This is a genomic window from Emticicia sp. 21SJ11W-3, assembly GCF_024138715.1.
In the GTDB taxonomy this organism is placed as follows: Bacteria; Bacteroidota; Bacteroidia; order Cytophagales; family Spirosomataceae; genus Emticicia; species Emticicia fluvialis.
In genome coordinates, this window is record NZ_CP092074.1 from 2652105 (window position 1) to 2882790 (window position 230686).

At 42.7% G+C, this 230686-nt stretch carries 180 protein-coding genes, 4 tRNA genes, 1 other RNA gene and 1 pseudogene (2 of these 186 only partly in view); 80 read left to right on the forward strand and 106 right to left on the reverse strand.

Going from position 1 to position 230686, the window contains the following annotated elements; genetic code table 11:
• Positions 1-702 carry the 3' portion of a replicative DNA helicase gene (gene dnaB / locus MB380_RS11230; RefSeq protein WP_253522318.1) on the forward strand. 906 nt of this gene lie to the left of the window's left edge, so only the last 702 of its 1608 coding nucleotides appear in the window; its start codon lies beyond the left edge, outside the window; the stop codon is at positions 700-702.
• Positions 703-774: 72 nt separating this feature from the next.
• Here the strand turns inward: dnaB and rlmD are convergent, their stop codons facing one another.
• Together rlmD and MB380_RS11240 are read right to left on the reverse strand one after the other, a co-directional pair.
• Positions 775-2184, reverse strand: coding sequence for a 23S rRNA (uracil(1939)-C(5))-methyltransferase RlmD (rlmD, locus tag MB380_RS11235; protein WP_253522320.1), 1410 nt, complete (start codon positions 2182-2184; stop codon positions 775-777).
• A gap of 179 nt (positions 2185-2363) precedes the next feature.
• Positions 2364-2990 (reverse strand): SH3 domain-containing protein, encoded by a 627-nt coding sequence (locus MB380_RS11240; protein WP_253522322.1) that lies wholly within the window; start codon positions 2988-2990, stop codon positions 2364-2366.
• A 249-nt stretch (positions 2991-3239) separates the two neighbouring features.
• On the opposite strand from MB380_RS11240, the gene MB380_RS11245 reads away from it, so the two are divergent.
• The 3 genes from MB380_RS11245 (at position 3240) to MB380_RS11255 (ending at position 3677) form a co-directional block, all read left to right on the forward strand.
• Positions 3240-3312 (forward strand) — tRNA-Lys (locus tag MB380_RS11245).
• A 41-nt stretch (positions 3313-3353) separates the two neighbouring features.
• A tRNA-Lys gene (locus tag MB380_RS11250) sits at positions 3354-3426 on the forward strand.
• Between the two features lie 68 nt (positions 3427-3494).
• Positions 3495-3677: a hypothetical protein gene (locus MB380_RS11255; RefSeq protein WP_253522324.1), complete on the forward strand. Its 183-nt coding sequence runs from the start codon at positions 3495-3497 to the stop codon at positions 3675-3677.
• Positions 3678-3751: 74 nt separating this feature from the next.
• On the opposite strand, the gene MB380_RS11260 is transcribed toward MB380_RS11255, so the two are convergent.
• The gene (locus MB380_RS11260; RefSeq protein ID WP_253522327.1) at positions 3752-4726 is read right to left on the reverse strand and encodes a hypothetical protein; all 975 of its coding nucleotides are present in this window, start codon (positions 4724-4726) and stop codon (positions 3752-3754) included.
• 281 nt (positions 4727-5007) lie between these two features.
• Between MB380_RS11260 and MB380_RS11265 the strand changes: the two genes are divergently transcribed.
• The gene (locus tag MB380_RS11265) at positions 5008-5334 is read left to right on the forward strand and encodes a helix-turn-helix transcriptional regulator (RefSeq protein WP_253522329.1); all 327 of its coding nucleotides are present in this window, start codon (positions 5008-5010) and stop codon (positions 5332-5334) included.
• A 44-nt stretch (positions 5335-5378) separates the two neighbouring features.
• Here the strand turns inward: MB380_RS11265 and MB380_RS11270 are convergent, their stop codons facing one another.
• The 3 genes from MB380_RS11270 to MB380_RS11280 form a co-directional block, all read right to left on the reverse strand.
• Positions 5379-6317 carry a hypothetical protein gene (locus MB380_RS11270; protein WP_253522331.1) on the reverse strand — a complete coding sequence of 313 codons (939 nt, stop codon included), beginning with the start codon at positions 6315-6317 and terminating at the stop codon, positions 5379-5381.
• 88 nt (positions 6318-6405) lie between these two features.
• On the reverse strand, positions 6406-6945 hold the full coding sequence (locus tag MB380_RS11275) for a helix-turn-helix transcriptional regulator (protein WP_253522333.1): 540 nt from the start codon (positions 6943-6945) through the stop codon (positions 6406-6408).
• Between the two features lie 55 nt (positions 6946-7000).
• Positions 7001-7372 carry a helix-turn-helix domain-containing protein gene (locus tag MB380_RS11280; RefSeq protein ID WP_253522335.1) on the reverse strand — a complete coding sequence of 124 codons (372 nt, stop codon included), beginning with the start codon at positions 7370-7372 and terminating at the stop codon, positions 7001-7003.
• Positions 7373-7515: 143 nt separating this feature from the next.
• On the opposite strand from MB380_RS11280, the gene MB380_RS11285 reads away from it, so the two are divergent.
• On the forward strand, positions 7516-8082 hold the full coding sequence (locus MB380_RS11285) for a thioredoxin family protein (RefSeq protein ID WP_253522336.1): 567 nt from the start codon (positions 7516-7518) through the stop codon (positions 8080-8082).
• A gap of 172 nt (positions 8083-8254) precedes the next feature.
• On the opposite strand, the gene MB380_RS11290 is transcribed toward MB380_RS11285, so the two are convergent.
• From MB380_RS11290 to MB380_RS11325, 8 genes are all read right to left on the reverse strand, one after another.
• Positions 8255-9553 (reverse strand): phosphatidylserine decarboxylase, encoded by a 1299-nt coding sequence (locus tag MB380_RS11290; protein ID WP_253522338.1) that lies wholly within the window; start codon positions 9551-9553, stop codon positions 8255-8257.
• 79 nt (positions 9554-9632) lie between these two features.
• Entirely contained in the window at positions 9633-10688 is a 1056-nt protein-coding gene (locus MB380_RS11295) for a hypothetical protein (protein ID WP_253522340.1), read from the reverse strand.
• A gap of 174 nt (positions 10689-10862) precedes the next feature.
• Positions 10863-11921, reverse strand: coding sequence for a hypothetical protein (locus tag MB380_RS11300; RefSeq protein ID WP_253522344.1), 1059 nt, complete (start codon positions 11919-11921; stop codon positions 10863-10865).
• A 34-nt stretch (positions 11922-11955) separates the two neighbouring features.
• Positions 11956-15429: a YncE family protein gene (locus MB380_RS11305; protein WP_253522347.1), complete on the reverse strand. Its 3474-nt coding sequence runs from the start codon at positions 15427-15429 to the stop codon at positions 11956-11958.
• Positions 15430-15494: 65 nt separating this feature from the next.
• The gene (locus MB380_RS11310; protein ID WP_253522350.1) at positions 15495-19544 is read right to left on the reverse strand and encodes a hypothetical protein; all 4050 of its coding nucleotides are present in this window, start codon (positions 19542-19544) and stop codon (positions 15495-15497) included.
• 10 nt (positions 19545-19554) lie between these two features.
• Positions 19555-21780, reverse strand: a complete 2226-nt coding sequence (locus MB380_RS11315; protein WP_253522353.1) for a hypothetical protein — start codon at positions 21778-21780, stop codon at positions 19555-19557.
• Positions 21781-21782: 2 nt separating this feature from the next.
• Positions 21783-26186: a DUF6603 domain-containing protein gene (locus tag MB380_RS11320; protein ID WP_253522356.1), complete on the reverse strand. Its 4404-nt coding sequence runs from the start codon at positions 26184-26186 to the stop codon at positions 21783-21785.
• Positions 26187-26201: 15 nt separating this feature from the next.
• Positions 26202-27776: a hypothetical protein gene (locus tag MB380_RS11325; RefSeq protein WP_253522358.1), complete on the reverse strand. Its 1575-nt coding sequence runs from the start codon at positions 27774-27776 to the stop codon at positions 26202-26204.
• 568 nt (positions 27777-28344) lie between these two features.
• Here MB380_RS11325 and MB380_RS11330 point away from each other — a divergent pair.
• The 5 genes from MB380_RS11330 to menD all read left to right on the forward strand — a co-directional run bounded on the left by MB380_RS11330 (position 28345) and on the right by menD (position 34059).
• Positions 28345-28428, forward strand: a tRNA-Leu gene (locus MB380_RS11330).
• A gap of 172 nt (positions 28429-28600) precedes the next feature.
• Entirely contained in the window at positions 28601-28876 is a 276-nt protein-coding gene (rpsO, locus tag MB380_RS11335) for a 30S ribosomal protein S15 (protein ID WP_101725970.1), read from the forward strand.
• Positions 28877-29061: 185 nt separating this feature from the next.
• Entirely contained in the window at positions 29062-31194 is a 2133-nt protein-coding gene (pnp, locus tag MB380_RS11340; protein ID WP_253522361.1) for a polyribonucleotide nucleotidyltransferase, read from the forward strand.
• Between the two features lie 214 nt (positions 31195-31408).
• Positions 31409-32272 carry an RNA polymerase sigma factor RpoD/SigA gene (locus tag MB380_RS11345; protein WP_101725972.1) on the forward strand — a complete coding sequence of 288 codons (864 nt, stop codon included), beginning with the start codon at positions 31409-31411 and terminating at the stop codon, positions 32270-32272.
• A gap of 59 nt (positions 32273-32331) precedes the next feature.
• Complete coding sequence (menD, locus tag MB380_RS11350) at positions 32332-34059, forward strand: 2-succinyl-5-enolpyruvyl-6-hydroxy-3-cyclohexene-1-carboxylic-acid synthase (RefSeq protein ID WP_253522364.1); 1728 nt, start codon at positions 32332-32334, stop codon at positions 34057-34059.
• On the opposite strand, the gene MB380_RS11355 is transcribed toward menD, so the two are convergent.
• Positions 34039-35067 carry a tetratricopeptide repeat protein gene (locus MB380_RS11355; RefSeq protein ID WP_253522366.1) on the reverse strand — a complete coding sequence of 343 codons (1029 nt, stop codon included), beginning with the start codon at positions 35065-35067 and terminating at the stop codon, positions 34039-34041. The two genes, menD and MB380_RS11355, sit on opposite strands and share 21 nt — an antisense overlap.
• A 102-nt stretch (positions 35068-35169) precedes the next feature.
• Here MB380_RS11355 and MB380_RS11360 point away from each other — a divergent pair, with 102 nt between their 5' ends.
• On the forward strand, positions 35170-35412 hold the full coding sequence (locus MB380_RS11360; protein WP_101725974.1) for a hypothetical protein: 243 nt from the start codon (positions 35170-35172) through the stop codon (positions 35410-35412).
• A 55-nt stretch (positions 35413-35467) separates the two neighbouring features.
• Here MB380_RS11360 and MB380_RS11365 read toward each other — a convergent pair whose 3' ends face one another.
• Entirely contained in the window at positions 35468-37276 is a 1809-nt protein-coding gene (locus tag MB380_RS11365; RefSeq protein ID WP_253522368.1) for a M61 family metallopeptidase, read from the reverse strand.
• Between the two features lie 269 nt (positions 37277-37545).
• Between MB380_RS11365 and MB380_RS11370 the strand changes: the two genes are divergently transcribed.
• From MB380_RS11370 to trmB, 6 genes are all read left to right on the forward strand, one after another.
• Positions 37546-40557: a tetratricopeptide repeat protein gene (locus MB380_RS11370; protein ID WP_253522370.1), complete on the forward strand. Its 3012-nt coding sequence runs from the start codon at positions 37546-37548 to the stop codon at positions 40555-40557.
• 50 nt (positions 40558-40607) lie between these two features.
• Entirely contained in the window at positions 40608-42299 is a 1692-nt protein-coding gene (locus tag MB380_RS11375; protein ID WP_253522372.1) for a TonB-dependent receptor, read from the forward strand.
• A 40-nt stretch (positions 42300-42339) separates the two neighbouring features.
• On the forward strand, positions 42340-43422 hold the full coding sequence (locus MB380_RS11380) for an SPOR domain-containing protein (RefSeq protein ID WP_253522374.1): 1083 nt from the start codon (positions 42340-42342) through the stop codon (positions 43420-43422).
• A gap of 83 nt (positions 43423-43505) precedes the next feature.
• On the forward strand, positions 43506-44504 hold the full coding sequence (locus tag MB380_RS11385) for a hypothetical protein (RefSeq protein ID WP_253522376.1): 999 nt from the start codon (positions 43506-43508) through the stop codon (positions 44502-44504).
• 80 nt (positions 44505-44584) lie between these two features.
• The gene (locus MB380_RS11390; protein WP_253522378.1) at positions 44585-45901 is read left to right on the forward strand and encodes a folylpolyglutamate synthase/dihydrofolate synthase family protein; all 1317 of its coding nucleotides are present in this window, start codon (positions 44585-44587) and stop codon (positions 45899-45901) included.
• 193 nt (positions 45902-46094) lie between these two features.
• Entirely contained in the window at positions 46095-46748 is a 654-nt protein-coding gene (gene trmB / locus MB380_RS11395; protein WP_253522380.1) for a tRNA (guanosine(46)-N7)-methyltransferase TrmB, read from the forward strand.
• 62 nt (positions 46749-46810) lie between these two features.
• Here trmB and gap read toward each other — a convergent pair whose 3' ends face one another.
• The gene (gap, locus tag MB380_RS11400; protein ID WP_253522381.1) at positions 46811-47818 is read right to left on the reverse strand and encodes a type I glyceraldehyde-3-phosphate dehydrogenase; all 1008 of its coding nucleotides are present in this window, start codon (positions 47816-47818) and stop codon (positions 46811-46813) included.
• Between the two features lie 442 nt (positions 47819-48260).
• On the opposite strand from gap, the gene MB380_RS11405 reads away from it, so the two are divergent.
• From MB380_RS11405 to MB380_RS11425, 5 genes are all read left to right on the forward strand, one after another.
• Positions 48261-48803 carry a metallophosphoesterase family protein gene (locus MB380_RS11405; RefSeq protein WP_253522384.1) on the forward strand — a complete coding sequence of 181 codons (543 nt, stop codon included), beginning with the start codon at positions 48261-48263 and terminating at the stop codon, positions 48801-48803.
• 548 nt (positions 48804-49351) lie between these two features.
• A complete protein-coding gene (locus MB380_RS11410) occupies positions 49352-50161 on the forward strand; it encodes a 2,3,4,5-tetrahydropyridine-2,6-dicarboxylate N-succinyltransferase (RefSeq protein WP_101725984.1) in 810 nt (269 codons plus the stop codon).
• Between the two features lie 882 nt (positions 50162-51043).
• Positions 51044-51475, forward strand: coding sequence for a helix-turn-helix transcriptional regulator (locus MB380_RS11415; RefSeq protein ID WP_101725985.1), 432 nt, complete (start codon positions 51044-51046; stop codon positions 51473-51475).
• A gap of 2086 nt (positions 51476-53561) precedes the next feature.
• The gene (locus MB380_RS11420) at positions 53562-54332 is read left to right on the forward strand and encodes a ParA family protein (RefSeq protein ID WP_253522386.1); all 771 of its coding nucleotides are present in this window, start codon (positions 53562-53564) and stop codon (positions 54330-54332) included.
• A gap of 42 nt (positions 54333-54374) precedes the next feature.
• Positions 54375-54716 carry a hypothetical protein gene (locus MB380_RS11425; RefSeq protein WP_253522388.1) on the forward strand — a complete coding sequence of 114 codons (342 nt, stop codon included), beginning with the start codon at positions 54375-54377 and terminating at the stop codon, positions 54714-54716.
• Positions 54717-55130: 414 nt separating this feature from the next.
• Here MB380_RS11425 and MB380_RS11430 read toward each other — a convergent pair whose 3' ends face one another.
• The 15 genes from MB380_RS11430 to rsmI form a co-directional block, all read right to left on the reverse strand.
• A complete protein-coding gene (locus MB380_RS11430) occupies positions 55131-56240 on the reverse strand; it encodes a lipopolysaccharide assembly protein LapB (protein WP_253522390.1) in 1110 nt (369 codons plus the stop codon).
• 134 nt (positions 56241-56374) lie between these two features.
• Complete coding sequence (gene gyrA / locus MB380_RS11435; RefSeq protein ID WP_253522392.1) at positions 56375-58996, reverse strand: DNA gyrase subunit A; 2622 nt, start codon at positions 58994-58996, stop codon at positions 56375-56377.
• A gap of 300 nt (positions 58997-59296) precedes the next feature.
• Entirely contained in the window at positions 59297-59629 is a 333-nt protein-coding gene (locus MB380_RS11440) for a YXWGXW repeat-containing protein (RefSeq protein ID WP_253522393.1), read from the reverse strand.
• Positions 59622-59972 carry a hypothetical protein gene (locus tag MB380_RS11445; protein ID WP_253522395.1) on the reverse strand — a complete coding sequence of 117 codons (351 nt, stop codon included), beginning with the start codon at positions 59970-59972 and terminating at the stop codon, positions 59622-59624. Before MB380_RS11445 ends, MB380_RS11440 begins: the two co-directional genes overlap by 8 nt.
• Positions 59973-59997: 25 nt before the next feature.
• A complete protein-coding gene (locus tag MB380_RS11450) occupies positions 59998-60333 on the reverse strand; it encodes a hypothetical protein (protein ID WP_253522398.1) in 336 nt (111 codons plus the stop codon).
• Between the two features lie 172 nt (positions 60334-60505).
• Positions 60506-61180: a tRNA (guanosine(37)-N1)-methyltransferase TrmD gene (trmD, locus tag MB380_RS11455; RefSeq protein WP_253535563.1), complete on the reverse strand. Its 675-nt coding sequence runs from the start codon at positions 61178-61180 to the stop codon at positions 60506-60508.
• Between the two features lie 56 nt (positions 61181-61236).
• The gene (gene rimM, locus MB380_RS11460) at positions 61237-61815 is read right to left on the reverse strand and encodes a ribosome maturation factor RimM (RefSeq protein WP_253522401.1); all 579 of its coding nucleotides are present in this window, start codon (positions 61813-61815) and stop codon (positions 61237-61239) included.
• Between the two features lie 77 nt (positions 61816-61892).
• Positions 61893-62438: a 30S ribosomal protein S16 gene (locus MB380_RS11465; RefSeq protein ID WP_253522403.1), complete on the reverse strand. Its 546-nt coding sequence runs from the start codon at positions 62436-62438 to the stop codon at positions 61893-61895.
• A gap of 141 nt (positions 62439-62579) precedes the next feature.
• Positions 62580-62973: RNase P RNA component class A (rnpB, locus tag MB380_RS11470), an RNA gene on the reverse strand.
• Positions 62974-63120: 147 nt separating this feature from the next.
• Positions 63121-64530 (reverse strand): DUF4403 family protein, encoded by a 1410-nt coding sequence (locus tag MB380_RS11475; RefSeq protein ID WP_253522405.1) that lies wholly within the window; start codon positions 64528-64530, stop codon positions 63121-63123.
• A gap of 68 nt (positions 64531-64598) precedes the next feature.
• The gene (locus MB380_RS11480) at positions 64599-65597 is read right to left on the reverse strand and encodes a Smr/MutS family protein (RefSeq protein WP_253522407.1); all 999 of its coding nucleotides are present in this window, start codon (positions 65595-65597) and stop codon (positions 64599-64601) included.
• 614 nt (positions 65598-66211) lie between these two features.
• Entirely contained in the window at positions 66212-68299 is a 2088-nt protein-coding gene (locus MB380_RS11485) for a vWA domain-containing protein (RefSeq protein WP_253522409.1), read from the reverse strand.
• 163 nt (positions 68300-68462) lie between these two features.
• A complete protein-coding gene (fabG, locus tag MB380_RS11490; protein ID WP_101725998.1) occupies positions 68463-69209 on the reverse strand; it encodes a 3-oxoacyl-[acyl-carrier-protein] reductase in 747 nt (248 codons plus the stop codon).
• Positions 69210-69231: 22 nt separating this feature from the next.
• Complete coding sequence (locus MB380_RS11495) at positions 69232-70158, reverse strand: sterol desaturase family protein (RefSeq protein WP_253522411.1); 927 nt, start codon at positions 70156-70158, stop codon at positions 69232-69234.
• Positions 70159-70212: 54 nt separating this feature from the next.
• Complete coding sequence (gene rsmI, locus MB380_RS11500) at positions 70213-70881, reverse strand: 16S rRNA (cytidine(1402)-2'-O)-methyltransferase (protein ID WP_253535565.1); 669 nt, start codon at positions 70879-70881, stop codon at positions 70213-70215.
• Positions 70882-71094: 213 nt separating this feature from the next.
• Between rsmI and MB380_RS21830 the strand changes: the two genes are divergently transcribed.
• Positions 71095-71229 carry a hypothetical protein gene (locus tag MB380_RS21830; protein WP_256503987.1) on the forward strand — a complete coding sequence of 45 codons (135 nt, stop codon included), beginning with the start codon at positions 71095-71097 and terminating at the stop codon, positions 71227-71229.
• A 1108-nt stretch (positions 71230-72337) separates the two neighbouring features.
• Here the strand turns inward: MB380_RS21830 and MB380_RS11505 are convergent.
• Positions 72338-72574 (reverse strand): 4a-hydroxytetrahydrobiopterin dehydratase, encoded by a 237-nt coding sequence (locus MB380_RS11505; RefSeq protein WP_253522412.1) that lies wholly within the window; start codon positions 72572-72574, stop codon positions 72338-72340.
• Positions 72575-72638: 64 nt separating this feature from the next.
• Positions 72639-72723, reverse strand: a tRNA-Ser gene (locus MB380_RS11510).
• A gap of 139 nt (positions 72724-72862) precedes the next feature.
• On the opposite strand from MB380_RS11510, the gene purL reads away from it, so the two are divergent.
• A complete protein-coding gene (gene purL, locus MB380_RS11515; RefSeq protein WP_253522414.1) occupies positions 72863-75109 on the forward strand; it encodes a phosphoribosylformylglycinamidine synthase subunit PurL in 2247 nt (748 codons plus the stop codon).
• Between the two features lie 43 nt (positions 75110-75152).
• Here the strand turns inward: purL and MB380_RS11520 are convergent, their stop codons facing one another.
• The 5 genes from MB380_RS11520 to MB380_RS11540 all read right to left on the reverse strand — a co-directional run bounded on the left by MB380_RS11520 (position 75153) and on the right by MB380_RS11540 (position 82347).
• Positions 75153-75917 (reverse strand): bifunctional 2-polyprenyl-6-hydroxyphenol methylase/3-demethylubiquinol 3-O-methyltransferase UbiG, encoded by a 765-nt coding sequence (locus MB380_RS11520; protein ID WP_253522417.1) that lies wholly within the window; start codon positions 75915-75917, stop codon positions 75153-75155.
• Positions 75904-76806: a glycosyltransferase family 2 protein gene (locus tag MB380_RS11525; protein WP_253522419.1), complete on the reverse strand. Its 903-nt coding sequence runs from the start codon at positions 76804-76806 to the stop codon at positions 75904-75906. Before MB380_RS11525 ends, MB380_RS11520 begins: the two co-directional genes overlap by 14 nt.
• A gap of 6 nt (positions 76807-76812) precedes the next feature.
• Positions 76813-77916, reverse strand: a complete 1104-nt coding sequence (locus MB380_RS11530) for a DegT/DnrJ/EryC1/StrS aminotransferase family protein (RefSeq protein ID WP_253522421.1) — start codon at positions 77914-77916, stop codon at positions 76813-76815.
• A 21-nt stretch (positions 77917-77937) separates the two neighbouring features.
• On the reverse strand, positions 77938-80856 hold the full coding sequence (locus MB380_RS11535) for a PD-(D/E)XK nuclease family protein (protein ID WP_253522424.1): 2919 nt from the start codon (positions 80854-80856) through the stop codon (positions 77938-77940).
• A 162-nt stretch (positions 80857-81018) separates the two neighbouring features.
• Positions 81019-82347, reverse strand: a complete 1329-nt coding sequence (locus MB380_RS11540; protein WP_253522426.1) for a deoxyribodipyrimidine photo-lyase — start codon at positions 82345-82347, stop codon at positions 81019-81021.
• Positions 82348-82465: 118 nt separating this feature from the next.
• On the opposite strand from MB380_RS11540, the gene MB380_RS11545 reads away from it, so the two are divergent.
• From MB380_RS11545 to MB380_RS11570, 6 genes are all read left to right on the forward strand, one after another.
• Positions 82466-83254, forward strand: coding sequence for a hypothetical protein (locus tag MB380_RS11545; RefSeq protein WP_253522428.1), 789 nt, complete (start codon positions 82466-82468; stop codon positions 83252-83254).
• A 169-nt stretch (positions 83255-83423) separates the two neighbouring features.
• Complete coding sequence (locus MB380_RS11550) at positions 83424-84662, forward strand: exo-beta-N-acetylmuramidase NamZ domain-containing protein (RefSeq protein ID WP_253522430.1); 1239 nt, start codon at positions 83424-83426, stop codon at positions 84660-84662.
• A gap of 109 nt (positions 84663-84771) precedes the next feature.
• Positions 84772-85233 carry an META domain-containing protein gene (locus MB380_RS11555; RefSeq protein ID WP_253522432.1) on the forward strand — a complete coding sequence of 154 codons (462 nt, stop codon included), beginning with the start codon at positions 84772-84774 and terminating at the stop codon, positions 85231-85233.
• 217 nt (positions 85234-85450) lie between these two features.
• On the forward strand, positions 85451-86536 hold the full coding sequence (locus MB380_RS11560; protein ID WP_409014711.1) for a 5-(carboxyamino)imidazole ribonucleotide synthase: 1086 nt from the start codon (positions 85451-85453) through the stop codon (positions 86534-86536).
• Between the two features lie 37 nt (positions 86537-86573).
• Complete coding sequence (purE, locus tag MB380_RS11565) at positions 86574-87059, forward strand: 5-(carboxyamino)imidazole ribonucleotide mutase (protein WP_101726012.1); 486 nt, start codon at positions 86574-86576, stop codon at positions 87057-87059.
• Positions 87060-87179: 120 nt separating this feature from the next.
• Complete coding sequence (locus MB380_RS11570; RefSeq protein ID WP_253522434.1) at positions 87180-87875, forward strand: LysM peptidoglycan-binding domain-containing protein; 696 nt, start codon at positions 87180-87182, stop codon at positions 87873-87875.
• Positions 87876-87936: 61 nt separating this feature from the next.
• Here MB380_RS11570 and MB380_RS11575 read toward each other — a convergent pair whose 3' ends face one another.
• The 3 genes from MB380_RS11575 to MB380_RS11585 all read right to left on the reverse strand — a co-directional run bounded on the left by MB380_RS11575 (position 87937) and on the right by MB380_RS11585 (position 90348).
• On the reverse strand, positions 87937-88200 hold the full coding sequence (locus MB380_RS11575; protein WP_253522435.1) for a hypothetical protein: 264 nt from the start codon (positions 88198-88200) through the stop codon (positions 87937-87939).
• Between the two features lie 19 nt (positions 88201-88219).
• Positions 88220-89035 carry a lipoprotein signal peptidase gene (locus MB380_RS11580; RefSeq protein WP_253522437.1) on the reverse strand — a complete coding sequence of 272 codons (816 nt, stop codon included), beginning with the start codon at positions 89033-89035 and terminating at the stop codon, positions 88220-88222.
• 113 nt (positions 89036-89148) lie between these two features.
• Positions 89149-90348: a proline dehydrogenase family protein gene (locus MB380_RS11585; RefSeq protein WP_253522440.1), complete on the reverse strand. Its 1200-nt coding sequence runs from the start codon at positions 90346-90348 to the stop codon at positions 89149-89151.
• A gap of 261 nt (positions 90349-90609) precedes the next feature.
• Between MB380_RS11585 and MB380_RS11590 the strand changes: the two genes are divergently transcribed.
• A complete protein-coding gene (locus MB380_RS11590) occupies positions 90610-91704 on the forward strand; it encodes a chorismate mutase (RefSeq protein WP_101726017.1) in 1095 nt (364 codons plus the stop codon).
• A 73-nt stretch (positions 91705-91777) separates the two neighbouring features.
• Here the strand turns inward: MB380_RS11590 and MB380_RS11595 are convergent, their stop codons facing one another.
• Positions 91778-92128, reverse strand: a complete 351-nt coding sequence (locus MB380_RS11595; RefSeq protein WP_253522442.1) for a hypothetical protein — start codon at positions 92126-92128, stop codon at positions 91778-91780.
• A gap of 193 nt (positions 92129-92321) precedes the next feature.
• Here MB380_RS11595 and MB380_RS11600 point away from each other — a divergent pair, with 193 nt between their 5' ends.
• From MB380_RS11600 to MB380_RS11625, 6 genes are all read left to right on the forward strand, one after another.
• Positions 92322-93098 (forward strand): bifunctional 2-polyprenyl-6-hydroxyphenol methylase/3-demethylubiquinol 3-O-methyltransferase UbiG, encoded by a 777-nt coding sequence (locus tag MB380_RS11600; protein ID WP_253522445.1) that lies wholly within the window; start codon positions 92322-92324, stop codon positions 93096-93098.
• A gap of 43 nt (positions 93099-93141) precedes the next feature.
• On the forward strand, positions 93142-94266 hold the full coding sequence (hemW, locus tag MB380_RS11605) for a radical SAM family heme chaperone HemW (RefSeq protein ID WP_253522447.1): 1125 nt from the start codon (positions 93142-93144) through the stop codon (positions 94264-94266).
• Positions 94267-94419: 153 nt separating this feature from the next.
• On the forward strand, positions 94420-96030 hold the full coding sequence (locus MB380_RS11610; protein WP_253522449.1) for a Na+/H+ antiporter: 1611 nt from the start codon (positions 94420-94422) through the stop codon (positions 96028-96030).
• A gap of 20 nt (positions 96031-96050) precedes the next feature.
• Positions 96051-97271: an SGNH/GDSL hydrolase family protein gene (locus MB380_RS11615; RefSeq protein WP_253522451.1), complete on the forward strand. Its 1221-nt coding sequence runs from the start codon at positions 96051-96053 to the stop codon at positions 97269-97271.
• A 61-nt stretch (positions 97272-97332) separates the two neighbouring features.
• On the forward strand, positions 97333-97551 hold the full coding sequence (locus tag MB380_RS11620; protein WP_101726022.1) for a hypothetical protein: 219 nt from the start codon (positions 97333-97335) through the stop codon (positions 97549-97551).
• A 36-nt stretch (positions 97552-97587) separates the two neighbouring features.
• Positions 97588-98370 carry a hypothetical protein gene (locus tag MB380_RS11625; protein ID WP_253522452.1) on the forward strand — a complete coding sequence of 261 codons (783 nt, stop codon included), beginning with the start codon at positions 97588-97590 and terminating at the stop codon, positions 98368-98370.
• Between the two features lie 68 nt (positions 98371-98438).
• On the opposite strand, the gene MB380_RS11630 is transcribed toward MB380_RS11625, so the two are convergent.
• From MB380_RS11630 to MB380_RS11640, 3 genes are all read right to left on the reverse strand, one after another.
• Positions 98439-100367, reverse strand: a complete 1929-nt coding sequence (locus tag MB380_RS11630; protein ID WP_253522454.1) for an STN and carboxypeptidase regulatory-like domain-containing protein — start codon at positions 100365-100367, stop codon at positions 98439-98441.
• Positions 100368-100454: 87 nt separating this feature from the next.
• On the reverse strand, positions 100455-101459 hold the full coding sequence (locus tag MB380_RS11635; RefSeq protein WP_253522457.1) for a FecR family protein: 1005 nt from the start codon (positions 101457-101459) through the stop codon (positions 100455-100457).
• A gap of 16 nt (positions 101460-101475) precedes the next feature.
• Positions 101476-102078, reverse strand: a complete 603-nt coding sequence (locus MB380_RS11640) for an RNA polymerase sigma-70 factor (RefSeq protein WP_253522460.1) — start codon at positions 102076-102078, stop codon at positions 101476-101478.
• Positions 102079-102310: 232 nt separating this feature from the next.
• Between MB380_RS11640 and MB380_RS11645 the strand changes: the two genes are divergently transcribed.
• From MB380_RS11645 to MB380_RS11670, 6 genes are all read left to right on the forward strand, one after another.
• Complete coding sequence (locus tag MB380_RS11645; protein WP_253522463.1) at positions 102311-103027, forward strand: head GIN domain-containing protein; 717 nt, start codon at positions 102311-102313, stop codon at positions 103025-103027.
• Between the two features lie 189 nt (positions 103028-103216).
• Positions 103217-104266, forward strand: a complete 1050-nt coding sequence (locus MB380_RS11650; RefSeq protein ID WP_253522466.1) for a VOC family protein — start codon at positions 103217-103219, stop codon at positions 104264-104266.
• Positions 104267-104510: 244 nt separating this feature from the next.
• Positions 104511-104864, forward strand: a complete 354-nt coding sequence (gene rplS / locus MB380_RS11655; RefSeq protein WP_101726030.1) for a 50S ribosomal protein L19 — start codon at positions 104511-104513, stop codon at positions 104862-104864.
• A 304-nt stretch (positions 104865-105168) separates the two neighbouring features.
• Positions 105169-105954 (forward strand): diaminopimelate epimerase, encoded by a 786-nt coding sequence (gene dapF, locus MB380_RS11660; RefSeq protein WP_253522468.1) that lies wholly within the window; start codon positions 105169-105171, stop codon positions 105952-105954.
• A gap of 209 nt (positions 105955-106163) precedes the next feature.
• On the forward strand, positions 106164-106604 hold the full coding sequence (locus tag MB380_RS11665; protein WP_253522469.1) for a DinB family protein: 441 nt from the start codon (positions 106164-106166) through the stop codon (positions 106602-106604).
• Positions 106605-106619: 15 nt separating this feature from the next.
• Positions 106620-107567, forward strand: coding sequence for a threonine/serine dehydratase (locus MB380_RS11670; protein ID WP_253522471.1), 948 nt, complete (start codon positions 106620-106622; stop codon positions 107565-107567).
• 175 nt (positions 107568-107742) lie between these two features.
• Here the strand turns inward: MB380_RS11670 and ade are convergent, their stop codons facing one another.
• Complete coding sequence (gene ade / locus MB380_RS11675; RefSeq protein WP_253522473.1) at positions 107743-109386, reverse strand: adenine deaminase; 1644 nt, start codon at positions 109384-109386, stop codon at positions 107743-107745.
• Between the two features lie 172 nt (positions 109387-109558).
• Between ade and MB380_RS11680 the strand changes: the two genes are divergently transcribed.
• From MB380_RS11680 to MB380_RS11695, 4 genes are all read left to right on the forward strand, one after another.
• Entirely contained in the window at positions 109559-109915 is a 357-nt protein-coding gene (locus MB380_RS11680; protein WP_253522475.1) for a hypothetical protein, read from the forward strand.
• 335 nt (positions 109916-110250) lie between these two features.
• Complete coding sequence (locus MB380_RS11685; protein WP_253522477.1) at positions 110251-110604, forward strand: PadR family transcriptional regulator; 354 nt, start codon at positions 110251-110253, stop codon at positions 110602-110604.
• 8 nt (positions 110605-110612) lie between these two features.
• Complete coding sequence (locus MB380_RS11690) at positions 110613-113294, forward strand: permease prefix domain 2-containing transporter (RefSeq protein ID WP_253522478.1); 2682 nt, start codon at positions 110613-110615, stop codon at positions 113292-113294.
• 241 nt (positions 113295-113535) lie between these two features.
• Entirely contained in the window at positions 113536-115161 is a 1626-nt protein-coding gene (locus tag MB380_RS11695) for an IS1182 family transposase (RefSeq protein ID WP_409014567.1), read from the forward strand.
• 147 nt (positions 115162-115308) lie between these two features.
• On the opposite strand, the pseudogene MB380_RS11700 reads toward MB380_RS11695, so the two are convergent.
• The 23 genes and pseudogenes from MB380_RS11700 to MB380_RS11810 form a co-directional block, all read right to left on the reverse strand.
• Positions 115309-115395, reverse strand: a pseudogene (locus tag MB380_RS11700) (NADH-quinone oxidoreductase subunit J); the annotation flags it as partial.
• Positions 115396-115715: 320 nt separating this feature from the next.
• Entirely contained in the window at positions 115716-116261 is a 546-nt protein-coding gene (locus MB380_RS11705) for an NADH-quinone oxidoreductase subunit J (RefSeq protein WP_253522480.1), read from the reverse strand.
• 21 nt (positions 116262-116282) lie between these two features.
• Entirely contained in the window at positions 116283-116834 is a 552-nt protein-coding gene (locus MB380_RS11710) for a 4Fe-4S binding protein (RefSeq protein ID WP_253522483.1), read from the reverse strand.
• A gap of 44 nt (positions 116835-116878) precedes the next feature.
• Positions 116879-118054, reverse strand: coding sequence for an NADH-quinone oxidoreductase subunit NuoH (gene nuoH / locus MB380_RS11715; RefSeq protein ID WP_253522486.1), 1176 nt, complete (start codon positions 118052-118054; stop codon positions 116879-116881).
• 10 nt (positions 118055-118064) lie between these two features.
• The gene (locus tag MB380_RS11720) at positions 118065-119159 is read right to left on the reverse strand and encodes a 2Fe-2S iron-sulfur cluster-binding protein (RefSeq protein WP_253522489.1); all 1095 of its coding nucleotides are present in this window, start codon (positions 119157-119159) and stop codon (positions 118065-118067) included.
• 33 nt (positions 119160-119192) lie between these two features.
• A complete protein-coding gene (nuoF, locus tag MB380_RS11725) occupies positions 119193-120527 on the reverse strand; it encodes an NADH-quinone oxidoreductase subunit NuoF (RefSeq protein ID WP_253522492.1) in 1335 nt (444 codons plus the stop codon).
• Between the two features lie 60 nt (positions 120528-120587).
• A complete protein-coding gene (gene nuoE / locus MB380_RS11730; RefSeq protein ID WP_253522495.1) occupies positions 120588-121085 on the reverse strand; it encodes an NADH-quinone oxidoreductase subunit NuoE in 498 nt (165 codons plus the stop codon).
• 16 nt (positions 121086-121101) lie between these two features.
• A complete protein-coding gene (gene nuoD / locus MB380_RS11735; protein ID WP_101726043.1) occupies positions 121102-122340 on the reverse strand; it encodes an NADH dehydrogenase (quinone) subunit D in 1239 nt (412 codons plus the stop codon).
• Positions 122341-122403: 63 nt separating this feature from the next.
• Positions 122404-122904, reverse strand: coding sequence for an NADH-quinone oxidoreductase subunit C (locus tag MB380_RS11740; RefSeq protein WP_253522497.1), 501 nt, complete (start codon positions 122902-122904; stop codon positions 122404-122406).
• Between the two features lie 107 nt (positions 122905-123011).
• Positions 123012-123554 (reverse strand): NADH-quinone oxidoreductase subunit B, encoded by a 543-nt coding sequence (locus MB380_RS11745; protein WP_101726045.1) that lies wholly within the window; start codon positions 123552-123554, stop codon positions 123012-123014.
• Positions 123555-123750: 196 nt separating this feature from the next.
• Positions 123751-124128, reverse strand: coding sequence for an NADH-quinone oxidoreductase subunit A (locus tag MB380_RS11750; protein WP_253535567.1), 378 nt, complete (start codon positions 124126-124128; stop codon positions 123751-123753).
• A gap of 266 nt (positions 124129-124394) precedes the next feature.
• Positions 124395-126677 carry a sialate O-acetylesterase gene (locus MB380_RS11755; RefSeq protein WP_253522500.1) on the reverse strand — a complete coding sequence of 761 codons (2283 nt, stop codon included), beginning with the start codon at positions 126675-126677 and terminating at the stop codon, positions 124395-124397.
• Between the two features lie 121 nt (positions 126678-126798).
• A complete protein-coding gene (locus tag MB380_RS11760) occupies positions 126799-129516 on the reverse strand; it encodes a sialate O-acetylesterase (RefSeq protein ID WP_253522502.1) in 2718 nt (905 codons plus the stop codon).
• A gap of 128 nt (positions 129517-129644) precedes the next feature.
• Complete coding sequence (gene obgE / locus MB380_RS11765; RefSeq protein ID WP_253535568.1) at positions 129645-130640, reverse strand: GTPase ObgE; 996 nt, start codon at positions 130638-130640, stop codon at positions 129645-129647.
• Positions 130641-130758: 118 nt separating this feature from the next.
• Entirely contained in the window at positions 130759-131337 is a 579-nt protein-coding gene (locus MB380_RS11770; RefSeq protein ID WP_253522505.1) for an adenylate kinase, read from the reverse strand.
• Between the two features lie 177 nt (positions 131338-131514).
• On the reverse strand, positions 131515-133230 hold the full coding sequence (locus MB380_RS11775; protein ID WP_253522507.1) for a tetratricopeptide repeat protein: 1716 nt from the start codon (positions 133228-133230) through the stop codon (positions 131515-131517).
• Between the two features lie 227 nt (positions 133231-133457).
• Positions 133458-134357: a PstS family phosphate ABC transporter substrate-binding protein gene (locus MB380_RS11780; RefSeq protein WP_253522509.1), complete on the reverse strand. Its 900-nt coding sequence runs from the start codon at positions 134355-134357 to the stop codon at positions 133458-133460.
• A gap of 149 nt (positions 134358-134506) precedes the next feature.
• Positions 134507-134749 carry a hypothetical protein gene (locus MB380_RS11785; RefSeq protein WP_216824423.1) on the reverse strand — a complete coding sequence of 81 codons (243 nt, stop codon included), beginning with the start codon at positions 134747-134749 and terminating at the stop codon, positions 134507-134509.
• A 2-nt stretch (positions 134750-134751) separates the two neighbouring features.
• Complete coding sequence (locus MB380_RS11790; protein WP_253522511.1) at positions 134752-135579, reverse strand: energy transducer TonB; 828 nt, start codon at positions 135577-135579, stop codon at positions 134752-134754.
• Between the two features lie 28 nt (positions 135580-135607).
• On the reverse strand, positions 135608-136156 hold the full coding sequence (locus MB380_RS11795; protein ID WP_253522513.1) for a biopolymer transporter ExbD: 549 nt from the start codon (positions 136154-136156) through the stop codon (positions 135608-135610).
• A gap of 34 nt (positions 136157-136190) precedes the next feature.
• Complete coding sequence (locus tag MB380_RS11800) at positions 136191-136790, reverse strand: biopolymer transporter ExbD (RefSeq protein WP_253522515.1); 600 nt, start codon at positions 136788-136790, stop codon at positions 136191-136193.
• A gap of 54 nt (positions 136791-136844) precedes the next feature.
• The gene (locus tag MB380_RS11805; protein WP_101726057.1) at positions 136845-137672 is read right to left on the reverse strand and encodes a MotA/TolQ/ExbB proton channel family protein; all 828 of its coding nucleotides are present in this window, start codon (positions 137670-137672) and stop codon (positions 136845-136847) included.
• A gap of 372 nt (positions 137673-138044) precedes the next feature.
• Positions 138045-139661 (reverse strand): M28 family peptidase, encoded by a 1617-nt coding sequence (locus MB380_RS11810; protein WP_253522517.1) that lies wholly within the window; start codon positions 139659-139661, stop codon positions 138045-138047.
• Positions 139662-139954: 293 nt separating this feature from the next.
• Between MB380_RS11810 and recQ the strand changes: the two genes are divergently transcribed.
• On the forward strand, positions 139955-142099 hold the full coding sequence (recQ, locus tag MB380_RS11815) for a DNA helicase RecQ (protein WP_253522519.1): 2145 nt from the start codon (positions 139955-139957) through the stop codon (positions 142097-142099).
• A 21-nt stretch (positions 142100-142120) separates the two neighbouring features.
• Here recQ and MB380_RS11820 read toward each other — a convergent pair whose 3' ends face one another.
• From MB380_RS11820 to MB380_RS11830, 3 genes are all read right to left on the reverse strand, one after another.
• Positions 142121-142777 (reverse strand): DUF4276 family protein, encoded by a 657-nt coding sequence (locus MB380_RS11820; protein WP_253522521.1) that lies wholly within the window; start codon positions 142775-142777, stop codon positions 142121-142123.
• Between the two features lie 5 nt (positions 142778-142782).
• Positions 142783-143865, reverse strand: coding sequence for an AAA family ATPase (locus MB380_RS11825; protein WP_253522524.1), 1083 nt, complete (start codon positions 143863-143865; stop codon positions 142783-142785).
• A gap of 119 nt (positions 143866-143984) precedes the next feature.
• Complete coding sequence (locus MB380_RS11830; protein WP_253522527.1) at positions 143985-145811, reverse strand: ABC transporter ATP-binding protein; 1827 nt, start codon at positions 145809-145811, stop codon at positions 143985-143987.
• Positions 145812-146064: 253 nt separating this feature from the next.
• Here MB380_RS11830 and MB380_RS11835 point away from each other — a divergent pair, with 253 nt between their 5' ends.
• The 3 genes from MB380_RS11835 to MB380_RS11845 all read left to right on the forward strand — a co-directional run bounded on the left by MB380_RS11835 (position 146065) and on the right by MB380_RS11845 (position 150273).
• Entirely contained in the window at positions 146065-146556 is a 492-nt protein-coding gene (locus MB380_RS11835) for a DUF4440 domain-containing protein (protein WP_253522530.1), read from the forward strand.
• Positions 146556-147869, forward strand: coding sequence for a cation:dicarboxylate symporter family transporter (locus MB380_RS11840; RefSeq protein ID WP_253522532.1), 1314 nt, complete (start codon positions 146556-146558; stop codon positions 147867-147869). Before MB380_RS11835 ends, MB380_RS11840 begins: the two co-directional genes overlap by 1 nt.
• A 130-nt stretch (positions 147870-147999) precedes the next feature.
• Positions 148000-150273, forward strand: coding sequence for an NADP-dependent malic enzyme (locus MB380_RS11845; RefSeq protein ID WP_253522534.1), 2274 nt, complete (start codon positions 148000-148002; stop codon positions 150271-150273).
• 350 nt (positions 150274-150623) lie between these two features.
• Here MB380_RS11845 and MB380_RS11850 read toward each other — a convergent pair whose 3' ends face one another.
• From MB380_RS11850 to MB380_RS11885, 8 genes are all read right to left on the reverse strand, one after another.
• A complete protein-coding gene (locus MB380_RS11850) occupies positions 150624-151019 on the reverse strand; it encodes a DUF2752 domain-containing protein (RefSeq protein ID WP_253522536.1) in 396 nt (131 codons plus the stop codon).
• Between the two features lie 4 nt (positions 151020-151023).
• Entirely contained in the window at positions 151024-151506 is a 483-nt protein-coding gene (locus MB380_RS11855; RefSeq protein WP_253522538.1) for an RDD family protein, read from the reverse strand.
• Positions 151507-151680: 174 nt separating this feature from the next.
• Positions 151681-152157, reverse strand: a complete 477-nt coding sequence (locus MB380_RS11860; protein ID WP_253522540.1) for an RDD family protein — start codon at positions 152155-152157, stop codon at positions 151681-151683.
• A gap of 152 nt (positions 152158-152309) precedes the next feature.
• Positions 152310-153164 (reverse strand): hypothetical protein, encoded by an 855-nt coding sequence (locus tag MB380_RS11865; RefSeq protein ID WP_253522541.1) that lies wholly within the window; start codon positions 153162-153164, stop codon positions 152310-152312.
• A 33-nt stretch (positions 153165-153197) separates the two neighbouring features.
• On the reverse strand, positions 153198-153917 hold the full coding sequence (bshB1, locus tag MB380_RS11870; RefSeq protein ID WP_253522543.1) for a bacillithiol biosynthesis deacetylase BshB1: 720 nt from the start codon (positions 153915-153917) through the stop codon (positions 153198-153200).
• 252 nt (positions 153918-154169) lie between these two features.
• Positions 154170-155288, reverse strand: coding sequence for a M23 family metallopeptidase (locus tag MB380_RS11875; RefSeq protein WP_253522546.1), 1119 nt, complete (start codon positions 155286-155288; stop codon positions 154170-154172).
• A gap of 89 nt (positions 155289-155377) precedes the next feature.
• Entirely contained in the window at positions 155378-156319 is a 942-nt protein-coding gene (gene trxB / locus MB380_RS11880; RefSeq protein ID WP_253522549.1) for a thioredoxin-disulfide reductase, read from the reverse strand.
• 118 nt (positions 156320-156437) lie between these two features.
• Complete coding sequence (locus tag MB380_RS11885; RefSeq protein ID WP_253522552.1) at positions 156438-158312, reverse strand: OmpA family protein; 1875 nt, start codon at positions 158310-158312, stop codon at positions 156438-156440.
• A 91-nt stretch (positions 158313-158403) separates the two neighbouring features.
• On the opposite strand from MB380_RS11885, the gene hemJ reads away from it, so the two are divergent.
• The gene (gene hemJ, locus MB380_RS11890) at positions 158404-158949 is read left to right on the forward strand and encodes a protoporphyrinogen oxidase HemJ (protein WP_253522555.1); all 546 of its coding nucleotides are present in this window, start codon (positions 158404-158406) and stop codon (positions 158947-158949) included.
• 82 nt (positions 158950-159031) lie between these two features.
• Here the strand turns inward: hemJ and MB380_RS11895 are convergent, their stop codons facing one another.
• Positions 159032-159628, reverse strand: a complete 597-nt coding sequence (locus MB380_RS11895; protein WP_253522558.1) for a porin family protein — start codon at positions 159626-159628, stop codon at positions 159032-159034.
• A 161-nt stretch (positions 159629-159789) separates the two neighbouring features.
• The gene (locus MB380_RS11900; RefSeq protein WP_253522561.1) at positions 159790-161727 is read right to left on the reverse strand and encodes an LTA synthase family protein; all 1938 of its coding nucleotides are present in this window, start codon (positions 161725-161727) and stop codon (positions 159790-159792) included.
• Between the two features lie 83 nt (positions 161728-161810).
• On the opposite strand from MB380_RS11900, the gene MB380_RS11905 reads away from it, so the two are divergent.
• The 4 genes from MB380_RS11905 to MB380_RS11920 are packed head-to-tail and all read left to right on the forward strand — an operon-like array spanning position 161811 to position 165190.
• A complete protein-coding gene (locus MB380_RS11905; protein WP_253522564.1) occupies positions 161811-162104 on the forward strand; it encodes a hypothetical protein in 294 nt (97 codons plus the stop codon).
• A gap of 46 nt (positions 162105-162150) precedes the next feature.
• Entirely contained in the window at positions 162151-164019 is a 1869-nt protein-coding gene (locus tag MB380_RS11910) for an ABC-F family ATP-binding cassette domain-containing protein (protein ID WP_253522567.1), read from the forward strand.
• 36 nt (positions 164020-164055) lie between these two features.
• Positions 164056-164508, forward strand: a complete 453-nt coding sequence (locus MB380_RS11915) for a VOC family protein (RefSeq protein WP_253522570.1) — start codon at positions 164056-164058, stop codon at positions 164506-164508.
• A 40-nt stretch (positions 164509-164548) separates the two neighbouring features.
• Complete coding sequence (locus MB380_RS11920; protein ID WP_253522572.1) at positions 164549-165190, forward strand: DedA family protein; 642 nt, start codon at positions 164549-164551, stop codon at positions 165188-165190.
• A 157-nt stretch (positions 165191-165347) separates the two neighbouring features.
• Here the strand turns inward: MB380_RS11920 and MB380_RS11925 are convergent, their stop codons facing one another.
• The 9 genes from MB380_RS11925 to MB380_RS11965 form a co-directional block, all read right to left on the reverse strand.
• Positions 165348-165674 (reverse strand): LytTR family DNA-binding domain-containing protein, encoded by a 327-nt coding sequence (locus MB380_RS11925; RefSeq protein WP_253522575.1) that lies wholly within the window; start codon positions 165672-165674, stop codon positions 165348-165350.
• A 597-nt stretch (positions 165675-166271) separates the two neighbouring features.
• Complete coding sequence (locus MB380_RS11930) at positions 166272-167339, reverse strand: glycoside hydrolase family 2 TIM barrel-domain containing protein (protein WP_253522578.1); 1068 nt, start codon at positions 167337-167339, stop codon at positions 166272-166274.
• A gap of 38 nt (positions 167340-167377) precedes the next feature.
• On the reverse strand, positions 167378-169090 hold the full coding sequence (locus tag MB380_RS11935) for a GMC oxidoreductase (RefSeq protein ID WP_253522581.1): 1713 nt from the start codon (positions 169088-169090) through the stop codon (positions 167378-167380).
• A gap of 111 nt (positions 169091-169201) precedes the next feature.
• Positions 169202-170509 (reverse strand): vanadium-dependent haloperoxidase, encoded by a 1308-nt coding sequence (locus MB380_RS11940; RefSeq protein ID WP_253522584.1) that lies wholly within the window; start codon positions 170507-170509, stop codon positions 169202-169204.
• Between the two features lie 227 nt (positions 170510-170736).
• Entirely contained in the window at positions 170737-174129 is a 3393-nt protein-coding gene (locus MB380_RS11945) for a VCBS repeat-containing protein (RefSeq protein ID WP_253522587.1), read from the reverse strand.
• Positions 174130-174217: 88 nt separating this feature from the next.
• Positions 174218-176101: a RagB/SusD family nutrient uptake outer membrane protein gene (locus MB380_RS11950; RefSeq protein WP_253522590.1), complete on the reverse strand. Its 1884-nt coding sequence runs from the start codon at positions 176099-176101 to the stop codon at positions 174218-174220.
• Between the two features lie 19 nt (positions 176102-176120).
• Positions 176121-179228 (reverse strand): TonB-dependent receptor, encoded by a 3108-nt coding sequence (locus tag MB380_RS11955; protein ID WP_253535570.1) that lies wholly within the window; start codon positions 179226-179228, stop codon positions 176121-176123.
• Positions 179229-179822: 594 nt separating this feature from the next.
• Positions 179823-180845 carry a FecR family protein gene (locus MB380_RS11960; protein WP_253522593.1) on the reverse strand — a complete coding sequence of 341 codons (1023 nt, stop codon included), beginning with the start codon at positions 180843-180845 and terminating at the stop codon, positions 179823-179825.
• A 39-nt stretch (positions 180846-180884) separates the two neighbouring features.
• Positions 180885-181442 (reverse strand): RNA polymerase sigma factor, encoded by a 558-nt coding sequence (locus MB380_RS11965; protein ID WP_253522596.1) that lies wholly within the window; start codon positions 181440-181442, stop codon positions 180885-180887.
• Between the two features lie 550 nt (positions 181443-181992).
• Between MB380_RS11965 and MB380_RS11970 the strand changes: the two genes are divergently transcribed.
• A complete protein-coding gene (locus MB380_RS11970; protein ID WP_253522599.1) occupies positions 181993-183147 on the forward strand; it encodes an MFS transporter in 1155 nt (384 codons plus the stop codon).
• 158 nt (positions 183148-183305) lie between these two features.
• Here MB380_RS11970 and MB380_RS11975 read toward each other — a convergent pair whose 3' ends face one another.
• The 8 genes from MB380_RS11975 to MB380_RS12010 form a co-directional block, all read right to left on the reverse strand.
• The gene (locus MB380_RS11975; RefSeq protein WP_253522602.1) at positions 183306-185237 is read right to left on the reverse strand and encodes a heparinase II/III family protein; all 1932 of its coding nucleotides are present in this window, start codon (positions 185235-185237) and stop codon (positions 183306-183308) included.
• A gap of 19 nt (positions 185238-185256) precedes the next feature.
• Positions 185257-187131 (reverse strand): heparinase II/III family protein, encoded by a 1875-nt coding sequence (locus tag MB380_RS11980; RefSeq protein ID WP_253522605.1) that lies wholly within the window; start codon positions 187129-187131, stop codon positions 185257-185259.
• Between the two features lie 367 nt (positions 187132-187498).
• Positions 187499-189115, reverse strand: coding sequence for a RagB/SusD family nutrient uptake outer membrane protein (locus tag MB380_RS11985; protein WP_253522608.1), 1617 nt, complete (start codon positions 189113-189115; stop codon positions 187499-187501).
• 141 nt (positions 189116-189256) lie between these two features.
• Positions 189257-192721, reverse strand: coding sequence for a SusC/RagA family TonB-linked outer membrane protein (locus MB380_RS11990; RefSeq protein ID WP_253522610.1), 3465 nt, complete (start codon positions 192719-192721; stop codon positions 189257-189259).
• Between the two features lie 324 nt (positions 192722-193045).
• Positions 193046-194065 carry a FecR family protein gene (locus tag MB380_RS11995; protein WP_253522612.1) on the reverse strand — a complete coding sequence of 340 codons (1020 nt, stop codon included), beginning with the start codon at positions 194063-194065 and terminating at the stop codon, positions 193046-193048.
• Between the two features lie 210 nt (positions 194066-194275).
• A complete protein-coding gene (locus tag MB380_RS12000) occupies positions 194276-194851 on the reverse strand; it encodes an RNA polymerase sigma-70 factor (RefSeq protein WP_253522614.1) in 576 nt (191 codons plus the stop codon).
• Between the two features lie 121 nt (positions 194852-194972).
• A complete protein-coding gene (locus MB380_RS12005) occupies positions 194973-195497 on the reverse strand; it encodes a gamma carbonic anhydrase family protein (RefSeq protein WP_253522616.1) in 525 nt (174 codons plus the stop codon).
• Between the two features lie 75 nt (positions 195498-195572).
• Positions 195573-196574 carry a YitT family protein gene (locus MB380_RS12010; protein WP_101726095.1) on the reverse strand — a complete coding sequence of 334 codons (1002 nt, stop codon included), beginning with the start codon at positions 196572-196574 and terminating at the stop codon, positions 195573-195575.
• 224 nt (positions 196575-196798) lie between these two features.
• Here MB380_RS12010 and MB380_RS12015 point away from each other — a divergent pair, with 224 nt between their 5' ends.
• The 12 genes from MB380_RS12015 to MB380_RS12070 all read left to right on the forward strand — a co-directional run bounded on the left by MB380_RS12015 (position 196799) and on the right by MB380_RS12070 (position 212139).
• Complete coding sequence (locus MB380_RS12015) at positions 196799-197578, forward strand: ThuA domain-containing protein (protein WP_253522618.1); 780 nt, start codon at positions 196799-196801, stop codon at positions 197576-197578.
• 150 nt (positions 197579-197728) lie between these two features.
• Positions 197729-197935: a hypothetical protein gene (locus MB380_RS12020; RefSeq protein WP_253522620.1), complete on the forward strand. Its 207-nt coding sequence runs from the start codon at positions 197729-197731 to the stop codon at positions 197933-197935.
• Positions 197928-198347 carry a putative toxin-antitoxin system toxin component, PIN family gene (locus tag MB380_RS12025; protein ID WP_253522623.1) on the forward strand — a complete coding sequence of 140 codons (420 nt, stop codon included), beginning with the start codon at positions 197928-197930 and terminating at the stop codon, positions 198345-198347. Before MB380_RS12020 ends, MB380_RS12025 begins: the two co-directional genes overlap by 8 nt.
• Positions 198348-198379: 32 nt before the next feature.
• Positions 198380-199717 carry a sigma-54 dependent transcriptional regulator gene (locus tag MB380_RS12030; RefSeq protein ID WP_253522626.1) on the forward strand — a complete coding sequence of 446 codons (1338 nt, stop codon included), beginning with the start codon at positions 198380-198382 and terminating at the stop codon, positions 199715-199717.
• 823 nt (positions 199718-200540) lie between these two features.
• A complete protein-coding gene (gene kdpF / locus MB380_RS12035; RefSeq protein WP_253535572.1) occupies positions 200541-200594 on the forward strand; it encodes a K(+)-transporting ATPase subunit F in 54 nt (17 codons plus the stop codon).
• A gap of 5 nt (positions 200595-200599) precedes the next feature.
• Positions 200600-202327, forward strand: coding sequence for a potassium-transporting ATPase subunit KdpA (kdpA, locus tag MB380_RS12040; protein ID WP_253522629.1), 1728 nt, complete (start codon positions 200600-200602; stop codon positions 202325-202327).
• Between the two features lie 8 nt (positions 202328-202335).
• Positions 202336-204378, forward strand: a complete 2043-nt coding sequence (gene kdpB, locus MB380_RS12045) for a potassium-transporting ATPase subunit KdpB (protein WP_253522632.1) — start codon at positions 202336-202338, stop codon at positions 204376-204378.
• A 7-nt stretch (positions 204379-204385) separates the two neighbouring features.
• Positions 204386-204946, forward strand: a complete 561-nt coding sequence (locus MB380_RS12050; protein WP_253522635.1) for a K(+)-transporting ATPase subunit C — start codon at positions 204386-204388, stop codon at positions 204944-204946.
• A 150-nt stretch (positions 204947-205096) separates the two neighbouring features.
• On the forward strand, positions 205097-206152 hold the full coding sequence (locus MB380_RS12055) for a porin (RefSeq protein WP_253522638.1): 1056 nt from the start codon (positions 205097-205099) through the stop codon (positions 206150-206152).
• Between the two features lie 113 nt (positions 206153-206265).
• The gene (locus MB380_RS12060; protein WP_253522641.1) at positions 206266-207390 is read left to right on the forward strand and encodes a sensor protein KdpD; all 1125 of its coding nucleotides are present in this window, start codon (positions 206266-206268) and stop codon (positions 207388-207390) included.
• A gap of 195 nt (positions 207391-207585) precedes the next feature.
• The gene (locus MB380_RS12065; RefSeq protein ID WP_253522643.1) at positions 207586-209325 is read left to right on the forward strand and encodes an ATP-binding protein; all 1740 of its coding nucleotides are present in this window, start codon (positions 207586-207588) and stop codon (positions 209323-209325) included.
• A 120-nt stretch (positions 209326-209445) separates the two neighbouring features.
• The gene (locus MB380_RS12070; protein WP_253522646.1) at positions 209446-212139 is read left to right on the forward strand and encodes an alpha-L-rhamnosidase; all 2694 of its coding nucleotides are present in this window, start codon (positions 209446-209448) and stop codon (positions 212137-212139) included.
• Positions 212140-212503: 364 nt separating this feature from the next.
• Here the strand turns inward: MB380_RS12070 and MB380_RS12075 are convergent, their stop codons facing one another.
• Positions 212504-213226 (reverse strand): hypothetical protein, encoded by a 723-nt coding sequence (locus MB380_RS12075; protein WP_253522649.1) that lies wholly within the window; start codon positions 213224-213226, stop codon positions 212504-212506.
• A 379-nt stretch (positions 213227-213605) separates the two neighbouring features.
• On the opposite strand from MB380_RS12075, the gene MB380_RS12080 reads away from it, so the two are divergent.
• Positions 213606-216194, forward strand: a complete 2589-nt coding sequence (locus MB380_RS12080; protein ID WP_253522652.1) for a cation-translocating P-type ATPase — start codon at positions 213606-213608, stop codon at positions 216192-216194.
• 191 nt (positions 216195-216385) lie between these two features.
• Here the strand turns inward: MB380_RS12080 and MB380_RS12085 are convergent, their stop codons facing one another.
• The 4 genes from MB380_RS12085 to MB380_RS12100 all read right to left on the reverse strand — a co-directional run bounded on the left by MB380_RS12085 (position 216386) and on the right by MB380_RS12100 (position 221354).
• Positions 216386-217927 carry a M20/M25/M40 family metallo-hydrolase gene (locus MB380_RS12085; protein ID WP_253522655.1) on the reverse strand — a complete coding sequence of 514 codons (1542 nt, stop codon included), beginning with the start codon at positions 217925-217927 and terminating at the stop codon, positions 216386-216388.
• Between the two features lie 205 nt (positions 217928-218132).
• Positions 218133-218678, reverse strand: a complete 546-nt coding sequence (locus MB380_RS12090) for a transposase (RefSeq protein ID WP_253522658.1) — start codon at positions 218676-218678, stop codon at positions 218133-218135.
• A 191-nt stretch (positions 218679-218869) separates the two neighbouring features.
• Positions 218870-219709 carry a maleylpyruvate isomerase N-terminal domain-containing protein gene (locus MB380_RS12095; RefSeq protein ID WP_253522661.1) on the reverse strand — a complete coding sequence of 280 codons (840 nt, stop codon included), beginning with the start codon at positions 219707-219709 and terminating at the stop codon, positions 218870-218872.
• A gap of 91 nt (positions 219710-219800) precedes the next feature.
• Positions 219801-221354 (reverse strand): serine hydrolase, encoded by a 1554-nt coding sequence (locus MB380_RS12100; protein WP_253522664.1) that lies wholly within the window; start codon positions 221352-221354, stop codon positions 219801-219803.
• A gap of 484 nt (positions 221355-221838) precedes the next feature.
• Here MB380_RS12100 and MB380_RS12105 point away from each other — a divergent pair, with 484 nt between their 5' ends.
• The 9 genes from MB380_RS12105 (at position 221839) to MB380_RS12145 (ending at position 230014) form a co-directional block, all read left to right on the forward strand.
• Positions 221839-222216 carry a hypothetical protein gene (locus MB380_RS12105; RefSeq protein WP_253522667.1) on the forward strand — a complete coding sequence of 126 codons (378 nt, stop codon included), beginning with the start codon at positions 221839-221841 and terminating at the stop codon, positions 222214-222216.
• Between the two features lie 194 nt (positions 222217-222410).
• The gene (locus tag MB380_RS12110; protein WP_253522669.1) at positions 222411-222803 is read left to right on the forward strand and encodes a hypothetical protein; all 393 of its coding nucleotides are present in this window, start codon (positions 222411-222413) and stop codon (positions 222801-222803) included.
• A 185-nt stretch (positions 222804-222988) separates the two neighbouring features.
• Complete coding sequence (locus tag MB380_RS12115) at positions 222989-225355, forward strand: TonB-dependent receptor (RefSeq protein WP_253522672.1); 2367 nt, start codon at positions 222989-222991, stop codon at positions 225353-225355.
• Positions 225356-225451: 96 nt separating this feature from the next.
• A complete protein-coding gene (locus tag MB380_RS12120) occupies positions 225452-226618 on the forward strand; it encodes an exo-alpha-sialidase (RefSeq protein ID WP_253522673.1) in 1167 nt (388 codons plus the stop codon).
• A gap of 11 nt (positions 226619-226629) precedes the next feature.
• Positions 226630-227442, forward strand: a complete 813-nt coding sequence (locus MB380_RS12125) for an MbnP family protein (RefSeq protein WP_253522676.1) — start codon at positions 226630-226632, stop codon at positions 227440-227442.
• A gap of 3 nt (positions 227443-227445) precedes the next feature.
• Positions 227446-228951 (forward strand): cytochrome c peroxidase, encoded by a 1506-nt coding sequence (locus MB380_RS12130; protein WP_253522679.1) that lies wholly within the window; start codon positions 227446-227448, stop codon positions 228949-228951.
• Positions 228948-229184 carry a YHS domain-containing protein gene (locus tag MB380_RS12135; protein ID WP_253522682.1) on the forward strand — a complete coding sequence of 79 codons (237 nt, stop codon included), beginning with the start codon at positions 228948-228950 and terminating at the stop codon, positions 229182-229184. Before MB380_RS12130 ends, MB380_RS12135 begins: the two co-directional genes overlap by 4 nt.
• Positions 229181-229522, forward strand: coding sequence for a heavy-metal-associated domain-containing protein (locus MB380_RS12140; RefSeq protein WP_253522685.1), 342 nt, complete (start codon positions 229181-229183; stop codon positions 229520-229522). The genes MB380_RS12135 and MB380_RS12140 overlap by 4 nt, the downstream gene beginning before the upstream one ends.
• Before the next feature lie 144 nt (positions 229523-229666).
• Positions 229667-230014 (forward strand): hypothetical protein, encoded by a 348-nt coding sequence (locus tag MB380_RS12145; protein ID WP_253522688.1) that lies wholly within the window; start codon positions 229667-229669, stop codon positions 230012-230014.
• Positions 230015-230103: 89 nt separating this feature from the next.
• Here the strand turns inward: MB380_RS12145 and MB380_RS12150 are convergent, their stop codons facing one another.
• Positions 230104-230686, reverse strand: partial view of a glutaminase family protein gene (locus MB380_RS12150; protein ID WP_253522691.1) — the 3' portion only. Its footprint extends 1871 nt past the window's final position; the window shows 583 of its 2454 coding nt (coding positions 1872-2454); its start codon lies beyond the right edge, outside the window; it ends in the stop codon at positions 230104-230106.

Sequence of the window (230686 nt, forward strand, 5' to 3'; positions counted from 1 at the left end):
CACCACAGGATTGACCGGTTGTCTAAAGCGCCTATTTATATTGACGATACCCCGGCCTTGTCGGTGCTTGAATTAAGGGCCAAATGCCGCCGCTTGAAAGCCCAGTTCAACATCGGGATGATTATTATTGATTATCTGCAGTTGATGACCGGAGATACCGGAGGGCAGAAAAGCGGTAACCGTGAGCAGGAGATTGCAACAATATCACGCTCGTTGAAAAACCTAGCCAAAGAAATTGATGTGCCTGTAATTGCGCTTTCGCAGTTGAGCCGTGCCGTGGAGACCAGAGGTGGAGACAAACGCCCGCAGTTGTCTGACTTGCGGGAGTCGGGGTCTATTGAACAGGATGCCGATATGGTTATGTTTTTGTACAGACCGGAATACTATAAAATAACTCAGGATGAAAACGGGAACCCCACAGCCGGTGTGGGTGAAGTAATCATAGCCAAAAACCGTAGTGGTACCGTTGATACCGTAAGGCTGAGGTTTATTGGTAAATATACCAAATTTGCCGATTTGGACGGTTTCTATACACCTATGCACGACAGCTTTACTGATTTTAACGGCCCGAAATCGTTCCCGACTACTAATGCACTGGATAGCTTTGAACAAGGAGGCGGAAACGCAGGCGGGGCGCCTGTTACGTTTGGAAGCAAAGCAAATAAACCGCGTAACCCTGACGAGGAAGAATTTCCGTTCTGATAAATAAAACCCGGAGCCTGAATGATATTATGGCAGATAAGGATTAACCTCTCTATCTGCCATTTTTTGTTTTTACTGCTTTAGTTCAAGCAAAGCTATGTTTTCAACATGGTGTGTATGCGGAAACATATCAACCGGTTGAACCTTTAGAATACGATATTTTTCGCTCAAAATAGCCAAATCACGGGCTTGTGTGGCGGGGTTGCAACTTACATAAACTATTCTTTGCGGGGCTACATCCAGAATTGTACGGGTAACCGGCTCGTCCATTCCGGCGCGTGGCGGGTCAGTAATAATTACATCCGGTTTTCCCTTTAGTTCAATAAATTCACGGGTCAGAAATTTGCGCATATCACCGGCAAAAAACTCGGTATTATGTATGTTATTTACCTCAGAATTGATTTTTGCATCTTCAACTGCGGCTTCTACGTATTCAATACCTATTACCCTGCGGGCTTGTTTAGCTACAAAATTGGCAATGGTGCCGGTACCGGTATAAAGGTCATATACCAGTTCGTTGCCTGTCAGGCCTGCGTATTCGCGGGTAAGTTTGTAAAGCTCATACGCTTGCTCAGAGTTGGTCTGATAGAAAGATTTGGCACCGATTCTGAAAATCAGATCCTCCATTTTTTCTTCTATATATGGCTTGCCTGCAAAAGTATGCACTTCAAGGTCATGGAAGGTATCGTTTCGCTTTTGATTCAAAACGTAATTCAAAGACGTGATTTCAGGAAACTTTTCTTTGAGGTGACCCAGTACCAGCTCAATATCAGATTCATTGTTTTGTGCAAATTGAATCATCACCATCAGGTGGCCGATAGAGGTGGTTCTAATCATGATATTACGTAAGAAACCCTGGTGCGCAATGTGGTCATAATAGGTATATCCCTGCTCATTGGCCATGTCGCGCAGGGCTAGTCTTATCTGATTAGAAGGGTCTTTTTGCAGATAGCATTTTTCAATGGGTAATACTTTTTCGAAACGCTTGGGCACATGAAAACCCAGTGCGTTTTTGTCGGTATCTTCTCCAAGGCTGGCTTCTTCTCTGGTAAACCAACGGCTGTTAGAGAAGGTAAACTCCAGCTTATTTCTGTAAAAAGTAGTATTGGCCGAACCAAGAATATCGTTTATAACGGGGAGCTCAAGCCTACCAATGCGGCTCAGTTGGTCGTGCACCTGCTGGCTTTTTAGTTCTAATTGTTTTTCATAAGGCACGTGTTGCCATTTACAACCACCACAAACCCCGAAATGCTGGCAGAAAGGAGCAATGCGCAGCGGAGAAGCCTCCAGTATTTCTAAAACGTTGGCCTCAGCATAGTTTTTTTTGCGGTTATTAACCCAAAGTTTCACTTTATCGCCCGGCGATACGTTACTGCCTTCAATAAAAATTACTTGTCCGTTGTGCCTTGCAAAACATTTACCCTCTGCTGCAAAATTTTCAACCTCTATACTGTCAATTACGAATGTTTTGTTTCTGGCCATTGCTTGGGTCAATTCTGTTTATAATTGCGCAAAATTACCGAACTTAGAATTAACATCAAAATTGAAGCTGAAGAGAGGTATAAACCTAATGCAACAGATTGATGCCCGAGGCACAGGTTAAACGATAAAGGTATGCAAAAGCTTTATAAAAGGCTTTGACCAGCCGACGGACTTAAGAATTAATGAATCAGGAGAATATCGCTTTGTTTGATGTAGCAAAACTTGCCGTCCCATAGAACCTGATACCAGATGTCTTCAGAATTGATTACATTAAGCCTGTGGCCTTCGCTGATGCTGCCAACGATATGCGAGGCCGCCGAGGGGTAGTCGCGCAGGTACACCTGCTCGTTTTTTATAATGGCGGTGCGGTAATTATTAGGAAGATTGATAAGCACCGACAAAAAGATCAGATATACCAGAAATAGTATTTTGTGCGGGATAGGACTATATTGATTATTGAGCCTTTTGATTAGAAAAACTGCAAATACATAGATGCCAATAATTAAAAATCCCGCCCATACGTACATGGAATATTGCCTGAAATAATACAGAAAATAATTGAGGTCGTTTTTTTCATACCCCTTGTAACCGTTTTCGGTGGCGATGGTATAAATTTTCTCAAATACGCGCTCATCGGCATACCTGAAAGAGTACAAATTAAGGTAGTAAAGCTCCATGACGAAGTCGCCACGGTTTTCATAAATATTTGCCAGCTTCAGATAAACCTTCGGATTAAAGTTGGGGGTTTCGGTAATTATTTTTTCATAAAGAGAGGCCGCTTCGTCAAATTTTTTCTGTTTAAACAAAGAATCTGCAGTTGTGTATAACTTTTTTTGAGCTTGACTATCAACGAATTGTAAAGAAAATATGAATATTATAAAAAGTTTTTTCAGAAATTTCAAAAAGTATGTTTGCATCATAATATCAAAAAATGTAATTTTGCACCGCGATTCAGGAAAAGGGGTAACACCTGAAATGAATTAAGAAAGCAAAAGTAATGAATTTTAGTTCTTCTTTCAATTTCTTCTTTTCAGATTTCTGAATAACCAAAATAAGATTCCGTAGCTCAGCTGGTAGAGCAATACACTTTTAATGTATGGGTCCTGGGTTCGAGTCCCAGCGGGATCACAAACGTTACAACCTTTTTTCGAGTAGATAAACCAGTTTAAGATTCCGTAGCTCAGCTGGTAGAGCAATACACTTTTAATGTATGGGTCCTGGGTTCGAGTCCCAGCGGGATCACAGAAAAAGCCTCTCTTTTCAACCAGAGAGGCTTTTTGATTTTTATAATTTTCCTAAAATCTATTACTATGGAAAAACGAAAAGCACCGATTTTTACTTTAAGCATTGTGGCCATTATAGTAGGGGTAGCCTTGTATAAACAGTTCGACTTTAAAACTCTTCAATTTCAGAAACCGGCCTTATCTATGGTTTATGCGATTACCTTTTTGTTTGCCGTTTATGTGTTGATACGAAATTGGGGGAAGAAGTAAAGATTTTTTTATTGGACAGAAAAAATGCTTTGCAAATTTCTTCACAAAGCAATTAAAGTGGCATTATTTGAATACTATAAAATCCTGAATGAGGAAGCAATTTTTTCAAACTTTTCTAAATTGGCATCTAAATTTCTGATTTGTGCATGCATTTCAAAAATTCTGTCATTAACCCAGAAATACTGATAAATTTGATAGGCCTTACTGGTATCAGAATTTATTTCTATGATTGTACGGTACGCCTTTCCTTGGGTGAACTTCATTTCATCAGATTTTATTTGTTTATACTTCCAATCGGCATTTTTTTCTTTCTTTTCAAACATTTGGTCAGCAAAGGTTTTTTTGCTTTCCAGTTGGGATAAGCTATCCATTTCAGATTCCATATCAATAAGAATCAATTCTTCAATGCTAATTTCTATTTCCGGCCAACTTAAATCAACTTCTCCCGATTTTAAACCAGATTTATTCTTATATGAAATGCTAAGTGAAGCAGCTTTTTCATAAGGATGAGACGGATAACCAACGTATAAAGGAACAAAGCCTTGTTTTTTCCAATCAACAAAATACTCAAGGTTTTCTGTGATATCAACTTCTATTTTTTCATCAATCTCGATACTTGACAACGCCTTTATTATTGTTGTGGAAAACTCCTTATCACTTTCTTTTGGGTATTTACAAGTGAATGAATATGCCATATTTGGAAATTCAGCATACATTTCAATAATAATCATCCCACTGTTTTTCATTAAACCTTTAAATAAATAGCCTTTACCACCACCCGTAAGTGAGACCTGTTGTGAACTAATATGCCCGAAAAGATCAGAGTAATCCTTTTTAAATTTTTGGAGTGAGGTATAAGATCCCTTTTCTGCATTAGAAACATTTATTGTAGCCCCATCGTCTGTCAATAGACCAACAAATGGTCCTTGTGACCAAGAATCATCAAGGTAAGAAATAGAGATATTTGTACATTTAATTTTTTGCTTTTGAGAGTAGCTTAAAAATGTGGTAGATAAAAGTAGCAGTGTAAAAAGTGTTCTTAAATTCATTATGATAATTTTAATGGTTGCTTTGTTAGTCAGAGGTTTACTTATCAAAAATTAAAAAAACTATTTAGCCGAATATCATTAGTGTGTTTTCTAAAGTTATCCGGCTAAAATTTTCGTACAAATAAAATATTAATTTCAAAAATAATCAACAACCTATTCACACCAACAGTCTCACCAAGGTCATAATTTAAACTTTCAAAAATTTAATCAAAAAACCATTGCAAACCACAAACGCTGCACTTAAATTCGCAACCAATTAGTTTCTTAAACAATAAGTAATTATGAGGCGAGATGTTTTTCAGGCCATTGCAGACCCCACCAGAAGGGCCATTATTGCTCTGATAGCCTTGCAAGCCATGACACCCAATGCCATTGCTGAAAACTTTAATACTACACGGCAGGCGGTGTCTAAGCATTTGCGGATACTGACAGAATGCGAGCTTGTAAAACAGGAGTTTCAGGGCAGGGAGATTTTCTATTCACTTGAAATTGAAAAAATGAAAGAAATAGATAAATGGCTGGAGCAATACCGTAAGATATGGGAGAACAGATTCAACCAATTAGATGATGTGCTGGCCACATTAAAAAAACAGAGAAATGAAGCCTAGCTTGTTTCTCTGTTTGTTAATAGATAAAAATGCTTAAGCTGGCATTATTCAATTCTGAATTTCTCTTTCTTACAATCCAGAATCAATTTGTGGTTCAGCAATAGTTTATTACCTATCATGCCTTCCATGCCTGAGCTTCTCATTAAAAAGTTTTGCATGGCAGATGTACCTTCAACATAAGTTACCTCTGACAAAGCCATATCGGTTTGCCCTATTTGTATGGTTTGGCTGGCTGGGGCAGTAATAACCTTCAGGGGGTTTCCCCATGAATTTCCTTTCTCGGTTTTAATTCTGCCACCTTTAGTACGGTAGTTTTCCCAATCTTCCTGGCTGGTTATTAGTTCATAATTGCTGCTGCCTGAATCATAAAGTAATTGAAGGTTTTTGTTTTGCAACCTGGCAGGCAAAATAATGCGGCGTTTTTTGAATTCAAAATCTACAAATCCGGTGGTTGGCAGGTTTTCTGTAAAAGAACAGCTATTGTGCTTAAAATCGAGGGTGGTAATTTTTTTTTCCAGCAAGTCGGTACCAATAGTGCCAATAATATTAATTGCATCGGGCTTAGAGAAATCCAGTTTTTCTCCGTAATTGATTAATTGAAATATACCGGAGGAGACCTCCATTTTGCCGATGCTGAATTGAAGCGCAACCTGATTTTGCTTTATATCTGGCATAACCAGCTTTGGATACATTTTCTGAACCGAAGCCAGCGATTTGGCATAAAACAAGGTAACGGGCGACCCAAAATCTATCTGCATAAAAAATGGCCGGTCTATGCCTTTTAAATGCACCTGCAAAAACATGGCCGAATAGGGGTTTTTATCAGTTACATTCCATTGAATGGGTACATTTTCTGCATCATGATAAACAGAAAGATAGTTGTCTGGCGGGGTGAATTTTCTATCAAAGTAAAAGTGGCCACCAATTAATGTTAAGGCAACAATTGTTACTAAAATAAGGGTAATCTTCTTAAATGTCTTCATTTGTGTTTTTTTGTCGCAATTTTTCGGTTTTGAATCAATTTCCGACAAAAAATGCTACGACACTTTTACGACATTTTAGCGAAAAGCCCTATAAGAAGCTGGCTTTGAGCTTGATTTGTAATTCGTTCCGTTGGTTCAGGCTCATTCCGTTTCTGATAATGACAATTAGCTTGATGGATATTATACCAATAAGAGGAATCAAAAAAAGCGGAAACCTGATGGCCAGCCATTTTTGGATAAATGGGCTGAGTATCATCATGATTGAGAGAATAACCGATAGCACAATCTGAAGGCTTACAATGTGTTCCCCCAGCTCTTTATTATATAAATCTTTGGTTTTGTGGGTTAAAATTAAAGGGAATATAATATTGCCATAAGGTATAATGAGTCCCAATAAGGCCGACCGGTTGATTAATTTTGCACGGCTTATGTCTGTAGCGGCCTTATGAGGCGCTAAATTGTCTGGCGTTGTATCCAGTACTTTTGCCAGGGTTTTCAGGGTAAAACCTTTCAAGACACTACCAGCCTCAATTCTCTGAATGGTCCGTAAAGAAAGGCCAGATTTTTCAGCCAGCTCGGTTTGTGTCAAATTTTTAGCCTCCCTCAGCATTTTAAGCCTGTTTTCCATGGGGCAGGTACGTATGTTTAGATTTTTGAAACTGTATAAAAACGCTGTATTTCAGCTATACCTCTTTTTCTTTGCCCACTATAGAGCTGCGATACTCGTTTCCCCATCTGATAATTTCATCTATAATAGGGTTTAAGGTCTTGCCAAACTCGGTAAGTGAATATTGAACTGTAACAGGCCGGGTATCGAGTATTGTTCTTGAAACCAGTTGGTTCATTTCCATATCCTGCAATTCTTTGGCAAGCATTTTGGTACCAATTCCATCTACCTCGCGCAGTAAATCCATAAACCGCAGGTGGTCTCTTTCCATTAAGGTACCCAGTATATGAAACTTCCACTTGCCAGATAATATTTCCATGGTGTCTTTAATGGTAGAAATTCTTTTTCTGCAAAGTTGAGAGGTATTTACTGTTGCTCTTTTTTTCATTTTTGTTAACACTAAAATATATTATTAAATATGCAAAACTAATCACTTTCCTAAAGGAAACTAGTTCCCTGGGTGGAAATGATAGTCGTCAACACTTGAATTAAGCTTAATTTTGCCTTGATAACAGAATTTAAATTATAAACATGGATTTCAAAGCATATAGTTCTTATTTTGAGAGTATCGTAAATAAAGAGGAACAAGACCAGGCAGCGCCTTACAACAAACCAGATTATTACGAATATACCAAATTGAATTGGGCGCGGATGTCGAGATGGTTTAAAACCCAGACTTTGTCGCCCCAATTTTTAGAAACCATTAAAAAAATTGATAATCCACAGCAATGGCTTTTGATTACTGAGCCCTGGTGTGGCGATGCAGCCCATAATGTACCGTTTATAATAATGGCTGCCCAAGCCAACCCATTGATATCAGTTAGCGTTGAATTGCGGGATTCTGCTCCGCATAGTATAGATAATTATTTAACCAATGGTACGAAATCAATTCCGAAGCTGGTAATAAGAGACCAAAACGGTAATGACCTGGCAACCTGGGGGCCCCGCCCAAAAGAATGTCAGGTAATTTACTCAAAGGCATTAGAAGAAAAATTACCTTTTCAGGAGCTAACAGTCAGGATTCATACCTGGTATAATGCCAATAAGGGAGTTGATGTACAGGAAGAATTGAGCGAAGTTATTTTGCAAACTATTTAGTGGATAACCGGTATGTTATAAAAGGATCTACTTTAAAGACTTATGATAATGGTACAAAACAAAGAATCCCTAATAACAATAGACAAGGTTTATAGGCAGTTTCAATAATACTCTAGTGCAAAAAAAAATGGCAGACAGGATTTATACCCGTCTGCCATTTTTTTTATCTGATTCAAGATTGAATAATCACTGACGGCTCACCGTACTTGAAGTGGAAACCTGCAGGATTGGTGTAACTGTCTGGTACCTGTGCATTGGCAACAGTTTCAACAAATTTCAGCTGATCTACCGGCTTCTCGAAAAGCATGATAATATCAGACCCGCCAAAGGCAAAATACCCGAATTCTGTTCCTTTGTTTACGGTTTGTCCTGCCAGATTACTGTACATGTGCACTGAAGAAACCTGAGCCATACCTACAGGAATAGTGGCTACGGAGCCGATGCTGGCATCGCCGGTATCAATAATCACAACGCCACGGGCCTGTGTAAATTCATAACCGTCTGTTGAACTATCAGGTGCATCAAATTGGTCGCCGGTAATCTGAACATCAAGAAATACACTTCCTGATAATGCTTCAATATATTTTACTTTACCACTTACAGGGGTATGGAAACGGTGGTAGTCAAAGGGGCTCAGGAAGTAATGTACAAATGTGCCATTGTAAAACTGGCTGGCATATTGTTCACCATCTGGCCCTAGCAGGTCGTTTACATTGCCTATAGTATGGGTTTGTTTCAATCTGAAAGTCGTAAGGTTACCATTAGTATCCAGCACATTACCGTTTGCATCAATCTGATAGATTGCCTTGAAGGTACAATCAGCTGGTGATGTAACAATGGTATTGTCATTCGGATTGGCAATCGGCCTCATTGGTGAACCGTTCAGGGTATTGATGTTTAGCTGCCGATAGAAAAACGTGTTGAAAGATACCCAGTTAGGTTTGTCATTAATGTAGTCTTGTGCATTGTACATAGGGTCTGCCAAGAACGTAGCCAGCGTAGCATTAGTTAAGGATGCAGAAGTGTTGAGGAAACTACCCCATTCATTGGCATATTTGTCTAGCCAGTCTGCAAAAGAAAAACTGTCATTGGTGTAACTCTGCAATGTCTTCTTGTTATAATCCGGAAGCGGTTGGTCAATTAGCCAGTAAAACTGACAAAGTCTGTCGAAAATCTGCTGACTATAACCTAAAGGATTTGACCAGGGGCCGTGTAGTTCAATTGATTCGCTTGGAAGCACCTGTTCAAAGTAAGTTAGGTAAGACAGATAATCATCAGAATTGGTTGGCCAGCCATTATTTTTGTATAATGTGTTTAAGGCATTAAATAAAGACGCATTTAAGCTAGCCTGTGCTGATTGCTTTGCCAAATTGAGCGATTTATTCAGCAATTTTTCAAGTTCGGTGTCGTCACTGAGTTGCTTTTGAAGTAGAGTAACAACAGGAGAGTAGTTTTGTGTTGTAATTGCCATTGTAGTCAACAGTTTTAGTTAATGTTAATTGTATTAAAAATTCTTACGGTTAAGATTTCTCTTAAGCGCTTTGATTGTGTCAGCGAGTAAATCTGAATGGAATGGAGCCTACAATCATCATCTTTTTGATTGGTATTTGGAGCTGACCTTTATTTCTTGCGAATTCTACCGGTGTGCCATAATGATGTACATCTGCCAGAAACTGCGGCGCTGTTTTTCTGACGATGTCAATAAAATCTGAGGTTAGGCCCCATGTACCGGCAAAAGGAATAATATTGGCTCCATCCTGCGCCGGGGTAGTTCCTTCATAGTAGTTCCAGGTCAATTGCGTTTTAAAGCCACCAGATTCTGCCGGATATTCCACCTGAACAGTGGGTGCATAATTGTTAACCTCAATTTTAGTTTTCGGAAAAATGATGGTATTGTCCTCGTTAGGCCCTGGAACAAAAAACTCAATATATCCACCTTTGGGAATTTTATCGCACTGAAGGCCAATGTTTAAAATACCACCTTCAGGTGGGCCATCAATTGGTGCAGTGCCTGTAAGAGTGGGTTTGGTTGCATCTACGGCAATGGTGTTTTTCCAACCGATATTAGGGTTTGAAATTATAAATTTACCCAAATCAGATACCTTTCCTATGCTTTGCAAATCGGGTGGTATGTTTTGTTGCGGGCCATTTTTTGCCCAGGCAACCAGACAATAATGGTATTTTGTTGGGGGTGTCCAGCCAAAGGGAGGAATTGTACCCTGTAAGCCCAGATTATCCGTGCTTGGCGGAGCCACAAAAGATGCCCAGTTCTGGTATTCTCCGGCATACATAAACTCCCGGTATTTCCAGTTCTGAGGCCACAGCATAACAGAACTATCTGCATAATACATATAGATAGTTGTTTTCTGCGGTACTGTCTGGGGATTGACACCACGTACATACACCCAATTGTTCATCTCAGGTGACTGTTTATAGCCAATGGGGAGTCCTTTGTTGTAATTATCTGCATTTAAGATAGTTTTGGGGTCTGCCAATGGAGTAGGACCTGAACAAATAATATCAGGCGAATTGGTCCAACTGGTGCCTTTAGAGCCGTCAATGGTTTCGCCTACATAATCTCTGATAAAAAATCCGTCGTAACTCATAATAAAATTGTTTTATGTAGTATCAGTTAATAAATAAATTCACGGCAAAAGAGTAAATCACATCAAAAGAGATGGAATAAAATTTGAAACTACTGTTTACTCTTTCAATCTTTAAAAACCGGTCTCTTTCATTCTGAAAATCAAAAATCCTGAGACCGATTTATTTTTGTTTTCCTACCTTGTCAATTTGAAAGGCACTGAGCCAATTACCATGATCGTTCTTATTTTTGTCTCTGAATTGCGACCATTGGCTTGAAATTCTACTGGTGAGCCATAATGATGAACATCTATCAGGTGCTGGGGAGCAATTTGGCGTACCTCATCTATAAAACTGGATGTTAAACCCCAGGTGGCCACAAAAGGTATAACGTTAGACCCTGCCGGGGCAGGCGTTGCACCCTGGTAATATTTCCAGTTCATTTGTGTTACAAAACCACCTGGCATAGACGGATAGGTAACCTGAAATGTGGGTGCGTAGTTTGGAGAGACAATCTGTGTTTTTGGAAGAATAATTGTATTGTCAGCATCCGGGCCAGGTACCGAGAACTCAATGTAGCCATCTTTGGGCAGTTTATCGCATTGTAAACCAATACTTAATAGCCCACCTGAAGAAGGCCCGATGATAGAAGCCACTCCCTGTATAGTAGGTACGGTTGCATCTACTTCTGTAGTATTTTTCCAACCTACATTCGGGTGTGTCAGTATAAAATTAGCCATATCTGGCACACTGCCAATACTGCCCAGGTCTGGGGGTGTAAGTTGGTCATCACCATTATTAGCCCATGCAACCAGACAATAATGCGTGTTATTGCGCGGGGGTGTCCAGCCAAAGGGAGAAATTGTTCCTTGTATTCCCTGATTATCGGTGGAAGCAGGCGCATTGAGTGTTACCCAGTTTTGCTGTTTGCCTCCGTATATGATACCCGTTGACATCCAGTTCTGGGGCCAAAGGACGATGGTTGTATCTACATAATACAAAAATACTGTTGAGGTTTGCGGAACTGATTTCGGGTTAACACCCCTTACATACACCCAATTGTTGGTTAAAGGTGTCTGATTGTTAAGCTGTGGCAGCCCTTTGTTATAATTATCTGCATTGGTAATAACGTTGGGGTCTGCCAGAGGCGTGGTACCCGGGCAAATAATATCGGGCGAGTTTGTCCAGCTTGTGCCTTTAGGGCCATCTATTGTTTCGCCAACATAGTCTCTGATAAAAAATCCGTCGTAGCTCATGTTTATGTAATTTTAAGGTGATTGATTAACTTTTTTAGCTAATTTGATTTATTACTGCCAGGTTATTGCTATTGAATCCTGTCAGGTAAATAGATGACCCATTTGGAAGAATGGCTATTCCGGTAGGATACTGTAGATTTTGCTGCCAGGTAAGTGTCTGGATAATACGTAAAGTGGTAGTACTGATAATTCGAACACCTGCCGTATTAGCATCTGTAACAAACAACCGGGTACTATCAGGAGAAACTACCGCCTGCTGAAAATTGGTTAGTATTGCATAAGAAGATGGCATTTGGGTTTCTATTGACGTAAGGTCGCTAATATTTACACTTGCAATAGAGGTTTTCATGTTCTGCTGCATAACCACGTATAGCTTACTGTTATCTGGCGACACAGCCATTGTCTTTGTAAGAATAGATAGGCTTATCTGGGTAGTTGATAATTGATAAACATGGTTTGAATCTTGAATCAATGTCCAGATTTTCTTGTCTAAAGAACTGAGAACAAAAGCGTGTGTGCCATCAGGTGTGTTCTGCAATAGAACACTATTTGATGTTGAAGCATTTTTAAATACAAATACATCTGTATTTACATTGTACGTCGCATTTTTTTCGTTGCAGGTAAAAGCAATAAAACTGTAATTGCCAGCTGAATCTTTAACAACTGTATAAAGATTTTTACCATCGGCAGACATACTCAACTCAACGGGATATCTGCTTACATCACCTTCTCCGGCAGGAATAGATATCGAACCTGTTACATTGAAGGTTCCGGTTTCCATGATTTTTATTTCGGTACTTGACTTCTCTATTACATACATCAGGCCAACTGAAGCAACCGGAGAAACCACACAATCAACGATTGAGTCGTCTTCAAGGCGTGTAGATATTGCGCCTGAGGCGGTTTCATAAATATACAGGCCCTTTGTAAAATCAGGTTTGTTGCTAATAAAAAGCACATTATGCCATGCTACCAGTTTTTTGCCATCGGCGGTGGCTATTACATTGGTTGGTTGTTTACCTATATCTACCGGAGTGCTACGTAATTGATAATTTATCAGATTAAATGTAGTAACACTTTTATCAGAGTTGGCAATGTAGGCCGCTGTGTTGTCATAAGCCATTGAAATAGCAAGCGGATTAGGACCTGTCTTGATAGACGCATCAATTACGCTGCAACTTCCGGTTCCTTTGCTGCAACTGATAAGCGAGGCATTGCCAGATGAATAATTTATAACAAAGGCATAGGCTCTGTCTGTTGTAGTTACAATCCGTATTGGAGAGTTGTTTACAGATAGAGACTGTCTGGGCGAGGTGCCGTCGTCATCATAATCAACAACCATTACCTGATTGGTAGCATAGCAGGCAACAAGCAGAGTTTTGCCGTTTTCGTCGGCCACTGCCACATCAACCGGGTTCTGCGGCAGGTTGCTAATGCTCCGGCTATACATAAATGCATCATTTACCGAGCTATAAGCCATTACACAAATACTGTTGTCGCCTTTAATAGCCACATACACGTTTGTGCCTGAAGGGTCTACTGCAATACCCATCGGTGACTGATAAGTTTGAATGGTCTGTTTTATTGAGAACTGGTCGGCGCCTTTGTTTTCAATCACTATAAAATTGCCTTTACCTTCAAGATCTGTTGTTACAAAGATGTATTTGTCGTCGCCAGATATGGCAATGCGTGCCGGGGTTCCGGCTATTTTGATAGATGACAACTTTGAAAACGAGTAATTTCCGGTTGATGGGTCTCTCAATATTTTAATAATGTTTACAGCACCAGCCTTGTTATTCAATACAAAGAGATAAGAACCACTGTGAGCGAAAACCTGATCAATGGGGGTTCCATCAGTGCTTAATGCGATTGCATTCTCAGTATAATCGAGAGAATTAAGAAAATGAACTTTTTTATTGTCAATGTCTAATGCAGCAAGAAACTCAGCAGAAGGTGAAGCGACCACAGAGCTGGATTTGAATGACAGCGAATCAGACTGCGGGTTTACTTTGAATGACTGAATAAGCACATTTCTTAACAAAGTATAGGGGTTTTCTTCATTCTGAGGAATCAACGACCACATACCAGGTGTGGTTATACTTTTGATTTGCGTACTGGTTTTAGGCACACTCTCTTTGCTGCCAGTTACGTCATTTACCAGCAGTACCGAATCATTGGTATCTACGTCCCAAAAAAACTTGGCGTCATGGGGGTAATTGTTGTAATAGATATTTTTGGGAGTAACTTTAAACGAGTTAATGACAGGCAGCACATCGGCAGTGGTGGTTTTTGTTGCCTGATTGGCCGTAGTGGCCGCACCATTAGCTACCAAGGTAATGACGGTAGACTTTTTGAGGGTTGCCTTAAAACTGTTTTTATTGGTTACATCCTGATAAAACGGCATCAGCATTAAAGACTGGTAATCTTTTGCATTCCACGAAATAGTAACACTGGCTTCTCCGTTTTTGATAACTGACGGATTGGGTGTTATTGTCAGATTATTAATGACCACATGAGGTATTTTGGTGAGTGTCATGTAGTAAGAGCCATCGTTAAAACCAGGTACATTCTGATATTGTACATACATGAGCGTTGAACCCGGTTGAAAACTGGTCATAATTTCAGTTATATAAAAAGAAACTATGGCTCCGGCTCCTGTACCTACAATTTCAGCGTTTACTGGTGGCTGCAAAATCCAGCATGGGTTCTGGGCATCCGTATTGGGTGTTACGCTCCAGCCTGAGGCATTTTCTCCCTGGGCAACTACAATGTTATCGCGCGCCGATTGGGGCGTTGTCAGGGCGCCATAGCCTGGTGCCGATGGTGCATATACGAAACTAACCGTAAAAGTAGTTTTTGGCCCTGCTTTAACCACTACCGGATTAGACCCCGGCTTAAAGGCAAATGTAATGCTGTTATCTACCTGCGGATAATCCCGAACTGTATTGACTATTATGGGAGGGGTAGTGAGTATGCAATCAATGGCATTGTGCAAGTCTTTTTTGTCTTCAGGGGCGGCCTGCAAAAGCACTTTAAAGAAAGAAAGCTGCGCCAAATTGCCAATCGTAATAGGGCTGACCCTGTAATATGAAACAGATAAGTTAACGTTGGGCGATGAGGGCGGTGTTGGCAAAACCAGATTTTCGATTTTGATTTCTACCGTATCTGAACCCTGATTCAGGGTAATATCTTTGGTTGGTACCAGACCAATAATGCTGTTCGGATAAAGGGCGTAGTCCCAATCGGTAGAAGAACAAACAATTTTGCTAAAATCGGCCTCAGGAATCTGCAAAGTGCTTAGGTCCAGATACAATATAGAACCTGTGGCCGTTGGAGCGTCTGTAGGCGGTACTAACTGACCCGAACTGAAAACGGTGTTATCTTTATTGGTTTTAACTCTGAAAACCAACTTGTTTACTGTGGGGTCTGTAGTTACATAAATGGTGTTATCCTGCCCCGGATTACTTAGGGAGAAAGACAACTGCGGAAATGTCTGAGTGTCTTGCATAGTTGTTTTGTTTTAAATTGTTAATTGAAAGAATAGTGATAAATAATAGATTTCTTTTGCTAAGCTCAGCTAAGTGTAATTAGCACTGCATCCAGGCCATCGTTTACACCGGTAACGTTCAGGTACTCAAAGTACATTTGTACCTGACCTGTCTGATTGGTGGTTTTAACATTGCTGAGTGTTATTTTAAATGCTTCTTTAGGGTTTAAAACCAGCTCTACTGTTGGGTTGGCCACCCAGAAATTTCCGTAACGTGTGTCGTTCAGAAGCCGGAATGACCAGCCCTCAGCTGAAAACTGTATATCCGGAACATCTTTCTGGCTAACGAGCTGGCCCAAATGTATGTAAATGGCAGATGCTACATTTTTTGGTAAAGACGCAGGTTTAAAAATAATTTCGAGGGGTTTCCGGTTACTGACAGCCATGTAAAACGTATTAACGGCATTGGCAATGCCCAAAGGCTGGCCATTGTCATTCAGTAATTCAAAGTGCAGCAACTCCGGCGTAAGTTTCAGCCATCCTTCTCTAATGGTCTGCGGGGTATACGCTGCAATGGCCTCACCGCCTACATAACTAATTTCGGGTGTTACTTCCCACACAGGTTTTTCTTCAAATACGGCTTCTTCCACCCACGACCACTGGTAACTTTCCTCTTCAGGTACCGGCATATTGAAACCTGTAACGCCCTTAAGAACCGGAGTTGTTAAAAAGGTCATTTCCAGAACATTGAGGGTATCTGAATACAGGTTTGATGGTATATCTATTACCTTCGTTGGTAAAATACCCATAGTTGCATGTACCACTGCGCGGGGGTCAAACAGCATGAGCACGTAACGGGCATCGGCAGATACATCATACGGTACGGGGGAGTCTGGCCCTGGTGATGCCTTTAGCGTAATAGTATCTTCAACCGGCTTTATAACACCGCTGGTTCCGGTAGATGCTGCGCCTTCCGTATAAAAAGTTGAAAAGTTAAAAGAGTCTGCCGTATCAAGAAAATATCCAATCAATCCGTCATTTAACTGGTTCAGGTCGCCTAGAATGACAGGAAACCTGACATCCGTAAACTGGTTATCGGTACGGTACTCACCACTGGTAAGAGTGGCCCAGCTTTGATTCAGAACCGGGCTGCTGTTTAGTTCCAGGCGGAGCATGGCTTCACCAAGTGCAATGGGTCTGCCAATCAGTACGGCCAGGTCAGCACTTTGTGCATAATTGCTGGGGTCTATAAAATTATGCATGTTATCAACGGCCTTCCAGAAATTTGAGAAAAACTCCGGCCCGTTGTTATATAGCGCCACCGCGAAATCGCGAAGATTAGGATTCTGCAAGGCAAAAACCTGCTCAATTGACTGGTTAATGGTGGCATTATTACCGGGAGCCGACTGCCAGACCATGGCCGTCTGGTTTCCGTTCATACCGAGTGTACCCATTGAACGGCCCTGCTGGTCATAAATAAACAAGCTGCCATTGAGATGGTTGGGGAGTATCCAACCGCAAATAGGAGTAGTGGCCGGATGCGCATTCATTTCCTGAATCTGATTTCCGATAGCCGACATCCACCTGAAAAGCAATCTGGACGGTTGCGCCAGAGCCGGTGGCATATACACTACATTGGGCACTACCTGTGTCTTATAAATAGTTGTGAGCTGCTCTGATGTAATACTTCTGGTAATGTTTACTGGTCTTTTCTGCCCGAAAACATCTACCAGGCTGAGGCTGAATTCAAAGAAACCAGCCCTGACAGGATTATAACTGCCATTAGGCACAGGCGATACAGCATTGGCTTTGCCTGCTATTTGTGCAACGGCCTGCGTAATAGAGTAATATGGGTTTTGAGGCGTTACATTAATATTGAGCTGCATACTTTGCTGCATCATGCCCAGCAGGCTATTAAAACCACTGAAAGCATTAGAGGCATAGATGCCTGTTTGCAAGGCATCGGCAATTTGCTGCAAGGTCTGGTTAGGGTAAACTTCCAGATATTGTTCAAGCTGTTCATAAAAAGTCTCTGCGGCGCTGGTACTTATAATGGCCGAGCTACGGTATTGCTGAGCAGTAGAAAAATCAATAGTTGCAGGGTTTACAGCACCTTTATACACCACACTGCCGCCATTGTTTTGCGCAATGGTATAATTGACAGTAAAAAGGTCGGTTGTGTAATTGTAGAGCTGCCCGTTGCGTTCGGTAACTTCTAAAGGGGCAAACTTGACACTCCATTCAGTAAAAACAGGAAACCACGGGTTGCTATGCCACCAGTACACTTCAAGGGCAGAAGGTACAACCCCGCTAAACGTGTAAACCTGCTGAGGCTGCCCATTTAAAGCCATATTGAGTGCTGCCTCCAGATTACTTGCCGGAACACCCGTAATACCCGAAACCAGATTGGTATTCAACAAAAGCGATTCGAGCAATAAACTATTGGTGGCAGCAGGATACGGCAGGTTGTTAGGCGAGGGCAAACCTGCACTGAAGAACTGGCCGGCTGTAACTGTAATGTTGTTTACCACAATGGCACTTATGATTTGCGCAACTGTGCGGCATTTCAGATAACCAGAATCGTCATAATTAGCTACAATTGATTTAGCCCGCACGGCGTTTGTCATATTGGTAGGAATAACAAGCATAACGGGTTCATTAGGCTGCCAGTAGCGTGCAGGCGAGGTTTCCTTCAGCTGCAAGGTGTTATCAATGGTAGATATTAACTGATTAACATAGGCCGTTTGCTTGTTTAATTGAGTAGCCAGCTGATTACTGGTTGCCTGTATAGACGGCCAGGTATTGCCTATGCTGTTATAAATGAGCTGAAAAAGGGTATTTTGCAGGTTGGCATCTTTGGTGTTAACCATACGGTACCAGTCAGCAAATAACTGCCATTGAAAACCCAGCGTGTAACGCTCATAGAAATCAACCTGCTGCTGATAAACATTCAGGGTATCTAATGCCTCGGCCAATGGCAAAGGAAATGCTACATCAGGCTCATCGGGTGAATCTTTGGCCGGGCGCGTTATCTGATAAACGGTGCCTGTGCTGATACTGGCAAATGTTTTCTGGTGTAGCACTTCGTTCAGCTGGGCAAGCTGGTCGGTCTTTAATTGCATAAATTCGCTCAGCAAGCCATTCTGGAAAGCATTCAGCAGGGTTTCAAAAAATGGTGTATCGGGGTGCAGCAGGTCTTTGAAATAAGCAGCAAAACACTCAGGCGGCGTATTTCCGATTGTTAAAACCGCATCGACAGGCTTCTGATTGGGCTGGTCTACAACGTACTTCTGATATGGTGTATATGATATACTCTGGATGATGCCACTATATAACGAGTAAGTGGAAGTTTCATCAGGGCCATCGTACGTCCAGTTATAATCATTATTTATTTGTTCACGGGTTTTACCGTCACGCAGCGGGTCGTTGATAGTGTTGCTAAACCAGCCGGTTACTTCATACATGAGGTCAACGGGTGGGTCATTAGGGCCTATTTTTAAATCAGACAGGGTGTCCTGGAAACCAAACAAGCTACGGCTGTTGGGATAAAAAGCTGCAAATGAGGAGTCGCCGCTTGAAACGGCCGACAAATCCTGCCCGGTGAGTTCTCTGAAATAACTATTATTGACGGGGTCTGCCCACTGGCTGTCAAAAACTTTATACATCCCTACATATTTATAGTCCTGGTCGGTAGGGTTGATTTTTTTTACTGGCAGGGTTACTGCCAACTGCCCGGTAGGAAGTGTATTGCTCAGGGAGTCGCTCTGAATTATCCATGAGCTGCGAACGGGCCCGTTTTTGGTAATAAGTAAACGGCTGATAAGCCATCTGTTTGGCACCGCTCCGAACAAAAGGCTGCCCGATTGACTGTTGCCTCCCTGAGTAAGCGCTTCGGGCAGGTTCCAGTGCAGGTGTATACCAGTTGTTAACTGCTGCCACGGAGCAGCAGACAGCGCTCTTACCACATTGGTGCCAACATAGGCGTTATTATTGCCCGACTGGTTGGTAAAAACTGTGGTTGCGCCTGCAAATGTGCTGGTACCTGATTTATCGTTCTGGTCAATTATACCCACACAAAGCGCGGCTATATCTACCGGAACAACCAATCCTGAATCAATTGTATCTTTTGTTTGCATTTCCGCGTCATTATTTTTTGAGAAATTCAACTTTCACTACACCTTTTATCAGTTCAAGTGCATACTCGGCCGATGTAAAATTCTTTATATTCTGGCTGTAAGGCGGGCTGTTAAGCATTTGCTGAATTGCATCTGCGGCCTTTTTTACCTGGAGGGTCTGGTTGTCAGACCGAAGCGTTACCGGGCAATAAGCGCCTGGTATCTGGCTGCCGGGGTCTGTTCCGTTTACAACCCTCAAGGTAGTAGCCCATGTGCCGTCATGTCTCACCAGGCCTTCATGGAGGGCTTCAGGTGGTTCATGAATGGCAACCATCTGTACAACGCCATCAAAAATGCAGATGAGTGTATCTGAAGATAGGGCCTCCATTCTGAGTTTCTGAACCTCACTGGTGCCTTCTGTGTCGCTGTAACCGTTTATTTCCAGTCCCGGCCAGCCACCCACCACCGCTGACCGCAGCAGGAAACCCGTAATTATACCACTTGCGTTACGGTACGACAATAGTTTTTGTTTACGGGGTCTGGCCATACTGGCTCTGTGTTTTACAGGCCCCATTAACTTTTTCAACCTGGCTACATCGTTTTTATGGTCGGCGGTTGCCGATCTACCAATGCTAAATGCTCCATCCAGCAGGCAGTCAATCCAGTTGTTATCCATATAAAAAAACCGCATCGACTCAGGAGGCAACATCCGTTCATCAGGAACGAGATAATTAAATGGCACGCCTTTAAGCAAAGCCAGCTGGCTAAGCCATATTACCACGTTTTCGGGCAGGGGAGCTGCATTGGCCTTTAAAAGGCTTGTATTTCTTGCGGCCATTATACCATCAAAAGCAGTAATGGTATTGTATTTTTCCTGAATAATGCGTTGCTCTTCTATAATTGCCTGTTGAGCTGTCTCGCTTTTTTTCCAGTTATAAAGCGATGTTGAAAAAGCCTTGTTCTGCAATGCCATTAGTTGGCCAATCTGCCAGGCACCACCATAAGACATATCAAACATACCCGTCTCCGGATTATATCTGTTAATGGCGTCAGAGGTGGTAAAAGGCAATTGAATGGTTTCTGGTATATAGTAAGGTACAAGCGGGCATCTGTACCATGAAACCGTGTTGCCGGGGTGCCGGAGTACCTGTGTCATGGCGGTGTAACCCATATTAAAGGCATTATGCACCAGTATCTGGGCATCATTGGTAGTCATGTTTCCATTCGCCTGGTGATTCAGTGCGCTTTGCACTTCGGTATCTGAGGGTACGGGCCCGTCAAATGGATATTGCAAGGTGGTAAGCCCAATTTCTCCGGCTGGGTTTTTATTCAGGTTTTCAAGCAGCTGTTCAAAATTTTCGTCGTTATTATTGGCTGTAAAATGCCACGAACTATAAGTAAGAAGCCTTATGAATTTGTTTCCGGCAGGAATATGCCCATTCCCGTTTTCATCAGGCAAAAAACTGCCCATGTTCTCAAGCGAAACCAGAAAAACGTAACTTGTGAGCCCATCAACCGGAATCCGGTTACCTACAACTATGGCATAAAGCGCCTCATCCAACAATTTGTTATCCGTTTTATCAATGGTTTCGGTATCACGGATATGCGCCAGATAGGGGAGGTCGGCCGCAGATGGTGCTACAGCATTAAAAGTATCAGCGGGTATATCAATATAATTAATCTGGTCTTCGGGGGTTTCGCCGTAGTCTAAGGTACTCATACCCGGGTATGACAATATTCCCGCAGGCATAGCGCCTGTGCCGGTAATGCCCGGCGACCCTTCAACGGTTATGGTTGTGCCCAGCGGCACCAGGTCTTTTGCCGTACCTTTTTTTATTTCCGGCACCTGGTCGCGGTTAAAAAGCAATAAAGCAAGCCAGGGTGCGCTTTGTTCGGTTATTACAGAGGTTCGCTCCCAGGGTAAAGTACGCCTGTTAAAAATTATCAGCGGAAACACACCTGAAAATTCACCGTTAGCCAGATTAGGCGGAAAAACCGAGTTAATATCGTTAGGGTTAAGGGTAAATCGTTCGCCGGTAACAGCAAATTTTCTGGAAGTGCGGTACGGAGCGCCAGTATTGAGATTCACGGCCTGCTCAAGCTCAATGGTGTACTCACCCGATTTGAGTGGCGGAATATCATACTGTATAAAGATTACCTTTTTATCGACGTCGCCGGTATCAGACCCCAGCACAGCCGGTGCCTTATTTGCCTCAACTACAGGGGTTGTTTCTCTGTGTTTATTTGCTTTTGCCATGTCTAAAGTTGTTTTTCTTCTCCAAGTAAGCGCATTTCGGGTTCAGCCAGCAGATAATTGGTAGCAGGGTCAGCCAGTTCTTTTACATTTATGTTGGCATCTACCGTTAGCCCGTTATTTATAATAGCCTGTACCAGCAGCGTTCGGTTATTAATGGCCCGTGGTGTCATTATGGTGTTCTCTACGGTGTCTCCTTCAAATTCATCATTTGTAGGCACATAAGGGGCTGCCCACGAAAAATACTGAAACTCAGGTGCAAGCGTGTATTGCAAATTAGCGAGTTCAATAGGCAGGGTATGGTCTGGCGGTTTAATGTAAGGGGCAATTACGAAACCCGTCAGCACGTCGTCAAGGGTAGTATCTTGCACGGGGTTACCCAGAATAGGGTTGCCTTGCGAGTCAAATGCTACTGGTTGCCACAATGACTTGGCCACCTTGCCCAGTGTTCTGGTTGCTTTAAAGGTGCTGTCTTCTGCGCTGGTTATGGTTATTTTATGGGTTGAGCTCAGGTTAGCCTGCGCTGTGCCGGTAGGCCTGATACCAAAATTGGTGTTCTGTACCACACTGGCATTTGGCGCATCTGTATCTAATGTAATATTTGAACTGAGCGACCAGTCTTTTGACGGAATAACCGCCTGAGTGCTGAGTTCAAAATTTTCTGCATTCACAATCCAGTTCAGTTCTCCCTCTTTATCACTTAACTGAGAAATGAGGCCGTTGCTGATTACAATTTTGCATACATCAGGGTCTGGCGGCGTATCTGCATTGGAAGCAGCAAGGGCTTTGGGGGTATCGCTATTTTTTTGCGGAAGCATATCTTTAGCGAAAGAGTCCCACGAAATGGTTTTTTGTTTGACCTGATTTTTAGCGCCAAAAGAGATAGTGAACGATATAATGGCCACTTTGACTTTTGCAACACCCGAAAACTCCGGCCCCCAGATATGCAGGCTGGCACCTACATGAATGGTTATGCTCAGGGTTGTAAACCAGAGGTCAATTTTAAAACTGGCACCAATACTCACAGCAGCGCTGATGTCATAATAGAAAGGCTTCCACATAATCAGGAAGTCGGCCTGTACACTAAACCAGGCTTTTATGCCGCCACTCTGCCACACGGCCTCCATATAGCCACCGGCCATAGCAGCGTTCGAAGTTAGTGCAAAGTACTCGCCGCCTTTGATACTCAATTCGTTGGTTACTTTCCAGTTCATGCCCAAACGGGGCACAACCGGATAATAATCCGGAACCACATAGTTTGGGTTATAGCCCCCAAGTGTTACCACAAATTCGCCAAAATGCGGGCCGCTTGTCCAGAGGTAAAAAGCAAATCCACCGGTTAAATGGCAGTCTTTAGACAAAACATACGAGTTGTTGGTCAATTGCCCCTGTACGGCTATCAGGCCGGTTTCAGTTGAAAACGATGCCGCCAAAGCCAGTTCTGCATAAACAATGATAGGTAGCTTTGAGTCTTTAATGCCTGCGCCGGGAGGCAGAATCAGCTTTGACAAGCCCAGTAGCGAAATCTCGAATTTTGTTCCGAATGCGATGCTGAGCATCGCATAAGAATCAAGAATTTCGAAACTTGTAAACCTTACCCCGGCAGTTAGCCAGTTATTACCTGCCAGCGGCGCCACTATTCCATCGGTAATCAGAGTCTGCATTACATCATTTACCTGCTTGGCAATATTGCCGTTGGGGTTGGCGGATGGTGGGTTGTTCATACCCATTGCCCATTGTACAAACGGGAAAGTAGCTACCCCGTTGATACCCGGCAACACAAGGCTTCGGTTGAAACCAAAACCGGCTGATAAACCAGTAACAAACAAATATGGTGGCCCGCCAATGGGGTAATTAAGCACCGCATAAACAAATAATGACGGATGATTGTCAACCTCGGTATAACCGCCAATGGCGCCAATGGTAAGTGTTTTTGTTTTTATAAATAGCTGGCCAACCAGATCAACAGGCTCAAAGCTACCCATAAGGCCACCGCTGATTAATAAAGGGCCGCTCTGGAATGTTACGCTTATGCCACTGATGGTGAAAGAAACATTAAAATTGCTGATGGGCAGGCTTACACCAAAGCCATCAAGGGCTATTGTCAGGCCCCCGGCTGTAGCCGCACAGTTAACCAGCACATAAATATCAGGTTCTTTGTAGGCCAGACCGATTTTCTCAAAGTACAGCGGGCCAAAATTCTTTTGCAGGTTAAACCAGAACGTTTTAGAGCCGCCGTTGTCTGAACTAACAGTTTGCATAACAGAATAACGCCCTTTGGCATCAAGCTCTGTAAGTGTATCATGATACACCGCCAGTTGCTCAATGGTCGATACCTCTTCGCTGTTGTCGGCTCCTAGTGAGATTGGTATTTTGGTTCCTCCTATGTTAATTTCCATAGAAAACGCTACCAGGTTGATCATTCCTTTCTCTGGCACGTTCGGAAACTTGAGGTCTCCCGGAGCATATTTATTAATTATTTTGTTGATTAAAGCAGCATTTTCTTTGCTGATAGGGTTAGAGGCAATATCGACATGAATGGCCTCAACGGCTAAAATACCTTCGCTTATAAACGTGATTTTATCTATAATAGGCAGGTTTGATAGATCAATAACCGAATCGGTGGCCATGCCGTAATAGAAAATCCACTTTTTGGTGGTTTTGTCTTTTATGGCTGCAAATGCCGAGTTACCATACACGGCCGAGGCAGCTTCAAGCACAAATAAAGGCTGGCTCTGTGCGCTGTCATAAACAAAGGCAGCCGCTTTAAGAGAAATATCCAGCTCAGGCGGAATAGGTGGCACGAGGCTTCCAAGGCCTAGCATATCTGCAATAGAATTAATACCCAACGGTGTGCCTTTGTTGAGCCATTGAGCGGCAAAAGCAGTATCAGCAGCCGTTTTTGAGAATATCAGCGTGTAAACCTGTTCTTTGTAAGTTACAACGCCCTTTGCCTCCACATCTGTATTGTAAGCATTTGCGGTAGCAGATTTAATGGCCGACAGGCTTACTTCAATATCAACACCCGGATTATCAGCCATTGGGATATGCCCGATACAATCAAAGGTAAAGTTTCCAGAGCTGGTGTTGTATGTTACTTTTAACTTCTTAAGTGTGATTTCAGATATAAACTTAGGATACCAGGTTATACCGAAGGTATCAAGTAATTCGGCTATCAGTTCTCCAATTGGCAGGTTATCCACTTCGCCTGTCATGTCTACGCCTTCACCTTCTTTATACACGGCTGATAGTAAAACTGTGGCTGAACCAACCGTAAAATGAGCGTAAAGACTCCCGAAACCCGTCATTTTCTTCTTTAGCGGGTCATAATTGGCGCCCATTTCAAAAGAAGCATTATCCAGACTGACTTTTCCGGCAATGGGTAAAGGCTTTGTAATAGCGAGCTTGAAATTATATCCTCCTTCTTCCGTATAATACACCAGTGAAAGCGTACTGATTTCAACATCCGGGAAATTCTGCGGCAGCGGTATTTTCAGAAAGTTGAAAACCTTTGTCAGCTCTGCAGGTCTGTCAGGCTGTAGCTGGGCAAAAACAACTTTGTCGGGGAACTGGCCGCCCACCTGAAAGGGGAATCCTTCAAAAAGCGTCATATTAGCCAGTAAAGTGGCCTGAAAATAGTTTTCTGACGTAAGCGGATGAAAGACCTCATATTCGAAAACAATGTTTTCAACCACAAACAAATCGCCAAAGAATGACCAGTTAGCTGCATACTGGAGTTCTATTCTGATAAACGCCACCGTTTGTTTGGATGGGTTGAAGCTCAGCTGAAAATCTTTCAGAGAAAAATTATTGAGCTGGGCTGCCACTTCTGCCGGCAGAATGGTAGTAATGGCATTGTTGCCGCCTATGGCATACAGGAAATCATGCGTAAGGTCTCCTAACTGTTCGAAGCTGCCCGAAAGCGTCCAGTCTCCGTCAAAAGTAGGAATGGTCATAGACACCGGGAAATACAATGGTTTAGGCGACCCAGCCACAATATCACAGGCAAAAACCAACGTAATTACGCTGAGTTCTTCATCCGGGCTCAGGGTACCTTTCAAATGCGTAAAACCGAATGAAAGGCCTGAAACAAGTTGCCAGGTTACACTTTCCGGCAGATTCAGATTAAGTGTGAGCAGCAGATTATCGCCCGGCTCGGTAAAAGTAAACACAAGGTCGGTATCAGGCTGCCCCAACAGTAGAGCCCGTCCGCTTAGCGAGGGGCTATCGCCGTTGGCCACTACTGCAGTTACCTTTACATCTATTGTACTTGTACCCGGTAACATACTGAAAAGCTTGTTAACCAGGGTAGCATCAAACATACTGGAAGAAACGGGCGCTTTATCTTCGGGCTGTATTGGCTGCAGCCATAGCTTTACATCGTTGAGGTTCTTGATGGTATCTGCCATAACCTTGAGTATAAATTAGTTGACCTGATTCGGAAAATTATAAAATGCCGAGTTGTTGTAAGCCACCGGCAAAGGTGTCTGGTCGCCAACCCGCACATTTCCCCGGTTGGCAAGTGTTGCAGGCAAAGCTCTGATATGTGTACCTTCAGCGGTTGAAATTTCTATTCCACCTGTACCAACATTTCCCCATCCTGCATTCTGATAATTTGTAACAGCAGCCGGCACCGGGAATCCATATACGTAAGCCAGGCCACCCGCCGTAGGGCGCATACCATAGGAATAAAACACCCTGCCTGCTCCGGCATAAGCGCCTATCTGGGCTGGAAGATTGGCCGATGCCCCATGTGCATTTGAGCCATGATGGGCTGCCTCAATGCCACTAAGATTAAGAAAAGGTCCTCCGTCAACATTATCAAAATTGGCATCGCCAGTCATTAAAACCTGGGTTGGTACGGCAGCTGTAGTTGGTAGTTGCATAGTTACCAGCATAGCAATACCTGTATTATTTAACAATGCAGCCGGAGCGGTACCCGGCGCTGGCGTGCATCTGCAAATGGCATAGCCAGGTAAATTAATGAATGGTGCCCCGGGGTACAGAATCAAATAGGGGAGAGTGTTAGCAAAATTGAGTGTTGAACCTCCGATTGGCTGATTAGGGGCAATCCAAACCAGCCCCTGCATATTGGCTACGCGCCCAAGCCGCCAGTGGTCCCAATCCCAATGAGATATAACAACATACAGGTCATTTGCCGTATTCTGTACAATAGGTCCCTGATAAGCAGGTGTACCAAAACGCATATTGGCCGGCAGGCTACCCAGATAAAACCAGAGTGGATAGCCGAGGTCGAAATATACATAAGGTTCTACGGCACTATCAAAAAGCAGGTTACAATTGCCCTGGCCGATATCCATAGCTCCGATACTTGTAACCGGAGCCGTATAGGCAAGTATTTTTGAATCAGATTCGGTTCTGGGTCTTTTAATTCCTTGTTTCTTTTTGTAGACATAGTACCTTTCACAAAGTGCTTTTTGTATTTTTTTAGAAGCCTTGACTTTAGGGACTGCTTTTAATTTGAGTTGAACATCCGGAATGTAATCAATGGGTGGCTCAGGCACTACCAGTAGATCGGCAGAAATCAGTTCATAATTTCCATACGACATATTCGGATTATCGGGATTTACATCTATATCCGGATTATACAACAAGCCATTAATTGCTCCGCTATCCTTTTTTTCCAGTTTTATCAGATACCACGATGCTTCAGCAACATTGTCGGCATCTTTTACACCTAAAACCGTAAATAACGGTTCTGAATATACGAATGTTGGATTAAATATGCTGGCTGGCACGGGCGGGGCGCTGTATTTAATTACATCGCTACCATTCTTAAACACATTGTAGGTGTATTTTTCTGGTTGAACCTCAAACATGATTGACCAGGTACCCGTGCTTTCATCGAAATCAGCTTTTGATAAAAAAGCATAATACATTCCGCTGTCTGAAAGCGGTTGGTTGAAAGATTCGCCCTGATTGCCGATGTTGCCAAAGAGCGCGCTGTATAAATCGTTTGGTTCATTAATATCTGCCATAGTATTAAACAGTTTGATAGACCCTGATTATGTTATATCAGGGTAATTATTATACCAGATGCACAGGTTTTCACCATAGCAACTTAAGGCATGTACTTAACAAAGTATTAAGGCTAAAACACCCTGATATTACAGGCGCTTTCTCTTAAATCTGTTCTTAATATAATTTGTGGTTTTTTGGGAGCTTTTAATGCACGGGCTTGATTGCCAGGCTACTATATATAGCATACCTGCAATACCTATAGTTAGAAAGTTTTCTGTTTTCATGGTATGTCCTGAGCAAAAGTTATAAAATCGGCTTTGATTTCTTAACAAAGTGAATTAATTTACATGAAAAATACAAGACACATTTATTTAACGGTTTTGTTTTATTTTTAAATGGTAGCAGTTTTTTCAGAAAACTGATTCAGTAAAACAAATTTATTTGTGTATAATTAATTGAAAACGGCCGAATAAGTCTCTCTAAGAGGCAAAAGACCAACTATGAGGCCAAATGTGTGATATGCTGAAAAAACAGCTTATAATTTTGGATTAATCTGCTGCCTTGTTTAGCTTTGCAGACCCAAGAGGCGATGTGGTGGAATTGGTAGACACGCTACTTTGAGGGGGTAGTGGGCGTTAGCCTGTGCGAGTTCGAATCTCGCCATCGTCACAATCAAGATTTAAGTTTAAGTTGAACATTTGTTATTTGAAAAGCCTTTCCGGATTGAGAAGGGCTTTTTTACTTTATGCTTAGCTTATTTTTTGGCATTTTCACTTTTTTTTGAAAATAAATTATTATCTTTGCACTTTATTCATTTTATTAAAATCTAAGTTAACATCTGATGTATTTAACTACGGAGAAAAAGGAAGAAATCTTCTCAGCGAAGGGCTTCCAGAAAAAAGCAACTGACACCGGTTCGGCCGAGTCTCAGATTGCATTATTTACTTATCGTATCGCTCATCTTACAGAACACCTTAAATCACACAAACATGACTACTCTACCAGAGCCGGTTTGTTGAAATTGGTTGGTAAACGTCGTCGTTTGCTTGATTATTTGTATAAGAAAGATATCGCCCGTTACAGAGCAATTATTGCTGAACTAGGCATCCGTAAGTAATTTTTTCAATCAGAGAATGATACGTCATTCTCTGATTGTCTTTTTAGATAGTAACTTCAATTACATACATATCTATTCAGGGCTTTGCCGTAAGGTGGCAGGGTCGTTGAAATATCCCCGCGGAATTCGGATAGAAAATTGCCACGTCGAAAGCGGAAACGTGGTTTAATACCATCAAAAAGATAATGTTTAACATTCACTCAAAGACCATCGAAATGCCTGATGGCAAAGTGATTAGCCTTGAAACAGGAAAACTAGCAAGACAAGCAGACGGTTCAGTTGTAGTAAGATCAGGCAACGCCATGTTGCTGGCCACAGTAGTAGGTGCCAAAGAACACAAAGAAGGTACCGATTTCTTACCGCTGTCTGTTGACTATCAGGAGAAATTCGGTTCAGCCGGTAAAATACCCGGAAGTTTCCAACGCCGCGAAGGTCGTTTATCTGATAACGAAATTCTTATCAGCCGTTTAATTGACCGCGCTTTGCGCCCTATCTTCCCTGAAGACTACCACGCCGAAGTGCAGGTAAATGTAATCCTGATATCTGCCGACCCTCAGGTACAACCAGATGCGCTGGCAGCCCTGGCAGCCGCAGCAGCCATTGCCGTATCTGACTTACCGTTTAACGGCCCCATCTCTGAAGTACGCGTAGCCAAAGTAGACGGCCAGTACGTAATCAACCCTACATCTAACGAAATTGCAAAAGCTTCTGTTGATTTAATAGTAGCCGGTACACATGACAACATCATTATGGTGGAAGGCGAAGCCGATCAGTGTACCGAAGAAGAAATGATTGAAGCCATTCGTGAAGCGCACGCTGCCATTAAAGTGCAGGTAACAGCCTTGAAAGAGTTTGAAGCAGAAGTAGGCAAAACAGTAAAAAGAGAATATAATCATGAAGTACATGATACCGAGTTGAAAGACCGCATGTACAAAGAATTATATGATAAAGTATATGCCGTGTGCCAATTGGGCAGCAACCAGAAAGACGTAAGAAAAGAGAAGTTCGGAGCCATTCTGGATGAGTTTCTGGCTACGTTAACTGAAGAAGAACTGGCAGAAAAGAAATCACTCGCCAAGACCTATTACGGCGATATTCAATATTATGCCTCACGGAATCTGGTATTAGACGAACGCAAAAGGCTGGATGGCCGTCAGCTTGACGAAATCCGCCCGATATTGTGTGAAGTAGACTACCTGCCATCGGCGCATGGTGCAGCCTTGTTTACACGTGGCGAAACCCAATCTTTAACTACCGCTACACTTGGTACCAAACTGGATGAAATGATTGTAGACCAGGTTATGACCTCCGGCTACAGCAAATTCTTCCTGCACTACAACTTCCCGGGTTTCTCAACCGGAGAGGTAAAACCTAACAGAGGACCCGGACGCCGCGAAATCGGTCACGGAAATCTGGCCATGCGTTCGTTAAAGAAAATCCTTCCTCCTGAATCAGAAAACCCATATACCATTCGTGTAGTATCAGATATCCTTGAATCAAACGGTTCGTCGTCAATGGCTACTGTTTGTGCGGGCTGTCTGGCTCTGATGGATGCCGGTGTGCCCATCAAAGCGCCTATCTCTGGTATTGCCATGGGTTTAATTACCAATAACGAAACCGGAAAATGGGCTGTATTGTCTGACATTCTGGGTGACGAAGATCACCTGGGCGATATGGACTTTAAAGTTACCGGTACTGAAGATGGTATCACTGCCTGCCAGATGGATATCAAAATCGGTGGTTTGTCTTTTGAAGTGCTGGAACAGGCATTGATGCAAGCCAAACAAGGCCGTATTCATATTCTTGGTAAAATGAAAGAAGCCATTGAAGCGCCAAGACCAGACCTGAAACCTCATGCACCACGTGCCTTCACCATCGTTATCGACAAAGAATTTATCGGTGCGGTTATCGGGCCAGGTGGTAAAATTGTGCAGGAGATACAGAGAGAATCGGGTGCAACTATCACCATAGAAGAAAAAGACGGAAAAGGTTATGTTTCTATTTTCTCTTCGAACGGCGAAAGCATGGAAAAAGCCAAAAGACGTGTAAACGGTATTGTGGCTCAACCGGAAGTAGGAGCAGTATATGACGCCAAAGTGAAGTCGATTCAGCCATTTGGTGCATTTGTTGAGTTCTTACCAGGTAAAGAAGGCTTATTGCACATTTCGGAGATATCGTGGGAGCGCCTGCCAAGCATGGACGGCGTTTTAGAAATAGGAGAGGAATTGCAGGTAAAATTACTTGAAGTTGACCCTAAAACGGGTAAATTCAGACTTTCAAGAAAAGTGCTTCTTCCGAAACCGGCACCTAAACAATAATCAGCCGATTATTACTTAAATAATGAACAATTGATGGCGTTCAGGCGGCTTTAAATAAAGCGAACTGATACTACAAATTAATTGTTCATTATTATAAGCATACGATTAAAAATTAACGTTAATAAAGAAATTAGTTTTGGGAGACCCATTGATTATTATCTGTTAGTATTCAGTACTCTTAAAAACACTTCATAAAACTGTTCACTGACTTAATATGCGCCAGCTAAAAATTAGTAAGCAAATTACCAATCGTGAGAGCCAATCTCTCGATAAATATCTACAAGAAATTGGTAAGGTAGATTTGCTGACTCCTGATGAGGAAGTAATACTTGCTCAAAAAATCCGTGACGGAGACCAACTTTCACTGGAGCGCTTAACTAAAGCTAACCTTCGTTTCGTGGTTTCTGTTGCCAAGCAATATCAGAATCAGGGGCTTTCGTTGGGTGACTTAATCAATGAGGGTAACCTTGGGCTTATAAAAGCTGCACAAAGATTTGACGAAACCCGTGGTTTCAAGTTCATTTCTTATGCAGTATGGTGGATTCGTCAGTCTATCCTGCAGGCATTGGCCGAGCAATCGCGTATTGTTCGTTTGCCGCTCAACCGTGTGGGTTCATTGAATAAAATCTCTAAAACTTTCTCAGATCTTGAGCAAAAGTTTGAAAGAGAGCCTTCTCCGGAAGAATTGGCCGAGGTACTTGAAATTACAGCTGCCGAGGTTATTGATACACTTAAAATTTCAGGTCGCCACGTATCGGTAGATGCACCGTTTGTTCAGGGTGAAGAAAACAGCCTGTTAGACGTATTGGAAAACGACAGCGAAGAAAAACCAGACCAGGGTCTGATTAACGACTCGCTGCGCCGCGAGGTAATGAGAGCGCTTTCTACCCTTACACAACGTGAAGCCGAGGTAATAACCTATTATTTTGGTTTAAACGGTGAGCAGGCCATGACGTTGGAAGAGATTGGCGAGAAATTTAACCTGACACGCGAACGCGTACGTCAGATTAAAGAAAAAGCTATCCGTCGTTTACGTCAAACCTCAAGAAGCAAAGCCCTTAAGGCTTACTTAGGCTAAAAATTACCTATTTTTTGAATATCAGAAAGGTACGATTCTCGTGCCTTTTTTTGTATAAAATGATGGCTATTCTGCAACCAATCCATAATATTGCCGAAATCTGTGCAAGAAAAAACGTAAAAACAGCTATTCTTTGCCCGGGTTCTCGAAGTGCAGCGCTAACTATATCTATGGCGCGGCACCCTGCCATAAAGACTTACAGCATCAGCGATGAGCGGTCGGCCGGCTTTATCGGTCTTGGCATTGCCCAAAGTACAGGCGAAACCGTTTCGTTGGTTTGTACATCAGGCACAGCAGCGTATAATCTGGCCCCGGCGGTGGCCGAAGCCTATTTTCAGGAGATTCCGCTACTGGTTTTAACGGCAGACCGCCCGGCAGAGTGGATTCATCAGTATGATGGACAGACCATCTATCAGGAAAACATTTTTGGTAAACACGTAAAGAAGAGTTTTCAGCTTCCATCAGACTACAGCCACCCTGATGCCGTTTGGCAAATAGAAAGAGTAGTAAACGAAGCCATTAATCTTTCTCAGGCTCAGCCCAAAGGCCCTGTACATATCAATGTGCCTATCAGAGAGCCCTTTTATCCTGCTGAAGGCGAGGTGGTGGAATTCAACCGCCATGTCCGGATCATTGAACAGATTGCAACTGCAAAAAAGCTGCCGAATAGTTTTTTTGAAACGTTTTATGATATCTGGAATCAATCAGGCAGAAAACTGATTATTGTTGGGCAGCAACAGAACGAAAAGTTAGGCGAGATACTTAAAAATATTTCTGATGAGTTTGGTATCCCGGTTTTGAGCGATGTTATTTCAAACGCCGGTTTTGAAGGGGCCATTACTGCGCATGATGTGTTTCTGTCATCTAAAAATGAGGCATTTCTTGAGTCATTGGCACCGGATTTACTCATTACCTGCGGTAAATCGGTTATTTCAAAGAATCTTAAGCTCTTTATACGTAAATACCAGCCACGTTTTCATTTTCATGTGCAGGAGAACCCGGATTTGATTGACCCGTTCCAGACGCTTACCCATAAACTGGAAGTACAGGAGCAGTATTTCTTTAAAACGCTCTTCAGCGACCTTGACATTCAGAAATTCAAAGAGGGTGACGACGACGAAGACAGTTCGTATCTGGCACGCTGGCAGGCAGCTGATCAGCTAGCAGGAGTGAAGCTGGATAAATTCCTGGCTGATACTACTTTCTCTGAGTTTAAGGCTTTAAAAACAACCATTGGGCAGATTCCTGAGCATTCGGTATTTCATTTAGGAAACAGCATGCCTGTGAGATACGCCAATTTGATTGGCTTGCCATACAACACACATACATTGGTTTTTGCCAACAGAGGCACCAGTGGTATAGATGGCATATTGAGTTCGGCGGTTGGCAATGCTTTGGCGACAGATAAGCTGGTGCTTTGTCTGATTGGAGACGTTTCTTTCTTTTATGACCGAAACGCTTTCTGGAACAACTACCTGCCTGCCAACCTGCGTGTGTTGCTGGTAAATAATCAGGGAGGTAATATTTTCAGAATCATTGACGGCCCTAACAGACAGGCAGAACTGAAAGACTACTTTGTAACACACCAGAACCTGAATGCCAAAAGAACCTGTGCCGATGCCGGAATAACTTATATGGCTGCCACCCAAGAACAAGAGCTGAAAGCATTATTGCCCGATTTCTATGCGGAAGCCCAAAAACCCAAACTGCTGGAAATATTTGTGGATGGAGAAGTGAGTACACAGGTATTCAGAGATTATAAAAATCTATTTGCAAACTTCTCTTAGTCGTTGCTCTGATTTGCTTTCGCTTAGCTTTGCACCAACTTGCCAATATTGGCATGCTTTGGCTTTGTTGCCGTTAAGAAATGAGGCTTCACCTAAATAGTAATTTATCAATTCAACACCCGGGTCGAGCCTCTCGGCCTTTTCAAAATTGGCCAGGGCTTTGCTATAATTTTTACTCAGCAACTCATAAACACCCATGTTTCTAATAGCCCAGGCATTATTGACTTCCAATGCTGATTCAATCAGTTGTTTGCCTTCAGGCAGTTTTCCGGTATTCAAGAGGTAATATCCTTTATTATTTTTATACAAAACACTTTTGTTGATGGCAATGGCTTTATCAACCAGTTCGATAGCCTTGGTGTAGTTGCCTTCATTGGCATAAATCAGGCTCAGGTTATTCAGTGCGAAATCCTGTTTCGGGTTAATGGCTATGGCTTTTTCAAAATTCTGTCTGGCCTGGCTAAAGTTCTTCTCCTGATAATTGATAACACCCAGGTTAGTTAATGCCATATCATTTTCAGGCTGCAGTTGTAAAGCTTTCTGTAAAGCCTGTGTAGCCTGCGGGAAATTGCTTTTTTGTATCAGCGCATTGCTCAGTGTAACATAGTAGAAAGATGAATCCTTATAATACTTCTCAATAGATTTTAGTAAGGATATAGATTCATCCAAGCCGTCGCTGTTCGATAAAGCCTCTGCCAGATTGTATTTAGCCAGCACGAAATCAGAATCTAGCGATACTGCCTTTTCAAAATCAGCAATGGCTCCGCCCAGATTGCCAATAGCTAACTTAGCCGTTCCTCTGTTATTATAGGCATCGGCAAAGGTGGGGGTTTTCTCTATGGCCTCACTAAAAAAATCAATTGCCTTTTTATATTCTGCCTTTTTATAGGCTGCATTGCCCTGAATAAAGAATAACTCAGCATCTTTTTCGTTTCTTGAGCAAGCAACCAAAAGAGCGGCAGCAAAAAAAGTAAATAACTTTATAAAAGTATTGAAAGTGTAATTCATATTAAAATAATAATAAGTAATATTGTTTTTTACCCAATTGCTTTTACAACAGGCAAAACTTGCGTAAAATTGTGCCTCAAAATTGAAACTTCATAGACAACAATGAAATTTATAAAAGAAATTCCGAATAATTACTGCAAGGCGTCACTTTATGCCTGGAACAACAAGTTTATTATTAAGTTTGAAGCAGGTATGTATGAACAGACTTATAAAGTGAGCGAATATGACATATCTGGTGAAGACGAAATTGAAGAAATGCTGGGCGACTCGTTTATGGAAAAGGTAGTGAAGCGTTTCAAAGATATGTCTGAAGACTTTGAGTTGATACTTGACTCGGTTGATTAAAAAAAGATAGGGTTCAAATCAGCCGATTTGAACCCTATAATAAACTTTTACTTTATTATTTTATCCAAAGCCACTTCTTATATAGCATTTCTTGTTCAGGCGTTGGGTTGGCTACTTTTTCAAGTTTTAACTTAGCTGCCGGATTCGCCATCAGGGTTACATCATAAGTAAATTCCCGGCCAAAGCGTTTTACTTTCACTTTCACCACGTCTCCAACTTTTTTATCAGTAATATAATTGCCAACCGGATACTTGTTACCATCAACTTCCAGAATCTCATCATTTACGTTTAAACCTCCATCGTAAGCAGAGGCACCTTTCAAAACCGTGGCAATTTTATTGGTGTTAGGTGCCATGGTTACGCCCAAAAACGGCGTTTTGGTATCATATTCCTTTACGGTTTTCAGGCCAACGTATTTAAAGAAAGCGTCGTAATCAATGGCATCGGTGCTCCATACATATTTCTGAAAGAACGCTTGCATACTTTTGCCTGCCACTTTCTCGCAAGCAGCCTGAAACTCTTCATCTTTATAACCACGGCCCTGTTTGATGTAATACTCGCTCCAAAGCAATTTAAACACATCATCCAGGCTTTTCTGGCCTTTTGTTTCACCAATAATGTATAAGTTAATCAATCCACCTAAAACGCCACCTTTATTGTAATAAGAGATAGTGCTGTTGGCAGAGTTTTCGTTCGGGCGATAATACTTAATCCAGGCGTCCCAGCTTGCTTCAGCTACCGACTGTACCTGCTGGCCGGGTTGGTTTTCAATACCTGCAATAGAAGATGCTGTTCTATCTTCAAATTCTTTTGGGGTAATAAGCCCGGCTCTAAGCAAAATGTGGTTCTGATAAAATGACGTGAATCCCTCTGCTACCCAAAGCATGTGCGTATAGTTCTCGTTGTCATAATCAAATGGCCCAAGGGCAATTGGTCTGATACGCTTTACATTCCACAAGTGAAAATACTCATGGGCTATCAGACCCATAAAACCTTTAAAGCCTGCCTCGCTGGCGTAAGCAACTGGTGATGTCTGACAGGTAGTAGAGTTGAGGTGTTCAAGCCCGCCACCAATACCCGGCAGGTGATGAATAATAAAGGTGTAATCTTTGCAGGGGTGCACACCTACAACTGTGGCCGCTGCTTCGGTTACTTTCTTGTACGCCTCTGTTACTTTCTGCTCGTCATATTGCAGCGGGCCGTTGCTATACATGGCAACTGAATGCGGAATGTTCTGAATCTCGAAAGTCAGCACCTTGTGTGTTCCAATTTCAATGGGGCTGTCAACCACCATATCAAAGTCGGGGGCAAAGAACGTGTTTTCAGCATCACTTACCTTCTTTAGGCCTGTTGAGATGGAGTTCCATCCGGTATAAGGCTTTATGGCAATTGTAGACGGATATTTTTTCAGCTGCGGCACATACATAAATACACTGGCGCCGTTCAGATAACCATGGGTGTCGTCCAGAAAGCTGGTGCGCACGCTTAGCTCAAAAGCATAAACTTTATAGTTCACCGTCACTTCGTTAGCGCCATTGGTATAAACGCGCCACGTATTTTTATTAATTTTTTCGGCCTTTACTTTTCTGGCGTCGGCTATAGCTTCAAAGCCTTCCACATTTTTGGCGTACTCACGCACCAGGTAAGAGCCGGGAGTCCAGACAGGCATTTTAAAATCAACATAAGCTTTTTGGGCAAGTTCTTTTATTTTCCTGATGTTGGCCAGCTTCATACTTACCTCAAAATAGTGAGTCGACGGGCGGCTCATCGCAAGTGAGTAGTTGATGTGGGTGGTTTGCGCATTGAGATAAGAAAAAGATAATAAAGCGAAGATTAAAATGAGAAGAAATGATTTTTTTTTCATTTTGTCAATGGGTTATTTGATTTGTTGATGTAAGAAAACAATTTTTTTTTCTGACATACGTTTTTTGCTTGAAATTACTTCTATTTTTCTTCTTTCACAAAAAATGACATTCTCTTTGGATTAAACTTTTATCTTTCAGATTGTTAATTTTTACTTTCAATAGCTACCTTTGGTCATAATTGATCTGAGCACTTTTGCTATCGGTATTACTGACCCCAAATATTGACTCTTAAAAATATTCCCCCGGGGGTTGGGGAATTTCAGACCCTATGAAAAAGACGTTATTCTTTAGCACCGTCTCCTGCTTACTAAACATGGGCATTGAGTCTTTCGCCCAAAACACAATGGCCTACACCGACCCGGAATCTTATTACCATAAGGGTGTAGAACTTTTTCAGAAAAAAGTATATGCTCCGGCACGTGAAGAATTCAGGCATTACATTCAAGCAACCCAAAAGACCCTGAATGCCAATGAGTTTAACCTTACCAATGCCGAGTATTATGCAGCGTTATCGGGGCTTTATACTAAAAATCCGGATGCCGATATTGAAATCGAGCGATTTGTGATTAACCATTCAGACCACCCCAAAGCCAAAATTATTTTTGGCGACCTGGGCAATTATTTCTATGCCGAAGGCGACTACAAGCGGGCTATTCATTATTTTGAGAAAGCATCGGCTGAAAACCCGGCATCAGAACAAAACATTGAGCTGAAATATAAGCTGGCTGTATCTTACTACCTCATTAACGACTTTGCCAAAGCGCTTCCTGTATTCAATGAGGTTAAGACGGTAGACTCTGAGTTCTCGGCGCATGCTTACTATTATGCCGGCGTAATTAATTACAAAAACGAAAATTATGAAGCTGCCCTGGCAGACCTGAAACAGGTTGAAAACATAGCGCCCTATAAAACAGAAGTGCCTAACTGGATAGCCAATATTTTATATGTTTCTAAAAAATACGACCAGCTACTGGCCTACACAGAGCCCATTATTGAAAAACCCAATGGCCGCAAAATAGACGATATGTGTCTGGTAACGGCAGAGGTTTGCTATTTCAGAGATGATTTTACCAAAGCCGCCAGATATTATGAGCGTTACAAAACATTCAGAAAAGGCTCGGTATCCAATCAGGTAGCTTTCAGGCACGCTTACAGCCTCTACAAAACCGAAAACTATGCTAAGGCCATAGAAAACTTCAAGAAAATTGCTACCCAGAATAACGAACTGGGCCAGCAGGCTGCCTATTACCTGGGTATTTCTTCATTAAAGGTAAACGACCTGAACAGCGCCCTGGCAGCTTTTGAAAGAGCCAAAAGCAGTAATTTTGATAAAATTATCCAGGAAGAGGCACTTTTTAACTATGCAAAAGTGGCCATTGATATAGGCAACAGCCAACAAGGCCTTACCGAACTGCAAAACTACCTGAAAGTTTACCCCACCGGCAAGTATGAAGATGAGGCCAGCGAATTGATGAGCGAGGTAATGTTTGAAGCCAATAATTACATACAAGCCATTGCTTATATTGAAGGTTTGAAAAAACGCACCCCAAAGCTAAATGAGGCATACCAACGCCTGGCTTATGGGCAGGGAGTGCTTGACTTTAACGCCGAAAGATTTACCAAAGCCATTGAGTTTTTTGAAAAGTCGCTTAAACAACCGGTTAACAATGAATTAAGGCAAAATGCCACGTTCTGGAAAGCTGAGGCGGCCTATGCTGCCAAATTACCTGAAACGGCTGGTTTGTACCGGGATGTGCTAAACGGCAACTTCAGTACCGAACTGAAACAGAAAAGCAAATATGCCCTTGGATACCTGCACTACAACAATAAAGAATACAAACAGGCAGGCAGCTACTTTAAAGACTACCTGAAAGCCCCAAAAACAGAGGCAAACCGCCAGAATTATGAAGATGCCATTGTAAGAATAGGCGACTGCAACCTGGCAGATAAAAACTACGATGAAGCCATTAAGTATTATGACCTTGCGATAAGAGATAATCGCACCGAGAAAGACTATGCCCTGTACCAAAAAGCGCTTACGCTAACCTTTGTAGGCAGAAATCAGGAAGCGCTTCAACTCTTTGACCGTGTATCGGCACAGTATCCTAATTCAAGACTGGTTGACGATGCCTGGTTTCAGAATGCCACGCTTGAGCTTGACAAAGGCAACTACCAGAATGCAGTAAACCTCTTGAGCCGCATGGTGCGCGAGCGCCCGAAGAGCAATTTAATACCGCAGGCACTTATGAAACGTGCATTGGCCTATGGTAACCTTAAAAACTATGAAGCTGCGCTAAACGATTACAAGGTAATTGTAATGCGCTACGGAAAAACAGATGTGGCAGAAAACGCACTTCTGGGTCTGCAAGAAACCCTCAATACTTTGGGCAGGTCTGAAGAGTTTTCGGCAGTGGTTGAAGAATACAAGAAGGGTAACCCCGGTAGTGGCTCTGTTGAGGGTCTTGAATATGAAACTGCCAAGAATCTGTACCTGAATGAAAAATATGCAAGTGCGGTGTCGGCACTTCAAAAATTCATTGCCGGTTATCCGGGCAGTACCAATGCCTTTGAAGCCAAATACTATCTGGCTGATGCCTACTACATGCAGAACGACAAAACCAATGCACTGAGATTCTATAATCAGGTAATAAGCGATAACCGCACCAGTTATGTAACCAAATCGGCATTGCGGGTTGCCAGCATTGAGTCGGCAGCCAAAAACTATAAAAATGCCATAACGGGTTACCGTGCTGTTATTTTGTCATCTTCCAACAAGCGCGATATAGTAACAGCCTGGCAGGGCCTGGCAGAAGCCTACAACCTGAGCGGTAAACAAGACTCTACCATTTACTTTGCCCGCGAGATTATCAACAACGGCGGTAACATTGTAATGGGGGCTTCTAATAAAGCGCAACTGTATATAGGCAAAGCTTACATGGGTAAAAATGATTTAACCAGAGCAGAAGAAGAATTTAGAAAAACCATAGCGCTGGCTAAAGACGTTAACGGGGCAGAAGCCCTGTATCTGATTGGAGAAATGCAGTATCGTTCTAAAAAATACAAAGAGTCAATTAAAACAATACAGGAACTTGCCCAGGACTTCTCGGATTTTCTGGTTTGGTATGAAAAAGGGTTCTTCCTGATTACAGACAACTATATTGCTATGAACGATTACTTTATGGCCAAAGCAACGTTGAAATCGATTATCGAAAACTCAGAAACCACAGAAACGGTTGCACTAGCTAAAAAAAGACTGAAAGAAATTGAAAATAAAGAGTAAAACACAGGCAATTGCCTGATTATTTTTCAAACATTTTAAAGTATTTCTCCATGAAATTCAAGATACAAACGCATATTAAAAATATTTATAACCTGTTAATAATTACCTCGCTGGGTCTGGTAGCCATGCCTGCTCTGGCACAGCTTGACGACGACGTGGTGATTACCAAAGACCGGAAGGTAGAACTACCACCTGCCAACCGTGTTTTTGAGAAAATACCTGCGCTTAAACCTACATCAGAAGAAAAAACCATGCGTTACACGTTCTTCGACCGTAAACCCAAAGGTGTAGAAGAAGTAAAGTTTAACCCTAACGTTGTGGCGCCAGAAGGTACCAAAAACAATGAAGAGCTTGAAACTTACAATAACTACGCAACTCTGGGGGCGGGTAATTACGGCCGTTTGCTGGGCGAAGTATTTCTAAATTCTAATCAGGAGAACAACCTAATTATTGGTGTGCATGCTTATCATAACTCTACCGCACGCGGGCCGGTTGATGATAAAAACTCATCTAACATGTATAGTAAAGCCGAAATAACGGGTAAGTATCTGGCAGAGAAGTTTCAGTTGAATGCCGGATTGAACTACAACCGCGACCAGTATTATTTTTACGGCTACCAACGCCCGCGCGAAGACCTTGACCGCAAGGATATCCGGCAGGTATTAAATACGGTTCAGTTTAATGTCGGCTTTGAAAACACCGCTCCGAACGCAAGAGTTGACTACGGCATTAAAACCTACATCCGTTCGTTAAAGAATATTTATGAGGCTCAGGAAACCGACTGGGGGTCTAGCTTCAGGGCGTATTTCCCGATTATTACTGAAAAATTTGTTGCCGGTGTTGATGCAGAGGCTTATGTTACCCAAAGAACCGACGATGTGGTTGACAAAAGAAATTTGTTTAGAGTTACACCCACTTTTAAACTTAATTTCCGCAATTTCGGAGCCAATATAGGCTTTAAAGCGGTGAATGAGTTTGACGAAGTAAAGAAAATTAACCGCACAATGGGTTTCCCAATGGTAGAGCTTATCTACAAACACAAGGGCATGCTTTTCTTTTATGCAGGGCTTGATGGAGACATTATCAGAAACACCCTTGGGTCAATGCTGAACGAGAACCCTTATTTAAAATCGCGGGTGTCGTTATTGAATACCGAAAAAAACAAGGAAATTTACATTGGTACCAAAGGCGATTTGAGTAAAGGCTTAAGTTATAACCTGAGAGCCGCCACCGGAAATTACAAAAATCTTTATTTCTTCAATAATTACTCGCCTGATTTTGGCGATGCCCTGGGCGACACCGCCAAGTTTAACATACTTTACGAAACCGAAAGCACCCGTTACTACAATGTAACGTTACAGCTAAACTACCAGCTGGCAGAAGTATGGCGTACCAATCTGAAAGTTGATTATAATAACTATGAAACCAAAGCGTACGAAAAACCTTTCCATCGCCCGGCTGTTATAACCAAATGGGGCAATAGTTTTTTTGTTACAGACAAGTTTCTGGCCAATCTTGATTTATACTATTTCGGAAAAACATTTGCCAAAAACCCAACCACCGATGCCATTGTTACCAACAAAGACATAGTTGATGTGAATACTGAGTTTGATTACCTGTTCAGCAAACAATTTACAGCCTTTGTTAAACTAAATAACCTGTTAGGGAGAAAGTACGAACGATTCTTATATTATCCGCAACAGGGTTTAAATTTTCTTGTGGGAGTCAACTTTTCATTTTAATTTAGCATAAAAGATAGCCCCCAAATACAAGTTAAGCCTTATGAAACCTGTTGCAGAATACATCAGAACGCTGCTTTTTGAGCATGATTATGTGGCGGTTCCGAACTTCGGAGCATTTATTGCCAACTACATGCCTTCCAGTTTGAATGATATCAGCGGTTCGCTTATGCCACCGCAGAAAAAAATTGCGTTCAATGAAATTTTGAAGCACGACGACGGGCTATTGGCCACCTATATATCAAGAAGAGAAAGCGTAACCATAGATGAAGCCAAAAGAACAATCCAGAATTTCGTATCTGAAATTAAAGGTTCTCTTGCAAGCCAAAGGGCATTTCATTTCGAAAGAATTGGCAATTTCTCGTTAAATGAAGAAAACAATCTGGTTTTCGACCCAGACAGACGTCATAACTTTTTTAGTGAAAGCTTTGGGTTCGATAGCATTTTCCCTCGTACAGTAGATAAGCCCAGCTATACCATGAGCCAGACATTTGATGTAGAAGATGAACTGGTAATGGAAAAAGAATCGTACACCAGTACAGACGGCACATTTAAATGGAAATACGTTTTATATACAGTGCCGGTACTCCTGGTTTCTACGGGCCTTTTCTTTGTTTTGTTATCAAGAACAGAAAAAACAGAAGCTCCGGCCAGAAGCAGTTTTAATCCTTTAGATTATCTACCAAAAAAGACGGTTGTAGTAAAACAGCCGGAAGCTATTGCAGAGAAAGATTCAATTGCACAGCAGGTAATTAAACCAGAGGCAGACAGCACCTGGGGCGCTACCGAAACAAAGGCAATTGAAGCGCCATTAAAAAATGTACCTATTGAAACCAAACCTTTTGAAAAACCCATTGAGGCTTCTAAAACAGTTGCAGAAACACCTGCAATAAATAGTATTGAAAAGCGTTATCTGATTGTTTCAGGGATATTTAAAAATAAAGAAAACGTAAAAAGACTCAGCGCCAGTTTACTTAAAAACGGCTTTTCGCCAAGAGTAATAGAAACCAACGGGCTGATGAAAGTGGTAGCTGCCGAAGCAGACTCGATGGAAGAAGCCAATGCCATAGCAGATAAACATCAGAAACTGATTGGAGAAAAACCGGCTATTATTAAAAGTAAATAAGGGTTTTCTATATATTTATAACCTGTAAGCCATACTTACAGGTTTTTTTGTAGCTGATTGTTCATAATTAACCAATATTATTGATGCAAACCACATCACTCAAAGAAGACAACAAAAAGACGCAATCGCAGGCATTTGTGATCAGCATAATTATTTATGGTGCTTTCCTGACGCTTTTGTTTTTTCTGAAGCTTATTTACACACCACCCGAAGAACCCGAAGGTGTAGAACTCAATTATGGTATTGACCTGGTGGGCACCGGAGACCTGCAAACTACCAATAAGGCTAATGAGTCGCCCAATGACTATGACGTTAAACCGGCAGCCAATGAAGAGGAGTCTAAGCCTGTAAAAGTAAAACCCGTAGTAAGCCCGCCACCGGTAGTTGAAAAACCAGCCAAAGTGGTAGTAAAAGAAACTCCGGCCAGACCTGTTGTAACGGCCGATGAAGAAAGCCCGGTTACCGCCAAAACAAGCGATAAACCCGTAAAAAAAACAGAGGTAAAACCGATAGTAAAGCCAAGCCCTGTTGAAACCAAAACCGCAGCCCCCAAACCAGAGCCTGTGCAGCCTGAAACACCTAAAAGAACGGTAGATAATGGCTCGCTGTTTAAAAAGGGTTCTAAAGGCACTGCAGGAGCCAACGGAGCCAGTTCTAACTCTAATGGTACTATTGGCACACGTGACGGCATAGGAGGCAATAACAACGGTGATGGCAAGCCCGGCGAAGTAGGAGACAAAGGAGACCCCAGTGGAACCCTGGAAGGCAAAAGCCTTTATGGTAACCCCGGCAAAGGTGGCTCAGGGGCTTCAATTGGTGGTTTAAGTGGCTGGAATAAAAAGAAATTGTCTTTGCCTAATGATGGGTCAAGCGAAACCGGAAGAATTGTTTTCAGCGTAACTGTAGACGACACTGGAGATGTAGTGGCCATTAAAGTAAACGAATCTACCGTTAGCCCTTCGGTGCAGAATTTCTATAAGAATTACATTCAGAAAAACCTGGGTTCATTTCTTACACCAGAAGGCACAGCGCCTCCCAGAGCTACCGGGACTATCACCATTAATATCAGGTCGGGCAACTAACACATAATAATTGCCGAATCTTTATTAATTTTGCAAAAATCTTTAAAAGGTGATTTTACAATCACCTTTTTTTATTGTCGATGAACTACGAAGAAACCATTCATTACCTATATGCCATGCTGCCGGTCTTTCACCGCGAAGGAGCGAAGGCATTTAAGCCCAATCTGGATAATATTATCGCATTGTGTGAATATCTGGGTAATCCACAACAGCAATTCAGGAGCATCCATATAGCAGGTACTAATGGTAAAGGCAGTACGTCGCATTACATGGCTTCTGTTCTGCAATGTGCGGGGTATAAAACAGGTCTTTATACATCGCCACATTTAAAAGATTACACCGAAAGATTCAGAATAAATGGCAAATCTATTCAAAAAGCGAATGTAATTTCATTTGTAGAAACCCATCAGGTTTTCATTGAGCAACTGAGGCCGTCGTTCTTTGAACTGAGCGTAGCGCTGGCTTTTGATTTTTTTGCCCGCGAAAAAGTTGACATAGCCGTTATTGAAGTGGGCCTGGGTGGCAGGCTTGACTCCACCAATGTCATTCATCCGGAACTGTGTATAATAACCAATATCGGTTTCGACCACATGGATATTCTCGGAGACACGCTTCCAAAAATTGCCACCGAAAAAGCCGGAATAATAAAGTCGGGTGTGCCTGTTGTGATATCGGAAAGACATGAACAAACCGAAGCGGTGTTTATCTCAAAGGCTGCACAGGCCGGGGCACCCATTTACTTTGCAGAAGACTTTTTTACGGTTGAGGAATCAAAGACAGGCCATGACAGCTTGAAGCTACTAACAGACGTAAGAGATAAAAACAGACAGATAGTTTTTGAGGGTTTGGAATCTCAGCTGATAGGCAACTATCAATTAAAAAACCTTACGGGTGTTTTTAAGGCAATTGAGATGCTGCAAACAAAAGGCTTCGCTATCAGTAATAAAGCCATTGCAGACGGTATAGCAGAAGTGGTAACACTAACCGGCCTGAAAGGTCGCTGGCAGGTATTGAGCAAACAACCACTGACTGTTTGTGACACAGGCCATAATGAACATGGCCTTAAAATCATTCTACGGCAGATAGAGAAGTTGTTTGCAACCGGGCTTGTAAACGGCCGGAAGCACTTTGTGTTAGGCTTTGTAAAGGATAAAAATGTGGCAGACATACTGGCTTTGTTTCCAGTAGATGCGAACTATTATTTTTGTCAGGCCGATTCCCCCAGGGCTTTAAATGCACATCATTTGGCAGAAACCGCGCGGTCGTCAGGTTTAATCGGCCAGGTTATTCCAGATGTTAATGCAGCACTTAAAACAGCCAGAGACGCTGCCCAAAACAACGACTTTATCTATATTGGTGGTAGCACATTTGTAGTTGCAGAGTTAAACGAGCTATAACTTTCAATACTTTTTATATTTTTTAAAAACATAAACTGTATTGTTTTTTATAAAAAGTATTTAGCGCTTTAAATAGGCTAGGTACCCCAAAAACGCCTGAAAACACAACATTTAAAGTATTTAAACAAGATTTCATAATCATTAATAATATTAACAATACTTTTATAAAGTATCAATTAAAATAAATAGGAGAGTGGCAAGACAAAAATTACCGAGGTTTATACATAATGCCCAGGCAGAAAATGTAATTGAAAGAGGCAAAGAGTTTTACACAACCATTAAAGGCCGCTGGAGAGAGATATATTTCAAAAACAATAACCCCATTGTGCTTGAACTGGCCTGCGGCAAAGGTGAATATTCTATTGGGCTGGCCAGACAGTTTCCGGATAAAAACTATATCGGAATTGATATAAAGGGCGACAGAATTGCCCGTGGAAGCAAGCGAGCCATTGAAAACAACCTAAGTAATGTGGCTTTTTTGCGCACACCTATCAATTTTCTGGAAGAATTTTTTGAAGAAAACGAGGTTGACGAAATTTGGTTGATACACCCGGACCCACAGCCCCGCGACAAGGAAGAAAAGAAGCGATTAACGAATCCGGCATTTCTGGCACTCTATAAAAAGATACTGAAACCTGACGGCAACTTCTTTTTCAAGACAGATAACAGCGGTTTGTTTGAATACTCACTGGGCACTATTCCTGAAGCCGGCTTCACTATCCTTCGCCAAACCACCGATTTATATGAATCAGACATGCTGGCAGAACACTACGACATCGTAACGCATTACGAAAAGCTATTTGTAGAGAAAGGCTTTAAAATCAATTACCTGGCCGCCAGGCCATAAAAACAAAAGGCCTGCTCAATGAAATGAACAGGCCTTTGTTTTAAGCAAACTATATCTACTTACTAGATAAGTGTTGCAAAGTATTTTACGGTTCTAACCAATTGGCTAACGTAGCTCATTTCGTTATCATACCAGCTAACAGTTTTTACAAGTTGTTTATCACCAACGGTAACAACTTTGGTTTGAGTGGCATCAAACAAACTTCCGTAAGTAATACCAATGATATCGCTACTTACAATTTCATCTTCATTATAGCCAAAGCTTTCATTGCTTGCTGCTTTCATTGCGGCGTTAACCTCTTGCAATGTAACAGTTTTTTCAAGAACAACTGTCAACTCTGTTAAGCTACCAGTAATAGTTGGTACACGTTGCGCACCACCATCCAGTTTACCTTTCAACTCAGGCAATACAAGGCCAATTGCTTTGGCAGCACCAGTACTGTTAGGTACAATGTTAGCTGCGGCAGCTCTTGCTCTGCGTAGATCACCTTTCGGATGCGGCGCATCTAGTGTATTTTGGTCGTTAGTGTAGGCGTGAACGGTTGTCATGCTTCCAAGCACAATACCAAAGTTATCGTTAAGGGCTTTTGCCATCGGAGCCAGACAGTTGGTAGTACAACTTGCACAACTGATGATGGTTTCGCTACCGTCAAGAATGTTGTGGTTTACGTTGTACACAATCGTCTTAAGGTCACCGGTTGCAGGTGCGCTGATAATTACTCTTTTAGCGCCGGCAGTTAAGTGAGCAGCGGCTTTATCTTTATCAGTAAAGAATCCTGTACATTCAAGTACAACATCTACTTCATGAGTACCCCAAGGAATCTCAGCCGGATTTCTTTGCGCATAGATTTTAATTTCTTCACCATTTACTATTACGCTATTGTCAGTAGACTTTACTTCGGCATCAAATCGACCCTGGGCACTATCATATTTTAGTAAATGAGCTAGTACCGAAGGACTCGTTAAATCGTTAATCGCAACTACATCAATTCCTTCCATGTTGTAAATCTGGCGATAGGCAAGTCTACCAATTCGGCCAAATCCATTAATAGCTACTTTAATTTTAGACATTTTAAAATATATTGGTTTAAGTGGTACGATTTTGCAAGTTAAGAAGATTTTTTCTATTCACGAAAAGAGAGCTTATTTTAAGGATTAAATATTGGTAATATTCAATTAAAGCTTCCATAAATGCGAAAGCCAACAGGTAAACCCCAGGCCAAAATAGCTTCACTTACAATAAAAGTATTATACAATTTATCATTCATCTATACATAAGGCCCAATTTTAACGGCATAATAGAAAAACTTTCATTTTTAAAATTGAGAAAAATTTCGTATATTAGGTAAAACGGGCATTTAAGTATTAAACCCAAACAAGGTTTTAAAACTTTAATCGCTATAGATACAATTAATTACAGATGTATTTAGTTCAGTAAAATTCATTTTTAATCAGCCAGTTAATGATATGAAACCAATTAAACATTATATATTTTTTTACTTTAAAAACCACAATGAAACATTTTTTTAGCTCAGATTATCATTTTGACCACCAAAATATTCTGAGGTATGACAACAGGCCGTTCGCAACAATAGATCAGATGAACGAAGCCATTATTAAAAGGCATAACAGCCAGGTAAGCAAAGAAGACCACTTCTATTTTTTAGGAGATTTTGCATTCTCGAAAGACAAATACCGTATCGAACAACTATTAAAGCGCCTAAATGGTAAGAAGTTCTTTATTAAGGGGAATCATGACTATTACGATACCATCAAGCTGTATGAAAGATGGGGCGAGTATCTGGGTGAACAAAAAACTATTAAAATAGACACCCAATGGATTGTTCTGAATCATTTCTGTTTGAGAGAATGGGACAGAAAACACCACGGCAGCTGGCATCTTTTTGGGCATACGCATCATAGGCTGCCTTATGACCATGAGAATCTGACAATGGATGTAGGCATTAACGGCTATGATTATTATCCGGTTGAGTTTAATGAGATAAAAACCTACATGAACCAAAAGGCTAGTAAACAAAATACTAAAGCCTACTAAAATACTAAGCCTTCTAAAACTAATTCAATTAAAAGAGCCGAGCGGGTAACAACATAAAATTTGAATCCTCCTTCGTTACCCGTAACTCACAACATCTTCAGCGCAATCTCTTCCATCACAGCATCCATTTATTTATTTAGTAGCATTTTGCATTTCTTTGCTTATTGACTTAGATAATAGGGAGTTAACGAAAATTAGTAATCTAATTGCAAACTTACTAATTAGCAAACACATGGCAACTAACCAAATTAGCTAATCAATGCTAAATTAGTACTACTAAGTCTAAAATTATTAGTCTTTATTCTGCTAAAGACTTCACTATTTTTGTCAGTTTATCTGCCGGATACTCTACATTTTATAATGCTGCGTGCGTAAGGTAGAATGACTTAAAATAGGGGAGATGTTGTTTATCTAATAATATAGCCCTAAATTTGCAGTAAATAGGAACGGACAAAAAACAACTTAAAATATCCTTAAAATTATTTAGTAACAAGCACATTATCAGACGATTACATATTATTAATTAATGTTTTAAATCACCAATCTCAATGTCATTAAAAACAATTATTGAAGCTGCGTGGGACGATAGAAGCCTGTTAAACGACCCGGCCACCAAGAGTGCAATTGAAACAATTATAAGTGAAGTTAATGATGGAATTATTCGTGTTGCCAGCCCCAATGAAGATGGCAGCTGGACAACCCACGACTGGATAAAGAAAGCAATTATTCTATATTTCCCACTTCAGCAAATGAGTATTCAGGAAGTGGGCATATTTGAATACCACGATAAAATGAAACTAAAAACCGGATATGATCAGATTGGCGTACGCGTTGTGCCTCCTGCTGTGGCCCGTTATGGCTCATATCTGGCTAAAGGTGTTATCCTGATGCCGTCTTATGTAAACATTGGCGCTTATGTAGATTCAGGCACAATGGTAGACACCTGGGCTACTGTTGGAAGCTGCGCCCAGATAGGAAAAGATGTACATCTGAGCGGTGGTGTGGGTATCGGAGGGGTGCTTGAACCTGCTCAGGCATCGCCGGTAATCATTGAAGACGGCGCCTTTATCGGGTCACGCTGTATAGTGGTAGAAGGCGCCAGAATCGGCAAAAGAGCCGTTTTAGGGGCAGGTGTTACCATAACCAGCAGTTCTAAGATTATAGACGTAAATACGGGCAAAGAATACGTTGGATACGTGCCAGACAACTCGGTTGTTATACCAGGTATGTTGCCTAAAAAGTACCCGGCCGGCGATTTTGGCGTACCTTGCGCTTTAATTATTGGTCAAAGAAAAACAAGTACTGATCTTAAAACATCATTGAATGATGCCTTAAGAGAAAATAATGTGTCAGTTTAGAAACATAAATTGAAGTTATAACAATAAAGGGCTGGCAGTTATTCTGTCAGCCCTTTATTGTTTACAAGCATTAATAGTGCAATTTACAATACATATACGTTACAAATGAAAATTACATAAATAAATACCTTATTTTTAATGTAATTTACTACCAATTAGTCTATCTGGACAGGTATTTACAACAATTATGCTATAAAGGCACTCACGCAAAGCTATAATAATTGATTATTTTAAATTACCGGCTTAGACATAAGGCCGTGAGATACACAAGAAATAATTACCTTTGTTTATAGAAGAGGTTGTTTAGGAGCAGTAATTACAGGACAATAAAAAAAGCCCAATCTAAAGCATGATTGGACTTTCTGACGATTGAATCCCAAATTGTTGGCATTTCTACCTACAAATTAAACCTTTACTTAATTTTATCTTCAATGATCATTTTAAAAAGCACGTAAATCTTTTACAAAGGTAGTTTACAAGATTTAACGCGCAAGCACTATTCTACATTTTTTCTTAACTATTTCTATACATTGTTAAATGTAAGATGAAATCGTCTCGTTACTCTGTCTTTCTATTACCAGTGGCACCCATCTGGTGAATTCATCTGCTTAAGATTTATATTTTCAATCTGTCTTTAAATACATTGTTAATCGTATATAAATCGTAAATTACATAATGTACTGATAAACAAGTATTTAAGCCATACAACAGACTAATAGTGAACGTGTTTACAATAGTCATTTAATTATCTACAAAAGAGCTTGGTTTGTATTTGTAAACTATTTATATTTGTACATAATAAGTTTAACATAGTTAATTTTACAACTTAAATTAGTTTACTATATTAAACATTTATGAATTACATTTATAAATTTACAGTTTATGAAATTAAACGAGAAGATACGCCGCTTTATTAATGACAAGGATTTAACTTCCACCAAGTTTGCTGATGAAATTGGAGTACCCAGGCCTAGCATTTCACACATTTTATCTGATAGAAATAAACCCAGCCTTGAAATTGTACAGAAAATATACAAAAGATACCCCGAACTGGGTTTTGACTGGTTTCTGGAAGACGAGGAAAATGAAGGACAGCAGCCCACACAAAACCTTAGTAATCAAGCTGTTATAGCGCAAAAAAAGCCAGTTAATGGTTCGCGAGATTTAAACGAAAGAAAAAGCACGGAAAATCCCCCGATGTATTCAAATCTCAACGGCTCTATTTTGCCCAATTTAGGCCACGGAAGCGTAGCAAGAATCATTGTTGTATATACTGATGGCTATACTCAGGTTTTTGAAGCCAGCAATGCCTGATAAATTTTAGAGCCAATTGGTAAACGGAATACAGAATATCATAAATGCCTGAAAGCTCAACCGCCTTAGGTACGACGTAAAGCCAAATTGGTTGCAGGCAGCTACAACTGAAGGCCAGGAAGATATATTTATACAGGTAGTACAAATGAATAGGAATCAGAAGTATCAGCCTGTATAAATGTATCAGAAAGATTAGTTGTAAAAAAAAGTACAGTTATAAAAAATATTACCAAAAGGTTAATCTGTGATAATAGTATGATTGGTAATAACCAGTTAAAAAGTTTCTTACTATTCAAATTGATTAATTAAATAAAAAGATACTACAGGTTAATTATAAATAAATAGTATTGTTCATTTAATTAGAATGGTTTTATTAATAATTACTTATCTTATTATTAAATTAAACCAGTAAGTAAATTCTAATTTAAAATTACTTACTATTACTTATTTAAAGTTTGAAGCGTATTATATTAAATATTAAAACAGTATTATTTAATAGACATAAAACAATTATATGTTTATTTAAAATAAAAACTTATAGACCAATAAACATGGTTTATACTTTATTTATTATTTAAACTTTACATACTAAATATTTTAAATACGTTGTTTTATACTTTCTGATTGTTTTAAATGTTATAAAATAAAAAAAAAGTATTTTTAGTATTATTAATTATTATACTAACTGATAAAACATAAAGATAATATTAGTATTAAAATAATAGAATAATATTATACTTAATAAATGGTTTAAAATTATTTATAGTATTCAATGAACTTTCTGCCCTTGAATTTATTGAGTTTTTGAAATGCAAAAATTTAATTGGCTTTTTCAAATCAAGCCTTACCACGAAGGTGCTTTAAGGTAACTTGTAAAGAATGAAGGAAGGCGTAATACAAGTAGCATTGCATTCAGACGCGGCTAAGTTTTACGAGTGTATTCATAAGCCCTGATTTATTACAACCTATAAGTTCTATAATGTAGGTAACTTACAGAGGCAACCCTGCTCTGTTTTAGAGCGGCCAGGCTTTTAGAAGTTAACAAAGCAAGGCAGGTAAACTAAATTAGTCCAAGTGCGTGTAAGGCAGGTTTTGTGCAGGTGTATTCTTGAATCTGTTGGGTTAAGAATCTCCGGCTAATCAATTAAGTTGTTTAGTGGTGAAGAACAAGCTGAATACCTTTTGCCAAAGTCGGCTCATTTAATTTACAGGTAAGAAAAATTTGAGATGTCGTTCAATCGCCAAAGGTTCTGGTTAAAGCTTAGCGTATGTGGGGGATCCAAAAGTAAAATGAACAACTGGTTAAATTCAATTTTCAGATTGCCAGAGCCAGGTCATTTAGGCGCTTTAAGATTTCTTGCCAGGTTTTAAAACTTCTGGTTTGCTGGTCGGTTTGCGGTGTACGAAACTTGAAAATTCAGGTCCTATCCTAAGTCTGGTTAAAACCAAGAAAAGTAGACCTGTTTTAAGGCCTCAAATAGCCGATTTAAGAAACTTTCAACCTTCAGGACGTATCAATGCCTAAACAACACGCAGAAATCTCCAGAAAGGCGCATTTTCTGTTTTTTAAATTTACCCTATACTAATAATACAAATACTACTTACTATTTTAAATATTCATTAATTACTATTTTAACTTTTAATACTTTTTATAAATTATTGTACTTTATTTAAATATAAAAAATTAATTAAATATTAGTAAGTATAATTAAATAGGTAAGTTTAAATTTTATATAATTATTTAAATCTAACAATATTAATAGAAGTATTTGTTATTATAAATAAGTATATAATGTTATATTTTTACTGAACATTTTATTTTATATTTACTAATGTTTTTTTTTGTATTTTATATAATTATAGAATTATTAGTTAATTGTATTAGTACAATATACTATTATGAATACTAAACTAAATGTACATATATAATTATTTAGTATTTATTTTACTTAAATAATTTATGTTTTACTTAAAACATTCTATACTTATCGTAAAGTAGTTATTATTAATAAAAGTTATTATTTTAGTATTGTTACTACGGTTGATTTGTTCTATATTGCCACACATTATTATTCTTATACAACCAATGACAATTAGTGTAGTAAACAACAAAGGGGGGGTAGGTAAGACTACATCAACCCAAAACCTTGGTGCCGCTTTCCAGAAGTTTGCAAACGCTCGTGTGCTTTTTATTGATCTTGATGGCCAGGCCAGTTTAACCAGGTGCTTTGGTATTCTGGAAACACAGGTAGGCAAAAACCATGTTGGTAATTATTTAAGTGGTGAGCTGCCATTTGAAAGTGTTGTGATTAATACTCCCATCGGCGACCTGCTGCCAAGTGCAGCCGAACTAAACACCAAAGAAGATGTAATTAAAGCATCACCGGTTTTTCCGTTCAACCTGAAACTGCTACTGGAGAAAATTAAAAAGAATTATGATTACATCATGATTGATTGTCCGCCCACACTTTCAGGGATGACAAGAATAGCGCTCATTGCCTGCGACCTTTACATGGTGCCACTGCAGGCAGAGTACCTGAGTTATGAAGGACTAAGAAATTTTTTATCGTATTCGTCAGAGCTGCAGTTAATAAGCCCTCAAACAAAATTAGGTGGTGTTTTTGCAACACGCTACAACCCGAGAATCAATAAGAAACTGAGCAACGAGATTATAGAAGCCACCAAAAAGCAATTAGGTGATTCGTTTTTTTCTACAACTATCAGAGACAACATTGCGATATCGGAAGCACAGGCAAGCGGACAGGATATTTTCTCGTACGCACCAGATAGCAACGGAGCAATGGATTATTATAAATTAACTAAGGAAATTCTAGACAGTTTCAACACAAATAATTAATAAGGTTTGCGTTATATACTGTTCAACTAAAATTTTAGAAAAATGGCAAAAAATAGAAATTTTACATTTGAAAGTTTAGTTCCAACCAAAAGTACTGAACAAGCCACAGGTACACCGGCTTCTGCACCAAACGGAAGCCAGCAGGCATTGATGGCATTGCAAGACAACGGGCCGTCGACCAAAGTTACATTCGATTGCCCGAATGAACTGGTTGAAACCATGAAAGATTACGGATATTGGGAAGGGATGTCGCAGAAAGATATAATCATTGAAGCGCTTGGTGTTTTCTTTGAAGAAAAGAAAATTAAAGAAAGACCAGAGAAAGTAAAAATGAGAAAGAAAGTTGGTAGAAAACCAAAGGCATTAAAGGCATTTCTTAGTTGAAATGCCTTTTTTTGTTTTTAATGAGAATTGAATACCTTCATAATATATCAGTACAAACCGAAATAGCCAATTCTCAGGCATATCAAGTTAAAGATGTATTTGTTATATAATTTATATTATGTTAAATAGTATTATTGAAAACACCCCTAAGTTACATACCTGAGCTGCGTGTTTATATTTATGTACTTCTTTCTCCATTATTATAGACTGCTAATTTTATATGGATCATTCAATGATTATTTGTCTATAAAACGGCAGATTCTGAAAGTTAAGGCTGTACCTGAGATTTGCATGAAAAAAATTTATTGTACATTGGTGCGGAATAATCAATTCTGAGCAAACCAATAAACCGTGCATAAAAAAAACCCTTAGACAACGCTAAGGGTTTTTACATATATTCAGTTCTGAAACTGTTTATTTTCTTTTAGAACATTGTTCAAGTACAGTTGTTAAACTGTTTAGGTTGTCTGTCAGGTCCTGATCTAACGCTTTACCTTCTTTTTCTCTTACAGATTTGCAAATATCAAAGTGAGGTTTTGCTTCGCCAAATTTGGCACAGGCTTTGTCTTCTACGGCTTTACCATTCTTCTGGTACTCTTTCATGTCCATTTTATCAACCTCTTTCTTGATTTCAACGGCCTGGTTGAAGTGAAACACACCCAGGTTGAAGTTACAATCGTAGTTGGTTGGGTCAATAGCCAATATTTTTTTGTACCAGCCAAGCGCTTCTTCTTTTTTACCGCCGTTATCGTAAAGAATAGCCAGGTTAAGCATATTATTTACATTTGTCGGGTCGGCTTCAATCAGTTTTTTCAACTCATTGATAGCTTCTTCAGAATTACCGCTAGACAACTGAAGGTTTACAAGTGTACCTTTCAAATCTTTGTCGCCAGGGTTTGACGCGATACCTTTTTTAAGTACTTCTACAGCTTTAGCTGTATTTTTTTCGTTTTTGTACACTTCAGATAAGCTGTAGAATACGGCTGCATCTTTACCACCTTGCTCAATAAACTTATTGAAATAGATTTTAGCGGCCTCGTTATCTTTAGCCAATTGCGCAACAATACCTGTGTACAAAGAAGCCGTAGTATCTTTAGGGCTTACTTCTGAGGCAATTCTGAATAATTTAAGTGCGCTTGTAAAGTTTTTACCGTTATAGAAACCAGCACCCTGCTGCATCAGTGCAGAATATATTTTCTGACTTGTAAGCGCTGCCTCAATTTCTTTGGTGCCTTTACCGCCGGCTTCTACTTCAAGTGCCTTTTTATAGGCATTATATGCTTTTTCTGATGCCATTGAGTCTTTTCCGCAGTTAATGGCCATGTCTTCATAAGCCGCGGCAAGCTTAACCCAGGTAGATGATTTTGCACCTTTTTTGGCATCCTGACTTGCTTTTTCTCCTTTGGCAATTTCGTCGGCTGCTGACTTACACTGCGCTTCTTTAAGTTGATTATCAAGTCCTGATTGTGCAAATACGCCTGCCGTAAACATAGATAAGACAGACACAAAAATGGTTTTTTTCATATTTCTGTTAATTTTTTAAAAATATTAAAATGCTTAGGGTTAGACAATTTAATTTCGCGAAAAATAGGGATTTTCAGGAAATTAACAAAGTATTAACATAAAAAGTAGACAACCCTCCTACTCTTTACCGGGCATTATTCGGCACTTTCTACTATTTCAGCGCCAGTGCCTTCTTCTTCCTCATCATCTTCTCTGATGATACGGGTTACAGAGGCAATATGGTCTGTTTCGTTAAGGCGGATAAGTCTTACACCCTGGGTATTACGGCCCATTACCCGGAGGTCGGCCACTTTACTGCGTATGGCAATACCGTTTTTGGTGATAATCATCAGATCGTCATCATCGGTTACTTCTTTAATGGCTACCAGCGCACCTGTTTTATCGGTGATATTCAGCGTTTTAACGCCCTTGGCACCTCTTGAGGTAATGCGGTAATCTTCAATATCAGAGCGTTTTCCGTAGCCTTTTTCTGATACCACCAGTAACTGGGTATCTGCTCTGGAAACACAAACCATACCGATGGCGCGGTCGCCTTCGTCTAAAGATATACCTCTTACACCGGTGGCTGTACGGCCCATCGGACGCGTACCTGACTCATGGAAACGCACTACTTTACCGTTTTTAGCAGCAATTACAATGTTGTTATCGCCGTTGGTAAGGGCAACATCCAGCAGGTTGTCGCCTTCGTTGATGTTGATAGCAATGATACCACCCTGACGCGGACGAGAATAGGCTTCCAGAAGGGTTTTCTTCACGGTACCTTCTTCGGTACACATCACGATATAATTATTGTTGATATAGTCTTCGTCGGTAAGTGTAGAAACGTTCAACACTGCCTGAATCTTATCGTCAGCTTCAATATTTATCAGGTTCTGTATGGCTCTTCCTTTGGCGGTTTTGCTGCCTTCCGGAACTTCAAAAACTCTGAGCCAGAATAATTTACCTTTTTTGGTGAAAAACAACAGGTAATTATGGTTGGTAGCTGCAAAAAGATGCTCGGTGTAATCTTCATCTTTGGTTTTTACACCTCTTGACCCGGTGCCACCCCTGCCCTGTGTGCGGTACTCCTGCAATGGTGTACGTTTAATATACCCCTGATGAGAGATAGTTACCAGCATTTCATCGTCAGGTATCATATCTTCAATGCTGAATTCACCGGCGGCCATTTCAATTTTAGAGCGTCTTTCGTCGCCGTATCTGGCTTTCAGTTCAGCCAACTCATCTTTGATGATGTTGCGTTTTCTTTCTTCCGAACCTAGGATATCACGTAAGTCAAGAATGATATTTTTAATTTCATCAAATTCGGCAGTTATCTTGTCTCTTTCCAGACCTACCAAACGTTGCAAACGCATATCCAGAATGGCTTTTGCCTGCACTTCGCTCAGAATATTGCCTGTTTCGGCAGCTTCAGAATTAAAGGCATCAACAATCTGCAGGCGCTGAAGACCAACCGTCAGGAATTCCTGTCTTTGTTCGGGTGTCATGAAATCACCTTTCATCAAGCCTGTCCTGGCTTCGTCGGCGTCTCTTGAACCACGGATAAAGCTAATAACAGCATCAATGTAATCAAGAGCTATTAACAAGCCGACTAATATATGTGCACGTTTTTCGGCTTCTTTTAAATCGTATTGCGTACGTCTGGTTACAATTTCAAGCCTATGCTCTACGTAGTACTTAATCATGTCTTTCAGATTGAGCGTAACCGGACGGCCTTTAACCAGCGCCACGTTATTGATACTGAAAGATGATTGAAGCTGCGTATATTTATAAAGGTTATTAAGAACCACGTTTGGTACGGCATCTTTACGGAGGTCATAAACGATGCGCATCCCTTCACGGTCTGACTCATCTCTGATGTCTGAAATGCCCTCGATTTTCTTTTCGTTGATGAGCTGAGCGGTTTTCTCAATCATCATGGCCTTATTGACCATATACGGAATCTCGGTTACTACAATCTGGTCTTTACCTGTTTTAGAGACCTCGAAATTGGCTACAGAACGCAGAACGATACGGCCGCGACCGGTTTCAAAAGCTGATTTTACACCGCTGTAACCATAAATAATGGCTCCGGTCGGGAAATCGGGCGCTTTAACAAACTGCATCAGTTCTTCAACCGTAATATCGTTGTTATCAATATAAGCAGTTATACCATCTGCAACCTCAGTAAGGTTGTGAGGGGCCATGTTAGTGGCCATACCTACGGCAATACCTGCCGAACCATTCAATAATAAATTAGGTATTTTACCCGGCATTACTGATGGCTCTTCTAACGAATCGTCAAAGTTGGGCTGAAAATCAACTGTTTCTTTGTTGATATCTGCCAGTAGTTCTTCAGCTATTCTTTTCAGACGGGCCTCAGTATAACGCATAGCTGCGGGTGAGTCGCCGTCTATTGAACCAAAGTTACCTTGTCCGTCAACCAATGTGTAGCGTAACGACCATTCCTGAGCCATACGCACCATGGTGTCATAAACCGAGCTGTCTCCATGCGGGTGATATTTACCCAACACCTCTCCTACAATACGAGCCGATTTTTTATAAGGGCGGTTGTGATATACACCCAGTTCTGCCATTCCGTATAAAACCCGGCGATGAACCGGTTTTAGTCCGTCTCTAACATCAGGCAAGGCACGCGAAATAATAACCGACATTGAATAATCAATGTAGGCGCCGCGCATTTCGTCTTCGATGTTGATTGGGATAATTGTGCCGTTGTTGGAAGATTCTGGGATTAGATTTTCTGTTTCCTCAGCCATTAGCCTTAAGATTTACTTTTTTTAGTAGAATAAATATGACTATTTAGATATTTTTTTGCACTATTTTTAATAGTAATATTACAAATTTAATAAAATATGCACAAATAAACAAATTCAATAGTCTATTAATATCAGCCAGGTGTATGTAGTAACATATTTTTTTAACTCTGCGGTACCTGTAAATTTTTTAAGAACTACCAGGCCAGCGGTGTTGCTATACGTAAACAACAAAAAAGGCTCAAAAACCGTATTCTGCCTGGCAGAAAAAGGAATATGAGCCTTATTTTTTGAATGATTGAATTACCGCCGCCAATGACCTTTTTTGTAGATGTATCCACGGGGTGATTGCACATACCGGCCCTGAACCCAAACTTTTCTGTAACGCGGAGCCTGACGGTAGTGACCATTGCGCCATACGTAAGTGCCACCACGGGCTACATAATGACCGGGAATCCAGACGTAACTGGGCACAGGTGGCCCGGGGGCAACCTCAACCACAGCAGGTGGCGGAGGGGTGGTAATAATTTCGCCCGAACAACTGAGACCAGCCAGTGCCAAAGGAATTAATACCCCGAAAAGCACCAGTTCTTTCAGTATTTTCATTAAACTCTGTTTGTTAATATACTTATTCATTGTCTCTGACATCGCTTTGAGATTCTTCAAGATCAGTATGATTGTCGCCTCCCAGGCTATAATAATTATTTTCTTCGTCTTCTTTTCCAATGGCCTCGTCGGCATCATCAAGCTCTGCACCGGGCACATCCAGGTCATCACCAGAGGCCTCAGAGGTGCCATCTGCTTCGTTCCACGCCAGACGGTCAATTTCATTGGGCGCTTTGTCTTGCGTTGGGTTTTCCGGGTCTAGTGTTTCTTCTTTTATACCTCTGGCATAAATATCTTCTGAGGCCGGATACTTCGGATACTCGGGAAACTGCACCTCTTCTTCTTCTGGTTTGGGTTGTTGGTTTGCTTCCATTGCGCTGGCATTTGGTTTAATTTGGTTACAATAACAATATCAGAAGTAGAATTACGATTAACGCACCCGCCGAGATATAAACACCTCCGCCAAGCTCGGCCATTTGTGTTTTAAGCGCTTTTACTTCTTTGCGTAATGCTTTTTTCTCATGCGTTGTCATGCTTTTCTTATCCATTGCCTTAATTTCTTCCAGCCGTGCCATTATAGCCTTGGCTTCAGCTGATTCGAGTTTTTCAGCTTTTACTGTTTCAACTTTGGCCGCATCTTTTACCGGGGTTTCAGTAGCTGCCATACTGGCTTGTGTACTGATAAAGAAAGTAAGAATTAGTGAAGCAAGAGGTACAAAAACTTTTCGTTTCATGGCTGTAAAATGTTTTTAAGTGAGCAATAAACCTTCGCTAAGGTTTAGCCCAAAAAAATACACCACCTGAAAGAATGCAATTTTTGACTATAATTAGTATGAAGAATGTAGATTTTTTTACTCAGGCGAGAACCTGGGTAAGCCCTGATGCCCATGCCAGCAGAAGGCTACCTTAATTTAGCAGGTCAGGGCGGCGCTGTTGGGTACGTTTAATAGATTGTTCAAGGCGCCAGTCGTTAATTTTTTTCTCATGGCCCGAAAGCAGCACATCCGGCACTTTCATGCCTTCAAATTCTGCCGGTCTGGTATATACCGGCGGTGCCAGCAGGTTATCCTGAAAAGAATCGGTCAATGCTGAGGTTTCATCATTTAATACACCGGGTATGAGCCTGATGATGGCATCTGATACAACAGCGGCGGGTAATTCGCCACCTGATAAGACGTAATCGCCGATTGATATTTCTTTGGTAATGAAATGTTCGCGCACGCGCTCGTCAATGCCTTTGTAGTGCCCGCACAGAATAATGAGGTTGTGTGTCATTGAAAGCCTGTTGGCCGTTTTCTGGTCGAACACATCGCCGTCTGGTGTCATATAAATAACTTCGTCATAGGCTCTACCCGACTGCAAATGGCGAATACATTTGGCAATAGGCTCAATACCTAACACCATACCTGCTCCGCCACCAAACGCGTAATCGTCTACCTGGCGGTGTTTGTTTTCAGAGTAGTCGCGCAGGTCATGGATATGCACTTCGGCATGCCCGGCTTCTCTTGCCCGCTTCAATATTGAGTGGTCAAAATAACTGTCTAGCAAACGGGGTACGCATGATATAATATCAATACGAATACCGCTGTTTTCAGTAGTGCCTGTATGTGCCTGTGTAGTGTTTTCCATTTTAATTATCAGGATGCTTCTGGCTCGTCGTCGTCTTCATCGTCGGGCTGTAGGTTGCTATTGTCCAGATAAACCTCCATTAGCCCCTCCGGCAAATGCGTGTACAACTCTTTTTTGTCGCGGTCAACTGTCTTTACTATGTCGTCATTAATCGGAATCAGTATTTCTGTGCCTTCATAATGCATAGCTATGAGGTCCTGGCGGTCTGATGTATACACAGCCAGAACTTTGCCCAGTTTACCTTTTACGTTGTCTACTACCGTGAAATCGATAATCTCATGGTAATAAAACTGGTCGTTGTCTTCCAGCTCAGGCAGGTTGTCTTCCGGCAGATAAATATCACAGTTTACGAGTTTTTGCGCCTCTTCTATGGTATCTATGTCTTCAAACTTGATGATAGACTTGGCAGGTCTAATCTGGATTTCTTCTACAAAATGAGGCACCAGCTCTCCTTTTATTTCAAGCAGAACAGAATCAAGCTCTTCGTAGTCTTCAGGATAATCAACATCAAGCCAGATGGCCAGTTCGCCTTTCAGACCATGAGTTTTGGTTATTTTACCTAATAAATAGCAATCCTCTTTTGTCATAACATTTTTGATTCAATATAAAAATCCCCGCTTTTGGGCGAGGATTTTTTATAATTTCGTTAGATGGAATCTCCGAATTATGCTTCTGCTGATTCTTCAGTTGCTTCTGTTGCAGGCGCTTCTTCTTCAGCAGGGGCTGCTGCAGCGGCGGCAGCTGCTTCAGCGTCAGCAATAACTTTTTGCTGAGCGGCTTCCATATCAGCGCGTTTTTTACGTTCTGCTTCAAATGCTGCTTTTTTAGCTGCATCTTTGCCTTCAGAAAGTTTGGCAATTCTTGATTCGCGGTTTTCTTGTCTTTCTTTAGACCAAGACTCGAAACGAGCATCTGCTACATCCTGAGTAATGGCTCCTTTATTTACACCAATCTGAAGGTGTTTTTTAAGCAATATACCTTTTACTGACAAGATTTTACGGGTGGTATCGGTTGGTTCTGCACCTACCATTAACCAGTAAAGGGCTCTCTCATCTTTCAATATGATGCCCGCAGGGGTAGATTGAGGATTGTACTGACCTAATTTCTCGATAAATTTACCATCACGTGGTGAACGAGCGTCAGCTACTACGATGTCATACAATGGAGCTTTTTTGCGTCCTCTTTTTGCTAATCTGATTTTAACTGCCATTTTTTTCTGTTTTAATGGGGAACCCGTCCCCTTTGCGCATTTTTTGGACTGCAAAATTATAAAAAATCCTTACGAAATCAAAGTTTCATAAGGATTTTTTATGACCAATGCCTATTTTAACATTATAAAGTATCTTAAGAAGAAAAAAGCGAACCTGTAAGCCGAATTCTGTCTTTAACATTTCTGCTAAAGTCTTATCATTTATCTGGAACAACAGTTGCCTGCTGCTTCTATCAACCTACCCTCCGACTCGAGCGAGCAGCCCTTAAGCTATCTTTGCAGATGGCTGTGTCGGTTTATTTGGTCTTTCAGTTCATGAGGTTTACCATGCCCTGTCTGTCACCAGACAAGCGGTAGGCTCTTACCCTACCTTTTCACCCTTACCTTGCGGCGGTATATTTTCTGCGGCACTGGCTGTAGGCAATCAGTCGCCCGATTCCCCCCTACCCGTTAGGTAGCATGATGCTCTGCACTGTTCGGACTTTCCTCAACTCTTCGGTTTGCACCTTGTAGCAGCGATAAGACGGCCCGCTTTTTTCTACACACAAAGGTAGAAACTCCCCTGCTGGCAAACAATATTTAAAAAAAATATTCTTATTTCGGTGGCTGGGTCATTAGCAGTTTCCCGACTCATTAAACTTCGCCAAAAATAAACTAATTAATTTTTATGCGATACGCCACCTTACATTCCGTCTACCTTCAATTCTACTTTTCCTTTAGCAACAACCACTGCAACAATGCTTGACGGTGTCAGATAAACTTTATCTGGCGTTACGCTTTCAATCTTTCCGGCCAGCTTCACTCCTTTTTTGTACTCGGTGTTCATGGCAGACTCAACGTTTTGTTTGGCATAAGCGAGCAGCTCATCTATTGGCAGGCCATATTGTTCTTCAATCATTTTCACCATTTTGCCTTCTAACAGCCACGATGCCGCCCTGGCCAGTATATTCTTGGTTTTGATATCAAACTGGGTATTGCTCAACACTATGCTTTTTCTGGCCGGGCTGTAAACCGGGATACCCTTTATGTATATAGTGCCTTTCAGTTTGCCTTTTATCATGGCCTTTATAACCAGATACTCGTCACTACCGTAAATATCAAGATCGGTTACTTCTATTTTATACTTACCGTCTTTGAAATCATACACCTGGCCTACAAACATTTTTTTGGCAATGGCGGCAGCTTCTGTAAATGGCACGTCGCTCATTAACCCCACCTGAAAATCGTTTGGTATGCTCTGCACCAGTTTCAGATTAGGTATAGTGCTTACAGAAAACGGAGCGAATGGCTTTTCGCCGGTAATGGTTTCGGTGTAAGCCTTTAAACCAAGCACCGACCTTACGTTTCTTCCGGCGGTTACCAGTGGGGTCATCAGCACCTCAAGCGGCGTTATTTTAACCCAGGTCCGGTATTCTGCCGACACCTGATACGGTTGCAGGGCGGCGTTCCATGCCTGTATAACATAAGGCTTGATTGACAGATTTTTGGCAACGGCATCATCTATTGAGCGCGCAAAACCTGACTGATTGTTATCTATTATTTTACCGATAATGAAATCTATCGGAATATCTATACCCAGGTTAACTTTAGGCTTGGTAATCCACTGGTAGCCGTTAGGCGATGTTGAGGTCTGAACGGCCCAGTCTGGCCTGATGGTAAACCTTGTTGAGAACTTCATGTTGATTTCAAACTCAACAGGAATGTACTTTTTGAAGCCAAAGGCGCCGATACCCTGCTCTGCCCATACTTTCAGCGGAACCGTGAAATCAAAAACATCATTGGTGGCTGCTGTAATAATAATATTAGATTTTTTCCAGACCTTACATTTAAAGTCGTCATTATTATTATCAGTATAGCTGTTATCTTCGTAAATAAGCCCGGAGATACTGGCATTGATTTGCTTTTCGATGTCGGCCATCGAAATATTAAATGGTATGCTGATATTAGATAAGACTTTTTCCACTTTTACTGAATCTTGCAGGTATTTTTCTACCGGGGCTTCGGGTTCTGCCGTTTTTTGGGCAACGGCTTCATGATTTGAATACAAAAGTGCGCTTACAAACAAACAACAGACAATTGTTAGCTTCTTCATAGGGTATTGTTAATTGTACTTTTTTGAGCAAAACGTTTTTGACAACGAAAAAATTATGAGGTTTAAATCTATTTTATCTTAATGCGGGTGGCGCCATAACCAAATTTTTCTTTCTGGGCGTCTTCAAACCACGCCACATTCTTATGGCCTGATAACCGGCGTTGAATTTCCTGCCTTAAAACACCGTTACCCACACCGTGTATAAACGTTATATCGTCCATACCGCTGGCTATGGCTTGTTCAAACTTGCTCAGAAAAGTATTCATCTGCAGCTCAAGCATCTCGGCGTTGTTGAGTGTCCTATGGTTTTTGGTAAGCTGCTCTATGTGTAAATCTACCATTGGCGCAGGCTTTTCGTAGGTTTTAGGCAATGTCTCAACCGACTTCTGGGCCATCATGCTTTCTTTTAGCTTGTTGGCATCTATTACCAGCTTGGGCTGAGGTTCTGCTTTTTCTGTGGGTATGGCTTCTGCGTCGTCGCTGTCAAGCTGGTACAAATACGATTCTCTTTCAAGAATGGGTGTTTTATTTTTATGATTAGGCCAGGTGTTGGCTCTGATTCTTAGCTTTTTAAACAAAGGCGGGCGCTCATCAAACGGCCCATTGTTAAAATAAAGCACTCTGATAGAGAAACTTCCCCAGGTTTCCATATCTTTAATCAACAAATCAAGGCTTGATTTCTGATAACTTTTTGCATTAATTAAGCCACCTGCCAGGCCTACATGTATGCGGTCTGTGGTTAATGTAAGCGCAAAGGGCAGGTCCCAGTCTGTATTATTAACAATATTAACAGATACTTCTTTTTCGTTAACCGGCACAAATGCCAGAAAAATACCTTTGTCGGCCTTAATGGTGGGTTTGGTTTCTTTGGGTTTGTTAACTGCCGCAACGGGTGCAGGTTTAAAAAACTGTGTTTCTGTTTTTGATACAACGGCCAGTTCTCTCTTTAAAACCGGCAATTTAAAGCCGGCTTCAATTTCTACCTCAACAACGTTATCTTTTAAAAATCTGGTTATGATGCCTTCTTCTTTCGAATGTAATAATCTTACCTTGTCTCCTATATTCATACTTGCTTATAATTAATTAAACGCCATGCTGATTGCAAAATAATACGACAAACTCTATAACAGCATTATTAAAGAAATAATTTCAAAGAATTTACAAAATTGAACGCATTTCTCTCGGAAAAATACTATTTCCTTCAAGCTTGGTATCTTTTAATTATGCAAAAAAATACTTGCCGGAAACGCAGTTAAAAAGACTGATTCCGGGCATAAAAGCACAACAAAAAGTACCGAATAGTGAAAATACTAAATCTGATACAAATCTAAACAAAACTTCGTTTTATAATTTCCTATTTCATGAAACAAGAAGTTAATCTAATAAGGGTCAACAAACATCTCATTTAAAAAATTGAAGCGGTTGTCATGCCTGATAAAGATATTTGAATGCTGCATTTGAAGCCGGTGCTGAAGCCATTAATGCCGAATAGATAGTGCCGGAATTGAAAAGGTTGAACAGCGATTAGACTAAAAAAAATACAATACACTAAGCATGACTGGTATAAATAAAATACAACACCTCACTAAAAATGACAAAACAGGAGAAAAACCTCCTGTTTTTGAAATTTAATTTTCGCTAATAAGTTATATAAATCATTTATTACGAATAAACCAGGTTTTTAGTAAGTACCCAGATACTTGCGCGACACCCACTCTACACTGGCCAGAGCCAGCAGCAAAAAGAACACCCATTTTAGATTAATGAACTCATTCATTTCTTCAATACTACTTATTTTATCGGGACTTTGGTTAGTTGATAAATACTCAGTCAGGTTATTTAAGCGGCCTGCTTCATAAAATTTACCCTTGTTTTGCTGCGCCAGCGTGCGCAGTAAATTAAAGTCGGCGGTATGGGTGAGGTCTTCTAAGTCGGTATTTTGTACTACAAACTGGCCGCTTACTTCTTCGCTCTTGCCTAGTACCTGCGTTGCGGCCTTGTAGCGGTAAACGCCTTCGCCCAGGCCTGAAATTTCAAAACGGGTGTTGTCCTGGCTGATGGTATAGTTATAGCTTTTGGTAGCGCCTTTTTCATCGGTTATTTCCAGTCTGATGCTCTGGTTATATATCCGCTCGTAGATATCGTTATAGGCTTCATTTTCAAATACAACTTTTTCATCTACCGAAAACTCTCTTGACACCGGATACACCCTCAGTTTACGTTTATCGTCTTTTATAGAAATCAGTTGCAGGGTTTTCATAAATACCTCGTCTACAATTTCCTGCTTGTCGGTCAGGGCAAACTCTTCCAAACGCCATTGCCAGATGCCCTCAGCCGTTAAAACAGCCGATTTGCGTGCATTAGCAGTATTGGCAATCAGCAGCGGTTTAGGTGTAACCACTGCCCCTACACGTTGGTAAAGAATAATTTCACTGCCGGTTCCTGCCCGGTATTCGCCAAATGGCGCCAGAAGAGGCGGTAATTTTTCAAGAATACTCAGTTTATCGCCATCCAGATTAAAAAGGTTAAAGCTACTGTTAAATTTTGCGCTCACTTTATCTGCCCTTCCTGCCTGCGCCAGAATGCTAAGCGTTTGCTGTATGCCATTAAAACCAGCAATATTGGATTGATTACCCAGAATAAACAAAGTGGGCTTTGCCTGCGCCATCAGGCGGTTCAGCAGGTTACCGCCTGCACCGTAGAGGTCTGGTAACTGGTGGAGAATGAGCACATCAAATGGCTGGGTGCCAATTTCATTAATATTATCGCTCTGAAGTACCTTTACTGTTAGTTCATACAGCTCATTTTTCTCTATTATGGCCCTGATAGCCTTAATATCGGGGTGCGGAGCCAATGCCACCAGAAGAATTTTCTCTTTGCCGTCTACTACATCTATGTACACATCGCGGGCGTTGTTTCTGACAGTAAATTCTCCATTGAGCGGCACCATTTCAATTGTATAGCGCTGCAAGCCTTTTTGTTCTGCATTGCCATAAAAAGTTATCTGTTTCAGGTCGGTGTGCATATCAAAACTTACTGTTTGGCGGTCTATTATTTTTCCTCCGTGTTTCAGCAGAACCGAGGTTGTTTTACCTGTATACCCATAACTTGAAATTTCAGCCTGCACAGGAAACTTATTGCCCAGATAAGCGATCCGGTTGGCATAGATGGCGTTCAGCTTCACATCTCTTCTCAGGGTGGTATCACCTAAGCCAATGGTATGTACGTTAAAATTATACTTGCCATAGGTAGGCGAAACACCCGAATTGGCTATTCCATCAGACACCAGTATTACATCTGTCAGGTTTCGGCCTTCATAATTATTCTTTATACCGGCCAGTAAGCCAGATAAATCGGTAGTTTTTTCGTTAAATTTTAAAGAATTGATGTCGTCGTTTAATTCAGTTTCACTCAATGTTTTAATCTCTACATTATTACCCTTGCTTTCAATTGCCTTTATCAGTTTCTGCAGATTGTCTTTCAGCGCATTTATTTTTTCTTCGCCGCCTTTAGCCATTGAGGCAGAGTTATCAACTGCCAGCACCACGGTAGGTTTCTCAATGCTTGTTTTATTGCTTCTCAACAGCGGGTTTACAAGTAAAAAAGCAAGCAGGGCAACCAGAATACCCCTGGCGACGGCCAAAAGCCGGTTTTGAAGCGTTGTAAAGTTTGATTTTTTCTGATAAAGTAGAAAGCTATATATACCACCTGCCAGTAAGCAAAGTAAGATAAACCAAGGAGAAGACTGAAAGATTAGTTCGGATTTCATAAACCCCGGCCCCATTCATAAACGGGAAATTCTTGTTAAAAAATGATACTACTAAAACAACACCATTGGTGGATAATTATTTTGCCAAGATACAAAAAAATATCGTCAGGGACTATGTAAAACATCCCTGACGATACAAACTATAATTGATTATAAATGCGGCTTACATCAGCATACCGCCATCGACCTGTAATACCTGGCCTGTAACGTATTTTGACATGTCAGACGCCAGAAACACGCAGGCATTGGCCACTTCTTCTCCCTGGCCGGCACGTTTTAATGGTATATTTTTCAACCAGTCTTCCAATGCTTTTTCGTTCAGTTCGCCGGTCATTTCGGTTTCAATGAAACCAGGTGCAATGGCATTTGAACGGATATTTCTTGAACCCAGCTCTTTAGCTATTGATTTTGTAAAACCAATGATACCCGCTTTTGAGGCAGCGTAATTAGACTGGCCAGCGTTACCCATTAAGCCAACTACAGAGGTTACGTTGATAATTGAACCCTGTTTGGCACGCATCATAGGCTTGGTTGCAGCTTTGGTAAGGTTGAAAACCGACTTCAGGTTTACACGCAACACTTCATCCCATTGGTCTTCAGACATTCGCATTAAAAGTGTATCACGCGTAATACCCGCATTATTTACTACAATATCTAGTGTTCCGAAGTCGGCCACTACATCGTTAACCAGTTGCTCAGCTGCCTGGTAGTCTGAGGCATCAGAGCGGTACCCTTTGGCCTTTATTCCATAAGCTGCCAGTTCGGCTTCTAAAGCCTGGCCTTTCTCAACGCTAGACAAGTAAGTAAAGGCTATATTTGCACCTTGTTCTGCGAACTTTTTGGCGATTTCTCGCCCAATTCCTCGCGAAGCACCGGTTATCAGGGCTATTTTGTTCTCAAGTAATTTCATGTATGATTAGATAATTAATGAATTAAGTGTTCTGTGTCTTTTCTTTTTCAAGATCTGCTCTTAGTTCCTTACTGGTTTTGGTGCTGCCGTCATGCGACCAACCCGGGGGCTTATACATATATTTGAGCTTTGTTGTAAAATTAAGTGGTTTTCTGAGGTCTTTAAAGAGTTTTACCCACTCATGAAACACAATATTGACGGCATTCCGGTTTTCTAAAGGTGAAACCAGACCATATTTAATAGGCAAATCGTCTATTTCTTCTTGAAAAGTACCAAACATTCTGTCCCAGATGGTAAGACACATACCCATGTTTTTATCAAGATACTCTATATTGGAAGCATGATGAACCCGGTGCTGAGAAGGTGTTACAATTACGTATTCTAATAATATCCAGGGCATTTTACGAAACTTTGGTATGTAACTGGTATGCACCAGAATACCGTAAATCTGGGTGATTGAATACATAACGGCGATGTCGGCCACCTTGAATCCGAATAGCGACAACGGTAAAAAATAAATGAACCTGTAAAGCGGCTGAAACACCGATGAACGAAAGCCCACCGTTAAATTAAACTGCTCTGACGAATGGTGTGTAACATGAGCCGCCCAGAAAAACCTTGAGTGATGATCAACATAGTGCAACACATAAAACACAAAATCTTCAGCAATAAAAAGTAAGCCCCAGTAAAGAAACGGATTCTGGATTTCAAAAAACCGGTATTGAAACGCCCAGGCCAATATGAGCCACGTAATACCCCTTGACAGCAAATCTATACCTCCGTTCAATAACATGAGGTAAATATTAGTTAGGGTATCTTTAACAGTATAAAACCTGCGGTCCTGAATATTGCTGAGAATGATTTCCCCAAGAATCAAAACCGTATATAAAGGGGTAGAAAAGATGATAATTATCTGCTCAACAGTAAACGCTTTAAGACTCTCGAACATAAAACAAACAATTAAAACTAAATAAATAGAAGCCACAGGCCTCATAAATTGGTATTAGCTGCAACCCTGCACTACAATAACTATCTCACCTTTAATGCTTCGGGTTGCAAAATTAGCAATAATTTCCGACAAAGTACCTCTCACGGTTTCTTCATACATCTTCGTGATTTCTCTGGAAACACTGGCCTGACGCTCTGCGCCAAAATATTCAACGAAGTTTTCCAAGGTTTTAAGCAACCTAAACGGCGACTCATAAAAAATCATGGTTCTTTCTTCTGTAACGAGCGATTTGAGGCGTGTCTGCCGCCCTTTTTTTACCGGAAGAAAACCCTCAAAGGTGAATCTGTCGCAAGGTAAACCAGAATTTACCAGAGCAGGTACAAAAGCGGTGGCTCCGGGCAGGCAATCCACCTCAATTCCGTTCCGTATACATTCTCTTACCAACAAAAAGCCTGGGTCTGAAATGGCGGGAGTTCCGGCATCAGAAACCAGCACTATCTTCTCGCCTTTTTTTAATCTTTCTACAATTTTACCTATCGTCTGGTGCTCATTAAAGGCATGATGGCTCTGCAGCGGTTTGGAGATGCCCAGATGCTTAAGCAAAAAACCAGTATTTCTGGTATCTTCTGACAATATTAAATCAGCGTCTTTCAGTACATTAATGGCTCTTAATGTAATATCTTCAAGGTTTCCTATCGGTGTTGGAACAAGAACGAGCTTCACTATACTTTTTTTCACAAAAGTAAGCAATTAGGTACTTAACTGGAAGTGTATTGATAATTAAAAGCGCATTAATACAGATCTGTACCAGCATTAAGAATAAAAAGTGATGAAACCTGAATCATTCACTTAATATCTTTCTTTCAAAAATTTCTGAAAATACTTGACATATAATATTTATATACATATATTTGAGAAACAATAAACCTAAAGTCCATGATTCTAGCAGCCATAGCATTTGCAGTCGGAGGTTTAATGATGACCAAAATGCGCGAAACTAACGAGCTTTACGCCCCAAAAGGATATATGATGAGCCTTCAGTCACGCCCGAGAAGTGCTTTTTCGTATTGATAAATAGCCTGAAAAAATAAGATATTGTGCAAGTTTAATTATCAACTCACCTGTCTTTTTTGAATATTTTTGCTTTTTTTAACTAAAATCTACTTCAATTGGCATTATTTCGGGATAAAATTATCCGCAAGCCGACCAAAGTTTTTTTTAGTTCTTGTATTGTTGAAGTATTTTGAGAAATTTGAACTGACTAAACGTGCTAAAACTATGTTACTACTTACTATCGCATCGCTGGCATTTGGTGGTTTTTTAATGACCCGAATGAATGAGGAGAAAGAAATGTATGCTCCTAAAGGTTACTTAGCAAGCTTACAGAGTCGCCCTCGTACTTATTCAACAGCGTGGTAATTTCTGTTTTTTTTTGATTTCCGTTGCTTCAAGTGTGTTAATATACATTTGTTGATATTGATATGACATATCGGTTACATAAATTTTCTTTCATTTTGTAAGAAATGTTATTTTATGTGCCTCAATATACAGCACCTGCTTTGTTTACAGAGTTGCTTGTTTTCTATTGTGCATTATAAAACTTAAATAATCAATTCATTTCTGATAGTCGTTTTGCTTTTTTTAGCAAATCACTTTTGGCCTTTATTCTGTTGTCCGCTGTTTACTCTATACTTCTATTTCGACTGTAATGCAATCGGAAAAATCATGATGGCCTTTTGAGCAATGATGATTTTGAAATTTCTATGCCTATTCTCTCCTGCCTGCCAGATTTCATTTGAAGCGTAATTTAAATTACAAAATGGTTTAGAAATACACAAAAACAGTCTTTTCAAGCTGTATTAACCCACAAACTCCAAATAAGCACTTTCAGGATTTTTTTATCCTATTTTTTACCTTTTTATACTTATAATTGAATCAACAGGTTATATGTGGCTTTCTTAGAAAGCCAAAAATTGAAGATTCTGGCTATTTTCTGCAATTGTAAGCGATTTTTATTTGGGCTGAGAATTAAATATACTGCACTATGCATTAACTCAGTGCAAAATATTCAATTCTCAGGCGGTATAAATTTAAAACCTGAGAACAATTTTTTAAAAAAAATAACCATTCTATAAAAAGCGAATAGGTGCGTTATATGCACCTATTAAACTATCATTATCTATTTACTTACCAATTCTTCAATGTCTTTGGCCAGGTCGTAGTCTTTTCCTGTTACTATATTTCCGGCATCATGGGTCGATAAAGAAATGTTTACTTTGTTCCAGGAATTTGACCAGTCGGGGTGATGCCCGTGTACTTCAGCCAGCATGGCTACTCTTGTCATAAAAGCAAAGGCCTCTGAAAAATCTTTGAACTGAAAAGTTTTTGTCAGTTTATTGTTTTCTTCTTTCCACATAGCTTTTTGTGTTTTGGTATGAAATTTAATAACAAAAAAGCCGAATCAAATGATTCGGCTTCCGCAGAGAGAGAGGGATTCGAACCCCCGGACCTTTAACAGTCAACGGTTTTCAAGACCGCCGCATTCGACCACTCTGCCATCTCTCTGTGTCTCTCAATTGTTTTGCAAAGATACGGCTTTAAGATATAAATGTCAATGCCTGATGAAATAATTTTTCATTTTTTTTTCCTTTCACAAGCCCCCGAAAAAACGTAAATTTGTAAAAAATATACGAATCTTCTTTTTGTGGAAACAATCGAACAACTTCCAACTTTCGAAACCGCCAAGAAACTTGGCCTATTGCCCGAAGAATTTGAAAAGATAAAACAAATTTTAGGACGCACTCCCAACTTTACTGAGCTATCAATTTTCTCGGTTATGTGGTCAGAGCACTGTTCATACAAAAATTCAATTGTATGGTTGAAAACTCTTCCGCGCGATTCTGACCGTATGCTGGCAAAAGCCGGTGAAGAAAATGCAGGCCTTGTTGATATTGGTGATGGCCTTGCTTGTAGTTTCAAAATTGAATCTCATAATCACCCATCTGCGCTTGAACCTTATCAGGGGGCAGCAACCGGAGTGGGTGGTATCAATCGCGACATCTTTACTATGGGTGCCCGTCCGATTGCGCAGCTTAACTCACTACGGTTTGGCAATATCAATTCGCCCAAAACGCAACGTTTGTTGAAGGGTGTAGTAAAAGGTATTGGTGATTACGGTAACGCTTTCGGGATTCCGACAGTAGGTGGTGAAATCTACTTTGATGATTGCTACAATACCAATCCATTGGTAAATGCTTTCTCTGCCGGAATAGTTGAAGTGGGCAAACAGGCATCGGCTACCTCTTATGGTGTAGGTAACCCTGTTTTCATTGTTGGTTCTGCCACTGGTAAGGATGGAATACACGGAGCCACTTTTGCTTCTGAAGATATTACTGATAAATCAACCGAGAAACTTCCGGCTGTTCAGGTAGGAGACCCATTCATGGAAAAACTTCTTTTGGAAGCTACCCTTGAAATCATCAACACCGGATATGTAATTGGTATACAGGATATGGGTGCTGCGGGTATCATCTGCTCAACTTCTGAAATGAGCGCTAAAGGTGAACACGGCATGATTATAGATCTTGATAAAGTACCAACCCGCCAGGCCAATATGCACGGATGGGAAATTCTACTTTCGGAGTCTCAGGAGCGTATGCTGGTTGTGGTTGAAAAAGGCAAAGAAGATTTAATAAAAGGCATATTTGATAAATGGGATTTGCACTGCGCACAAATTGGTGAAGTAACAGATACCCAGCGATTGCATTTTTACCAACACGGTAAATTAATTGCTGATGTACCAGCAGAAGATTTAGTGTTAGGTGGCGGCGCGCCACAATATCATAGAGAGTATCGCGAGCCGGCCTATTACCAGGAGTTCAAAAAATTTGATATCCAATCGGTAGCAGATATTCAGGATAAAGCTGAACTGGTTAAAGTGGCTGAGCACTTGTTATCTCACCCGAACATCTGTTCAAGAAAATGGATAACTGAACAATATGACTCAACCGTTGGTACCGCAAACCGCAGCACCAATCGTCCGTCTGATGCCGCAGTGGTAAGATTGCGGATTCCGGAAAAAGGAGAATTGAGTAAATCAATTGTTATTACGGTAGACTGTAACGGAAGATACGTAAATGCAGACCCGGAAGTTGGTTGCCAGATTGCCGTTTCTGAAGCAGCCCGGAATATTGTTTGCACCGGAGGCGAGCCATTGGCCATTACCAACAACCTTAACTTTGGTAACCCATACAACCCAGAGGTGTACTGGCAATTTGTAGGAGCCATTAAAGGGATGAGCAAAGCCTGCCTGAAATTTAAGACACCGGTTACTGGTGGTAATGTAAGTTTTTACAATCAGAGCTCAGACGATGGCCCGGTGTTTCCGACACCAACCATAGGTATGCTAGGTTTGATGGAAAGCTCGGAGAATCACATGACCCTGAATTTTAAAAATGCAGGCGACCTGATATATCTGGTTGGAGAATCGAAAGATGACATTGCCTCGTCTGAGTATCTTTACTCATACCGTGGCGTTAAGGCTTCTCCTGCTCCGGCCTTTGATCTGGATACAGAATATAATTTGCAGGATGCCGTGAAAGAATTAATTATCAGCAAACTGGTTGAGTCGGTTCATGACTTATCAGATGGAGGGCTGTTCATTGCTTTGGCCGAATCATCATTCCCGAACGAACTTGGTTTCAAAATTAAAACCGACGCACAGTTCAGAACTGATGCCTTCCTTTTTGGTGAAGCACAAAGCCGGGTTGTGGTTTCTGTGAAAGCATCACAACAAGAGGCTTTTGAGAATTTGCTAAAAAATAAAAATGTTAATTTCTCTCAGTTGGGTGAAGTGTCAGACGGTAGCTTCATTATAGATAATGAAGTGGTTATCACTACCAAAACAGCCAAAAACATTTATGATAATGTAATTGGAAAAATAATGAACTAAGTATAATGGCTAATAAAAAATAAAGACCTCTTTACGGAGGTCTTTATTTTTTTACCATGATTAAAAAAAGAGAGCTTCCAAAAATACCCCTCCTGAATAGCTGTTCTTCCAACTTTACTATTTTGTATAAAGCGTTGTTTAAAAAATTTCCTGGCACACTTACATCAGACTTAATGTCGGTTCTGTCAATCAGATTAAATTTTAACTGAAACTGCTGCAGCAACCTTACTCCTAAAATGAGCGGCGACAATAAGAGGCTCCAATAAGTATGATGAATAATTTTCAGATTTGTAGGTAGTAAATATTTTTCAAAGTCTGATTTTGTGAATCGCTTTACCCCTCCTACTGCCTTATCATGCGTGCCATAAAAAATCTGAAACGCATTGTTGTTTGAAATCAGTATTCCTTCAGGCTTAAGTTTTCGTTCCATATTTTTTATAGCCTTTACAATTACTTCATCTTCAAACTGGTAAAGCACATCATCATTAATGATAACATCAAAACTTGCATCTGCAAATTCAGTATTAAAATCTGTAAGGTCAATTTTCTGAACATTCAGTTTTCGTTCTTTACAGAAATCAACGGCATCGTCAGAAAAATCAAAACCTTCAATATTCACATAACCGTGCTTAATCAGCAATTGCATCAGGCCACCTGTACCACAACCGGCATCAAGAATTTTTATTTTTTTGTTATCAGCAAATTTGCTGCTAATGGTATTTAGAATTTTTTCGTGCAGAATTTTATACCACCAAAGTTGGCCTTCGGCTTCATACATTATCTGGTATTCTTGTCTACTGCTTAGCATTTAGCGAATTGTATTTTTCAACATACTGAGGTGTTCCGTTTTGGGTCAGGAAAAATTTACCTATGTACTCGCCTACTATTCCCAACACACTTATCTGAATACCACTAAAAAAACACAAAGCAGCCAAACCCCAACCATGAAGCACATTGGTAAAAAACAAAATGAAGAGCAGCACCGACAGAGAGGTTAGAATAAGACCTGTGGCCTGAACAAACCTGATAGGCAGATTTGAATAACCAAAAACGATTATCATAAAAAGCCGGACAAGTTTTTTTACTGTGTAGTTTGACTCTCCCTCCAGTCTGTCGTTATGTTCAACCTGTACACTGCTTACCCGGTTAGTTGTTCTAAAAACCAAAGCATCAATATATGGGTAAGGACCTTTGTACTTAACAATTTCGGTAATCAGGTCTTTGCTCATCAACTTGAAACTTGACAAGTATAAATCCTGTGGCTTATGTATAAGCCAGGTGGTAATCCGGTTAACTACCCAGCTTCCGATGTTCCGTACCACGTGATGCTTCTTGGTTGCATAATAACTATACACTACATCGTAATCTCCTTCCTGTGCTTTAGTTAATAATTTTAAAATTTCTGAAGGCGGATTCTGGAAGTCATCATCAATTATAACGGTATAATTTCCATTCGCATAATTCAATCCGCACATGACAGCGTTGAACTCACCAAAATTTTTCCGGAGTGAAATAAAATGAACCTTTTCATAAACTTCCGCCAACCCAAGGCAAACCTTTTCAGAATTATCTGGGCTGCCATCATTAACCAGAATGATATTAAAATCAAGATGCTTTAGTTCATCATGCAATTTGGCTACGAGTTTTGCAATCGTTTTTTCACCTCTATAGACAGGTATTACCACCGACAAAAGCATAATGTATCAATAATGGTTAATTTTTTCTATGATGTAACTAACCTCTTCGTCGGTCAATGTCTGGTTTAAAGGTAAACTTAGCACCTCATTATGAAGAAGTTCTGAAATCGGGTATGAGTCCGCATTCCATTCTTTATAGGCTAGCTGCTTATGCGGAGCCACCGGATAGTGCATATCTGAACCAATCAGATTCTCGCGCAGATACTCTCTGAATCTTGCTCTGTCTTTCAGCCGAACCACAAATAAATGCCAGGCATCTGAACTTACAGACTCAGCAGAAGGCAAAATAATTTCCGGATTACTGATTTCAGATAGATACCTCTGGGCAATTTGCCGGCGTCTTTCATTTACAAGCTCTAAAACCGGTAACTTAATGTTAAGTATAGCCGCCTGCACTTCATCAAGCCGGCTATTTATTCCCTGTTCGTTAAAAATATATTTTTCGGCCGAACCATAATTTCTTAATGCACGTATCCCGCCGGCCAGTTCATCATCATTGGTTGTAACAGCCCCGGCATCACCCATAGCGCCCAGGTTTTTTGTAGGGTAAAAACTAAAACCTGCCCCGTGCGATAAATTTCCGGCTTTTTGCCCTTCGTAACTTGCCCCGTGCGCCTGAGCTGTATCTTCAAAAACTTTCAGGTTGTATTTTTGGGCAATGGCATTGATGGCGTTCATATTGCAACATTTGCCATAAAGATGCACCGTTAAAATTGCCTGGGTTTTTGAAGTAATTTTTTCTTCAATTTTCTGAGGGTCAATCAGATACGTATTCAAATCGGGTTCTACCAGAACGGGAACCAGGCCCACCATAGACACCGCAAGTATAGTAGCTATATACGTATTTGAAGGTACAATTACCTCAGAACCTTTCGGGAAATCAGATGCTTTGAGTAATAATGCCAGCGCATCAAGCCCATTTGCTACACCAATACAATGCTTTGTTCCACAATATTCTGCAAAAGATTTTTCAAAATGATTGACCTCATCGCCAAGTATATACCATCCTGAAGAAACTTTCTTTGTCAGAATTTCAATAATCGGTGTTTCATAAGGTTTATTAATGCGCTTGAGGTCAAGAAAGGGAATAAAATTGGTGCGTGTGTTCAAAGTGTTTACAAATTGTGAAATTCATCGGCCGCATATTCCTTTAAAATCACACCTTTCACAAACGAGCAGGTCATTTGTTTGGGCAAATGGAACATCCGGATTCAGCATTTCTTTTATAATGTTGGCTAATATTTCTTCTGTTTTTTCAATAAAACCAAAGATAGTGGGGTTATCAGTAAAACTCAAATTTACCTCAAGATTTTCTTTCATATTTCTGAACGAATAAATCTTTGCTTTTATATCATGGTTTTCGAGTGTTTCGCCACCTATGGTAAACATTTTATTGGTGGCCATATTTTTTAAAATCAGATACTGATACAACCACAACTGGCGTAGCTTTTCTTTGTCGGGGTCAATCAGTGCTTCTTCAAGTATCTGGTCTCGGCTTTTTTCAAGCTCTTTTTTTACTACTTTTCCGGTTTTGTAGTCAACCACTTTTATTACATTTCCGGCTTTTTCTATTCTATCTACGCGGCCTGCAATTTTAACTTTTTGTACATTTTCAAGATTTGGCATTTCAAAAGAAGCCTCAATCTGCTTCTCGGTATCAAGTATCCTGTACGGAAAAACCTGTGTTTCTTTCTGCAGGTTAAAGAAGTCGGCCAGTAATTGTTCGGCTACATGCTTCAACAAATAGTTCATACCAGAATCAATTACATAACCCCCGAATTTTTCTTTATAGGCTGTGTCGAGGCGCTCAGGTATCTGGTTTAACACGGCATCTAATACATCCTGCGTTACTTCTGTTCCAAAATCGTTATCAATTTTTTCGAGGGTATTATGCAGCCAGGTACCAAAAATATCAGCGCCGAAATTCTCGTCTACTTCTTCGCGCTTAGATATACCGGCAATTTTATTGAAGTAAAACTTTAAGGTACAGTGCAGGTACTCATTAAGGTTAGTAGGGTATATTCCACCATCAGCCAGCAGACTGCTTACCGAAGCCAGTATGTCTTTATTCTTTTGCACTACAACCTTATTAACTACCTCATTATCAATAGTTTTATTGTAGACAATTTTAGGATACGTAATTTTTATTTGCTTATTGTGCCTGGCTAGTTCGTTTTCAATCTGTAAAATAAACCTGCTTTTTTCTGTGGCTCCGCCACCAAGCCCTTCGCCTGTGGGTATTACATACAGCAGGTCTATATCTTTGGCACGTTGCAAAAGCCTGAAAAAATGATAAGCCATTATTGCGTTCTGGTCTGACTGCAACGGCAGCCCAAACTCAAGCGAGGCATCAAAAGGGATTAACGAATTGAGATGCCTGGCCGAAGGCAACACACCCTCGTTAACAGAAAGAAATATTACCCTGTCGAAATCAAGGCAGCGGGTCTCCAGCATACCCATTATCTGGAGGTCGGCCACGGGCTCGCCACTGAACGGAATTTTTTCCTGCCTGATGAGTTCATACAAAAAATGTCTGAAACTTTTCAGGTTCAACAGCCTGTTATTAAATAGGATTTTTTCAAGACGGTTCAGTATCGTAAGAAACAAATACAGGTATTCAATTTCAATGGCGTCGTTCGATTCATGATACACTCCGCGCAGCTCGTCAATTAAATCATAAAATGCTTTCAACGCTTTTCTGGGGTCGTTACCCCAGCGAGAAAACAGGGCCTCAAAGAGCCTGTCGCCTTTACCGAATGCAAGCATTTCTTCCTCGCTCAGATACACCAGATTCCCCCTTACTATTTCTGTCTGCGTTTCTGAAAAAACATTCGCTTTACCTTCTGTGCTGGCATCTGAATAATTAATCTGCTCATACTTACGACAAAAAGGGTGATTCAGCACCTTAAATACATGCCTGTGGCTATACTTGGGTATCCGGATGGTCTCGCCGCTTTTGGTTTTAAACTCAACAATATTTTGTTGCAGCTCAAAAACTGAGTCGATAAGCGTAAAGAGCATGGATCCCCTGAGCGACAAACCCATGGTTATGTTGAAGTCTGTAACCAGATTATCGAGCGAATAAATTAATGGCGAAAGCAGGTTTTCGTCGCACAGAACAATGGCCGTAGGTACGCCCGGATTAACCAACAGGCTGTCGGCATAAATGGCGCCTGCTACTTTTGCCTGCAATGTGGCATTTTCAACACCTATTATTCTGATATTTTTCTCTTCTGCCAGCAGGTGGTTGGTCTGCCAGTTCCATTTACCAAAAGTACCCTTCGATTTATATTTTCTAAGCGTGCCTCCGGCTTTCTGATTATACAATGGGTTCATGAAAAACTCATCGGTATCCCATAACATCTCTGCTTTTCCGGCCTTCACCAGCTTTTCAATAACTATTTCTTCAGATCTGCTAAAAGCATTAAAGCCAACAAAATAGTATTTTTCAAAGTTTTTGTTCTCAATCAGCAGTGTCTCTACTTCTTCTGCCAGCAACCTGTAAGACATGCCCCGGTAGGTATAACCCTTCACCCGCAGCTCGGTTTGCAGGTCTACATATACCTGGTATATATTCTCAAAAAGTTTAAAGTATTTATCAAGATTTCCGGTAGTTTCAACAAAAGGTTTGTTTATTTTTACCATATCTACATTCCAGCGCTCCAGGGTCTTTGCTTCACTGATGTAATCAAATAAAGCTTTTGGGTCGCCGATAAAATACTGGTCTATGGTGTCAAAATCCCGCAGCAGCGTAGGCGCCCACGAAATAAACCTGTCGAAATCTACCTGTGCTTCATATTTTCTGAATGTTTCGTAAAGTTCAAAAAGTAGTCCTACCGAATCAATGGTTTTGAAGCCGGACATTTCAGCCACAAAGTCATCAATGGCACAAACTTCAGGCGAAAGAAACGGAACATCAGATAGTTTACCCAAAAAGCGCTTAAAGAAAAAAACCGACCGCCTGTTAGGCAATATAATACAGACATTTTTCAGCTGAGCCAAAGAATGCCTGTCAAATACATATTGAGCCGATTTCTCTAAAAATGCCATGGGTTATCAGGCTCATGGGGTAGCCTGGTTTTGGTAAAACAGGAAAACAATTGAAGAAAATACAAAATAACAACTAACTATCGGATTTTCCTGCTAAAAAATTATCAATGGCTTATTATTTATTTTTGAGCAACTCTGAACAAAAATATAACAAAACCAAGATTACTCCTTGGGCATTTTGTCTCCCAGTGCAGCCTTATAGGTACTCAGGGCGCGGTCACGGGCAAAAGCGTGGTCAACCATTGGTTTAGGATAACTGAAAGAGTTGAGTTCAGGCACCCATTTTTTGATATATTTCAGATCTGCATCAAATTTTTCTGTCTGTGCCGTCGGACTAAATACCCTGAAATACGGAGCCGCATCGCAGCCGCTGCCTGCTGCCCATTGCCAACCGCCATTGTTGGCGGCAAAATCAAAGTCCAGCAGTTTTTCAGCAAAATAGGCTTCGCCCCAACGCCAGTCAATCAGCAGGTGTTTAATTAAAAAACTGGCCGTTATCATTCTTACCCTGTTATGCATAAAACCGGTAGCGTTCAGCTCTCTCATGCCTGCATCTACTATCGGGTAGCCGGTTTTGCCCTGGCACCACCGTTTAAACTCTTCTTCATTGTTCCGCCATTCTATGCCGTCATACTCTTTTCTAAATGCCTGCCCGTCGCTTACGTGCGGAAAATGAAAAAGTATGTTCATATAAAACTCTCGCCATATCAGTTCGTTCAACCAGGTAGAGCTTAGAGGTATGGCTTTCCGAACCAGTTCTCTGATACTAACCGTACCAAACCTTAAATGAATGCTCAGGCGACTGGTAGCCGGTAAGGCCGGAAAATTCCGCAATTCACCATATTTTTCAACCAGAGAGTCAGCCACAACCGGAGGCGGAAACTCAGCCCCTGATTCTTCAAAACCAATGTCGTTCAAAGTCGGCATATTCAGACTATTAATCTGGTAAAACCTGTTGAAGTATTTTTCTGTCGGATAACTTTTCAGGTAAAAATCGTTCAGTTTCTCTTTCCACTTTTTGCTGTAAGGCGTAAAAACCGTATAAGGTTGGCCGGTGCCAGTTAGCACTTCGTTTTTTTCAAAAATTACCTGGTCTTTAAAGGTGTAAAACCCAATGCCATCAGAGTTGAGCAAGCCGCGCACATGCTCATCCCGGTTTATAGCATACTTTTCGTAGTCGTGGTTGGTATATACCTCGGCAATATCGTATTCCTGCATTAGTTTTTGCCACACATCTATGGGGTTTCCGTGCTTAACCAGCAAGCCCGACCCCAGCAAATTTAACTGCCCGTGCAGGCTGACAAGTGTCTTGTAAATAAAATGAACCCGCGCATCTTTTTTGTTGGGTAATTTGTCGAGAATCGCGGTATCAAAAATAAAAAGTGGTAGTACCGGATGCTCGCTTTTTAGAGCATAATAAAGGGCGGCGTTGTCATTCAGCCGTAAATCTCTCCTTAACCAAAATATACTCAATCTTTGCTTTATCTCCATTTAATGAGGTTTTATCTTCGCTATGTTTTTATTAATCTACATGTTGATAGAAAAACTTTACTTTTGGGTTAATTGTTTGTCTAAACTTAAATCATTTGAAAAAACATATCATACAAAAATGAAAAGATTATTTGTAAGCCTTTTTTCATTCGTGGCTATGAGTTCTTTTGCACAAAGTACACCAACAGCCGACGCCATTCTGGACAAATACATTGCAGCCATTGGCGGTAAAGATGCCATTGCTAAAGTTCAGGACATAACCATTAACAGCACCAGTGAAACGCAAAGGGGAACGTCAGAAACGGAAGTGAAATACAAATTTCCGGACAAGTATTCATCAAGTATGTATTTCAACGGAAATGCAGGCATGACAACCGTATTTGATGGCAAAAATTTTAAAAGCAGTGGTGGTTTCGGCGGTCGTGGCGGCTTTGGCGGTGGTAACGGCGCCGGAGGAAACGCAGGCGGCGGCAATGGCGGAAACGGCGGAGCCCGCCCGCAACCGGAAGGGCCGGCAGCCAAAATACAAGCTATGCGGTCTAACCCGTTTTTTGAATTGATGTATAAAGAACTAGGCATAACGGCTACGGTGCAAGGCACCGAAAAAGTAGGCGATAAAGATGCCTACAAAGTGGAGGTATCAACACAGGACGGAAGAAAATGGACCGATTATTTTGATGTGGCGTCTGGCCTGAAAGTAAAAACTTTCTCGACCAACGAAACCCCCAGAGGCAAATTTGAAAGTACGGTTACTTACGAAAACTACAAAAAGTTTAAAGGAACCGAGTTTCTGATTCCGGCTGTAACCAAAAGAACTGCAGGCCAGATGGGCGAGATTGTTACGGAGGTTCAATCAGTAAAAATAAACAAGGGCCTGAAAGACTCTGAGTTTGAAATTAAAGAATAACAAATGTTTACCGATACAAAGAGGCAGCACGAAGCAGTTCGGCTGCCTCTTTTTGGTTTACCGGAAATATGTAAATTTCTGATGTATTTTCTCATAAAATTCATTTCATTTTCGTTTATTCGCAAATAAATTATCCATCAAAACAGCACTGTTTACCGATATTCAACCCATGAGAAAATCCATTCTTCTTTTATTTATACCTGTTATTACACTGGTTAGTCTGATACCCTGGCATGAGCGTGCTTCTGAAAGCCAGCCGGTAACTTTAACTGCTAAACCTAAAGAAATTATTACAGGCGCCGACCAGCTAAAGGCCTACGTGCCGTATCTGAAAGGTAAAAGAGTAGGCATGGTTATTAACCAGACTTCAATTGTGGGTAAAAAACCCAGTGTCGATACCCTGATGGCCCTGGGCATAAAAATAACCAGGATTTTCGGGCCTGAGCATGGTTTCAGAGGCAATGCCAGCAATGGCGCCAAAGTTGCCGACAATGTAGATGAAAAAACAGGCATACCCATTATTTCGCTGTATGGCAAATATAAAAAACCAACCAGGGAACATCTGGCTGACGTAGATGTAATGGTATTTGATATACAGGATGTTGGCGCACGTTTTTATACTTATATTAATACACTTACGCATGTAATGGAGTCTTGCGCCGAAAACGGCAAGGTGCTGGTGATATTAGACAGACCCAACCCGAACGGCTATTGTATTGACGGCCCCATGCTTGAAGACCACCTGCATTCGGGCATTGGTATGCACAAAATACCCATTACACATGGCATGACCATGGGCGAATTTGCTCAAATGGTAAACGGCGAAGGCTGGCTGCCCAATAAACTGCAATGCCGCCTGAAAATAATTAAAGTGGCCAATTACAACCATGATATGCCCTACCAGCTACCGGTGTTTCCGTCACCGAATTTAAATACTCAGCAGTCAATACTTTTATACCCAAGTATTTGTTTGTTTGAGGGCACCATTCTGAGCCAGGGACGTGGCACCTACATGCCATTTACGGTTTTGGGCGCACCTGCTTTAAAAGGCAAATATGAGTTTCACTTTCGTCCGGTCAGTATTCCGGGTATGAGCGAAACCCCATTGCACCAGAACGAAGAATGTTACGGCCTTGACCTGCGAAACTATGATGTCAATGAATTGAGAAAATCTAAACGCCTGAATCTGCATTGGCTGATAGAATTATATAATGCCTACCCCCACAAAGAAAAGTTTTTTGATATGAGCCAAAGCAAACAAATGAACAGCTTTGATAAACTGGCCGGAACCGAAAACCTGAAAAAACAGATAATTGCAGGCGTACCCGAAGAAGAAATACGCAAAAGCTGGGAACCCGGCCTGAGCCAATACAAAACCATGCGCCTGAAATACCTGTTGTATCCTTAAACAGCGGTATAATCAGCCGGGCATTAAACCAATGCAGGCTGGGTTTGTCAAAAACACAAATATTTAATTGTCCCAAAGAAGTAAATATAAAATTTAAACTTTTAAAGCTATGAAAAACCTGATTATTGCCATTTGCTTGTCCGGATTATCTGTTGCCGGTTGTGTGCCGGCACGGCCAACAGGCAGCACACCCAAACAAACCTCAGAAGCGCTTAATGCCCCTCTTAAATTGAATGGTATGTGGGAACTAGCCGAAATACCCGGGGCAAGGGTATCTGTAGCGGGTTTGTATCCGGATAAAAAACCAACAATTAATTTTGATGTAAACGACAACAAGTTTACTGGCAATACCAGTTGTAATAGTTTCAGCGGCCTGCTGGTGGCTTATGGTAACAAAATTACGTTTAACAAGTCTATGGCTATGACCAAAATGGCTTGCCAGGGCGATGGTGAAACAACATTTCTTGAGTCGCTAAAAAAAGTAGATTCATACACTGTAAATGCTAACAATACCTTAAGCCTGAATGCCGGTGGTGTTGAGGTACTAAGAATGGCCAAACCTGTGCGATAATTGCGCCTCTATAAAACAGGTGGGGTTAAACAGTAAAAGACGTAACAGCCTTACTGTTTAACCCCATTTTTATTAAGAGGCTTAACCGTTAAAAAAGATACGCAAATTGGATGCACATACTATGTATTCTTAGTGTATCTTTGCGAAAAAAAGCTACTTAGTGAGATTCGATAACAGAAAAAAACTGGGCATTCTTGGTGGCGGGCAACTGGGCAGAATGATTATTCAGGCCGCCATTGATTTTGATTTTAACATTAAAACGCTGGACCCGGACAGCGACGCTCCCTGTAAGTACCTGTCGCACGAGTTTGTGAACGGGTCATTGAACGATTATGATACCGTAATGGCATTCGGGCAGGATTGCGACATACTAACCATAGAGATAGAAGCCGTTAGCATTGAAGCGCTTGAAGCCCTTCAAAAACAGGGTAAAGCGGTGTTTCCGCAGCCTTCTGTGCTACGTATTATTCAGGACAAGCGGGTTCAGAAACAATTTTATAAAGACAACAACCTGCCTACTGCAGATTTTATTCTGACAGAAAACAGGGCTGATACAGCCGGGCATACAGCGTTTTTGCCTGCTGTTCATAAACTGGGCAAAGGCGGCTATGATGGCAAGGGCGTGCAGGTATTGCGCACCGAGGCCGACCTCGGCAAGGCATTTGACCAGCCGGGTGTGCTTGAAAAAATGATTGACTTTGAGAAAGAACTGGCCGTAATAGTTGCCCGCAATGAAAACGGCGAAACCAGCACTTTCCCGCTTGTTGAAATGGTTTTTCATCCGGAAGCCAATCTGGTTGAGTACCTTTTCAGCCCGGCTAACGTTGCCACCGGAATTGAGAAAAAAGCGCAGGATATTGCTATACAAACAGCCAATGCCCTGGGCATAATTGGCTTGCTGGCAGTAGAGATGTTTCTGACAAGAGACGGAGAAATACTGATAAATGAGGTAGCCCCCCGCCCGCACAACAGCGGCCACCAGACCATCAGGGCTAATGATGTATCGCAGTTTGAGCAACATCTGCGAGCCATACTCAATCTGCCTCTGGGTAGCACACGTGCCCACTCAAAAGCAGCAATGGTGAATCTGCTGGGTGAAGAAGGCCATAACGGAGAAGCGGTTTATGAAGGAATGGACGATGTACTGGCCATAGAGGGTATACACCCTTTTTTATATGGCAAGCGTTTTACTAAACCATTCAGAAAAATGGGGCATATTACTATTGTAGACCAGGACTTTGAAAAATTAAAAGAAAAAGTGATTTTTGTAAAAGAAAAACTCAAAGTTGTAGCCAAAAACTGATAGTCGGATTTACATTTAAAAATTTAAACTGTAGAAGATGGTAGGTATTATTATGGGCAGTTTCTCTGACTGGAAAATTATGGCAGGGGTTGCAGAAATTTTAGACGAATTAGAGATTCCATACGAGAAAGAGGTGGTTTCGGCGCACCGTACACCACAAAAAATGTTTGATTACGCCCTTACGGCTCGTCGTCGTGGTTTAAAGATAATCATTGCCGGTGCAGGTGGCGCGGCGCATTTACCGGGTATGGTGGCATCAAGTACAACCTTACCTGTTATTGGGGTTCCTATTAAATCGAGCAATTCTATTGACGGCTGGGACTCCGTGCTGTCTATTCTTCAAATGCCAACGGGTGTACCAGTAGCTACTGTGGCCCTTAATGGGGCCAAAAATGCAGGTATTCTGGCAGCGCAGATTCTGGGTGTGAGCGATGAAGAAGTGGCAAAAAGACTGAGAAACTACCGTGAAGCCCTGAAAGACCTGGTAGATGATATGAATGAAGAACTTAAAAAAAGTATATAAGTTTATACAATTAAGTAAAAGCCGATTTTGTTAGTTTAGCTGAACAGAAGCCTGTTTTGTGTTACTTGATGCGTAGAAACCTAGTTTTCCTAATATAAATAATTAAAATTTCCTGTTACCATGCAGTTCGAAGACCGCGAACAACGAAATGAACGCCCGAAAGAGGCCTCACGAAATTTACCAATGGTTGTACTTTTGGTTTTAGTGAGTATCATCTGCGCATTGCTTTACATCGGTTGGAAATATATGTCTGACGACACGTCAACTGCCGATGACCTTACCGCCGCTCCGGCAGACACCGTCGCGAATGCTATTAAAGTACAGCCAACAGACGAAGAAACCGAGGCAGAAGAACAAACCGCCTCTGAAGCCCTGCCCGAAATTTCAGTACCAACCGTAGGCAATAAAGAGCAAGCATCTAAGCCTGCCGATGAAACTGATGCAAAAAAAGAGAAGACAAAAGAAGAGAAACCGAAAGAAGATAAAAAAGTGAGTATTCCGACCGGTGGTGAAACCTACACACATACAGTAGGAGAAGGTGAAACTTTCTTTGGAATTGCCAACAGGTTTAATGTTAAAAAGGAAACCTTAAAGGCCATGAATCCGGGTGTGGAAGAAAATGGTATTAAAGTAGGCGTTACCAGACTTAAAGTAAGAATAAAAGCGGTGCACACCGTAGGCCCTGGCGATATTTTAAGGGTGGTAGGGACAAAGTATGACGTGCCTGTTAACCTGATTATGCAAGCCAATAAAAAGACCAAGAACTTTGCCGAACGAGGCGAGAAACTGATTATTCCGTATCCAACAAAAGAGTAATAAATGTAAAAGGGCCTTACGGCCCTTTTTTTATATCTATACTTTTTAAGAAGCAATAATTTTATACCAGAAAATTAACAACCAATAAAGTAATTGTAAGGATTAACAATACAATTGACTGTATTCTGTCTGTTTTTGGATTTCTTTCAGCGCTGTTGCCGCCGGTGGCCATGCTAATTAATTGAAAAAGAAGGCAAATGGAGCCAAACACAGCCAGAATGATATGTCTGGTAGACGGCGATTGAATCATACCCGGCAAAAGTATAATGCCCAGAAAACTCAGAACGATAATCCACACAAAAGAACGCTTTGAAAAAATTGCCATATCGGTTCAGATTTTTAAATCAGTTATTAACTTTATCATTTACCTGCTCATCTGTGTTTGTTGCAGAAGGCTGTTCTGTCGGTATGTCTGCCAGGGGTTCGTTAACGATTTCGCTGCTAGTAATGGTACCTTCTTCATTAACAGGCTCTGCCGCATGCTCTTCAACAGGCTGATTAGTAGATTCGGTTGATGCTTCTTCAGTACTTTCAGCCACTGGTTTCTGGGGCATTTCTTCATGAATAAAGAAACTCTTCTGAAAAACAAGGATACTCAGCACCCCGCAAAAAATACAGGCATCGGCAAAGTTAAAGATAGGCGTTGTGTTGTATTGCCCACCCAGAAAAGGAATCCAGTCGGGGTAGTCGCCGTCAAGGCCATAGGCGTAAAACATATCAATTACCTGCCCGTGAAACCAGGGAGTAGGTGAATCTATTGGAGAATTTCCCAAAAACACACCATAAAAAGTACTATCAATTACATTACCAATGGCACCCCCTAAAACAGCAGCAATAGACCAAAGCAAACCACTATGCGCATTTCTTTTTGCCAGATGAACCAGATACCAGCAGATACCCACCATTGCTACGAGCCTGAAAGCCGTAAGCATCAGTTTGCCGTATTCGCCGGCTAAAGTCCAGCCAAAGGCCATGCCTTTGTTTTCAACATAGTGCAATTTAAAAAAACCGGGAATGATATCAATTTCGCCATAGTGGTTAGGCAAAACATCGTAGTACATCCACAATTTAATTGCCTGGTCGGCGATAATCAAAAACACTGTCAGTAACAAAAACTTATATGGAGATTTCCCTCCGTACAATTCACTGCTTGTAGTCATTTATTATTGAGTTTAACGCAAAAGCCTCTGAAACTGCTTCCGTAATTAGCAAATCTGGCCCGTTGTGTTTTTAGGCCGTATAAAGTTATTAAAAATATTCGATGCCCGCTTTATTAGCAACCTCTTCTTCTTTGTTTTTCCTTTTTAATGAGCAAAAACTCACGGCTGCTCTGGCCCGCAATAGAGGTGTTTTCTTCAGCTCTTCTAAAGAGGTAAGGCATTACTGCCTCAACAGGCCCGTAAGGCACATATTTGGCTACATTGTAGCCAGCATTGGCCAGGTTGTAAGAGATGTTGTCGCTCATACCCAGCAACTGTGCAAACCAGATTCGCTCATCGCTTTTGGATATATTGTGCTGTGTCATTAAATCGGCACATAACAAAGAGCTTTCTTCATTGTGTGTACCCAAACAAATAGATAATACATCCAGATTATCAACAGAAAAATGAACTGCACTGTTAAAATCGGCGTCGGTATCTTTTTTTGAAGCGTGAATCGGGTCTTTGTACTCCAGCTCTGCCGCGCGGCGTCTTTCTTTTTCAATATAAGCGCCACGTACCAGCTTTGCCCCTACCCTGTAACTTTCTTTTCTGGCCAATGCACAGGCGTCAGCCAGGTGTTCAAGGCTTTCCCATCTATACAACTGAAAGGTATTGTAAACTATTGTTTTACCGGCGATATTATACTTCTGCATCATGTGGTAGCTCATTTCGTCTATCACGTCCTGAATCCACGACTCTTCTGCATCTATAAAAATCCTGACATTAAGGCTGGCAGCGTAACCACACAATTTATCTACTCTGTTCTGAACCCGCTCGTAAGCATTCTTTTCTTCTGTTGTTAAATCTTCGGGGTGTTCTTGTACTTTTTCAAGAAGGTCAACCGAACCGATACCGGATACCTTAAAAACCGAGAACGGTATCTGCTGCGGCTGGTCAGCGGCTTTTTCTATCGTTTTCAGAATCTCTGAGGTAGTTGCATCAAAGGCATTTTCGTTGTCTTCGCCCTCTACCGAGTAGTCCAGAATTGTACCTACTTTGCTTTTCGCCAGGCTATTGATGGTTTTTTGGCAGTCTGCTATACTTTCGCCCCCACAAAACTGAGAAAAAATGGTATTTCTAATGAGTAATTTTACAGGTAATCCTAATTTTATTGCGAGTTTTATAAAAAAAGTTCCTATCTTTACAACCCAGTTTTGATTCATCAACGCAAAAATCAAATAAGTTTTACGAAGCTTACTGTCTGATTGATGAGCAAAGGCAATAGAAGTATCATCGAAATTTAACGAGCGGTTTTGAATAGCCGTTTTCATTATTTCAAGTATTGGTTTCTTTTTAATCTTTTCAGTTTTTGATGAAGAATTGTACTATTTAAAGAGACTAAGTCATTTTACCGAGACTTACCCCCGTAAATAGTTTGCAAATATACGCCAAAGAAAAGACATTCAACGAAACAATATCAATAATTCGGTAATATGTCCGGTAGTCAATGCTCCGCTTCAGTGGCTAAGTAGAAAGATTTGACAGACCTTAGAAGCATTGAAAAAATTGACAAAACAAATTTTAGAATAGAAATGAAAGCAAATTTAGATGTACTACCGCTGAACAGTTGGGTAGATACAAAAGGAAAACCCTTAATTATTGCCGGTCCGTGCAGTGCCGAGACAGAAGAGCAAGTAACCGAAACCGTAACCCGTATTGCAAAAGAAGGTTATGCGCACGTGATTCGTGCGGGTGTTTGGAAACCGCGTACGCGTCCGGGCAGTTTTGAGGGTATGGGAGAAGCAGCATTGCCGTGGTTGGCTGCGGTAAAAAAAGAAACAGGCCTACCAATTGCAGTGGAAGTAGCTACGCCTCAGCACATCGAATTGGCTTTAAAATATGGTATTGATATTCTCTGGATCGGCGCCAGAACAACCGTTAACCCGTTTAACGTGCAAGACCTTGCCGATGCCCTGAAAGGTGTTGATGTACCAGTACTTATTAAAAACCCTGTGAACCCAGACCTTGCCCTTTGGGTAGGCGCATTTGAGCGTATAGCTGGTGCGGGTATCAAGAAAATGGCGGCTATCCACCGTGGTTTTTCTAATGCACAGGAAACCAAATACCGTAACTCGCCTATGTGGCAGCTGGCGGTTGAACTAAAAACGCTTTTCCCTCAGTTACCTATCATCGGCGACCCTAGCCACATGGCAGGTAAAAGAGCTTACTTATATGAACTGGCACAACGTGCACTTGACCTGAACTACGATGGCTTGATTATAGAATCGCACCGTAGCCCGGACGACGCATGGTCTGATGCCTCTCAACAATTAACACCGGAAGCGCTGGGTGAAATGCTTCGTGAACTGGAAGTTCGTAAGGCTTCTTATGGCGAAGATTTCCAAAGTGAACTGGACAGATTGCGCCAGAAAATTGACAACATTGACCGCGAATTGCTTGAAGTACTGGCAGCCCGTATGGCAGTGGTTGAAAAACTGGGTGAATACAAAAGAGATAACAACGTGGCTGTGCTTCAGCTGGATCGTTGGAAACAGGTTCACACCAGCCGTGCCGAACAAGCTAAGAAACTAAATCTTTACCCTGAAATGGTTGAAGAATTGTTCAAGCTGATTCACATGGAGTCAATCCGTAAACAAACAGAAGTGATGAACCAACAACCTGCCTGAGCAGATTGAAGGAGAATACGAATAGAAAATGAAAATTGCAGAAGAGTGTCGGGCTTAGCCTGATACTCTTTTGTTATTTAAAATACCGCCACATTTTCATTTTATAAAATAGTTGCTTGGCGCGGTTGCGGCTTTGCTCAAGGTTAAAACTAGTTGAATTTGGGTTTAAAGCAGCCATTGCGCCATCAGCCAATCTGAGCGAACGGAAAGCGCTTTTATCTGGAATATACCTGGAGAACAAAAGCCTTTTTTTCAAAAACAGCGTATCGGGCAGGCGTTCAGGCAAACCGAACCTTCCTTGTGGTTTCAGCATCTTTTTATTGATAAGTAATGGCGACAGCCCATAATTAGTTTTGCAGGCCAGCTGCGCCCGCGCATGTTGTACTAAACAGATGGTTATGATCAACAGCAAGGGTATTTTCATTCTGAATGAAAGGTTTAGACCTCTATTTAACGTTTATTAATACCCTAAAATTTGATAAAGCCGGCCTATGATTTCAGAAAGGCATAATTTTGATGTAACTTTGTAGCGGTGATGCCAACAGCACACCATAAACCAGATTCAGCAACCGGCCTAAAACTGATTGAAAGCCGGATAAAAGATACCGAGCGCGTCTATGAGCAAATACGCAACAACAGAAATTACGAGTGCAGAGATACCTTCAGATAACCCTGTTCATCAAAGATTATATTTTCCGTATACTGAAGCAGCCAAAATAATTCATGGCAATGTGCTGGAACTCGGCTGCGGCTGGGGCCGTGGTGTAGAAACCCTGATTGAAAAATGCGACCACTACACAGGGCTTGATAAGAACGAACCTTTGATTGAGCAGTTGCAGGCCGCACACCCGCGCCATACATTCAGAACAGCAGATTTACCCCACCTGAGCGCTTTTAAAGATAGTACTTTCGATTTTGTTGTTACCTTTCAGGTAATTGAACATATACAAGACGACCACCAGTTTTTAGCCGAAGCCGCCCGGGTGCTTAAACCCGGTGGTAAGATTTTATTGACCACCGTAAACCGCCCTTATAGCCTGAGCCGGAACCCGTGGCACATCAGAGAATATGATACAGCCGAGTTGAGAGGCCTGATGCAGAAGTATTTCTCTAAGGTTGAAACCTTTGGTGTGGGTGGCAACCAGAAAGTATGGGACTACTACGAAGAGAACAAACGCTCGGTAAACAAAATTATGCGGTTTGATATTTTTGACTTGCAGCATCGCCTGCCGGCTTGGGTGCTCAGGATACCTTATGAGGTGCTGAATCGGTTCAACAGAAATAAACTGATGAGCGAAACGGGTGGGCTTGCCGCCGAAATCAGATGGGATGACCACTACCTGTCTGACGAACCAGAAAAATGTATAGATTTCTTTTTTGTAGGGACAAAATAATTACTCGGGCGGTTGATGAGACCGCCCGATTTTCATTTAAGCATTGCACTTATATATTCATATACCATTTTGCCGTAAGGCCTGCCATTACTGCGACTTCCATTTCAGTACTAATCTTAACATGAAAGCTGAAATGGCTGCTGCCATTTGTAAAGAAATTGAACTACAGGCAGGGTATTTGAGCCAAAAACACCTTGAAACCATCTATTTTGGAGGTGGCACACCCTCATTACTGAGTCCGCCGGAATTGGGAAATATTTTTGATACAATTAAAAAGTATTATACAATTGCTGATGATGCCGAAATTACGCTGGAGGCTAATCCGGACGACATCAGTCAGCCCCTGCTTAAAAACTTAGAGTCTTTAGGTTTTAACCGCCTCAGTATTGGTATTCAGTCTTTTAACCCCGACCATCTGCTGAAACTCAACCGCATACACAATGCCTTAGAAGCCGAAAACTCGGTAAAACTGGCACAGGACATGGGTTTTGAGAACATCACCATCGACCTGATTTATGCCATACCCAGCGAGAGCCATGCGATTTGGTTGAATGATTTAGAGAAGGCCCTTGCCCTCAACGTACCGCATATATCATCTTACTGCCTTACTATTGAAGAAAAAACCGTTTTTGGAAAATGGCTGAAGCTCAATAAGATACCGCCCATTAATGAAGACTTTGCCTCTGAGCAGTTCAGGATTCTGGTTGATACCCTTGAAACAGCCGGATATGAGCAATATGAAATATCAAATTTTTGCCGCAACGGCCGGTACTCGCGCCATAATTCATCGTACTGGCAACGGCATGAGTATCTGGGTGTAGGGCCGTCGGCTCATTCGTACAATGGTGTTTCAAGGCAATATAACATAGCCAATAATGCTGCTTACCTGCGGGCCATTCAGACAGGCACCGTACCTGCCGAATATGAATTGCTTAGCAAAGCAGACCAACTGAACGACTACCTGCTTACCGGCCTGCGTACCAAATGGGGCTGCACAATTGCAGAAATCAATAAACTGGCGGGCAATAACTGGCAGCAAGCCAACCGGCATACGTTAGACAAGTATCTGACCCAACAGATGCTAACAATTGATAATGAAACCCTTACACTTACCAAAGCAGGCAAACTCTTTGCCGACAGAATAGCCAGCGACCTATTTATGGTCTGATACGCATCCCGATTAACCAGTATTTTTTTGACTGCATTTTATTATATTTGTTTCTTTCAGGAAGATGAACATCCTGCAAAAATCAGATTATATACAACTGTAGATAAACCTTTCTCTGCCTATCTGTGTTGCCTAATTAATACCTTTACAAAAATGCACTACAATTTACTTTTAGTTTTATCGCTATTGTTTGTCGTTTTCATGCTGGTCATGTTAGGGCAGAAGTTCAGAATATCAGCGCCAATTTTTCTGGTGCTGGCGGGTTTGTTCATCAGCTTTGTTCCGAATATCCCACAGATAGAGGTGAACCCAGAACTCATCTTTCTTATTTTTCTACCGCCGTTGCTTTATGAAGCGGCCTGGTACACATCCTGGAACGACTTCTGGAAATGGAAACGCCCCATTGGTCTGCTGGCATTCGGGCTGGTTTTGTTTACCTCTACCATAGTGGCGTATGCTTCACAGGCCATGATTCCCGGTTTTACACTGGCTATGGGCTTTTTGCTGGGGGGCATTATATCTCCGCCTGATGCCGTTGCGGCATCGTCGGTATTGAAGGGTATCAAAATGCCCAAAAGAGTGATTACCATTCTGGAAGGAGAAAGCCTGATTAATGATGCATCGAGCTTAATAGTATTCCGCTTTGCGCTGGCAGCGCTTCTTACCGGGCAGTTTTCTTTACAACAAGCCGTTGGCAGCTTTTTTGTAGTGGCTGGCATGGGCATTGTGGTTGGTCTGGCCATAGCCCATGTGGCATACGTTATACACCGTTTTTTACCTACCACCCCCAGTATAGATGCCGCCCTAACATTGCTTACCCCCTACTTTATGTATATAGTAGCCGAGCAGTTTCATTTTTCGGGTGTGATGGCGGTGGTGAGCGGCGGTTTGTTTTTGTCGTATCGCTCGCATGAGATACTAACTCATGGTTCAACTCGCTTGCAGACAACCGGGGTTTGGTCTACGCTTATTTTTGTACTGAACGGGCTGGTATTTATACTGATAGGCCTTGAACTGCCAACCATCATTAAAGGACTTAACGGTTACTCAATTGCCGAAGCCGTTAAATACGGCCTCATTATTAGTGCCATTACCATACTTATACGCCTTATCTGGATTTACCCGGCTGCGTTTATACCCCGCTGGTTGTTCAGGAGTATCCGAGAAAATGAACCCAATCCGGGTCTCAAAAATCCGTTTGTTATTGGCTGGGCAGGTATGCGGGGGGTAATATCTCTTGCATCGGCGCTGTCGGTACCTTTGTATCTGAATAACGGCGAGGCATTTCCACACCGAAATCTGATTCTGTTCATTACTTTTACCGTTATTCTGGTTACACTGGTTTTTCAGGGTTTAACCCTGCCATTAATTGTGAAATGGCTGGATGTAAAAGAGGTTGACCATGCCGCGCCTGAAGTAGAACAGGAGGCAGGAATTAAACTGCGAATTATGAACGCTGCGCTGAAACAACTGAACGAAAAATATGCCAGCGAACTGGAAAACAATGAATTGTTGAGTTTTCTAAGAAACGAAATAGAAAACGATATCTCCGTAACTAATCAGCGGCTTAACTCGCTGGAATGCCAGGCCTGCCAGGTTAAAGAAATTGAGCAGTATAACCAGGTTCTGAAAGATTTATACAGCACCCAGCGAAGAGAACTGTACAGCCTCAGAAAAGAGTTTGCTTATAGCGACGAAGAAATCAGGAAACAGGAATTACAACTTGATTTCGACGAAGCCAAGATATCAACCCGTGTCCATTAAAACTATATCAGTTGATTATTATGCGTTTGCCCATCTGTTTAGGTATTGTTATCTGGTTCATTGGTTCATCTGCCTGTATGCAGAAACCCGGTGCGGGGCAGTTGCCGAAGTATGCCTATGTGCAGGCCCGTGGCGGTTTAAACAATTTTTACCGGGCTGTTGCGCAAAAACAAAATATAACGGTGGCTTACCTGGGTGGCTCTATTACTTACAATAAAGGCTGGCGAGACAAAACCAGCAGTTACCTGAAAGAGCAATTTCCGCAGAAAGACTTTACGTTTATCAATGCCGGGATACCGTCGCTGGGGAGTTTGCCGCATGCTTTCAGATTCGAACAGGATGTGCTAAATAAAGGCATTCCCGACCTGCTTTTTGTAGAAGCAGCCGTAAACGACCATACCAACGAAACCGACAGCCTGATGCAGATTTGGGCGCTGGAAGGAATAGTGCGCCATGCAAAAAAAGCGAATCCGGCCGTTGATATTGTGATGATGGCATTTGCAGACCCCGACAAAACAGCCGATTATGCCCAAGGCAAAGTGCCGCTTGAAGTACAAAATCAGGAATTGGTGGCAGCACATTACAAGCTGCCGTCTATTAACCTGGCCAAAGAAGTGGCAGACAGGCTTCAGGCCAAAGAATTTAGCTGGGAGAATGACTTTAAAGACCTGCACCCTTCGCCATTCGGGCAGGAGCTTTATTACCAGACCATCCGGTATTTGCTTGATTCGGCCTACAAAAGCTACCAGACCGCAAAGCCGGGCTTAAAAAAAACTACGCATTTGCCCCAAGCCTTAGAAGGCATCAGCCTCGATAAAGGCAGGTATGTTTCGGTAAAAGAAGCCCACATACAAAATGGCTGGCAACTGATAGAAAACTGGAAACCGGCTGACAGCGCCGGGTCCAGAGATGGATTTGTGCATGTACCTGTGTTAGAGGCAACTAGTCCGGGGGCGTTATTAACTTTTGAGTTTACAGGGAATGCTGTGGGGCTTAGCGTTATGTCAGGGCCTGATACCGGAGAAATCGGTTATAAAATTAACAATGGCCCTTGGCAAAAAATGGACCTGTACACCCAATGGAGCAGCGGGCTGCACCTGCCCTGGTATAAACTGCTTGCTGCGGGCTTAATTAACAAAAAACATACGCTTTATCTGAAAATGAGCGAGTCAAGGAATCCAAAAAGTAAAGGTACGGCGTGCCGTATTGTGCATTTTTTGGTGAATGATGGACAAAAATAGCTTATCTTTGAAGCTGAATTTTAAAAATCGATTATTAAAATACAATACCTTTTAGAATTGAATGAAGAATTTCAATCTTAAATCTTATCATGTCAGGGCTATGAATGCGGCCACAGAAGAAGAAAAAGCAAGCATAAATCAGGAATTGAAAGACTTGTACGACAGCCTGACAGACGCAGATAAGAAAGATTTTAACGAACAACTGCAGACATTTCTGGTTAAAGAAATGGCCGCTATAAACTCAATGTATCAGGCCACACAAGATGACAATCTGAATTAAAAACCTCTTGTACTACCCCAGCTTAAACTTACCTCTGTGAAACAATCCTTCAGTTTTTTTATAAGCCTTTTCATTTCTTTTGTGTGTTTTTCGCAGGAAGACCGCACCAGCGTTATTAAAGTAAACGCTTCGGCGCTTGCCTTTAAGACCTACAACATCCAGTTTGAAAAAGCATTCAATAAAAAATTCAGCTTTGCATTGGGGGTTTCGCACAGGCCGGAAGATCGTATTCCTTTTGCCGCAGCCATCAGAAAATACGTTGATGCCGCAGATGAAGGTATTGATTATGTGAGTTTAAAAAACGTAAGAAAAAGTGAAGCCTCTATGGGTTTGTTTAAGATAACCCCCGAATTAAGGTTTTATCCGGGTAATAAGTCAAGCGCGCCAATTGGTTTTTATATTTCTCTGTTTGGCCGGTACGAACGCTTCTCTGGAACACTGCCGGTTGATGTTGATATGGTATATAAAGGCCAGCCCTTACGAGTTGAACTACCTGTAAAAACAGAGTTTAAAACGCTGTCAGGTGGTTTAATGCTGGGCAGGCAGTTCAGATTGGGAGAAAGATTTACGCTCGACTGGTATATAATAGGCGGATACTTTGGAAATGTAACGGTGCATGGCGAGTCAAATCAGGATTTATCTAAATATGATGATAAATTTATCAGCGATTTGCGCCAGAATATTCTGGATACTTTCCAGATCAATGAGGCCTATCTGGCATTGCAGGTAGATAAACAAGGCGTAAGAATTGATAACGCCCGTAGACTGAAATATCTAAACCTGAGAGGCTTCGGCCTTAACCTGGGATACCGATTTTAATCGGGCTGTTTACGTAAAAAAATCTCCCCCTTCAGGGAGGAGATTTTTTCTGACAAACCATGTAAATTTTAGATATTACATATTCTGATACCCGCCTGATAGCCCATCCAGGAGGCAAGATTTACCCGCTCGCCAAAGTATCTTCCCTGTTTTTCATAGAATTTGAATCGGCTCATATTACCCAGATTCACCTCCGGCTGCTGCTTTGCATGGAAATTGATGGTTGGCGCGGCAAACAGTGCTATGCGCGGGCTAAGGTGTACTTCAAGCCCCAGGCTGCCACGGAGCAAATTGTTGGTTTCCCATTCTTCCACATCATTTTGCAGGTGCGAGCTTACTACATCAAAATTCAACCACAGTGTTTTGTTCAGTTTCCAGGCAGTGCCAAGGCCATAGCCTAAGCTAAGCACAGGTTTGCCGGGTTGGTCGAAACCATAACCTACCGTAAATATATTATAAAACCTGCGCACACCCGTTTTGAAAGTAAGGTTACCCGGGCTTACCTCGTCGGTGCTTAGCTCCAGTCTTTTGTAGCCTCCGCGTTTTACAAAACTAATCAGACCCACCGGTATTGAATTAGACTCCTCGGCCACGTTCATCACCCCAACCTGCAAGCCGTTGTCTACCCTGTAAGCCATATTTAGTATGCCTGCCTGCACACCGCTGAAAACATCAGATACCTGATTGAGGAATCCGGATGCCTGAACACCTTTAAAACTGCCACCCACAAGGTTTACAAACCCGGCGGCCTGCACGCCGCTTCCGCTTTTAACGATAGCATTGGCAAAACCTGCTGCCTGAACCGAGTTCCGGGTATTATTACCGACAACATTCACAAAACCCGAGCCTTGCACCCCACTGAAATTACGTAAAACCACATTGGCAAAACCTGCACCCTGCACGCCATAAGCCGACTGCCCCACAACATTGACAGTACCAGCAGCCTGCACACCATTTAATCTGCCTGCTACCAGATTGGCGAATCCGGCTGCCTGAATACCATCTACCCTGCCCCTTACCATGTTGAGCACCCCACCGATTTCAAGTTTTCTTACACCAAGCGAGTATCCGGCTATGATGTTGAACGAGTAATCGTTGATGACGTTACCGCTCATATAATGGTTGGTACCAATAAACGGCAGGATAGATACCTGAGACTGGCGGTAGAGGGTATCTTCAATATTATTGAGGTGGATATTCTGGCGGGTGGTTATCAACCAGTCTGTCAGTTTTTTATGCGCATCTTTTAAAGCGTCTTTGGTTTCGGCCCAGTACTCATCATAATCAATCGGCTTTTTTGATGTGCCTGTAGTAGTTGGCTCTTCAATAACCTGTGGCAAAACCGCTACTTTAGGCAGGCTGTCGAGTTTTTTTGCAGGTAAGGTGTCTCTGTAAATTACCGGCAGTGTTTTTCTGGCAGCTACCTGAATAGGTTTGCTGGGCAGCAATGAAACATTAACTGTGGCGTCAGTTTTGGTTTTTACCGCCACTTCTTCATGACGATAATTCTGTTTTCTTACCTGCAGGTTTACGTTTTGAAGCGTGGCAGGTATTTTAAGGCGATAATAACCATACTGGTTTGTGACGGCCGAAGCAAGCGTGACAGGTTCGTACACACTGGCTTTTTCAATTTTCAAGCCCGTCTCCCCGTCTGAAACGTAGCCCATTACGAAAAAATCTTTTTTCGGCTCTTCAATGTTTCTTTTCAGAATAATGTAATTGCCCTTGTTTTTAAAAGTGGCCGTATTGCCGAAAACAGCATTCAAGGCCTCACGCACGGGCTGGTTCTGAACTGCCACCGAAACGCGCCTGTTAATATCAAAGTCGTCAGGATTATACGAAAAGCTGAAACTACCCGCATCAGAAATCATCTTAAGGGCTTTATCGAGTTTTTCGTTTGTAAATTTAACCGTGATTACACGTTCAAGCGGAGGTGTATCTTGTGCAAATGATTGGGACAGATGCAATAAAAAAATAAATGTTAATAGCTTTTTCATACTTAATCTCTTTTTGTAGCTATGACATCCGAAAACGATCCCCCCCCTATAAGAAAAATATTTTTTTTCGGCTCATTACGCACTGGCTTATTCAGCACAGCCTTGTCCGTCTAAAACATAAGCACCCTCTTTTGCAGATACAGTAAGGTTAAGGGTTTCGGCTATAATATTGAGCGCATTGGGTAGCGACTCGTTGTTGAAACGGGTAGTGAGCCTGCAGGTTTTAATGCGGTTGTTAGTCAATACAATATTTGTATGGTAGCCATCGGCCAGCGCTTTCGCTATTTCTTCAAGGCTTTGGTTTTCAAATACAAATACTTTGGTTTTATAAGCAAAAGCGTTTTTATCGGCACTGAGTTTTTTAATTGTATCGTTTTCAAAAGTAGCTTTTTCGCCTGCCACCAGCAGTGCGGCCTTCTTTTTGTTTTTAAACTCAACTTTCCCGGTTTCAACACTCACCTCTACATTTTTATTATAGGCTTTCACATTGAACGACGTACCCAGCACGCGGATGTCGGACCCATTGGCATGAATCACAAATGGCTTGCTTTCGTTTCTTTTTATGTCAAAAAAAGCTTCGCCTTTCAGGGTTATCTCGCGGGTGTCGCCCTCAAAATTTTCAGGATAAACAATAGAGGTGTTATTGTTCAGAAAAACCACAGAGCCGTCTGGCAACGTTTGTTGCAGCGTGTTGCCTGTGGTGGTAAGGGCCAGCATTTCCGGTTGGGGGTTGCTGAAAAAATAAGCTAGCAACCCTGCTGTTAGCACTACCAGAATACTGGCAGCAATACCCAGGCTAAAAAATCTTTTGGGTTTAGGTGCAGGTTTAAAGTCAATTACTTTTGCCTTGGGTGTGGTATCCATCCTTGCTTTTACTTTCAGCCAGGCGGCATCGGTATCAACGGGTTGGGTATTCTGCTCTTTCAGCAGGTCAGCCTTATCCCATATAAAAGTGTAGTCGTTTAGCTCTTTCTGATGTGCATCATTCTCCTCCAGCCACTTTTCAATCAAAGCATCTTCATGGGCATCAGTTTCCTGTGCCAGATATTTGCCTAAAAGGTCTTCGTGGTTATCTGAACGATTCGTATTCAAGTTTAGCGTATTCTTCTTATAGGTACCAATATTCTATGTTCAGCTTTACTATGCCGTCTATCTGTAAAATCAAGAGTGGCAGGTACTCGGCCAGTTCGGTTCTTAAAATTTTCAGCGCCTTGCCTACCTGGTTCTCAACCGTTTTGGGCGAAAGCCCCAGTTGGTCGGCTATTTCATGGTACTTCAGTTCTTCAAACCGGCTCAGCTTAAAAATCACCCTGCATTGTTCGGGCAATTTTTCAATGGCTTCGTGTATGCGTTGTTCAAGTTCGTTTTTCATCACTGTCTGCCCAACCGACTCATACGAACTCTCATAATAACTGGTGGCGTACTCCTGATACTCTTCGCGAATCTTCAGGTGTTTTATCCGGTTCAGGCAGTGGTTATGCACTGCCCTGTATAAATAAGATTTCAGCGAAATGTTAATTTCCAGGTCGCTTCGTTTTTCCCACAAGCCTGAAAACAAATTCTGCACAATTTCTTCGGCCTCTTCCATCTCTTTCAGTATAGAGTTGGCATAATTACAAAGGCTCTGATAGTATTTCCGAAAAACTACTTCGAAAATACGTTCATTTCCCTGCCTTATTGCGCCAACTATTTCCTGCTCTGTTAACTGCACCGAATAAAGTTTAAATTTTATGCAAACATAGCGGTTTCTGTTGAAAGATTAAAAAATCAATTTGATGAACGGTCTGTGTATATGACAACCCACCAGCGTTTTACCCCTACTTACTAAAGTAAAATTTTTTTATGGCGTGCTGCCGTAAAAAAAAACAAAGAATTTCAGCATAAGCAATGGGGGTAACGGAAGGCTGGTTTGTCATGGATTCAAAAACAAAAAAATAATAATTATGAAAAAACTAACCGTTTATTACTTGTTAGCCACTCTATTGATGGCATTTGGACTGAGTTCGTGTGAAATTATTGAGTCTGGTCTGGAACCGCGGCATCCGGAAGACAAGCACTTTAACCTGAGTGGTTTTGATAAGCTTGAAATGGGCGATGGTTTTCAGGTTGAGGTAAAGCAAAGCGCCAATTACAGAATTTTTGTAAAAGGCGACCGCCGCGACATAGACGACCTGGTTGTGCGCGTAAGTGGCGGGCAGCTGAAAATGTATTTTTCTAAATGGCGGGCAAAACGCTACCGCATGGAGGTAGAAATTGAAATGCCAGACCTGAAAGAGACCGATTTCTCTGGTGCAGTAAATGCTTATGTAAAGGGTTTTAATAACCTGGACCAACTGTACATTGATTTGTCGGGTGCGTCAAAGGCTACTTTTGTAACCCAGGCTAAAGGCTATGACATAGACTTGTCGGGCGCGTCAGACCTGATTATTGAGGGCAACGGCAAAAATCTGGAAGCCGAGATATCGGGGGCATCTAAACTGTATGCTTTTGATGCCGACATTGAGAAAGCTAACCTGGATGTATCAGGGGCAAGCTCGGCAAAAGTTACGGTAAGCAACAATCTGCGCGTAAGTGCCAGCGGAGCCAGTAAGGTTCGTTACCGCGGCAACCCGGTTGTTAGTTCTAATACATCGGGCAGCAGCCATGTTGAGAAAGATTAATACGCCCACAAAATTTCTAAATCCAACCAGTAATCCACCAACCAGAACAATAGCCTTCATACCGGAAGGCTATTTTCATTTTGCCCTTTTGCCCAATAAAAATCGCCCCGATTTTGATTTTTGCCTAAAAAAGAGGTTATTCGTGGTGCAAAAACAAGAAACACTTTTTTAAACCATACATATAGTATTATGTCAGAATTTATCAGTGGCATTCAGCAGGTCGGGATTGGCGTTAAAGATGCAGGCGAGGCTTTTCGCTGGTATAACAGAACACTCGGGCTGAATGTGCCGCTTTTTGATGATGTAGCAGAGGCTAAATTAATGACACCGCACACCAACGGGGTAGTAAGGCAACGCCGTGCCATTCTGGCCCTTAACATGGCCGGTGGTGGCGGAGCGGAAATCTGGCAGTCGAATCGTCCGGCACCTTTGGCGGCCGAATTTACCCCGGAATTAGGCGACTACGGTATCTTTGCCCTGAAAATTAAATGCCAGAATGTAAAACAATTTGCGGGCAGGCATAGTTTAAAAGTAGAACTTTCGCTGGAAGGCAAAGAACACAGCTGGTTGCAGGACCCCTACGGAAACCAATTGCAGATAGTGCCTGATGGCTCGTGGTTTAAGCCTAAAGAGAGTAATACGGGTGGCGTTTTGGGCGTGATTATTGGTGTGAGCGACATTGACAAAGCGCTGAAACTCTATAAAGATACGCTGGGTATCAACGAAGTGGTTTATGACAAAACCGGTAGTTTCAATGACTTTGAAACCCTGGGCAAAGGCAATGCACGTTTCAGACGGGTACTTTTGCGTAAAAGTATGCAAAACCGCGGGGCGTTCAGCCGGTTGCTGGGCAATGTTGAAATAGAACTGGTGCAGGCACTGGATGCAGATGTAAAACCAAGAACCATTTTTGCAGGCCGTAGCTGGGGAGACCTGGGTTTTATTCACCTGTGTTTTGATACACTGGATATGGACGGACTGAAAGAATTTTGCGCCGGAAATGGTTTTCCGTTTACGGTTGACAGCAGCGATACCTTTGATATGGGCGAGGCCGGTGGCCGATTTACCTATCTGGAAGACCCCGATGGCACACTTATTGAGTTTGTAGAAACACACCGGGTACCTATTCTGAAAAAAATAGGCTGGTATCTGAATCTGAAAACCAGAAAAACACAAAAACCATTGCCAGACTGGATGGTAGCCACCATGGGTTGGGGCAAAGTAAAAGACAAAGAATAGCAGGTAACGAATATATTTATACGAAATTGAAAAAAAATTATATTTTTTTTTGTTGACTATTTACCTGAGAAAAAAAATTCACTATATTAGCATCAACAAAGGCAAAAAATGAAAAATCTGTTCGTTTTTTGGATTTTACAGTAAGATTTGTTAATTTTGCACTCCGGTTAGGAGAATGCTGGGTTTGTACGATTCAGCCGCTTCACTAAGCGAGTAAATTAATAATCAGGTAAATAATAAAACAATGGATTTGATTAAATTGGTTGAAGCAGAATTTGCTACCAAAAGAGACAACCAACCCGAGTTTAAAGCCGGTGACACAGTAAACGTTCACGTGAAAATTAAAGAGGGTAACAAAGAACGTATACAGGTTTACACAGGTATGGTTATTCAGCGTCGTAACGCTGGTACAAATGGTGAAACTTTTACAGTACGTAAAATTTCAAACGGTGTAGGTGTAGAAAGAATTTTCCCTATCCTTTCACCAAGCATTGATAAAATTGAGGTAGTGCGCTTCGGTAAAGTACGCCGCGCAAGATTGTTCTTCCTACGTGGAAAACAAGGTAAAGCTGCCCGTATTAAAGAATTAAAGAAATAATGTATATCCGGCTGCCGGTTAAACTTTCGGCAGTTTGAGATGTCTAAAGATAAAAGTAATAGCTTTTTCATAATTTTGTATGGGAAAAGGTCGCTTCTTTGAAGCGGCTTTTTTTGTGCCTAAAAACCGGTAAAAATAGAGAATCATTAGGGTTACATGACGAAAATAACGTGGTACCCTAAAGCGCACCACCAAAGCGAATTGATTTTTCCGTATGGCAGGGCTGCGTATCTTTGAATTTTGAAGCAGTAAAAGAAAGAACCAAACAAAAGAATTAACTTAGATATTTATTTGTTGACGTGTTATGAGCAACCAGAAATATACAGGCAGTTTTTATAAGTACCAGGGTACCGGTAACGATTTTGTAATGATTGATAACCGCGACGGACAGTTTCCGGTTGAGCAGCCCTATATTGAGCATTTATGCCACCGGAGGTTCGGAATTGGTGCCGACGGTCTTATTCTGTTAGAAAACGACCCGGACTATGATTTCAGAATGGTGTACTTCAACGCTGATGGCAGAGAAGGCAGCATGTGTGGCAATGGCGGGCGTTGCACCGTAAGATTTGCCGAAGACCTGGGTATTTTTAGTGGCAGCACTACCTTTATAGCCGTTGATGGCGAACATGAAGCCAAAGCAAACAGCACCGACATATCGTTAAAAATGGGTGAAGTACGCAGCATTGAGCATCATGAAAATTATGATTTCATGAATACCGGCTCGCCGCATTATGTGCGTTACGTGGGCGACATCCACCATTATGATGTGGTAGCAGAAGGCAAAAAAGTAAGATATGCTGATGATTGGGTGAAACGCGGCGGCACCAATGTAAACTTTGTAGAAGTAATTGACAGCGAAACAATATATGTACGCACTTATGAACGGGGTGTAGAAGACGAGACCTATTCATGCGGTACAGGTGTAACGGCTTGTGCGTTATCGGCTCACATGAAGCATGGTATGCCCAGCCCTATTAAAGTACGAACCAACGGCGGAAATCTTCAGGTGTCGTTTGACGAAGGCTTTCAGAATGTGTACCTCACCGGTCCTGCCATCAGGGTATTTGAAGGAAACCTGAAAGCCAGCTAAGATTTTAACCTGTTTAATTGAGATACTATCCAGAAACCGAAGGCCCGGCCTTCGGTTTTTTTATGGCTAATTGAATAAACGCTTCATTATTGCCTCAATAAGCGCTTAAGTATTATCTTCGCAGTAAATAATATTTGCATCGCTGGGTTTATAATGCAGATGTTACCTATAAAGAGGCTCGATATGAGCTATATACCATTAGCAATTATATGAAGGCTTACTTTCTAAGACTTTTTGAGCATGAGCATTGGGCTAATGCAGAAGTGCTTGCTTCTTATTTACAGGTTGAACAGCCCCCTGCCAGGGCTATTGAGTTACTTTCGCACATGGTTTCGGCGCAGAGAATCTGGATTGAACGTTTACAAGGTGTCAGCTCAGCTACCAAAGTGTGGGAGTTATACAAAAAAGAGCAACTTAAAGATTTACTGACAGCCAATTTTAATGATTTGAATGCCTTGCTGGAAACTGTAGATTTTAACCGTCTGGTAACCTATCGTAATTCGCTGGGTGCAGTGTTTACCAGTTCTGCCAGCGATATCCTGACACATCTGGCATTGCACACTGCCTATCACAGAGGGCAGGTAGTACAACTCCTGAAAGGCCATGTATCACCCTTACCTGCTACCGACTACATATTTTATTACAGATAAACCAGCCAAAAGCCAATGAACCATATACCTACGTTTGACGACATCAAAGAATCACACGAAAAAATAAGATCATACATACGGCACACACCAGTGCTGAGCTCTGAGTTTATCAATGAGCTGGCTGGTTGCCATGTATTCTTTAAGTGCGAAAACCTGCAGAAAATTGGCGCGTTCAAAGCCCGTGGAGGCATGAATGCCGTACTTAGGCTTAGCAAGGAAGAGCAGCAAAAGGGTATTACCACGCACTCGTCAGGCAACCATGCACAGGCCATTGCACTGGCAGCCAAAGCTGTAGGTACCAGGGCCTATATTGTAATGCCAAGCAATGCACCGGATATCAAGAAAAACGGAGTAAAATATCTGGGAGCTGAGATAATTGAATGCGAACCAACGCTTGAAGCCCGCGAAAGTGCAGTACAGAAGATAATTGATGAAAAAGGGGCAACATTTGTTCATCCTTTTAATAACTATGATGTAATAGCCGGGCAGGCCACCGCTACGGTTGAACTGATAGAACAGGCGGGTTTGCTGGATGTGGTGATGGCCCCCGTAGGTGGTGGTGGATTGCTCAGCGGTACTGCCCTGGCAGTGCATTACCTGCAGCCTGATGCTGAGGTAATAGCCGGAGAACCTGAAGGTGCAGCCGATGCGGTGCTTTCGTTCAGGTCTGGGAAAATAGAGAAAGCCCCGTATATAAAAACCATTGCTGATGGCTTACTGACTAATCTGGGAGATAAAACGCTGGAGATAATCAGAAAATATGTGAAGGATATCATCATTGTAAATGATGATGAAATTGTGGAAGCCATGCGCCTGATTTGGGAGCAACTGAAAATAGTGATTGAACCCTCGGCCGCAGTGCCTTTTGCCGCATTACTGAAACACAAAGAACGTTTTGCTAACAAGCGCGTGGGTATTATACTAACCGGTGGCAATGTTGATTTAGGCAAATTACCGTTTTAGAAATTTCGATTGAGCAGGCAACGTTTTCTTTCTGTTTGTTGAAAGGCTCATTTGCTATGTATTATTTCACCACGAAGTTTCACCAAGTTGAAATACGGAGTAGCACTGAGTTAAAACATACTTCGTGCAACTCTGTGTGCAACTTAGGGTCACTCCGTGGTAAAAAACAGTTAAGTCACTCCGCATGAAACAACTCAGTAAATTTAAAATTAGTACCATCAAACAAGCCTAAGTCGCTTAGCTTCAAAGAAGGTATTACTAACAAGGCCATAAAAGACAGACTCATAAAGGGAGACGTAAGCGTACTTTTGAGTACCTCTTTTGTAAATTTATCTAACCTTGTGTAATCTTCGGCCACCTGATAACCGTCTTCATTGCTCATCAGGCCTGCCACAGGTAAAGCCAATACGCCTTTTTGATTACTGCTAACGGCCGACACCCCACCCTGTTCTCTCACAATCAGATTTACGGCATCACAGATGGCCTCGTCTTCAACACCAATAGCCACAATATTATGCGAATCATGGGCTACTGATGAGGCTATTGCGCCTTCTTTCAGGCCAAAATTACCGATAAATGCCACGGCCGGAGGGGCATCTGAATACCGGTTGTAAACCACCATTTTCAGAATATCTCTTGCTGTATCTGCCACCACGTTTCCGTCAAGTATGAAGGGGTTTACCAATTCTTCGCGGGTAATCAACTGGCCGTCAATGGCTTGTATTACCCTCAGAAGACTTCCTGCTGATGGTGCCTTTACGGTTATTTGCGCCGGTTTAAGAGGTGCACAATTAAAATTATTAACCACCTCACTTCTGATGTTTTCAATCAGCGATTTTCCGTTTTCGGCAACTTTTTCACCATCAATATAAGTTTCCAGTATTTCAAAATTATCCAGATTATCCACCTTTATAAAATCAGCCCAGTCGCCTTCACGCAGCAAACCTATATTCATACGGTAATGCAACACCGGATTAATGGTGGCCATTCGCAACACCTTAAATTTATCAATGCCTTTGGCAACTGCCCTTTTTATCAGCTGGTTGATATGGCCTTCTACCAGATTATCAGGGTGCTTGTCGTCAGAGCAAAACATCATAGCTGCATGCCAGGTGTCTGCCAACGAAATAAGTTCTTCAAAATTTTTGGCAGCGCTGCCTTCCCGAATCAGAATTTTCATTCCCATCTTCAACTTATCCAAGGCCTCAGCTTTCGTGAAACACTCATGGTCGGTTTCAATGCCTGCTTCAATGTACTTCTTGGCCGACGCCCCCCTTAAACCAGGCGCATGACCGTCAATGGGTTTGTTAAATGCCTTGGCAACAGCCAGTTTTTTCATTACAGCTGGGTCATCGTTCAGCACCCCGGGGAAATTCATCATTTCAGCCAGATACCCGATTTCCTTATAACCAAACAGCTCGGTAATGTCGTCAACGGTTACTTCTGCCCCTGCTGTTTCAAAAGTAGTAGCAGGTACGCATGACGGCGCACCAAAACAAAATTTAAAAGGCACTTTGCGGCCGTCTTCTATCATGTATTTTACACCGGCTATACCCAGCACATTGGCAATTTCGTGCGGGTCAGACACCGTCCCGACCGTTCCATGTACCACCGCCAGCCGGGCAAACTGCGCCGGGGTAAGCATAGAACTCTCTACATGTATATGCGCATCTACCAACCCGGGTAAAATATAGGGTTCACCGGTTTTCTCTTCACCCAGAATTTTTATTTGCTGAATCCGTCGGTTTTCAACCGTTAATTCTCCGAACGCTACCGTTCCATCAAAAACGTTTACAATATTGGCTATAAAATTGGTCATAATCCTCAATGCTTATTTACCCGTTTCTGTCAATCATCGGTTCTTTACCGACAATGCCTTAAAAATAGTCAATTTTCTGGCAAACAAAACCATTCATAAAAAATTATTAACAGCCACGACACTTTTTAAGACATTTTACGTTTAAATGATTAAAGTACCAAATGCGACAGAAATGAAAAGAACTGATAAAGAACTTGAAGCAAAGTTTGCTGAAAAACAAAGATTTGACCTGCTGGCCAGCCTTGCCATTGATGCACTGGGGATGTCTACCTATCTGATACCGGCTTTAGGCGAAGGTTTCGACCTGCTGCTGGCACCCGTTATATCAGGGCTGATTTACGCGGTACATCGTACTACTTTCGGGGCGGCATTCGGGTTTGTTGAAGAGATTATTCCGTTTACAGATATTATCCCGACGGCTTCTATCCTTTGGGTGTATCGCTATGTTTTCAGAAAAAAACAAACCCGTCAACAATTTGCAGATGCGTTTAATAAGAAGAAAATGATTGTGATTCCGGTAAATGAATAAATTCTGAAACAAACGCCTATTCAGTAAATATGTAAATCGGTACTTCAGCAATGGGTACCGATTTTTTATTTGCTCCTCGTTAAAATCCCGGCTTAAAAAGCCTAACTATTATCGTATTCCTGTCCGGTTTTGTATAGGCAATTGTCCGTTTCCGGACACCTGTATTTTCGTAAAACACGCAAATCATACCTAAAACAATCAATTTTGCAATTGGCATTGTATTTGATTTACAATATAGTATATAATCAGTCATCACATTTTTATAAAGCTAATCGATTAATTTTTGCATCATTTGATTTACAAAATAGTATCTAATAAAAGCGCATAAACAGATTATGAAAAAGACGATTCTGGGTGAATTGGAAGAGCTAGTGCTACTGGTAGTAGCTGCAAGTAGTGAATCGGTGTACGGTGTACCTGTAATGGAACAGTTGCAGGAACTTACCGGGCGAGACTTCACCATCGGTGCCGTGCATACTACCCTATACCGGTTGGAAGAAAAAGGCTTTCTGGTTTCTTCTGTTGGAGGGGCAACGGCTGAACGCGGTGGCCGCCGCAAGCGACTTTTTGCCCTAACCGCATCGGGAGGACAGGCCCTTTTGGAAGTTCAGCAGATGCGTTCGCAACTCTGGCAGACAATCCCTCAAAGCAAATTAAGTTCTTTGGGTTTATCCACCGATTCACTTTAAGCCCGGATATGAAAAAGCAAAGGGATACACCTCAGCCACCTTCGTGGGCTGACAAACTACTGGAATGGTTTGTGGCTCCTCACCTGCTTGAATACGTGCAGGGAGATTTACATGAAAACTTTTACAAACGTGTAGAAACAGCAGGTATTACCCGTGCCCGCCGAGAATACCTTTGGGCAGTGTTGAACTGCCTTACACCTTTCTTTTTTAAACGAAAAAAGGAAGTGCATTTAAACAGCTATTACAAAACAGATTCTAACCCCCGCTTTATCGACATGCTCTCAAATTATCTCACCGTTGCGTTCAGAAATCTATGGCGACACAAAGCCTTTACCTCCATTAACATAGTTGGGCTGGCCGTAGGGTTAGCCACCTGCCTGCTAATTGTGCTTTTTGTAAAACACGAACTTAGCTACGACCGCTACCACGCCCATGCCGACAGAATCTACCGGATGATTATTGATGCGCGGGTGGATAAAAAAGATATCCGGCTGGCCTACGCCAGCGAACCGGCCGGGCCTGCCCTGATGCGAGACTACTCAGGGATTGAAGCTTTTACCCGCCTGCGCGACGACGGCGCTTTTCTGGTAAAGCATGGCACCGAAGTTTTTAAAGAAGAAAACATCGCCTTTGTAGATTCTAACTTCTTTTCTTTTTTTGCGCTTCCTATCATAAAAGGCAATGCGGGTACGGTACTGATTGAACCTAAAACGCTGGTGCTGAGTGAATCAAAGGCAAAGAAATACTTCGGATTTACTGACCCTATCGGTAAAACCTTGTCTATCGGGCATTTGGGAGTATTCCGTATTACGGGTATCTGTAAAGACCTACCCTCTAATACCCATTTCCACTTTGATATGTTCGGGTCGGTTAAATCTGTTAATGCCGGTACCAAATGGATGGCCAGCGGTGCTCATACCTATCTGCGCTTAAGAGAAGGTTATACTCAAGAGCAGCTGGCCGTGCAATCAGACCGTTTGGTTAATAAGTACGTTAACGCCGAAATAAAAGAGTTTTTCGGTATTACTATGTCGGAATTCAATAAAAACGGTAATCGCTTTGGGTTTAGCTTTCAACCTGTTACCAGTATCCACCTGCATTCAGATCTGGATGATGAGCTCGACACCAACAGCAATATCAAATATGTTTACATTTTTACTGCGATAGCTGCCTTTATATTGCTGCTAGCCTGTATCAACTTCATGAACCTTTCAACGGCAGGGTCTGCCGGGCGTTCCAAAGAAGTAGGTATCAGAAAAGTGCTTGGCTCGGTGCAAAAACAGCTCATTGGACAATTTCTGACTGAATCGGTGCTGCTTACGCTGCTTTCAATGGTATTGGCAATTGTAATGGTACTCCTATTGCTACCCGGTTTTAACAGCTTAACAGGTAAGCAGTTTACGGTTATTGATGTGTTCAATATACCTATGCTGGGTGTAACCATACTTGCATGCCTGCTGATTGGCGTATTAGCAGGGTTTTATCCGGCCTTTGTACTTTCGGCGTTTAAGCCTGTTGCGGTACTGAAAGGGAAAATGCAGGCCAATCTTCGTAGTGGTTGGCTACGCGATACATTGGTTACCGGCCAGTTTGTGGTATCAATCGGTCTTATAATTGCTACCATTATTGCCCGCCAGCAACTCAGTTTTATGCAGACCAAGAAACTAGGCTTCAACAAAGAGCAGGTTCTGGTTTTACATGATACTGAGGTGCTGGGCGGTAAGGTAAAAGTATTTAAAGAAAATCTGGCAAAAATGGCACAGGTTACAAAGGTCTCATCGGCCGGATTTATGCCTGCGGGTCATTCCAGCCAGAGTGTTGATGGTATTGTAATACAGAATGGCACGCAAACGGGCATTCACCGGACCAAAAGTTATTTTATCAATGAAGATTATCTACCGACACTGGGTATGCAGTTGGCACTTGGAAGGAATTTCTCGAAAGAATTGGCCACAGACAGCTCAGCAGTATTGCTAAACGAAGCGGCTGTGAGGGTTTATGGTTTCAAAAACCCAATTGGAAAGCAGATTTCTACTGTTGGCGACGGTACTAAAGGAAGCAAGCATACTTATACCATTGTAGGTGTAGTAAAAGATTTCCATTTTGAAAACATGCGCCAGCGCATTGCCCCATTGGTGATGTTCTATGGTGGCGACAACAATCAGCTGGCTTTACGAATCAAGACTAATGACTTGCCCACCTTGCTGAGCAATATAGAAAAACTATGGAAAGCTGAAACAGAAAACCCGTTTGCCTATTCATTCTTAAACGACAGGTTCAATAGCATGTATGATGCTGAACATAGAATCGGTCAGATATTCAGTGTCTGTGCCGGGCTTGCCATATTCATTGCCTGTCTGGGTCTGTTTGGTTTGGCGGCTTTTACCACTTATCAGCGTACCAAAGAAATAGGTGTCCGCAAAGTATTGGGTGCCTCTGTTACCAGCATTGTAGGGTTGTTATTGAGCAATTATCTCAAATTAATATTAATTGCCATTGTCATCGCCTCTCCCATTGCCGGTTACAGTATGTCGCAATGGTTACAGGACTTCGCCTATAAGGTTAGTTTATCATGGTGGGTTTTTGTACTGGCTGGCGGACTGGCTGCATTGGTTGCAATATTAACAGTGAGTTATCAGGCTATCAAAGCCGCATTAGTAAACCCGATGAAGAGTTTGAAAACAGATTAAGCAATAGAAGGATATAATCAATTTTCGTAAAGGTGCAATGTTTGTGGCTCATAGTAGAACAAGGTTAATTAGTAATAAGGATTTACAATTATTATCCGTTGCAATTAATTCATGGTGTGGACATACCCCTGAGGCTGTCTAAAAAGGTCTAAAAAATAGGAATCCCCGGTCAAAAAAGACGCGGGGATTTTTCTTTGTTCCTCTAAAAAGTGTTATCTTAGAGGTGCAACACAAAGAGAAGATGAAGATACATTTTAAATCGTTACCGGCCAATAAATTAAGTCTTTTTCCGGAAGATATATTTTCGAGAATACCACAGAATCACCCGGTTCGCCTCGTGAACGAAGTAGTTGACGGACTGGATATAAGCATGCTTGTTTCCCAATACAAAGGAGGGGGAACCAGCAGCTACCATCCCCGGATGCTCCTGAAAGTATTATTCTACAGCTACCTTTCGAATATTTATTCCTGCCGTAAAATAGAGAAAGCCTTACAGGAGAACATTCACTTGATGTGGTTGTCGGGTAACAGCACTCCTGATTACCGGACTATTAACTACTTTCGGGGTAAACGCTTAAAAGGCCATATTCAAAGCCTGTTTGCAGCAGTAGTACGAATGCTTCATGAATTGCAATATGTGAGTTTGGATTTGCAGTATGTGGATGGTACGAAAATAGAGTCCGCCTCTGGCCGCTACAGTTTTGTATGGAAAGGGTCAGTAGAGAAGAATAAAGCTAAACTGGAAGGCAAAATCCAGTCTGTCTTATCAGAGATAGAATCACAGATTAAGCAAGACCAGGGCGAGCTAAATAGAATAGAGACCCCCAAACCCATAGACAGCACCGAACTTAAGAACAAGCTTGCAGAGTTGAATAGTAAACAAAAGGGTAGTACTAAACAGACGCAAAAGCAAATAAAGCAACTGCAAGATGAACACTTGCCCCGCTTAGAGAAGTATGAACAGCAGTTGGAAACACTAGGAGACAGGAATAGTTATAGCAAGACCGATGAAGAGGCCACATTCATGCGACTCAAAGATGACCATATGCAGAATGGTCAACTCAAACCAGCCTATAATAGTCAGATTAGTACCGAGAACCAGTTTATTACCCATTATAGCATCCATCAGACAGCAGGAGATACCACCACACTTACCCACCACCTGGAGGGTTTTCAGGAGCAATATGGCAAGCAAAGTACAGAGGTAGTGGCCGATGCAGGTTATGGTAGTGAACAGAACTATGAGTGGCTTGAAGAGAAAGCAATAACAGCGTATGTGAAGTACAATTACTTTCATAAAGAGCAGAAACGTTCACAGAAGAACAATCCATTTTTGGTTCAGAATCTGTATTACAACAAAGCCTTAGACTTTTATGTATGTCCAATGGGTCAAAGAATGGTATGTGTCGGCCAAGGTAAAAGGACAAGCAGCAATGGCTATGAGTCCGGTGTCAGGTATTATCAGGCCAAGCGATGCGATGGATGCCCCTTAAGAGGGATGTGCCATAAAAGTAAAGTCAACCGAAGAATAGAGGTCAATCCCAGACTTAATGAACTGAAAGCAAAGGCAAGGGCTTGGTTACTCTCAGAAGAAGGGCTTAAACACCGAAGTAAAAGACCCATAGAGGTAGAAGCTGTCTTCGGACAGATGAAAAGTAATAACAAGTTCTCAAGATTTACTTTAAGGGGTCTTCAGAAGGTAGGTATTGAGTTTGGCCTGATGGCTATCGGGCATAATCTGAGAAAGTGGGCAGCAAAACGCCTGTCTGAACAAGAAAATCAACAAAATTCAGTATCTACCGCTCAAAATAGGACTATTTATGTACTTTTTGAATCTTACCAGATAAAATATCGCTACGCCGCTTAGTAAAACCCGAATCATTCCTATCTAAACCAAAAAAAGAAGCTGCCCCTTTTTGGACAGCCTCAACAAACAAAAAATCCTTTCCAGGTTGGGAAAGGATTTTTCAATATTGGGGATTCCTATCCCTTTATTTTGATTTCAATAAGAGTCTTAGAAATGTCTTTCGCCTGCTTCGCGTTTTCCAAGCATTACGGCTCCAGCCATAGCAACCAGAAATAGCACCGAAATCAATTCGAATTTCGTAGAGCCGCAATGCTTGCGGCTTCAGGGTCATTTGTGTACAATGAATTGATTTATGATGGGAAAATACATAAAAACAATCTGTTAAATCCTTGAATTAATGAAATATCTCAATGCTTGCGGCTTCAGGGGCATTTGTGCACAATAAATTGATTAGTCAGGTATTATAATTGGAAACCCATTTTAATCATTAAACTTGTTCTACGCTGAGCCGCAAGCATTGCGGCTCTACAAACAAAAAAAACCTTTCCCGGTCGGGAAAGGTTTTTTTCAATATCGGGGATTCCTATCCCTTTATTTTGATTTCAATAAGAGTCTTAGAAATGTCTTTCGCCCGCTTCGCGTTTTCCAAGCATTACGGCTCCTGCCATAGCAACCAGAAATAGCACCGAAATCAATTCAAATGGTAAAAGGTATTCTCCATAAAGCGTTCTACCCAAAATCTCTACCATACCAGTTTGTGAATTATAGGTTAACGGGTTAACCGGTTCGCGGTCTGCTCTGCGCAAGAAAATAATTATTATACCACCCAGAATTACAGCCGTAACAACAGCGGCATAAATGGTTTTTTGTTTTTTCATTTCCTCATTTTCTGTTCTCAGGTTCAGGAACATGATAACAAACAAAAACAATACCATGATAGCTCCCGCATAAACTATAATGTTTACAGCAGCAAGAAACTGTGCATTTAACAAAATATAGTGCGCTGAAAGCGAAAAGAAGGTTACAATCAGATAAATTACACTATGCACAGGGTTGCGCGACATAACGGTACCCAACGCCCCGAAGAGGGTGAGTATCGAAAGAATTGCAAATGTGTAATAGATAGGAGGCAGATGTAATAAGTTTTTAAAAAATTCCATATCAGTATTTTCTCGATAGAATTAAGCGTTTTTCCAAAGTTTCATTGCGTCTTCTTTTGTCCAGGCATCACGGTGGTAGCGTTCGTTAGGGTCTTCCACCAGTTTGTCTTTACCAAAAACTACGTCTTCACGCTCGGTAAATACCGGCACAAATTTGTCATGACGCAAGTAAATGGCTTGTTTCGGACAGGCCTCTTCGCAAAGCCCGCAGAAAATACAACGCAACATGTTTATCTCATAAACCGCTGCATATTTCTCTTCTCTATACAGATGCTCCTCGCCTTTCTTTCTCTCCTGAGCCACCATTGAAATGGCTTCAGCCGGGCAAGCCACTGCACACAAACCACAGGCAGTGCAACGCTCGCGACCTTCGTTATCTCTTTTCAGAATATGATGCCCGCGAAAAACCGGACCCAGGTATCTTTTTTGTTCAGGATACTGGATGGTCGGCTTCTTCATGAAAAAGTGACGGATGGTAATTCCTAAACCTGCCGCTAAAGATGGTAAGTAGCTGCGTTCAAACAAACTCAGCTCGGTCTTATCTGTTTTTTTAGCTCTATTAGTTAATTGCATAATGTTAGTATTTCAATGCAGGTATGTAATAACACCCTGACTTTTTAAGCACCTAAAATTGCCTCTTTCTTTCGCGGACGTAAGGCCCAGAAAGCAGAGATGATCAGAATCATTACAGCCAAACCAACCCAGATTCCTACCAATCTGTAACCTGAAAGCATGGCTACTGCTGTAATTACAAGATTAGCTACTGCTAAAGGTATCAGGCCTTTCCAGCCCAGATTCATTAGTTGGTCGTAACGGAAACGAGGGAGTGTCCAGCGTACCCACATGAAGAAGAAGATTCCGAAAAGAATTTTCACAAACATGCTGCCAATACCAATGAAAGTAGCCACATTATAACCTACTGTTTGACCAAACCAGCCTATTAAAGCATTTTGAACGTAGTCCATACCCGGATAATTGTATCCGCCAAAGAACAAACAGGCAGTTACCGCCGAAGAAGCAAACATATTAATATACTCCGCAAACAGATAGAAACCCAGTTTCATTGAGCTATATTCCGTATGGTAGCCACCAACCAGCTCGGTTTCACACTCAGGCAAGTCGAATGGTGTACGGTTACACTCGGCAAAAGCACAAACAATAAATATTAAACAACCCAATGGCTGATAAAAGAAATTCCAGTTGAAACCATGTTGCTGCTCAACAATGGTACGAATTGACAAAGAGCCGGTAAGCATCAGAATAGCGATGATTGACATACCCATTGCCAGCTCATAACTGATATTTTGTGATGCTGCACGGATGGCACCTAATAATGAGAACTTATTGTTAGATGCCCAACCGCCTATCATTACACCATAAACACCTAAAGAAACCACACCAAATACATAAAGAATACCGATGTTAATTTCAATGGCCTGTACTGCTACAAATTTACCGTCAATCAGAAAAGAATTTCCGAAAGGTACTACTGCACTTGACATCAAGGCTGTGAACATAGACAAACAAGGGCCCAGAATAAACAACCATTTATCTGCCTGCGCCGGAATAAAATCTTCTTTAAAGAACATTTTACCAGCATCGGCCAATGGTTGCAACAAACCACCCCATCCGGCACGGTTAGGGCCGGGTCTGTCCTGAATATATCCGGCTACTTTACGCTCAGCCCAGGTAGAATAAGCGGCAATACCCAACGTAATTGCAAAAATCACTAAAATTATGAGGGCTTTCCAAAGAAACATTGTTTCGTTTGCCCATTGAATAAAACCGTTCATAGTTTGTTAATTACTTATGCCCAAAATATTTTTCATCCTTTGCCATCAGCGCTTTGAAATCTGCTGACTGCTCAATTTCACTCATTTCGTGCAGATACTCACGTTTATCATCAATTTTTTTGTATTGAGACTCAGCCAGTTTCAATGCGAAATCAGGTTTTTTAACCAGATTGGCTCCATATTTATTGGCCGAAATAACCGACGCACGCGCTACTTTGGTTGGGCCTTCGATTGTCCACTGGCTGGTTTGTTTTCTTTCAAAACGGCAGGTGTTGCAGATAAACTCTTTCACTTCTCCCCACTCGTTTTTGCGTGCTGTTACACGAATCACCTCATCGCCACGATACCATAACTGTACTTTACCGCTACATTTCTCACAGTCGCAGTGTGCATCAACCGGTTTAGAGAACCACACACGGTTTTTGAAACGATACGTTTTATCGGTCAGGGCGCCTACGGGGCATACATCAATAACGTTTCCTGAGAAATCGTTATCAATAGCTTTACCGATATAGGTTGATATCTCTGCGTGGTCGCCTCTGTTCATTACGCCATGTACGCGATTATCAGTAATCTGATCGGCGGTATAAACACAACGGTAGCACAAGATACAGCGTGTCATGTGCAGCTGAATATATGGGCCCAGGTCTTCTTTTTCAAAAGTCCGGCGGTCTTCTTCGTAGCGGGTGTTCCCTACACCATGCTCATAAGAGAAGTCCTGCAGGTGGCATTCACCAGCCTGGTCACAAATGGGGCAATCAAGCGGGTGATTGATTAACAGAAACTCAACCACCGATTTTCTTGCATCTACTACCTGTGCATTGGTGTAGTTTTCAACCACCATTCCATCCTGAATAGGTGTAATACAAGAAGCCACCAGCTTAGGCATTGGGCGCGGGTCTTTGGCTGAACCGGCTGTTACTTTTACAAGACAGGCACGGCATTTACCACCCGAGCCCTTCAGAGGCTCATAATAACACATAGCCGGAGGAGCAACTTCAGGACCAATTTTACGGGCTGCCTGTAAAATGGTTGTTCCCGGTGGCACTTCTACTTCCACACCATCAATGGTTACTTTAAATAATTGAGGGGCTGTATTTTCCATAAAATCAAATTTCGTAAATAAAAAACAAGATGCTTAAACCAACACGCTTTCTTTCATATATACTGCACCGGGTTTTGTGGCCTCTATCGGGTGTTTTACATGCCACTCAAATTCGTCGCGGAAATGGCGGATAGCCGAGGCCACCGGCCATGCGGCGGCGTCACCCAACGGACAAATCGTATTACCTTCTATTTTCTTCGATATATCAACCAGCAGGTCAATATCATGCATAGAGCCTTTTCCGTGTTCAATGCGGTTCAGCACTTTTTGCATCCAGCCGGTACCTTCGCGGCAAGGAGAGCATTGGCCGCATGATTCATGCTCATAAAAACGGGCAAAGTTCCAGGTATTGCGTACAATACAGGCTGTTTCGTCAAACACAATGAAACCACCAGAACCCAACATGGTTCCGGTTGCAAATCCACCGTCTGACAACGACTCGTAGCTCATCAGGCGGTCTTCACCGTTAGCGGTTTTAAGAAACAGATGCCCCGGTACGATTGGTACTGACGAACCCCCTGCCACAACTGCTTTCAGCGTATGGCCTTTACGAACACCACCGCAGTACTCGTCTGAGTTCAGGAATTCATCACATGACAAACCCAGGTTGATTTCGTACACTCCAGGCTTATTGATATGCCCGGAAGCAGAAATCAATTTAGTACCTGTACTTTTACCGATACCGTAAGTGGCGTATGCTTCACCGCCGTTATTGATAATCCACGAGGTTGTGGCAATAGACTCAACGTTGTTTACAACCGTAGGGCATTGGTAAAGACCCTTAACGGCAGGGAAAGGCGGCTTGTTTCTGGGGTTTCCTCTTTTACCTTCCAACGACTCAAGCAAGGCGGTTTCTTCTCCACAAATATAAGCGCCACCACCCGGGTGCACTACCAGTTCTAAATCATAACCGCTTCCTAATATGTTTTTTCCTAAAAAGCCTTTAGCTTTTGCTTCTTCAATGGCTTTTTCAAGAATGCGAATCACGTACATTAACTCGCCCCGCACATAAATGAAAGACTTATTGGCACCCAAAGCATAACTTGAAATAATCATACCCTCAATCAACAGATGAGGCAGGTTCTTCATCAGGTAATGGTCTTTGAATGTACCCGGCTCTGACTCATCAGCATTACAAACCAGATAACGAGGCACACCCTCTGGCTTTGCCAGAAAAGACCACTTCATACCCATTGGGAAACCCGCACCACCACGACCACGCACACCCGATTTCTTTACTTCTTCCACCACTTCATCGGGGGTCATTTTCTTTAGCGCCTTCTCAACAGCCGTATAGCCACCTTTACTGCGATAAACATCAAAAGTGTCAATACCCGGGGTGTTAATATGTTCGGTTAATATCTTCATGATACTCTGTTAAAAAATCAAATTCTTCTGTTAATGAACAGGGCTGAAAACAGCCTTATTTTATTTAGATAATTCTTCAATTATCTCGTCAACTTTATCTTTGGTAAGATGCATGTAGTATTTTTCACGAATCTGGAAACAAGGCCCCCAGCCACAAGCAGCCAGACACTCCACTTCTTTGAGCGTAAACAGGCCGTCGGCGGTTGTTTGTCCTTTCTTCACGCCCAGCTTCTGGGTCAGATGCGCATACACTTCTTCACCGCCCATCAACACGCAAGGGCCTGTGCGGCAATACTCTATAACGTGCTTACCAACCGGCTCAAGGTGGAACATGGTATAAAAAGTGGCCACCTCATACACCTCAACCGGTGTAATGTTCAATAAAGAAGCCACGTAATCCATTACATCCTGACTCATCCAGGCAAATTGCTCCTGCGCCAGGTGCATAATAGGCATCAATGCCGACTTCTGCTTTCCTTCAGGATACCGGGCTATCATTTCCTGGGCTTTGGCCAGGCGTTCAGGTGTAAAAGCTACTGTATTTTTAATTTCAGTCATTTTAGGTAATCAAATTTTAGGCGTCTAGTTCTCCGGCAATTACGTTAAGGCTACTCATAATTGCGATGGCATCTGAAATGGAAACACCTTTACACATTTCAGGGTAGGCCTGGTAATAAATAAAACAAGGGCGACGGAAGTGCAAACGATAAGGAGCACGGCCGCCATCGCTTACCAGATAAAATCCTAACTCTCCGTTTCCGCCTTCAACTGCATGATAAACCTCACCAACGGGGGCATCAATCTCACCCATCACAATCTTGAAGTGATAGATAAGTGCCTCCATGCTGCGGTAAACTTCTTGTTTAGGTGGCAGGTAGTAATGGTCTTCATTGGCATAGTATGGGCCTTCGGGCAGGTTTTCAAGCGCCTGTCTGATAATCTTCATACTCTCCCACATTTCCTGATTCCTAACCATGAAGCGGTCGTAAGTATCGCCGTTATGGCCAACCGGAATATCAAACTCGAAGTCCTGGTATGATGAATAAGGCTCCATTACACGAACGTCGTAATCAACACCGGCAGCACGCAGGTTAGGGCCGGTAAAGCCATATTCAAGGGCGCGTTCAGCCGTTATCGGGCCTACGTTCACTACCCTGTCGATAAATATTCTGTTTCTATTGAATAGCTTTTCAAACTCAGCCAGTGTTTTTGGCAGGTCGGTATAAATCAATTGCTTGATTTTATTCAATGCAGTTGGAGATAAATCACGCTCCATGCCGCCGATACGACCCATATTGGTAGTAAGGCGGGCACCACACATTTCTTCGTAGATTTCGTATATTTTCTCTCTTTCCTGAAACAGGTACAAGAAGCCTGAATAGGCGCCGGTATCTACCCCAAGAATAGAGTTACATATCAGGTGGTCGGCAATACGGGCCAGCTCCATCATAATTACCCTGATGTATTGCGCACGCTTAGGAACCTCTACACCCAGCAGTTTTTCAACCGTCATGTGCCAGCCCATGTTATTGATGGGAGACGAACAGTAGTTCATGCGGTCGGTGAGGGTGGTAATCTGATAGAAAGGGCGGCGTTCGGCGATTTTCTCAAAAGCCCGGTGGATATACCCGACGGTTTGTTCTCCTGATACAATTTTCTCACCGTCCATTTTCAACACGTTCTGAAAGATACCGTGTGTTGCAGGGTGGGTAGGCCCCAGATTAAGCGTAGTATATTCTGTATCTTCAACAATCGGCCTGTTAAGAGCCAACGCATCAGTAGTGTTTTTTGGGATAATCAGTTCTTCTGCCATTGTATTCAATTTTCAATTAAGCCGGCTATAGTAAAACAGTCTGACCCATTGGTAAAATTTATATTATCTGCCGAAAAGCGCATCAATCTTGTCGTTTCGGGTAGCATCTTCCAAAGGATATTCTTTCCGCATCGGGAAGTAATCCATTTCTTCAATATTCAAAATACGCTTCAGATTCGGGTGGCCGTCGAAGATAATACCGTAGAAATCATACGTTTCTCTTTCAAGCCAGTTTGCCGTTGCATAAAGGGTAGTTGCCGTAGGGATGTGGATATCGTCAGCCGACAGAAACACCTTGATACGGATGCGCACGTTGTTTTCAAGACTATGAACATGGTAAATTACGCCAAACTCTTCGCCCTTGCTGTCAGGTAAGTGAATGCCGCAGATGTCGGTCAGAAAACGGAAACGGAAAGTTTCGTGCTTATTAAGATAAACCAGCAGATTGATAATATTCTGGCGATTGGTAGTAAAGGTGAGAAGCCCATGAGGCTCTTCAAAATTCTTTACATTCTCACCAAAATGAGCTAATAAATCTTCTGCAATTTGTTGATTACTTAACATGTAATTCTATTAATGGTTGAGGCTATTTAGTGATTTAGTGGTTTTGTAAATGAGTGATTAGTAAATTATTAAAAATCAAATAATCACACACTCATTCGCTAAATGCTCTACTGTATATTATAAGACTCTAACAAAGCTGAGTATTCAGGGGTATTTCTGCGGCGCAACGACTCATTTCTGGCCAGCTCCTGTATCTGCATCAAACCGTCAAGAATCTGTTCCGGGCGCGGAGGGCAGCCGGGTACGTACACATCAACCGGTATAATGCGGTCTATACCTTGCAATACCGAGTAGGTATCAAAAATACCACCACTTGATGCGCAGGCACCCACGGCAATTACCCAGCGGGGCTCTGCCATTTGCAGGTACACCTGTTTTACAACAGGGCCCATCTTTTTAGCTATTGTGCCCATCACCATTAACAGGTCTGCCTGACGCGGAGAAAAACTGGGTCTTTCAGAGCCAAAGCGAGAAATATCATAGTGAGACCCCATGGTTGCCATAAACTCAATACCACAACAAGATGTGGCAAAAGGAAGCGGCCATAGAGAATAGCTACGCGCCATACCAATTACTTTATCTAGCGAGGTAGCAAAAAATCCTGCTCCTTCAAATCCTTCCGGTGCTTCCACCATTTTAACTGAACTCATATATCTGGTAGGTGTTTAAAGACTCAAAATAAAACTTAAGCCCAAACATTATATTAATTATTGAGTAATTTAGCGATGGGGTAAGTGAGCCATAAATCTGATTCTATTGAACTGGTCAATAACAGAACCAACTTATCATTCACACCTGCACGCTGCAAAATAAAAGTGTCGGACCACCAGCCCGACCTACGCTCGCTTAATCTTTTTCCCAGGTTAAAACACCTTTTTTTATGATGTAATAAAAACCGGTCATTAACAAACCCAAAAACATTATCATTTCAACAAAACCAAACCAGCCGAGTTTCATGAAGTTGACCGCCCAGGGGTACATGAAAATAATTTCAACATCAAACAGCACAAACAGAATGGCGATCAGAAAGTACTTGATTGAAATGGGAGTTCGGGCGTCACCCTTTGATTCAATACCGCACTCGAAAGGGTCGTCTTTTTTAACGCTGTGTCTTTTCGGGCCGATTGAGTGGGTAACAATCATGGTAAAAACTATAAATCCAACGGCAGCGATTAACTGCACCAAAATCGGGAGAAAATCTGAAGGCAAGTATTCTTTCATAATAACTGTAATAGTATCAGTAACACAGGGCCCGGGATTTACGACCCTATATTAGTAACGATTAATTCGTATGTAAAGGTACAAATAAATTGCGTTTCAAAATTACTAACGTAAAGTTTAGAAACAAAATAAAAAAGGGTTGAATCTTCAACCCTTTCAGTATTTTATGAAAACTTTTTTTTAATCTTCCGTAGCCCGGCACTGCCTGTATGCAGGCGGCATTTGTTTTACAATCATTCATGTATTACGAAGGCCTGCTTTTAAGGCTTTTATTGAACCAAAACCCGCTTGATTATTTTGTATTCGTTGTTTTTTACAATTACCTGGTACAGCCCTTTGGGTATACCCGCCAGGCTTAAGGTTTGCCTGGGGTTAAGCTCGCCCACATAAAAATCTCTTACAATGCCTCCTTTGGTGTCATAAAACTGAACCCGAACGTCTTTTAATGTATAAAAAGATTCAATATTCAGCAGATTATCAGAAACGGGGTTCGGAAAAACCTTGGCAAAGTTATCTGATGGCTCAAAAACAAAATTGAACTCCTTGGAAACAGGCGACGAGCAAGTCAGAGACGGGCGATTGGCAAATGAATAAATGACAGACTCTTTTACGGTATACGCGCCCGACTGCCCTACCCTGATGAAACTTTGCGAATCAGATAGCTTTACGCCGTCGCGGGTCCATTCAAAAACAGAGCCGAAACGCCCCTGATTGGTGGTAGCTAATACATAAGGCCCCGTTTGTGCTATAGATGTTTCGGGCGGGCTTTCTCTTACAATAACTTCTACCTCGTCTGATGGCTGAGAATAACAGCCGGTTTCATCTTTTACCTGCACATAAAAAACACCAGAGGTGTTTACATTAATGCTGCGGGCTTTGGTTTTATTGCTCCACACATATTCAAGGCTTTGCGGGGCCGTCAGATTCACATTTCCTCCTTCGCAAAAAGTAATAGCGCCGCTGGCACTGATAACCGGCTTGGGTGGCCCCTGCTTGGCCTCTATGATAACGGGGTCTGACACAGCCTTGCAGCCGTTAATGCTATAACTGGTAACAAAATACGTACCGCTGTTTCTGATAATCAGATTCTGACCGGTTTTACTATTGTTCCAGACATTGCCAGTTAAGGAAGAAGATTTCAGAACGATGCTGTCGGAGTCGCAGAATATAGCCGGCCCCATAACCGAAACAACCGGTTTTGTAACCGTGTTCTGTTCGGCAATATTAACCGGCTGAGAAAAATACATATTCCCGGCGGCATCATGCACCTGAACCGAATAACTGCCGCTATTTACTGCAATTGATTGAGCAGTGCTGCCGTTGCTCCAGAGGTACTTACTGTAATTGCCAGCCACTTCAATTTTAAATTTACCATTCTGGTCGTTGTCATTACAAATAACATTGAGCGCAACAGAGGCGCGGGCGGGTAATGGGCTTGAGCTGGCCAGGATTCTGTTATCAAGGGCATTATTCCAGTATTCAGCTGCCATATTCAGGCCTTCTTTATGGAAATGGATACCGTCTGCCCGGTAGTCTGTGCCCACTATCTGGTCTGTAAAAGGCCCGGGGAAAACATGAGGCACCTGAACAATAATCATATTCTGTCCATTAATAACATTTGGCTGCTCAACGGGATTGCGCGACGACCTTGCCATTACCCATGCCAGGTCTTCTTTGCCGCTATCTTTCCTGCTGGTTTCAATAACGGTCTTCATATACTCAAGGTATTTTTCAGATGGCGTAGATTCGTCGCTTTCACCTTGCTGCCACAACACGGCACGTACACCAGTGCGCGGTACATAATATTGCAAGGCGGCTTTCATGGCACGATAAGGCATGCCTGGTACTGCAATAAAAGTAGGCAGCTCTTTAGTGAGGTCTTCTCCATTAGCAGACCGCTGCCAGGCGTTGGCACCTATACCGCCCAGAGCGGCACCATAAAACAAAACAGGCACATTGAGCCTCTGGGCGAGTTTATCACCCAGCCTGCCCCAAAACCAGGGAACATAATTATATGGAGCCATGCGGGTTGCATTACCCATTTGAGTAAACCTGAAAGGAAGAATGGTCTCGTCCAGAAAATTCTGATAGAAGTCAATGGTTGACACGCGGTCGTCGGTAGCACCGATATCGCCACCTGCAAATTTGGCGTCTCCCTGAGCATTTGATTGACCCGCCACTATAAATACTTCGCCAACACCTATTTTTTCTATGGTAGCGTTAGCCACTACCTGATTATTCAGAATGCCTCGTATTTCAAGGTTATACCAACCGCCGCTCAGCTCTAGAGACCCATTAAAAATACCGGTGGTTAAGGTATTACTGATGGGGCTCCAGCCCAGTTCTTTGCCTTGCCCCTGTTTTACCGGAATCGCCCTTGCCTCAATCCGGTCAAGGAAATTGAGGTAACTGCCGTTAATATTTACGGTAGCTACATTATTATTGTTTCGTTGAAAAACAATTCTTGAAACCGGAAAATTAATCTGAATTTGCGAGTAAGCGCTAAGTGTAAAAATACAGAAGATAACAGCGAGCCATTTCTTATGCAGCATAAAAGTCAGGTTAAAATAGATTTATACTCATATTTATACACTTTTTGAATAAAAACCGTACACTTCCCTTATTGTTTATGGCATTTAATGATGGCTAAAACAAACATAAGGCACATGGCCGTTATTCAACAATAACACGCTTGAATATCTGGTAATCTTTGCTTGCAATTCTTACCACATATAAACCTTTTGCCAGGTTTTTCAGGTTCAGGGTTTGGCGTGTATTTAAATTACCAATATAAAAAGCCAAAGCGTTATTGCCTTTCATATCAAAAAAAGTAACATTAACGTTGGTATAGTCTTTCAGTGTTTCAATATTCATGAGTCCGTCAACCACGGGATTCGGAAAAACAATAGTACCGTTATCAGCCGGGTCTATTACATAATACAAAGGAGCCGAATACGGAGAGTAACATTTTAACGATGCCCCTGTATTAACGATATAACTTATTGAGCCCCTTACGGTATAATTACCTGACGACCTGCCTTTGATTATTTTTCCGGTGTCTGATAACCTTATGCCATCCTTGACCCATTCAAATTGTGAATCAACTGTGCCTGTGGGCAGGGCTTCCAGTGAATAAGGCCCCGACTTCGTAACCGTAATAGCCTGAGCGTTAGGTTTTACATCAACCTGTACCTCGTCAGAAGCCGGAGAGATGCAACCGTTTTCATTTCTGGTTTTAACAGAAAACACGCCTGAAGTAGAGGTATTAACGGTTTGTGCTGCGGCAGAATTATTCCATATATAACCATTAACACTGGTTGATGACGTAAGGATTACACTTGAGCCCTCGCAAAAAGTAGTAGGGCCACTTGCAAAAATGGTTGGCTTTGCCGGTAGAGGATTTACCTGAACAGCCACAGGTTCAGATACCTGCTGGCATCCAAAAGTGTTAGTGGCAGTTACAGAATAATTACCTGTCTGGTTCACAATAATTTCGTACCAGGATGCCCCGGTGCTCCATTGAATGCCTTCACGGACATCAGAAGTAAGTGTTACGCTGGCATCAGCGCAAAAAACTGTCGGCCCGCTGGCTGTCAGAAAAGGTTTCGCCGGTTTTGGGTTAACCGTTACCGTTAGTTTGCTTGAGGTAGTTTCACAACCGAATTCGTTTTTAACTTTCAGGGTGTAGTCGCCTGAATTACCAATCGTTATACTTGGTGTATTTTGACCCGTACTCCACAAATTGCCATTTGCTACAGCAGAACGAAGCGTAACGGTTTTATCCTGACAAAATGTGGTAGGTCCCTCGGCTATAATTCTGGCCTCGGGGTTCGGAAACACCGTAATATTGGTGGCTTCAGATACCGCACTACAGCCCAGAAAATTAAATTTAGTTACTGTAAATGAGCCTGCGCTATTTGCAACAATAGATTTGGTATTTACCCCAGTTGACCAGTAGAAGTCTTCGTCAACATTAGTTGATAGCCTCACCGCGCCTCCATCACAAAAACTGGTGGCGCTTTCGGGTATAATCAACGGCCTACCGGGTATCAATTCACCTGAATAATTAATTCCCTGGGTATAATATACATTACCCAGCGCATCAGTTGCCTTGCCTCTTAAAAAACCATTACCAACAGCTATATTCCGGTTATTGTTGAGGTCAATAGAACCGTTGGTCCATTTATAATTGGTGTAGCCATCCTGCATACTTATATTAAGCGGCGCACCGGTATTCTGCACATTGCAGTTTACACTGAAATTTACCTGCGCAGAAGCCTGAACCGGGGTTGACCGGCTAAAAAAATCAGTATTCAGTTTATCATTCCAGGCATTGGCAAGGTCAATTAATCCCTGCCCGAAAAAATGGACGCCGTCAACTCTGGTAGTAATGCCATCGGTTTCGGGGCCTCTGAATACGTTGCTGTAATTAACAATAACTGCTTCCTGTGCAGATAAAATTGTTGGAGAAGTTGGCCTATCTTTAGTGCGTGACACCTTACTGACAACCCAGCTAAGGTTTTTTCCGCTATCTGTTCTGCTGCGCTGAATCAGGTATTGAAGGGTATTACGGTAAACGTCAAAAGCAGTACCTTTATCGCTGTCGGTTTCACCCTGATGCCATAATACCGCCCTGGCACCAAACATATTTACGTAATTGTAAAGCGATTTACGAAGGTTGTCGTATGGGTAACCCGGTAATGCATAATTGCCAGAGTAATAATCATAGCCTCTTCCGCCGTCGGCACTTACCTGCCATGATTCAACACTCATTGACTCCATGGCCGTATTAAAAAATAACACAGGCACACCCAGTTTAGAAGTAAGCAGGTCGCCCAGCCTGCCCCAACACCATGAACTGCCCCCTAAGGGAGCTATTTTTGTATTTTCGTCGAGATGACCAATGACAGGATAAGGAACTTCAGGTATCTGGCCGAAAGAGTAGTAATTTGTAACCACATTGACGCGGTCATCAGTAGCCGGGGGATTGCCGAAACCTGCGTAACCCATGGCATTAGACTGCCCGGCAATTACAAATACCTCACCTACCCCAACTTTATCTAAAACGGCGGTTGTTACAATCTGTTGATTTTTAATGCCTCGTACTTCAAGCTGATACCAGCCACCCCACGCAGAAATGCCGCCATTAAAAGTGCCGGTATTAGGATTAATGTTTATGGTAGCCCAATCAGTAGACGCGCCACCATTGATGGCTAAAACGCGTACGTCTACCCTGTCGAGTTTCGACTGAAAAGAACCTGCAACAGGAATAACCCCTCCGCCAGAACTGTTTCTTTGAAAAACAGCACGGCTCATCGGAAAAGTAATCTGGAGTTGTGCCAAAACACTTGAATTTACAAACAAAAATAAAATTACAAGTACTTTCTTCATGGTTAAATTAAATAGCAAGCGCCTCTGGGGTCTAAAATTTTAAGGGCACACCGCAATGCTTTAATCTTAAAAAAGCTTTTGCCAATTCAGGAAAAAACTACTCTTTTTATATTACTGGCAGAAGAAACTTATTCTTCGTTCAGATTTTGCCAGATTAAATCTTTTAGCTCGTCGATTCCCTGGTTAGCCAGAGAAGAGAAAAACACATAAGGTAAATCAAGCGGTATTTTCTTCCTGATTTTGGCCAATTGTTTGTCGTCTATCAACTCAGATTTAGATATACCCAGAATACGTTTTTTGTCGAGCAGTTCGGGGTTATACAGTTTTATTTCTTTCAGAAGTGTTTTATACTCTTTCAGGGGGTTTTCGCTATCGGCGGCTACAAGAAACAGCAAAATCGAGTTACGCTCAATGTGCCGCAAAAAACGCAGGCCAAGACCTTTGCCCTCTGAGGCGCCTTCTATAATACCGGGGATATCTGCCATAATAAAAGACCTGTAATCTCTGTATGACACCACACCCAGATTAGGCACAATGGTAGTAAAGGGATAATCGGCAATTTCGGGCTTCGCAGCAGAAACAACAGACAAAAGTGTTGACTTACCGGCATTAGGGAAACCCACCAGACCTACATCGGCCAGCACTTTCAGTTCTAGTATTATCCATAACTCTTCACCTTCTTCACCGGGCTGGGCATATTCAGGCGCCTGATTGGTTGAGTTTCTGAAATGGTAATTTCCTAAACCACCCCGGCCACCTGCCAGCAAAACAATTTTTTCGCCGTCTTGTGTTACCTCACCTAGTATTTCACCGGTTTCGGCATCTCTGGCTACGGTGCCTAATGGCACCTCTATGATTTCATCTTTACCCTGGGCACCGGCTCTTCTGCCACCTTCACCTGCTACGCCGTGTTCAGCCTTTATGTGCTTACGGTATTTCAGGTGCAGGAGTGTCCAGTGCTGGGCATTTCCTCTAAGAACAATATGGCCACCGCGACCGCCGTCTCCGCCGTCCGGCCCGCCATTAGGTACATGCTTTTCTCTTCTAAAATGTTTAGACCCAGCCCCACCATTGCCCGAGCGGCAATTTATTTTCACATAATCAATAAAATTACTTGTCATAATCTTTGGGTCGTTTGAACAATTGTATGATTTAGTGAATGAGTAACTGCCTGATTAAAACGAGTTAATCTGTGCAACGGCGACAGTAAAATCACCGATTCTCTCACTCACTAAATGGTTTTCAATGAACCATTGCGGAGTCAATTGCTTCGCAAATGGCACCGAATATGGCTTCTATTTCACCAATACCGTTCACTTTTACCACTTTGCCTTGTTGCTGATAGAACGGCAGCACGTGGATAGTCTTGGTAAAATATTCGTCTATGCGTTTTAATAATTTATCTTCGTCGTCATCGGCTCTGCCGCTTACCTTCTTTCTTTCGGCAATGCGGTTTTTAATTTCTGCCTCTGTTACGTCCAGCTGCAAAACCAGGTCTATCTTTTCTCCTTTACCCTCCAGGAATTTATCAAGCGCTTCGGCCTGATTAACCGTACGAGGGAAACCATCAAAAATAAAGCCGCTGGCATCTGGGTTACGTTGTACCTCTTCTTCCAGCATATCAATGGTGATAGAATCAGGCACCAGCAATCCGTCGGCCAATATCTGCTTTACACGTTTCCCAAGCTCGGTATCCTGGCTGATATGCATTCTGAACATATCGCCTGTTGAAATATGAGCTAGCTTGTATTTGTTAATAATCTTAGCTGATTGTGTGCCTTTTCCGGCACCGGGAGGTCCAAAAATTACAAGATTAAACATAGATAAAATTAATGGTCATAACTGTCCCTTTCAGGTTTGTGTAAAGAGCAGGACGACAAAAATAAAATCAAATTTTGTAAGATGCACATTTTCAATGCAAATAATTTGAAACCGATAAAAAAATGAGGCCCGCTTCTGACAGAAACGAGCCTCATTTTTTTACTTTATTTTAGATCATCATCCTTTCGGACCCCCATTTGCAGGGTTATTGTTGGCCGGCGCGGCTGTTCCAGCCGGAGCAGCAGTACCATTACCACCATTAATAATTTCAAGAACTTTTATAGCCTGCTGATTGGTTGGGTCGTAGATTAACACCAGGTTCATGTACTCTTTTGCCTTGGTTGTGTCTTTATCAAGCAAAAGAGCCTTTGTACCTAAATAACCATAAGCCTCAGCCAGGTATCTTTTTGTATTATCTTTCACTTTGTCAGCCTCTGGCACTAATGAAATGTATTTTTCATAAACTTTGGCAGCCGAGAAAGTTGAGTCGTTCGGATTTGCATATTGTTTTGCACGTGCTTTGATAATATAAGGTACCAACCAGGTATCACGATACAATTCAATTGTTTTAGACAAAGCTGAGTCTGCTTTCACATATTCTTTTGAACGCATGTAGGCGTCAGCAAGATTATAATAATCCGGCGCTCCTGCTTTTTTAGAAGCTGCAATTGATTTCTCTAAAGTCTGAGCCAGTTTATCCCATCTTTTAGCGGCTTTATAAACATTGGCTATATCGTTCAGATAATTTGAAGTGGTATCGCCCATTTCTATAGCCTTTTGCATGCTCAGGATACCCAAAGAGTCGTTCAGAGCTTTGTTTGCATCATCTTTAATACAGATATAACCTTTACCGATTGTACCGTAATCAGATGGCAGATGGCGATCTTTTGGAGCCTTGTTTAAAAACTCCTGGATATTTTTGATACCCTCGGCACACTCTCCTTTTTCAACTTGCGTATAACCTCTCAAACGGTATTTAACAGGGTCCTGAATTTTATCGAAGATAGAATTCAATACGTTTGTAGCTCCATCATAATCTTTAACTGTAAACGCCAGTTTTACGTAGTTAAGTTTAGAAGCATCTGAAGCCTCACTTTTCTCAAGATACAATTTGGCGTTTTTAGCAGCCAGGTCATATTTACCGAAAACGGTATAAAGGTTACCTAAATATCTGTAAGCTGGTGCATGGTCCGGGTCAGCAGTGATAGCCTCAGTAAATTCTTTTTGTGCTGAAGGATAACTTTTACCCTGAAACCATACTCTACCCATTTCTGTGTGAATAATAGCTGCTTTCTGGCCCATTCCCAGCGCGTTTTCAAGGGCTGTCATGGCTGGGCCACCATCGTTTTTCAATAAAAATGCTTTTGCAAGCGCAATGTAATAATCAGGGTTGTTTTTTACTTTCAGCAGGTCAAGACCAGCCTGAATATTCAACACAGCTTCGGCAGGGTCGTTCAGTTTCGGATTATCAGAAATGGCATACGCATCTCCGATTCTGAATAAAACTTCAGCGTTTTTATTTTTTGTATCTTTTTTAATTAAATCAAAGTCAGCTTTTGCACCTGCTTTATCGCCAGACAATAATTTAACTGCACCTAAACCTACGCGGTTCAGAGGATCAGGTCTTTTATCAACGGCTGTTCCTTTAGTAAAAGCATCTTTAGCTTTTTCCAGGTCTGGCTCAGGCAAGTTAAGATAATAGTAACCCTGATAAAAATAATTTTCTGCCGTTGGAGCAGAGCTTACCAGTTGATTGAAAATAGTTCCTGCAGCGTTGTAGCGCTCGGCCTCCAAATTTCTCAATCCGTCCTGCACTGTTTGTGCCAAGGTGTGGAACGACAACGCCAGCACCGCAACTGCTGATACTGACAAAGATCTCAAAATCTTGTTCATTTTCACTCTGAAGTTAGGTTTACGATTCTTTGTATTAAAAAAACATTAAGCAAAATTAAAAAACAATTCCGATACAGAAAAAAATTTGTTCATATCGGGCAATACTTTTTAAATCTTTTGCTATTGATGATTAAGACAAAATCTTGTATTTAAGGTTTATTAATAATTTGTTAATGCTGATTTGTCTGAATCCCTGATTGTAAAACAAAAAAAATACCGGCAGGGTTCTATTTGGGCTGTTCTCTGCTGATGACCACCCCTTTTGGATAGACATAATAGGGTATTAATCCTGACTTTTCAACCACCAGCTGGCCTATCTGGGCACAGCAAAAACGGGTAAATGCTTTGGTTAAACCGAAGTGATCCATTGTGTGCAGATAAACGCGTCTTTCAAGCGGATATTTCCTGGCACGAAGCGATTCAGTTGTTGGCTTATAATAATCAGCGGCAGCCGGGCTATCTGAAACCGAAACCCCAAGCACCTTAATACTAGATATAAAAACCCTGCTGTTCTGGTCGTCAAGGTCGCTAATCCAGTTACCACCAATGATACCAATAGCCTTTGGATTCTTCTTAATATATTCTATTACATCTTTATTGCCATTGGCAGCAAAGATATTGGCACGGTTCATATCTTTTATCTGTAATTTCTGCATCATGTAATTCAGGTTGCTTGAATTACTGTTATCAAAAACCAGTTTATAATCTGAATGCGCCTTTCCGTCAAAAATATCTTTCAGCTCTTTCAGCGAAATATTTTCAATCGGGTTTTCAGGGTTAACAATCAAAGCCACACCATCAAGCGCCATTTTTGCAGGCAGGTAGGCTATTTTCTTCGATGCAAAAAAAGACTGCTCATTTTGCGTTGCTTCACGGGTTGTAACAGCAATATCAACTGAATCACTTAACATCAACGACATTGCCTTTTGCTCGGGCATATATCTGACATGTAAAATGGCTTTCGGATAATGTGCATTGTAAGCCATAACCTGGGCATCAATAATAGGTTTAAGTGATTCGTCGGCTGCAATTGTTATTTCCCCATCGTTTGGTAAATCCGGCTTGTCGGGTTTAGAACACCGCAAAAAAAGCAAAGCGCAGATAACCAAGAGAATTAACTTCCTCATTGTAGTAATTCTATTATAGTTTAAGTTTGAACAACGTAAAAATACTATATAGGCAACGAAAAAAAAATAATAGACAAAATATTATTAAAAAATAATTAAAAAAACATGCCACCCTGTTACACAAAGTGGCATGTTTTTAAAGAAAAAAATCAGTCATTCATCGTGTCTTTGATTGACAGGTAGGCTCTGTATGCTCTGAAAATACCATAGGCTATCAACAAAGCGCCCATTGCATAAGCGAGCGTATCTGAAAGCGGCACCATCAACCATTTCAACTTAATTACAAAGTATCCTAAAACCATGTAAACCAGGGCAAATAAGCCCATTGACAATTGTAAGACCCTTTGAAATACCTGACGCTGCTTATCTGATGAATTACGTCGTGCTGCCATTATTACTCAAGTTGGAAATTGATCGGCATGGTAAAGAATACACGCACGCTACGACCATTTTGTTTACCCGGATTCCATTTTGGCATCGACTTAATAACTCTTATTGCCTCTTCGTCGCAACCAAAACCAATACCTTTCAGAACTTGTACGTCGCCGATACGTCCGTCTTTTTCAACAACGAACTTAGCAAATACTCTACCTGAAACGTTGGCTCTTTGAGCTTGAGACGGATATTTAAGGTTTTTACCAATGAAGGTATACATCTCTTTAAGACCGCCCGGAAACTCCGGTTGTTGTTCAACCGTGGTGAAGATTTCATCTTCTTTCGGTTGAGCGATTTCAGCTGGTTTAGGCGCTTCTACCGGTGGAGGTGCCGCTGCAACTTCTTCAGTTTCAACACCTTCTTTGTTCACGTTAGAAATAACCTTATTTTCAACCTCTTCCACTTTTGGTGGTGGTTCTTCGTTCTTTACTTCTTCATCGGCCTTTGGTTCAGGCGGAATGAACTTAATTTGCGCTATCTCCTGCTTTGGTGGTTCAGGCTCTTGCGGCGGAGGCGGAATATCAGGCTTTTTCTCTTCCTGTTTTTCTTCCTTTAACTTAGAGAGGTCAATTTCAACGGTTTGAAGTTCTTCTTCTTTATTACCGCCAAATTTATTAACACTCCATGCCGCTAACAATGCTCCACCAAATATACCAATACCAATAACAGAAGCTTTGGTAAGGTATCTTGAGTAGTTCTTCCTTAGTGAATATGCACCGTATTCCTTGTTACGGCCTTCGAATACAATTTCATCTAAGGTGATGTTACTAGCATTTTTTGCTTCCATTGATTTGTTTGTTTTTTCCTTAGATTACTTATTTTTTAGGTTCTGCCAGCTTTTGGTCAAGCAATTCCTTCTCTTTCGGAGCCAAATCAACAATTGCGTAGCGGTCTGACTTCGTAATTGCCATTTCGTCCAAAATATCTACAGTATTCTTCCAGTTAGCTTCATCACTTGGCTTGATGATAACAGTAAACTTGTTTACATCAAGCGCATTGGCTTTCTTAACTAATACAGCTTTTCTGATACCTTCGGCAGAGTAATCTGTTTCGGTAATATCTGCTACGGTTAATTCCGGAAGAGGCTTCTGATACCAAAATACTCTGTCATCTTTCCCCATCAAAACGGTAATGGTGTTGGTTACCTTTACCTCTGGTGGTGGCGGATCATCAGGCTTTGGTTTATCAGGCATGTTCAGCTTCATCATGTTGGGCTTGCCGAATGTAGTGGTATACATAAAGAAAGTAATCAACAGGAAGCCCAAGTCCACCATCGGTGTCATATCAGGTTTACCACCTGCTTTCTTGGACCGTACCTTATCGCCTTTCTTACCACCACCACCGGACTCCTGTATTTCTGCCATTTTATATCTGGTAATTTAAGGGTTCGAAAATTTACTATTCTTTCGTTTCAGAATCGGTAATTAACTGAAATTTGTTAATATCGTTCTTACCAAGTTCTGTAAACAATTTTTTGATTGCAGGATACTGCGTTTTCACGTCGCCACGAACAGCCAGTTTCGCTTTCTTGTTGATGTCTGACAAATAGGTTTTCACCCAGTCAACCAACTCACTTTTTGTACTGTCGTTTGGAATACCTGCAATTTTTACCTGACCTTTCTGTGCGTCCGGAAGTGCAAGATATTGTTTTAATGAAGTGATTGAAACACCGGTTTCAGATAACTTTGTAAAACTAGCCTGCTCAGATTCCGAAAGGCCGGCGCTATACTTCTCATTCATTTTCTGAATAAGCGCGTATCTGTCAACCGGATTGGTAACGCCAAAATAATATTTGCCGTCTTTATCAATGGTAATCGTAGCCATATCCTTGTCCTCAATTTTAATTTCTGACACTGATGAAGGCGTATCTACTGTTACAGACTCCTGACTTTTGAACTGGGTAGTCATGATGAAGAATGTAAGGAGTAGGAACGCAACGTCACACATCGCAGTCATATCCATTGATGGACTTTTTCTGGCTGGTTTCGGTGCTGCCATAGCTTTTGTTTAAAAATTTAAAAGTTTAAACTACTGTTAACTTTACTGCTTTTCTTAGTGGTGAGCAGCGAAGTTTTGCTGAAGGCTCATTCCGATTTCGTCAATCTTGTAAGTAAGCGTATCTATTTTTGAGGTAAATAAGTTATACATGATGATTGAGATCGCTGATGTACCGATACCCAAGGCTGTGTTAATCAAGGCCTCAGCAATACCAGTTGCAAGAGCAGATGCATCAGGGGCACCACCACCAGAACCAAGAGCAAAGAATGAACGGATCATACCGATTACAGTTCCTAATAGGGCTACAAGGGTTGAAACTGATGCTAGTGTTGAAAGAATAGTAAGGTTTTTCTCTAACATTGGAAGCTCAAGTGTTGTGGCTTCTTCAACTTCTTTTTGAAGTGCAACCAATTTCTGATCTTTCAATAATGAAGTATCAGCGGCCAATTGGTTATACTTTTGTAGAGCGGTTTTAGTAACGTTACCTACTGAACCTTTTTGTTTGTCACACTCTTTGATAGCTTCTGCAATGTTGTTTGAGTCTACTAACGAACGTACTTTACGAACGAAGGCGTCCAAATCACCTGTACCAGAAGCTTTGTTGATTGTAATGAAACGCTCAATAGAGAATACCAATACTGAAAGCATGAAAGTTAACAGGATAGGTACGATGATACCTCCTGAATAAACTATACCCATAGCAGTAATTGGTTTGTGTTTAGTTTCAGGATCTGAGAAGTTGGCTGAGTCACCTAGGATGAAATACCACAAACAAAAACCGATAACTAATAAAATTGGGATAACGAACGCTGGATTTAATCCACCACTTGAAGACTTAGGGGCTGCTGGTTTTGCTGCTGGGGCTGTAGTCTTTTTTTCCATTAGCTTTGAAATTTTTAGGGTTTTAAAAAATGATACAATGAATTTTTTGGTAAATAAAAGTTAAAATTTTAAAACAAAGAATATTAATAATAGAAAATTTTGTAAAAACCTGCTAAATATTCTTTTTCAATCGTGGGACAAGTTTAAGCAAAATCGGTGAAACAAAAAATATCAAACCTTATAAATTTTTATCATCAGAATATACTTTTGCATTTTTTAAAGATTGATTATATCTATTTTCCGTATGGGCTAAAAACATAACTTTTTCATTATCAGATAGTTAAATATTATGCTTCCTGCCATATAACTAAAACTTTCGTTCTCGATTTTTTTTCACAGAAAAATACTATTTTTTTAAAAAAAACTGGCCGGTCAGGGCTTATTACTGTCAACTTTCAGTCTTTCGTCACGATTCGCCACACCCCATGCTGTATGAAATACCAGTTCTGTAATCTGCCTGTATTTAGGAAAAAGGATTTTTTCTACGTCGTCACCCGGGCGATGATAGTCTGCATGCACCCCTGTAAAGTAGAAAGCAACGGGTATCTTATGCTTGGCGAAGTTGTAATGATCTGAACGATAATAAAATCTGTTTGGGTCTTTGGGATCGTTGTATGTATAATCTAACTGAAATTTAACCGAATTATTGTTGGCCTCTTCACTTATTTGATGTAATTCTGATGATAATTTATCAGAGCCGATGATATACACATAGTCTTCACGCGGGGCGTGTTCTTTGTCTATCCGGCCAATCATGTCAATGTTCAGGTCACACACGGTATTAGCCAGCGGAATTACCGGGTCTTTGTCGGCATAGTACTGCGACCCCAACAGGCCCTTTTCTTCGCCGGTTACTGTCATAAACAAAATACTGCGGCGAGGCCCGAAGCCGTCTTTTTTTGCCTGGCTGAATGCCCTGGCCAGTTCAAGAACTGCACAGGTGCCTGAGCCGTCGTCATCGGCGCCGTTATGTATCTGCCCGCCCTGAATACCCACGTGGTCGTAATGTGCGGTTACCAGCACCACTTCATCTTTTTTGTCGGTTCCTTCCAGAAAGCCCATTACGTTCATGGTTTCAACGGGTACTTCTCCCCTTTCGGCTTTTACCGATACCTTCGATTCCTTCACTGAACCCGCACTGCTAACGCCACTGGTTACTATTTTATTAACCAGTTTATCAAATTTTTTAGGCTTGATATCAAGCATTTCGGCAGCCATGGCTTTTGAAATATAAAAAACCGGGTTTGTGGTCGGCTGTTCGGGCGTTGTAGCCTGGCTGATGCTCATGCGGTTGAAACGCGACAACACCACACGTCTTTCGGCTGCCAGACTTTTGAATCCGGTCTCGTCTGAGGCTGACACCACAAAAAGCATTCTGGCACCTTTGCCGGCCGCCAGTGAGGTTTTTCTGGTGAAGCCGGCTTTGTCATCCCACTCCGACTTCTCTCCGTCTTTTGTTACATAGCTTTTGCCGGCGGCATCTTTGGGTTCGCCTTCCAGAATTACGACAGCTTTATTTTTTACGTCTATATTTTTGTAGTCGCTGTAATTACCGGCCTCTACACCATAGCCTGCAAAAACCACCTGCACCGATTCTTCCTGCGGTATGCTGGTAAGGCCATTGGGGTAATAATCTTTAAAAAATTCTTTCTTTTTGTTGCCTATTTTGATGTAGGCGTCTTTCCAGCCCTTTTTGTATAGATTAAAATGCTGAAAATAGCCTTTGCCGCCTTTGCCGTCAGATGCTACAGGTTGCAGGCCGAGGTCTGCAAAGCGTTTGGCAATGTAATCGGCGGCTTTTTTTTGTCCTTCCGAGCCGGTATCGCGGCCTTCCAGTTCATCAGAAGCAATGTAGGTCAGGTCTTTTTTCAGGTTGTCGGCAGAAATAGTAGCTGCGTAGATTTTTGCTTTGTCGAGGGTGTTTGGGTTTTGTGCATATAAAAATGAGCACGAACTAAAGAGAAAAACTGCTAAGATGTTTTTTTTCATACGGTAATACAAGTTTGTTGTTTATTCTTTTGTAAAAATACGAGATATTTGCGGAGATAGCAGAATTATGAATTATTTTGTTGCAAAAACACCACCCGTTAGGGATAACATACCTGTAGTTGCTTATGTTAGTTAAATTGTTTTCTAAGTCCTGTAGGGACGATATATTTAAATATACCGTCTCTATAAGACTCAAAAAGCATCAACATGGTTAAAGTTTCTACTGATATTTCGTCCCGAAAGGGACTCTTACCGCAACCACTTAAAGTTTAATAGAAGATTTAAATGTGCTCATGACTAAAGAACAGGTTCTTAAGAAATATTTTGGCTACGATTCCTTCCGACCGTTTCAGTCTGAAATCATTGATACCATACTGGCCGGGCAGGATTGCCTGGTGCTGATGCCCACCGGAGGTGGCAAGTCGGTTTGTTTTCAGGTACCTGCTATGGTTTTTGAAGGATTAACCCTGGTGATATCTCCGCTTATTGCACTCATGAAAGACCAGGTGCAGGCATTGCTGGCCAATGGTATTCCGGCTGCGTTTATTAATAGTTCTTTATCGCCCACCGAACAAAGGGAAATTGAAATACAGTGTCGCTCGGGTGCATTGAAATTACTGTATATTTCGCCGGAGAAACTGCTAAGCAATAATTATCTGGAATACATAAAGACCCTGAAAGTTTCGCTGATTGCCGTTGATGAATCTCATTGTGTTTCAACCTGGGGGCATGATTTCAGGCCCGAATATACCCAATTGCATATATTGAAAAGTGTCTTTGCCAATACCCCAATGGTTGCCCTTACTGCTACGGCCGACAGGGTAACGCGCAAGGATATTCTGAAACAACTGGGCATTGCCGATGCCACTACTTTTATTGCCTCTTTTGACCGCCCCAACCTGAGCCTCGCGGTGTCGCCGGGAAGAAACCGCCTGAAAGTGATACATCAGTTTATTGCCAGCCGGCCGGGGGAACCGGGCATTATTTATTGCCTGAGCCGCAAGAATACGGAAGAGGTGGCCGAAGGACTGCGCAAACTGGGAATTAAAGCCATGCACTACCATGCCGGTGTTGATGCGCAAACGCGCTCGGAGGTGCAGGATGCTTTCATTAAAGATGAGATACAGGTAATGGTAGCAACAATAGCCTTTGGAATGGGCATTGATAAGTCGAACGTGCGGTTTGTGATACATTATAGCCTGCCATCTAACGTGGAGAGTTTTTATCAGGAGATTGGCCGTGCCGGGCGAGACGGGATGCCATCTGATACGCTGTTGTTTTACAGTTTTGCAGATATTGTAACGCGGAAGGAAATGATTGAGAAGTCGGAGCTGCCGCCAGACATGAAAGAGGTGCAACTGGCAAAGCTGGACCGCATGAAGCAATATGCCGAAACAGAAATTTGCCGCAGGCGCGTACTGCTCAGCTACTTTAATGAAGAAGTGCATCAGGACTGCGGTAATTGTGACGTTTGCCGGAACCCACCCGTAAGGTTTGACGCCACCGTTTTTGCTCAGAAGGCCTTATCGGCCATTGCACGTGCGCAAGAGAAAGTAGCGATGGGACTGCTGATTGAGATTCTACGCGGGGCACAGACCCGCCAGATATTTGAGCATAACTACCAGACCCTGAAAACCTTTGGTGTAGGCAAAGAACTGAAATATGAAGAATGGGCCGATTACATTACGCAGCTGCTGAACTCGGGCATTATAGATATTGCCTACGACGAAAGGCACGCCCTGAAACTGAATGCGCGGTCGTGGCAGGTGCTGAAAGGCGAAAGAAAAGTAGAACTGGTAAGATTTGAGCCTTTTGAAGTAAAAAAAGCCCGACTGGAGGCCGAGGCTCCGAAAGACAAACCGAAGAAAGAAATTATACGCGATGCGCTGTTTAACAAACTGAAGCTCTTACGCAAAAAACTGGCCGATGAGCAGAATCTGCCACCGTTTGTGGTGTTTTCTGATGCTACGCTGTCTGATATGGCGCAAAAAAGACCTATTAACCGCATACAGATGCTGACGGTGTCGGGCGTGGGAGAACAGAAGTTCAGGCAGTATGGTGAGGCGTTTATTAATGAAATACTCGATTTTGCCAGAGAACATTCCGAACAAGGTAAAACCATACTTGTAAAGGGTTTTACGTTTGCTGCAACACTGGATATGTATCAGAAAGGGATGTCGGTTGAGGAAATTGCTCAGGAACGTAAGCTAAATCAGGCAACCATTTTGAGCCATTTGGTAAAGCTGCACGAAGAAGGAAATGATATTAACCTGCACGATTTATTACCTGCCTACGAATACAACCAGATAATTGCCGCCGCCATGCGACTGAACATCAAAAAAACCGACCCTCTGAAACCACTCTTTGAGGACTTGGAAGGGTTGTATGACTACGGCAAACTGAGGATTGCTTTTGCGTTGTGGGATGAGGAAAAATAGGCCTTATTATCAAAAAATTGTTTAAAGATTTTCTAAAGTAGTAATCCATGCATTAAATCTTGGGGATTTTCGCCTTAAATTTTCAAGCCCAATATATTCAGCTAACATACTCCCGTATAAAGTCTTATCATATCCTTTAATGATTCTTTTCAAACGATTTGATGGAGCCGTTTCAAAATGATTATTTATCATTTCTGGGTTTTCATACTTGGTAAACACATTTTTCAATTCTTCTTTTCCAACTATTTCTTCATCGTTAAAAAAATTGGAAAAGACATTAATATCATTAAACAAAAGCCCTTCAAATTCATGCAATTGAATGTAAGGGATAAATCTTCTACTGGATGATTCTTCAATATCCTCTTTCATTCCATTCTCTAACTCAAGTATTCTCTTACTCACATCAGTTTTAGCCTGAGCAATTTGCCAATTTGGAAAACTATGTCTGGCCTCCAATCCATAATAATCAATTAATGTTGTAATTAAAGATGTTGGGTCAGATTTTAAAAGGTTTTCGATATCCTTTTTAAGAAACTTCCAACTAACAATTCCCCCATTTGACTGCTTGATTTTTGGGGCGGAAATAATTTTCCCCTTTGAATAAAAATGCGTATAAAGAAGTGTTTGACAAAATTGTTGTTCTGTTTCGCCTTCGCAAATAATAATTAGTCTTTTCATAAGATTTAACTAAAATTAGGTTGGCCTGTTTCAATTATATTCCTTTTCCACAAATCATCAATGGTGTAATCTTCTAACCATAAGTGCAATGTTTCAGAATCTAGTCTCTTGAAAATACTTTCACCATTTATTTGGTCTACTGTAATAATATCTTCCGGCTCAAAATGACTTATTAAATCAGTAGATTGAGTTGCCAATATTACCTGACAGTCTTTAGAAGCAGCAGATTTCACAAGCCCTGCCAATTTTGCAATGGCAGTTGGATGTAATCCCAACTCTGGTTCATCAATTATGATTGTCTGCGGCAAATTGGGCTGCATGAAAAGTACCGTTAAAGCAATAAACCTTATTGTTCCATCTGACAAATCATTAGTGCCAAAAATTGTTGAAGTAAATTTACTTTGCCATCTCAATTTTAGATTTCCATTGGAATCAGGTCTAAAAAAGAAATCAAGAAAATAAGGAGCAATTGACTGTATAATTTTTATAATCCTATTATAGACTATCTTATTCTCACTATAGATGTCGTATAAAAAAGATGCAAGATTATCACCCTTCTCATATAGATAGAATTTATCATTATCAATATTAGATTCTTTGTTAAAAGGTGAACTTTCACCAGTATCATGAAAGTGATATTTGAAAAGTTGATCTAAATACTTCTTTAAATAAGTTGCCCTTGGTTTTGTTTGAAACCTTAACTTTGAATCACCAGTTAATGAAGCAATATCTATAGGATTATCTGAAAAAGGATTATTGTCATACCACATTCCCTCTTTGGTAAAAACAAAACCAGCCTCTCCTTTTTTTATTGTAAAAGAATAACCATTGGTATATTTAGCACCCTTAAATTCTAAATGACTTGATATTTCACTTGTCACCTTATCCCCTTTATGCAAAAAAGTGTCAATACCTTTAAGCGCTACATACTCTCTCAGGCTTCCCCTATATATATGCTTCAAGAAATCAAAAAAAGAAAGAAAATTACTTTTACCGCTTCCATTTGCGCCAATTAAGATATTAATTGGGCGAAGCGGGAGAGATAATTCTTTTATTGATTTGTATCCTTTTATTTCTATTTTTTCCATCTTGATTCTTTTTACTTGAAATTTGCAAGCAAGTTTCAAATCTTAACAAAGATATAAATTGAGATACATTCTACTACTATCTTCATTCTAAAATTGATAGATATAGATAGTGCAATATCCTACCTATACCCCTCAGCTTGCAGATAAAACAGCTCGGCATATCTGCCATTTTTAGCTAGTAGTTCTTCATGGCTGCCTATTTCAAGCATCTGGCCTTTTTCTAGCACCAGAATGCGGTCGGCCATGCGGACGGTTGAGAAGCGGTGCGAGATAAGCACGGCCGTTTTGCCCTTGGTGAGTTCTGCAAAACGTTTAAATACCTCAAATTCAGAACGGGCATCCAGGGCTGCTGTGGGTTCATCCAGTATCACCACGTTGGCTTCTCGCAAGTAGGCACGGGCCAGTGCAACTTTTTGCCATTCGCCTCCCGACAATTCAATACCTTTGGCAAACCTGCGCCCCAGTGGCTGGTCATATTGTAAAGGTAGTTTTTCAATTACTGCATCGGCCAGGCTTTGTCCGGCGGCACGTTGCAGTTCGGGCTTGTTTTCTAAAGATTCAATATCACCTACGGCTATGTTTTCACCGGCCGTAAACTGAAACTTCTGGAAGTCCTGAAATATTACTCCTATCTGCCGGCGAAGGTCTTCCAGATCATATTCTCTTAAATCATATCCATCCAGTAAAATCCTACCCTCGTCAGGGTCATACAGGCGGGTTAACAGTTTTACCAGGGTAGTTTTACCAGAGCCGTTCTCCCCTACCAACGCCAATTTCTCTCCGGCTTTTAAATTAAAATGAAGATGTCGGTTTGCCCATTTGTCAGACCTCGGATACTTAAACCCTACATTCTCAAAAACAAAACCTTCTTTGATAGGATTCGGAACGGGCCTCGGATTGGCCGGCGACACAATGTGCGGCTCCATGCGGTAGAAATCAAACAAATCATTCAGATATAGCGCTCCCTGCGAAATAGTATTAAACCGGCTCAGAAAGTTTTCAAGAAAAGACTGCAACTGCCTGAACGAGCCTGTAAGAAAAGTAAGTGTACCTACCGAAATGGCACCTTTAATGGTATCTAAAACAATAATACCATAAGCAGAAAAATACCCCACTGTGCCTATGGTTACCAACAGCGCACCCCACACAGCCCGGCTGACAGCCAGTTTTTTAGATTCATTAAAATACTGTGTCGACAAGCTGCGGTATCTGTCGACCAGAAAGCCAGACAAACTAAAGAGTTTTATTTCTTTGGCGGTGTCGTCGCTGGCGCCAATGTATCTGAAATAATCGAGCGTTCGTCGCTGGGGTGTCCAGCCTCTTTGTAAAAAATAGCTTTTGGCGTTAAAATACAGCTCACCCATAAAAGCCGGAATAACTGCTACCAATAAAAGCAGAATGAGCCACGGATTAAAAGCTGCCAGCCCCACCATTAAGCTGCCCATCGTTACCAGATCCTGCGCCTGCGTGAAAGTCTGCGATAGTAGCGCCGTTCGTCCGTTTACCTGTTGGCGGGCTCTTTCCAGTTTATCATAAAAGGTGGCGTCTTCAAACTGGGCCAGGTCTAGCGAAGCGGCGTGCTCCATTAGCTTTATTGAAGTTTTGTTGGCAAACATATCACCCAGCAGGCCATCGGTAAGAGTAATGCCTCTTGCCAGTATATCACTAATAATTACAAGGCCGAATTCTGATAATATAATTAGAATGAGGTGTTGATAATTAGTAGCGTGCGTGTTTATTAGTACTATTACCTCGTCAATAATTAATTTGCCCAAGTACAGCACCAGCAAAGGAATAACAGACCGCATGGCCCGTAGTACAATATTTCCGACCGTTAATGCAGGTGAGGTTTGGTAAACTTCTTTTATAAACACAGGCAGGTTGCGAAGCGATTGTAGTCTTTGCCGAAAATTAATTTTCTCTTCTTCTTTCCGTACTTTTGGCATATATACTTTAGCTATTTAGTGATTTAGTGAATGAGTGATTTAGCGGGCGGCGTTCCGCTGATTTAGCGGGCAACGTTTGCTGATTTAGTGATTTTAATTTAACGATATGAGTGATAAAAAACTACAAAATGTATTTTTTGAGTATTTTAAAATTTATCAGCTTGCAATCACTCAATCCTTCATTCACTAAATCAAATAAAAATGCTTACATTTGTTTTATAACCTGATTTGCAAATAACTTTCATCAAAATTCATGAAAATCCTGGTCAGTTGTATACTGATGTGCTGTTTTTCTTCGGCTAAAGCCCAAAGCAACGCTACCGAAACCGAAATCAACAAGCAGGTGTGGTTTCCTTTTATTCAAGCGTATCAGGATATGAATGCCGACAACCTGATGCGTTTGCACGCAAAAGACCTGGTGCGCGTACCGGTTGATGCCGGCAAAATTCTTACCTATCAGGAATACGCCCTTGGGAATCAGCAAAGCAATGCTTATCAACAGCAGCAAAAAAGAAAACAAAGTATTGCATTTAGCTTTGAAAACCGCATCCATAACGCAACCACAGCCTACGAAACCGGATTCTACCACATAACGTCTACGGAAGCCGACGGCAAAATAAATCATTATTACGGCAAATTTACAGTGGTACTAAGAAAAACCGAAGGGCAGTGGAAAATTATACTGGATAGCGACACAGGAAAAAACATAACAGAAACCATGTTTCTAAGCGGAAAACAACTCTAATGAAAAAACTCTTTACCAACCTTACTTTCTGGGTTTTAACTGCCATTATCTGTGGTGTTTTACTGGGCCATTATAACCCCGGCTTTGCCCTGAAACCCATTCTTGAAAAAGGCATAAAAATTAACCTCTTTGTTTCTGAATTTGAAATAAAAACCACATTCAGTGAGATGATGAGCAGTGTTTTTATCAGCACCGTGAAACTCTTCATTAATCCTATTATATTTCTTACCATTACATTGGGTATTATATCAATGGGCGACCTGAAGAAAGTAGGCAAGGTTGGCGCCAAAGCATTGATATACTTTGAGGTGGTAACCACCATAGCGCTGATAGTAGGTATTTTTGTTGCCAACATTTTGCGCCCCGGCGACGGCGTGGTAACTGATAACATTAAGGGTGGCGATATCTCTAAATACACCCAAAGCGCGGAGCATTTCAGCTGGATAAAATTTTTCTGGGACAACGTAACCTTGCAGGTACTGGTAGTTGCCATTGCGCTGGGTGTGTTGCTGAGCAATTACTCCGGCAGGCAGGCAGTGGTTAATTTTTTGTCGCCCATTTCAAAAAAAGTTTTCTGGGCGTTGCATAAGGTAATGCTCTTTGCGCCCATCGGGGCATTTGGGGGCATGGCCTTTACCATTGCCAGGTATGGTATTAAAACGCTGCTTCCGCTGGCCAAGCTGATGGCCACAGTTTATACCACCATGGCCATCTTTGTATTTGTGGTGCTGTATTTTATACTAAACCATTACAAAATAAGCCTGTTGAAGTTTCTGAAGTATATCAGAGAAGAACTGCTGATTGTGCTGGGTACGTCTTCATCAGAAGCGGCCTTGCCCTCATTAATGGAGAAGCTCGAAAAAATGGGGTGTTCAAAATCGGTGGTGGGGCTGGTGGTTCCGGCAGGGTATTCGTTTAACCTTGACGGCACAACTATTTATTTATCAATGGCCGTAATCTTCCTAGCGCAAGTATTTAATGTGCATCTGGATATTCAGCAGATATTGACCATCATTGGCATCCTGATGGTAACCTCCAAAGGAGCGGCGGGTGTAACGGGCAGCGGCTTTATTGTGCTGGCCTCTACCCTGACGGCCATTAAGGTGATACCCGTAGAAGGGCTGGCTCTGCTGCTGGGTGTAGACAGGTTCATGTCAGAAGCCCGCGCCATTACCAACTTTATTGGCAATGGTGTGGCAACGGTTTGGATATCGAACAATGAAAATGAGTTCGACCGCAACAAAATGAATCTGGCGTTTAGCAACATCGATAAATTTGAAGACATATTAACCGATAACATCAACAATAAATGAGTAGAAACCACTATGTCCGCCACAAAATGAAAAACGGCAGCCTGGCATCAGGCCTAAAAACCCGATTTTCTTTCCATCAAACAATTAACATTGCTTACCTTTGCCGCCAGAATCAAAATTTATTCGAAATATGAGTTCTAATAAAACACTGAAAGAAGAAGCCTTGCATTACCACGCCAAGGGGCGTCCGGGCAAAATAGAGGTGATTCCATCGAAAGAAACTGCCACACAAAGAGACCTTACCCTGGCGTATTCGCCGGGTGTGGCCGAACCATGTATGGCTATTTATGAGAATCCGGAAGATGTTTACAAATATACCGCCAAGGGAAACCTGGTAGCCGTAATATCTAACGGAACAGCCGTTTTAGGGCTGGGTGATATTGGGCCGGAAGCCGGAAAACCCGTAATGGAAGGCAAAGGCCTTTTGTTTAAAATATATGCCGATATTGATGTATTTGACATAGAACTGAACACCAAAAATGTTGACGAGTTTGTAAGAACCGTGAAGATTCTTGAACCCACTTTTGGTGGTGTGAACCTGGAAGACATTTCGGCCCCTGAGTGTTTTGAAATTGAAGAACGGCTGAAAGCCGAGCTGAATATTCCGGTAATGCACGATGACCAGCACGGAACGGCCATTATTTCGGCCGCTGCGTTAAAAAATGCACTGGAACTGGTAAACAAAAAATTTGAGGACGTAAAGATTGTGATCAATGGTGCGGGGGCTTCGGCCATTTCATGCACGCGTTTGTATAATAGCCTTGGGGCGCAGAAGAAAAACATTTTCATGTTCGACAGCAAGGGGCTTATTCACCCCAGCCGTACGAATCTGGATGGCAAAAAGATTGAATTTGCCAACGATAACCTGCCTGCTGAAACCACACTGGCTGACGCCCTGAACGGCGCAGATGTTTTTATTGGTTTGTCTAAAGGTAATACCCTGAAACAAGAAATGGTGAAGGTAATGGCTAAAGACTGTATTGTGTTTGCTATGGCCAATCCAACGCCTGAGATTTCTTATGAAGAAGCCATGGCTGCCCGCGAAGACATTATTTTTGCCACCGGCCGGTCAGACTACCCCAATCAGGTAAATAACGTGCTGGGGTTCCCATATATATTCAGAGGTGCGCTGGACGTACGCTCAAAAATCATTAATGAAGAAATGAAGCTGGCGGCCGTAAATGCCCTGGCAGACCTGGCCAAAAAGCCTGTGCCAGATATTGTAAATATGGCTTATGGCGAAAACAACCTGATTTTTGGCAAAAAGTATATCATTCCAAAACCGGTTGACCCCCGCCTGCTTACTACGGTTGCACCGGCAGTTGCCAAAGCGGCTATGGATACAGGCGTGGCCAAGTTTCCGATTATTGACTGGGAGGCCTATGATACCCAACTATCGAAACGTTTAGGGCAGGATAACACACTTACCAAGGTGATTATCACAAAGGCCAAACAGAATCCGAAAAAACGTGTGGTTTTTGCTGATGCAGAAAACCTAACGGTATTGAAAGCAGCGCAACAGGTAATAGATGAAAACATTGCCATACCTATTTTGCTGGGTAACGAAAACCGCATTAATCAGCTGGTATTAGAAAACCACATTGATATTGCCGGGGTAGAAATCATAGACCCGCGCTCTGCCAAGCAGGAGCCAAACCTCAAGAAATTCGGTGAGTTGTTCTACGAAAAACGCAAACGTAAAGGCTTTAATAAGTTTGAAGCCACAATGGTAATGCTGAACCGCAATTACTACGGCGCCATGATGGTTGAAACCGGCGAAGCCGAAGCCATGATTGGCGGTATGACCCGTAATTATCCGGAAACGATTCGTCCGGCATTGCAGATTGTGGGTCGTCAGGAAGGCTTAAAGAAAGTATCAGGTATGTATATTCTGATGAGCCGTTTTGGTCCGTTGTTCCTGGCTGATACCACTGTCAACTTCAACCCGACTACTGATGAGATTGTAGAAATTACCGAACTGGCCGCTAAAGAGGTAGAGAAGTTTAATATTAAACCGCGTATTGCTTTGCTTACGTACTCTAACTTTGGCAGTGCCGACGGCGAAGATGCAGCCAAAATGCAGAAGGCAGTGTCTATTCTGAAAGAAAAGCACCCGACCATGATAGTAGACGGCGAAATGCAGGCTCACTTACCGTTTGACCTGGACTTACTGAGAGAGAATCATCCTTTCTGCGACCTGGTAGAGGGTGGTGCTAATACGCTTATTTTCCCGAATCTTTCGGCTTCCAACATTGCTTATAACCTGGTAAAAGAAATTGCGAACATCGAGAAAATCGGGCCGATTCTTTTAGGTATGAAAAAACCGGTTCACGTGTTGCAATTGGGTAGCTCTGTACGAGAGATTGTGAATATGGTGGCTATTGCCGTTGTTGATGCGAAGTAGTAAGTTATTTTTGATACGAAAAGTTGTTATCTTTACTGGTAACAACTTTTTTTTATTGATGGTCCTCATCAATTATACTCTATTGAATTTTTTATTCCTCTGTTGTTACTTTTTGCGGAAAAAGTAACCAAAAACCCTCATCATTTAAACTCGCAGACTAGCCGTCCGCCAATAAAAATCTAAAGTTTTTTTGCTTCTTCCATAAATATATTTCCCGATTTTTAATCTTGCTCAGACAGAAAATGATGTTTTAAGGTTGGTAATTTTAGTCGTTATCTCTTTTTCTGCGATTCACTTACTCAGTGAAACTCCGTGCCTTAACTCAGTGCAACTCAGCGGTAAAAAGAAAATTACTCAGCAGGAGCCAGATAATGAAATGGGGGGCCGGGGATATTTCTGAGAACTGTAAAAACTATTACAAACACCACTAAAGGCAATAAAAACCGGCGTGAGTAGAAAAACTCCGGAAAGGTTTTTCTGCCGGTTATTTCTTCCAGAAATTTGAGGCCAACCAATGGCACTACTAAAAAAACAAGCAGGTTATTTTGGGCGGCTACAGCAAAATGGCCGTGCAACAAGGCATGAAATGCCCGTTGCCCGCCACAACCCAGGCAATATAAGCCCGTTGCCCGGTGAAAAAGGCACTGTAAGTCTGGCAGAAAATTTATGGAAGGATAGAAAAAATAATAGGTGGTAACGGCCACGGCCAATACCACCAACAATATTTTAACTGATGAAGAACCCATAGTTTTAACTTTCAACTACAAAAGTACGGGCGGCCAGGTCGTGCAGGTTTTGTTCTTCTTTATTAAATAAACAAATCAGAAACAGCAAACCGCAAAACTGCCCCGTTACAAATTTCACCAGGGCCCTGATAAAGGCGTCGCCCATGGTAAGCGGCTGGCCATTCTCTTTTACTACTTTTATACGCATTATCTGCATGCCTAGTGTGCCTTGTTTAGAAGAAGCAGTAAAGAGGGTATCATAAATTATAGGCGCAATTAAGGCCAGCAAAATAATACCAAATATGCTGATACCGGCAACTGCCAGAGAAGCAATATCGTCGGGCGATATATCCTCGCCGCTGTTATAAAAACTGTCGTTAAAGCCTAAAAAGGCAAAGATTCCACCAAAGGGAATGAGCAGCAAAAACAGACCCATACCGAGTATGAAGCCATCAAGCAAATAAGCTACCAGACGTTTGCCAAAGCCTGCAAACTGTACGTTTTTCATAGTAAAAAAGATTTATAGTTCAGATAAGTACTATTTAAAGCCGGAATCCGGGTTACCCCGGTTTCATTGAGGTAACTGTCGGCTACAACCAAATCTAAATATATTATCTTATATTTTACGTATTTGCTGCAAAATTCTATTTTCAGGTAGCTGAGAATCGGGTCTTGCTTATGATTAATCCTCTACAACCAGTGTTTTAACTGCCCTGTCGTGCAGGTTTTGCTGGTTTTTGTCGAACATACAAACCATCATCAGTAAATAACACATGGTTGCGGTAATATACTTTACAATAGCCCTTAAAAACGAGTCGCCGAAGTTAATTCTGCCGCCGTCTTCTCTGATTACTTTGATGCGCATGATACGCTTGCCAAAGGTAGCCTGATAAGAGGAAGCCGTAAGAACGGCGTCATAAATAAACGGAAGCAATAAAATAACACCAACCACACCTAAAATACCAAAAGCAAAAAGGATATCTAATGGCGAGTTGATGCTTTCTGAGTAGTTGTCATAGTCTTTTTTTAATGGAGCCAGCATACCAAAGAACATAATGCCGGAGAAAACCAGCAAAATGAAAAAAACAAACATGATGAGGCGGTCAATAAGATGGGCAACCAAACGCTTGCCCAAACTGGCTAATTTAGCATTTTGCATTGAAACGGCAGGTTAGTGTTTAGATTCAATAATCTGTGACAGATTCTCATAAAAGATGCCTGAGCATGGGGTAGCCACAGTTTTTCAATGCTTCAAAAATAAACAAAAAACCCGGAAATCAAATTTCCGGGGCTTAAAATCTTTCGGTTTTATCAGGCTATATCTTTTACCTTTATTATTCTGAAAACATCAACGTAGCTTCTGGCGCTGGCATTGAAAACTTTTACGCCCAATGCGTTGGCATAGCGTGCCAGTACCTCATAACCGTAAAAGGCTTTATGAAGCGAAAAAAACTGCTGGCTCATGTAAGATGTTTCACGGGCGCCAATGGCATAATCTTCATTACCGTAAAAGTGGGTGTCGCTTACCAACAGGTTATTGTTTTCGTCGAGCCTGATGGCCTCATGCCAGGAGTGGTCGGCACCAAAGAGGTAAATCTCCTGATACCCTTTATTAAGTGCATAATATAGCGCTGCTACCAGCACGTTCTGGCATTGGGGCATGGCCAGGCCACGCTTAAATAAACCATGCACCAGCCACTTATAGCCTGTGGCAATAGTATAATTATAAGGTATGGGTTTGATATTCGGGTTTTCGGCCACCTGACTTCTGAAATAGGCCGACTTCCACATTCTTTTGGGTATGTACAAATTAAGCGGCCAGGTGGTGTTGTCTACAATACCTCTTAAACCGGTGCGGCCATGCCAGTGGTCGGGGTTCATAAACGCCCAGTCGAGCAACAGATAATTGGCTGGCTTCAGTTGTTTATACTGTTCTGTTACCGAAAACAGATTAACGGCAAAGAGGTCTAGCTGCTGCAAAAACCGGGTGTCTTGCTCAAGCGTTGTTGTAAGCGACGGCCCATTGCCCAGTATACCGCAGCGGGTGGCTGTGGTTTTATCTGTTTTCAGGGTGAAATCAGACATAAACAGCACTTTAAAAACAGATACTACACTGCTAAAAAACAAACCGGCTTTTTGCTGAACCGACAATAGGAATTGAATCATAAACACAAATTTGCCACGAAAGTAGGGCTATTATCAGATTAAATCAAATAAATCCTTCACGCCCAGCATTCTGGTTCTGGTAAAACCCTCGCCGAACCTGGCACCGATAGGATGCCCCATTTCCTGCGAACGCGCCTTCAGAAACTCAAAAAACTCTGGGCTGGTGAGGTATGATTCCGGCTCAGTGCTGTTGGGGTCATAAAACTGGCTTTTATACGCACGGATTGACGCCTCTTTGATATCCCAGTAATCAGAAATATCAACCACAAAATCGGGCTTTATGTGGCGGTCCTGAATATAGTTATACAAGTGCTTGGGCCGCCAGGCAGCCTGTAGATTGCCGGTGGCATCGGTTGTTTGTATCATACGCAGGCCCGACAAAAAGCAGGCATCTAATGCCAGGGCCGCGCCTTTGCCGTGGTCGGGGTGGCGGTCTTCAACGGCGTTGGCCAGCACAATATCAGGTTGGTATTTACGGATAACCGATATCAGCTTCATCTGGTGTTCTTCGTCATTTTTAAAGAAACCGTCTCTGAAACCCAGGTTTTCACGTGCTGATATTTTCAATATTGCAGATGCTGCTGCCGATTCTGCCGCCCGTATTTCAGGTGTGCCACGGGTGCCCAGTTCGCCACGGGTAAAATCTACGATACCCACTTTTTTGCCTTTGGCAATTGCTGCTGCCATTGTGCCACCGCATGACATCTCTGCGTCATCAGGGTGCGCAGCCATTACAAGTATATCTAATTTCATCAGGTAGTATTTTTATCATTTAGGGGTTTAATCCTGAACTTTGACTGGCTAATTTGCCACAGTGGCTGACTGAATGATTGATTTGATGCTGGTAAATTAAGAATCCGGTAATATAAAAAACAGAAAATTATTGAAATCAATCTGGTACACCATCAGCGCAAGCAGGGTAATGTCAGTTCAGGATACCCATAGATATAAAAAAAAAGCGGCGCAAATAGTTTCACGCCGCTGCAAATTCTATGTTTTGATGCCTTATCTTATTCTTAGTCTGTAACCTACCCTTAGTTTGGTTCGGGTTGTGATGCGGTTCAGGCGTGTCAGGTTGCTGATGCTAGTATGGTTACGGCTAGCTATCTCAGACAGCGTATCGCCGGGGCGCACCCGTACCCATGCTTTGCGTGTTACCTCTTGCGGCTCTTCAAATTCAAAGTCGCCTTTGCTGGCTCCGCCTCTCAGGTAGTCGTACACACGAGAGGTTAAAACAAACTCTGCCGAGTTAATATCAATTTTTTCCGGGTTGAATGTAAAGATATTCTTGGGGTCGAAAGGATTGCCCTCATATCGTGTTTCGAAATGCAAATGCGGCCCTGAACTACGGCCAGTGCTTCCACCCTTGCCAATTTCGTCGCCTGCTTTTACAACTGTATTGGGTTCAAAATTAATTTTAGACAAGTGTCCGTAGAGGGTTTCAAGGCCATTATAGTGGCGCACAACCACACACCTGCCATAACCACTATGGTAACCAGCCACCCGAATAATGCCATCAAATGCCGCATAAATAGGCTCGCCTGTATCCAGGTCAAGATCTATACCGGTGTGCCAACGGCGCCAGCGCCAGCCAAATTGCGAATTGGTAATACCCTTGCTCATGGGCCCGGCCCAGTATCTGCCCTGTGCAATATCATATAGTTGGATAGGCACTACTTCTTCGTAGTCTTTGGCATCAATGCCATAAGGGTCTATTACGTTGGTGTTCCAGACAGAAAAATAGCTGGCAATACTTACCATGTCGTCGCTGCCGGCAAATTTGGCTACCTCTTCAATTTCAACAATCTGCACTTCGCCTTCATCAATGCTTGATGTATCTTCATGCACGGCGGTGTTCAGCTCTTTGATAGGCTCAATTTTCAGGTTTGAGGCCTTCTCGTTTTTTGAGGCCTGAAACTCATTAATAAAGCGCAGCTTAGGTTCTTCCTCAAAGCTAAACTCGTCGTCCTGTTTCTGATTTTTACTCTGATTTTTGCTTTTGGCATCCTTCTGAGATGAAGGAATATTGGGTTTGTTGATTTTAACGCCCCGCTCACGCGACTGGCCGAAGCTAGCAACAGCAAATAACAGTAAAGTGGGTAGGGTAAAAAATGCCTTCTTCATTTGGGAGTAAATTTTAGGTAGCCCTATCATACAGGCCGGGCTTTGAAACCCGGCCTGTATGCAAGAACAATATTAGGCATTTCTGATTTTTAATGCAAATCTTTCTCGGCCAAATATCGCTCGGCATCAAGGGCTGCCATACATCCTGAACCGGCTGCCGTTACCGCCTGACGGTAGATTTTGTCTTGCGCATCGCCACAGGCAAAAACACCCTCAATGTTGGTTCTGGCACTGCCTTTAATTGTTTCAATATATCCGGCTTCATCCATATTCAGAAAACCGTCAAAAATTTGCGTATTAGGCTGATGGCCGATAGCCACGAAGAAACCGGTTACATCCAGTACTGATTCTACCTGTGTCTGGGCATTTTTGATTCTTACCCCGGTTACGCCGTCAGTTCCTAAAACTTCAAGGGTTTCTGTATGATACAGAATTTCAATGTTTGCTGTATTTTCAACACGCTTCTGCATAATTACCGAGGCTCTGAACTCGCCCTTACGGACCAGCATATACACTTTTTTACAAAGTTTTGATAAGTAGTGTGCCTCTTCGCAGGCGGTGTCTCCGCCCCCTACTATGGCTACTTCCTGGCCTCTGAAAAAGAAACCGTCGCACACAGCACAGGCCGAAACCCCGTAGCCGTTCAGGCGTTGTTCCGACTCCAACCCCAGCCATTTGGCTGAAGCGCCCGTTGCAATAATAACGGTTTTAGCCACAATTTCGTGTGTGTCGTCAATAATAACTTTATGTGCCAGTGGCGTTGAGAAATCTACTTTGGTAGCCATTCCCCAGCGGTTGTCGGTTCCGAAGCGCTCTGCCTGTTTTTTAAAATCTTCCATCATTTCAGGGCCCATAATGCCATCAGGATACCCGGGGAAATTCTCAACATCGGTGGTAATGGTTAGTTGACCTCCCGGCTGACCACCCTGATACATAATCGGTTTCAGACCTGCTCTGGCTGCATAAATTGCGGCTGTATAACCAGCAGGCCCCGAACCTAAAATCAACACTTCTACTTGTTCTTGTGCCATTCTATTGTTAATCGTGAATTGTAAAACTTAGTATTTTTTCAGTAGCCATTTCAGCCGCTGATACATGAACATTGATTGAAAGGCACAAAGTTCATCAAATTTGGTGTGATAGGCAAGTTTAGAGAATTTTCATTTCAATACGGCGGTTCTGGCGGCGGTTTTCATCGGTATCATTGGGCATCAGCGGCTGTGCTTCGCCATAGCCTACTGCTTTCAGCCTGGTGGCGGCTACTCCTTGTGCCGTAAGATATGCCACCACTGCCATAGCCCTTTTTTCTGAAAGCGCCTGGTTGTCTGTGTCTTTTCCTATGTTATCGGTATGCCCTGAAATCTCAACCATCAGACCGGCGTTCTGTTGAAGCAGCTGCAGCAATTTATTCAGTTCGGCAAAAGATTCGGGCTTTAATGTGGCCTTGCCCGAATCAAAAAACAGGTTGTTCAGCACTATATTTACTTCTTTCCTGACAGGCACAAGCATTACTGTAATTTGTTTGCCGTCTGCCTCTGTTTTCTCCGAGAAATCGAACGACAGGCTTTTGCTGAAATAGCCTTGCCTGCTTACAAACAAACCAAAATGGCTGCCGTTGGGTAGCACGGCCGTAAAATCGCCCGTTTGTTTGTCAGCTTTTAAGCGTGTTACAAGGCTGTTGGTTTTTAAATCTATCAGTTCAATATCGGCATCAAGCGTTTTCCCGGTGGTGGCATCCTGTACTAAACCTTTTACATAATTTACCCTGCTGAATTTACGGCTTAGTTCGTCGGGTATTTCAAATTCAATCAAACGCGTAGATCGCTGGTTGTCGGTAGAATAGTAGCCTTTTTTGCCGTCGGAGGCAATAAATAGAGCGGCCTGGTCAAGATGATTATTGAGCGGATACCCCAGGTTTTCGGGAATGGTGAAACCATTGGCTTTTCGTTCGGTAAGGTACAGGTCAAAACCTCCCATGCCTATGTGGCCATCTGAAGCAAAAAACAAGGTATGCCCGTTGGCATGAATAAACGGCGACACCTCGTCTCTGGCTGTATTAACCAAACCTCCCAGATTGACAGCGGGTGTCCACTGATTATTCTGAAATTCGCTCATCCAGATATCTTTTTCGCCAAAGCCACCGTGCCTGCGCGACGAGAAAAACAAAACGGTGCCGTCATTTGACAGGCTGGGCTGAGACTCCCACTCGCGGGTGTTAATGCTCATGCCCATGTTTTCAGGGGTGCTCCAGTCGTTACCGGTTTTTCTTGATATGTATAAATCGCAGCTTCCGAAACTGTCCCGGGCGTCGCAGCTGGTAAAAACCAGCGTGCGGCCGTCGGCAGATATACTGCACGTACCCTCATTGGCAGCGGTGTTGATACGGGCCGATATACTTTGCGGATTGCTCCATTGGTTGTTGGCCAGCGTAGAAAAATACAGGTTTTCGTCGCCGGATTCTGACCTGGCCGTAAAAATGAGGGTTTCGTTATCGGCCGTCAGTACAGGAAAATACTGATTACTGCTGAAATTGACTACATTGCCCATATCTGCAGTTTTTATATTGATTTTTTTGCTTTTGGCGGCCAATGCAAACTGGCAGGTTTCAAGCTGGCGGCTTAGCTGCTTTATTATCAGGCTGCCGGGTGGTGTATTTTTAAGGGCAAATTCAAACAAAGGGCGTGCTTTTTCGTAGTCTCCGGTGCGCAAGGCACGCGTGCCTATGTAGGTATGTGCCTGCCTGAAGGCTGGGTCGTCAGGTTTAAAATGAATGGCTTTTGTATAATATTGCAGTGCAAGTGCCTCTTTTCTGGCTACTTCATTGATTTGCCCCAGCTTAAACCAGGCATCGGCATAGGTGGAGTCTTTTTCTGTGGCTTTCAGAAAGGCCGTTGCGGCCTCGTCAGTTTTTCTGGCTGTGTAGCTCTTAAGTCCTTTGTCGAACCATTCTTTTGCCTCCTGACTTTGTGCCGACAGCGTTTCAGTGAAGCCACAAAAAAACAACAGTAAAATCCACCGATTCATTTTAAAACAGTTTTATACATAAACGTATGGTTTTGTTGCTTATTTTTGAGGGCTAAAAATTACCTGACTATTTACGGCTAAATTTAAAAGAATGCTCCATTTATATCTTAAATCAATACATATTATAGGTTTTGTGTCGTGGTTTGCCGGGCTGTTTTATCTGGTGCGTATGTTTGTTTATTACGCAGAGGCCGACCAGAAACCCGAACACCTGCGCGAGGCTTTCAAGCAGGAATACATACAGTTACAAAAAAGAGCCTATAAAATTATTTGCAACCCGGCCATGATGCTCACCTGGACCTTCGGTATCCTGATGCTCATCAATTCGCCGTATTTTTTACAACAAAGCTGGTTGCACGTAAAACTTACACTGCTGGTATTGCTGACCGGCTACCACATTTTTTGTAAAAAAACCATTGAGCGCTTAGAAAAGGGCGAAAAATATATGGTTTTCAACTCTTTTCAATATCGCTTGTTAAATGAGCTGCCTACGCTGTTTCTGGTAGCTATTGTATTGCTGGCCGTAGTAAAAAACCTGCTTAATTTTTTATATCTGTTTGGCGGGGTGATGGCCTTTGGGGTTTTGCTGTTTGTGGCGGTAAAGGCCTATAAGAAGCACCGCGAAGGGAAAGTTTGAAATTTATTGAAAATATGAAAAAAACAAAGGCCTCTCAACCCTGTAAAAGACTGAGAGGCCTCTGTTTATTAGACAATATCTTTTATTTAATCGGGAAACTGACACCCACATTAATGGCCACGCCAGTATTACGAAAAGTGGTAGACGGCTCTTTGGTTACGTCTGTAAAACCATGCATATAGCGTACGTCTGAATTAAGCCATACCTGGTTTTTAATGCGGAAATTGATACCTGCACCTACCTGACCGCCGAAATCTACATCATTGCGAACGTCCATGCCGTTTGAAAGTTTTTTGCCGTTGTTATCGGTAGCAGAGGCAAGGAAGCCCAGATACGGCCCGATAAACAACTTGGGGCGAACGGCGTCGCCGTATTCACCAAAATAATATACCCCAGATACCGGCACCTGAATGTAGTGCAGGCGCTCAAGATTTGAGCCGTTGTTTACTTTTGTACCCATTTGCGAGTAAGCGGCCTCGGCCATTACCCCCCAATGGTTTTTGGCATAATTCAGAAACAGGCCGGCGTTAACCCCGGTTAACATATCAAAAGTTTCAACTTTAGGGTTATAAGTTGTAAAGTTTACACCCACCTTTGGCCCCCATGATAAAGTTGTTTGGGCAAAGCCGGTAAAAGACATGGTAAGCAAAGCACCTAATAAAAACAGTCTGGTTTTCATGACAAGTAAATTTTAATGGTTTATTGAAATTTGTGTTAACCATTAAAAAGGGTATTCCACCAGTGGAGGAATTTACACTATCTGTTCATTTATAAGCTATTAACCCCGCACAGACCGCAAGAGACAAGTAAAAAACGTAGAAATATTTCTACAAAATGTGCTTAATCTGTAAACAGCCAGCTGTTTTCAATAAGGCCGTTACGATAAAACTGTATAAAAGCCTTTAGTTTTTCGGCATAAACATGGCCGTTCTTGATTTTAACTTCCTGTTGGTTGCGGGCATCAAATGCCTTGATTTTGTCGTCGGCAGACATCTCAAAATAAACCAGATTTTTATTATCAATTTTTGTAACCAGACGAGCCACCTGCGAATTATAATGAAGCGCCATGCCTTGTGTGGGCGCAAAAACAGATTCGCCAAAAGGTAACACACCTGCCTGCTCCAGGTGCAGGTAGTCTAATATGGTAGGCATAATGTCTGTATGCTGGCATACCTTGCCCGGCCTGGCCACCCTGCGCAAACCGTTTAACTGTTGCTGGTCGGGATGAAAAAGAATTAAAGGAACACGGTATTCGCCAAGTGCCGACGCATAAGCAGGTTCGGTGTTCATCTGGGTGTGGTCGGCGGTAATAATAAATAAGGTGTTCTTATACCAGGGCTGCTTAGCGGCGGTTTCAAAAAAACGGCGAAGTGCGTAATCGGTGTATCCGATGCTTTCGTGTACGTCGGCAGTTCCTTTCGGAAACCTGCCCGTATATTGTGCCGGAATGGTATAAGGGTGATGCGAACTGATAGTGAACACGCAGCTCACAAATGGTTTGGTTTCTTTAGATAACTCACCGGCAAAGTATTGCAGGTAGGGTTCATCAAAAATTCCCCAGTTATTATCAAAGTCACGTTTAACCAATTGCGCCGGGTACTGGTCCATACCACAGTATCTGCCAAACCCCGCCTGCTGAGAGAAACCCTCAAAACCCATTGACCCGTTTCGGGCTGCATGAAAAAAAGAAGAGCTGTAACCGGTTTTTTCAAGAATATTGCCTAATCCATAAAAATTGTTCGACTGATAAGACGTGGTAATGAAGGGCTCGTCAATAAGCTGCGGAATGGCAGATGTAATGGCAGGCATGGCAATGATTGACTCGCGCCCGTTGGCAAAGCAGTTTTCATAAAAAACACCCCTGGCAGCCAGTGAGTCAAGAAACGGCGTGTAACCTTTATACCCGTTTTTGTAGCCCATGTATTCACGGGCGAAACTCTCAAGAATAATCACCACCACATTCTGCTGAGGCTGGGCGTTTCTATTGGCGGCATCGATATTAAACCCTCTGGCGCGTTGTATTCTGCCCGCAAGCTGTTTTTCGGTTTCGTTAAAAAAGTTCACCTTTTCGGTTCCTTTGGCGTCAATGGTGGTCAGAAACGTAAAAGTGGTATTTAGTGCCAGGTTGCCCAGGTGATTATTATGCTGGCTGAAAGCCTGGTTAATCCGCAGGGGTTTCTCCTGAAACCCACCTCTGAACACAATAATGCTGATACCCAGCGTAAGCACCCAGACAGCCACTTTTACGTACTTGTTTCTGAATATGACGTCATTTTCGGCATATACCCTTACCATATTGATGCGGGCGGTTGTTGGGGTACCCTTTATAAACAGATAGCTGATAACCCCCCAGATAATCAACAGATACCAGTAAGCGCCCATGAGGTTAAACGCCTGCTGGCCGATGTCGCGGATGATTCCAAAAACATCAAAAATAGTGCGGCGGCCAATGAATTTGTAATATTCAAAGTCGGCAATGTTTATCCAGAAAAAAACGATGTTGGGTATCCAGTAAAGGTATTTCAGAAAAACCTGATACCTGGGCGTGTCTACAAACCTGAAAGGCAACAGCGAACACAGGGTAAGTAACGAATTGCTGATAAAAATAGCCGACAAGTCGAATGGCAAACCAACCAGAAAAGATTCTCCGATGGCGCCAAAGCCGAGATTCTGAAAAGAATACAGATTAAAAATTACAAATAATACTCTTAAAATAGTGTAAATAACCAGCAGCCAGGCCAATCGCTTGAACCAGACAATTAAATGTAAAAAATTCATAGTGGTTTTGTAAATTTGAGCAAAAATACCGGTTTTTTATTTCTGAATTACCAACCAAACCAAAACCGGCTAAAGAAACCTTTATGGACCTTCAGACATTTAAAAGCACACTTTCGGCAACAAAAGTTCCGGAAGGTATATCTCCGTTGTTAAAAGCGCTCTGGTACGACTATAACGGCAACTGGGAGGCCGCCCATAATGTGGCCCAAAGCAAAGAAGGCACCCGCGATTACGACCGCCTGCACGCTTATCTGCACCGCAAGGAAGGCGACCAGTGGAACGCCAATTACTGGTATCGGCGGGCTGGCGAAAGTATGCCTATCGTGTCGCTGGATGCTGAATGGGAATTACTGGCAGAGAGATTAACCAAAAAATAAATGTACTTTTGCCATCACAACCGAAAACGAGGGGATTTAAAAGATTATGAATTATTTATCGGCTGAAAACATCGGCAGAAATTTAGGAGAACGCTGGCTGTTCAGGAATCTTACATTTGGTATTCTGCAAGGCGAAAGAGTGGCTTTGATTGGAGCCAATGGCTCGGGGAAATCGTCTCTGCTGGATATGATTGTAGGCAAAACCGACATAGATGCCGGGCAAATAAGCGTTAGAAAAGATATAAGAACCGGGTATCTTGACCAAAGCCCCGACTTACCCGCAGGCAAAACAGTGCTTGAAACCATTTTTGCTTCTCAAAACGCCCTAACGGCGGCCATTAAAGAATATGAGCTGGCGCTCAACCTGCATGATGATAAACGGCTGGCCGATGCCATAGAAAGGGTAGATACCCTGAAAGCCTGGGACTACGAGGTAAAAGTAAAACAGATTCTGGCCAAGCTGGGTATTACTGATTTTGACAAGCTGATTGGCAATTTGTCTGGCGGGCAGCAAAAACGCGTGGCGCTGGCACGTGTGCTGATTGAAGAACCTGATTTTCTGATTCTGGATGAGCCTACCAACCACCTTGACCTGGACACCATTGAATGGCTTGAGGGCTATCTGTCGTCATCAAATATTACTTTGTTGCTGGTAACACACGACCGTTATTTTCTGGACAAGGTTAGTAACCGGATACTTGAGCTTGCCGACAACCAGATTTATAAATATACGGGTAATTACAATTATTACCTTGAAAAAAAAGAAGCACAGGAAGCCGTTAATGCAGCGACCCAGAAAAATTACCGGAATTTGCTGCGCAAAGAACTGGAATGGATGCGCCGCCAGCCCAAGGCAAGGGGTACGAAGTCGCAGAGCCGTATTGATGCTTTCTATGACCTGAAAGACAAGACTGTTAAGAAAGGGCCGGAAGAAAAACTGGAACTGAGCATGAAAATGGAACGCATGGGTAGCAAGATTATTGAGATTAACCATGTGAGCAAAGCATTTGATACACATAAGGTAATTGAGGAATTTTCTTACACCTTTAAAAGAGGCGACAGAATAGGCATTGTAGGCAAAAACGGTATGGGCAAAACTACCCTGCTGGAAATAATTACCGAGAAAGTAAAGCCCGATATGGGGCGGGTTGTAAAGGGTGAAACCATAAAAATTGGTTATTACTCGCAGGAAGGGCTTGATTTTAAAGACGACCAGCGCGTTATTGACGTAGTGCGTGAGATTGCCGAATATGTAAAAATGGCCGATGGCACCGAGCTTTCAATCTCTAATTTTCTTACCTTGTTTCTGTTTCCGCCCGCTATGCAGTACAGCTTTGTACATAAGCTGAGCGGCGGCGAAAAAAGACGCCTGCAATTGCTGAAAATACTGGTGCAGAACCCGAATTTTCTGATTCTGGATGAGCCAACGAACGACCTGGACATATCGACACTGAATGTGCTGGAAGATTTTCTTATGAATTTCGGGGGTTGTTTGCTGGTGGTATCGCACGACCGCTACTTTATGGATAAAATCGTAGAACACCTTTTTGTTTTTGAAGGAAAGGGGTACATTCGCGATTTCCCGGGTAATTATACCGACTACCGCAACTGGAAAGACGAACAACCAGAGCCAGAAACCGAAGGCGCAGCGGCAACTAAAACACAGGCCAGCCCTACTGCCGCACCCAAACCTGAAGTAAAGCGCAAACTGAGCTACAAAGAACAGAAAGAATATGAAGGGCTTGAAAAAGAACTGGAAAAACTGGAGCAAACCAAAGCTCAATTGCTTGAAAACATGAATTCGGGTGGTGGGTCTCATGAGCAACTGGCACAATGGGCCAAAGAATTTGAGAACATAAACGAAACCATTGCCGAAAAAGAAATGCGCTGGCTCGAACTATCAGAACTAGCCTGAAAGAAGCATTATTCAACCATTATATAATTATTACCTATGAATTTTTCCAAATTTATTCTTGTTCTTTGCTTAGGCGTTTCGTTCGGCAGTTTCGGGCAGCAAAAGGGTATACCGGTACAACAATACAACCACGTGGGTTTGTATGTAAAAGACCTGCAGGCCAGCGCTAAATTTTACCGCGAAATAATAGGTCTGCAACCTTTGGGCGTGCCTGACAACCTGGTGGCTATCCGCCGTTGGTTTCAGATTGCACCCGGGCAAGAGCTACACTTATTATTAGGCAGAAACGAACCTGTTACCAATAACGATAAAAACGGCGGGCATTTTTCGTGGACTATTCCGGCCAAATCTGCCGACAGCATTGAGGCATACCTGAAAGAAAAAGGGGTGCCGTATCACCGTCAGCAACGATTTGACGGCGCTTTTCAGATTTATATTACCGACCCCGACGGCTACGTTATTGAACTGAACGAGCCAAAGGCACAGTAAATATCCACTAACGATTTAGTACAACCAAAAAGAATTTCTGATGGAGCAGATAAATGAATGGTTTAAGTATTTGTTGGATTCGGAAGAGTTAATCCGAACGGGCGGCCTGGTAGCAATAACCATGATAATTTTTATTGAAAACGGTTTTTTCTTCGGATTCTTTTTACCGGGCGACTACCTGTTGTTTCTTTCAGGCGTCTTTTGCGGTACCCGTACACTTGAAGTGCCGCTTCCGTTGTTACTTACCTGCATTTTTCTGGCGGCAGTTTTAGGCTCTTTTGTGGGGTATTTCTCGGGCTGGTATTTCGGAGACCGTATTCAGGCCCGGCCAGACTCGCTGTTTTTCAAGAAAAAACATATTGAAAGCACCCGTAAGTACTTTACTAAATATGGCAGCCAGACACTCATCATTGCGCGTTTTTTGCCTGTGGTACGCACCTTCTCGCCGATTCTGGCAGGTATTGTAAAAATGAAGTTTTACAAGTTTACCATTTTTAACATTATAGGTGGGGCTATCTGGACTCTTACGCTGGTAGGCGGAGGCTTTTATTTTGGAGAGAAATTTCCGGGTATTATCAACTACGTAGAATACATAATTATTTTCTTTCTGGCCATTACCACTTTTACTGTTGTGCGTGGCTACTTAAACGCCAGAAAAGAAATGACAGAGACAAAAGAATAAAAAAACTGTTGCCCCGGCCAGGCAACAGTTCATAAAATTGTGGCAACATTTTGCCGGTTTATTCACAGCTAGTCGTTTTGAGGGACTTTTTGATTTTTAATTGTGCGGACATTCTATTTAAGTTGCCCGCACTTTTTTGTGTTCATTCTAAGGCGCTTCAAGCCCCAAAATTAACACGGGGTACATTCTGGAGTATTCTTTTTATGGCTACACTCCTACGCCGGGCTACTTTTATTTCGTAGCCATTAGTAAGATATATTCTCACATCTTTATGGTGCGCCCTGTACTGACCAATGTACAGTTTGTTAACCAGATATGATTTACTTACACGTAGAAAATCTTTCAAACGCTCGTCAGCTTCATGGTGTTTCAGCGTAGACGTTGATATTATTTTTTTGCCGTCTACCATATAAAATTCGGTGTAATTAATATCCGCTTTCAGATATACAATATCCTGCGAATAGCTTTTAAAATCTTTCAGCATGTTTTACGGTCTTTTGGGTTCATTTAGGTATTTTTAAAGTCACCGCATGCCAGCTTCAGCAAAAGAAACAGGTTTAAAATATGGCCTTAACCACCCCGTTTAATTACCTCAAATTTCCAGTGTTTTCTTCCCTTTAAAAATACCATTTTTACAGTATTTTTAATGATTCATCTACTGTCTGGACAGTAGATGTGCGGCAGATTCTTCACATGCCAGGCAAACCGTAAACAATTTTTTTATTAATACCTATAGCACATTAAAATCAGGGCATTTAAGCTACCAATGCCTGCAAAAAGGAAATTGGGCATCCGGTAGGGATTCAGTTTCAAAGGAAGGTTATCTATTCAAATACAATTATCTTGAATTGGTGCTAATTTGAAGATTATGACTGTATTTATCATACATCTACTAGTGGTTATGAATAGAAAGGTTTCTGCCAAACAAAATGCCCTGCCCGTTATAGTTTTTAATTTACTATACCAGACAGGGCTGCTTGCCTTAACTTTTATTTTTTATTGGCTATGAGGTTTCAAAGTATAAAAAACCTGACTTTCTTGGCAAATAATTGACTTAACTGCCAATCGAGGCCAATTACAATTATTGAACTTTTTTTATTGCTTTGGATGCCTTTTGGGTAGTTGCTTTAATGGCCTCTACTTCGCTTTGCTTATACACAGAGCCATCAGGCCTGAAAATATCATGAAACCACAAGGCTGGTTCGCCACCCTGCGGCATTGGCTCGTCCCACGCATAAATGGTGTTAGATTTACCCATTACCAGCCCCCAGTTAATAGCCCCAACTTTGTATTTCTCAAATACAGGCAGGCAGGTTTCAAAAGTGCTTTTGTGTTTGCGGGCCATGTATTCTGTACAAATAACCGGCCTTTTGTATTTGGCCTGCAATTCTTTTATCTGGTCTTCCAGGTTTTTCGGGTCTTTGTAGTTATGAAAAGTAATGATGTCTGAATTACCCAACATAAAATCATTGCTCATGGGGTGGTCTGTCCACCAGCCTGCCGTTATGGGCTGAGATGGCTTAGCAGCTCTTGCCCATTCGAACGATTTACGCAACAAAGGCATAACGGCGTCATTATAGCCGGAGTTACTGGGTTCGTTGAACATATCCCAAACTATCACGCGTTTATCATTAGCAAAAGTGCCAATAATACCTTTGGTGTAAGCCTCAAGGCTACCCCAGGTTCTTGAATCAAACAGCATTTTTGTGCCGGGTATTCTTACCCAGCCAGAGTTATGCTTGCCCACCACTGGTTCCATTTGTTTGCCCGCTTTGGGGTTATCGTTCCAGCAGGAGTCAAACAAAACAAACATAATTTTGATGTGGTGCTTGTCTGCAATGGCTAAAAACTGATTGATACGGCTGATAAACCCTTCTTTATCGGTTTCATAAGGAATATTGTGCAAAAAAACGCGCATGATATTCATACCCAGGCCTTCGGCCCAGCCCAGTTCTTTGTCTATAGTGGCGGGGTCAAACGTATCGGCCTGCCACATTTCCAGTTCATTAATAGCTGTGGCCGGAATATAATTGGCACCCACAAAAAGGGGCTGTTTGCTGTACCAGGCATTGGCTTTTTCAACCGACCATCGCTGGGCGGAAGCCATAAAAGAGATTAAAAATAATAGCGGTAATAAGCCTTTTTTCATGCAATAGTTAATTTATGGAAGAATAGATTGTTTACAGATTATAACCGTTGGGCTTTCATTTCTTTAACAGCGTAGTCTACCGCGCGGGCAGTAAGCGCCATGTAGGTAAGCGACGGGTTCTGAGTAGACGTTGACGGCATACAGGCGCCATCAGTAACAAACACATTTTTGCAGTTATGCATTTGGTTCCACTTGTTCAGCATAGACGTTTTCGGGTCTTTGCCCATGCGCACGCCGCCCATTTCGTGGTTTTCGCTGCCGGGGTTACGTTTGGTGTCATGCAGCTGGATATTACTGAAGCCGGCCTTGCTGTACATTTCAGAATACTGTTCCCAGAAATCTTTCAGCATCTTGTCGTCGTTGTTATCATATTCAACAGATACATGCAGTTGCGGAATCCCGTACTTGTCTTTCAGGTCTTTATCCAGCCAAACGCGGCTGGCTTCTTTAGGTATGGTTTCGCCCATCATGTGCGAGTTTACCTGCCATAGCCCCCATTGAGGCTTCATCAGGCTGTTTTTTAAGTCTTCACCTACCCCGCTGGTATTCGGCGAATACCCTCTTGAAGTGCTGAAACCCGCTGAATAACCGCGTATGAAGTCAGTTTCCTGCTTATATACGTTTCTGAAACGTGGTACATAGCTGCTGTTGGGGCGCTTGCCGTCGGTGGTTGAATCAAGAAGGCCGTCATATTCGGCTGTGATACGGCCTCTGAAACTATGAAACGCCATGTATTTACCCAACAGGCCGTTGTCATTACCCAGCCCGTTCGGGAACCGGTCTGATACCGAGTTGAGCAATATCAGGTTTGAATTAACTGTTGAGGCATTTACAAAAATAATTTTTGCATAGTATTCAATCATTTCGCGCGTGTTGGCATCAATGATTCTTACCCCGGTGGCTTTTTGCTTTTTGTTGTCGTAGATAATTGAATGTACAACCGAATGCGGGCGAAGTGTGAGTTTACCCGTACGCATTGCCCACGGAATAGTAGCAGACACACTGCTGAAATAGCCACCATAAGGGCAGCCGCGCTCACATATTACGCGGTTCTGGCATTGCGCCCTACCCTGTTGATAATGTATGGCTTTGGGCTGGGTAAGATGCGCCGCACGACCAATGATAACGTATCGGTCTTTATAATGCTTTGCCATTTGCTGTTTAAAGTGTTTTTCAACACAGCTCATTTCGTGCGGTGCCAGAAACTCCCCGTCGGGCAGTGTGGGTACGCCGTCACGATTACCGGTTATACCGGCAAATTTTTCAACCTTACTATACCAGGGTGCAATGTCGGCATATCTGATGGGCCAGTCTACGGCGTACCCGTCACGGGCGGGGCCTTCAAAATCAAAGTCGCTCCAGCGTTGGGTTTGCCTTGCCCATAATAATGAGCGCCCTCCTACCTGGTAGGCGCGCATCCAGTCGAAGGGTTGGTCCTGAATATACTCCTGCTCTTTGTCTTTTACCAGAAAATGCAGTGTGCTTTCACCAAAAATATAATGTCTGCTAGGTATTTTGTATTCTTCCTTTATATGATTGGGCACCTGACCCAGATGCTCAAATTCCCAGGGATTTTTAAGTGTGGTGGGATAATCTTTGATGTGCTCAATATTACGCCCGCGCTCAAGCACCAGTGTTTTCAGACCTTTCTCAGTAAGGTCTTTGGCGGCCCAGCCGCCACTCATACCAGAGCCAATCACGATGGCATCAAATGTGCGTTCTTTTATACTGTCAATTATCAGATTAGACATCCGGAATTTTCGGTTAGGGTTATATGAAAGTACAGGCGTTTTTTAAACGCCAAATACATTGTAAATATTCTAAAATTCCGGTAAAAGGTCAATACTTTTTCTTGAAAAGATTCAATTCCTTTCCAGGCGTTTTAAAACCTGTTTGCCAATGGCCGTGCCCTGCTGCTGGCCACGCTCAATGGCATCCATAAAATGTATGCCCCCGTAAAAACGCGAGATGGCAGCCTCGCTGGCAGCTTCATTGAATGATTTAAAAGCGCGCGGCGGAAGCCCGAAACGAACCTCAACGGTGTCGGTATAGCTGAAGTTGTCGCCAAAATAACTGGTGAGTATAACCGCCGAAGCCGACGAAATGGTTGAATGCCCGCTGAGGTACTCGGGGAATGGTGGTGTCTGCAACATGGGTTTCCACTTAGGGTCTATGTGCCTGCGGATAGCCGTTTCAGGGCGCACACGGTTGCTTCGGTATTTTTCTCCCCAACAGCCAATGAATCCGTCCATCAGGCCTATTGCTACGGCCGTATGTATCTGTAAGGTTTTTGCGAGGCTCAGCTTTTTTTGCTGGCATACAATACCCGTAATGCCCATCCAGTGCGCACCTGGCGATATCTTTTTCATGCCTACCATCAGGTGGCCGTTGTCTTGCAGGGCAAAGGGGTTGCAATCCCAGAAGGCGGCCATTTCTCTGTGCTCGGGTGTTAGTTTTTCGTCATACAAATTGCGCATGAGTTTGAAAAACTCAGAGTTTTTGTCGGTTGAAAACGACACCGGAGGCGCAGGGTTAAACTGATTGGCAGAGTCTAATGTGAATGATCTTACGGTATGAAAATAAGGCTCAACCGGCGGAAAATACGCGGGGGGTGTGGGTATCCAGGTGCTGTCTTTACCACCGGGCGTGTACCGTTGATAATTACTTATTTTATTATACTGGTCTGCTTTAGCGTAGGCCAAAATCTGCTTGCTGATGTCTTGTGCATAAGACACTGAGTTTTCAAGTACTTCGGCAGAGAAGCCCAATGTGCTGCATGAGTCTAGCCATTTTTGTTTGTAGTCGGCCATTAGTTTGCCCGAGGGCTGCATCTTTGCCGACACCTCCATCATGGCCACAATGGCTGCCACATCAGCTGAAAAAGCGCCATCTACTTTTGGTTTACTGATTTCGGGGTAGTTATTCAGCTTGCCCTTCATTGATGGCAGGGAGTCGTTGTTCTGCGCCATTACTTCGTATCCGGCCAGGCAGGCATAAGAAAAAAAACGGCTGGCCAATGGTGGGTTAGAAACATCATGTATCATGATGTCGGTCATACGGGTAATAACATTGCTCACTTCTTTGTTATCAAGCCGGGGTAGTTTTTCTGTTTCGTTTTTGCAACCCAGCATGATAAAGACACAGGCCAGTAGGATTACTATTACTCTCATAATTGAGTGAATGAGTGATTGAGTGAATGAGTGATTGTGTTAGCTGAAAGGCTGCTATTTACTACCAATTTATAAAACTTTGAAACATTAGGGTACTTTGTTGCCATATTAGTTAGCCACAAAGTACACAATGATACACCATGTTTCACAATTTTGAAATAACGATTACTTAATAGGTAAATGATTTCATTCAAATACGGTTTTCTTAATTACCAGCCTTTTATTCATTATTTACCAATTCGATACGCTTTGATGCCTTTTTGATTAATACCAAACAACAACTGATTGTTGACAACTGTAATGCTACGTACATCGCCTTTCAGGTTCAGGCCTGATGTGGTTTGAGGCAATGCCACGAACTGTCCGTCTCCGTTCCCTTTCAATACCAAGCCCAGATTCGCATCATATTTACCGAATCTTAAACGGCCACGGTTAATGTTTCCGGCCAGTACCAGATCTTTTTTGCCGTCGGCGTCTGCATCAACTGCTGCCAGCGCAAAAATTGGTGCAAACTGTGCTTCAACCGGCAGTTCTTTTGGCTGAAACCTGCCTTGTTTGCTGCCCATAAACAAGGTTGTTTTCAGGGTGTTTATTTCCAGTTTTCCGGCGTTTTCTAACTCCTCTTTTGTAAAAATTTCAGCCATAGTGGCATCGGCGTAGCTGGCATAATCGGGGAAACGCGTACGCATGATACTTATCTGGTCAAGCAGTTCATCGCGGGTTACATAAGGATAACTTTTACCCTGGATATAAAAGCAAAGTATAGGGTCAAGCGAACCGTTATCGTCAAAATCTTTATAAAACAGCTCTGCGGGTTCTTTTTCGGTAGCTTTTAGCTGCGAGTTAGTACCCAAATTGCCCACCAGTAAATCAATAGCGCCGTCGCTGTTCACATCTTCCAGCAATAATTTATTCCAGAGCCCTGCATAATTTTTGTCGAAATAGGTGGTGGTGGCATTAACCAACTTACCGCCTTCAGGGCTGAAAACCTGAATCGGCATCCAGTCGCCTACAATAATTAATTCAGGTTTTTTATCATTATTCAGGTCATGCCAGGCCGCATCGGTTACCATGCCTATATGCTTCAGCTCAGGGGCAATTTTATCGGTCTGGTCTACAAATTTGGGTGATGCCCCGCCGCCCTGATTAATTAATATAAAACTCTGTGGAGTTTGAGGGTATAAACCCGGAATCACCCGCCCGCCTACAAACAAATCCGGTTTGCCGTCCTGATTAATATCTGCCACACGTACACAACCTTTGCTTGCCTGCATAGCCGGAAGCGCAGCGGCGGCCTTTGTGAAGTTACCTTTGCCATCGTTCAGATACAGTCTATCCTGCAAAAGTGGTGAGTCAGGCATCAGATTGCCATACCCACCCGATGCCACATATAAATCAGGGTAGGTGTCGCCGTTGGCATCAAAAAACACCGCATCGGCATCTTCGTTCTGCTTGTCGGCCTCCAGTGTCGATTGCTTTTTGGAACTGAAAGTACCACCTTTGTTTTGGGTGTACAATACACCTGCCTGCCCGGTGCCACCACCTACGAATACATCCTCCAGCCCGTCGCCGTTTACGTCAGCCTTAGCCATGCAGGGCCCGGCAAATGACAGCGGGTTTATCAGTAAAGTTTGTCTCTTAAAGTCGTTAATGGTATTGGTAGCCAGTGTTAACGAAATACCAGTGTTGGTTTCCTTTAACAAAGGTGCCACTAAAGGCGTTGAGCTAAGGCCGGGTCTGGCATCTTTCTCGTTCAGTTCAATCATTTTGTCGGCGGCAACCTGGCTAAGTATTTGCTGTTTGCCACTCAGCCAAACCACTTTCAGCGAGTCGGCATTGGTAAAGCTGCCTAAACCAAAATGTAAGACCGGAGAAACACTTGATTGATACCCACGGGTGGGCATTTGTTCAAGAAACTGCATCTTGCCATTTTTATAGAGTGTCAGTTTGGCGCCCAGTCCGTTTTTATTAAGCCCGTCGCCATTCAGTTTTACTTTCAGGAAATGGTTGCTGGTTTGTTTTTCTGCGTCGTTTCGGTACACAAACGCCGGTACATTAATATTGTTTACAACCAGGTCGAGGTCGCCATCATTATCAAGGTCGGCATATGCTGCGCCATTGCTGTTGGCATTCTGGCTAAGCCCCCAGTTTTTAACTACATTTTTAAACTGAAGGTTCTGCCCGTTTTTATAGATATAATTGGTAAGATTGGAAGACGGCATTTTCATGACCATATCCAGCACGTTTTGCCGCTGGATATCTGCCTGATTGTTCTGCACGTAATCGCTCATATATTTCAGGAAGTCCATATTGGTGTAGTCGCGCAGGTAACCGTTGGTAATGAACAGGTCTTTCCAGCCGTCGTTATCATAATCGGCAAAGAGTGCGCTCCAGCTCCAGTCGGTATTTGAGATACCTGCCAACTGGCCGATTTCAGAAAACTGAGGCGTTTGAATGGCCGAACCATTGTGAAGCACCCCCTGGTTTAGCTGCAACATATTGCGCATATACTGATGCCCGAAGCCTACTTTGAGGTTGAAATCAAATTTCTCGTAGTTATCGGGTGCCATCAGCAATTTTTGCCGGCGGTTGTCTTCCGGCAGCATATCTAAGGTAAAAATATCTGTAAGGGCATCGTTATTGATATCGGCGGCATCGCTACCCATTGAAAAGTGCGAAAAATGGCCAATGCCCTGCTCTATCTGATTGATAAACCCGCCTTTTTTATTATTAAGGTAGAGAAAATCCGGAATGGTGTAGTCATTAGATACGTACATATCCTGCCAGCCGTCATTATTGTAATCGGCAATGGCAATGCCCAGGCCGTAAGACAGGGCCGAGCTAAGCAGACCTGCCTGTTTGGTAATATCTTTAAAAACGGGTTCGCCGTTTTTTCCTTTATCGTGTCTATAAAAACGCATTCCGTTGGAAGCGTCATCAGTTTTTAAAATATCTGCAGTGGTGGATTCGTCAAGTACTGGTAATGATTTAGGGTTGTGGTTCAGCAGAAACATGTCCAGGTCGCCGTCTTTGTCGTAATCAAAAAAGGCAGCCTGCGTACTGGTGGCTGGGCTGTCAAGGCCGTATTCATGTGCTTTTTCGGCAAATACAGGCACCCCGGCAGCATTTTTACCCTGATTGATAAACAACTGATTGGTGCGTTTTTCTGGCAGCAAATTGCCCGAATAACATACGTAAATATCAAGCAGACCGTCGCCATTTACATCAGCCATGGTGGTTCCGGTTTTCCAGGGGCCTTCGCGGCCTGCTACTCCGGCGGCTGTGGTTATGTCTTCAAAAACCATATTGCCTTTATTTAAATAAAGGCGGTTTTGCTGCATATTGCTTGTAAAATAAATATCATCCAGCCCGTCGTTGTTCACATCACCTACGGCCACGCCACCGCCATTATAGAAGTACTCATACATTAAAACGTTGGTATTAAGCCCCTCGTTTATTACGTTCTGGAAATCTATATGGGTCTTTTCAGGCTCTAGCAGGGTAAACAATTGTGGTTCGTCTGAGGCTTCATCGGGTAGTGTGCCTCCTGCCTGGTCTTTTTTGCTGCAGGCTTGTAATACTAATAATAAGGTTAGCGAAACTAGGGTCTGGAATTTCATTGGTAAGTGATTAGGCTTCAAAACAAAAATTTGGGTAGCTGTGCGCTTCTTGAAAAACGCGCAACTACCCAATTTATAAAGAGGTTAATTAATACCCCGGATTCTGAACCAGATTTTTGTTACGGTTAATTTCGTCGCGGTGAATAGGAAGGAAATACATCTTATCCAACCATGTACGGTTTTCTTTACCTGGGTCAAGCTCATTTACAATGTATTCGTAATTGTAGTTATCACGGTCATACTTATACAATGAAACGGTTTTGCCAGGTTTAAGTGTACCTAAAATGGTAATAATGTTTGCTTTTCTGCCTAAGGTAGAAGGCGCAATCATCCAACGACGGGCATCAAAATAACGGTGTTCTTCAAAAGCCAACTCAACGCGGCGTTCGTTGCGGTAACGTTGACGAAGCGCATCGCCCGACTCAGTAACGGCAGGCATACCTGAACGGAAACGGATTTTGTTTAACCATGTGCGTGCTTCTGCATCTTCACCCAATTCAATACAAGCCTCAACATAGTTTAATACGGCTTCGGTGAAGCGCAAGTGAGGCCAAGGTACTTGTTGCCAGGTGTTCTGGTCAACAATTGCCGGGCTAGGGTCAATAAATTTACGCATATAGTAACCAGTGTAGCTACCGTTCCAGTCTTCAACTGTACTCTTACGAGTATCTAAACCAAAGTAAGCAGTTTTGGTACCTGAACCGCTACCTAGTTCATACTGACCAGTTTGAATCTGATTAGCAGGGTCTTTAGCGGCAACGTCAGCCGTACGTGGTTTCCAAGGCGCTCCGTCATAAAGAATAGAAGCATAGAAACGTGGGTCACGGTTGGCGTAAGGGTTGCTTTTCTGGTCAGCATTGCTCCAGCTGAACTTCGTTCCATCCATCATCTCATAGTCATCAACAAAGTGTTGGATAGGTGCATTACCAGCCCAGTTGTGATATCCGTTAGGACCATTGAACAGACCCTGACGACCACCGTCTTCTTGCTTGGCATTGATAAAGTAGCGGCCAAAAAGCAAATCTTTTTCTCCACCATTTCTTGAAAGCGATAGATTGTTATAGTTCTGCGTACCTTCTGCTGCACTTACAGGTGCAGAAAGGTTAAGCGCATAGCCATAACCAGACAGGTCTAATACTGCTTTGGCAGCAGCTTTTGCTTTTGTCCAACGTTCAGCACGGCTACCAGAAGATACAGTAAGTACTTCAGGTTTACCAAAAGCACCCATTACAGATGATTTGGCTTTGGCAGTGTTTACATCATACAGGTCGCTGGCAGCATACGTAAGCATACGTGCTTTAAGCGCCAGCGCAGCAGCCTGAGAAGCGCGGCCAGCCGCCATTGATTTACCCGCAAGCAAAGCAGCTGCATCGTCGCAATCTTTTGTAATAAAGTCAATACACTCCTGCATGGTGTTACGCGGAGCAAGGTAATCTGCTTCACCTAGTGCATAAGGGCGGTTAACCAAAGGTACACCACCATAAACACGCACTAACTGATGGTAAAAATAAGCACGCATAAAAAGCGCTTCACCTTTCAGGCGATCGGCAATTTTGCTGGTGTTATCAAACTTAGGGCTTGCAAGGTTGGCAAGAGCCAGGTTACAGGCTCTGATACGCACATACAGGTTACCCCAGCTAAAGCTACGGTTGTTACCGGTAGCGCTGGTACCTTGTCCCCAACCGATATCAGCAGGGTTTGAACGGGCTTCTGTAATAGTTGTGATACCACGGCCAGGGTGAGTAAATGAGGTTTCATCAGTTAATGATGCCTGCATTTCTTCACTAAAACCACCCATTTGCAAACCACCGTAAATTTCGGTTACGAAAGCCTCTGCCAAAGCGGCGTCAGTCCAAACGGCTGTTTCAGACACCTGGTCAAGCGGACTGGTGTTCACAAAATCATCATTACAACTTGCTACAACTAAACCAGCTATAACAGTTGAAGCGAATATTTTCTTAAATTTATTCATTGCTGTTCGATTTAATTTTTTAGAATGTTGCTGTTAGACCTACGTTAATAATTTTCGACTGAGGATAGTACTGTCCTGTTGAGTTATCAGTCTCTGGGTCATATACTTTCAGTTTGTCCCAAGTCAACATGTTTAGTCCGTTTACATAAACTCTAAAATTACTAAAGCCAACTTTTGAACCAATTGCTTCAGGAATGGTATAACCAATCTCGAAGTTTTTCAGACGGATATAGTCTGTGCTTCTCAACCAATAAGTATTACCATTTGAATAATACTGGTCGCTACGGTTAGCAATACGTGGGTGTACGCTGCTAGGGTTGTCGATTGTCCAACGGTTTTCGTAGATATCTAACAAGAAGTTACCAATGTTACCAGACTCACCTGCACTTACGTATTGTTTAGCGCCAGCGGCACCCTGGAACAACACGGTAAGGTCGAAGTTTTTGTACTGGGCTGTCAGGTTAGCACCACCCTGGAACAACGGAAGGTTGGTGTTATCTGTACGTACCTGGTCATCAGGTGTAATTTTACCGTCGCCGTTGTAATCTTTGTATTTCATATCACCAGGACGTAACTGGTTTACGATAGCCTTGTAATCAATCTTGTTTTCGTTGATTTCAGCCTGATCTTTGAACACACCGTCATAGAGATAAGCCATGTAGGTATTCATAGGGCGGCCGGTTGTACGTTGCCAGTCTGGTGCACCCGGAGCTTCGTCCCAGAACACAACTTTGTTTTTAGCGTATCCACCGTTAACGCTGGCGCTGAATTTCACATCGCCCACTTGTCCGCGGTAACCTACGTTAAATTCCCAACCTTTGTTTGATACCTTACCGATGTTTTCAGCAGGCAATGTTAAACCGGTTGATTGCGGAACCGATGCATTTCTGAACCAAAGAATGCTGGTACGTTTGTTAGAGAACACATCAAATTCGAACGATAATTTACCGTTGAACAACTGACCTTCCAAACCTAAGTTTGAGTTATTGGCAACCTCCCAGGTAATGTTGTTGTTAGGGATACGAGTTTCGTACAAGGTTTTTGTTTCAGTGTTATTGATTATATAACTACGGAAACCATAAGTAGACAGGTACTGATAAGTAGCAGGTGTAGTTGTATTAGGCAGGTAAACGTTATCGTTACCCATTTGCCCCCACGATCCGCGTAGTTTCAGGTAATTAACCACAGGTAGTGCATTTTTGATGAAGCTCTCTTCAGAAAGCACCCAACCCATCATTACACCCGGGAAGAAACCGTAACGGGTTGCTTTCGGGAAGATATCTGAACCATCATAACGCCACAAGAACTCAGCAAGGTATTTTTCTTTATAGTTATACGCAACACGACCGAAGTAGTTTAGACGAGCACTGTTATAAGCGCCACCACCGTTGTTTTTCTCAAGGTCACCACCGGCAAAAATCTGGTCGATAGAAGTTGAGATGAAGTAACGACGGAAAGCATTGAAGTTATCACCCTGGATAGTCTCACGGTTAGTACCAGCCAATACAGTAAGGCCATGCACACCAAATTTACGTTCGTAAGTACCAATGGCACCCAATAGAATGTTCAACTGGTTTTCGTTACCCAAAGTAAGACGTGGCTCGGCAGGGCCGCGTTTGCTTGGAACCAATACGGGTGTTCCGTCCGGGTTTGTACCAGAACCTTTTTCATAAAGTGTCCAAGGTGTCTCCCAACGTTTAGTGCTACGGATACGTTTGTCAATAGACGCTGTACCGGTAAATTTCAAACCTTCAATACCAGGGATTTTGATATCCAACTGTCCGTTGGTCTGGAAATAGTCTTGTTTGTCGCGGTCATAACCTGTCTGGTTAGTTGTAATAACCACCGGGTTTTCACCGTTTTCGATGTCAGGACCTGGTAAGCCGTTTGGCCAGAAAGCAGGTTGATGTGGTTTACCACGCATCTGCATACGGAAAATAGCACCGGCAGATTTGGTAGGGAACTTACGAGCCTCTTCACGTGCCAATAAACCAATTTGCAGGTTCATGTACTTGTTGATTTTGGCATCAAGGTTTACTCTGATGTCATATTGTTCATAACCTGTTGCAGAGTTTTTGTAGAAGGCATCCTGTTTCTGATAACCTAAAGTTGACAAATAACGGAAGTTTTCTGTACCACCTGTTACCTGAAGGCTATGACGAGACTGAGGAGACCAGTCTTTCAGAGTAGCTTTGTACCAGTCGGTGTTTGGATATAACCAAGGGTCTGAGCCATCGGTGTATTTCTGAATATCAGTTGGCGAGAACGGCGCTTTTCTGATGTCGCCGTTTGGTCTTGTATAAACACCATTGGTTTTATATGCCTGGTTGGCAGCAGCCCACTCGCTGGTTGGCAAGCCGTAGATGTCAAGATCGTTCAACATACCAACATACTGAGCAGCGTTAGCCAGTTTAGGCACTACGGTTGGTCTTGCAAAACCCTGGTTGAAAGAGTAAGAAAGCTCTGGTTTACCTGTTTTACCTCTTTTGGTGGTAATCAGGATAACACCGTTAGCCGCACGAGAACCATAAATAGCGGCAGAGGCATCTTTAAGAACCGAGATGGTTTCGATATCGGCCGGATTCAAACGAGACAAACCACCGGCACGGTTAGGGATACCATCAATTACAATCAGGGCTTCGCTATTGTTAAGGGTATTGGCACCACGAATACGAATGGCTGAGTTATCATAACCTGGCTCTCCACTTCTGTTGACGGCAACAACACCGGGAAGACGACCAGCCAATGAGTTAGAAAGGTTAACAGCAGGTGATTTTACCAGCTCTGCGCCTTTTACACTAACAACCGAACCTGTTACGGTTTCTTTTTTCTGCACACCGTAACCTACAACTACCACTTCGCCCAACGTTTTTACGTCTGACTTCATGGCGATATCAATTACAGAGCGGTTACCTACAATTACTTCCTGTGGTTCAAAGCCTACAATGCTAAAAACCAATACCGCCTGGTTGTCTGGCACTACAAGGGTGTAGTTACCGTCGCCGTCGGTGGTGGTACCTTTGGTTGTACCTTTAATTGTAACGCTTACGCCCGGCAAACCTTCGTTCTTATCGGCTTCGGTTACCTTTCCTTTTACTGTTTGTTCTATCACCTCACCATCCTTCATCCGAAGCTCATCGATATGAGACATTTTTTGTAGTTGAGATTTCTTTCTAAGTAAAATCCGGTCACCGATAACCTCATAAGAAATTTGCAATGGCGTAAACAAATCGTCTAGCACTTCAGAGAGCTTGTTGCTCATCATGATAGATACTTTCTGATTCAGCCGTATAGTATTTGAACTATACACAAACTTCACATCAGCCTGTTTTTCTATCTGGCTAAGAATTTTCTTGACTTCCAGTGACTCTATCCTTAAAGATACGTTAGTGTTGAGGACTTCCTGGCCGTTTACATCGTAGGCGTAGGAGAGTCCGCTAAAAAGAGAGACCATCAAGAGTTGAATAAACGTAATTTTCATTGCTTTAAGCAAAAAATGTTTGCTACGTACGTCTTTTTTCATACATTTAGGTTGTTTTTATACTTAAGATAGGTAAAAACTCTGCTTCCTTTCAACCGAATTGCCGTTCGGCAGGAAGCGCTCCGGAGCCGATAATGTTACAGCATTGTCGGCTTTTTTTGTTCATGTTTTCATTGTGATTACTGAAGTTTTGTTTTTAGTGATTATTATAATTTGTAGGTTAAAATAGAATTCAAAATTTTACCTGCAACCTTCGCCGCTCACAAAGTAGCTGGTTCCGCGCTGCTCAAACCGGGCATTAATGGTTTTGCATATTAATTCAAGTTGTGTGGCTAGCGGCAGGTCGTTTAAATCGGCCGTAATAACGCAATGTTCCAACTCCTGATTTTCCAGAATAATTTCAATACCATACACGTTTTTCAGTTTTTGTAACACCTGCGGTAACACAGTATCTTCAAAAGTAAAATCATGTTGGGTTATCTCCGGCACCAGCATAATTGGTTTCTCAACTATGCCTGTCATGATTTTTCTGGATGCCTTGTCGAAAGTTACCTTCTGATTTGGCGTTAATATCACTCCATTCTTTTTTCTGCCGGCGTTTTCTGAGACTTCATAAACCGAAACGCGGCCGGAGGTAACCGAAACCTCGATGTCGCTCACGTTGTCGTATGACTTAATGTTGAAGCTCGTACCTAGTACCTCGGTTACCAGGTCTCCGGTATGTACCATAAATGGCGCATTCGGGTTTCTTTTTACGTTAAAAAAGGCCTCGCCTTTCAGATACACATGGCGGAAACGGGTTCCAAAATGCTTGGGGTAACTAATACTGCTGTTGCTTTTCAGTTTTACAACGGTGCCGTCTTCCAGTTTAATGTCGCTGTCGGTGGCTGAGGTATTCCTGATTTCAATGTCTGTTGATTCTTCGGTTTTGGCAGCCCGGGCTACCGGCTTCAACTCTTTTTTGTTGAAATACAGCACACCGTTTACCAGACCAATTACCAACATGGCGGCTACCCCCCATTTTAACAATTTGAGCATCCGCCCTTTTGTCGAATGGTATTCTTCTTCTACCACACCAATGGTGTTGTTGTAGATGCGGTTCCAGAGGCGCTTTCTGATAGCCTCTTTTTCTTCAGGGTTAAGTGTTACCCTGGTGTTTTTCAACATATTTTCCTGCCATTCCCAAATCAGCCTTTCTTCTTCAGAATTACACTCGCCGGCCAGGTATCTTTCTAGTAGTTTGTCGAATTCATGCTGGTTCATAAACCCTGCACCGTAGCTAACGGCATTTTTAATTGCTAATTAATTATCTGTATGATAAGCCTTCAACTGTTGTTTTAAAACCTTGAGGGTTTTGGTAAGGTGGTATTCAACGGCTTTTTCAGACAGGTTCATCTGATTGGCTATGTCTTTTACCGACCTGTTTTCGAAACGGCTCATCTTGAAAATCTCTGAGCTTCGTTCGGGCAACGACTTCATGGCTTCTTCTACTGCCTTGGCCAGGTCAGTAAAGTTGACGATTTCGTCGGTTGAGTAAGATTGTTGTATCTGATTAAATATCAGGTACTCCTGATATTTTCTCTGTGTAATCTGCGACTTAATATAATTAGTTGACAAATGCTTGATAGACACAACCAGATAAGAGCTGAGGTGGCGGATAACACTTACCTGCCGGCGGTTCCAGAGGCTCTCAAACAAATCATGCACCAGCTCTTCTGCTTCTTCTCTGGTTCCGGTTTCGTTAAAGGCAACGCCATACAACTTCAACCAATAACGGTTATAAATTTCTTCAAAAGCGGTCTGGTTATCGCTTTTCAAGAAAGAAACCAACTCTTCATCACTAAGTTTCTGGTACTGCATTTTTTAGGATAGGTCTGAATTCAAACGTATTTGTTCCTGAAATATATAGTCAACTTACGCACTAAAATCCCTAAATCATTTTACATATTCTTTGAAAAATACAACTTAAAACGGTTTAGCGGATTCCCTGTATTTTAATTCTCTCAAAAAATCGAGAACTAAAAAGTTGGGCTCAAACAATCAGATAATTCTACAAATCAAACAGTTAGCTTTTGCAAAAATGAACGCTAGCGGGGTACTTAGTAATTTTTAAAAACTTTTAAAAATTCTTGGTATAATACTATTCTTCGTGGTTAGGTTAAATTATCTTTCAGATTGGTGTGAATTATTTCTTTAGATGGTTAACCTTTTCTTTTTTGTAAATAAAAACCGAATAAATACTGAAACAGTGCTGGCCGGTTTCAGAGGGTTGAAAGGATTATCATTGTAAAATTGTAAATATTATTAAAGAATTAAAAAGTAATTAATAATTTTTTTTAAAAAATGCTGCCATTTGAACAATTGTTTATTTCTTTAATGTTACGTTTAGTTTTATCTTTTTTAATAGTTTATGCCCACCTCTTTTTCTGAATCAAAGCCCGGTAACTACCGGATTGGCCCGGCTCGCCTGGCAACCTCATTGTATTTTCTTGTTTGCGGTATTGGCCTGGCCAGTTGGGTACCTATGGTGCCGCTGGCAAAAATAAGGTTGCAACTGAACGATGCCGGCCTGGGCCTTATTTTGCTTTGCCTGGGCGCCGGAGCCATGACCATTATGCCTTTTACGGGTGGTTTGATCAATAAATATGGCAGCAGGTTAATAATGCTGGTGTCTGGCTTGCTTACCGCGGCCGTGCTGCCGCTTCTGTTATTTGCCAACAGCAGCCTGGCGCTGGCCGGTGCATTGTACCTGTTTGGCATAGGTATAGGTGCGATAGATGTTTCTATGAACGCGCAGTCGGTTGTGATACAAGACAAAGTAGGTAAGTACATTTTATCGTCTTTTCATGGCTTGTTTAGTGTAGGCGGGCTGATTGGCTCGATGGGTCTGGGCTTTTTGCTTGAACTGGGGCTGTCTCCTACCCTTGCCATTTTTACCATATCGGGTTTGCTGGTGCTTATTTGTGTTAGCCAGTATGGCTCTTTGCTGCCTAGGGCTGCCGAAAACAAGATGGACGTAGCCACACTGATAATACCCAAAGGGCCGGTGCTGGTACTGGGGCTGATGTGCTTTGTGGCTTTTCTGGCCGAAGGAGCTATTCTTGACTGGAGCGCGGTGTTTCTGAAGTTTCACCGGAATTTTGATGAGTCGATGTCCGGTCTGGGTTTTGCAGCTTTTTCGGTGGCTATGGCCGTTATGCGGTTGTCGGGTAATACTATTATTAACAGGTTCAGCCAGCAAAAAGTAGTGATGGGTGGTGGCATAATAGCAGCCGCCGGTATTCTGCTGGCTGTAAGTGTGCCTATCGGGGCGGTAACGGTTTTTGGTTTTGTGCTGGTAGGCATAGGTTGCGCCAATATTGTGCCGGTGTTTTTTAGCACCGCCGGCAGTATGCCTGGTGTACCTGCCAGCGCAGCCATTGCCGGTGTTACTACCTTAGGTTATATAGGCCAGTTGGCTGGCCCTGCCATGCTGGGTTTTGTGGCCGAAATAACTAGCTTATCTTTTGCACTGGGGCTGGTAAGTATATTGTTGCTGATGGTGGCGTTCAGGTTTAAGTCATGAACTGTGATTTAACGGATTAAATGATTTCACTATTTTCTGTTTCACCTACTGAAGCCGGTGAATCTGGCAGAAAAAAACCTTTCAAATTTGTTCAATTTCATTCTCATCATTCAGAGAAATCATTTAATCCGGTTATTCAACGCATAAGACGAAAACCCTCATTTCACCACTGTAAATATATGCTTCCCTTTATCAGATAATGTCTTACTGGTCAGGATAATCCGCCGAACGGGGCGGCTATCCCATTTGGTTTTGAAGCTGTTATATTCCATGCCTTCGGTTGAGGGAAGGTCGGTCGATACGGCCCAGTTTTTAGCTGCATAGTTAACCGATAGCTGCTTACCTTTAGGTGTAGTAAGCACAATTTTACCCGGTGTTGCGATATCAATATCGCAGATGGTCATAAATACCTGTTCTATTGAGGCAGGTTTTTCTGTCAGCACATAATCATCGGTAATCTCTACCACATTTTTGGCCTTGTTTAGTTTTACGATACGGTTCCAGTTTTTTATACCTGCTGTTTTGTCGTAAGCGGGGGCGATATCCATGCTGAGCGACGCCTCCTTATCGGTAACAGAACTTTTTACGTTGATGCCTTCAAATGCTTTTCCGGCCAACTGGCCTTTGCCGTTAACAATGGGCAGGTTATGGTATTGCGACTGCGTGAACCATAATTCGTAGCGTTTTGATGAAAAAGTGCGAGCCGTGTAATTACCCCGACCGGCATCAATGATAACGGGTTCACCGTCTGAATAAATCAGGAAGTCGCCTACATCGTTATGATTATGGCTTTCGGCATTGTGCCCGGCGTGGGTAGCCAGATAAAGACCATTGGCCGACCGCGTGGTGAGCACCTGAATATCTGCAAACCAGGCATCGCCGCCCGGCTGATAGGTAACAGGCGTTGCCGGTATTTTGGCAACTGTTAATAAATTGGCAATGCGGCGCATCCGATGGAAACTATTGTTGGATGACACCGTGGATGGGAAACGCTGATTTGCCCACAAACCAAACTGCACAAGTGTGTTATCGTTAATTGCCCTGCCAAAACGGTAGAGCATCAACCCGTCCGGCCGAAGTTTAGGGTCGGCATCGGCAAAGTTCACAAAGTAATCGTGTGCAATGTGTGTTTTGTAAACATAAGACGCCATGTTTTTTATGAGCGGCTCGTTATAAATATCAATTTTACCGTTAGAGGCGCTTTGAAGGGTTTCAAGGGCATCAAAAACACAGGCACCCGCCGCAAACCAGTAGCTGGGGCCTTCGTCGCAGCCGCCGTCATCGCCCAGGCTGTTCAGGTAGGCATCCATCAGTACCGAGTAAGTATGGGCGTTTGTGGCGCGTTTGGTTTCGTCAGTTTCAAGCAGTAAATCAGCCACCAGAAGGTTAGAGACTATCCAGGGGTTCCAGTTGTTAACGGGGTTGGTTCTGCTCAGGTATCCGTAGCGGCTAACTTCTCTTATCGGCTCAAAAATCTTTTTGCTGGTTTCAGAATAGATTCTTTTACGCAACAAAGGAGAGATTTTGTCCAGCTTGTCGCCCACAAAATAATCGGTAAGCGCCAGTACAGCGGCGGTTTCGGCTCCGAATAAATCAACTGTCGGGTCTTCAGCGTCTGGCAGGCCGCTTTTGGCCTTCTGAACACCCAAATGTGCAGGCACACCCCAGTAGGTTTCTTCACAAATGGCCCATACGTAATTCATGATGGCTTCGGTGAATCGCCCTTTATTTTCTACCGACTCTGCCAGTACCAGGTCTATCAGGTTAACCCGGCGTGCATAAGAGATTTTAGAATGCTTTTCCCTGTCGCCGGAGCGGACGTATTCCATCAGCAAACTGGCTGACAGTTGCGGCATTTCTTTTTTTTCGGCGGCTTCGCCTGCTTTTATCAGCCCTTGTATCAATGAATCAGGCAAAGCGGCCTTCCATTCATCCGGTGTTCTGGGGTAGGGTCTCCATTGGTTTTTAGGTACAAGCGCCTGTTTATAAGCATTGGCCGTGTACTTATTAGCCAGAATATTACGCTGGGTAACCTGTGCATTTGCTGTAAACAGGCATATTAACAGCGCAATGGTGAGTATATTTTTCATAGAGGTTAAGGTTGAATAGCTATTGTTTGTTCCAGTCTTTCAGCGGGCGTACAGATTTATCTGCTTTGGCGCCTTCGGGTATCAGTAAAACGGTTAGGGCTTTGGTGGTATTGGCTGGCAGGGCCACTTCAAAACCTACCAGCGTAGTACCGGGGTTAGGCGCGTCGTAATCATGAGGCGGCACGGTAGACCATGTTTTAATACTGGCACCGGCGGGCTCAAGAACTTTCAGTTGCATTTTTTTACCTTTTTGTATCAGGGTAGCGGTGCCGTCTTTTTCAAGAGTTACTTCGGCAGGGGTAAGCATGGCCCAGCGAACCGTAGTTGCCTGTGTGGCAGATGTAATTTCATCTCTTACGGCTACGTATTGCCCTTTAATAATGGCTACACCTCTTAAAGCCTGCTGAACCTTGTTTTTGTAAACAACAGAGATGTCGCTGTTGGCGCTTAAAAACCCCGGCTTATCTGTCCAGTGGTCAATAGCGGCGTAACCTTCAACCCGCTGAAACTCCCCATCAAAACTTAAGGTACTATGGGCCAGGTTATTGTATCTGTACACCTGCCAACGCTCAGCGTCTTGCTCTCTACCCCAGATTTTTACACCTTTTGATTCAAGGGACTCATACTCCTGCATTCCGAAGTCCATCGACCATCGTTCGCCGTTGGCATCCATCACAAATGAGCCAACATCCATGTGTCCATGATTAACCGAAGGCGAACCGGCTTTAAAACCTACATAAATGGCATTGGGGTTGGTCCATGACGTGCGCATCAAGGCAACAGGGTTTTTGCCCTGCCCTACCCATATCAGTTGTTTGGGGGCAGTGGCATTGTCAAGGCTCATGTTTTTGCCCCATATCATGGCTGCCGGTAAAAGCCTGTCGCGGCCTAAACTACGGGTATCGCCCTGCAGATAGTTTTTTTCGTTAAACAAAAGGCTGTTGTCTTTGTTGCGGTCGGCAAACCAGAACATAGCCGGGCTAAGGTCGGCACCATTACCGGCGTCAGAATAATTGAAGTTTTTGCCCGACGAACCCACCATCTGCTGAAAATAACCTGCCGTTTTCAAAAATCCAGGGGCAGCAGATAAGTCGAAGTCAAACTTGAACACCTGTTGAACAGCGCTCAGAAACATAACATTGAAACTGGTGCCATAGCCCCAGTAGCTGTAACCTTCGGGGTAGGCTCCTTCGGGTTTGTAGTCTTGCATGGGCAGCCTGATGGAGCCAATGGAACGGTCAATTATTTGCGTGGCTAACGCGGTATTGTCTTCAAAAATGGCCAGTGCGCCGTAGGTAATGCCTGCGTTGCATACCTGGTTCCAGTTATGGGAGGCTTTCAGCCAACTGTTATACCGACTGTCTAAAGACGGTTCGATGCCCTTTTTAAGAATGGCATCTTTGATGATATCTTTTGATGAAGCCTGTAAATCATAATACAGCCAGTCGTAGCCGATGGCTACGCCCATGGTCATTTCGGCCACGTCTAAAAAGTGGCTGGGGTTCCAGTCGCTGAACTGCGATACTTTCAGCAATTCCTGCTCGGCTCTTGCGAGGTATTTTTTATCGCTGGTGGTTCGGTAGGCATAAGACAGGTAAAATACCCGGCGAATACACTCACGCGATGTGGCCAGCAACCTTCGGCCTATTTGAATGCGTTCAAGGGTGGGTTCGGCAAGCAGGCGGTTGCTTTCATCTATTATCACCTGGTGTATTCTGGCCCAGTTTTTATCGGCAGCTATGTTGTCAAGTATTTTTTTCTCTTCACCTTTTGCCCATAAAATACGCGGATGCGCAGGCATGGAAACGTCTGGTTTCAGATAGGTTAACTGCTGGCCTGATACCCCGAAAATGCAAAACAGTGAAATAAGAAAAATGAAAGATGTTTTTATCATAGGTATTTCCGTTGAGGTTGAATGGTAAATTTTTTTAGGTGTGAATTGTCTCTTATAGAACCCTATTGAATTGTAGTGCGTATGGTTTATAAATGTCAGAATATATGTTTTATTTTTGGTATTATCAATCAAAACGGGTTAGCAGGATGGCATTGGTATTATACCCGTTTGGATAAATTTATCGCATTTGTAGAGACGCATTGCATGCGTCTTCAGAGGCCAATCCTTGTATTAAAACCATTTCAGCTATTTGGTCTGGCAAAATCAATTTTCGAAGAACCCTATTCTACGATTAGCCGCAAGCATTGCGGCTCTACAGGGATAATGAATAATCCCGAAATTAATCGGGATTATTCGTTGCTTTACATCACCACTTAGGGTTTTGTTTCAGATTTGAATTAAGCGATATTTCGTTGATAGGCAATGGCCACAGGTAATCTTTGGTGGGGTCAAACTTACGGAAACTCGCTGCCTGCACCAATATAAAGTTGTCTGCCGTTACGTTTACCGTAGTGGTAGTGCCGAACTCAGTCTTGAAGAAATAATTACCCAAAATAGGTTTAGGCAATTCGGTTTCGGCGGTTTTCCAACGGATAATATCCCAGTAACGCAGGCTTTCCTGTGCCAGCTCAACGCGGCGTTCGCGGCGTATTTCGTCGCGCATATTCAGGCCATTGGCCGCTACAAAAGCATTGCTGAGGCGGGCTACCTTACCGCGGTCGCGCAAGCGGTTTACCGACAGGTCAAGGTCTGCATCGCTTATCTGGCCTTCCAGTTCATATTTGGCTTCGGCATAAGTAACCAAAACCTCTGCATAGCGTAAAACCACACGGTCTATTAGCGATGCCTGCGTTACCCAGTCGTCAATATTTGAATACTTACGGAAGGTGAAACCCGTTTTGTTAAATACCAGCGGTGCAATATCAAACACAGGCTTGGTACCCATGTAGGCATCGCCCTTTTTCATAACCGTAGCGCTCAGGCGTTCGTCGCGATTGGTAAATACATCGGTAGATACTGCAGGCTTAGTATAAAGCGGAGACTTATCGATGGGCAGGCCGTCTTTCATCAGGTAGGCATCAACCAGGCTTTTGGTTGGGCTCAGGTTTCCGTTTTCCAGGGTACCTCTGTAATAAGCATGCGTGCTAACGCGGTCAGTAACGGCAACCCCATATTGGCGAACAATGATGTTTTCACGGTTCTGGCGGCCTTCTCCTTCATACTGAAAAAGGTTAAAATAGTTAGCAAACAAATCATGCTGCTTGCTATCCATTACGGCTTTGGCGGCTGCCACTGCCAATGTAAGATGCTGGTTGGCATCGCCATAATTATGGAATTTCGAGCGGGTGCCCTCAAATAATGCAACTCTGGCTTTAAACGCATAAGCGGCCGTGTTTGATATACGCCCGTAGTCGGCGGTACCAAGGGTAGTTGGTGTGGGTAGTTTAGCCGCTGCAAAGTCAAGGTCGTCATAAATCTGTTTGTAAATATCTGCTCTCGGGCTGGCCGCTGCGGTAAGTTCAGGCGAAGCGTCGGTTAGGGTTTTCAGAATCAGCGGTACATCGCCATACTTCTGAACCAGAGAGAAATAAGCCCATGCTCTGAAAAAACGTGCCTCGGCCGAGTAACGGTCTATGGCTGCCTGGCCGGCTGCGGTAGCTTTAGGGGCTTTTTCAAGTATATTGTTAGCGGCCCTGATAAGCTGGTAGGGTGTGCTATAGTTGCCGTCGGTTGCCGGAGCGAGACGAGAACCGTCGCTGATGCTGTTGGAAGCAAGGCCCACGGCGTCGTCAGACCAAACGTCTTCTGCATTGAAAGCAGGCAGAAATGTGTACAGGTAATTGGCTGCGGCTTTCAGGTCAGACTCTGACCGCCAGAAGGTTTCATCGCTGATGCTGGTTTCCGGAAGGCGGTTAACGTCGCAGGCGCTTAAGCCTAGCGAAACCGCCACAACAAATGATATATGTTTGATGAATGCTTTCATGAGTTTTTAAATAAATGGTGAATGAGTGAATGGTAAATGAGTGATTGAGTGATTAAATGAATAATGCTTTCTTTCAATCTAATTCATGTTACGTCAATGTTCAATAATTTACAATCCACTATACATCTTCCTTATTGCTGATTAAAACGAAAGGTTCAGACCTACTGATGCGGTGGCAAAGAACGGATAATCGTTATCTACGTTATCACGGTTTTCAGGGTCAAACAATCCCTTAAATTTACCCAATGCCGAAACCGTGAGGAGGTCCTGACCTGAGAAGAACAATCTTGCTCTTGAAATATTAATCTTTGAGGTCCATTTTACAGGCAAGGTATAACCCACCTGAATGTTTTTCAGACGTGCATAGCTGGCATTGAGCACCCATTTGTCAGACGGCAAAAAGTTGTGCGTGGCACCCACATAAGGTCTTGGGTAAAGCGCATTCTGGTTTTCAGGTGTCCAGTAGTCGCGGTGCACGGCAAGTGCCTGTTTCCAGGTTACCAGCAATGGGGCTATGTTTTCGGCATTCGGGCGGTAGCTGCGTTTACCTACACCCTGCACAAAGGCGCTGAAATCAATGTTTTTCCATTGAAAGCCCAACGTAACCCCAAAAAGGTAACGTGGTTGCGTAGTACCCAGCAGCACAAGGTCGCCGTGGTTGTCAATATTACCGTTACCGATGGTCAGCCTGCCGTCGCCATTCTGGTCTATGTATTTTACGTCTCCGGGGCCGGTGCGGTTATCCTGAAACGCCCAGGTTTTTACCTGATCAACATCAGTAAAATATCCGGCTGTCTGGTAACCCCAGATAGTATTGAGCGGATACCCCTCTATGATGCTGTTGGTACCTGCACTGATGACCCTGCGACCCGAGAAGTTCAATAGTTTATTCTGGTTGTCGGATAAATTGGCGGCTACGTTATAAGAAAAGTTTGAACCGATGGTGCCACGGTAGCGGGCTTCCAGCTCCCAGCCCCACGATTTCAGCTCACCGTTGTTTTTACGGGGCGTACCGATACCTATTACGGCCGGTAATTGCTGAGGCGTAAGCATATTACGGTTGTATTTTACGTAATAGTCGCCGCTGATTTGTAGTTTATTCTGAAAGAAACCCAGGTCGGCACCAATGTTAGAGGTCTCGATGGTTTCCCATGATAACTGTGCCGATGGAATAGAACTCTGATATATGTAAGAGGTGCGCGAGTCGCCCAGAACAAGCGAAGCGCTGCGGCTAAGCTGATTGAGGTAGTCGTAGTAGCCGAGTGTATTACCCAAAGCGCCACCCAGGCGGCCCCATGAAGCACGGAGTTTGAGTTCGGAAACGAATTTGAGCTGATTGGCGAACCATTCTTCGCGGTGGATGTTCCATCCTGCCGAGGCCGAAGGGAATACCTTTACACGGAAGCCCGGCGCCAGTCTTGAGCTTTCGTCTGAACGAAGTGTACCTTCAATCAGGTATTTGTCGGCATAGTTATAATTGACACGGCCAAATACCGACTGGTAAGCATACGCATAAATATTCTGGCTGTTTACTTTGGTTTTGTCGTCGCCCAGGTTCAAAGTCGGTAAGTCATTGCTCACCAGGTTAGAAGCTGCCGAATAATTAGAAGAGAACCGGAATGATTCCCACTGATACCCAGCAAACAAGCCCAGGTTGTGCTTACCGCCAAATTTTTTATCGTAGTTTGCCAACAACTGTATATTGTTGTTGGTGGTTAGCTCATTTGTTACATTGAATGAGTTAACCTGATTGAGATAACTTAATATTCTTGATTTACCCCATAATGGCACAGTGCGGTTAAATACTTCTCTGTCGCCACGGCGGTACTGGGTACCTACCACTGCTCTCAGGTTCAGTCCCTTAATGATTTCTGATGCTTTAAGGGTAAACACGCCATCAAAATAGTTACGGCGGTATTCGTTATAGCCTCCTGCTTCCATAGATGCATAAGCAGTGGCGGCCGAACCGGCTCCATTATAACGGCCCTCTGGCGTAAAAAACGGCGTGCGGGTACGCAGCCGGTAAATCTGGTACAGCAGCCCCTGCCCGTTTATACCGGCAGACGAGCTCTCGGTTTTATCGTTTGTATAAGAAAGACGAGAATCTAAAGATAAAATACGGGTTAGCTGTGCGCCCAGATTCATGCGCAGGTTGTAGCGGTCGTAGCTGTCTGGCCCTACTTTAAAAACACCGTCTTTGCCATAATAACCACCTGAAATCAGGAAGTTCAGTTTGTCTGTGCCGCCTCTCATAGACAGGTTGTGCGTACGCATAGACGAGTATTTTCTAAGAATCTGGTCGGTAAGGGGTTTCTGATTATAGTACAGATAGGTGCTGGTATCAACCGGGTTTACCACGTACGGAATACCATCTTTTATACGCTGAAGGTCATCGGCGTTGTATTCAGGGCCACTGCCCGAGTTGGCACGGGCAAGATTGGCATATTCAGCTTCTTCAAGCAAAGACATTCTGCCGGGTACGTTAATGGCCCAGTCGGTTCCTTGCTGAGCCAGGTAATCGAAAGAAATTTTCCCCGATTTACCCTTTTTGGTAGTTACCAATATTACACCACCCGCAGCCTGTGCGCCATAGATAGCAGCCGCAGCGGCGTCTTTCAGCACGCTGATGCTCTCAACGTCGTTGGGGTTCATGGTTTGCAGGGTATTGCTAGGCACGGCTACACCGTCTAGTACTACCAGAGGGCTTACGCTACCATTGGCCGTGGTAGCACCACGTACCTGAATGCCGATGTCTTCGCTACCGGGCTGGCCACTGGTGCGGGTAATGATAAGCCCGGGGCTCATACCCTGCATGGCTGTGGCCAGGTTACTGGCCGGGCGGTTTTCAATAGCGGCGGCGTCAATGCTTGATACGGCGCCTGTCAGGTTTGCTTTTTTCTGGGTACCGTAGCCTACTACCACTACTTCGTCGAGCGATTTCATGTCTGACCCCAGCACGATATTAATAGCCGTGCGGTTGCCAACGGTTACTTCCTGTTTTTCGTAGCCCAGAAAACTAAACACCAGCACCGAGCGCTCGTTAGGTACATTAATGCTGAAATTACCCTCGGCATCGGTAGTTACGCCACGGGTGGTGCCTTTAACGGTTACGTTTACGCCCGGCAGGCCGCCACCTCCGTCTTTATCGGTTACTTTTCCTTTTAAGGGCTGGTCGGCCACGGCTGCTTCGTTGGTGCTTTCTTCCATTTTAGCAGCCTCAATATTTTCAAGAATGGTTTGTTTTTCTTCCCAGTTCAGAATAATCTGCCCGCCTATAATGCGGTAATTAACCTGCATAGGTTTTAATAATGTTTCCAGTACGTCTGATAGTTTTCGACCAGATACCGCAAAATTTACCTTGCGGTTGGCATGGATTAATTTTGAGCTATAGACAAATTTCACGTCGGTCTGCTCTTCAATCGACTCCAGCACCATACGCAAGCTTTGGTTTTCGGCATTCAGAGACACCGACTTATTGAGGAACTCCTGTGCTCTGGAGTCATAAGCGTATGTAACCGAAACGAAAACCATTGCCAATACAAGCTGAACAGCAGATATTTTCATAGCAAGTAGCAAGAGTTTACTTGTTTGTAATCTTTTTTTCATACATTTGAACAATTTTGTTAGAGGTAAGAATTTGGCAAAAGGAACCCTGGTTTTCACGCACAGCGAAAACTATCCAGGGCTTTAGGGCTGACAATGCTGGTACCATTGTCAGCTTTTTTTGTGGTCGGGAGGTTAAAATTTAATCATAATTAGGTACGTATAGTTTGAGTTAAATAGATTGTAATATATTAGGTTGAATAGATAGCCCGGTTAGTTCAGGAGTACACCTCCGGTTGCTGGGCAACAATTGGCATACTCCTGTGTCGATAGATGGTATAGTTTATATTAAGTTTGAATAGATACGTTTTAAAATACGACGGCAACTTACTCACAACCTTTCCCGCTGATCAGAATCGTGGTTCCTTTCACTTCATATTTGCCATTAATGGTTGCACAAATGATATCCAGCTTTGTATATAGCGGCTGGGCCGTTATATCTGCTGTAATCGGGCAATCATTCAGTTTTTCGTTTTCTAATACAATTTCAATTCCGTACACTTTTTTCAGCTTGTCAAGTACCTGGCTGATGGGTGTGTCGTCAAATTCAAATTTTTCAGGCTTGTTGTTGATGGGCTTTATCTGAGGTAAAGGCTTGGCAACCAGACCGGTTATAAAATGCTTTTCAACAGCAAAAAATGTAACCTTGTGGTTGGGTGTAAGTACTACACCCCTGTTCTGATTGTCTGCTCTTTCTTTTTCGTACACCGAAACCTTGCCCGAAATCACTTCTACTTCGGTTTTTTGCTTGGCCTCTACGGTGCGTACATAGAAACTTGTACCCAAAACTTTGGTAACAAGTTTATCGGTAATTACATAAAATGGTTTGTCGGGATTTTTACTTACCTCAAACAGAGCTTCTCCCCTGAGGTTCACTTCCCGTTTAGTCGCAGCAAATTGTTTTGGATACTGTAGCTGGCTGTGTGGGCTTAGCGTTACGGTGCTTCCATCTTCCAGCTTAATTTTTACGGGCTTGGAAGAGGTGTTGTCCATTAATTGCATTTCATGGACAGAACTTTGTAAAGTTGATTTAGTAGCGGGATCGGAATGTGTGCTAACGTACCACCACGCGCCTGCACCCAATAAAATGGTAACAGAGGCGGCTATACTGAGGCGATAATTACGCCAGAAACTGATTGACGGCCGGGCTTCTGTTTCAAAAAGACCAGCTTCTATTTTTTGCCATAATTTATATTCAAGTGCCTGCCACTCCTGCCCGGTGTAATTCTGTCTGGGCTCTTCGTCAATGAGTTCATACCACTGCTCAACGAGTTGTGATTCTGATTCACTGCATTTCCCATCTAAGTACTTCTGGAGGAGCTGACTAAACGCTTTACGGCTTTTCATCTGAGCGTAATAGATTCTTTGTTTAATTACTATGTCGTATAAGTGCCCGATTAACCGCAAATAGTTTTGTAATTTCTATGAATAATACAACAAAAAAGGGGTTTTTATAAAAAGTTCTTTGATAAATTATATAAAATTTATTATAAAACGGTGGAGTAAAATTCGGAAAAATGGCAATTGAAGAGGCAAATGAAAATGAAGGCAGGCATTTTATTTCAGAAAAAACAGCAGGCACCAGGTAAGAAACTCTTTCAGGTGTTCGCGCATGAATCGGAGCGACTGGGAAATGTGGTATTCAACAGTACGCTCAGGGATATTCAGCATTTCAACAATTTCGCGGGTACTTTTGCCTTCCAGGCGGTTCAGGCGGAAAATATGCCGGGTTTTCTCGGGCATTTGTTCCATTGCCTGTTGGATAGATTCCGACAGGTCATGATACGCAATGGTTTCTTCAAGGCTGTTTATTTCTTCGTTTCTTTCGGTGGCGGCATACGCGGCAAACTTTTCTTCCTGCAGTTGTTTTCTGATATGGCTGATAATCTGGTACTTAAGGGCAGTAAAAAGATATGGCTCAAGGGTTTGAATCTGCACGGTGGCGCGTTTCTCCCACAGGTTAATGAAGATGTCCTGCACCAGCTCTTCCACAATTTCTCTGGCATACACTTTTCTTTGGGCTTTCTGAAATAACTTACGCCAGTAACGACGATAAATCTCTTCAAAAGCTTCCTTATCACCCAAAGTCAACAATTTTACCAGTATGTCGTCACCAATGCTTGCGTACTCCACCCTATGAGACTTTTAAAAGAACAAATATAGATTTATTAAGAAAAATAATAACTGCAACCATGCAATTTTAAGACACATCAACAAATATGTATCGGTTTGTGTCAAAATATGAGCAATTATATTATTGAGTGGCTGAATCCTGAAACCATCCGGCATACATTACGTAGTTGTTGGCTGTACGCATAAAGACCTCTTCTAGCTCAGGTGATACTGCTTTCAGGAATCTGGCCGGATTACCTGCATAAACAGAGTTGGGTGGTACGATGGTATTCTGGGTGATAATGGCCCCGGCTGCAATGATAGACCCTGTACCTATAACGGCGCCGTCCATGATAATGGCTCCCATGCCAACCAGCACTTTGTCTTCAATGGTGCAGCCATGCACAATGGCATTGTGGGCAATACTTACGTTATTGCCGATAATTGTTTTGGTTTTCTGGTAGGTGCAGTGTATAACGGCGCCGTCCTGGATATTCACCCTGTCGCCCATTACAATGGCGTTCACGTCGCCGCGCACAACGGCGTTAAACCATACGGTGCAGTCTTTGCCCATGGTAACATCGCCAACGATGGTGGCATTGGGCGAAAACCAGCAATTATCGCCCCAGGTGGGGCTTACGCCTTTAACAGGTAAAATAGTAGCCATTATGATATAAAAAAGTGCCTGATTGAATGTCAGGCACAAAATTATACAAACGCTTCAATATTTAATGGATAAATTCTAATGTGGCACCGAACGTTTTTTTATCATGCCGCCTTTGGTGTCTTTGATGCTGGTCATGATAACAAATGCGTTGGGGTCTATCTTTTCAATTTCGAGGTTGAGTTTACTGACCTCCAGACGGGTAATAACGGTATAAACTATCTTCATATCGCCCTCGGTGTAGCCGGTTTTACCAAAGCCTCTTTCACCTTTGTAAACGGTAACCCCACGACCCATTTCTTCAATAATCATTTTTTTCATTTCCATGGGTTTCAGCGATATGATGGTTACACCGGTGTATTCTTCAATACCCTCAATTACAAAATCGACAGTTTTTGAAGCCGCCAGATAAGTAAGCATTGAGTAAAGCGCGGTTTCAATAGACAAAACATAGGCCGCCACCGAGAAAATAACCACGTTGATAAGCAGGATTACGTCTCCGATTGTAAGGCTGGTACGGCGGCTAAGGGTAATGGCCATTACCTCGGTGCCGTCAATAACGCCGCCACCCCGCATGGCCATACCGATACCAAGACCAAGGAAGAAGCCGCCAAAAACGGATGTAAGCAGTTTGTCGTGTGTGATTTCAGGATAAGGTATCAGGGCTACGGCCAAGGCAAGCGCAACAATGCCGAAAGCTGTTTTAATGGCAAATTCTTTACTGACAACCCGTAAGCCCAGAATAATAAACGGAATGTTGACAAGAACCAGAATGAGCGAAAGCGGGTAGTCGGTAACGGCACGGATAAGGAGCGAAATACCTACTGCGCCACCATCAATGAAATCATTGGGCAACAGGAAGCCGTCGAGGCCGAAACCAGCCGACAAAACCCCCAGAATGATGAGAAAAGAATCTTTAAATAAGCGGCGGATAGTAACTTTTACTTCGCGAATTTCTTTGGCTTGCTGGTATTTAGAGCGGTCGTTGTTTTTGCTGCCGTCGTCAATAAAAAATGACAAGAACAGATTAAGTAAGATTTTTGGAAGTCGGAGTAGAACATTTTCTTTTTCTTTGCGCATATATTATATATTTGGTGGTAAAAGCGAAGATACTCAATTGAGGGCGCTTAAGCAATTGAAGCAAATTAATAAATCCTTAAAAATCAGGCAGTTTACTATAAAAAACACCTATAAAATAGGTAAATTGAGCCATAAAGTCAATGCCCGATTTGTTAAAATTATGTTGTTTTAGTGCCACTGGCAATGGTTTTTCGTCTTTATATCATAAGCCCAAATTAAAAAGTATGGCTATTAAAAATTCAGGCAGGTTAATCTGTACAAAACTAATGTTGGTTTTGTTGATGTCTTTAATTGCACAGCAGATTTATGGCCAGAGCCGTTTCAGAGTGCTGGCCCTGGCCGAAAGCACCGGGCATCATATATACTATTCAGCCCGTGCCAAAGTCTGGCTGAACCAACTGGCAGCCGACAGCAGCTTTACCATTGACTACCTACAAAATACCGACACCATAGACGAGGATTTGCTGAGCCATTACCAGCTTTTTATTCAGTTAGACTACCCACCTTATGGCTGGAAAGAAAAAGCAGCCGCGGCATTTGTAAAATATATTGAACAAGGCAAAGGCGGCTGGATTGGTTTCCATCATGCTACTTTACTGGGTGAATTTGACGGCTACCCAATGTGGCAATGGTTTTCTGATTTTATGGGGGGCATCAGATACCAAAACTACATTGCTACATTTGTGGCCGGCGAGGTAAACATTGAAGACAAACAGCATCCCGTTATGAAGGGTGTGCCGGGTAATTTCAGAATCAGTAAAGAAGAATGGTACACCTACCATAAAAGCCCGAGAGCCAATGTACATGTAATAGCCAGTGTAGACGAAAACACATACACCCCCAACACCCCAATAAAAATGGGCGACCACCCGGTGATATGGACAAACCCAAACATGAAAGCCCGTAATGTGTACGTCTTCATGGGCCATTCACCCGAGTTGTTTGATAATGAGGCATATAAGACTTTATTTAAGAATGCTGTTTTTTGGGGGGTGGGGAGGTGAGGTGGTTTGATTCTGCCTCTTATGGTTAATATTATAATTTGCAGAATTGATAATGGCCAATAAGAAATTGTAGAATTTGATTAATTTTATAAAAGAACCTAAGTGGCACTAAAATAGTTAAGTATTGAAAGATATAAATTTTGCAAAACTATGACAACAGCAGAAAGAATAAGCACGCTGAATGCATTAGTAATACAAATGCCTATAAATGAGCAAGAAGCGCTTATAAAGGCATTGAAGAGAGAGGTTTTGATAGCTAAAGCAAAAAAATTGGATAACTCTGTAAATGCTAATACTTTAAGCATTGATGAAATTGTTGATGAAGTGAGAAAAGCAAGACAACAAAGAAATGCTTAAAGTTATTTTTGATACAAATATTTGGGTCAGCTATTTCATAGGGAAAAAGACTACTGAATTAACAGAATTAATACTAGACTTTGACCTTGAAGTGATTACTTCCAATACATTGATTCTCGAATTATCAGATGTTTTACAAAGACCCAAAATAAAAAAATATCTTCATCGGTCTAAAGAAGAATATTTGCAAATTCACATTCAGTTAAGTTTACTAAAAGATGTTCAGCCGATTTATAATAATAGTCCTGACCCGAAAGATAACTTCCTATTTGATTTAGCTATTCAAGAAAAAGCAAACTATTTAGTGACAGGCGATAAAAAACTTTTTGAAGTACCCCCAATAAAAGAACTTATAATTATTACCCTTTCAGATTTCAAAAATCTCCTAAATTTGCGTTTGCCTGAAAACTGATTAAAAGACAAATAGTAACGCAAATTACCTAAATGAAAACAATCCTGATAATAGATGATGAAGAAAAACTGAGAACCTTGCTGGCGCGTGTATTGCAGTCGGAAGGGTTTGAGGTGGTGGAGGCCGGTGATTGCCGGGGTGGATTGAAAAAACTGGAACAACAGGCGATTGACGTGGTGTTGTCGGACGTGAAGCTGCCCGATGGAAACGGGGTTGATTTACTGACCAGAATAAAAGCCTTGCATCCGATGGTTGAGGTAATTTTGTTAACGGCATACGGCAACATCAGCGATGGCGTGCAGGCCATGAAAAACGGGGCTTTTGACTATATAGTAAAGGGCGACGACAACGAGAAGATTATCCCGCTGCTGCACCGGGCTATTGAGAAAGTACAACTGCAAAAGAAAGTAAAAGACCTGGAAAAACGGGTGGGTGAAAAGTTTTCGTTTGATGCCATCATCGGAAAGTCGAAAGCCATTCAGCAGGCAATTGATTTAGCCAGAAAAGTAGCGCCAATAGATACCACCGTTTTACTGACAGGCGAAACCGGCACCGGTAAGGAAGTATTTGCACAGGGAATACACCAGGCCAGCCAGCGGGCGGGTAAAGCGTTTGTGATGCTCAATTGCAGCACTTTCAGCAAAGATATTATGGAAAGTGAGCTGTTCGGGCATAAGCAGGGGGCATTTACGGGGGCTATAAAAGATAAAAAAGGACTGATTGAGGAAGCCAACGGAGGGACGCTCCTGCTGGATGAAATTGGTGAAATGCCGCTGGAGCTACAGGCCAAATTGCTGAGGGTATTGGAAACCAGTGAGTTTATTAAACTGGGCGACACCAAACCCACGAAATCAAATTTCAGGCTGATAGCAGCTACCAACCGCGACCTAAAGAAGGAATACGAAGCAAACCACTTCCGGTCAGACCTCTACTTCAGGCTCAATGTATTTGAAATTCACCTGCCACCCCTGCGCGAAAGGGTTAAAGACATTGATTTGCTGGCCATGTATTTTATGCGCCAGTTTTCTGAAAAAACCAATAAACGTGTGCAGAAAATAGATGAGGAATGCCTGGAAAAACTGGAAAGTTACCAATGGGTGGGTAATATCCGTGAGCTGAAAAATATCATTGAACGTGCCGTAATTCTGGCAGATACCGACACCCTAACTGCCGATTTGTTACCTTTTGATGTTCAACAAGCCCGCCAAACCCATAAAGGCACGTTATCGGCGTTTTCAATGGCCAGTGTAGAAAAACTACATATTCAGAAGGTATTAAACTACACCAAAGGCAATAAGGCCGAAACCGCCCGCCTGCTTGAAATCGGTATTGCAACACTGTATAGGAAAATTGAAGAGTATGGGCTGTAAGCCTATTTCTTATTCCAGCGCCTTGTTCGAGGAACCAACCCTCGTAAATAAAAACAACCGCCAATAATACATAAAAGCTATGCAGCCAATGTACTGACTTGAAGATATACATCCGGCGAGATTTTCAATACCCATCCTCTGCCTATGGCATCTAAGCCTAAGCATATCATTAAGATATATAAAGAAGTTTTTGGTTGTGGTTGGTTTCATAATTAAGAATTTTCAATTCAAAAATATACTACCAACGAATTGAATAAATTGATTTAAATCATGCTAAGATTAAAATCAATTCACTAGAGTTTTTTATTCTTCTGTTGTTACTTTTCGGGCTGCAAAAAGTAACCCAAAAGCAGCCCATCATTCAAACTCGCACATTTAAAAATCTGATGTATCATCTCTCTTTATCAAGTTTTTTCACTCGATTTTTAACTGTGCTCGAACAGGAATGACGTAATAAGGTATCTAATTTTTAGTTGATATTCTTGACTCTGTGAAACTTCGTGCAATAACTCCGGGCAACTCCGTGGTTAATTAGCCATAATTAATTATATACCTCCATTTTGAGAAAAGCTTATCATTTTGATAGGCTTTTTTTGTTGGCACCGCCCCTTTACATAACAATAAACAGCTCATTATCAATTACTTGCAAAATTCATTTACAATCAGGCACAAAGATTGGCATAAGGGTATCAGAACTAAATTAATAATACAATGGTAACGCTCATTTTAATCGTAGTTGGTGCAGCCCTGTTTGGGGTTTGCTATAAGTCTATCCACTTCTTTGAAAAAATCTAAAACCATGACAGCACTATTCATTTTATCGATGTTGGTTTTCGGATACCTAGTGTATGTATTGCTTAAACCTGAAAAATTCTGAATCTTATGAACACTGAAATATCAGGCATCATTGCCCTCTTTGTGGTTACGCTATTGCTGGCCATCCCCTTCGGAAAATACATTGCGCGGGTTTATTCGGGCGAAAAAACACTGCTAGACCCCGTTTTTAACCCCATAGAGAAACTTTTCTATCGTTTCAGCGGCATAGACGCTAACCGGGAAATGAACTGGAAAGAACACCTGACAGCCCTGTTGGGCATCAACTTTGTCTGGTTTTTTCTAAGCATGTTTTTATTGATGAACCAGGGCTGGTTGCCGCTCAATCCGGACGGTAACCCGTCTATGTCGCCCGATTTGGCTTTTAATACGGCCATTTCTTTTATTGTCAACTGTAACCTGCAACACTATTCAGGCGAAACCGGGGTTTCTTATCTTACCCAATTAATAGGGCTAATGTACCTGCACTTTGTATCGGCTGCTACGGGTATGGCAGCGGGCGCGGTTCTTTTCAACGCCATGCGCGAACGCCAGGCCGATAAGCTGGGCAACTTTTATAACTATTTTCTGAAAAGCTGCACACGCATTTTGTTGCCGTTATCAATTGTTGTAGCCATCATTCTTACTTTCAATGGCACACCCATGACCTTTGAAGGAAAAGACACCATAACCACCTTACAGGGCGACTTGGTGCAGGTTTCAAGAGGCCCGGCGGCGGCTTTTGTGGCTATTAAGCACCTGGGCACCAATGGCGGGGGTTTCTTTGGGGCTAACTCGGCGCATCCTTTAGAAAACCCCAATTATTTTACCAACGCCGTTGAGATGGTATCGCAGATGATTATCCCTTTCGCATTCATTTTTGCATTGGGTTATTACCTGAAACGTAAAAAACTGGCCTGGAGCATCTTCGGTGTTATGACCGTCGGCTTTCTGCTACTTACCATACCCACCGTTATAGCCGAAATAAATGGCAGCCCGGCTATTCAGCACCTGGGCGTAGCACAACCAACCGGAAGCATGGAAGGTAAAGAGGTCAGGTTTGGCACGGCTGCATCGGGCTACTGGAGCATCGCCACCACGGTTATTTCAACCGGGTCGGTCAATAGCATGCACGACAGCAGTATGCCGCTTTCAGGCGCTATGCAGTTGCTGGCCATGATGGTAAACGCCTTTTATGGCGGTTGCGGGGTTGGCCTGCTTAACTACTACGTATTTATTATTCTGGGTGTGTTTATTTCCGGTCTGATGGTCGGCCGTACACCTGAGTTTTTGGGTAAAAAAGTAGAAGCCAGAGAAGTAAAAATTGCGGCAGTTATTGCCATTCTGCACCCATTGCTTATACTGGCAGGTACGGCCATGGCCGCCTACTTTGCAGCCAATAACACGGCAATGGGCTGGTGGTTTAATGGCAACGCCACAGGCTGGCTCAACAACCCGGGGTATCATGGTTTTTCTGAAATGCTTTATGAATATACATCCAGCGCGGCCAATAACGGTAGCGGTTTTGAAGGCCTGGGCGACAATAACCCTTTCTGGAACATCAGCACCGGCATTGTGCTGCTACTGAGCAGATACCTGCCTATTATTGGCCCGGTGGCTATTGCAGGCCTGCTGGCTGGCAAAAAGTATATACCCGAAAGTGCCGGAACGCTTAAAACAGATACCTCGACTTTTGCTATTATGACCTTTGCCGTAATAGCCATCATTGCTGCGTTGTCGTTTTTCCCTGCTTTGGCTTTAGGGCCTTTGGCAGAACATTTTACGCTATTTAAATAATTAATCCAATGACCAGAAATAATAATATTTCATTGTTCGACCGCGAACTGGTAAAAGAAGCCATCGGGCAGTCGTTTATCAAACTCGATCCGCGTGTCATGTTCCGTAACCCTGTTATGTTTACGGTCGAAATCGGAACACTCATTATGTTGTTTGTTTGTATAGCCATCTTTTTTGGTGCGGCCAACCAAGGCAGCCTTACTTACAACATTATTGTTTTCCTGATTCTGCTGGCTACTTTGTTGTTTGCCAATTTTGCCGAAGCCCTGGCCGAAGCCAGAGGTAAAGCCCAAGCCAACAGCCTGCGCAAAACCCGCGAAGAAACACCAGCCAAACTGGTGCAGACAGTAGGCGAAATGTATCTGAACGAAATTCAGATGGTACCTTCATCTCAACTCAAAAAAGGCGATGTGTTTGTATGCGAACCGGGAGACATTATACCAACCGATGGTGAGATTGTAGAAGGCCTGGCAACTATTGATGAAAGCGCCATTACGGGAGAATCAGCCCCGGTGATACGTGAGGCAGGTGGCGATAAAAGCAGTGTAACGGGTGGCACAAAAGTATTGTCTGACAAAATTAAGGTATTGGTAACCACCCAACCCGGCGAGAGTTTTCTTGATAAAATGATTGCGCTGGTAGAAGGTGCCAGCCGCCAGAAAACGCCGAATGAAATTGCCCTTACTATTCTGCTGGCGGCTTTCACGCTCATATTTATTATTGTGTGTGTTACGCTGAAACCCTTTGCCGATTACGCCCAGACACCCATCACCATAGCCGCGTTTATATCGCTCTTTGTTTGTCTGATACCCACTACCATCGGCGGGCTGCTGTCTGCCATCGGTATTGCCGGAATGGACAGGGCCCTTCGTGCCAATGTAATTACGAAGTCGGGCAAAGCCGTAGAAACCGCCGGAGACATTGACGTGCTGCTGCTTGATAAAACCGGTACCATTACCATAGGTAACCGTAAGGCAACACATTTTTATCCGGTAGCGGGAGTTGACGAACAGCATTTCGTTAAATTGGCTGTATTGAGTTCAATGGCCGATGAAACCCCCGAGGGTAAATCGATCATTGATCTGGCAGGTGTGAATCTGTCAACCTACAAAATCAGCAAGCCTGTTTTTATCAAATTTACGGCCGAAACACGTAGTTCAGGTATCGACTTTGAGGGAACAAGCATCCGCAAAGGCGCTTATGATTCTATTAAAAAGATGGTTGAAAAAGCCGGAAATGTGTTCCCTGCCGAAACGGCCGAACGCGTAAAGGTTATCTCAAGCAACGGTGGTACGCCGCTGGTAGTATCAGAAAACAACCAGGTGCTGGGGGTAATTGAGCTACAGGACATCATCAAGACCGGTATTCAGGAACGTTTCGAACGCTTGCGCAAAATGGGTGTTAAAACGGTAATGGTAACCGGAGATAATCCTTTGACAGCCAAATACATTGCCGAAAAAGCAGGGGTGGACGATTTCATTGCCGAAGCCAAACCTGAAGACAAAATGCAGTACATACGCAAAGAGCAACAGGCAGGCAAGCTGGTAGCCATGATGGGCGACGGCACCAACGATGCCCCTGCCCTGGCACAAGCCGATGTAGGCGTAGCCATGAACAGCGGTACACAGGCAGCCAAAGAAGCAGGTAACATGGTAGACCTTGATAACGACCCAACCAAACTGATTGAGATTGTAGAGATTGGTAAACAGTTGCTAATGACCCGTGGAACGTTAACTACCTTCTCTATCGCTAACGACGTAGCCAAGTATTTTGCCATTGTGCCGGCCTTGTTTATTGCCACCATACCAGCCTTGCAGGGGCTTAACATCATGGGGCTGCATAGCCCTGAAAGCGCCATACTGTCGGCTGTTATTTTCAATGCCATCATCATTCCTTTGCTTATTCCATTGGCTTTGAAGGGCGTAGCCTATAAACCCATAGGTGCCAGCGCCATTCTTCGCCGCAACTTATTAATCTACGGTTTGGGTGGTATTATAGTGCCATTCATAGGCATCAAATTAATTGACCTGGCCGTTTCACTTTTTATCTGATACAATCATGAAAACCATATTTTCAGCCATACGTCTTACATTGATAAGCATGGTGTTATTCGCAGTCATTTATCCGCTTGTTATTACAGGTTTTGCACAATTAGCGCCCAACAAAGGCAAGGGCGAAACCGTTACCGTTAACGGTAAAACAGTAGGTTACAAACTATTGGGACAATCGTTTACAGCAGACAAATACTTCTGGAGCCGCCCGTCTGCTGTTGCCTATAACTCGGCCGGGTCTGCCGGTAGTAACAAAGGCCCAACCAATGCCGAATACCTGGCCACCGTACAAAGCCGCATAGATACGTTTATGGTGCATAATCCTGAGGTTAAGAAATCGGCCATCACTGCCGAAATGGTAACGGCATCAGGCAGCGGCCTTGACCCGGACATATCGCCTGAATCGGCCAGAATACAGGTAAAACGTATTGCCGCAGCAAGGCATATTGGCGAAGATAAGATTTTAGCGCTGATTGAATCGCACACACAAAAACCATTGTTAGGCCTTTTCGGCCCTGAAGCCGTGAATGTTTTAGCGTTGAATGTGGCTTTAGATGAGTTGAAGTAACCCAATTTTTATTTAACCGCTGAGTTGCACAGAGTTAACCACGGAGTTTCAAAGAGTCTTTTCTCCGTGGCACTCCGTGCAAAACCCGGCGAAACTCCGTGGTAAAACAGGCCTTAGTGCAATGCTTAAACCCAAAAAAAGTACAACAAAATGAAAAAAATAATAGCAGCGGCATTGATGCTCATGGTTTTAAGAGCCCATGCACAAGAAAACAAACCACTCACTTTTTCGGGCTATGTAGAAACCTATTACAGTTATGATTTCAGCAAGCCCGGTAATCATGAAAAAGCGCCATTTTTGTATAACCACAACCGCCACAACGAACTAAACCTGAATCTGGGTTTGCTGAAAGCAGCTTATGCCACAGATAAAGTAAGAGCCAATGTGGGCATAATGGCGGGAACTTATGCGCAGTATAATATGACGGCCGAGCAGGGGTTGCTAAAAAATGTATATGAAGCCAACGTGGGCGTTAAAGTATCGGGCAAAAACAACCTGTGGGTAGATGCGGGCATTATGCCGTCGCACATTGGTTTTGAGAGCGCCATCGGTAAAGACTCCTGGAACCTGACCAGAAGCCTGCTGGCCGAAAACTCGCCTTATTATGAATCTGGCGTGCGGCTGTCTTATACCTCGGCCAATGAAAAATGGTATCTGGCCGGGTTGGTACTGAACGGCTGGCAGCGGATTCAGCGTGTGCCGGGTAACCAGACACCGGCTTTTGGTACGCAGATTACCTATAAGCCCAATAGTAATGTTACACTTAACTGGAGCAGCTATGCAGGCAATGAGCAACCCGATAGCCTACGCCGCTGGCGGTACTTCAATAACGTTTACGGGCAGTTTCAGATTAATAAAAAACTGGGTTTAATAACAGGGTTTGACTTCGGTATTGAGCAAAAAACAAACGGAAGCACCCGGTACAACCATTGGTTATCTCCTGTTCTGATTGTGTGTTATTCGGCCACCGACAAACTAAGGCTGGCTGCCCGTGCCGAGTATTATCAGGATAAAAACGGCGTGATAATTGCCACTGGTACAGCCAATGGTTTTCAGACGCTCGGTTACTCATTGAACATGGATTATGCCCTGGCCAATAATCTTTTATGGCGCGTGGAAGGCCGCCTGCTTGATAGCAAAGACAGGATTTTTGATAATAAAAGTCAGGTAGTTTATTTAACCAGCGCTTTGTGTTTTAGTTTTTAAACATTTTAACCACGGAGGAACGCGGAGTTAAGGCACGGAGTATCACTGAGGATAGATTCAGTGATACTCCGTGTAACCCTTCGTGCAACTCTCTGGTAAAACAAAATTACATCATGCCTAACAAAGAAGAGAACGTACAGCATTTTCTGGATTTAATCCGGAAGTCGCGGCAGGGAAAATTTAAAGTTTACATTGGTATGAGCGCCGGTGTAGGCAAGACTTTTCGTATGTTACAAGAGGCCCATTCTTTGCTACGTAACGGCATTGATGTAAAAATTGGCTATATTGAAACCCATTTACGGAAAGAAACTCATGATTTGCTGGACGGCCTGCCGGTTATTCCGCGCCGGAAGATATTCTACAAAGGCAAAGAGCTGGAAGAACTGGACGTGCAGGCGGTTATTAATCTGCGGCCGGAGGTAGTAATAATTGACGAGCTGGCACATACCAATATTGAAGGCAGCAAGAACGAAAAACGCTGGCAGGATGTGCTGGAAGTACTGGAAGCAGGCATTAATGTAATAAGCGCTGTAAATATACAGCACATTGAGAGCCTAAACGAAGAAATAAAAGATATAACAGGCATTGAGGTAAAAGAGCGCATTCCTGACAGTGTGCTACGGATGGCCGATGAGGTGGTGAATATAGACCTGACAGCCGATGAACTGATAACCCGCCTGAAAGAAGGGAAAATATACACGCCAGACAAAGTACCTATGGCGCTGAACAACTTCTTTAAGGCTGACCAAATTTTGCAACTGCGCGAACTGGCACTGAAAGAAGTGGCCAGCCAGGTAGAAAGAAAAGTTGAAACCGAAATACCCAGAAGTACGGCTATACGCCACGAAAAATTTCTGGCCTGTATCAGCAGCAATGAAAAAACAGCTAAAAATGTAATCAGAAAAACTGCCCGGCTGGCCAGTTATTACAACAGCAAATGGTATGTATTGTATGTGCAAACGCCCAAAGAAAGCAACGATAAAATAGCGCTCGACAAGCAGCGGCACCTGATTAATAACTTTAAACTGGCCACACAATTGGGGGCAGAGATTATAAGGGTAGAAGACCGCAACATTGCCAAGTGCATTATGGAAGTGGCCGAACAAAGGCAGATTACCACCCTTTGCATAGGCAAGCCCCACCTGAACCTTTTTAACGTGATACTATCAACCAATATATTTAATGATTTGCTCAATAAATTATCGTTTGCAGATGTAGATGTGGTGATATTGTCGTAAGCAAACCCCTAGCCCCTAAAGGGGGAAGAAACAGATTAGCAGAGCCGCATTGCGATGCGGCTTCAGGGGATAAATGGGTGCAATAAATGAATAATTGCCTCTCAATTCTTATCATCAACTGAACAGACAGGCCTTGAGCCGTAATGCATTTCGGCTCTACAAACAAATAATCAAATTTATCAATCCAACATTGATATGAAAATAAGAACCAAACTGACCCTGGGTGTAGGACTGCTTTTTATACTCATTACCCTGCTTACATTTGTAGGGGCACGGTATATTAATGCCCTGAAAAATGATACAGAGAATATTCTGGAGGCCAATTACATTACCCTTGAGTATGCTCGTGATATGCTGATGGCCCTGGACGAAGTAACCTCAGACTCCACCGCCATGAATATACTTGAAGAGAACCTGAAAAAGCAACAGGCAAACATTACAGAAATTGGTGAACGAGAAGCCACCCGGCAATTACTTGGGCATTTTAAAATGTTGCAGGCCAACAGGGCTGAGGAGTCTGTTCATTTACTGATAAGAAAAGACATTGCAGAAATTATGCGCCTGAACATGGAGGCCATTCAGCGCAAAAGCAATGTGGCCAAGCAAACGGCAGCCTCAGCTACCATCTGGGTAGCAACTACGGGTACGCTTTGTTTTCTGATTGCGTTTACCTTACTCATTAACCTGCCCGGAAATATTGCTAACCCCATCAGGAAACTTACCGAGAGCATTAAGCTGATTGCAGCCAACGATTACTCGCAAAGGGTTTATTTTGAAGACCACAACGAGTTTGGAGAACTGGCGCTTTCGTTCAATACAATGGCCGAAAAACTGGAAGAATACAATAACAGTAATTTGTCGAAGCTGCTGTTTGAAAAAAAGCGGATTGAAACGCTTATCAACAATATGCACGACCCGGTGATTGGCCTGGACGAAAACAAAAAAATACTTTTTGCCAACGACGAGGCCCTGAAAGTAACCGGACTAAAACCCGAACAACTGATTGGCCAACAGGCACAGGATGTGTCGCTGATGAATGACTTACTGCGCTCGCTGGTAAAAGATCTGGTACTGACACCGAGCACCGATACCCAGAGCAAAAAGCAACCCATCAAGATTTTTGCAGATAACAAAGAGAGCTATTTTGAAAAAGAAATAATTGATATTGCTATTGTGCCTACCGGCGAAAAAGAAAAACGGCAGATAGGCCACGTAATTGTGCTTAAAAACATCACGCCTTTCAAAGAGCTTGATTTTGCCAAAACCAATTTCATAGCCACCATCTCGCATGAGCTGAAAACGCCTATTTCAAGTATCAAAATGAGCCTGCAATTATTAGAAAACCAACAGACAGGCGCCATTAATGAAGAACAAAAACAACTGATTGACAGCATAAAAGAAGATAGCCACCGGTTGCTGAAAATAACCGGAGAACTGCTCAATCTGTCGCAGGTAGAAACGGGGAATATCCAGCTAAATATCCAGAAAAGTACGCCGTACGAAATACTGCATTATGCCACCGAGGCCGTAAAAACTCAGGCAGCTCAAAAGAAAATAGATATTCAGACCGAGGTGCCAGAAAACCTGCCCGCTGTAAAGGCCGATACCGAAAAAACTGCCTGGGTGCTGATTAACTTTCTGACCAACGCCATCAATTATTCACCGGAACAAAGCCGGATTACCATCAGAATCAATCAGACTGACACGCACGTTAATTTCTCGGTAAGCGACCAGGGCAAGGGCATCGAAAAACGCTACAAAGACAAGATTTTCGACAAGTATTTTCAGGTACCGGGCAGCAATAAATCTGGTACGGGGCTGGGGCTGGCCATCAGCAAAGAGTTTATCGAAGCCCAGAACGGCAGCATAGGTGTAGAAAGCGAAATTGGCATGGGCAGCACTTTCTATTTTAATCTGGCTGTGGTGGAGGGGTAGAACATTTCTGCCGATACAGTGAATTAATTCGGTGAACAAGTCACACAATTTCACCAATCAAACTGCTCATTATTCCCATACAATGTATATTTTTACAGCCTGTAATTCAACCCACATTGTATGAAATTCATCCTGCATTTAATTGCCCTGGCTTTGGTTTTACCTTTTGCCCAGGCAGAAAGTTTTGCTGCCAACCCTCCACTGCCATCCGGCTTAAAGTGCGAATACCTCAAAAACCCCCTGGGTATCGACAACCCCAATCCACGATTTACCTGGTTATTGACAGACACCCGCAAGGGAGCCACACAAACAGCCTATCAGGTATTGGTAGATACCGACTCCGCCAAAGTGGCTCTTGGCACAGGTACTGAATGGGATACAAAAAAGGTAGTTTCAGGCAATACACTGGCGGTTTATAAAGGCAAGGCCCTGCGCCCCTTTACCAAATATTACTGGGCTGTTACACTTTGGGATAAAGACGGCCAAAAAACCACACAGGCTGTGGCTAGCTTTGAAATGGGCATGATAAACCAACAAAACTGGCGCGGTGCCTGGATAAGCGACACCCGCGACGTAAACCTGAAACCTGCCCCCTATTTCAGAAAAACTTTTGCAACAGACAAGAAAATAAAATCGGCGCGGGTTTATGTAGCCGTGGCAGGTTTATATGAATTATACATTAACGGGCAGAAAATAGGCAACCATCGCCTTGACCCGATGTACACCCGTTTCGACCGTCGAACGCTCTATGTAACACACGATGTAACCGCTGCGCTGCAAAACAGTAAAAATGCCATTGGCGTGTTGCTGGGCAATGGCTGGTATAACCACCAGTCTACGGCCGTTTGGAATTTCCATGAAGCGCCGTGGAGAGGCAGACCCACTTTCTGCCTCGATTTACGAATTACCTATGACGACGGCACCACCGAGGTTATCTCTAGCGGCAAAGGCTGGAAAACAGCCCCGAGCCCTGTCATTTTTAACAGCATTTATACGGCTGAACATCAGGATGCCCGGCTGGCACAGGACGGTTGGAACAACCCGGATTTTAACGATAAAGACTGGAAAGATGTCATTTTCAGAACATCTCCGTCTCAAAACATAGTAGCGCAGGCCATGGTTCCTGTAAGGAATGTGGAAGAGATTCCGGCAAAGAGTATGAAAAAACTGAATGACACAACCTATCTGTTTGATTTAGGCAGAAACATTTCCGGTGTCAGCCAATTAAAAATAAAAGGTGAAGCCGGAACGGTAGTAAGGCTGAAACACGCCGAGCGACTGGGTGCCAATGGTTTCGCCGATATGTCGAACATTGATATTCACTACCGCCCTACTGATAACCAGGACCCTTTTCAGGTAGATGTGTACACCCTTAGCGGCAAAGGCGAAGACACTTTTATGCCGCATTTCAACTACAAGGGTTTTCAGTATGTTGAGCTTACCTGTGCTAAACCGCTGCAATTGAGCAAAGGAAGCCTGACGGGCTATTTTATGCACAGCGATGTGCCACCTGCGGGCCAGGTAACAACCGCTAACCCTACCATGAACAAACTATGGTGGGCAACTAATAATTCGTATCTGTCTAATCTTTTCGGGTACCCGACCGACTGCCCGCAACGAGAGAAAAACGGCTGGACGGGCGATGCACACATTGCCAGTGAAACCGGGCTGTATAATTTTGATGCCATTACGGTTTATGAAAAATGGCTGGCCGACCACCGCGACGAGCAGCAGGCCAACGGGGTGTTACCCTCAATCATCCCGACCGGTGGTTGGGGTTATGAGTGGGGTAACGGGCCAGACTGGACCAGCACCATTGCTATTATCCCCTGGAATATCTATTTGTTTTATGGCGACACCAAAATACTGGCCGATAACTACAGCCACATGAAACGCTACGTAGATTATATACAAACCATTGCTCCCAAGCACCTGACCACCTGGGGCCTGGGCGACTGGGTACCTGTGAAATCAAAATCACCGGTTGAGTTTACGTCATCAGTTTATTACTTTGTTGATGCCACCATCGTTGCCAAAACGGCTGCATTATTGGGTAAAACTGCCGATGCGGCTTATTATAGTAGTCTTGCAAAAAACATTAAGGATGCCATCAATGCCAAATACCTGAACCGCGAAAATGGAATCTATGGAAGCGGCGTACAAACCGAGCTGAGTGTACCGCTGCAATGGGGCATAGTGCCAGAAGACATGAAAGCCAAAGTAGCGGCCAATCTGGCTAAAAGGGTACAGGCAGATGGTAGCCATATAGATGTGGGTTTACTCGGCACCAAAGCTATATTGAATGCGCTCAGTGAAAACGGCTATGCTGACCTGGCCTATGCGGTGGCAGCTCAGGAGACCTACCCCTCATGGGGTTGGTGGATAAAAAACGGCGCTACTACGCTTTATGAAAACTGGCCGATTGATGCCAAGTCTGACATATCTTTGAACCACATTATGTTTGGCGAGATTGGCGCCTGGCTCTATAAGGCTTTAGGAGGTATAAAACCGGATGAAACCAAACCGGGTTTTAAAAATGTGCTGATTGAACCGCATTTTGTAAAAGATCTGACAGGCTTTGCGGCCAGTCATGACGGCCCGCAGGGAAGGATAACTTCGGCATGGAAAAAAACAGACAAGGGTATTGAATACCGGTTGGTGATCCCGGCCAACAGCACAGCTACTTTAAAACTGCATTTGCCAGATGGCAAACAATTGTATGAAAACGGGAAGATTGTAAAAGCGATAATGAAGGCTCAAACCATTACATTGGCTAACGTGGTGGCTGGTGAGTATTTATTTGAGATACGGTAAAATTTTAGTGAGTAAAAAGGTTGTAAGGGTTATTTGCTATCATATATTCACTTTTATGGTTTGATTCATAAGAATCAAAAAACAAGTATTCTTCAATATGATGCCTTATAATCCCGTAGGGATGGTATATCGGTAGAATAATAATGTTGTGTAAGAAATTGTAGTCCTGTAGGGACGGTATATTAATATATCGTCCCTACAGGACTTTGCTCGTTTTATGGCTTTAATTTCTACTGATATACCATCCCTACGGGATAAAAAACAGTACAACATGAAGAAATAAAGACTGAATCTAGTCAATCATCTTATTATATGTTGATTTACAAATTTGTCTAACTTATTATCTACTGTAAGTGCTTTTCTGTTACTTAAATCTATAAGCCAGACTAAAACTCACCATTGGCCATAGCTTGTCAAGCGGCTTGGGTAATACGTCTGTCAGGGCATCTTTGCTAAACTGCACGGCTTCTCCTGATGCGTAATCGCTGGTAACATTGTATTTGCCCTGATAAACCGCCCCCACTTCAAATTTAAAACTAACCCTGCGCTTAGGCATGGCTCGGCCCAGCCCAATGCCAAAATAAGGCTTTACCTGCTCGCCCATTGTAAGCAGCGCATCAAAATACCCGGTTTTGGGGTCAGGGTTTATCACAATATCCCCAAATTCAAACTTTTCAGACGCGTAGCCTTCCATCTTTATGGTATTTTTACCTATATAAGCGCCGCCCGTAAAGCTGAAAACACCGTTTTTCCACGGATAAAAGTCAAGTAGTATTTTGGCATTCGGAAACTTAAGATTAAAAGACTTAACCTCGGCCTCTAAATCTTTACCCATATACTCCACATCCATTTTCAAATCCTCCGGTTTGTAGGTATAGGTGGCATAGTCAAACCCAGCCCGAAGCACCCAATGCGGATACACCCGCGTAATAACAGACCCGCCCACGCCGTATGTACCGGCATTAATGCCTATAGCCCAGGCCGTAAAGAATTTTTTATCGGGTGCGGCAGTATTTACAGTATCCTGCCCGAAAGCAACCGTTGCCATACCCAAAAACAGCAGACCAAGCGTAAATTTTTTGTTCATATTTTCTTTTGTTATGTTAATTTGTCCTGATAACCAGTATTGCGTATAGTATCATCGGGCATTCAATTGCAAACCTATCCTGCGTGAGAGAAAACAAATCAGGGTACCCGGGGTTATACAATTGGCCGAACCAATCATTTAACCAAAAAATTTTATAAAAAAAACGAAGGCTGAATGAGATTCCTGATAAATTTAACCCATGAAAAGCAGTAGCCGGGTTAACCATCAGCAACCCAAATATATTGCTTATTAGGGCTATTGCAAAATATAATTTAACTGTGCAGGCACCGGATACTAATTGCCAACCGGTGTGCTATGAACTTCGAAAATCACACTTACTGAAACCACCAAATCCGGATACGGATAAATGCTTACAATTATGAAAAAAACAGTTCCTGTTTATCTTCAAAACATCGATTCTCTTTTTGAATTATTCAATACCTCAAAAAAAGGCCTGACCGATGCTGAGGTAAAACACCTTCAGCAAAAAGAGGGCTACAACGAATTGCAGGAAAAAAAACGAATGCCCCCCTGGCTTTTATTTCTTAATCAGTTTAAAGATTTCATGATTCTGGTGCTGGCAGTGGCGGCGGTGCTGTCAGGCATTTTTGGCGATGTGGCCGACACCGTTATCATCTTTGTGATTATCATTCTGAATGCCGTGGTTGGATTTATTCAGGAATACCGGGCCGAAAAAGCAATGGAAGCACTGAAAAAAATGAGTGTAACACAAACGCAGGTGATACGTGGTGGCGAAACGAGCGTGATAGAGTCGAAGGAACTGGTGCCGGGTGATATTGTGCAACTGGAAGCCGGAAATGTGGTACCGGCAGATATACGTCTTTTTGAGGTAAATGCGCTGCGCATTGATGAATCGTCGCTGACGGGCGAGTCTGTTGCGGTAGACAAAGTTAATAATGAACTACACGAAGAAAATATCTCTTTAGGCGACCAGCTCAACATGGCTTTTAAAGGTACGCTGGTTACCAACGGCACCGCCGAAGGACTGGTAATTGGCACAGGCATGCAAACCGAACTGGGCAAAATTGCAGGTCTGTTGCAGGCAAAAGAAGCCGTTACCCCGCTTCAGGCCCGTATGACAACCTTCGGCAAAAATCTGTCATATATTATACTGGGTATATGTGTGGTGCTTTTTTTATCTGGTCTGCTACGGGGCGAAGACCCCTTCAGTATCCTGCTTTTGTCGGTTAGCCTGGCAGTGGCGGCTATACCCGAGGCCTTACCGGCTTTAATTACAGTAGCCCTATCAAGGGGGGCATCCAGGCTGGCCAGGCAACATGTGCTGGTACGTAAATTACCCGCCGTAGAAACCCTGGGGTCGGTTACGTTTATATGCAGTGATAAAACCGGAACCCTGACCCAAAACAAAATGCACCTGACAGAAAAGCATGAACAGCCCATAGAAACACCGGAAGACGGGGTATCAATGCTGAAACTGAGTATGCTGCTGAACCATGAGGTGAAGTTTGAGAAGACCGACAAGCCCATTGGTGAAGCAACCGAACTTGCCCTGACAAGCCATATTATTGAAGACCTGGGTTTCAAAAAATACCACTCGCTTTTTAAAAAATATAAGCGGGTAGGCGCTATTCCGTTCGACTCAGAGCGTAAGTGCATGACTACTATTCATCAGTACGGCGATAAGTTTCTGGTCATAAGTAAAGGTGCCAGCGAGGCCATAACTGATATTATAAGTGGTACGAAAGATGATGCGCTCATCAGCCGTATTTCGGAAGAATGGGCGGTGCGTGGCATACGCGTATTAGCTTATGCTTACCGCATACTTGATAGCCTGCCGCCACAGATTAACCCCGAAAATGTAGAAAAAGACCTGATTTTTGCCGGATTAACAGGCCTGGTAGACCCACCGCGCGAAGAAGCGAAAGCGGCCATTGCCCTGTGTAAATCGGCAGGTATAAAACCTGTCATGATTACCGGCGACCACCCCGCCACCGCCCAGGCCATAGCCAGAGAAATTGGCATTCTCGACGAAGATGAACTGGCCCTGACAGGCGTGGAACTGGAGAAATTATCGGACAGCAAATTTAAAGCACAGGTAGAAAAGATAGCGGTGTATGCCCGGGTATCGCCAGACCAGAAACTCAGGATTGTAAAAGCATTGCAGGCTAAAGGCCATTTTGCCGCCATGACCGGCGATGGTGTGAACGATGCCCCCTCCTTACGAGCTGCTAATATTGGCATTGCTATGGGTATTAATGGTACCGATGTAAGCAAAGAAGCAGCCCACATGATATTGCTCGACGATAATTTTGCCACCATCGTAAAAGCCATTAAAGAAGGCAGGCGGATATTTGATAACATCAGGAAGTTTGTAAAATATATTATGACCTGTAACAGCGCCGAAATACTGGTGATAGCCGTGGCTCCGTTTCTGGGTCTGCCAAACCCCTTACTGCCCATCCATATACTATGGATCAACCTGGTTACTGATGGATTACCGGCTCTGGCACTGGCCAATGAAAAAGCCGAGGCTAATATCATGAAGAGACCACCGCGCGAACCTGACCAGAGCCTGTTTGCCGATGGTGTAGGGTATCATATTGTATGGATGGGCATTCTGATGGCCGGCATAACACTGGGGGCAGAAGCCTGGGCAACCAACCAAAAATTGGAGCACTGGCAAACCATGGTATTTACGGTATTGAGTCTGTCTCAATTGGGGCATGTTATTGGTATCAGAACCGAACGACCAGTTTTTCAGCAAAGGGGTTGGTTTACTAATCTGCCGTTGATAGGCTCGGTTTTGCTTACATTAATATTGCAGTTGGCAGTAGTGTACGTGCCATTTATGAACAAGGCCTTTAAAACCCAACCTTTATCGTGGCAGGAACTGGGGATTTGTGTCTTAATGGCCTTTGGTGTTTTTGCAGCCGTTGAAGCTGAAAAACTGGTAAAGATGCTGTTTAGGAAACGTCAAAATTTATGAACTTGGTAGAGCCACACTGCGTGTGGCTCATCGTAGAATATGATTATTAACGAACAAGGCATTCAAAATTAATCGCCCGATAAATAGGTCAAATGAATGGTTAGACCCCAGAAGCCGCAGGCACTGCGGCTCTACGAAGCACAAAATCCCCGCCGAGGTGGGGATTTTGTGCTTATCTATTTTACAATTTATTATTTCTTTCTTGGCAGTTTCTCGTCACGCATAGCTGCATTGTACACAAACGATGCCACAATGGTTGCTGCCTGTTTCAGGTCTTCAGGTTGCAGGTGGTCGTAAGTATCCATGTTGGTATGGTGCGTACGGGTGCTGTATTCAATTTCATCCTGAATGAACTGAAAGCCCGGAATACCCACACCTGTAAAGGCCAGGTGGTCGGTACCGCCAGTGTTGCGGATAGTAACGGTTTTGGCGCCTAAATCATGGAATGGCTCTAACCATTTGCTGAATATAGGGCGGCAGGCATCATTACCCTGCAAATAAATACCTCTTATTTTTCCGGTACCGTTATCAACGTTGAAGTACGCCGCCACGTTATCGCCTTCGGCATTGCTTTTCTTGGTGTTGGGGTCTGTCAGATGATTTTTCACGTAGTTTCTTGAACCGTGCAAACCTTGCTCTTCAGCACTCCAAAGGGCAATGCGGATGGTTCTGCGAGGTTGTACCCCCAATGTTTTTAGGATACGTACCGCTTCTAACATTACTGCCGAACCGGCAGCGTTATCGGTAGCACCGGTTGCACTGTGCCATGAGTCCAGGTGAGCGCCCAGCATTACCACCTCTTCTTTCAGTTTAGGGTCTGTTCCCGGAATTTCAGCCAGCACGTTATATCCCTGTAAATCCTGCGTGTAGAATTTTGTTTTTACGTCAATTTCCAATTGAACCGGGATACCCGCTTTGGCCAGACGGCACAACGAAAGATAATCTTCAGCCGATAGCATAATATCCAGCAGGTTTTCAGGGTCTGTTGCCTTGTACGGCCCACCACCCTGTACAAACAAGGTACCGTCTTTACCACGGGTGCTCATGCTCAACAATGCCAATGCGCCTTCTTTTTTGGCCATATCTTTGGTTTTGGTTGAAAGCAAAGTGCTTCTGCGCATGGCTGCCATCATTGAACGGAAGGCCGTGTCAGGCTGAGAACGGTTGGCCGAAGCCGGGGCGTCATTAGCCATTTTCTCCAGTTCTTCGTCTGTGTAACGGGTAGCATCAGCCTTGAACGAAGGCGTGATTCTATCGCTTTTATATAACAAAATAATTTTATCTTTCAGCTTGCCTTTATAGTTTTCAAGGCCAAGGGTATCGGTTTCTTCAATCAGTAATATCTCAGCCGTTTTTAATTTACCTTTTGTTCCGGCTGTCCAGGTTTTGGGGTAGGCCAATAACGGGCGGTAGTACGGGGCTGTCATGGCCAGATAACTTTTTTGCAGTTCCCAGCCTTTACCAAACTCGCCCCAGGGCTCTAGTCTGGCCTGGTTAAGGCCCCATTCGTCAAGTTTTCTTTTAGAATAATTGGCTGCACGCGTAAAACCCGGAGAACCCTGCAGCCTTGGGCCGCTTACGTCAGTAAGGTTAAAGGCGATGTCCATTACCTTCGAGTTTTTCAGGCCTTCCTGACGGATTTTTTTAACCATTTCCAGGTCAACTTTTTCTTCCTGAGCCGTAAGTGCCAACGAAATAAAGAAGAAGGCAATAACAGGTAGTAATTTTTTCATGAGGAGATGTTTAGTTTGTTTTTATTAAAATAGCTTTGGAGGAACTAAAGGTAAAAATTCAAGGTCGTGATTCCAAAATATTGCGATTAATATGCAGTTTGAGGCGATTAAACGGGGAAGGATAATGTTAATATACAATTTTGGTAGAGCCACAATGCATTGTGGCTGACCGGAGAAACTGGTCCACCGAATTACAGTAAATTCATTAAATCATTTTTATAAATAATGAATCCTCTTCCCATTTAAGTGGATTATCAATAATATACTGTCTGATTTTATGATAGTCTTTTTCTGAGCGAATAAGATGTTCATGAAATCTTGATTGCCATTCAAATTCAATATTATTTTTTCTGGCGTATGTAGTAACTGCTATTTTATATCCCCTGATAATTGAAGCTAAATTCTTAGATTGAGGCGAAAACTGATTCTGTTTTTCATAAGTATTATAAAGATTTATTTGATTGAATTCATTCCTGCCTATAATAACGATTCCATGAATATGATTCGGCATTACTACAAATTCTCCCAATTCAATATTCATATCAGGTCTTAAATCAATTGTTTTAAACCATTCTTCCTCAGCAATTCTTCCAATTTCAGTAGGTATTAAAGCTGAATCTGATATCTTTCCGAAGTAATATTCCTTATTTTTGGTACAAATTGTCACAAAATAAAAACCCTCATTGGCATAATTCCACGATTGCAATCGGGCTGTTTGTATCCTGTATTTATTATTAAACAATTGGCTCATGTCACAGAGATAATTCCTAAATATAATTATAGTTTAGAAGCAAAATAGATGATATCCTGATTCGTCGATAAGCCACAATGCATTGTGGCTCTACGAAATCAACGTTATTATTTTTACATAGAGCTGCATTGCGATGCGCCACCAATGATCTATCAATTCCGAAAAATCATGATTGGGGATAAATATCATCCTCACGCCATCACCGCTAGCATTTCCAGTATTTTTTCTCCTGTTTCCTGATTTCCTTCCAATTGAATGTAGTGAAGGGCTTCAAGTTTAGATATGCCTTTGGTCAATAATCGCCATGCTATGGCGCCATCAATTGTAACACTTGCCAGCGGGTTAATGCCTGGCTCTTCTGCCAGTATCCAGGTGTTATGATAATAATAAAGATTCCATTCTCCCCCACCCTCGCCAGTTACCACAAACCGGATGCTGTCTCCCTCATCGGCTGTTACATGGCGGTAATGGTGGGGCAAGGCACGCATAGAGGTGGCAAGATGCGGCCAGTAAAATTCAGGTGTATAAAGCTCAGCTTCCTGCCCCACAGCCAGCCTGATTTGCTGCTGGTGGTGCCATTTCTCGGTGTACTCACGTGCTACATGAAACCAGTTTTCTGATTCCGCCTCGCCTGCCCAAGCTACGGAATATATGGCTTTTTCAAATGGGTTCAGGGTACTAATGTAGTCGCAATATTGTTTGCCGGTAATGGCCAGCAGTTCAATCAACACATTCGGGCTGACTCTTTGAAAAGCCCTCACCCAGTCGGCGTTGAGTTGGTTCAGGTAGCTGATTAAATCGTGGTAAGACTGAATATCTTTTGGCGGGTCGCCCGTATGCCCATCGCGTGCCGCAGAAAGCGTTCTGATATTGGTATCGAGCAAATGCGCCGCTATGTCTTTTACTTTCCAGAGCGGGGCAATGGTTTGTTTATGCCAATCGGCTGACGAAAGGGATTTTAATACCTCAATCAGTTTTTCATCTAATTTATAGAAAAGGTCGGTTATAATTATCGGTCTGAGAGGTGTCATTTCAGAGGTGGTTTTGTTGGGGGATTACAATTGCGGATGCAGGGGTTCAAAATTTTGAACCCCTGCTCATGTGTTGCTGCAATTGATTTTATCAACGTTTAAAATCGAGATCCTGAAAATCGAAGCTGAAATCGGTGAGGGGCGATATGGCCAGCATTTTAAAACCTGAGCCTTTGCCGTCTTTGTCTAGCTCAAAGGTTACATAGGCGTCTGCATCCAGGCTACGGTCTACCCATTTTACAATAAACGTATTACCCTTGTAAGGAAACATCTCGCCATTGAGCAGGTACGAGCGCTTAGATGTAAACCATAGTTTGCCGTTTTTTATTCCTATTTCGGCATCGCCAAACCACTGGTCGTGGTAAGTGCCTGTGAAAAGGCTGTTATCCATTCTGGCGGCGTTCTTTTGTTGGGCTTCAATGTCTTTCCAGATATCGTCGGTTATTTTTTTGGCATTTGCCAGGCCCTGCAATACGCGGTCGTGGTTTTCTTTTACCCGGTCTATGCCTTTTACACCCAGATAACTGTCTTTAATGGTATTGGTAACAGATACAAAAGCTGCTCCCTGCTGCTGGTTGGTAAATACAATAATACCCAGTTTCAGTTCTGGTATCAGTGTTACCTGCGTTACTATACCTGCCAGCCCGCCCGTGTGCGACGCCTGCTTGTAGCCTTTTACATCTACCAGACCCCAGCCCAGTCCATAGCTCGAAAAATGCGTATTGTATGAGTTAGTGCCTCTAACCGGAATAATGGTTTGGGGTGTCCACATTTCGTCATGCACTGCCTCGCTGAACAACTGTTTGCCATTGCCATACTTACCGTTGTCCATCTGCATAATTATCCATTTGCTCATGTCGGTAATGTTGCTGTAAAGCCCCCCGGCCGAATTGGCTACGTCGCTCCAGTCGCGGCGAATCACCTTAACTGTGCCGTCAACCGGTGCATGCGGGTCTATCACGTTCGATTTATCTTTCAGCCTGCGGAACGAAGCCGCCGTTTGTGTCATTCCCAGGGGTTGCAGAATCCGTTTTTCAATGAAATCTTCCCACTCCATGCCAGAGGCACGTTTAACCACTTCTCCGGCTACTATATACAGCAGGTTGTCGTAGTCATATTTGGTACGGAAACTCGACACCGGTTTCAGATAGCGGAGATTATGGATAATATCGTGCTTGGTAAAATTATTAGAATCGGGCCAGAACATCAGGTCACCGGCACCCAGGCCTAGTCCGCTACGGTGTGTCAGCAGGTCTTTTATGGTAAATTCTTCCGTTACAAAAGGGTCATACATCTTAAACTCGGGTATGAAATCGCGCACCTTATCGTCCCATTTCAGTTTCTTTTCGTCAACCAGCATGCCCAAAGCAGCAGCCGTGAAAGCCTTGCTGTTAGAAGCAATGCCGAAAAGCGTGTTTTCGTCAACCTTCTTTCCGGTATTCAACGAACGCACACCATAGCCTTTGGCATGAATCACCTTGCCATCTTTTACAACGGCCACGGCAATGCCGGGTACATCAAAAGTTTTCAGGGTGCGCTCAACCAGATTGTCGATTTCGACAGAAGTAATGGCTTGTGCTATGCTGTGGCTGAAAGAACCGAGCAAAATACAAACAAGCAGGAAGAAAGGTAAAGTCTTCTTCATAAGGGGCATTGGTTTAAGATTGGAGATTGATGAGAAGCCAGACAAAGGCTCTTCGACAAAGATGGCCGAAAACGCACTAATTAGCAAGCAAAAGCATGATTTGTAAAAACAACCGCCATTGCTGTTACCGTTTATTGTAAAAATATGTCATTTAACAATTATTAACTATGCTGGCTAATGCCGTTGCCCTACTTTTGTTTGGTTAATGGCAGCATTAACCATTTATGAAAAAGCTATATTATAAAAGGGAGTCCTGTTTTGTGTGGTTAATTAAAAAATCACATAGAACAGGATTCTTTGTTTTGCCCCTCATACAGGTTTCTTACAACACCCAATGGCCTTTGCATCAGCTATTAAGCCCAAAGTTGATTGCCGGTATAGGCCAGGCACCATTAATGACATTGCTCATAAATGGCATTAAAAATGAAAATATTTGACCTACTTTGCGCGTTATAATTTATATTTGCAGCAAAATGTAAGATACTTGAGAAAAGCAATTGCCATATTACTCCTGTTTTCGGTAATGGTTCGCCCTTTTACTCAGGCTTATTATTTGATTGATTATCAGCTTCGTCAGGATTTCATCGCCAGAACTTTATGTATCAACAAGGCGAAACCCCAGCTTAATTGTAATGGAAAGTGTTATCTGGCCAAGCGTCTTCAGGCCGCTGAAGAGCGCGATACTAAAGCCCAACATCATATTCTTGATAAATATGAGCTGCCTGCGCTGATATGCCACGACCTGCCGGTGGCGAATTTCCAACCTCCGTTTACCGAAAAACTAACTGCTGCTTACAACTACGCCAACTTGTATGCAGGCCGGTTTGCCATTTCTGTTTTTCATCCCCCTTGCCAGGCTTAAGCTGCCTTAGCTTGTCTTTTACCAGCACTTGTCATAATGCCTGATGCAATGCCTCATTGCCGGTGCAAAACCTGCTGCTAACCAAAAGACCCAATTTAATCTATACCCTTTATTGGCCAACTGGCATTTGCTAGTTATTGTATTATTACAGCGGCCGGTAGTGGGGTAATTAATTACCAAACCAATCATATTTTGTGTTGAAACATCTGAAGCAAATAGGAACCCTGCTGCTTTGTGGCCTGCTGTTTATGCGGGTTATGGTAGCGCCTGTTATCTTTTTGCAGTATGAGTTCAACAAAGAATATATTATCAAAAATTATTGTATTAATAAAAACCGCCCGGAAATGCATTGCGACGGCAAGTGTTATCTGGCAAAAAAACTGAAGGCTGCTGAACAAAATGAAGATAATCAGTCGAAAATTCAGGTTTTCAAACTGATGATCGAGGTTTATCAGCAGGCCTGCGCCAGCTTTTCTCCGCTTACTACCATCACACCATCACACACACTTGCTTGTTTCGTTTACAGTAATGTTTACCATTACAAATTTCTTTTTTCAATGCTGAAGCCTCCGAGGGAAATTGTTTAGTGAATTAGTGATTGAACGCATGAGTGATTATTTGTTTGAACAGCTTTTTAGCAGAATTACCGCCACCTCATTTTAAGGTAGCTCGCGTTCATTCCTGCTGATAATCTGGTCTATTCATTAATCATTTAATCACTAATTCACACAATTACCCAATACAAACCTTATTCATTGAAAAAGAAACCGTAATGAAACTACGTATAACATTATTTTTCCTGTTTTTAGTTATTCAGCATACCCGGGCGCAACGCCTTATTAAAGGCAAAGTATACGATGCCCAAACCAAAGAGGCCATAACCGGTGCCAGCATTAAAGCCAAAGGACAAACCAACGGCACGATTACCGATAATCAGGGAGGTTTCAGCCTGAAAGCCGATACCGACGAGATACAGATTTCGATGATAGGTTACAGGCCTTTAACCCTGCCCGTAGGCACTAATCAAAATATAACAGCCGCCCTTGAAACAGCCGTTGAAGACTTGCAAACCGTAGTAGTAACAGGAAACCGGGAGGCAAGCCTGCGCACAGAAACACCCATTGCGATATCTAAACTTACACCGAAGCAAATTGAAGAGGCCAAGCCTATTGCCATTTATGAGGTAATTAACAAAATGCCGGGTGTAATGATGGTGAACCTCAACAACGAGCAACACATGATGGCCATACGCCAGCCCATGACCACCAACGGCTATTATCTGTATATGGAAGACGGCCTGCCCATACGCCCGATGGGGGTGTTTAACCACAACGCCCTGCTGGAAATGAACCAGTTTACCGTTAGTTCAATAGAGGTGGTAAAAGGCCCGGTTTCATCTATTTACGGGCCAGAGGCTGTGGGTGGTGTGGTAAACTTTATTACGCAGCGGCCTACGGCCGTACCCACCGCCCGCATTGGCATACAGGCTGACCAATGGGGCTTTAAAAGAATACAATATGGCGCAGGGGAAACGATTGGCAAGTTCGGCATTTATCTGGGTGGCCTGGTAGCCGACCAGAAGGATTCGTGGATGGCCAGTTCAGACTATACCAAAAACGCGCAGTATGCCCGTCTGGAGTATCACTTCAACCCGAAAACACGCCTGATTTATACTTTATCGTACAGCGATTACAACTCGCAAACCAGCGGTAGTGTAGACAGCGTGGCGTTTTTCAGCCGGAAATACGTAAGTACTACCGACTTTACCTACAGGAAATCATACTCGGTGCGTACAAGGCTTACCCTTGAAAAAGACTGGGCTGCCGGCGGGCAATCTTTTGTTACCGTATTTGCCCGCGACAATAAACTGGGTCAGAACCCAAGCTATGGTATCAGATGGACGAGCGGCGCAAGCACAGCACGTGGAGAAATCAATTCAAGCAATTTCAGAAGCCTGGGCGTGGTAGCGCAACATACGCAGCCGTTCAGATTCCTGAACTCAAAGGCCATTATTGGCGCCAGCATGGACTACTCGCCTACCGACTACTGGTCGTACCAGATTGATTTGAATGCCCAGTTACGTGCCGATAAGAAATCGGTAGAAAAATATACCATTGCCAAAGAAAGACCAGATATTAAAATTGCAGATTACGATGCCAACATCCGCAATTCGGCGGTGTATCTGCAATATGATTTTGAGCCACTGAAAAACCTGCGGGTTTCAGCAGGCTTAAGATACGACAACCTTTCGTTTGATTACGTAAACAATCTGGATGTTGACGCCAGCGGTAATGGCATTGGCGGAGCCAAAACCTATACCAAAACCACACCGAAAATAGGTATAACTTATGACCTCGGCAAAGGTAAAGGGCTGTATGCCAATTACTCAAAAGGTTTTGCGCCGTCTGGTCTTACGGCCATTTTCCGTAAAAGACCAACCCCTGCCCCTAACGGAGATTTGTTTTATTATAACCTAATTCCGGCTACTTTTAATAATGCCGAAATTGGCGGCTGGGCCTCATTGTTTAAAAACAAGGTATATGTTGATGCCTCATTCTACCAGATGCTGGGCTTCAATGAACTGCTGAACATTCGCCAGCCGGATAACTCGACCGACTATCAGGCAGCCGGAAAAACCCTGCATAAGGGTATTGAGCTGGGCATCACCTATAAGCCTGCAGCGCAATTGTTTATACGCGGTGGCGGTACTTATGCCATACACCGTTTTGAAGAGTTTATACTAAGCCAGCGTGCATCTGACGCCATTAAAGACGTAAATGGTAAAGATATGCCGTCTGCACCACGCTGGTTATGGAATGCCGAGGTTAGTTATTACCCCAAATGGCTGAAAGGACTACGCAGCGCCATTGAATGGCAGCATGTAGGCCAATGGTATCAGAACCAGATTAACACGTTGAGTTATGGCGGATATGACCTGCTGAATTTCAGAGTTGGGTATCAATGGAAAGGCATTGAGGTGTTTACCAATATCATGAACCTGACCGACGCCCTTTATGCCACCAATGCCAGCAGAGGCAATGCTTTAACCGACCGCACTACTTTTACCGCCGCCGCCCCCCGAACATTTGTAATGGGTGTGCAGTATGGCTTTACCGGTAAACGGAAAGAAAACAAATAGTCTAACGAATGGTTTGGGTAACCTGCCTTTGGAGGGTCGGCTTATTTATGGTCGGCCTTCCGTTTCCCACTTCATTTATTCAAAAAATTAAACTCTATGAAAAACGTACTCATTTATCTGGCAATCATTGGTTTGTTTTCTTTCAGGAAGGCAAACGACGAAAATCAGATTTCAAGCCCTGCCAATGCAGGGGCCATACCTTCGTTTACAACAACAGCCAAAGGCGATATTGTTTTAAGCTGGGTAGAAAAAGATGCCCAAAAGAAAGTGTCGTTTTATTACAGCCTTTTTGATGGCACAGGCTTTGGCAAACCCCGCCGGGTACCTATTGTAGATTCAGCGGCTACACATGCGGAAGGCATGCCGAGGCTGAGTATCAAAAAAGATGGCAGCATGATTGTAAGTTTTGAGCTGAAGAAAGACAACCCCATATCCAGATTCGGGTCTGATTTGCTCTATGTCTATTCGGCAGATGGTGTTAACTGGTCGGCGCCGATGTATGTACAGGCCGACAGAGACCCTAAAAAAAGCCATTCGTTCAGCAGGCCGGTACGATTGGCTGATGGCGAAATAGGCATTATATGGCTTGATGAAAAACTGACCGCCAAAGGCCGAAGTGTAAAATTTGCCAGAACCACCCCAGGCAAAGGCTTTGGTGAAGAGAAAATTATAGATAATCAGGCTTGCGAATGCTGCCGCATTGAGGCCATAACCGACAAACAGGGAGGGTTGCACATATTTTACCGCGATATGTATGAAGACGGCTCACGCGATATGAGCTATATACACTCTGCCGATAACGGGTTTACGTTCAGCAAGCCGAGAAACGTTTATCCGGACAAATGGCAGATAGACGCCTGCCCGCATTCGGGGCCGTCGGCCACTGAAACTCCCAACGGGGTGTGGCTTACCTGGTTTACAGGCAAAGAGAAAGCAGCTGGTGTAAAAGTCTGCGACATTGCCACCGGCAAAATCATAAACGCCGAGCTGACCGATGGCGTAAAGCAACCGCAGCTAACCACTACCACAGCAGGCCTGCCACTGCTGGCCTTTGCCAAGGGCAGAAACCAGGGCGAAGCGTTTTTTCATTCTATTGCCTTGCGTAAGCTGGGGGCAAAAGTAAGTACCACTTACATTACCGAGCCCCTGGCCGACTGCAGCTACCCTGCCCTGGCAGCAAACGGCAACAGCGTGTTGGTGGCTTTTGAAAAACGTATCGACGGCCAGCCACAGGTTATTGCATGGAAGAAAATTCAATTTTAAAAATCAATCAGATGAAAAAAATAGTATTCTTTTTACTTTGTGCGGCCAGCATGGCACATGCACAAAAGAAAGGCTCATTCAGTTTACATTTCGACAATTTTGTTGGCGCAGAACCATTGGCTTTAAAAACTGCCCGCTATACTAATGCCGCCGGAAACGAGTTTTCTGTTTCGCTTTTTCAGTATTATATCAGTAATATAAGCCTCATCAAAAAAGACGGCTCTATTTATACCTTACCGCAAGACCAGTCGTATTTTCTGATTCGTGAAAATAATGAAGCCACAAAAACCATTACGCTTACAGATATTCCGAAAGGGAAATACAAGGGCATCAGCTTTACAATTGGCATAGACAGCGCCAGAAGCGCATCAGACATCAGCCAGCGCAAAGGTTGCCTTGACGTGGCCGGCGAAGCACGAGATATGTACTGGGCCTGGAACTCAGGCTACATTTTTGTAAAAATGGAGGGAACCTCTCCACAATCTACCGGAAAGAATAATATTTTTATGTACCATATCGGTTTGTTTGGCGGCATAGGAGATAAAAAAACGCTAAACAACATTAAGCAAACCACACTGAGCTTTGGTGGCGAAGAGCTGCGCATAAAAGGAGGCGCCACCCCTTTGGCAATATTCATAAAAGCCGATGCACTTAAACTGATGAACGGCCCGAACAATGTTGATATGGCCAAAAATGCAACGGTTATGGGTGGGCCGTACTCGGCCACTATTGCCAATAACTACCAAACGATGTTTTCTTTTGGTGGCCTGAAACCCGTGCCGGTTGCAGTAGCAGATCAATCAGTAACCACAGGAACGAAATAAGACATGAAACCTGGAATCAGAATCGGGTTGCTTTTTGTGGCTATTATGGCGGTATTTCTGTCTTTCAGGGGTGCGCAAGACCCCGGCTTGTTTTCGGTTCCGTCTAATTTTCCGGAGCCGCGCTACCGCTTTGCCGATAATCCGCTCACAACCGCGGGTGTTGAGCTGGGCAAAACGCTGTTTTATGATGCCGTGTTATCAAGCGACAACACCGTCAGCTGCGGCAGTTGCCATCAGCAGCCTGCGGGGTTTACCCAGCATGGGCATGAATTTAGCCACGGCGTAGACGACCAACTCACCAGGCGCAATTCAATGCCGCTCTTTAACCTGGCCTGGGCCGATAGTTTCGGATGGGATGGCGGCGTGCATGACCTGGATCTCTTTGCGGTTTCGCCCATTACTAATCCGGTAGAAATGAATGAGTCTATCGGTAACGTATTGCTTAAACTTCGCCAAAACCCGCAGTACCCGGCTCTGTTCAGAAAGGCTTTCGGGAGCGAAGAAATCAGCACTGACAGGTTTCTGAAGGCGCTGTCGCAATTTATGCTTACCATGGTTTCTGCCAATTCAAGGTATGACCGTTACATGCGCAGCGAAGGCGAAGAGCTGACACCCGTTGAACTGGAAGGCATGGCACTCTTTAAACAGAAATGCGCCGGATGCCATTCTGGCGAACTTTTTACTGATTACAGATTCAGAAACAACGGCTTACCTGACCTGAAACAAGACGACCAGGGACGATTTGAAGTAAACCAGAATGAGAACGACAAATTCAAGTTCAAGGTGCCTTCACTCCGGAATCTTTCTTTTACATCGCCCTATATGCATGACGGCCGGTTCAGAACGCTGGAAGAAGTGTTGAATCACTATGCGGGAAGCGTACAAAAAACATCATACCTGGACCCCCAACTGTTACAGGATGGTTTACCGGGTATAACGCTGGGGTTAGCAGAGCAGCAAAAAATAATTGCTTTTCTGAAAACGCTGGACGACCCCGACTTTATTGCCAGCCAACGGTTTTCTGAAAGCAGTTTGGCAACGGCTTTGGTTAAAAAGGATATTCATACCGAGGTGGCTGATTTTAAATTGCAATCGGCTGCAGACAAAAGAGCTTTTGCAGAGTTAGTTGCCATTTACTGGCAGGTAAAGGCGGCTATCAAAAACAAGCAGACCAGGCAGGCCGCTCTAGCAGCAGGCAACCTGGCAACGCGTGTAAATGCGCTGGTTTTGTCTCAAAATCAGGAGCCAAAAGAGGCTTTTTTAAAGAAATATAAAGCGAAAATCAGTTTTGATTGCGAGCATATTATTGAAGGCGAATACTCAATAGAACACCAGACCGACCACTTTTATGAATTGTCTAAAAGTATGTTTGTTTTGCTGGCCTCTTTTAAGGCAGGTCATAACAAACTTTATTATTTTACCTGCGCGGGGTCTGACCAAAACTGGCTTGGAAACCAGGCAAACGAAAGAATGGGTAATTGTGAATCGATAAAAACAGAAAAACTATGAAAACTCTTATTGTAGTAACCATGCTGCTGGCTGGGCAAGCCGCGGCTTTACAGCAAACACCAACAGCACAACAAGCACAGCCTGAGCAGGCACAAAAAGACCCCGTTTGCGGCATGAAGGTAAAGAAAGACGCCAAGTTCAGGTCGGTTCATAAAGAAAAAGAACATTTGTTTTGCAGTAAATCGTGCAAAGAAAAGTTTGATAGCAACCCCGAAAAATATGTAAAAAAATGAATCGCCAGGTATTTTTATCGGCACTGGTTATTTCTTTATCAACCCGTGGAAATACCGATAACCTGAAAAAATGCAGTTTCGACACCAGCCGTGTGTGCCAGAAGTGTAAATACGGGCTTGGCCGTAATATCTATTTCACAAAAGGTGTGAAAGCCGTAGACATAAACCCTGAGCAAAAAACGATTACCATTACTTTTGATACACGCAAAACCACAGCCGAAAAGCTAAAAAAGTACATTGTATCTTTAGGCTTTGATGCAGATGACCAAAAGGCCGACATCAATAACCGCGAATTGCTGCTGGCGTGTTGTTTTGCAGATATAACGATATGCAAATAAGGGGCATATAAATATCTGGCCGTTTATCAAAAAACAGCGCTTTTTTTTGGTAGATGACCTCTACGGAATTAAATTTGTTTTAAATAAACAAAGCCCGGCCTTTTGGTTGGGCTGTTGTCAACAATCTAAGTCCGGATAATGCTAATGAAAAAGTTGTTTCTGTTAATTTTTCTGGTAGTGGCAGGGTCGCTGGGTGCGCATGGTCAGAAAAAGAAATTCATCATAGCTGAGAAAATCAACTATGACGAAAAGACCGAAAAGGAGAAAAAAGAAAGCGATAACGAACTGAAAGACGACATGACCACTTTTCTGGGGTTTGGTTTCAGAGTATCGGTAACCAATGTGGAAGAAAAACTAAAAGACCCGGCCAATCAGGATAAAAAGAAAATGGGTTTCAGGTTTCAGATAGGGCTTCAGATGCCCAAATTCATCAAAACCGACCCGCCTCAGAAACTCTTTAAAGCCGGTATGGATGTGGGAATTGTGAAATAAGGGTTTTATCGTGTAGGTTAACACAAGAAATGAGAGCCAGGGCAGTGCCCTGGCTCAACATATTTTAGAAGATAGGTAATATTCCTCTCTTATTTTGTTTTCAATTTCTGCTCAAGCACTTTCATGTAATAACCGGCCACTACACTTCTGGCCTGAAAACCCACCATTTTTCCGGTGGTGGTTTCGTGCCAATCGCTCAAAGGTACTCTGCTTGGCGTTTGGGTGGCATATTTAAACATGGGCTTTATCAATGCCTCAAAATCCTGCTTGTTGCCGGCAAGAACGGATGTCCAGATTACCCAGTCAGATTTTGTATAGGTTTTGCGGCTGTCAAGCGGTAAACCGTAGGCGTTCTGCTTTGTCAGGTAATAGGCCACCTCTTTGGTATAAACATTTTTCGGAAACAGGTTCATCTTCAACAGTTTATCCCATACCAGATTATATTTCTGGCTCCAGGTGCCTTTGTCGTTAAAGGTAAGGGCGTAGTGGTCGCCGTCTTCTGCCATCTGCATCCATTTCTGTACCATTTCTCGGGTTAAAGCCTTGTATTTCTGGGCTGTTTGCTTTTCGCCCAGTTGCTCTGCCAGCTGAGCGTATCCACCCAAAGCCACAATGGCTTTGACAGACAAGTTGGCGTTGCGTGCCAGATGCCCGGCGAAATCGTCGGTGCAG

Coding starts and splice junctions, on each gene's coding strand:
- rlmD (WP_253522320.1), bottom strand. CDS start 2,184: ATGGCCAGAAACAAAACATTCGTAATTGACAGTATAGAGGTTGAAAAT.
- MB380_RS11255 (WP_253522324.1), top strand. CDS start 3,495: ATGGAAAAACGAAAAGCACCGATTTTTACTTTAAGCATTGTGGCCATT.
- MB380_RS11260 (WP_253522327.1), bottom strand. CDS start 4,726: ATGAATTTAAGAACACTTTTTACACTGCTACTTTTATCTACCACATTT.
- MB380_RS11265 (WP_253522329.1), top strand. CDS start 5,008: ATGAGGCGAGATGTTTTTCAGGCCATTGCAGACCCCACCAGAAGGGCC.
- MB380_RS11270 (WP_253522331.1), bottom strand. CDS start 6,317: ATGAAGACATTTAAGAAGATTACCCTTATTTTAGTAACAATTGTTGCC.
- MB380_RS11275 (WP_253522333.1), bottom strand. CDS start 6,945: ATGGAAAACAGGCTTAAAATGCTGAGGGAGGCTAAAAATTTGACACAA.
- MB380_RS11280 (WP_253522335.1), bottom strand. CDS start 7,372: ATGAAAAAAAGAGCAACAGTAAATACCTCTCAACTTTGCAGAAAAAGA.
- MB380_RS11285 (WP_253522336.1), top strand. CDS start 7,516: ATGGATTTCAAAGCATATAGTTCTTATTTTGAGAGTATCGTAAATAAA.
- MB380_RS11290 (WP_253522338.1), bottom strand. CDS start 9,553: ATGGCAATTACAACACAAAACTACTCTCCTGTTGTTACTCTACTTCAA.
- MB380_RS11295 (WP_253522340.1), bottom strand. CDS start 10,688: ATGAGTTACGACGGATTTTTTATCAGAGATTATGTAGGCGAAACCATT.
- MB380_RS11300 (WP_253522344.1), bottom strand. CDS start 11,921: ATGAGCTACGACGGATTTTTTATCAGAGACTATGTTGGCGAAACAATA.
- MB380_RS11305 (WP_253522347.1), bottom strand. CDS start 15,429: ATGCAAGACACTCAGACATTTCCGCAGTTGTCTTTCTCCCTAAGTAAT.
- MB380_RS11310 (WP_253522350.1), bottom strand. CDS start 19,544: ATGCAAACAAAAGATACAATTGATTCAGGATTGGTTGTTCCGGTAGAT.
- MB380_RS11315 (WP_253522353.1), bottom strand. CDS start 21,780: ATGGCAAAAGCAAATAAACACAGAGAAACAACCCCTGTAGTTGAGGCA.
- MB380_RS11320 (WP_253522356.1), bottom strand. CDS start 26,186: ATGGCAGATACCATCAAGAACCTCAACGATGTAAAGCTATGGCTGCAG.
- MB380_RS11325 (WP_253522358.1), bottom strand. CDS start 27,776: ATGGCAGATATTAATGAACCAAACGATTTATACAGCGCGCTCTTTGGC.
- rpsO (WP_101725970.1), top strand. CDS start 28,601: ATGTATTTAACTACGGAGAAAAAGGAAGAAATCTTCTCAGCGAAGGGC.
- pnp (WP_253522361.1), top strand. CDS start 29,062: ATGTTTAACATTCACTCAAAGACCATCGAAATGCCTGATGGCAAAGTG.
- MB380_RS11345 (WP_101725972.1), top strand. CDS start 31,409: ATGCGCCAGCTAAAAATTAGTAAGCAAATTACCAATCGTGAGAGCCAA.
- menD (WP_253522364.1), top strand. CDS start 32,332: ATGATGGCTATTCTGCAACCAATCCATAATATTGCCGAAATCTGTGCA.
- MB380_RS11355 (WP_253522366.1), bottom strand. CDS start 35,067: ATGAATTACACTTTCAATACTTTTATAAAGTTATTTACTTTTTTTGCT.
- MB380_RS11360 (WP_101725974.1), top strand. CDS start 35,170: ATGAAATTTATAAAAGAAATTCCGAATAATTACTGCAAGGCGTCACTT.
- MB380_RS11365 (WP_253522368.1), bottom strand. CDS start 37,276: ATGAAAAAAAAATCATTTCTTCTCATTTTAATCTTCGCTTTATTATCT.
- MB380_RS11370 (WP_253522370.1), top strand. CDS start 37,546: ATGAAAAAGACGTTATTCTTTAGCACCGTCTCCTGCTTACTAAACATG.
- MB380_RS11375 (WP_253522372.1), top strand. CDS start 40,608: ATGAAATTCAAGATACAAACGCATATTAAAAATATTTATAACCTGTTA.
- MB380_RS11380 (WP_253522374.1), top strand. CDS start 42,340: ATGAAACCTGTTGCAGAATACATCAGAACGCTGCTTTTTGAGCATGAT.
- MB380_RS11385 (WP_253522376.1), top strand. CDS start 43,506: ATGCAAACCACATCACTCAAAGAAGACAACAAAAAGACGCAATCGCAG.
- MB380_RS11390 (WP_253522378.1), top strand. CDS start 44,585: ATGAACTACGAAGAAACCATTCATTACCTATATGCCATGCTGCCGGTC.
- gap (WP_253522381.1), bottom strand. CDS start 47,818: ATGTCTAAAATTAAAGTAGCTATTAATGGATTTGGCCGAATTGGTAGA.
- MB380_RS11405 (WP_253522384.1), top strand. CDS start 48,261: ATGAAACATTTTTTTAGCTCAGATTATCATTTTGACCACCAAAATATT.
- MB380_RS11410 (WP_101725984.1), top strand. CDS start 49,352: ATGTCATTAAAAACAATTATTGAAGCTGCGTGGGACGATAGAAGCCTG.
- MB380_RS11415 (WP_101725985.1), top strand. CDS start 51,044: ATGAAATTAAACGAGAAGATACGCCGCTTTATTAATGACAAGGATTTA.
- MB380_RS11420 (WP_253522386.1), top strand. CDS start 53,562: ATGACAATTAGTGTAGTAAACAACAAAGGGGGGGTAGGTAAGACTACA.
- MB380_RS11425 (WP_253522388.1), top strand. CDS start 54,375: ATGGCAAAAAATAGAAATTTTACATTTGAAAGTTTAGTTCCAACCAAA.
- MB380_RS11430 (WP_253522390.1), bottom strand. CDS start 56,240: ATGAAAAAAACCATTTTTGTGTCTGTCTTATCTATGTTTACGGCAGGC.
- gyrA (WP_253522392.1), bottom strand. CDS start 58,996: ATGGCTGAGGAAACAGAAAATCTAATCCCAGAATCTTCCAACAACGGC.
- MB380_RS11440 (WP_253522393.1), bottom strand. CDS start 59,629: ATGAATAAGTATATTAACAAACAGAGTTTAATGAAAATACTGAAAGAA.
- MB380_RS11445 (WP_253522395.1), bottom strand. CDS start 59,972: ATGGAAGCAAACCAACAACCCAAACCAGAAGAAGAAGAGGTGCAGTTT.
- MB380_RS11450 (WP_253522398.1), bottom strand. CDS start 60,333: ATGAAACGAAAAGTTTTTGTACCTCTTGCTTCACTAATTCTTACTTTC.
- rimM (WP_253522401.1), bottom strand. CDS start 61,815: ATGACAAAAGAGGATTGCTATTTATTAGGTAAAATAACCAAAACTCAT.
- MB380_RS11465 (WP_253522403.1), bottom strand. CDS start 62,438: ATGGCAGTTAAAATCAGATTAGCAAAAAGAGGACGCAAAAAAGCTCCA.
- MB380_RS11475 (WP_253522405.1), bottom strand. CDS start 64,530: ATGAAGAAGCTAACAATTGTCTGTTGTTTGTTTGTAAGCGCACTTTTG.
- MB380_RS11480 (WP_253522407.1), bottom strand. CDS start 65,597: ATGAATATAGGAGACAAGGTAAGATTATTACATTCGAAAGAAGAAGGC.
- MB380_RS11485 (WP_253522409.1), bottom strand. CDS start 68,299: ATGAAATCCGAACTAATCTTTCAGTCTTCTCCTTGGTTTATCTTACTT.
- fabG (WP_101725998.1), bottom strand. CDS start 69,209: ATGAAATTACTTGAGAACAAAATAGCCCTGATAACCGGTGCTTCGCGA.
- MB380_RS11495 (WP_253522411.1), bottom strand. CDS start 70,158: ATGTTCGAGAGTCTTAAAGCGTTTACTGTTGAGCAGATAATTATCATC.
- MB380_RS21830 (WP_256503987.1), top strand. CDS start 71,095: ATGATTCTAGCAGCCATAGCATTTGCAGTCGGAGGTTTAATGATGACC.
- MB380_RS11505 (WP_253522412.1), bottom strand. CDS start 72,574: ATGTGGAAAGAAGAAAACAATAAACTGACAAAAACTTTTCAGTTCAAA.
- MB380_RS11520 (WP_253522417.1), bottom strand. CDS start 75,917: ATGCTAAGCAGTAGACAAGAATACCAGATAATGTATGAAGCCGAAGGC.
- MB380_RS11525 (WP_253522419.1), bottom strand. CDS start 76,806: ATGCTTTTGTCGGTGGTAATACCTGTCTATAGAGGTGAAAAAACGATT.
- MB380_RS11535 (WP_253522424.1), bottom strand. CDS start 80,856: ATGGCATTTTTAGAGAAATCGGCTCAATATGTATTTGACAGGCATTCT.
- MB380_RS11540 (WP_253522426.1), bottom strand. CDS start 82,347: ATGGAGATAAAGCAAAGATTGAGTATATTTTGGTTAAGGAGAGATTTA.
- MB380_RS11545 (WP_253522428.1), top strand. CDS start 82,466: ATGAAAAGATTATTTGTAAGCCTTTTTTCATTCGTGGCTATGAGTTCT.
- MB380_RS11550 (WP_253522430.1), top strand. CDS start 83,424: ATGAGAAAATCCATTCTTCTTTTATTTATACCTGTTATTACACTGGTT.
- MB380_RS11555 (WP_253522432.1), top strand. CDS start 84,772: ATGAAAAACCTGATTATTGCCATTTGCTTGTCCGGATTATCTGTTGCC.
- MB380_RS11560 (WP_409014711.1), top strand. CDS start 85,451: ATGATTATTCAGGCCGCCATTGATTTTGATTTTAACATTAAAACGCTG.
- purE (WP_101726012.1), top strand. CDS start 86,574: ATGGTAGGTATTATTATGGGCAGTTTCTCTGACTGGAAAATTATGGCA.
- MB380_RS11570 (WP_253522434.1), top strand. CDS start 87,180: ATGCAGTTCGAAGACCGCGAACAACGAAATGAACGCCCGAAAGAGGCC.
- MB380_RS11575 (WP_253522435.1), bottom strand. CDS start 88,200: ATGGCAATTTTTTCAAAGCGTTCTTTTGTGTGGATTATCGTTCTGAGT.
- MB380_RS11580 (WP_253522437.1), bottom strand. CDS start 89,035: ATGACTACAAGCAGTGAATTGTACGGAGGGAAATCTCCATATAAGTTT.
- MB380_RS11585 (WP_253522440.1), bottom strand. CDS start 90,348: ATGAAAACGGCTATTCAAAACCGCTCGTTAAATTTCGATGATACTTCT.
- MB380_RS11590 (WP_101726017.1), top strand. CDS start 90,610: ATGAAAGCAAATTTAGATGTACTACCGCTGAACAGTTGGGTAGATACA.
- MB380_RS11595 (WP_253522442.1), bottom strand. CDS start 92,128: ATGAAAATACCCTTGCTGTTGATCATAACCATCTGTTTAGTACAACAT.
- MB380_RS11600 (WP_253522445.1), top strand. CDS start 92,322: ATGAGCAAATACGCAACAACAGAAATTACGAGTGCAGAGATACCTTCA.
- MB380_RS11610 (WP_253522449.1), top strand. CDS start 94,420: ATGCACTACAATTTACTTTTAGTTTTATCGCTATTGTTTGTCGTTTTC.
- MB380_RS11615 (WP_253522451.1), top strand. CDS start 96,051: ATGCGTTTGCCCATCTGTTTAGGTATTGTTATCTGGTTCATTGGTTCA.
- MB380_RS11620 (WP_101726022.1), top strand. CDS start 97,333: ATGAAGAATTTCAATCTTAAATCTTATCATGTCAGGGCTATGAATGCG.
- MB380_RS11630 (WP_253522454.1), bottom strand. CDS start 100,367: ATGAAAAAGCTATTAACATTTATTTTTTTATTGCATCTGTCCCAATCA.
- MB380_RS11645 (WP_253522463.1), top strand. CDS start 102,311: ATGAAAAAACTAACCGTTTATTACTTGTTAGCCACTCTATTGATGGCA.
- MB380_RS11650 (WP_253522466.1), top strand. CDS start 103,217: ATGTCAGAATTTATCAGTGGCATTCAGCAGGTCGGGATTGGCGTTAAA.
- rplS (WP_101726030.1), top strand. CDS start 104,511: ATGGATTTGATTAAATTGGTTGAAGCAGAATTTGCTACCAAAAGAGAC.
- dapF (WP_253522468.1), top strand. CDS start 105,169: ATGAGCAACCAGAAATATACAGGCAGTTTTTATAAGTACCAGGGTACC.
- MB380_RS11665 (WP_253522469.1), top strand. CDS start 106,164: ATGAAGGCTTACTTTCTAAGACTTTTTGAGCATGAGCATTGGGCTAAT.
- MB380_RS11670 (WP_253522471.1), top strand. CDS start 106,620: ATGAACCATATACCTACGTTTGACGACATCAAAGAATCACACGAAAAA.
- ade (WP_253522473.1), bottom strand. CDS start 109,386: ATGACCAATTTTATAGCCAATATTGTAAACGTTTTTGATGGAACGGTA.
- MB380_RS11680 (WP_253522475.1), top strand. CDS start 109,559: ATGAAAAGAACTGATAAAGAACTTGAAGCAAAGTTTGCTGAAAAACAA.
- MB380_RS11685 (WP_253522477.1), top strand. CDS start 110,251: ATGAAAAAGACGATTCTGGGTGAATTGGAAGAGCTAGTGCTACTGGTA.
- MB380_RS11690 (WP_253522478.1), top strand. CDS start 110,613: ATGAAAAAGCAAAGGGATACACCTCAGCCACCTTCGTGGGCTGACAAA.
- MB380_RS11695 (WP_409014567.1), top strand. CDS start 113,536: ATGAAGATACATTTTAAATCGTTACCGGCCAATAAATTAAGTCTTTTT.
- MB380_RS11705 (WP_253522480.1), bottom strand. CDS start 116,261: ATGGAATTTTTTAAAAACTTATTACATCTGCCTCCTATCTATTACACA.
- MB380_RS11710 (WP_253522483.1), bottom strand. CDS start 116,834: ATGCAATTAACTAATAGAGCTAAAAAAACAGATAAGACCGAGCTGAGT.
- nuoH (WP_253522486.1), bottom strand. CDS start 118,054: ATGAACGGTTTTATTCAATGGGCAAACGAAACAATGTTTCTTTGGAAA.
- MB380_RS11720 (WP_253522489.1), bottom strand. CDS start 119,159: ATGGAAAATACAGCCCCTCAATTATTTAAAGTAACCATTGATGGTGTG.
- nuoF (WP_253522492.1), bottom strand. CDS start 120,527: ATGAAGATATTAACCGAACATATTAACACCCCGGGTATTGACACTTTT.
- nuoE (WP_253522495.1), bottom strand. CDS start 121,085: ATGACTGAAATTAAAAATACAGTAGCTTTTACACCTGAACGCCTGGCC.
- nuoD (WP_101726043.1), bottom strand. CDS start 122,340: ATGGCAGAAGAACTGATTATCCCAAAAAACACTACTGATGCGTTGGCT.
- MB380_RS11740 (WP_253522497.1), bottom strand. CDS start 122,904: ATGTTAAGTAATCAACAAATTGCAGAAGATTTATTAGCTCATTTTGGT.
- MB380_RS11745 (WP_101726045.1), bottom strand. CDS start 123,554: ATGAGTTCAGTTAAAATGGTGGAAGCACCGGAAGGATTTGAAGGAGCA.
- MB380_RS11755 (WP_253522500.1), bottom strand. CDS start 126,677: ATGCTGCATAAGAAATGGCTCGCTGTTATCTTCTGTATTTTTACACTT.
- MB380_RS11760 (WP_253522502.1), bottom strand. CDS start 129,516: ATGAAGAAAGTACTTGTAATTTTATTTTTGTTTGTAAATTCAAGTGTT.
- MB380_RS11770 (WP_253522505.1), bottom strand. CDS start 131,337: ATGTTTAATCTTGTAATTTTTGGACCTCCCGGTGCCGGAAAAGGCACA.
- MB380_RS11775 (WP_253522507.1), bottom strand. CDS start 133,230: ATGAACAAGATTTTGAGATCTTTGTCAGTATCAGCAGTTGCGGTGCTG.
- MB380_RS11780 (WP_253522509.1), bottom strand. CDS start 134,357: ATGAGGAAGTTAATTCTCTTGGTTATCTGCGCTTTGCTTTTTTTGCGG.
- MB380_RS11785 (WP_216824423.1), bottom strand. CDS start 134,749: ATGGCAGCACGACGTAATTCATCAGATAAGCAGCGTCAGGTATTTCAA.
- MB380_RS11790 (WP_253522511.1), bottom strand. CDS start 135,579: ATGGAAGCAAAAAATGCTAGTAACATCACCTTAGATGAAATTGTATTC.
- MB380_RS11795 (WP_253522513.1), bottom strand. CDS start 136,156: ATGGCAGAAATACAGGAGTCCGGTGGTGGTGGTAAGAAAGGCGATAAG.
- MB380_RS11800 (WP_253522515.1), bottom strand. CDS start 136,790: ATGGCAGCACCGAAACCAGCCAGAAAAAGTCCATCAATGGATATGACT.
- MB380_RS11805 (WP_101726057.1), bottom strand. CDS start 137,672: ATGGAAAAAAAGACTACAGCCCCAGCAGCAAAACCAGCAGCCCCTAAG.
- MB380_RS11810 (WP_253522517.1), bottom strand. CDS start 139,661: ATGAAAAAAAACATCTTAGCAGTTTTTCTCTTTAGTTCGTGCTCATTT.
- recQ (WP_253522519.1), top strand. CDS start 139,955: ATGACTAAAGAACAGGTTCTTAAGAAATATTTTGGCTACGATTCCTTC.
- MB380_RS11820 (WP_253522521.1), bottom strand. CDS start 142,777: ATGAAAAGACTAATTATTATTTGCGAAGGCGAAACAGAACAACAATTT.
- MB380_RS11825 (WP_253522524.1), bottom strand. CDS start 143,865: ATGGAAAAAATAGAAATAAAAGGATACAAATCAATAAAAGAATTATCT.
- MB380_RS11830 (WP_253522527.1), bottom strand. CDS start 145,811: ATGCCAAAAGTACGGAAAGAAGAAGAGAAAATTAATTTTCGGCAAAGA.
- MB380_RS11835 (WP_253522530.1), top strand. CDS start 146,065: ATGAAAATCCTGGTCAGTTGTATACTGATGTGCTGTTTTTCTTCGGCT.
- MB380_RS11840 (WP_253522532.1), top strand. CDS start 146,556: ATGAAAAAACTCTTTACCAACCTTACTTTCTGGGTTTTAACTGCCATT.
- MB380_RS11845 (WP_253522534.1), top strand. CDS start 148,000: ATGAGTTCTAATAAAACACTGAAAGAAGAAGCCTTGCATTACCACGCC.
- MB380_RS11850 (WP_253522536.1), bottom strand. CDS start 151,019: ATGGGTTCTTCATCAGTTAAAATATTGTTGGTGGTATTGGCCGTGGCC.
- MB380_RS11855 (WP_253522538.1), bottom strand. CDS start 151,506: ATGAAAAACGTACAGTTTGCAGGCTTTGGCAAACGTCTGGTAGCTTAT.
- MB380_RS11860 (WP_253522540.1), bottom strand. CDS start 152,157: ATGCAAAATGCTAAATTAGCCAGTTTGGGCAAGCGTTTGGTTGCCCAT.
- MB380_RS11865 (WP_253522541.1), bottom strand. CDS start 153,164: ATGATTCAATTCCTATTGTCGGTTCAGCAAAAAGCCGGTTTGTTTTTT.
- bshB1 (WP_253522543.1), bottom strand. CDS start 153,917: ATGAAATTAGATATACTTGTAATGGCTGCGCACCCTGATGACGCAGAG.
- MB380_RS11875 (WP_253522546.1), bottom strand. CDS start 155,288: ATGAAGAAGGCATTTTTTACCCTACCCACTTTACTGTTATTTGCTGTT.
- trxB (WP_253522549.1), bottom strand. CDS start 156,319: ATGGCACAAGAACAAGTAGAAGTGTTGATTTTAGGTTCGGGGCCTGCT.
- MB380_RS11885 (WP_253522552.1), bottom strand. CDS start 158,312: ATGAATCGGTGGATTTTACTGTTGTTTTTTTGTGGCTTCACTGAAACG.
- hemJ (WP_253522555.1), top strand. CDS start 158,404: ATGCTCCATTTATATCTTAAATCAATACATATTATAGGTTTTGTGTCG.
- MB380_RS11895 (WP_253522558.1), bottom strand. CDS start 159,628: ATGAAAACCAGACTGTTTTTATTAGGTGCTTTGCTTACCATGTCTTTT.
- MB380_RS11900 (WP_253522561.1), bottom strand. CDS start 161,727: ATGAATTTTTTACATTTAATTGTCTGGTTCAAGCGATTGGCCTGGCTG.
- MB380_RS11905 (WP_253522564.1), top strand. CDS start 161,811: ATGGACCTTCAGACATTTAAAAGCACACTTTCGGCAACAAAAGTTCCG.
- MB380_RS11910 (WP_253522567.1), top strand. CDS start 162,151: ATGAATTATTTATCGGCTGAAAACATCGGCAGAAATTTAGGAGAACGC.
- MB380_RS11915 (WP_253522570.1), top strand. CDS start 164,056: ATGAATTTTTCCAAATTTATTCTTGTTCTTTGCTTAGGCGTTTCGTTC.
- MB380_RS11920 (WP_253522572.1), top strand. CDS start 164,549: ATGGAGCAGATAAATGAATGGTTTAAGTATTTGTTGGATTCGGAAGAG.
- MB380_RS11925 (WP_253522575.1), bottom strand. CDS start 165,674: ATGCTGAAAGATTTTAAAAGCTATTCGCAGGATATTGTATATCTGAAA.
- MB380_RS11930 (WP_253522578.1), bottom strand. CDS start 167,339: ATGAAAAAAGGCTTATTACCGCTATTATTTTTAATCTCTTTTATGGCT.
- MB380_RS11935 (WP_253522581.1), bottom strand. CDS start 169,090: ATGTCTAATCTGATAATTGACAGTATAAAAGAACGCACATTTGATGCC.
- MB380_RS11940 (WP_253522584.1), bottom strand. CDS start 170,509: ATGAGAGTAATAGTAATCCTACTGGCCTGTGTCTTTATCATGCTGGGT.
- MB380_RS11945 (WP_253522587.1), bottom strand. CDS start 174,129: ATGAAATTCCAGACCCTAGTTTCGCTAACCTTATTATTAGTATTACAA.
- MB380_RS11950 (WP_253522590.1), bottom strand. CDS start 176,101: ATGAATAAATTTAAGAAAATATTCGCTTCAACTGTTATAGCTGGTTTA.
- MB380_RS11955 (WP_253535570.1), bottom strand. CDS start 179,228: ATGAAGGATGGTGAGGTGATAGAACAAACAGTAAAAGGAAAGGTAACC.
- MB380_RS11960 (WP_253522593.1), bottom strand. CDS start 180,845: ATGAACCAGCATGAATTCGACAAACTACTAGAAAGATACCTGGCCGGC.
- MB380_RS11965 (WP_253522596.1), bottom strand. CDS start 181,442: ATGCAGTACCAGAAACTTAGTGATGAAGAGTTGGTTTCTTTCTTGAAA.
- MB380_RS11970 (WP_253522599.1), top strand. CDS start 181,993: ATGCCCACCTCTTTTTCTGAATCAAAGCCCGGTAACTACCGGATTGGC.
- MB380_RS11975 (WP_253522602.1), bottom strand. CDS start 185,237: ATGAAAAATATACTCACCATTGCGCTGTTAATATGCCTGTTTACAGCA.
- MB380_RS11980 (WP_253522605.1), bottom strand. CDS start 187,131: ATGATAAAAACATCTTTCATTTTTCTTATTTCACTGTTTTGCATTTTC.
- MB380_RS11985 (WP_253522608.1), bottom strand. CDS start 189,115: ATGAAAGCATTCATCAAACATATATCATTTGTTGTGGCGGTTTCGCTA.
- MB380_RS11990 (WP_253522610.1), bottom strand. CDS start 192,721: ATGAAAAAAAGATTACAAACAAGTAAACTCTTGCTACTTGCTATGAAA.
- MB380_RS11995 (WP_253522612.1), bottom strand. CDS start 194,065: ATGAAAAGCCGTAAAGCGTTTAGTCAGCTCCTCCAGAAGTACTTAGAT.
- MB380_RS12005 (WP_253522616.1), bottom strand. CDS start 195,497: ATGGCTACTATTTTACCTGTTAAAGGCGTAAGCCCCACCTGGGGCGAT.
- MB380_RS12010 (WP_101726095.1), bottom strand. CDS start 196,574: ATGCGCAAAGAAAAAGAAAATGTTCTACTCCGACTTCCAAAAATCTTA.
- MB380_RS12015 (WP_253522618.1), top strand. CDS start 196,799: ATGGCTATTAAAAATTCAGGCAGGTTAATCTGTACAAAACTAATGTTG.
- MB380_RS12020 (WP_253522620.1), top strand. CDS start 197,729: ATGACAACAGCAGAAAGAATAAGCACGCTGAATGCATTAGTAATACAA.
- MB380_RS12025 (WP_253522623.1), top strand. CDS start 197,928: ATGCTTAAAGTTATTTTTGATACAAATATTTGGGTCAGCTATTTCATA.
- MB380_RS12030 (WP_253522626.1), top strand. CDS start 198,380: ATGAAAACAATCCTGATAATAGATGATGAAGAAAAACTGAGAACCTTG.
- kdpA (WP_253522629.1), top strand. CDS start 200,600: ATGAACACTGAAATATCAGGCATCATTGCCCTCTTTGTGGTTACGCTA.
- kdpB (WP_253522632.1), top strand. CDS start 202,336: ATGACCAGAAATAATAATATTTCATTGTTCGACCGCGAACTGGTAAAA.
- MB380_RS12050 (WP_253522635.1), top strand. CDS start 204,386: ATGAAAACCATATTTTCAGCCATACGTCTTACATTGATAAGCATGGTG.
- MB380_RS12055 (WP_253522638.1), top strand. CDS start 205,097: ATGAAAAAAATAATAGCAGCGGCATTGATGCTCATGGTTTTAAGAGCC.
- MB380_RS12060 (WP_253522641.1), top strand. CDS start 206,266: ATGCCTAACAAAGAAGAGAACGTACAGCATTTTCTGGATTTAATCCGG.
- MB380_RS12065 (WP_253522643.1), top strand. CDS start 207,586: ATGAAAATAAGAACCAAACTGACCCTGGGTGTAGGACTGCTTTTTATA.
- MB380_RS12070 (WP_253522646.1), top strand. CDS start 209,446: ATGAAATTCATCCTGCATTTAATTGCCCTGGCTTTGGTTTTACCTTTT.
- MB380_RS12075 (WP_253522649.1), bottom strand. CDS start 213,226: ATGAACAAAAAATTTACGCTTGGTCTGCTGTTTTTGGGTATGGCAACG.
- MB380_RS12080 (WP_253522652.1), top strand. CDS start 213,606: ATGAAAAAAACAGTTCCTGTTTATCTTCAAAACATCGATTCTCTTTTT.
- MB380_RS12085 (WP_253522655.1), bottom strand. CDS start 217,927: ATGAAAAAATTACTACCTGTTATTGCCTTCTTCTTTATTTCGTTGGCA.
- MB380_RS12090 (WP_253522658.1), bottom strand. CDS start 218,678: ATGAGCCAATTGTTTAATAATAAATACAGGATACAAACAGCCCGATTG.
- MB380_RS12095 (WP_253522661.1), bottom strand. CDS start 219,709: ATGACACCTCTCAGACCGATAATTATAACCGACCTTTTCTATAAATTA.
- MB380_RS12100 (WP_253522664.1), bottom strand. CDS start 221,354: ATGAAGAAGACTTTACCTTTCTTCCTGCTTGTTTGTATTTTGCTCGGT.
- MB380_RS12115 (WP_253522672.1), top strand. CDS start 222,989: ATGAAACTACGTATAACATTATTTTTCCTGTTTTTAGTTATTCAGCAT.
- MB380_RS12120 (WP_253522673.1), top strand. CDS start 225,452: ATGAAAAACGTACTCATTTATCTGGCAATCATTGGTTTGTTTTCTTTC.
- MB380_RS12125 (WP_253522676.1), top strand. CDS start 226,630: ATGAAAAAAATAGTATTCTTTTTACTTTGTGCGGCCAGCATGGCACAT.
- MB380_RS12130 (WP_253522679.1), top strand. CDS start 227,446: ATGAAACCTGGAATCAGAATCGGGTTGCTTTTTGTGGCTATTATGGCG.
- MB380_RS12135 (WP_253522682.1), top strand. CDS start 228,948: ATGAAAACTCTTATTGTAGTAACCATGCTGCTGGCTGGGCAAGCCGCG.
- MB380_RS12140 (WP_253522685.1), top strand. CDS start 229,181: ATGAATCGCCAGGTATTTTTATCGGCACTGGTTATTTCTTTATCAACC.
- MB380_RS12145 (WP_253522688.1), top strand. CDS start 229,667: ATGAAAAAGTTGTTTCTGTTAATTTTTCTGGTAGTGGCAGGGTCGCTG.